The 228627-nt window shown below is 72.5% G+C and carries 194 protein-coding genes, 3 tRNA genes, 3 rRNA genes, 1 other RNA gene and 4 pseudogenes (2 of these 205 running past the window's edge); 99 read left to right on the forward strand and 106 right to left on the reverse strand.

Translation table 11 applies throughout. The annotated features are described in order from the left end of the window. The 6 genes from FJK98_RS30420 to FJK98_RS30445 form a co-directional block, all read right to left on the reverse strand. Positions 1–764, reverse strand: partial view of an L-aspartate oxidase gene (locus FJK98_RS30420; protein WP_145922085.1) — the 5' portion only. The gene continues 934 nt to the left of window position 1, outside the view; the window shows 764 of its 1698 coding nt (coding positions 1–764); the start codon lies at positions 762–764; the stop codon falls past the left edge of the window. 74 nt (positions 765–838) lie between these two features. Next, positions 839–1741: a septum formation family protein gene (locus FJK98_RS30425; RefSeq protein ID WP_145922086.1), complete on the reverse strand. Its 903-nt coding sequence runs from the start codon at positions 1739–1741 to the stop codon at positions 839–841. Between the two features lie 100 nt (positions 1742–1841). Next, positions 1842–2267, reverse strand: coding sequence for an aspartate 1-decarboxylase (gene panD / locus FJK98_RS30430; RefSeq protein WP_145922087.1), 426 nt, complete (start codon positions 2265–2267; stop codon positions 1842–1844). A 27-nt stretch (positions 2268–2294) separates the two neighbouring features. After that, entirely contained in the window at positions 2295–3140 is an 846-nt protein-coding gene (panC, locus tag FJK98_RS30435) for a pantoate--beta-alanine ligase (RefSeq protein WP_145922088.1), read from the reverse strand. A gap of 103 nt (positions 3141–3243) precedes the next feature. After that, positions 3244–4221 carry a Rossmann-like and DUF2520 domain-containing protein gene (locus tag FJK98_RS30440; RefSeq protein WP_145922089.1) on the reverse strand — a complete coding sequence of 326 codons (978 nt, stop codon included), beginning with the start codon at positions 4219–4221 and terminating at the stop codon, positions 3244–3246. Between the two features lie 161 nt (positions 4222–4382). Beyond that, the gene (locus FJK98_RS30445; protein ID WP_145922090.1) at positions 4383–5663 is read right to left on the reverse strand and encodes a phytase; all 1281 of its coding nucleotides are present in this window, start codon (positions 5661–5663) and stop codon (positions 4383–4385) included. 55 nt (positions 5664–5718) lie between these two features. Here FJK98_RS30445 and FJK98_RS30450 point away from each other — a divergent pair. Together FJK98_RS30450 and FJK98_RS30455 are read left to right on the forward strand one after the other, a co-directional pair. Then, positions 5719–6812 (forward strand): annotated as a pseudogene (locus FJK98_RS30450) (SAM-dependent methyltransferase). Further along, complete coding sequence (locus FJK98_RS30455) at positions 6809–7978, forward strand: NADH-quinone oxidoreductase subunit D (protein WP_194821398.1); 1170 nt, start codon at positions 6809–6811, stop codon at positions 7976–7978. Before FJK98_RS30450 ends, FJK98_RS30455 begins: the two are co-directional and overlap by 4 nt. A gap of 40 nt (positions 7979–8018) precedes the next feature. Here the strand turns inward: FJK98_RS30455 and FJK98_RS30460 are convergent, their stop codons facing one another. From FJK98_RS30460 to FJK98_RS30475, 4 genes are all read right to left on the reverse strand, one after another. Then, on the reverse strand, positions 8019–9740 hold the full coding sequence (locus FJK98_RS30460; RefSeq protein ID WP_145922092.1) for a hypothetical protein: 1722 nt from the start codon (positions 9738–9740) through the stop codon (positions 8019–8021). Positions 9741–9934: 194 nt separating this feature from the next. After that, positions 9935–10939, reverse strand: a complete 1005-nt coding sequence (locus FJK98_RS30465; RefSeq protein ID WP_145922093.1) for a glycine betaine ABC transporter substrate-binding protein — start codon at positions 10937–10939, stop codon at positions 9935–9937. A 153-nt stretch (positions 10940–11092) separates the two neighbouring features. Beyond that, positions 11093–11815 (reverse strand): ABC transporter permease, encoded by a 723-nt coding sequence (locus FJK98_RS30470; protein ID WP_145922094.1) that lies wholly within the window; start codon positions 11813–11815, stop codon positions 11093–11095. Between the two features lie 164 nt (positions 11816–11979). Beyond that, positions 11980–12666 (reverse strand): ABC transporter permease, encoded by a 687-nt coding sequence (locus tag FJK98_RS30475; RefSeq protein ID WP_088643878.1) that lies wholly within the window; start codon positions 12664–12666, stop codon positions 11980–11982. Between the two features lie 2 nt (positions 12667–12668). On the opposite strand from FJK98_RS30475, the gene FJK98_RS30480 reads away from it, so the two are divergent. After that, a complete protein-coding gene (locus tag FJK98_RS30480) occupies positions 12669–13664 on the forward strand; it encodes an ABC transporter ATP-binding protein (protein ID WP_145922095.1) in 996 nt (331 codons plus the stop codon). Here FJK98_RS30480 and FJK98_RS30485 read toward each other — a convergent pair. From FJK98_RS30485 to folP, 7 genes are all read right to left on the reverse strand, one after another. Then, positions 13661–14179: a hypothetical protein gene (locus tag FJK98_RS30485; RefSeq protein ID WP_305070084.1), complete on the reverse strand. Its 519-nt coding sequence runs from the start codon at positions 14177–14179 to the stop codon at positions 13661–13663. The two genes, FJK98_RS30480 and FJK98_RS30485, sit on opposite strands and share 4 nt — an antisense overlap. A 65-nt stretch (positions 14180–14244) precedes the next feature. Further along, entirely contained in the window at positions 14245–14550 is a 306-nt protein-coding gene (locus FJK98_RS30490) for a hypothetical protein (RefSeq protein WP_088643875.1), read from the reverse strand. Between the two features lie 84 nt (positions 14551–14634). Next, positions 14635–15846: an ABC transporter permease gene (locus FJK98_RS30495; protein ID WP_145922096.1), complete on the reverse strand. Its 1212-nt coding sequence runs from the start codon at positions 15844–15846 to the stop codon at positions 14635–14637. Between the two features lie 100 nt (positions 15847–15946). After that, positions 15947–16417, reverse strand: a complete 471-nt coding sequence (locus FJK98_RS30500) for a DUF3180 domain-containing protein (protein ID WP_370516946.1) — start codon at positions 16415–16417, stop codon at positions 15947–15949. 67 nt (positions 16418–16484) lie between these two features. Continuing rightward, entirely contained in the window at positions 16485–17012 is a 528-nt protein-coding gene (gene folK, locus FJK98_RS30505) for a 2-amino-4-hydroxy-6-hydroxymethyldihydropteridine diphosphokinase (RefSeq protein WP_145922098.1), read from the reverse strand. Beyond that, positions 17009–17368: a dihydroneopterin aldolase gene (folB, locus tag FJK98_RS30510; RefSeq protein WP_145922099.1), complete on the reverse strand. Its 360-nt coding sequence runs from the start codon at positions 17366–17368 to the stop codon at positions 17009–17011. The genes folK and folB overlap by 4 nt, the downstream gene beginning before the upstream one ends. Beyond that, the gene (gene folP, locus FJK98_RS30515; RefSeq protein WP_145922100.1) at positions 17365–18252 is read right to left on the reverse strand and encodes a dihydropteroate synthase; all 888 of its coding nucleotides are present in this window, start codon (positions 18250–18252) and stop codon (positions 17365–17367) included. Before folP ends, folB begins: the two co-directional genes overlap by 4 nt. Positions 18253–18607: 355 nt before the next feature. Here folP and FJK98_RS30520 point away from each other — a divergent pair, with 355 nt between their 5' ends. The 7 genes from FJK98_RS30520 to FJK98_RS30550 are packed head-to-tail and all read left to right on the forward strand — an operon-like array spanning position 18608 to position 27480. Beyond that, the gene (locus FJK98_RS30520; protein WP_088643869.1) at positions 18608–18922 is read left to right on the forward strand and encodes a hypothetical protein; all 315 of its coding nucleotides are present in this window, start codon (positions 18608–18610) and stop codon (positions 18920–18922) included. Positions 18923–18935: 13 nt separating this feature from the next. Beyond that, positions 18936–19298, forward strand: coding sequence for a hypothetical protein (locus tag FJK98_RS30525; protein WP_067302246.1), 363 nt, complete (start codon positions 18936–18938; stop codon positions 19296–19298). A gap of 49 nt (positions 19299–19347) precedes the next feature. Then, on the forward strand, positions 19348–23184 hold the full coding sequence (locus tag FJK98_RS30530; RefSeq protein WP_240762442.1) for an ATP-binding protein: 3837 nt from the start codon (positions 19348–19350) through the stop codon (positions 23182–23184). A 2-nt stretch (positions 23185–23186) separates the two neighbouring features. Next, positions 23187–25139 carry an MFS transporter gene (locus FJK98_RS30535; RefSeq protein ID WP_145922101.1) on the forward strand — a complete coding sequence of 651 codons (1953 nt, stop codon included), beginning with the start codon at positions 23187–23189 and terminating at the stop codon, positions 25137–25139. 4 nt (positions 25140–25143) lie between these two features. Beyond that, a complete protein-coding gene (locus FJK98_RS30540) occupies positions 25144–25692 on the forward strand; it encodes a hypothetical protein (protein WP_145922102.1) in 549 nt (182 codons plus the stop codon). Next, on the forward strand, positions 25689–26864 hold the full coding sequence (locus tag FJK98_RS30545) for a M23 family metallopeptidase (protein ID WP_145922103.1): 1176 nt from the start codon (positions 25689–25691) through the stop codon (positions 26862–26864). Before FJK98_RS30540 ends, FJK98_RS30545 begins: the two co-directional genes overlap by 4 nt. A 13-nt stretch (positions 26865–26877) precedes the next feature. Next, on the forward strand, positions 26878–27480 hold the full coding sequence (locus FJK98_RS30550; protein ID WP_145922104.1) for a hypothetical protein: 603 nt from the start codon (positions 26878–26880) through the stop codon (positions 27478–27480). Between the two features lie 3 nt (positions 27481–27483). Here the strand turns inward: FJK98_RS30550 and FJK98_RS30555 are convergent, their stop codons facing one another. Further along, the gene (locus tag FJK98_RS30555) at positions 27484–28047 is read right to left on the reverse strand and encodes a hypothetical protein (RefSeq protein ID WP_145923083.1); all 564 of its coding nucleotides are present in this window, start codon (positions 28045–28047) and stop codon (positions 27484–27486) included. A 226-nt stretch (positions 28048–28273) separates the two neighbouring features. Here FJK98_RS30555 and FJK98_RS30560 point away from each other — a divergent pair, with 226 nt between their 5' ends. Next, positions 28274–31054 (forward strand): FtsK/SpoIIIE domain-containing protein, encoded by a 2781-nt coding sequence (locus FJK98_RS30560; protein WP_370516947.1) that lies wholly within the window; start codon positions 28274–28276, stop codon positions 31052–31054. A gap of 184 nt (positions 31055–31238) precedes the next feature. Next, complete coding sequence (locus FJK98_RS30565) at positions 31239–31925, forward strand: hypothetical protein (protein ID WP_240763084.1); 687 nt, start codon at positions 31239–31241, stop codon at positions 31923–31925. Positions 31926–31958: 33 nt separating this feature from the next. Here FJK98_RS30565 and folE read toward each other — a convergent pair whose 3' ends face one another. The 4 genes from folE to FJK98_RS33425 all read right to left on the reverse strand — a co-directional run bounded on the left by folE (position 31959) and on the right by FJK98_RS33425 (position 35855). After that, on the reverse strand, positions 31959–32621 hold the full coding sequence (gene folE / locus FJK98_RS30570; RefSeq protein ID WP_145922107.1) for a GTP cyclohydrolase I FolE: 663 nt from the start codon (positions 32619–32621) through the stop codon (positions 31959–31961). Between the two features lie 35 nt (positions 32622–32656). Then, positions 32657–34663, reverse strand: coding sequence for an ATP-dependent zinc metalloprotease FtsH (ftsH, locus tag FJK98_RS30575; protein ID WP_145922108.1), 2007 nt, complete (start codon positions 34661–34663; stop codon positions 32657–32659). A gap of 379 nt (positions 34664–35042) precedes the next feature. After that, complete coding sequence (hpt, locus tag FJK98_RS30580; RefSeq protein ID WP_145922109.1) at positions 35043–35618, reverse strand: hypoxanthine phosphoribosyltransferase; 576 nt, start codon at positions 35616–35618, stop codon at positions 35043–35045. A gap of 99 nt (positions 35619–35717) precedes the next feature. Further along, positions 35718–35855 carry a hypothetical protein gene (locus tag FJK98_RS33425; protein ID WP_168222574.1) on the reverse strand — a complete coding sequence of 46 codons (138 nt, stop codon included), beginning with the start codon at positions 35853–35855 and terminating at the stop codon, positions 35718–35720. A 150-nt stretch (positions 35856–36005) separates the two neighbouring features. Between FJK98_RS33425 and FJK98_RS30585 the strand changes: the two genes are divergently transcribed. Next, on the forward strand, positions 36006–36968 hold the full coding sequence (locus FJK98_RS30585) for a GlxA family transcriptional regulator (RefSeq protein ID WP_145922110.1): 963 nt from the start codon (positions 36006–36008) through the stop codon (positions 36966–36968). 62 nt (positions 36969–37030) lie between these two features. On the opposite strand, the gene FJK98_RS30590 is transcribed toward FJK98_RS30585, so the two are convergent. From FJK98_RS30590 to dacB, 4 genes are all read right to left on the reverse strand, one after another. Further along, positions 37031–38659 carry a gamma-glutamyltransferase family protein gene (locus FJK98_RS30590; RefSeq protein ID WP_145922111.1) on the reverse strand — a complete coding sequence of 543 codons (1629 nt, stop codon included), beginning with the start codon at positions 38657–38659 and terminating at the stop codon, positions 37031–37033. Positions 38660–38668: 9 nt separating this feature from the next. After that, positions 38669–39805 carry a tRNA lysidine(34) synthetase TilS gene (gene tilS, locus FJK98_RS30595; RefSeq protein WP_145922112.1) on the reverse strand — a complete coding sequence of 379 codons (1137 nt, stop codon included), beginning with the start codon at positions 39803–39805 and terminating at the stop codon, positions 38669–38671. Between the two features lie 76 nt (positions 39806–39881). Then, positions 39882–40949 (reverse strand): zinc-dependent metalloprotease, encoded by a 1068-nt coding sequence (locus FJK98_RS30600; protein ID WP_088643858.1) that lies wholly within the window; start codon positions 40947–40949, stop codon positions 39882–39884. A gap of 113 nt (positions 40950–41062) precedes the next feature. Further along, positions 41063–42484: a D-alanyl-D-alanine carboxypeptidase/D-alanyl-D-alanine-endopeptidase gene (dacB, locus tag FJK98_RS30605; protein WP_370516948.1), complete on the reverse strand. Its 1422-nt coding sequence runs from the start codon at positions 42482–42484 to the stop codon at positions 41063–41065. A gap of 598 nt (positions 42485–43082) precedes the next feature. On the opposite strand from dacB, the gene FJK98_RS30610 reads away from it, so the two are divergent. Continuing rightward, positions 43083–43586: an inorganic diphosphatase gene (locus FJK98_RS30610; RefSeq protein ID WP_145922114.1), complete on the forward strand. Its 504-nt coding sequence runs from the start codon at positions 43083–43085 to the stop codon at positions 43584–43586. Between the two features lie 91 nt (positions 43587–43677). Here FJK98_RS30610 and eccD read toward each other — a convergent pair whose 3' ends face one another. Further along, positions 43678–45078 (reverse strand): type VII secretion integral membrane protein EccD, encoded by a 1401-nt coding sequence (gene eccD / locus FJK98_RS30615; protein ID WP_145922115.1) that lies wholly within the window; start codon positions 45076–45078, stop codon positions 43678–43680. A gap of 102 nt (positions 45079–45180) precedes the next feature. On the opposite strand from eccD, the gene eccCa reads away from it, so the two are divergent. The 4 genes from eccCa (at position 45181) to FJK98_RS30635 (ending at position 52174) form a co-directional block, all read left to right on the forward strand. After that, the gene (eccCa, locus tag FJK98_RS30620; RefSeq protein ID WP_145922116.1) at positions 45181–49158 is read left to right on the forward strand and encodes a type VII secretion protein EccCa; all 3978 of its coding nucleotides are present in this window, start codon (positions 45181–45183) and stop codon (positions 49156–49158) included. 75 nt (positions 49159–49233) lie between these two features. Next, positions 49234–50589 carry a type VII secretion-associated serine protease mycosin gene (gene mycP / locus FJK98_RS30625; RefSeq protein WP_168222575.1) on the forward strand — a complete coding sequence of 452 codons (1356 nt, stop codon included), beginning with the start codon at positions 49234–49236 and terminating at the stop codon, positions 50587–50589. 41 nt (positions 50590–50630) lie between these two features. Beyond that, entirely contained in the window at positions 50631–51419 is a 789-nt protein-coding gene (locus FJK98_RS30630; protein WP_145922117.1) for a phosphatase PAP2 family protein, read from the forward strand. 29 nt (positions 51420–51448) lie between these two features. Then, positions 51449–52174 (forward strand): phosphatase PAP2 family protein, encoded by a 726-nt coding sequence (locus FJK98_RS30635; protein ID WP_145922118.1) that lies wholly within the window; start codon positions 51449–51451, stop codon positions 52172–52174. Positions 52175–52213: 39 nt separating this feature from the next. On the opposite strand, the gene FJK98_RS30640 is transcribed toward FJK98_RS30635, so the two are convergent. From FJK98_RS30640 to FJK98_RS30665, 6 genes are read right to left on the reverse strand one after another with little or no spacing between them, the layout of a single operon-like run. Next, positions 52214–53392, reverse strand: a complete 1179-nt coding sequence (locus FJK98_RS30640) for a MarP family serine protease (protein WP_088643850.1) — start codon at positions 53390–53392, stop codon at positions 52214–52216. 58 nt (positions 53393–53450) lie between these two features. After that, the gene (locus FJK98_RS30645; RefSeq protein WP_145922119.1) at positions 53451–54149 is read right to left on the reverse strand and encodes a CoA pyrophosphatase; all 699 of its coding nucleotides are present in this window, start codon (positions 54147–54149) and stop codon (positions 53451–53453) included. Between the two features lie 28 nt (positions 54150–54177). Next, positions 54178–54798 carry a TlpA disulfide reductase family protein gene (locus tag FJK98_RS30650; RefSeq protein WP_145922120.1) on the reverse strand — a complete coding sequence of 207 codons (621 nt, stop codon included), beginning with the start codon at positions 54796–54798 and terminating at the stop codon, positions 54178–54180. After that, complete coding sequence (gene nth / locus FJK98_RS30655; RefSeq protein ID WP_145922121.1) at positions 54795–55613, reverse strand: endonuclease III; 819 nt, start codon at positions 55611–55613, stop codon at positions 54795–54797. Before nth ends, FJK98_RS30650 begins: the two co-directional genes overlap by 4 nt. Before the next feature lie 21 nt (positions 55614–55634). Further along, complete coding sequence (locus FJK98_RS30660; protein WP_145922122.1) at positions 55635–56792, reverse strand: CapA family protein; 1158 nt, start codon at positions 56790–56792, stop codon at positions 55635–55637. A gap of 57 nt (positions 56793–56849) precedes the next feature. After that, a complete protein-coding gene (locus FJK98_RS30665) occupies positions 56850–57515 on the reverse strand; it encodes an adenosylcobinamide amidohydrolase (protein WP_145922123.1) in 666 nt (221 codons plus the stop codon). Positions 57516–57735: 220 nt separating this feature from the next. Here FJK98_RS30665 and FJK98_RS30670 point away from each other — a divergent pair, with 220 nt between their 5' ends. From FJK98_RS30670 to FJK98_RS30710, 9 genes are all read left to right on the forward strand, one after another. Continuing rightward, positions 57736–58413, forward strand: coding sequence for a Crp/Fnr family transcriptional regulator (locus FJK98_RS30670; protein ID WP_067306583.1), 678 nt, complete (start codon positions 57736–57738; stop codon positions 58411–58413). 182 nt (positions 58414–58595) lie between these two features. Then, positions 58596–59339 carry a metallophosphoesterase gene (locus tag FJK98_RS30675; protein ID WP_145922124.1) on the forward strand — a complete coding sequence of 248 codons (744 nt, stop codon included), beginning with the start codon at positions 58596–58598 and terminating at the stop codon, positions 59337–59339. A 102-nt stretch (positions 59340–59441) separates the two neighbouring features. Continuing rightward, complete coding sequence (locus FJK98_RS30680) at positions 59442–60080, forward strand: TetR/AcrR family transcriptional regulator (RefSeq protein WP_145922125.1); 639 nt, start codon at positions 59442–59444, stop codon at positions 60078–60080. Between the two features lie 34 nt (positions 60081–60114). Continuing rightward, positions 60115–60918: a TIGR03084 family metal-binding protein gene (locus FJK98_RS30685; protein WP_145922126.1), complete on the forward strand. Its 804-nt coding sequence runs from the start codon at positions 60115–60117 to the stop codon at positions 60916–60918. Positions 60919–60983: 65 nt separating this feature from the next. Beyond that, positions 60984–62639: an acyclic terpene utilization AtuA family protein gene (locus FJK98_RS30690; RefSeq protein WP_240763090.1), complete on the forward strand. Its 1656-nt coding sequence runs from the start codon at positions 60984–60986 to the stop codon at positions 62637–62639. Continuing rightward, complete coding sequence (locus FJK98_RS30695) at positions 62636–63832, forward strand: acyl-CoA dehydrogenase family protein (protein ID WP_145922128.1); 1197 nt, start codon at positions 62636–62638, stop codon at positions 63830–63832. Before FJK98_RS30690 ends, FJK98_RS30695 begins: the two co-directional genes overlap by 4 nt. Positions 63833–63923: 91 nt before the next feature. Further along, positions 63924–65525 carry an acyl-CoA carboxylase subunit beta gene (locus FJK98_RS30700; RefSeq protein ID WP_145922129.1) on the forward strand — a complete coding sequence of 534 codons (1602 nt, stop codon included), beginning with the start codon at positions 63924–63926 and terminating at the stop codon, positions 65523–65525. 23 nt (positions 65526–65548) lie between these two features. Further along, positions 65549–67600, forward strand: coding sequence for a biotin carboxylase N-terminal domain-containing protein (locus tag FJK98_RS30705; protein ID WP_145922130.1), 2052 nt, complete (start codon positions 65549–65551; stop codon positions 67598–67600). Next, positions 67597–68760, forward strand: coding sequence for an acyl-CoA dehydrogenase family protein (locus FJK98_RS30710; RefSeq protein WP_145922131.1), 1164 nt, complete (start codon positions 67597–67599; stop codon positions 68758–68760). The genes FJK98_RS30705 and FJK98_RS30710 overlap by 4 nt, the downstream gene beginning before the upstream one ends. Positions 68761–68768: 8 nt before the next feature. Here the strand turns inward: FJK98_RS30710 and FJK98_RS30715 are convergent, their stop codons facing one another. Both FJK98_RS30715 and FJK98_RS30720 read right to left on the reverse strand, forming a co-directional pair. Then, a complete protein-coding gene (locus FJK98_RS30715; RefSeq protein ID WP_145922132.1) occupies positions 68769–69809 on the reverse strand; it encodes a hypothetical protein in 1041 nt (346 codons plus the stop codon). After that, positions 69806–70747, reverse strand: a complete 942-nt coding sequence (locus tag FJK98_RS30720) for a transporter substrate-binding domain-containing protein (protein WP_145922133.1) — start codon at positions 70745–70747, stop codon at positions 69806–69808. Before FJK98_RS30720 ends, FJK98_RS30715 begins: the two co-directional genes overlap by 4 nt. Positions 70748–70943: 196 nt before the next feature. Here FJK98_RS30720 and FJK98_RS30725 point away from each other — a divergent pair, with 196 nt between their 5' ends. After that, the gene (locus FJK98_RS30725; protein WP_145922134.1) at positions 70944–71270 is read left to right on the forward strand and encodes a hypothetical protein; all 327 of its coding nucleotides are present in this window, start codon (positions 70944–70946) and stop codon (positions 71268–71270) included. Here FJK98_RS30725 and FJK98_RS30730 read toward each other — a convergent pair. The 7 genes from FJK98_RS30730 to FJK98_RS30760 all read right to left on the reverse strand — a co-directional run bounded on the left by FJK98_RS30730 (position 71257) and on the right by FJK98_RS30760 (position 79183). Continuing rightward, entirely contained in the window at positions 71257–72813 is a 1557-nt protein-coding gene (locus FJK98_RS30730; protein WP_145922135.1) for a serine/threonine-protein kinase, read from the reverse strand. The genes FJK98_RS30725 and FJK98_RS30730 overlap by 14 nt on opposite strands. 30 nt (positions 72814–72843) lie before the next feature. Further along, entirely contained in the window at positions 72844–73362 is a 519-nt protein-coding gene (locus tag FJK98_RS30735) for a hypothetical protein (protein ID WP_145922136.1), read from the reverse strand. A gap of 164 nt (positions 73363–73526) precedes the next feature. After that, positions 73527–77102 (reverse strand): adenylate/guanylate cyclase domain-containing protein, encoded by a 3576-nt coding sequence (locus FJK98_RS30740; RefSeq protein WP_145922137.1) that lies wholly within the window; start codon positions 77100–77102, stop codon positions 73527–73529. Continuing rightward, positions 77099–77899, reverse strand: coding sequence for an MBL fold metallo-hydrolase (locus tag FJK98_RS30745; protein ID WP_145922138.1), 801 nt, complete (start codon positions 77897–77899; stop codon positions 77099–77101). Before FJK98_RS30745 ends, FJK98_RS30740 begins: the two co-directional genes overlap by 4 nt. Before the next feature lie 123 nt (positions 77900–78022). After that, positions 78023–78484, reverse strand: a complete 462-nt coding sequence (locus tag FJK98_RS30750) for a RidA family protein (RefSeq protein WP_088643832.1) — start codon at positions 78482–78484, stop codon at positions 78023–78025. Between the two features lie 12 nt (positions 78485–78496). Further along, complete coding sequence (locus tag FJK98_RS30755) at positions 78497–78652, reverse strand: DUF4177 domain-containing protein (protein ID WP_088643831.1); 156 nt, start codon at positions 78650–78652, stop codon at positions 78497–78499. A gap of 45 nt (positions 78653–78697) precedes the next feature. Beyond that, complete coding sequence (locus FJK98_RS30760; RefSeq protein ID WP_145922139.1) at positions 78698–79183, reverse strand: hypothetical protein; 486 nt, start codon at positions 79181–79183, stop codon at positions 78698–78700. A gap of 327 nt (positions 79184–79510) precedes the next feature. On the opposite strand from FJK98_RS30760, the gene FJK98_RS30765 reads away from it, so the two are divergent. Genes FJK98_RS30765 through FJK98_RS30775 form a run of 3 tightly spaced genes read left to right on the forward strand, consistent with a single transcriptional unit; the run spans position 79511 to position 82323 of the window. Beyond that, positions 79511–80116 (forward strand): hypothetical protein, encoded by a 606-nt coding sequence (locus FJK98_RS30765; RefSeq protein ID WP_145922140.1) that lies wholly within the window; start codon positions 79511–79513, stop codon positions 80114–80116. A 26-nt stretch (positions 80117–80142) separates the two neighbouring features. Next, complete coding sequence (locus FJK98_RS30770; RefSeq protein ID WP_145922141.1) at positions 80143–81120, forward strand: ArsA-related P-loop ATPase; 978 nt, start codon at positions 80143–80145, stop codon at positions 81118–81120. A gap of 54 nt (positions 81121–81174) precedes the next feature. Beyond that, entirely contained in the window at positions 81175–82323 is a 1149-nt protein-coding gene (locus FJK98_RS30775) for an ArsA-related P-loop ATPase (protein WP_194822735.1), read from the forward strand. A 44-nt stretch (positions 82324–82367) separates the two neighbouring features. Here FJK98_RS30775 and FJK98_RS30780 read toward each other — a convergent pair whose 3' ends face one another. Beyond that, positions 82368–82688 carry a WhiB family transcriptional regulator gene (locus FJK98_RS30780; protein WP_145922143.1) on the reverse strand — a complete coding sequence of 107 codons (321 nt, stop codon included), beginning with the start codon at positions 82686–82688 and terminating at the stop codon, positions 82368–82370. 402 nt (positions 82689–83090) lie between these two features. On the opposite strand from FJK98_RS30780, the gene FJK98_RS30785 reads away from it, so the two are divergent. Then, the gene (locus tag FJK98_RS30785) at positions 83091–85523 is read left to right on the forward strand and encodes a transglycosylase domain-containing protein (protein ID WP_145922144.1); all 2433 of its coding nucleotides are present in this window, start codon (positions 83091–83093) and stop codon (positions 85521–85523) included. Between the two features lie 96 nt (positions 85524–85619). Here the strand turns inward: FJK98_RS30785 and FJK98_RS30790 are convergent, their stop codons facing one another. Beyond that, complete coding sequence (locus FJK98_RS30790) at positions 85620–86075, reverse strand: GatB/YqeY domain-containing protein (RefSeq protein ID WP_088643824.1); 456 nt, start codon at positions 86073–86075, stop codon at positions 85620–85622. A gap of 25 nt (positions 86076–86100) precedes the next feature. On the opposite strand from FJK98_RS30790, the gene FJK98_RS30795 reads away from it, so the two are divergent. The 4 genes from FJK98_RS30795 to FJK98_RS30810 all read left to right on the forward strand — a co-directional run bounded on the left by FJK98_RS30795 (position 86101) and on the right by FJK98_RS30810 (position 89550). Then, positions 86101–86994, forward strand: coding sequence for a metallophosphoesterase (locus tag FJK98_RS30795; RefSeq protein WP_145922145.1), 894 nt, complete (start codon positions 86101–86103; stop codon positions 86992–86994). A gap of 188 nt (positions 86995–87182) precedes the next feature. Then, positions 87183–87256: transfer RNA gene (locus tag FJK98_RS30800), tRNA-Pro, on the forward strand. A 654-nt stretch (positions 87257–87910) separates the two neighbouring features. Further along, on the forward strand, positions 87911–88357 hold the full coding sequence (locus FJK98_RS30805) for a CPCC family cysteine-rich protein (protein WP_240762446.1): 447 nt from the start codon (positions 87911–87913) through the stop codon (positions 88355–88357). Between the two features lie 626 nt (positions 88358–88983). Continuing rightward, positions 88984–89550, forward strand: a complete 567-nt coding sequence (locus tag FJK98_RS30810) for a hypothetical protein (protein WP_145922146.1) — start codon at positions 88984–88986, stop codon at positions 89548–89550. 525 nt (positions 89551–90075) lie between these two features. Here the strand turns inward: FJK98_RS30810 and FJK98_RS30815 are convergent. Continuing rightward, positions 90076–90900 (reverse strand): hypothetical protein, encoded by an 825-nt coding sequence (locus FJK98_RS30815; RefSeq protein WP_145922147.1) that lies wholly within the window; start codon positions 90898–90900, stop codon positions 90076–90078. Positions 90901–91423: 523 nt separating this feature from the next. On the opposite strand from FJK98_RS30815, the gene FJK98_RS30820 reads away from it, so the two are divergent. Beyond that, positions 91424–91990, forward strand: coding sequence for an NUDIX hydrolase (locus FJK98_RS30820; RefSeq protein WP_145922148.1), 567 nt, complete (start codon positions 91424–91426; stop codon positions 91988–91990). Positions 91991–91993: 3 nt separating this feature from the next. Here FJK98_RS30820 and FJK98_RS30825 read toward each other — a convergent pair. Beyond that, positions 91994–92767, reverse strand: a pseudogene (locus FJK98_RS30825) (XRE family transcriptional regulator); the annotation flags it as partial. A 98-nt stretch (positions 92768–92865) separates the two neighbouring features. Next, positions 92866–93945: a helix-turn-helix domain-containing protein gene (locus FJK98_RS30830; RefSeq protein WP_145922149.1), complete on the reverse strand. Its 1080-nt coding sequence runs from the start codon at positions 93943–93945 to the stop codon at positions 92866–92868. A gap of 194 nt (positions 93946–94139) precedes the next feature. On the opposite strand from FJK98_RS30830, the gene FJK98_RS33430 reads away from it, so the two are divergent. Together FJK98_RS33430 and FJK98_RS30835 are read left to right on the forward strand one after the other, a co-directional pair. After that, positions 94140–94304, forward strand: a complete 165-nt coding sequence (locus FJK98_RS33430; RefSeq protein ID WP_168222576.1) for a hypothetical protein — start codon at positions 94140–94142, stop codon at positions 94302–94304. After that, positions 94291–95493: a helix-turn-helix domain-containing protein gene (locus FJK98_RS30835; protein WP_240762448.1), complete on the forward strand. Its 1203-nt coding sequence runs from the start codon at positions 94291–94293 to the stop codon at positions 95491–95493. The genes FJK98_RS33430 and FJK98_RS30835 overlap by 14 nt, the downstream gene beginning before the upstream one ends. Before the next feature lie 285 nt (positions 95494–95778). Here FJK98_RS30835 and FJK98_RS30845 read toward each other — a convergent pair whose 3' ends face one another. Beyond that, complete coding sequence (locus FJK98_RS30845) at positions 95779–96606, reverse strand: LysR family transcriptional regulator (protein ID WP_145922151.1); 828 nt, start codon at positions 96604–96606, stop codon at positions 95779–95781. Positions 96607–96675: 69 nt separating this feature from the next. Between FJK98_RS30845 and FJK98_RS30850 the strand changes: the two genes are divergently transcribed. Further along, on the forward strand, positions 96676–97407 hold the full coding sequence (locus FJK98_RS30850; protein ID WP_145922152.1) for an SDR family NAD(P)-dependent oxidoreductase: 732 nt from the start codon (positions 96676–96678) through the stop codon (positions 97405–97407). A gap of 111 nt (positions 97408–97518) precedes the next feature. Here the strand turns inward: FJK98_RS30850 and FJK98_RS30855 are convergent, their stop codons facing one another. Then, positions 97519–98745: a hypothetical protein gene (locus tag FJK98_RS30855; protein WP_145922153.1), complete on the reverse strand. Its 1227-nt coding sequence runs from the start codon at positions 98743–98745 to the stop codon at positions 97519–97521. A 255-nt stretch (positions 98746–99000) separates the two neighbouring features. Between FJK98_RS30855 and FJK98_RS30860 the strand changes: the two genes are divergently transcribed. Then, on the forward strand, positions 99001–99681 hold the full coding sequence (locus FJK98_RS30860) for a M23 family metallopeptidase (protein ID WP_145922154.1): 681 nt from the start codon (positions 99001–99003) through the stop codon (positions 99679–99681). Between the two features lie 64 nt (positions 99682–99745). Next, entirely contained in the window at positions 99746–100852 is a 1107-nt protein-coding gene (locus tag FJK98_RS30865) for a calcium:proton antiporter (protein ID WP_145922155.1), read from the forward strand. A 23-nt stretch (positions 100853–100875) separates the two neighbouring features. Here the strand turns inward: FJK98_RS30865 and FJK98_RS30870 are convergent, their stop codons facing one another. The 3 genes from FJK98_RS30870 to FJK98_RS30880 form a co-directional block, all read right to left on the reverse strand. Further along, complete coding sequence (locus FJK98_RS30870; protein WP_145922156.1) at positions 100876–101352, reverse strand: hypothetical protein; 477 nt, start codon at positions 101350–101352, stop codon at positions 100876–100878. Positions 101353–101552: 200 nt separating this feature from the next. Continuing rightward, entirely contained in the window at positions 101553–102011 is a 459-nt protein-coding gene (locus FJK98_RS30875; protein ID WP_145922157.1) for a lamin tail domain-containing protein, read from the reverse strand. Positions 102012–102153: 142 nt separating this feature from the next. Continuing rightward, positions 102154–102837 carry a histone deacetylase gene (locus tag FJK98_RS30880; protein ID WP_228544209.1) on the reverse strand — a complete coding sequence of 228 codons (684 nt, stop codon included), beginning with the start codon at positions 102835–102837 and terminating at the stop codon, positions 102154–102156. Positions 102838–103055: 218 nt separating this feature from the next. Between FJK98_RS30880 and FJK98_RS30885 the strand changes: the two genes are divergently transcribed. After that, positions 103056–104432, forward strand: a complete 1377-nt coding sequence (locus tag FJK98_RS30885; RefSeq protein WP_205789566.1) for a diguanylate cyclase — start codon at positions 103056–103058, stop codon at positions 104430–104432. Between the two features lie 42 nt (positions 104433–104474). Here FJK98_RS30885 and FJK98_RS30890 read toward each other — a convergent pair whose 3' ends face one another. Beyond that, on the reverse strand, positions 104475–105536 hold the full coding sequence (locus FJK98_RS30890; protein ID WP_145922159.1) for an aspartate-semialdehyde dehydrogenase: 1062 nt from the start codon (positions 105534–105536) through the stop codon (positions 104475–104477). 5 nt (positions 105537–105541) lie between these two features. Continuing rightward, positions 105542–106807, reverse strand: a complete 1266-nt coding sequence (locus FJK98_RS30895) for an aspartate kinase (RefSeq protein WP_145922160.1) — start codon at positions 106805–106807, stop codon at positions 105542–105544. Positions 106808–107124: 317 nt separating this feature from the next. Between FJK98_RS30895 and FJK98_RS30900 the strand changes: the two genes are divergently transcribed. From FJK98_RS30900 to leuA, 3 genes are all read left to right on the forward strand, one after another. Next, entirely contained in the window at positions 107125–107961 is an 837-nt protein-coding gene (locus FJK98_RS30900; protein WP_240762450.1) for a hypothetical protein, read from the forward strand. Between the two features lie 84 nt (positions 107962–108045). Continuing rightward, complete coding sequence (locus tag FJK98_RS30905) at positions 108046–108576, forward strand: nitroreductase family protein (RefSeq protein ID WP_145922161.1); 531 nt, start codon at positions 108046–108048, stop codon at positions 108574–108576. A gap of 320 nt (positions 108577–108896) precedes the next feature. Continuing rightward, entirely contained in the window at positions 108897–110651 is a 1755-nt protein-coding gene (gene leuA / locus FJK98_RS30910) for a 2-isopropylmalate synthase (RefSeq protein ID WP_145922162.1), read from the forward strand. A gap of 165 nt (positions 110652–110816) precedes the next feature. On the opposite strand, the gene FJK98_RS30915 is transcribed toward leuA, so the two are convergent. Next, complete coding sequence (locus FJK98_RS30915; protein WP_145922163.1) at positions 110817–112280, reverse strand: MFS transporter; 1464 nt, start codon at positions 112278–112280, stop codon at positions 110817–110819. 108 nt (positions 112281–112388) lie between these two features. Between FJK98_RS30915 and FJK98_RS30920 the strand changes: the two genes are divergently transcribed. After that, a complete protein-coding gene (locus FJK98_RS30920; protein WP_088643797.1) occupies positions 112389–113048 on the forward strand; it encodes an HNH endonuclease family protein in 660 nt (219 codons plus the stop codon). Beyond that, positions 113030–113473: a hypothetical protein gene (locus FJK98_RS30925; RefSeq protein WP_145922164.1), complete on the forward strand. Its 444-nt coding sequence runs from the start codon at positions 113030–113032 to the stop codon at positions 113471–113473. Before FJK98_RS30920 ends, FJK98_RS30925 begins: the two co-directional genes overlap by 19 nt. Before the next feature lie 70 nt (positions 113474–113543). On the opposite strand, the gene FJK98_RS30930 is transcribed toward FJK98_RS30925, so the two are convergent. From FJK98_RS30930 to FJK98_RS30950, 5 genes are all read right to left on the reverse strand, one after another. Next, positions 113544–114620, reverse strand: a complete 1077-nt coding sequence (locus FJK98_RS30930; protein WP_145923088.1) for an ABC transporter ATP-binding protein — start codon at positions 114618–114620, stop codon at positions 113544–113546. Between the two features lie 77 nt (positions 114621–114697). Then, positions 114698–115684: an ABC transporter ATP-binding protein gene (locus FJK98_RS30935; protein ID WP_145922165.1), complete on the reverse strand. Its 987-nt coding sequence runs from the start codon at positions 115682–115684 to the stop codon at positions 114698–114700. 106 nt (positions 115685–115790) lie between these two features. After that, positions 115791–116858, reverse strand: a complete 1068-nt coding sequence (locus FJK98_RS30940; RefSeq protein WP_145922166.1) for an ABC transporter permease — start codon at positions 116856–116858, stop codon at positions 115791–115793. Continuing rightward, positions 116855–117862 (reverse strand): ABC transporter permease, encoded by a 1008-nt coding sequence (locus tag FJK98_RS30945; protein ID WP_145922167.1) that lies wholly within the window; start codon positions 117860–117862, stop codon positions 116855–116857. The genes FJK98_RS30940 and FJK98_RS30945 overlap by 4 nt, the downstream gene beginning before the upstream one ends. 99 nt (positions 117863–117961) lie before the next feature. Continuing rightward, positions 117962–119641 (reverse strand): ABC transporter substrate-binding protein, encoded by a 1680-nt coding sequence (locus tag FJK98_RS30950; RefSeq protein WP_145922168.1) that lies wholly within the window; start codon positions 119639–119641, stop codon positions 117962–117964. A 662-nt stretch (positions 119642–120303) separates the two neighbouring features. Here FJK98_RS30950 and FJK98_RS30955 point away from each other — a divergent pair. Further along, a complete protein-coding gene (locus FJK98_RS30955; RefSeq protein WP_145922169.1) occupies positions 120304–120894 on the forward strand; it encodes a hypothetical protein in 591 nt (196 codons plus the stop codon). Positions 120895–120979: 85 nt separating this feature from the next. Here FJK98_RS30955 and recR read toward each other — a convergent pair whose 3' ends face one another. The 4 genes from recR to ffs all read right to left on the reverse strand — a co-directional run bounded on the left by recR (position 120980) and on the right by ffs (position 124968). Beyond that, positions 120980–121573 carry a recombination mediator RecR gene (recR, locus tag FJK98_RS30960; protein ID WP_088647762.1) on the reverse strand — a complete coding sequence of 198 codons (594 nt, stop codon included), beginning with the start codon at positions 121571–121573 and terminating at the stop codon, positions 120980–120982. A gap of 7 nt (positions 121574–121580) precedes the next feature. Further along, entirely contained in the window at positions 121581–121889 is a 309-nt protein-coding gene (locus FJK98_RS30965) for a YbaB/EbfC family nucleoid-associated protein (protein WP_228544755.1), read from the reverse strand. Between the two features lie 110 nt (positions 121890–121999). After that, positions 122000–124771: a DNA polymerase III subunit gamma and tau gene (locus FJK98_RS30970; RefSeq protein ID WP_145922170.1), complete on the reverse strand. Its 2772-nt coding sequence runs from the start codon at positions 124769–124771 to the stop codon at positions 122000–122002. Positions 124772–124878: 107 nt separating this feature from the next. After that, positions 124879–124968, reverse strand: an RNA gene (gene ffs, locus FJK98_RS30975) — signal recognition particle sRNA small type. An 82-nt stretch (positions 124969–125050) separates the two neighbouring features. Here ffs and FJK98_RS30980 point away from each other — a divergent pair. From FJK98_RS30980 to FJK98_RS31005, 6 genes are all read left to right on the forward strand, one after another. Then, a tRNA-Ser gene (locus FJK98_RS30980) sits at positions 125051–125135 on the forward strand. Between the two features lie 176 nt (positions 125136–125311). Further along, positions 125312–126007 carry an alpha/beta hydrolase gene (locus FJK98_RS30985; RefSeq protein WP_145922171.1) on the forward strand — a complete coding sequence of 232 codons (696 nt, stop codon included), beginning with the start codon at positions 125312–125314 and terminating at the stop codon, positions 126005–126007. Positions 126008–126131: 124 nt separating this feature from the next. Beyond that, positions 126132–126746: a hypothetical protein gene (locus FJK98_RS30990; RefSeq protein ID WP_145922172.1), complete on the forward strand. Its 615-nt coding sequence runs from the start codon at positions 126132–126134 to the stop codon at positions 126744–126746. Between the two features lie 32 nt (positions 126747–126778). Beyond that, positions 126779–127273 carry a hypothetical protein gene (locus FJK98_RS30995; RefSeq protein ID WP_370517100.1) on the forward strand — a complete coding sequence of 165 codons (495 nt, stop codon included), beginning with the start codon at positions 126779–126781 and terminating at the stop codon, positions 127271–127273. A 356-nt stretch (positions 127274–127629) separates the two neighbouring features. Continuing rightward, on the forward strand, positions 127630–129939 hold the full coding sequence (locus FJK98_RS31000; protein ID WP_145922174.1) for a hypothetical protein: 2310 nt from the start codon (positions 127630–127632) through the stop codon (positions 129937–129939). Between the two features lie 440 nt (positions 129940–130379). Next, positions 130380–132788: a hypothetical protein gene (locus FJK98_RS31005; RefSeq protein ID WP_145922175.1), complete on the forward strand. Its 2409-nt coding sequence runs from the start codon at positions 130380–130382 to the stop codon at positions 132786–132788. 251 nt (positions 132789–133039) lie between these two features. Here the strand turns inward: FJK98_RS31005 and FJK98_RS31010 are convergent, their stop codons facing one another. From FJK98_RS31010 to FJK98_RS31020, 3 genes are all read right to left on the reverse strand, one after another. After that, positions 133040–134011, reverse strand: a complete 972-nt coding sequence (locus FJK98_RS31010; RefSeq protein ID WP_145922176.1) for an NAD-dependent epimerase/dehydratase family protein — start codon at positions 134009–134011, stop codon at positions 133040–133042. Between the two features lies 1 nt (position 134012). Then, positions 134013–135500, reverse strand: coding sequence for a helix-turn-helix domain-containing protein (locus FJK98_RS31015; RefSeq protein WP_145922177.1), 1488 nt, complete (start codon positions 135498–135500; stop codon positions 134013–134015). Positions 135501–135573: 73 nt separating this feature from the next. Then, entirely contained in the window at positions 135574–135987 is a 414-nt protein-coding gene (locus tag FJK98_RS31020; RefSeq protein WP_205789283.1) for a helix-turn-helix domain-containing protein, read from the reverse strand. Between the two features lie 327 nt (positions 135988–136314). On the opposite strand from FJK98_RS31020, the gene FJK98_RS31025 reads away from it, so the two are divergent. From FJK98_RS31025 to FJK98_RS31105, 20 genes and pseudogenes are all read left to right on the forward strand, one after another. Beyond that, positions 136315–136563: a DUF6284 family protein gene (locus tag FJK98_RS31025; protein WP_145922178.1), complete on the forward strand. Its 249-nt coding sequence runs from the start codon at positions 136315–136317 to the stop codon at positions 136561–136563. Between the two features lie 12 nt (positions 136564–136575). Further along, complete coding sequence (locus FJK98_RS31030; protein ID WP_240762454.1) at positions 136576–136902, forward strand: hypothetical protein; 327 nt, start codon at positions 136576–136578, stop codon at positions 136900–136902. Next, complete coding sequence (locus FJK98_RS31035; RefSeq protein ID WP_145922179.1) at positions 136899–137345, forward strand: hypothetical protein; 447 nt, start codon at positions 136899–136901, stop codon at positions 137343–137345. The genes FJK98_RS31030 and FJK98_RS31035 overlap by 4 nt, the downstream gene beginning before the upstream one ends. A 14-nt stretch (positions 137346–137359) precedes the next feature. Next, a pseudogene (locus FJK98_RS31040) lies at positions 137360–138137 on the forward strand (ABC transporter permease). Beyond that, a complete protein-coding gene (locus FJK98_RS33435; RefSeq protein ID WP_168222578.1) occupies positions 138137–138298 on the forward strand; it encodes a hypothetical protein in 162 nt (53 codons plus the stop codon). The pseudogene FJK98_RS31040 and the gene FJK98_RS33435 overlap by 1 nt, the downstream one beginning before the upstream one ends. Before the next feature lie 91 nt (positions 138299–138389). Further along, positions 138390–138857 (forward strand): DUF3307 domain-containing protein, encoded by a 468-nt coding sequence (locus tag FJK98_RS31045; RefSeq protein ID WP_145922180.1) that lies wholly within the window; start codon positions 138390–138392, stop codon positions 138855–138857. 82 nt (positions 138858–138939) lie between these two features. After that, the gene (locus FJK98_RS31050; RefSeq protein ID WP_145922181.1) at positions 138940–139125 is read left to right on the forward strand and encodes a hypothetical protein; all 186 of its coding nucleotides are present in this window, start codon (positions 138940–138942) and stop codon (positions 139123–139125) included. Positions 139126–139364: 239 nt separating this feature from the next. Continuing rightward, a complete protein-coding gene (locus tag FJK98_RS33440) occupies positions 139365–139505 on the forward strand; it encodes a hypothetical protein (protein ID WP_168222579.1) in 141 nt (46 codons plus the stop codon). Positions 139506–139513: 8 nt separating this feature from the next. Further along, the gene (locus tag FJK98_RS31055) at positions 139514–139702 is read left to right on the forward strand and encodes a hypothetical protein (RefSeq protein WP_145922182.1); all 189 of its coding nucleotides are present in this window, start codon (positions 139514–139516) and stop codon (positions 139700–139702) included. Between the two features lie 106 nt (positions 139703–139808). After that, positions 139809–139997, forward strand: coding sequence for a hypothetical protein (locus tag FJK98_RS31060; RefSeq protein ID WP_145922183.1), 189 nt, complete (start codon positions 139809–139811; stop codon positions 139995–139997). A 97-nt stretch (positions 139998–140094) separates the two neighbouring features. Next, positions 140095–142287 carry a cell division protein FtsK gene (locus FJK98_RS31065; RefSeq protein WP_145922184.1) on the forward strand — a complete coding sequence of 731 codons (2193 nt, stop codon included), beginning with the start codon at positions 140095–140097 and terminating at the stop codon, positions 142285–142287. A gap of 137 nt (positions 142288–142424) precedes the next feature. Continuing rightward, positions 142425–142700 (forward strand): hypothetical protein, encoded by a 276-nt coding sequence (locus FJK98_RS31070; RefSeq protein WP_145922185.1) that lies wholly within the window; start codon positions 142425–142427, stop codon positions 142698–142700. Next, positions 142697–142987, forward strand: a complete 291-nt coding sequence (locus tag FJK98_RS31075) for a DUF4326 domain-containing protein (protein WP_145922186.1) — start codon at positions 142697–142699, stop codon at positions 142985–142987. The genes FJK98_RS31070 and FJK98_RS31075 overlap by 4 nt, the downstream gene beginning before the upstream one ends. Next, the gene (locus FJK98_RS31080) at positions 142987–143289 is read left to right on the forward strand and encodes a hypothetical protein (protein ID WP_205789285.1); all 303 of its coding nucleotides are present in this window, start codon (positions 142987–142989) and stop codon (positions 143287–143289) included. The genes FJK98_RS31075 and FJK98_RS31080 overlap by 1 nt, the downstream gene beginning before the upstream one ends. Further along, positions 143286–144098 (forward strand): phosphoadenosine phosphosulfate reductase, encoded by an 813-nt coding sequence (locus tag FJK98_RS31085; protein ID WP_145922187.1) that lies wholly within the window; start codon positions 143286–143288, stop codon positions 144096–144098. Before FJK98_RS31080 ends, FJK98_RS31085 begins: the two co-directional genes overlap by 4 nt. Before the next feature lie 100 nt (positions 144099–144198). Then, positions 144199–145185, forward strand: a complete 987-nt coding sequence (locus tag FJK98_RS31090; RefSeq protein WP_145922188.1) for a bifunctional DNA primase/polymerase — start codon at positions 144199–144201, stop codon at positions 145183–145185. After that, a complete protein-coding gene (locus tag FJK98_RS31095; RefSeq protein ID WP_145922189.1) occupies positions 145182–146741 on the forward strand; it encodes a hypothetical protein in 1560 nt (519 codons plus the stop codon). Before FJK98_RS31090 ends, FJK98_RS31095 begins: the two co-directional genes overlap by 4 nt. 449 nt (positions 146742–147190) lie before the next feature. Further along, complete coding sequence (locus FJK98_RS33445) at positions 147191–147352, forward strand: hypothetical protein (protein ID WP_168222580.1); 162 nt, start codon at positions 147191–147193, stop codon at positions 147350–147352. After that, the gene (locus tag FJK98_RS31100; RefSeq protein WP_145922190.1) at positions 147349–147558 is read left to right on the forward strand and encodes a helix-turn-helix domain-containing protein; all 210 of its coding nucleotides are present in this window, start codon (positions 147349–147351) and stop codon (positions 147556–147558) included. Before FJK98_RS33445 ends, FJK98_RS31100 begins: the two co-directional genes overlap by 4 nt. A gap of 16 nt (positions 147559–147574) precedes the next feature. Next, positions 147575–148840, forward strand: coding sequence for a tyrosine-type recombinase/integrase (locus FJK98_RS31105; RefSeq protein ID WP_145922191.1), 1266 nt, complete (start codon positions 147575–147577; stop codon positions 148838–148840). Positions 148841–148928: 88 nt separating this feature from the next. Here FJK98_RS31105 and FJK98_RS31110 read toward each other — a convergent pair. Next, positions 148929–149015: transfer RNA gene (locus FJK98_RS31110), tRNA-Ser, on the reverse strand. 75 nt (positions 149016–149090) lie between these two features. On the opposite strand from FJK98_RS31110, the gene deoD reads away from it, so the two are divergent. Next, positions 149091–149801 (forward strand): purine-nucleoside phosphorylase, encoded by a 711-nt coding sequence (gene deoD / locus FJK98_RS31115; RefSeq protein WP_145922192.1) that lies wholly within the window; start codon positions 149091–149093, stop codon positions 149799–149801. 97 nt (positions 149802–149898) lie between these two features. Here the strand turns inward: deoD and FJK98_RS31120 are convergent, their stop codons facing one another. The 4 genes from FJK98_RS31120 to FJK98_RS31130 form a co-directional block, all read right to left on the reverse strand. Beyond that, positions 149899–150348 (reverse strand): nucleoside deaminase, encoded by a 450-nt coding sequence (locus FJK98_RS31120; protein WP_145923089.1) that lies wholly within the window; start codon positions 150346–150348, stop codon positions 149899–149901. A 220-nt stretch (positions 150349–150568) separates the two neighbouring features. Continuing rightward, positions 150569–151102 (reverse strand): tRNA adenosine deaminase-associated protein, encoded by a 534-nt coding sequence (locus FJK98_RS31125; protein ID WP_145922193.1) that lies wholly within the window; start codon positions 151100–151102, stop codon positions 150569–150571. Between the two features lie 112 nt (positions 151103–151214). Beyond that, on the reverse strand, positions 151215–151382 hold the full coding sequence (locus tag FJK98_RS33450) for a hypothetical protein (RefSeq protein WP_168222581.1): 168 nt from the start codon (positions 151380–151382) through the stop codon (positions 151215–151217). 73 nt (positions 151383–151455) lie between these two features. Beyond that, complete coding sequence (locus FJK98_RS31130; protein ID WP_145922194.1) at positions 151456–151818, reverse strand: hypothetical protein; 363 nt, start codon at positions 151816–151818, stop codon at positions 151456–151458. A gap of 144 nt (positions 151819–151962) precedes the next feature. Between FJK98_RS31130 and FJK98_RS31135 the strand changes: the two genes are divergently transcribed. From FJK98_RS31135 to FJK98_RS31150, 4 genes are all read left to right on the forward strand, one after another. Then, positions 151963–152739 (forward strand): M23 family metallopeptidase, encoded by a 777-nt coding sequence (locus FJK98_RS31135; protein ID WP_145922195.1) that lies wholly within the window; start codon positions 151963–151965, stop codon positions 152737–152739. A gap of 160 nt (positions 152740–152899) precedes the next feature. Then, positions 152900–155845: a glycosyl hydrolase gene (locus tag FJK98_RS31140; RefSeq protein ID WP_145922196.1), complete on the forward strand. Its 2946-nt coding sequence runs from the start codon at positions 152900–152902 to the stop codon at positions 155843–155845. A 74-nt stretch (positions 155846–155919) separates the two neighbouring features. Next, complete coding sequence (locus FJK98_RS31145; protein WP_145922197.1) at positions 155920–156996, forward strand: PHP domain-containing protein; 1077 nt, start codon at positions 155920–155922, stop codon at positions 156994–156996. Between the two features lie 131 nt (positions 156997–157127). Beyond that, positions 157128–158798: a DUF885 domain-containing protein gene (locus tag FJK98_RS31150; RefSeq protein WP_145922198.1), complete on the forward strand. Its 1671-nt coding sequence runs from the start codon at positions 157128–157130 to the stop codon at positions 158796–158798. An 85-nt stretch (positions 158799–158883) separates the two neighbouring features. On the opposite strand, the gene FJK98_RS31155 is transcribed toward FJK98_RS31150, so the two are convergent. The 3 genes from FJK98_RS31155 to FJK98_RS31165 all read right to left on the reverse strand — a co-directional run bounded on the left by FJK98_RS31155 (position 158884) and on the right by FJK98_RS31165 (position 162594). Beyond that, on the reverse strand, positions 158884–160353 hold the full coding sequence (locus tag FJK98_RS31155) for a DUF6114 domain-containing protein (RefSeq protein WP_145922199.1): 1470 nt from the start codon (positions 160351–160353) through the stop codon (positions 158884–158886). Between the two features lie 102 nt (positions 160354–160455). Then, on the reverse strand, positions 160456–161070 hold the full coding sequence (locus FJK98_RS31160) for a DUF6230 family protein (protein ID WP_145922200.1): 615 nt from the start codon (positions 161068–161070) through the stop codon (positions 160456–160458). A 363-nt stretch (positions 161071–161433) separates the two neighbouring features. Further along, positions 161434–162594 (reverse strand): DUF3068 domain-containing protein, encoded by a 1161-nt coding sequence (locus FJK98_RS31165; protein WP_145922201.1) that lies wholly within the window; start codon positions 162592–162594, stop codon positions 161434–161436. A gap of 113 nt (positions 162595–162707) precedes the next feature. Here FJK98_RS31165 and FJK98_RS31170 point away from each other — a divergent pair, with 113 nt between their 5' ends. Then, positions 162708–163928: an acyltransferase gene (locus FJK98_RS31170; protein WP_145922202.1), complete on the forward strand. Its 1221-nt coding sequence runs from the start codon at positions 162708–162710 to the stop codon at positions 163926–163928. On the opposite strand, the gene FJK98_RS31175 is transcribed toward FJK98_RS31170, so the two are convergent. Next, entirely contained in the window at positions 163823–168067 is a 4245-nt protein-coding gene (locus tag FJK98_RS31175) for an alpha-(1->3)-arabinofuranosyltransferase (protein WP_168222582.1), read from the reverse strand. The two genes, FJK98_RS31170 and FJK98_RS31175, sit on opposite strands and share 106 nt — an antisense overlap. A 184-nt stretch (positions 168068–168251) precedes the next feature. Between FJK98_RS31175 and FJK98_RS31180 the strand changes: the two are divergent. Further along, positions 168252–169397, forward strand: a pseudogene (locus FJK98_RS31180) (glycosyltransferase family 4 protein); the annotation flags it as partial. Between the two features lie 131 nt (positions 169398–169528). On the opposite strand, the gene FJK98_RS31185 reads toward FJK98_RS31180, so the two are convergent. Both FJK98_RS31185 and FJK98_RS31190 read right to left on the reverse strand, forming a co-directional pair. Beyond that, positions 169529–169723, reverse strand: coding sequence for a hypothetical protein (locus FJK98_RS31185; protein WP_145922205.1), 195 nt, complete (start codon positions 169721–169723; stop codon positions 169529–169531). A 127-nt stretch (positions 169724–169850) separates the two neighbouring features. Then, positions 169851–171356, reverse strand: coding sequence for a hypothetical protein (locus FJK98_RS31190; RefSeq protein WP_145922206.1), 1506 nt, complete (start codon positions 171354–171356; stop codon positions 169851–169853). Positions 171357–171554: 198 nt separating this feature from the next. Between FJK98_RS31190 and FJK98_RS31195 the strand changes: the two genes are divergently transcribed. From FJK98_RS31195 to FJK98_RS31205, 3 genes are all read left to right on the forward strand, one after another. Further along, a complete protein-coding gene (locus tag FJK98_RS31195) occupies positions 171555–172862 on the forward strand; it encodes a polysaccharide biosynthesis protein (protein ID WP_145922207.1) in 1308 nt (435 codons plus the stop codon). Next, positions 172852–175392, forward strand: a complete 2541-nt coding sequence (locus FJK98_RS31200) for a DUF5005 domain-containing protein (RefSeq protein ID WP_168222583.1) — start codon at positions 172852–172854, stop codon at positions 175390–175392. Before FJK98_RS31195 ends, FJK98_RS31200 begins: the two co-directional genes overlap by 11 nt. A gap of 212 nt (positions 175393–175604) precedes the next feature. Further along, complete coding sequence (locus FJK98_RS31205; RefSeq protein ID WP_168222584.1) at positions 175605–177425, forward strand: VanW family protein; 1821 nt, start codon at positions 175605–175607, stop codon at positions 177423–177425. A 201-nt stretch (positions 177426–177626) separates the two neighbouring features. Here the strand turns inward: FJK98_RS31205 and FJK98_RS31210 are convergent, their stop codons facing one another. The 5 genes from FJK98_RS31210 to FJK98_RS31230 all read right to left on the reverse strand — a co-directional run bounded on the left by FJK98_RS31210 (position 177627) and on the right by FJK98_RS31230 (position 184795). Further along, positions 177627–178253, reverse strand: coding sequence for an NADPH-dependent F420 reductase (locus tag FJK98_RS31210; protein WP_145922209.1), 627 nt, complete (start codon positions 178251–178253; stop codon positions 177627–177629). A 437-nt stretch (positions 178254–178690) separates the two neighbouring features. Further along, positions 178691–178807, reverse strand: a 5S ribosomal RNA gene (rrf, locus tag FJK98_RS31215). A gap of 93 nt (positions 178808–178900) precedes the next feature. Further along, a 23S ribosomal RNA gene (locus FJK98_RS31220) occupies positions 178901–182010 on the reverse strand. A 377-nt stretch (positions 182011–182387) separates the two neighbouring features. Next, a 16S ribosomal RNA gene (locus tag FJK98_RS31225) occupies positions 182388–183902 on the reverse strand. Together the 16S, 23S and 5S rRNA genes form the textbook arrangement of a ribosomal RNA operon. 599 nt (positions 183903–184501) lie before the next feature. Then, positions 184502–184795: an SCO4848 family membrane protein gene (locus tag FJK98_RS31230; protein WP_145922210.1), complete on the reverse strand. Its 294-nt coding sequence runs from the start codon at positions 184793–184795 to the stop codon at positions 184502–184504. Between the two features lie 254 nt (positions 184796–185049). On the opposite strand from FJK98_RS31230, the gene FJK98_RS31235 reads away from it, so the two are divergent. Together FJK98_RS31235 and argS are read left to right on the forward strand one after the other, a co-directional pair. Continuing rightward, positions 185050–185484, forward strand: a complete 435-nt coding sequence (locus FJK98_RS31235) for a PRC-barrel domain-containing protein (RefSeq protein WP_145923091.1) — start codon at positions 185050–185052, stop codon at positions 185482–185484. Between the two features lie 392 nt (positions 185485–185876). Then, positions 185877–187589, forward strand: coding sequence for an arginine--tRNA ligase (gene argS, locus FJK98_RS31240; RefSeq protein WP_145922211.1), 1713 nt, complete (start codon positions 185877–185879; stop codon positions 187587–187589). 49 nt (positions 187590–187638) lie between these two features. Here the strand turns inward: argS and FJK98_RS31245 are convergent, their stop codons facing one another. Genes FJK98_RS31245 through FJK98_RS31255 form a run of 3 tightly spaced genes read right to left on the reverse strand, consistent with a single transcriptional unit; the run spans position 187639 to position 189481 of the window. Further along, complete coding sequence (locus tag FJK98_RS31245) at positions 187639–188142, reverse strand: SRPBCC family protein (protein ID WP_145922212.1); 504 nt, start codon at positions 188140–188142, stop codon at positions 187639–187641. After that, positions 188139–188501: a metalloregulator ArsR/SmtB family transcription factor gene (locus FJK98_RS31250; RefSeq protein ID WP_145922213.1), complete on the reverse strand. Its 363-nt coding sequence runs from the start codon at positions 188499–188501 to the stop codon at positions 188139–188141. Before FJK98_RS31250 ends, FJK98_RS31245 begins: the two co-directional genes overlap by 4 nt. A 50-nt stretch (positions 188502–188551) precedes the next feature. Further along, positions 188552–189481 carry an SDR family NAD(P)-dependent oxidoreductase gene (locus FJK98_RS31255; protein ID WP_145922214.1) on the reverse strand — a complete coding sequence of 310 codons (930 nt, stop codon included), beginning with the start codon at positions 189479–189481 and terminating at the stop codon, positions 188552–188554. Positions 189482–189586: 105 nt separating this feature from the next. Here FJK98_RS31255 and FJK98_RS31260 point away from each other — a divergent pair, with 105 nt between their 5' ends. After that, positions 189587–190174, forward strand: coding sequence for a TetR/AcrR family transcriptional regulator (locus FJK98_RS31260; RefSeq protein WP_145922215.1), 588 nt, complete (start codon positions 189587–189589; stop codon positions 190172–190174). Here FJK98_RS31260 and FJK98_RS31265 read toward each other — a convergent pair. Further along, on the reverse strand, positions 190171–191967 hold the full coding sequence (locus FJK98_RS31265) for a sigma-70 family RNA polymerase sigma factor (RefSeq protein WP_168222585.1): 1797 nt from the start codon (positions 191965–191967) through the stop codon (positions 190171–190173). The two genes, FJK98_RS31260 and FJK98_RS31265, sit on opposite strands and share 4 nt — an antisense overlap. 129 nt (positions 191968–192096) lie before the next feature. Between FJK98_RS31265 and FJK98_RS31270 the strand changes: the two genes are divergently transcribed. From FJK98_RS31270 to FJK98_RS31285, 4 genes are all read left to right on the forward strand, one after another. After that, positions 192097–194604 carry a S8/S53 family peptidase gene (locus FJK98_RS31270; protein ID WP_145922217.1) on the forward strand — a complete coding sequence of 836 codons (2508 nt, stop codon included), beginning with the start codon at positions 192097–192099 and terminating at the stop codon, positions 194602–194604. 108 nt (positions 194605–194712) lie between these two features. Then, positions 194713–195579, forward strand: a complete 867-nt coding sequence (locus FJK98_RS31275; protein WP_145922218.1) for a hypothetical protein — start codon at positions 194713–194715, stop codon at positions 195577–195579. 175 nt (positions 195580–195754) lie between these two features. Continuing rightward, entirely contained in the window at positions 195755–196981 is a 1227-nt protein-coding gene (locus FJK98_RS31280) for a cytochrome P450 (RefSeq protein ID WP_145922219.1), read from the forward strand. Further along, on the forward strand, positions 196978–197208 hold the full coding sequence (locus FJK98_RS31285; RefSeq protein WP_145922220.1) for a ferredoxin: 231 nt from the start codon (positions 196978–196980) through the stop codon (positions 197206–197208). Before FJK98_RS31280 ends, FJK98_RS31285 begins: the two co-directional genes overlap by 4 nt. Before the next feature lie 57 nt (positions 197209–197265). On the opposite strand, the gene rph is transcribed toward FJK98_RS31285, so the two are convergent. Beyond that, positions 197266–199881, reverse strand: a complete 2616-nt coding sequence (gene rph / locus FJK98_RS31290) for a rifamycin-inactivating phosphotransferase (protein ID WP_145922221.1) — start codon at positions 199879–199881, stop codon at positions 197266–197268. A gap of 375 nt (positions 199882–200256) precedes the next feature. Further along, the gene (locus tag FJK98_RS31295; protein WP_145922222.1) at positions 200257–200964 is read right to left on the reverse strand and encodes a TetR/AcrR family transcriptional regulator; all 708 of its coding nucleotides are present in this window, start codon (positions 200962–200964) and stop codon (positions 200257–200259) included. Between the two features lie 113 nt (positions 200965–201077). On the opposite strand from FJK98_RS31295, the gene FJK98_RS31300 reads away from it, so the two are divergent. The 4 genes from FJK98_RS31300 to FJK98_RS31315 all read left to right on the forward strand — a co-directional run bounded on the left by FJK98_RS31300 (position 201078) and on the right by FJK98_RS31315 (position 205351). After that, positions 201078–202058: an NAD(P)-dependent alcohol dehydrogenase gene (locus FJK98_RS31300; RefSeq protein ID WP_145922223.1), complete on the forward strand. Its 981-nt coding sequence runs from the start codon at positions 201078–201080 to the stop codon at positions 202056–202058. A gap of 276 nt (positions 202059–202334) precedes the next feature. After that, positions 202335–203726, forward strand: coding sequence for a carbohydrate-binding domain-containing protein (locus FJK98_RS31305; protein WP_145922224.1), 1392 nt, complete (start codon positions 202335–202337; stop codon positions 203724–203726). A gap of 159 nt (positions 203727–203885) precedes the next feature. Then, positions 203886–204479: a DUF4956 domain-containing protein gene (locus FJK98_RS31310; RefSeq protein WP_145922225.1), complete on the forward strand. Its 594-nt coding sequence runs from the start codon at positions 203886–203888 to the stop codon at positions 204477–204479. Continuing rightward, positions 204476–205351, forward strand: a complete 876-nt coding sequence (locus FJK98_RS31315; protein WP_145922226.1) for a polyphosphate polymerase domain-containing protein — start codon at positions 204476–204478, stop codon at positions 205349–205351. The genes FJK98_RS31310 and FJK98_RS31315 overlap by 4 nt, the downstream gene beginning before the upstream one ends. Here the strand turns inward: FJK98_RS31315 and FJK98_RS31320 are convergent. The 5 genes from FJK98_RS31320 to FJK98_RS31340 all read right to left on the reverse strand — a co-directional run bounded on the left by FJK98_RS31320 (position 205270) and on the right by FJK98_RS31340 (position 211823). Next, positions 205270–205995 carry a response regulator transcription factor gene (locus FJK98_RS31320; protein ID WP_145923092.1) on the reverse strand — a complete coding sequence of 242 codons (726 nt, stop codon included), beginning with the start codon at positions 205993–205995 and terminating at the stop codon, positions 205270–205272. The two genes, FJK98_RS31315 and FJK98_RS31320, sit on opposite strands and share 82 nt — an antisense overlap. A gap of 180 nt (positions 205996–206175) precedes the next feature. Beyond that, positions 206176–207480 (reverse strand): cellulose binding domain-containing protein, encoded by a 1305-nt coding sequence (locus tag FJK98_RS31325; RefSeq protein ID WP_370516953.1) that lies wholly within the window; start codon positions 207478–207480, stop codon positions 206176–206178. A 139-nt stretch (positions 207481–207619) separates the two neighbouring features. Beyond that, positions 207620–208732 (reverse strand): ricin-type beta-trefoil lectin domain protein, encoded by a 1113-nt coding sequence (locus FJK98_RS31330; RefSeq protein ID WP_145922227.1) that lies wholly within the window; start codon positions 208730–208732, stop codon positions 207620–207622. Between the two features lie 279 nt (positions 208733–209011). After that, complete coding sequence (locus FJK98_RS31335; RefSeq protein ID WP_145922228.1) at positions 209012–210727, reverse strand: PQQ-dependent sugar dehydrogenase; 1716 nt, start codon at positions 210725–210727, stop codon at positions 209012–209014. Positions 210728–210758: 31 nt separating this feature from the next. Beyond that, positions 210759–211823, reverse strand: coding sequence for an SMP-30/gluconolactonase/LRE family protein (locus tag FJK98_RS31340; RefSeq protein ID WP_145922229.1), 1065 nt, complete (start codon positions 211821–211823; stop codon positions 210759–210761). Positions 211824–212356: 533 nt separating this feature from the next. Here FJK98_RS31340 and FJK98_RS31345 point away from each other — a divergent pair. Then, on the forward strand, positions 212357–213208 hold the full coding sequence (locus FJK98_RS31345; protein WP_228542883.1) for an SAM-dependent methyltransferase: 852 nt from the start codon (positions 212357–212359) through the stop codon (positions 213206–213208). Between the two features lie 96 nt (positions 213209–213304). On the opposite strand, the gene trpS is transcribed toward FJK98_RS31345, so the two are convergent. The 6 genes from trpS to FJK98_RS31375 form a co-directional block, all read right to left on the reverse strand. Next, positions 213305–214420: a tryptophan--tRNA ligase gene (gene trpS, locus FJK98_RS31350; RefSeq protein WP_145922230.1), complete on the reverse strand. Its 1116-nt coding sequence runs from the start codon at positions 214418–214420 to the stop codon at positions 213305–213307. 157 nt (positions 214421–214577) lie between these two features. Continuing rightward, entirely contained in the window at positions 214578–215591 is a 1014-nt protein-coding gene (locus FJK98_RS31355; protein WP_145922231.1) for a 2-dehydropantoate 2-reductase, read from the reverse strand. Further along, complete coding sequence (locus tag FJK98_RS31360; RefSeq protein ID WP_145922232.1) at positions 215588–216802, reverse strand: cytochrome P450; 1215 nt, start codon at positions 216800–216802, stop codon at positions 215588–215590. Before FJK98_RS31360 ends, FJK98_RS31355 begins: the two co-directional genes overlap by 4 nt. Further along, a complete protein-coding gene (locus FJK98_RS31365; RefSeq protein WP_145922233.1) occupies positions 216799–217146 on the reverse strand; it encodes a MoaD/ThiS family protein in 348 nt (115 codons plus the stop codon). The genes FJK98_RS31360 and FJK98_RS31365 overlap by 4 nt, the downstream gene beginning before the upstream one ends. Positions 217147–217194: 48 nt before the next feature. Next, positions 217195–218565, reverse strand: coding sequence for a DUF5825 family protein (locus FJK98_RS31370; protein WP_145922234.1), 1371 nt, complete (start codon positions 218563–218565; stop codon positions 217195–217197). Beyond that, complete coding sequence (locus tag FJK98_RS31375) at positions 218562–220430, reverse strand: RiPP maturation radical SAM C-methyltransferase (protein ID WP_145922235.1); 1869 nt, start codon at positions 220428–220430, stop codon at positions 218562–218564. Before FJK98_RS31375 ends, FJK98_RS31370 begins: the two co-directional genes overlap by 4 nt. 622 nt (positions 220431–221052) lie before the next feature. On the opposite strand from FJK98_RS31375, the gene FJK98_RS31380 reads away from it, so the two are divergent. Then, complete coding sequence (locus tag FJK98_RS31380; RefSeq protein ID WP_145922236.1) at positions 221053–221367, forward strand: hypothetical protein; 315 nt, start codon at positions 221053–221055, stop codon at positions 221365–221367. A 95-nt stretch (positions 221368–221462) separates the two neighbouring features. Here FJK98_RS31380 and FJK98_RS31385 read toward each other — a convergent pair whose 3' ends face one another. Beyond that, the gene (locus FJK98_RS31385) at positions 221463–222248 is read right to left on the reverse strand and encodes a trans-aconitate 2-methyltransferase (protein ID WP_145922237.1); all 786 of its coding nucleotides are present in this window, start codon (positions 222246–222248) and stop codon (positions 221463–221465) included. Positions 222249–222295: 47 nt separating this feature from the next. On the opposite strand from FJK98_RS31385, the gene FJK98_RS31390 reads away from it, so the two are divergent. Further along, complete coding sequence (locus tag FJK98_RS31390; protein ID WP_145922238.1) at positions 222296–222874, forward strand: helix-turn-helix transcriptional regulator; 579 nt, start codon at positions 222296–222298, stop codon at positions 222872–222874. On the opposite strand, the gene FJK98_RS33455 is transcribed toward FJK98_RS31390, so the two are convergent. From FJK98_RS33455 to FJK98_RS34745, 5 genes are all read right to left on the reverse strand, one after another. Next, positions 222864–223010, reverse strand: coding sequence for a hypothetical protein (locus FJK98_RS33455; protein WP_168222586.1), 147 nt, complete (start codon positions 223008–223010; stop codon positions 222864–222866). The two genes, FJK98_RS31390 and FJK98_RS33455, sit on opposite strands and share 11 nt — an antisense overlap. A 188-nt stretch (positions 223011–223198) precedes the next feature. Then, the gene (locus FJK98_RS31395; protein ID WP_145922239.1) at positions 223199–223972 is read right to left on the reverse strand and encodes a hypothetical protein; all 774 of its coding nucleotides are present in this window, start codon (positions 223970–223972) and stop codon (positions 223199–223201) included. A gap of 370 nt (positions 223973–224342) precedes the next feature. Beyond that, positions 224343–225884 carry a cellulose binding domain-containing protein gene (locus FJK98_RS31400; protein WP_145922240.1) on the reverse strand — a complete coding sequence of 514 codons (1542 nt, stop codon included), beginning with the start codon at positions 225882–225884 and terminating at the stop codon, positions 224343–224345. A gap of 147 nt (positions 225885–226031) precedes the next feature. Then, positions 226032–227513: an endo-1,4-beta-xylanase gene (locus FJK98_RS31405; RefSeq protein WP_145922241.1), complete on the reverse strand. Its 1482-nt coding sequence runs from the start codon at positions 227511–227513 to the stop codon at positions 226032–226034. 341 nt (positions 227514–227854) lie between these two features. After that, positions 227855–228627: the 3' portion of a helix-turn-helix transcriptional regulator gene (locus FJK98_RS34745; RefSeq protein WP_168222587.1), read on the reverse strand. The gene runs 622 nt beyond the window's last position; only the last 773 of its 1395 coding nucleotides appear in the window; the start codon falls outside the window, past its right edge; the stop codon is at positions 227855–227857.

Below are 228627 nucleotides of genomic sequence, written 5' to 3' on the forward strand. Positions count from 1 at the left end.
GTGACCGCCGCGCCGGCCCGCAGCGCCAACGCCACCCCGTCACCGGTGGAGACCGCCGGATTGGTGGTGGCCGAGAAGACCTGGCCCATCCCGCCGGTGGCCAGCACCACCGCGCGGGCCAGCAGCGCGCCGACGCCGTCCTCGCTGCCCTCGCCGAGGACGTGCAGAGTGATCCCGCAGGCCGGGCCGGGGGCGTCCGGGGCGTCGCCGGGGGCGCGTAGCAGGTCCAGCACCAGGGCGTGTTCGACCAGCCTGATCCACGGGTCGCGGCGGACTGCCGCGTGCAGGGCCCGCTGCACCTCCGCCCCGGTCGCGTCGCCACCGGCGTGCACGATCCGGTCGGCCCGGTGCCCGCCCTCCCGGGTGAGCATCAGCGAGCCGTCCGGGTTGCGGTCGAACTCCGCGCCGATGCGCATCAGCTCCCGCAGCCGCAGCGGCCCCTCCTCCACCAGCACCCGGACCGCCGCCGGGTCGCAGATGCCGACCCCGGCGACCTCGGTGTCCCGGGCGTGCGCGGCGGGCGAGTCCGCCGGATCGAGTACGGCGGCGATGCCGCCCTGCGCCCAGCGGGTCGACCCGTCGTCGATATTGACCTTGGTGACCACGGTGACGTGCAGCCCCGCCTCGCGCAGGTGCAGCGCGGCGGTGAGCCCGGCCACCCCGGAGCCGACCACGATCACGTCGGTGGTCTCCACCCAGCCGGGCGCGGGAGCAGCCAGCAGACTGGGCAGGGCCGGCAGGTCGACGGTCGGGCGCAGTTCCATGCCCACAGTCAACCCGAACGATCCTCGCGACGGGGGACGGGGGGCGGGACGAGTGGTTTCGGCTACCCCGTCCGCTACTTCGTCCGCACCGGCAGGGCGGCCGGACCGCCGCCCTTCAGCGAGGCCGTCACCGTCCGGTCGCTCAACCACAGGTAGCAGCGGACTCCCCGGTCACCGACCCGCCACCGGCCCGGACCGGGCGGACGCACCACCACCCCGCTGCGGAAGGGCAGGCTGGTGTCGTTCGGCACCCCCACGTACCGGCCCAGCGTGCCGCGGCAGCCGGCGTACAACGGCAGCCAGTCGACGTCTTTGGTCGGATACGGCCGGTCGGGGGCCTTCCAGACGCCCACGAACTCCGCCTCGTGGACGGCCGAGCACTCCACCGGGACCAGCACCTGCACCCCGGCGCCCCGGCCACTCTTGGCCCGCTGGCAGCCCAGCCGCAGCGGGGAGGGACCCTTCAACGCGTCCCGCAGGCTGCCCGTCCGGGTGACCACGGTGGCCGCCGCCTCGACGGTGTTCAGCTCGCTCAGGTCGCACCGGAACCAACGGGCCCCCGCCGCCCAACCCGGCGCGGTCGGCAGCGCCACCGCCAGCCGCAGCCGGCCGGCCCGCCAGTCGTCGCCCACGTAGCCGGCGGCCCGGGTGTCGCACTCGGCGAACGCGCCCCGCAGCTCCGTCGAGCCGGTGGCCGGCGCGGTGGCCCGCGAACCCGGCAACGCGCCCACGTGCACCGTCTCCACCCGGTGCGGCACCGCGCAGTCCACCGGCGCGTACGCCGCCAGGGAGACCGTGTCGGTGAAGTCGGCGACCTGGCACACGCCCGCCGCAGGGGTGAACGGCCCGGCCGGCGGCAGGGCCGCCCAGTCGTCGGTGAGATCACCGTCAAGGCCGCCCGGGGCACCGCAGGCCGCCAGGACCGCTCCCACCGCCACGGCGGCGACCACGAGCGTCACCGCTCGGCGGACCCTCATCGCACGGCGCAACGCGGCCTCCCCCAGCCGACGACCGTCAATCCGACGGTCAGCCCAGGGTAACCAAAAATGACCTTCCGGTAACAGACCGGAATTCTGGTCAGCCGACGACGGCGAGCGGGCTCGGCACCGGGTCGCCGGCCGTCCCGACGGCCGCCGCAGCCGGGTCGCCGCCCAGCTCAACCACCCTGTTCTCGGCGTCCACGTGGACCACCCGGGGGCGGTACGTGCGGGCCTCGGCGTCGTCCATCTGACCGTACGAGATCAGGATCACCAGGTCCTGCGGGTGCACCAGGTGCGCCGCCGCGCCGTTGATGCCGATCACGCCGCTGCCCCGCTCACCGGGGATCACGTACGTCTCCAGCCGGGCCCCGTTGGTCACGTCCACGATCGCCACCTGCTCGCCCGGGAGCAGGTCGGCGGCGTCGAGCAGATCCTGGTCCACCGTCACCGAACCGACGTAGTGCAGGTCGGCCTGGGTCACCGTCGCCCGGTGGATCTTCGACTTGAGCATGGTCCGGAGCATCGTGGTGCCTTTCAGAGAGGTACAGGGTCAGCTGCGGGGGGCGAGCCGGATGGCCAGGTTGTCGATCAGCCGGGTGCCGCCCACCCAGGCCGCGATCAGCAGCCGGGCCGGCCCGGCGACCGGCCCCGGCTCCAACTCCGGGTCGGTGAGCACCAGGTAGTCCAGCCGCGCGCCCGGCGTCCCGCCCAGCGCCCGGTGGGCGGCGGCCAGCACCTCACCGGCGTCGGCACCCCGCTCGGCGGCGACCGCACCGGCCCGCAGCGCGGCGGACAGCCCCAGCGCCACCTGTCGCCCGTCCGCCGACAGGTAGCGGTTACGGCTGGACAGGGCCAGCCCGTCCGGCTCCCGGACGGTCGGCACGCCGACCACCTCGACCGGCACGTCCAGGTCCCGGGCCATCCGGCGGACCAGGGTCAACTGCTGGTAGTCCTTCTCCCCGAAGAAGGTGAGATCGGGCCGGGTCAGCTGGAGCAGCTTCAACACCACGGTCAGCACCCCGTGGAAGAAGCCGGGTCGGCTCTGCCCCTCCAACTCCTCACCGAGCTGGCCGGGGTTCACCCGGACCGTGGGCTGCCCGTCCGGGTACATGTCCGCCTCGGACGGGGCGAACACCAGGTCCGCACCGGCCCGCCGGCACACCTCCAGGTCGGTGTCGAGGGTGCGCGGGTACCTGTCGAAGTCCTCGTTCGGGCCGAACTGCAACGGGTTCACGAAGATCGTCACCAGCACGTGGTCGGCCCGCTCCCGGGCGGCCCGGATCAGCGTCTCGTGCCCCGGGTGCAACGCACCCATCGTCATCACCACGCCGACCGTGCCGGCCAGCCCCGACCGGGCCTTCGCCAGCTCCGCCCGGGTGTGCACCAACTCCGTCACCGAATCGCCCTTCGTCCGCGCTGCGGGGCTCGCAAAACCGGCTCACTGCTCGCACCCGCCGGATCGCCCTCCGCTCGCGACGGCGGGGCCCCCGGCACCCGGCTCATGCCGCCACCTCGCGGTGGACGCCCGCCAGCACGTCGAGCAGGGACTCGGCGTCGACCGGACGCAGCCGGCCCGCCGCGATCGCCCGGTCGGCGCTCCGTCGGGCCAACGCCAGGTAGGGGGCGACGGACTCCGGCGCGGTCCGCGCCAGCCGGTCCAGGTGCCGCCGTACGGTGCCCGCGTCGCCGCGCGACACCGGGCCGGTGAGCGCGTCGTCACCGAGCCGCAGGGCGTTCTCCAACGCCGCCCGCAGCAGCGGGGCCAGCACCTTCTCCGGCTGGGCCACCCCCGCGTCCCGCAGCCGGTCGGCCGCCTCGTTGACCAGGGTCACCAGGTGGTTCGCGCCGTGCGCCAGCGCCGCGTGGTAGAGCACCCGGTCGGTCTCCCCCACCCACTCCGGCACCCCGCCCAGGTCGGCGACGAGCCGGGCCGCCGCCGCCCGCAGCTTCGCCGGGGCGGTCACCCCGAAGGAGATACCGGCCAGTCGGGACAGGTCGTCCGGCGTACCGGTGAAGGTCATCGCGGGGTGCAGGGCCAGCGGCCGGGCGCCCACGGCGGCGGCCGGGGCCAGCACGGCCAGCCCGTGCGCGCCGGAGGTATGCGCGACCACCTGGCCGGGGTGCAACGCCCCCGTGTCGGCCAGCCCGGCGACCACACCGGCCAGCGCGTCGTCGGGAACGGCGAGCAGCAGCAGGTCGGTGGCCTCCCGGGCGACCGAGGTCGCCGACCGGTTCACCGTGTCCGGCAGGAGCAGCGCGATCCGGGCCCGGGTCGCCCCGGAGACGCCGGACGCGGCGACCACCCGGTGCCCGGCGGCGACCAGCGCTGCCCCGAGCACGGCACCTACCCGGCCGGCACCCACCACGCCCACGGTGAGGTGGGCGGGAAGGACGAACGGGACACCGGGTACGGCGGGGCCCTGCGGTACGGCGACGCCGGGTACGGCGGCCGGGCGCGGGCGCAGCGGTGCGCTCATGGCAACGATCCAGTCCTCGAAGGGGGTACCGGTCGATGGCAAGTATGCGCCGGGGGCAGGGAACCCGAACAAGGATGTGTGAAAACGTTCACCGACCGCCGGCGCCGGGCGCCCCGGTGGCGGCCGGCGGCCCGGTGTGGCAGTTCACCCGGTGTGGCGGTTCACCGCCGTCCGGCCAGGAACCCGGCGTCGACGAACTTGACGTTGGTGTCCGGGCGCGTCCCGTCGTCCCCGTCCGGCGTCGTCGGGGTGTTCCGGCCGTCCTGCACCACCAGCAGCCCGCCGGGGAAGCCCGGCAGCGGCGTGGCCGTCACCGCCGCCCCGTCGCACTCCTGCGCGCCGTCGACCCGGCCGTCGACCACCGCGAACCGCCCGGTCGGCCGGTTGCTGACCCGGTCGTAGGTGAAGAACGTGTCGTCGCCCTGGCTGGACACGACGAGGGTGCCCGTGTACCGGCCGGTACGCATGATCGTCAGGCCCTCCACGTCGTGGGCGATCCGCCCGCCGAAGCCCGGGTCGGCGGTGTGGTCGGTGACGCAGTCGTCGGCCGCCGGGTCGAAGCCCGCCGGGACGCCGTACTCGCGGACCCGCTCCACCGACCGGGGTACGTCCACGAACCGGCCACCGGCCAGTCGGGTCCGCCACAGGCCGACCTTCTCCTGTGCCAGGTACACCACGCCGGTGGCCGGGTCCACCACCGTCCCCTCCACCTGCGGGCCGTCCCCCGGGTCGGTGCACGGCGACCAGCCGGAGCCGTCCGGCAGGGTGAACGTCGACGGCAGCACCAACCGGTCCACCGGCCGGTAGCTGACCCGCCCGGCCCGTTCCACCAGCCGGAACACCCCCACCTCCGGGGTGCTGCGCCGGCTCACCACCGCGTACGCGGCCCCGTCCCGGTCGGTGAACGTGCCCAACCCGTACGCGGTGCGCTGGGTGTTCACCTCCGCCTGGTCCCGGCTGAACGCGAACGGCGGCTGCGGCGCGGTCACGTCCACCAGCCGCCGCGACGCCGGGTCGATCCGGTAGAACCGGAGCTGGTCGCGCCACCGGTCGGTGACCACCGCCAGGTCGACCGGCCGGCCCGCCAACCGGAAGCCGCCGACCAGGTCGACGTTGTTGAACCGGCCCGCCTCGTCGTCCGGGCAGGGTGCCGGCGGGGTGCCGATCGCCTGCCGCTCCCGGGCCCGCAGGTCGTACACCCGCAGGCCGCCGTTCTTGGCGGTGACGATCACCAGGCTGCCGGCCCGGTCGGTGGGGTGCACCCAGATCGCCGGGTCGTCGGCGTCGGCGTCGCCCCCGGCGGCGGCGTCGAACAGGGCGGGTGTCTCGGCCACCGCCCGGACGGCACGCGGCATGTCGTCCCGGGCGGGCGCGGCGGCGGCACCGGTGGTCGTCACCAGCAGCGGTACGACCGCCAGCGCGGGGATCACGATTCGTCTCATGCCCGCAGACCGTAGGGTCGGCACGGTGACGGACCCTGAACACGGGATGAACGCGATGCGCTGGCGGGACGCCATGGACGCCGCCCTCTACGGGCCACACGGCTTCTTCGTCTCCGGGTCCGGCCCCGCCGACCACTTCCGGACCAGCGTGCACGCCTCCCCGGCGTTCGCGGCGGCGGTGTTCCGGCTCGTGTCCCGCCTCGACGCCGCCCTCGGTTTCCCCACCCCGTTCGACGTGGTGGACGTGGGCGCCGGCCGGGGTGAGCTGCTGCGCGCCCTGGCCGCCCTGGCCCACGGGTCGGCGACGCCCGACGCGGCTCCGACGCCGCTGGCTGACCGCCTGCGCCTCACGGCCGTGGAACTGGCCCCCCGCCCGGCGGACCTGCCGCCCGTCATCGCCTGGGCGACCGAGCCCCCGGAGGGGATCACCGGCCTGTTGACCGCTACCGAATGGCTGGACAACGTCCCCCTGGACGTGGCCGTCCCCACCGACACCGGCTGGCGCTACCACCTGGTGGACCCGAGCACCGGCGAGGAAACCCCCGGCCCCCCACTGACCCCGGAAGACCTGACCTGGCTAACCACCTGGCACCCCACCCCCACCACCCCGCCGCCCTCGGTGATCAAGAGGTTTGCGTCAACGGAGGGGCCCGAACCTGACGCAAACCTCTTGATCACCGAGCGCGGGGAGCGGGTGGAGGTGGGGCGGGGCGGGACCTGGCCTGGGGCGGGGTCGTCCGGCGGCTGCGGCGGGGGGTGGCGTTGGCCGTCGACTACGGGCACCTGCGGGAGCGGCGGCCGGTGGGCGGCACGTTGACCGGGTACCGGAACGGGCGACAGGTGCCGCCGGTGCCGGACGGCTCGTGTGACATCACCGCGCACGTCGCCGTGGACTCCGTCGCCGCCGCCGGTGCCCGGGTCGCCGGGTGTGCGTACACGTTGCTGTCGCAGCGGGAGGCGCTGCGGGCGCTCGGGGCCGACGGCGGCCGACCGGCGCTGAGCCTGGCCGGCACCGACCCGGCCGGCTACGTGCGGGCCCTCGCCGCCGCCTCGGCGGTGGCCGAGCTGACCGACCCGGCCGGGCTCGGCGGACACCACTGGCTGCTCCAGCCGGTCGGCGTCACCGTCGATACGCTCATGGCACGATGACCGACATGACCACGGACACCGGTGAACTGCGCGAGCTGACCGTCGGCACCGGGGCCGGCGGGGAACAGCTCGGCACCGACATGGTGCTCAACATCGGCCCGCAACACCCCTCGACGCACGGCGTGCTCCGGCTGAAACTGGTGCTCGACGGGGAACGGGTGGTCGCCGCCGAACCCATCGTCGGGTACATGCACCGGGGCGCGGAGAAACTGTTCGAGGTCCGCGACTACCGGCAGATCATCGTGCTGGCCAACCGGCACGACTGGCTGTCGGCGTTCTCCAACGAGCTGGGCGTGGTGCTCGCCGTGGAACGGCTGATGGGCATGGAGGTGCCCGAGCGGGCCACCTGGCTGCGGATGGCGCTGGCCGAGCTGAACCGGGTGCTCAACCACCTGATGTTCCTCGGCTCCTACCCGCTGGAGATCGGCGCGATCACCCCGGTCTTCTACGCGTTCCGGGAACGGGAGACCATCCAGGCGGTGATGGAGGAGGTCTCCGGCGGCCGCATCCACTACATGTTCAACCGGGTCGGCGGGCTCAAGGAGGAGGTCCCCGCCGGCTGGACCGGCCGGGCCCGCGCCGCCATCGACGAGGTCCGCCGCCGGATGCCCGACCTCGACAACCTGATCCGGCGCAACGAGATCTTCCTGGCCCGCACCGTCGGGGTGGGGGTGCTGTCGGCCGCCGACGCCGCCGCGTTCGGGGCGTCCGGGCCGGTCGCCCGCGCCTCCGGGCTCGACCTCGACCTGCGCCGCGACGAGCCCTACCTGGCGTACGACCAGCTCGACGTGCCGGTGGTCACCCGCACCGCCGGGGACTGCCACGCCCGCTTCGAGGTGCTGCTCGACCAGGTGTACGCCTCCCTCGACCTCGCCGAACAGTGCCTCGACCGGGTCGACCGGCTCACCGGACCGGTGAACACCCGACTGCCCAAGGTGGTCAAGGCCCCCGAGGGACACACCTACGCGTGGACGGAGAACCCGCTCGGGATCAACGGCTACTACCTGGTGTCGCGGGGCGAGAAGACGCCGTGGCGGCTCAAGCTGCGCACCGCGTCGTACGCCAACGTGCAGGCGTTGGCCACCCTGCTCCCCGGCTGCCTGGTGCCCGACCTGATCGCCATCCTCGGCTCGATGTTCTTCGTGGTCGGCGACATCGACAAGTGAACCGCCCCTGACCCTGCCGGCGACGGTCCGCCCCCGGCGGTCAGCGCCAGTGCCCGCCCGCACGCGGAGCGTCGTCCTGCGGCGGGTAGCCGTACCGCTGCCCGCCCGCCCACTGCTGGTGGTCGCGCGGCTCGGGCTCGGGGTCACGCCACGACACCACCGGCTCCCGGTCCCGCCACTGCTCGGCCCGCTGCCCCTCCCACCGCCGGTCGTCGGCGCGCGCCGGCCACTCCTGGGCGGGCTGCGGCTCGGCGCGGGCCGGCCACTGCCCGTCCGGCCGGTCCTGCGCCGGTGGGGTCGCGTGGGCCGGCCACTGTTCGGCCGGCCGGTGGCTGCGTGCCGGCTCCCGCCACTGCTGCGGCACCGGCACCCCGCCGGCCGGCAGCGCGGGACGGTCGGACTGCTCCGGTCGACCGCCACCCCACCGGTCGCCGGTGGGGTCCGCCCCGTCCCGGTACGGCTCCTCCTGCCGCACCGACGCCCACCGGTCCGAGTACTGGTAGCCGCCGTCGGCGCGCGCCTCCGCCCGGCGCTCCCCGACCCGTACCTCCCGGGCCCGTCCCTCGTCGCGCACCTCGGCCCAGCGGTCACCGGCCTGCGCCTCACGGGCCGGCGCATCGGCCCGGTCCTGCGCCCAGCGGTCACCGGTGCGCGGCTCGGGCGGCTCGGCACGGCCCCCCGCCCAACCGGACCGGCCGCCCGCCGACCAGGCACCGGCCTCCCCGCCACCCGCCGACCACTCCGGCCGGCCCGGCTCGGGCCGGTCGTCGCCCGGCGTCGACCACCCGGGGCCGGCAGCGGCCGGCCAGGCCCGCTCGTCCCGGGACGCCGGACGGGACGCCCGGGAACGGTCCTCCGGCGGGGCCGACCAGCCGCGGCCGGTCGGCTCGGCCTGCGCCGGCCAGGAACGCTCCGGCTCCCCGCCGGCCCAGGACGACTCGTCCCCGCCGGAGGCCCACCGGCCGGCGTACCCACCGCCGTAGCCGCCGGCCGGATCGGGGCCGTCGACGACGGTGTGCCGGGTGGTCACGTGCACGGTCTCGGTGTGCCGCACCACCCCGAGCGGGCGGGACGGCGACTCGGCGGCGGGCGCCCCGCCGCGTGGCTCCCGGCTGGCCGCCCCGTACACCCCGGCCTGCCCGGTGGTCGGGCGCTCCGGGGCGTAGCGGCGGCCGGTCGGTTCGGCGGCCTCCCGGTCGGCCGGAACCCGGCCCCGGCCCGTCGCGACCGGCTCGGAAACCTCCGGGTGGCTCCAGTCCGACGGGGGCTCCTCGACCACGGCCCGTCGCCGGCCCACCGGGGCCTCCGGTGCCGGCTCGGCGGCCGGGACCCGGGCCCGGCCCGCACCGGCGACGGAATCCTCGGCGGGCGGGGCGGCGACGGCGGCAGCCAGCTCGGCCGCCGCGTCCAACCGGCGACGCAACGCGGTGACCTGCTCCTCGGCCCGCTGCGACTGGTCCAGCGCCTGGTTGCCGCGCTGGGCGGCGGCCACGATCTCGCTGCGCAGCTCGCGGCGGAGCTGCTCCAACTCGTCGAGCACCGTCTCGTCGGACGCCTGGACGCCCCCGTCGGCGCGCAGCGCGATGGACAGGCCGATCAGCACCACGGCGGTGATGGCCAGCACCGCGGCGAAGCGCAGCGGACCGTTGCCGTCGGCGAACAGCAGGATCAGCGCGGCGATCGGCGCGAACGCCACCCCGATCCAGAACAGGACGGTCAGCAGTTGCGGTCTGCGCTTCTCGGAGACGACCGGGGAGGGCATGGCTGTGCAGCCTACCGAGATGTACGCGGGCTGGGAACGGTCCCAGGGCAGAATTGCCCCGATCTCGGCCGGTACGGTCGGCGCGACCGGATCGCACCTGACCGACATCCGCCCTGGTCAGCGGGGCACCATCACCCCGTTGCGGGGCGGGCCCGGTCGCGGTCGGGGGGAGCCGACCGCGACCGGGATCACGCTCAACTGGTGGCGAGCGCGCCGTCGGACGAGAAGACCAGACCGACGCTGGCGGTGCCGGTCTTCAGGGCGGTCTTGGTCTGCGGGCCACCGGCGTCCAGCGAGCTGAACGAACCGGCCTTGAAGTCGTACACCTCGACCAGGCCGGCCTGGCACTTCGGCCGCTGCGGGCACTCCGGCGGGCCGGCCAGCACGGTGTCCTTGCCGGAGCACTTGGCCGCCAGGTCGGAGAGGGTCTTCAGGGCGTACTTGTCGGCGAACGCCTTGGTCACCGCGAAGGCGTTCTGGTCCTGCGCCGAGGACGGGGTGCCGAACGTGATGCCCGCCTTGTCACCCTCGGACTTCAACGCGCTGACCGTCTTGTCCAGCTCCGGCGAGGAGACCGGGGTGGCGTCCTTGCCGTTGGCCTTGGTGTTGAGGAACTCGGCCATGGTCGCCGCGTACTCGGGGACGACCTGGATCTCGCCCTTCTCCAGGCTCGGCTCGTACAGCTCGCGGTTGCCGATCTGCTGCACCTTGACCTGGTAGCCGGCGGCGGTCAGGGCGATGTTGTACAGCTCGGCCAGGGTCTGGCTCTCGGAGAAGTTGCCCGCCCCGACGACGATCTGCCCACCCGGGCCCTTGGCGATGCCGGTGGTCAGCCCGTTGGCCGAGGCGAACTCCTCGGCGGCCGCCTTCGGCGTCTTGCGGTCCACGTCGACCGCCTTGTTGAGGGCGATCAGCTTCGGCGTGTCCAGCGCGGCCGAGACCTTGTCCAGCGCGGCGAGCAGCTGCGGGTTGGCCACCTTGGCGTTGACCGCCGGGATGATGTTGTCGGTGTTCTGGAGCTTCTTGTCGTCGTCGAGGACGACGAGCTGGTCACCGGCGACCGGGGCGCAGCCCGCACCGCTCGCGCCCTGCTGCGGAGCGTCGGTGCCGGACGAGCCGGCGTCCCCACACCCGGTCAACAGACCCGCCAGGGTCAGGGCGCCCACCGCGCCCGCCGCCAGCCGTGTCCGTACGCGCATCGTGCCCGCCTTCCGTGTCCCGGCGCGACCCCGGGCAGGGCCGGCCGCGTGTCCGACGGGCGACGGTCGCCGCCCGCGGGTTCAGCCAATATCCTTCCGGACCGACCGACAAACTCTGAACCACTTTCGTCACGTGATCGTCACGGAAAGGGATCAGTTCCCCGCCGTGGCGTCCGCCGCCCGCCGGTTCGCCGCCCGCCGGGTACGCCGCAGCGGTCGCGGGGTGACCGCCCGCTCGACCAGTGCCAGCACCCCCTCCACCGCCAACGCCAGCCCCGCCACCAGCACCCCACCGGCGATGATCTGCCCGCCACCGGCCGCGATGTCCAGCCCGAAACCGGCCCGGATGATCTGGCCCAGCCCTCCGCCGTTGACGAACGACGCCAGTGCCGCCGTCGCCACCACCTGCACAGCGGCCGTACGGAACCCGGCGGCCAGGTACGGCACCGCCAGCGGCAACTCCACCCGGCGCAGCACCTGCCACCCGGACAGCCCCATCCCACGCGCCGCGTCCCGGGCCTCCGGGTCGGCCTGCCGCACCCCGGTGTACGCGTTGGCCAGCAGCGGCGGCACCGCGAACACGGCCAACGCGACCACCACCGCCGGCCGCCCGAAGCCGAGGAAGGTCAGCGGGAGGATCGTCAGCAGCGCCAGGGTGGGGATGGACAGGGTCAGGTTGGAGATCAGCACGACCGCGCCGCCGCCACGCCCCGAGTGCCCCAGCCAGAGGCCGACCGGCCAGGCCACCAGGCAGCCCAGCAGCACCGCCGCGGCGGACATGCTCAGGTGCTCCCCGACCCGGTCCAGCACCCCACCGGGGTTGGTCCAGTTGAGCGGGTCGTTGAGCCAGACCACCGCCTGCTGCACCGGATTCACCGGGTCTGCCTTTCGCTCGTGACTGCGGGGCTCCGCTGCGCTGCACTCCTCGCACTCACCGGGTCTGCCTTTCGCTCGTGACTGCGGGGCTCCGCTGCGCTGCACTCCTCGCACTCACCGGGTCTGCCCTTCGCTCGTGACTGCGGGGCTCCGCCGCGCCGCGCTCATCGGGGGCGGCTCCGGAGCCAGGGGGTGAGCAGGCGGCCCACGCCGGCCAGGATCAGGTCCAGCACCAGCGCGAGCAGGACGCAGAGCAGCGTGCCGGTCATGATCTGGGCCTTGTAGAAGTTGTTCTGGAACCCGGCGAAGATCAGCTGCCCCAGGCCACCCCGGCCGATCACCACCCCGACGGTTACCAGCGCGACGGTGGAGACCGTGGCGAGGCGTACCCCGGTGAGGATGCCGGGCAGGGCCAACGGCAGGTCGATCCGGAACAGCCGGGCCCACCTGCCGTACCCCATGCCCTCGGCGGCGTCACGCACCTCGGGAGGCACCTGGTTCAGCCCGGCCACCGCGTTGCGCACGATCACCAGCAGCGCGTACAGCACCACCACGGTGAGCACGGTCACCGCCCCGATGCCCAGGTAGGGGGCGATGAACGCGAACAGGGCCAGGGAGGGGATCGTGTAGAGCACGCCGGTCAATGCGAGAATCGGCCCGGCGAGACGCCGGTACCAGTAGGCCAGCACCGCCAGCGGCAGGGCCACCAGCGCGGCGAGCAGCACGGCCCGGCCGGTCAACGAGGCGTGCTCGCGCAGCGCGGCGAGAATGGTGTCAGAGTTGTCCCGCACGTACTGCCAGGAGAACCACGGATTACCCGGCTCGGCCCGGTAACTCAGGTGGAAGGACACACGTGGACGTTACCCCCGGGGGCACCGGCGACGCAGGGCACAGCGCCGCCTCGATCACGCTCGACGGCATCCGCAAGCGGTACCCGGACGGCACCGACGCCGTCCGGGAGCTGAGCCTGGAGGTGCCGGCCGGCGAGCTGGTGGTGCTGATCGGCCCGTCCGGCTGCGGCAAGTCGACGGTGCTGCGGATGGTCAACCGGCTGATCGAGCCGACCGGCGGCCGGATCATGCTCGGCGACGAGGACATCACCCGGGTCGACCCGGTGAAACTGCGCCGACGGATCGGCTACGTCATCCAGAACGTCGGCCTGTTCCCGCACCAGACGGTCGCCACCAACGTCGGCACCGTACCCCGGCTGCTCGGCTGGCCGAAGGAGCGGATCCGGAAGCGCAGCGGCGAGTTGCTGGAGCTGGTCGGGTTGGACCCGGCCCAGTTCGGACGCCGCTACCCGCACGAGCTTTCCGGCGGGCAGCGGCAGCGGGTCGGGGTGGCCCGCGCGTTGGCCGCCGACCCGGTGGTGCTGCTGATGGACGAGCCGTTCTCCGCCGTCGACCCGATCGTGCGGACCCGGTTGCAGGAGGAGTTCCTCCGGCTCCAGGCCGAGGTCCGCAAGACCATCGTGCTGGTCACCCACGACCTCGACGAGGCCGTCCGGCTGGGCGACCGGATCGCGGTGCTCTCCGAGGGCGGCCGGCTGGAGCAGTACGACACCCCGGCGGCGCTGCTCGGCACGCCCGCCTCGCCGTTCGTGCGCGAGTTCGTCGGCGCGGACCGGGGCATCCGCCGGCTGGCGGTCACCCCGGTCACCCGGGAGGTGCTCGACGGCGCGGCCACCGACGCGACCCTGCCGGAACTGCCGCTGGGCCGCTCGGCGTACGACGCGCTGGCCGCGATGCTGACCGCCGGCACCGACGCGGTCGTGGTCACCGCCGACGGCCGGCCGGCCGGCACGCTCAGCCGCACCCGGGTGCTCGACCTCGGGCAGCCCGGCAGCTAGCCCGTGCCCGGTGGGTCAGGCCCGGCCGCCGAGGCTGGCCAGCCGATGATCCAGCCGGCGAAGAAGCCGTAGCCGGCCCCGGTGCCGGTGGTCTCGAAGGCCGCCAGCAGCGGGCCGTCCGCGGTGAGCAGCGCCGCCAGCAGGGTCGCCGCCGCCGCGGCCAGGGTGTACGCGGCCCAGCCGGAGAAGAACTGGCTGGCCGACCCGGGCACCCGGGCCACCTGACCGGCCGGCAGCAGGTAGAGCAGGCCCGCGGCGAACAACAGCAGCAGGATGGCCCGCAGGTCGGTGGCGAGCACCCCGTGCTCCGGGTCCGTCGACTCGACCCGCCAGGCGGGCCAGGCGAGCAGCCGCAGGTACCAGCCCCCGGCGGAGTTCGGATCGGTGTGGGCCTCGGCCCAGCCGACGTACCAGGGGCTGCCGCAGACGCCGACGAGGATCAGCGCGGCGAGGGTGCCGGTGCCGGCGGCGGTGCCGTACCCCTGCACGGTGCGGGGGCGTCGGGTGAGGGCCATGCGGCGGGAAGTTCCCGACCCGCCACGGCCGGCAAACCTCTCCCGCCAGCCGGCGGGTCGGCCGCTCAGTGCTTCATCAGGTAGTCGATGAACGCCGCCCGCAGCAGCGGCGCGGACTCCTCGTAGCCGTGCCCGGTCAGCTCCCGCCACAGCGCCGCCGCCTCGTCGATGGTCGGCCCCACCGAGTTGGGCGCCCCGTCGAGCGCGGCGGCCTCGTCGGCGTTCGGCAGGTGCCGCAGCACCGACCAGAAGAACCCGACGTCCCGCCGTTCCCGGGCCCGCGCGAAGGCCCGCTCCCGCAACTCCTCGGTGGAGAGGGCGTCGAGCTGGTCGAAGGTGTGGCCGGTGCCGGCGGAAGGAGTCTCGGTCATGCCCGCGAGCCTAACCGGCGAGATCGTCGCCGGCCCGTCGTCCACGCCCGCCCGCGGCGACCCCACCGGACCGGGCCGGGGCGCTCACCGCCCGTCGGCGTCCCAGCGGGGTGGGGCGCTCTGCCAGCGGGGGGCCTCCCAGGGGTCGGGCGGGGTGTCGTCGGTCGTCCGCTCCGGCAGGGCCGGGGTCCAGTTGCGCGCCTCCCCGCCCGGGGGCATCGACCAACCGGAGCTGATCGCCCCGTCCCGCACCGGCGGCAGCTCGACCGGTTCACCCCGGACGGTGCGGGGCCGGCCGTACGTCTCGACCAGCCGGGTGACCAGCAGCCCACCGGCCAGGGCCGCCCCGCCGACGGCCCACCGGTCGGTCGGCGCGCCGACGCCGTCCGCCCAGGCCAGGTACGTAACCACCAGGCCGACCGCGAGGAGGGCGCCGAAGATTCCACCCCGCCGGCCGTACGCGCTGGTGCCACCGAACATGGACACGCCGACCGCGAGCACCGTCCAGTCCAGTCCCGACGTCGGCGTCACCGGCCCGTCCGCGTTGGCGGCGACGAGCACCCCGGCGAGCATCGCCAGCACCGTGGAGGCGATCAGCGCGGCCGAGGTGACCAGGGCAGCGGCCATGCCGCGGCGACGGGCCGGGTCGGCCACCGGCCGGAACCGGCCGACCAGCCGGCGTACGGTCCGGATCGCGCCGAACGCGCCGAGCAGGACGGCCACCGCGGCGAACCCGGCGAACAGGTAGTAGGCGTTGCGCCGGGGGTCGTAGTCGGCCTGCACCGCCACCGGCAGGTCCCGCCGCTCGATCCAGACGATCATCCCGGCGGCGGCGGCGAGGCTGGCCGCCCAACCGGGCACGTGCAGCACCACCACCGCCCAGGCCAGGGCCAGCCCGCCCAGCGCGGCGGCGACCAGGGCCGGGACGATCGCCGTGGACACCCCCCGGTCGCCCTGCTCGGCGAAGTGCAGCGCGGCGGCCAGCGCGACCGGGCCGATCGCCAGGTTCACCGCGGCGGTCCGCAGGCTCAGCCCGGCGGCGAGGACGAGCAGGCCGAGCGCGACCGCGTCGACGAGCAGCCGCCGCAGGCCGGCACCGCGCAGCGCGTCGGGGTCCTCCCGCCACAGCAGGTAGGCCAGCGCGGCGAGGGCGAGCAGCAGCACCAGTTCCCAGACCACGTGCACGCCGAGCCGGTCCCGGCCGGGTTCCCCCTGCGTCGGGTCGTCGAGGACGTTCTCGGGCACGGTCGCGGGCACCTCTGCCGACGCGGTCCGGCCCGGTTCGTCGTACACCATGCGGTGCGCCTCCCAGGTGACCGGCCGTCACCGGTGACGGCTGACTGTGTTCCGGTCGCCAGGCACCGTACCCGCGCGCCGGGGGCGGACGTAACCCCTGTCAGCGCTGCCCGGGTCGGTCCGCCCGGTCGTCGTCGTCGGACTCGGGGACCCGGCAGGAGCGTTCGAGCCAGAGCGCGGCGGCCACCAGGGCCAGCGCGGCGAGGGTGCCCGCCCCGGCGGCGGGCCGGTCCTCGATGGCGGCGTTGGTCGGCTCGACGAAGAGCCAGCCGGTCAGCCCGGCGTAGAAGCCGAGGAAGATCGCCCCGGCCAGCGCGGACGCCTTGGCCAGCACCACGAACCGGGCGACCAGCAGCGGGTTGACCGGCTCCCGGCCGGGCTTGCGTTCGATCCGGCCACGGGTGTTGACCGCCGCGTACGCCTCCAGCACGGCCAGCGCGGCCAGGGTGACCACCGGCAGCCAGGGCAGCCGGGGGATGCCGCTGTAGTAGAAGCCGCTGATCAGCAACCAGGCCACGGCGGCGGCGGCGAGCGCGGCGACCAGCAGCGTCGAGAACCGGGTGGGGCCCATCCTCGACCCGTCGGGCTCCCGGTCACGGGGCGGTCGGGACGGCGTCATACCGGCCGGCTCCACTGGTTCATGTGTCCGACTCTAACGAAAGATCGGGGCGGGGGGTCAGTTCGAGGGTGTCCCCGGCGACCGGCTCGGCGTTGAGCAGGTCGGTGAGCCAGCCGTGCCCCGCCAGCCGCCCGTGCGGGTCGATGTCGATCCACGGCCGGAGCACGAAGGCGCGCTGGTGGGCGCGGGGGTGCGGCAGGGTCAGCCCGGGGTCGTCGCTGAGCACCGGCCGTCCGGCGTCGTCCCAGACGGCGACGACGTCGACGTCGAGGGTGCGCGGCCCGTACCGGCGGGCGGGGTCGCGGACCCGGCCGGCGGCGGCCTCGGCGGCGTGCGCCCGCGCCAGCCAGTCGTCCGGGGTCGCCGCCGGGTCGGCGACCATGACCGCCGCGTTCAGGTACGCCGGCTGGTCGGCGTCGCCCCACGGGGGTGTCTCGTAGACGCCGGAGACCACCAGCACCGCGTCGCCCAGGCCCGCGACCGCGGCCCGCAGGTGGCCGAGCCGGTCGCCCAGGTTGCTGCCGATCGACAGCACCGCCCGGGTCACCGGGTACGCCGCATCGTGACGGCCACGTCGGTGAAGGTGTGCGGGATCGGGGCCTCGGGCTTGTGGACGGTGACGGTGGCGGCGGTGACCAGCGGCTCGGCCAGGCAGACCGCGAGCAGCCGGTCGGCCAGCGTCTCGATCAGGTTGACCGGCTCGCCGGTGACCACCGCGACCAGCCGCTGCGCCAGCTCGCCGTAGTGCACGGTGTCGGTCACCTCGTCGGAGCGGGCGGCCGGGGCGAGGTCGAGTTCGAGTTCGGCGTCCACCACGAAGTCCTGGCCCTCGGCGCGTTCGAAGTCGTAGACGCCGTGCCGGCCCCGGACCCGCAGTCCGGTCAGGACGATCCGGTCGGTCACGATCCTCCCTCCGTCCGGCCGGTGGGGGCCGGGTCGTTGCTGGTGGTGGCGAGCCGGGGGCGGCCGGTGGCCGACCAGACGGCGAGCGCGTCGGTGGTGCCCCGGACGTCGTGCACGCGGACCCCCCAGGCACCGGCGGCGACGGCGAGCACGCTGGTGGCGATGGTGGCGGCGGCCCGGCCGTCGGTGTCGCGGGGGGTGCCGTCGGGGGTGGCGAGCAGGTGGCCCAGGTAGGACTTGCGGCTGGCGCCGAAGAGCAGCGGCAGGCCGAGGTCGAGCAGTTCGGGCAGGCGGGCGCTGAGTTCCCAGTTGTGCGCGGCGGTCTTGGCGAAGCCGAGGCCGGGGTCGATCACCAGCCGGTCGGCGGCCACCCCGGCGGCCAGCGCGTCGTCGACCCGCTGGGCCAGTTCGGCCCGGACGTCGGTGACCACGTCGGTGTAGCTGGCCAGCTCGCGCATCCCCCGGGAGTGTCCCCGCCAGTGCATCAGCACCCAGGGGCAGCCGGCGTCGCGGACCACCCGGGCCATGTCGGGGTCGGCCAGCCCGCCCGAGACGTCGTTGACCACGGCGGCCCCGGCGACGACGGCCGCCTCGGCGACCGGGGCGCGGGTGGTGTCGATGCTGACCGGCACCCCGGCGGCGGCGAGTTCGCGGATCACCGGCAGCACCCGGGACGCCTCGGTGCGGGGGTCGACCCGGTCGGCACCCGGGCGGGTGGACTCGCCCCCGACGTCGACCAGGTGCGCGCCCTCGTCACGCAGTCGCACACCGTGTGCGACGGCGGCGTCGAGGTCGGCGTACCGGCCGCCGTCGGAGAAGGAGTCGGGGGTGACGTTGAGGACGCCCATCACCACCGGGGCCTGCGCCCGTACCAGATCGGTCACGACTAGACGGTACCGGTCGCGTCGGGCCGCTCCGAGGACCCCCACCAGCCCTTCCACGGCCACCCTGACGTGCCTGTTGGAACAGGTGTACGATCGGTCTTCCGGGTCGAATCGGGCCGACTCTTCGCGGCTTGTCGCAAAGGGGGGCGGCCCGTACGCTGTGGAATTGCCCAGCATCAAGAGATGGCGAAGCCTGGAGGGAGGGCCGAAGCGGGAAAATCCCCCCAAATCTCGCCACTCTCCGTGGTGAGAAACCCGCGCCGCGTCATCGACGCTGTGCACAGTGAGCACATTCCCGCCAGGCTTGCCTACTGCACCACCGCGGCACCGCCGGCCGCGTTATGGGGAGGTTCCAGTGATCGCCTTCGAGCTGATGGAGACGACGTCTTCCGGCGTCGCACAGGTGCTGCACACCCTGGCGACGACGCCACTCGCCGAGCCGGCCCCCAAGGGCATCGACACCAACGGTGTCGTCACCTTCTTCGCCAGCAAGATCGCACCCATCCTGCTCGCCGTGCTCGGGGTCATCTTCATCGGCCGGGCCAGCCGGGGCGAGATCTCCAAGGTGCTGACCAGCTCGGCCATCGCGATCGTCGGGCTGGCCTTCATCGCCGGTGCGGCCACACTCTTCTTCATCGGTGACTACCTGATCGATCTGATCTTCGAATAGGCGCGGGCGAGACATGCGGCTGCGCACCGACGACGACATCTACCGAGCCCGCCTGGTCTACCTCGGGCCGCCCGGCTACACCCTTCCGGTCCACCTGCCGTACGCCCAGTACGGACTGTTCATGCTGCTCGTGCCCCTCTACATGTTCATCCACTGGCTGTTCACGTTGCAGGTCGAGCTCTTTCCCGCCTGGGAGATCGCGCTCGCCATCGTGAGCACCTCGTTCATCTTCCGGTACGTCGACCCGGACCGGCCGGCGCGGATGGTCATCCGCACCGCGCTCACCGACTGGCGACGCACCCGGGAACCGGCCGCCGAACTGCGGGACCCCCGCCTGGTCGGCAGCCGGATCAGGATCCGGGAGGAACTGGCATGACGGGGCGTACCCGAATCGGGCAGTCGGACCACACGGGTGAGGCGGTCGAATGAGTCGCTCTTCCACGCCGGGTTTCCCGGCCGGACGACACAGCGCCCCACACGGTAACCGTGCGCGGTCGTTCGACTACCCCCAGGAGGAGCTGCGGGACGACGAGCCGTACGACCCGTCCCTGCTCACCGGCCCGGGTCAGGGCGGCGTTGGGGTGTTCCAGGCCCCCCGGCCCAGCCCCGGCCGGGGCACCCCCGAGGCCGAGCCGGCACCCGCCGCGCCGATGCTGGTGGGTGACGGCACCGACATCGACTCCCCCTTCCTCGACCTCTTCGGTGGCGGCCCCCGCCCCGGCACCGCCCCGTCGCCCGGTGCCCCGGCCCGTCGGGGTCCCGGCCGGGAGCAGCGACCCGTACCGCACCAGCCGGCCCCCGCGCCGCCGGCCATCGAGGCGCAGGCACCTCCGGCGGCCATCGAGGCGGCCCCACCGGCCGAGCGGGCCGCGCGTACCCGCGTCCCGCACCAGCAGGGCGACCGGTCGGCGGCGACCCCGACCGGCGACCGCCCGGCCGAGGCACCGCAGCGGCCACCGCGCCGGATCCCCACCGACCTGTTCCCCCGGGACACCGGCGAGCCGCTCACCGCGCGGGAGGCGGCCGAACGGGCCCGCCGGGAAGCCACCGAACGGGCCCGGGAGGCGACCGACCGGGCCCGGCGCGAGGCCGCCGAGCGCGCCCGCCGGGAAGCCGCCGAACAGGCCGCGGCGGACGCCGCCCGCCGCGAGGCCGCCGAGGCGGCACACCGCGAGGCGGTCGCGCAGGCCGAACGCGAGGCCGCCGAACAGGCCCGCCGGGAGGCGGCGGAACAGTCCCGGCGCGAGGCCGCCGAACAGGCCCGGCGGGACGCCGACGAGCAGATCCGGCGGGACGCCGCTGAGCAGGCCCGGCGGGACGCCGCCGAGGCGGCCCGGCGGGAGGCGGCGGAGCGGAGCCGGCGCGAGGCCGCCGAGAGGGCGCGCCGGGAGAACGCCGGGTCGGCCCGGCGCGACGGGACGCTGACCCCCCGGCCCCGGCCCACCCCGGTGGAGCCCACCACCCCCGCCTGGCCGGAGGACGTCGCCCCCGCCTGGCCGGAAACGGCCGAACCGATCCGGGCCGAGGCCGTGGTCGCCCCGACCGGCGCGCTGGCCGCCGAACCGGCCCGGCCCGCGCCCGTCGACGCCGACCGGGTCGCACCGGCGGACCCCGGCTCGCGGGAACTGGCCACGCCCCGGGAACGCGCGGCGAGCCGCCGTACCGCGGCGACCAAGCCGGTCCGGGTACGCCCACCGAAGATCAAGTTCGGGGACCGGGACCCGTCGATCGAGCTGGCCATCACCGAGATCGCCGGGCACCTGACGTTCACCCCCAACACGGTCACCGCCTGGTACTGGCTCCCCGAGGTGCGGTGGGCGTTCCGCCCGGACGCCGAACGCGAGGCGCTGCTCTCCGCCATCTCGGAGCAGTACGCCGGCCTGGCCGGCTTCCGGCTGCACCTGCGCCGCACCACCCGGCCGTTCCCCGCCGACGAGTGGGCCCGCACCATCGACGCGCACACCGCGTCACCGCTGCCCGACGTCCCCGGCACACCCGGCTGGGCCGACCACCTGGTCGCCGCCCAGCAGCACCTGATGTCGGTCAACCACGCCGAGGGGCAGACCTACCTGGGGGTCACCTTCGCCCGCCGTTCCCTCGGCGACTCCCTCACCGAACGCCTGCTGCGCGCCTTCGGCAAAGGCACCGCCGACGGTGAACGCCGCAAGCTGGGCCGTACCGTCGAACAGTTCGACGAGGTGCTGGGCAGCTTCGGCATGCGGGGCCGGCGGGTCACCGCGCAGGAGCTGGAATGGCTGCTCTACCGCTCGGTGGCGCTGTGCATGGCCCCGCCCGGTGCGCTCTCCCCGGTGACCAACGGCCGGTGGGAACGCGGCGACCTGCTCGCCCTCACCGAACAGGTCGAGCGTTACCGCACCCCGTACGGCACCACGGTCAAGCTGGTCAACCGGATGACCGGCGAGGAACGGCACGTGGCCGTGCTCGCGGTCGGCCGGATGGAGCCGCTGGAGATCCCCGAACGGCACGAGCCGTGGCTGCACTTCCACGAGCGGCTGCCCTGGCCGATGGAGATCTCCACCCGGGTCGACATCCTCGGCTCCGGCGACTCCTTCCGTAACCTCGAACACCGGCTGCGGATGATCCGCTCGCAGCAGCTCGACTACGCCGAGCACGGCATCGACGCCCCGCCCGAGCTGGAACGGCTCGCCAAGCGGGCGCTGGTGATCGGCGACGAGATGACCACCGGCCTGCCGGTGGACTCCGCCCGGGCGCACGGCTGGCACCGGATCGCCGTGGGCGGCCGGACCCGCGAGGAGTGCATGGAACGGGCCCGCCGGCTCATCCAGCTCTACTCCCGGGAACTGCGCATCTCGCTGCAACACCCGAAGAACCAGGACTGGCTGGCCCGGGAGTTCATCCCCGGCGAACCGATCGCCAACACCGGCTACGTCCGCCGGATGCCGGTGCCGCTGCTGGCCGCCGCGCTCCCCCAGGCGGCGTCGACAGTCGGCGACCGCCGGGGCGACCTGATCGGGCGTACCGCCGGGACCTGCCGCCGGCCGGTCTTCCTCGACCTGCACTTCCCGATGGAGGTACGCGAGCGTTCCGGGCTCGCCGTCTTCGTCGCCGAACCCGGTGGCGGCAAGTCGACCCTGCTCGGCGCGCTCGGCTACCTGGCCGCCCGGCGGGGCGTGCAGGTCACCCTGCTCGACCCGTCCGGTCCGCTGGCCCGGCTGTGCGCCATGCCGGAACTCAAGCCGTACGCCCGGGTGCTCAACCTGACCGGCTCGGAGCCGGGGACGCTGGCCCCGTACGCGCTCATCCCCACCCCGCTGCGCAGCGAGTTCACCACCGGCGCGGCGGGCGACCGGGAGTTCGAGATCGCCGTCTCCAACGCCCGGGCCGAGCGGCGCATGCTGGTGCAGGACATCTGCATGATGCTGGTGCCGCCGCAGGTGGCCCGGGAGGCGTCCACCGCCACCCTGTTCCGGCACGCGGTACGCCAGGTGCCGGCCGAGGAGACGTCCACCCTGGACGACGTGGTCACCTGCCTCCAGGGGCTCGACGACGACGCCGGCCGGGAACTGGCCCACCTGCTGCTCGACACCGCCGAGATGCCCCTGGCCATGCTCTTCTTCGGCCGTCCGCCGGAGGGGCTGCTCGGCGCGGGCGCGGCGCTCACCGTGATCACCATGGCCGGCCTCCGGCTGCCCGACCTCAAGATCGAACGCGAGTACTGGTCGGCCGAGGAGGCGCTGGCCCTGCCGATGCTGCACACCGCGCACCGGCTCGCCGTCCGTCGCTGCTACGGCGGGTCGATGTCCTCGCGCAAGCTCGTCGGCCTGGACGAGGCGCACTTCATGGAGGGCTGGCGCTCCGGCCGCTCCTTCCTGGTCCGCCTCGCCCGCGACTCCCGCAAGTGGAACCTCGCCGCCCTGGTCGCCTCGCAGAACCCGAAGGACATCCTCGGCCTCGACGTCCAGAACCTCGTCTCCACCGTCTTCGTCGGCCGCATCGCCGAGGACTCCGAGATCGCCTCCGAGGCGCTCCGGCTGCTCCGGGTGCCGGTCGACGACGGCTACGAGGCCACCCTGGCCTCCCTGTCCGCCGTCGACACCACCTCCGCCACCCGGCTCGGCTTCCGCGAGTTCGTCATGCGGGACGTGGACGGCCGGGTGCAGAAGGTCCGGGTCGACGTGTCGTACGTCGAGGGGCTGCTGGACCACCTCGACACCACCCCCGCCGCGGTCGCCCAGGCCGCCGGGATACTGCCGACCGTCCTGGCTGATCTGGAGGCGTGACAATGGCGAGGGCCCGGGCACGGATCACGGCGCTCCTCCTCGCACTCGGCGTACTCGCCGGTGCCACGATCGCCTGGCCGGTGGTCGGGGCCACACCGGCGTACGCCCGTACCCCGGTCACGGCACAGGCGGCTGCCGATCTCTGCACCACCAAGGAGTGGCAGGCCGACTTCCGCGCCTGCGTCGCCAAGCTCAAGCAGGTCAGCGAGACCGAGGTGGACTGCCGCAAGCCACCGGTGCCGTCAGCCCCGGACTCCGGCCTGGCCGGTTGGTTCGCCTCCCGCCCCGACGCATCGAAGCTTCCCGGGCCGAAGGGCCTCTACAGCGACTACGGCTACGGCGGCTACAGCTTCAACACGTACGACGTGGAGGGAGGATGTGCCTCCACCGTCCTCCATCCGGACTACAAGTTCACTACCACCGTCGCCAACGGCGAACTGATGATGGCCACCGCCGTGGTGGGTGCCTCGAACGCGCTCCGGGAACGCGCCTGGGACCCCCGGTCGATGTGGAACTGGGCCGACCCGCTGGTGGAGAAGGCGACCAAGGCCGTCTACCAGAAGGTGTTCAGCGTGTTCGGCATCGTGACGCTCTGTGTGGTGGGCCTCTACCTGCTCTGGCGTTCCCGCCAGTCGGACATGAGCAACGCGATGACCACCGCGGGCTGGGCCCTGCTGGTGATGGTCGCGGTGACCGCGCTGGCCGCCTGGCCGGTGAAGTCCGCCAACATTGCCGACGGCACCCTCATCACCTCACTGGGCGTCGTCCATGACGCAATCGGTCCGGCAGCACGCGACACCCCGGCGGACCAGTGCGACGATCCAAATCCTGATGCGTGCAAGGACAGTCGCCCCCCGGCCGTCCGCGCCAGTGACACCGCCACCGAATCGATGTTGTACCGCAACTGGCTGCGCGGGGTGTTGGGCTCGGCGGACAGCGAGACGGCCAAGAAGTACGGGTCGGCCCTCTACGATGCCAAGTCGCTCTCGTGGGAAGAGGCCGAGAAGCTCCGGGAGAATCCGGCCACCCGCGACGCCACCATCAAGGCCAAGCAGCAGCAGTGGATGACGGTCGCCGAGCAGATCAAGACCGAGGATCCTGAGGCATACGAGTATCTCCAGGGCAGCCGGGACATGGACCGGATCGGTTCCGGGTTCATCGCGGTCCTGGCCTCGTTGCTCTTCGCCATGTTCGACCTCACCGCCTCGTTGCTGGTGCTGCTCGGATTCATGATCTTCCGGTGGGCGGTGATCGCCGCACCGATCCTGGGCACGATCGGCCTGCTCCGCCCGGCCAGCGCCGGGCTGCGGCGGCTGGCGAACGCCGTGGTCGCTGCCGTGTTCAACATCGCCATCTTCGGCACCGGAGCGGCGATCTACCTGTTCGCCGTCGACCTGATCATGAGCACTCCGACCCTGCCGGGCTGGCTCCAGGTGGTGCTGGTCTGGCTCTGTGGTGTGGTCGGTTGGCTGCTGCTCCGGCCCTACCGGAGGATCACCCAGCTCGGCGGCAAGGACAGTAGCGAGGCGGTCGGCTCGGCCGGGTCGTGGCACCGCCGGTTCTTCCGGGACATGCGCGTCGCCGCCCGACTCGACGTGGCCGAGCCCGGGGGTACGGCCGAGCCGAAGCTCACCCGGGGGCGCGGGGTCGCGCTGGAACCGGCCACCCTGCGCCCTGAGGCCAGGCGGGAGGACCCGAGCCACTCGACGGTCAGCACGCCGGCGCAGCGGGAGCGCCCGGATGGACGCGAACGCGTCGACGAGACCGAGGTGAAGCCACCGGCGCGGGAGGGCAGTCGGCCCACGGCCGCACCCCGCCCACGGCGTCGTCCAGCGAGCTGGACCGAGCCGGACGTGCCGGAGGAGGCCCCGTCCTTCGTGGTCTACCGACCCGACTCCGCACCGGCACCGACGCCCGTGAAGCCCAGCCCCCGTATCCGCTCCGAGGCCAGGTGACACGATGCGGAGAGCGGTCGAACTTCTCTTCACGCGGCTCATCCGGTCGCGGCTCGGCATCGCGCTCGTGATCGCCGTGCTGGTGCTCGGGGTGATCAGCACGGCCCGCCTGGTGTCCGGTCCCGACGACCTCACGGCGGGACTCAGCAGCCGCCCTCGGGAACCGATCACCACCGTCGATCCGGAGGAGGGTGACGACGGGGTCATCGCCACCCCGCTCCCGGAGTCGCCCCGTACCCGGCCCGGGGAGTTGACCCCCGAACAGACGGCGACCCGGTTCACCACCGCCTGGCTGGGGGGATCCACCACCCCCGCGGAGCAGTGGCAGGCGGCTCTGCGGCCGATGTCGACGCCGGAGCTCACCGAGAAGTTGACCGGTGCCGATCCGGCCGGAGTGCCTGCCGTCAAGATCGCCGGCGCCCCGACGCTGCGTCCTCGGACGGCGGTCTTCACGGAGGTTCTGGTTCCGTTGGAGGGCGGACGGCTGCGGCTGGAACTGGTTGCCCCCGACGGCCGCTGGTTGGTGGATGCCGTGGACTGGGAGCGGGAATGACTGCCGAACTGTCACCGACCGGAGCCCCACGCCGCCGGGTCCGGGTGGGTGCCGTCGCCGCCGCGCTGACCGGCGCTCTCGCGTTGCTCTGCTGCGGTGGCGGCAGTGCCGCGTTCTTCTTGACCAATCTCGGCGGCGACCAGGAAACCCTGGTGTCGAATGAGCAGCAGTGCGATGACGAGCATCGGGTCAACGTCACCGGCAAGATGCCCCGGATGTCCGCGTACGGGGCCAGCCAGATGCGTAATGCGGCGGTCATCATCAAGGTCGGTCAGGACATGAAGGTGCCACCCCGGGGCTGGGTGATCGCGGTGGCCACGGCGATGCAGGAGTCGGCGCTGCGCAACCTGTCCAACAGCACCGTCGCCGGTTCCCGCGGCATCCCGAACGAGGGTGTCGGCTCTGACCACGACTCCCTCGGTCTCTTCCAGCAGCGGGCCGGCTGGGGCAGCGTCACCCAGCGGATGAGCCCCGACTATGCGGCCCGCAAGTTCTACGAGAAGCTGTTGAAGATCGACGGTTGGGAGCACATGCCCCTGACCCGGGCCGCGCAGAAGGTGCAGATCAGCGCCTACCCCGATGCGTACGCGAAGCACGAGGACGTCGCCAGTCAGATCGTCAACGCGCTCGCCGGTGGGGCTGCCCGCACGGTCCAGATCGCCGAGCGGGCGGTCTGCGACCGGGCCTCCGCCCGGACCATCGCCGCTTCCGGCTGGACCGCGCCGATCGACGGCGGGGTCGGTTCCGGCTTCCGTACAGCGAGCCGACCGCGACACAACGGCGTGGACATCGGCGCCCGCAAGCGAACCGAGATCCACGCCGCCGCCACCGGCCGGGTACTGGTGGCCCGCTGCGATCCGGACCACCGTGGCAACCGCAACTGTGACGTCGACGGTTTCCCCGGCAAGGGAGGGTGCGGGTGGTTCGTGGACATCCTGCACGCCGGCGGCTTCATCACCCGGTACTGCCACATGATCGAAAAGCCCCGGGTGGTCCCCGGGCAACTCGTCAAGGCCGGCGAGGTGATCGGGCTGGTCGGAAGCAGTGGCAACTCCTCCGGCCCGCACCTGCACTTCGAGGTGCACATCGACAGCAACCGCAGCTTCTCCGGCGGGATCAACCCGGTGCCGTTCATGCGGCAGCGCGGTGCACCGCTGAACGGTTCGGCATGAGGCCGTCGCCCCGATGAGCGGACCGCTGCCGGACCCGTTCGCCGGTCAGCCCGACTGGGCACCACTTCCACCACGGCCGGTCGAGATCGTTCCCGCCACGGGTCGGGTCGAACTGCGCGGCCGGCGGGTCCTCGTCGGGCTCCCCGGACTCGGTTGGCGGGGAGACCTCCGCGCCGACGAGCGGGTGGTGCAGGGCAGCCGCACCTACGTGCCGGTCATCCCCGAGCACGAGTGGTACCGGGCCGAAGCCGACCAGGTGGAGGTCTTCGCCCCGCTCGTCCCCGTGGAGCGGGTCTGGGTGGAGACCCTGGGCGACCGGCCTGCCCCCACCGGGCCGGTCCGCGAGCAGGGGATCCAACTCGTCTCGCTGGACGGGCCGACGCACCGGGCCCCCACCCCGGTCTTCGAGACCGACGCGGTCAGCGGACGACGGGTGGTCCACGTCGAGGACGGCGTCGAACACCGCGATCTACGTGCAGTGACCGAGTCCTACTCCGGTGCCGACGGCGACATCTGCGTCCGGGTCACACCGGAACTGGAGTGGTATCGCTGGGCCTGGCGCGGACAACCGCCCACCACGATGGAAATCCCCGTCCACCTGCTGTGGATCGAATAGCTGTCAGACAGCCTTCCGCGCACCGCAGACACGCCAGCCGTCACGAATGTCGACGACATCGAAGGTCCAGTCCTCCCGACGGCTGCTTCGCTGCTGGCCGTTGGACGAACCCGAGATGGTCAACGTAGTCGTCACGGACTCACCCTGAGGCGTTTCCACTCTGGTCAACGGCCCCCAGCCAACTCTTACTACAACATTGAATTTGCTTTCTCTTTGCCGCAACTCGTCACGGAGAGCCGCAACCGCACCAAGATCCCCATCTTGGCAAACGAGAAGCCCGGCGCGGGTGTCGTTCTCGTTGACCAGGAACTCACGCAGATAGTTGTCGACGACGACGTCCGGGGCGCTGCGGTCCGGGGTGGCGGCCCGCTCGTACAGCACGTACCCGGTGATCCCGCCGCCGACGCATAGCAACGCCAGCACCCCGGCGACGACGGTGAGGACGGTCCGGAGCCGGCGGGGTGGACGCTGCGGTGGTGCCGGCAGCGGCGCAGGGGGTGCCGAGTGCTCCGGCGGGGTCCGCTGCGCCGGAACTCGGGACACCTGGGAACCGGCGGGGGGCTGCACTGATTCCACCCCCTGAGGCTATCGGCTGGACGCTCCGTACCCAATGCCCCGGAAGCTGCGGATCGTGACAGGCCGACCCCGGGAGGTGAGAGTTCGCCGCGATTTGCGACAAGCCCGGCGCACCGCCGCCGCGCTTCCCGGAGGAGCGGCCGGGGCTGGGATACGGTCTGCAGTCGGGGAGGCTTCCCGTCGCGAACAGCGGGGTGGACGCACCTCGGAAAGAGGGGTGGACGCGGTGGCCGGTCCGAAGGCTCGCACGAACCGCGCCGCAGCCCTGCACCGCCGGGCCGCCGCGACCGTCGCCGCTGCCGCCACGGTCCTCGACGAGATCCGTCCGGCCCCCGCCGACCAGCGCCGCCAGTACGAGCTGGCGGACCGGCTGCGGCACGCGGCCGTACTGCTCGCCCCGGGCTGGGCCGGGGACGCCCTGGAGGACCTGTCCGCGGACACCCCGTGCGGTGAGGAGCATCCGCCCTTCGTCCGGATCGGTACGGGGGCCCCGCTGGAGGATGCACGCTTCCCGGCGCTGGTGCCGCTGCTCGGCTCGGCGCATCTGACTCTCGACGTGGACGTGCGTGACAATCGGGTGGTGGGCCTCGTCCGGGCCGTGTTGCTGCGGCTGCTGGCGGCCACTCCGGCGGGTTGCCTGCTGGTCCGTGGGGTCGACGGCACCGTCCCACCGGGCACCGCAGGCACCGGCACCCGACCGAACACCGGCACCGCCGACACCATCACCCGCCCGGTCACCGCCAGCCCCGGCCCGAGCACCGGCACCGGCACCGGCACCGGCAGAGCCGACGCTGGACAAGCCGGCACCGGCACCGGCACCGGCACCACAGGAGCCGCCCCCCGGAACGCCACCGCCGCGAATGCACCGCGTAACAGCGAGACCGGAGAGGCCCGGGACGGCGCCGTCTTCGCCCCGTTCACCGCGCTGGCCGACGCCGGCCTCTTCCCGCCTCCGGCGACGGACGTGGTCGGTCTGCGGGCGGTGCTCGCCGAGGCCGAGCAGTGGGTCTCCCCGGGGGCCGGACGGCCCCGCCGGCACGACCGGACGTTGCTGCTGGTGATCGCCGGGCTGCCCGGGTCGACCGGGCCGAGTGACCTGGACCGGATCGTGGCGCTCGCCGAACGGGGCCGGGGTGCCGGTCTGTACCTGGTGGTCGCCGGCTGGCCGACGGCCCGGCCACCGTTGCCGCAGGCCACCCCGGTACGGCTGCGTACCTCGTACGCGCTGTTGGGTGATCCGCCGGGCAGCCCGTTCAGCGGTCCGGGCACCGACGCGCCGGGTGGCCTGAACTGTCCCGTCCTCGTCGACGAGGACCCGGGCGCGGAGCTGATCGGGGCGGTCTGCCGTCGGCTGGCCGACCAGGTGGAGGCGGGCTCCCGGCTGGGTCTCGCCGAGCTGCTGCCGCCCGGGGACGCGCCGCTCTGGGCGTCCTCGTCGGTCGACGGCCTGTCCACCACGGTGGGCGATGCCGGCGGCCGGCCGGTCACCGTGGGTTTCACCGAGTTGACCCCGCACTGGCTGGTCAGCGGCCGGTCGGATGCGGACCGGTCGGCCTTCCTGACCAACACCCTGCTCGGCCTGGCCGCCCGGTACGGCCCGGACGAGCTGGCCCTGTACCTGGTGGACCTGGGTGCCGGGGAGTCGTTCGTGGAGTTCCTCCAGACCCAGCGGGACAGGTCGTGGGTGCCGCAGGTCCGCGCGGCGGGGATGGCCGCCGACCCGGAGTACGTGCGGGACCTCTTCGACCAGTTGGCGGCGGAGATCCATCGCCGGGAGGAGGCGGCGGCGCGGGCCGGCGGTCAGCGTTTCGCCGAGCTGCGTGACCATCAGCCGCTGCCGCGCGTCGTCTGCGTCATCGACAACTTTCCGCTGCTGCTGGCGGATCGGGATCCGGTGGCCGCCGAGGTGCTGGCCCGGTTGGACGGGCTGGCCCGGTCGGGGCGCGCATACGGTGTGCACCTGGTGCTGGCCGGCGCGGGTGACCTGGGTGTCGGCGCGGGACCGGCCCCCCGGGACTCGGTGCTGGGGCAGTTCCCGGTGCGGGTGGCGCTCGCCGGTGGCAGTGCGGTGCTGATGCCGACCAACGACGCCGCCGCAGGTCTGGCGGTGGGCAGTGCCGTGGTCAACACCGCAGGTGGCCTGGGTGGCCCTCGGGGCGCGACGCGCGGGCACGAGCGGCTGGTCCGGTTCCCCGACCCGCACGACGCGCCGGAGGTGGTGCAGGAGCTGCGGCACCGGCTGTTCGCCGCACGGCCGGAGAGTGCCGTACCACCGGTGGTGTTCGCGGGGTGGGCCCGGCCGTTGCTCGGCAACGATCCCCGGATGCGTGCGGCGGTGGCCGGCCGGTGCGGGGCGCCGGCGGCGCTGCTGGGCCGGGCGGTCGACGTGGCCCGGACGACCGTCGCGGTGCCGCTGGGCCCGGTGGCCGGCCGTAACCTGGCTGTCCTCGGGCCGGGTCCGGCGGCGGCGACGCTGCTGGCGACGGCCGCGCGCAGCACCGCCGCGCACCATCCGCCGGGTAGCGCGGAGTTCGTGCTCGCGCCGCTGGCCGAGGGGTCCGCGCCGCTGGCCGCCGCCCTCGCCGCCGAGCTGGGCGGGCGTCACCGGGTGTCGACGGTGGACGGGCCGGGGTTGCTGACCGCTGCCCCGGGCACCGGCCCGACCTACCTGGTGGTGTTCGGGGTGGACGTGCCCTCGGCGGAGGAACTGCCGCCGGACCGGCTGCGTGCGCTACTGCGGGAGGGCCCGCCGGCGGGTCGGCACCTGCTGGGCTGGTGGCGGACGGTGCCACCGCTGGCCGGGTTGGTGGAGCCGGACGGCGAGGTCGGGAAGCTGGCCGCGGTCGCGGCGGTCGACGTGCCGGGTGCGCAGCTCGCCCCGCTCTTCGGGCACCCGGTGCAGTGGCGTCCCCGGCCGGCCCGGGTGGTCCTCTGGGACACCACCGACGACCGGGGCACGGTCCTGGTGCCGTTCGCCGACGAGGCGGACCCCACGTGACCAGCCACGACGAGGCCCCCGCCGGGGCCACCAACGATGCGGCCGGCATGTGGCGACCGGGCGTGGCCGGCCACGGAGCGCGGCGTACGGGACCGACCGCCAGGAGGACCGCAGGTGACCGACCGCGAGGGGGACCGGGCGTGACCGGCCGCGAGGAGCGTCGGGCGTGAGCATCGACGACGCCGTGACGGTGGCTCCGGTCCGACAGCGGACCGGCGGCGGGCCGGCCCCGTCGGTGGCCGCCGCCTGGACCGACTACCTGGCCGCCGCCCGTCAGCTCGACGGGGTACGCCGGGGCGCGGCGACGGCCGCTGCCGCCCAGGCCCGTGCGGTGGAGGCGGCCCGCGCCGAGCTGACCGAGGTGCGCGACCGGTTGACGCCGCAGCAGGCCCGGCTGCGCGAGCTGGGCGTGCCGGCGATCTCGCTGGCCCCGACGCCACCGGAGCTGGCCGAGGCGACCCGGGCGATGGCGGGTGGTCCGGCGGCGGTGTTGGCCGGCCTGAGGACGGCCCAGGGGTGGGCGGAGGGTGCCGACGCGGCGCTGGCGGCGCGCGGTTCGCTGCGGCCGGCGGCCTGGCCACCCCGGTTGCGCAACCTGCTGGTGTACGGCCCGCTGGCGCTGGTCGTGCCGCTGGTGCAGCTGGTGCTCCTGGTGACCCTCGGCACCGGGCCGGTGGTCGTGGCGGCGCTGCTGGTGGGTCTGCCGATGCCGGCGGCGGCGTTCGCGGCCGGCTGGGTGGGGGTGGGCCGGTTGTTCCCGCCGGGGCCGGACGGCCGGTGGGACCGTACGCCCCGGCTGGGGCTGTTGACCTGCCTGATCCCGGCGGTGGTGACCGCCGCCGGGATCATGCTGGCGCTACTGGCCGGCTGACCCGCGCCGCCCCACGCCCCGAGGCTCAGCAGCTCAGCGGGGAATGATCAGCGACATCGCCTCGGCGCGGGACTTCGCGTCGTGCTGGAGCACGCCCCGCACCGCCGAGGTTATGGTCTTGGCCCCGCTCTTCTGGATGCCGCGCATGGCCATGCACATGTGCTCGCAGTCCAGTATCACGATGACGCCGCGCGGTTGCAGCTTGCTCATCAGCAGGTCGGCGATCTGCGAGGTGAGCCGCTCCTGCACCTGCGGGCGGCGGGCGAAGACCTCGACCAGCCGGGCCAGTTTCGACAGGCCGGTGATCCGACCGTCGGGGCCGGGGATGTAGCCGATGTGCGCGCTGCCCCGGAACGGCAGCAGGTGGTGTTCGCAGAGGCTCATCACGTCGATGTCCCGGACGAGCACCAACTCCTCGTGGTTGGCCTCGAAGGTGGTGCTGAGCACCTGGGACGGGTCGACCCGCAGGCCGGCGAAGAGTTCGGCGTACGCGCGGGCGACCCGGGCAGGGGTCTGCTGGAGGCCGTCCCGGTCGGGGTCCTCGCCGACCGCGATGAGGATCTCGCGGACCGCCTTCTCGATCCGGCCGAGGTCCATGGTGTCCTCGATCGGGCGACCGTTGAGCTTGCCGCTGATCAGCCGGGCGGCGACGTAGTCCAACATCTCGTCACCGGGCTCGGTGGACGAGGCGGCCAGCCCCGGGTTGTCGGGGCTGGCCGCGGCGTCGGTGTTCAGTGCAGACCGTCCGAGTTGTTCGTGGCCCCGCCGACGGAGATGCCGTCGGCCGTGGCCTGCGCCTTGAGCTTCTCCTTCTCGGCCGGGGTGAGCACCGGCGGCTCGGTGGAGGGCAGCCGCTTGCCGAACCCGTTGTACGGGGCCATCGGCGGGCGCTTGACCACCCGGGAGCAGATCCGGGCCATGTCGGCGGTGGAGAGGGTCTCCTTCTCCATCAGCTCCAGGACCATGTTGTCCAGCACGTCCCGGTACTCCACCAGGATCTCCCAGGCCTCGTCGTGGGCCAGTTCGATCAGGGCCCGCATCTCGCCGTCGATCTCGGCGGCGACCGAGTCGGAGTAGTCCCGCTCGTGGCCCATGTTGCGGCCGAGGAACGGTTCGTCCCCGCTGGTGCCGTACTTGATCGCGCCGAGCTTCGAGCTCATGCCGTACTGCGTGATCATCGCGCGGGCCAACTGGGTGGCCTTCTCGATGTCGTTGCCGGCCCCGGTGGTGGGCTCGTGGAAGACGAGTTCCTCGGCGGCCCGGCCACCCAGCGCGTACGCCAGGGTGTCGATCATCTCGGCCCGGGTCTGGGTGTACTTGTCCTCGGTCGGCAGGACCAGGGTGTGCCCCAGCGAGCGACCCCGGGACAGGATCGTCACCTTGTGCACCGGCGCGGCGTGCGGCAGCGCCCAGGCGACCAGCGCGTGCCCACCCTCGTGGTACGCGGTGATCTTCTTCTCCTGGTCGCTCATCACCCGGGTCCGGCGCTGCGGCCCGGCGATCACCCGGTCGATCGACTCCTCAAGCGAGTCGTTGGTGATCGCCCGCTGTTCCTTACGGGCGGTGAGCAGCGCCGACTCGTTGATCACGTTGGCCAGGTCGGCACCGGAGAAGCCGGGGGTACGCCGGGCGACCGCGTCGAGGTCGACGTCGGGCGTGAACGGCTTGCCCTTGGCGTGCACCCGCAGGATCGCCTTGCGGCCCTCCATGTCGGGGGCGTCGACCGGGATCTGCCGGTCGAACCGGCCCGGACGCAGCAGCGCCGGGTCGAGGATGTCCGGCCGGTTGGTGGCGGCGATCAGGATGACCCCGCCCTTGGTGTCGAAGCCGTCCATCTCGACGAGCAGCTGGTTGAGGGTCTGCTCCCGCTCGTCGTGGCCGCCGCCCATGCCGGCGCCACGGTGCCGGCCGACGGCGTCGATCTCGTCGACGAAGACGATCGCCGGGGCGTTCGCCTTGGCCTGCTCGAAGAGGTCCCGGACCCGGCTCGCGCCGACACCGACGAACATCTCGACGAAGTCGGAACCGGAGATCGAGTAGAACGGCACCCCGGCCTCGCCGGCGACGGCGCGGGCCAGCAGCGTCTTACCGGTACCGGGCGGACCGAAGAGCAGCACGCCCTTCGGGATCTTGGCACCCAGGGCCTGGTATTTCGCGGGGTTCTGGAGGAAGTCCTTGATCTCGTGGAGTTCCTCGACCGCCTCCTCGGCCCCGGCGACGTCCGCGAAGGTCGTCTTCGGGGTGTCCTTGGTGATCATCTTCGCCTTGGACTTGCCGAAGTTGAGCACCCGGGAGCCGCCGCCCTGCATCTGCGACATGAAGAACAGCAGCAGGAGCACGAGCAGCGCGATGGGCAGCAGGTTGACCAGCAGGCTCACCCAGATGCTGTCGGACGACACCTTGGCGTCGGCCGGGCCGGTGACCCGGTTGGCCGCCTTGGCCTCCAGCACCTCGTTCCAGACCTGCTCGCCGGCCTGGTAGGGGAACTGGGCCTCGATCCGGTCGGTCGTGGTGTCGCCGAACTTGGTCTTCTCGGCCAGGTTGAGCTGGAGCGTCTGCTCCTTGTCCTGGAAGACGACTTTGTTGATCTTGGCGGTGTGCAGTTGGTCGAGCGCAACGGAAGTGTCCACGCGGTGGTAGCTGGGACCAGCGGTGAACAGCTGACTGAGCACAACGGCGCCGAGGATGACCAGGATGATCCAGACCACCGGTCGGCGGAAGAAACGCGTACGTTCCATGCTGTTGTCGAGCGCCGAGGCGCCCGCATCCTCCTGATCGACGTCCTGACCGTCTGAATGGTGTCGCCGCCGGGGGCGGCGTCGAGCCGCCGTGCGGGCCGGCCTCGACCCCGAGGCGCGCGAACTGCCGCACCGCGGTCTCTCGACGGTACACCGTTAGTGCCAGGTGCGAGCTTGCGAGCCCGGCACTTACGCGGACGGCGAACCGGGGTTTCAGCCGGCGTGGCGGGAGACTGCGCACCGACCCCACCGACCGCCCGGTCACGCGCGTCGGGGTGCCGGGCACGGAGATGCCCCCGCGCCACCGACACCCACCGTAGTGGGATTTGCTGGGAGCCCGCTGAACGTCCGCTCGATGGACACCGATACGAGCGGGAAGTCAGGCCCGGGCGTAGACCTCGGGCTTGAGCACCCCGACGTACGGCAGCTCGCGGTAGCGCTCGCCGAAGTCGAGGCCGTAGCCCACCACGAACTCGGTGGGGATGTCGAAGCCGACGTACTTCACCGGGACCGGGACCTTCACCGCGTCGGGCTTGCGGAACAGGGCCACCACCTCGACGCTGGCGGCCGACCGGGACTCCAGGTACCGCAGCAGCCAGGACAGGGTCAGGCCGGAGTCGACGATGTCCTCGACCACCACCACGTGCCGGCCGGCGATGTCCCGGTCGAGGTCCTTGAGGATGCGCACCACGCCGGAGGAGGTGGTGCCCTGGCCGTACGAGGAGATGGCCATGAAGTCCAGCTCGACGGGCGGACCCTGCCGGCCCAGCGCGCGGGCGAAGTCGGCCATGAACATGACCGCGCCCTTGAGGACGCAGACGAGCAGCAGTCCGTCGGTGACCCCGGCGTAGTCCGCCGAGACCTGCTTGGCCAGCTCCGCCGTCTTCTCGCGGATCTGCGCCTCGGAGATGATCACGTGATCGATGTCGGCGTCGTACCAGGAGCCGTCAGCCATGCTCCTAGCCTGCCGTACGCCTGAGGACCCGCGTCGGCGGGGCCGCCCCTTTTGGCGCGGTCCCGCCCCGAATTTTCCGGCACAACGGAATCAACCACCTCAGCAGGTACGGGATCGCCAGCGGCGGCCCTCCTCGGTGGGCTTCCAGTCGGCCGAGTCGCGGGTGTCGGCGGTCAGGCCGAACGCCGAGGCGGCGGTCAGCGCGGCGAGGAAGAGCAGGAACAACACGAACTGCATGGCGGCGCTCGCTTTCTCGCGATCTGAGTGGTTTTCGCCGCCGGTGCGCACCGGACTCATTCCAGTTTCCGCCAGTGGTCCGGGCCGGGACAGTGGCAGTCATGCCAGGTGCCCTCGATTTCCTGCCATGCTTCCGGTTACCCTCGTCACATGATTCGATCGGTGGCGGTCATCGCCTTGGACGAGGTGGCCGTCTTCGAGCTGGGCGTGCTCACCGAGGTCTTCGGCACCGACCGCACCGACGACGCCTTCCCCGGCTACCGGTTCACCGTCTGCACCGCCGACGGCGACCCGGTCCGTACCGCCTCCGGGTTCGGCCTCACCCCGCACGCCGACCTCGCCCCGGTCGACGACGCCGACCTGGTCGCCGTGCCCGCGTACACCCAGGGGGGTGAGGTGCCCGAGGCGGTGCTGGCCGCGCTGCGCCGCGCCGCCGACCGGGGGGCGTACGTGTTCAGCGTCTGCTCGGCGGCGTTCGTGCTCGGCGCGGCCGGCCTGCTCGACGGCCGGGAGTGCACCACCCACTGGAAGTACGCCGACGAGCTGCAACGCCGCCACCCGTCGGCCCGGGTCCGGTGCAACAGCCTCTACGTGGCCGACGGGCCGGTGCTGACCAGCGCCGGCACCGCCGCCGGCATCGACGCCTGCCTGCACCTGGTACGCCAGGAACACGGCTCGGTCACCGCCACCCGGCTGGCCCGGCGCATGGTGGTCCCCCCGCACCGCGACGGCGGCCAGTCCCAGTACGTCGAGGCGCCGATCCCGGCCACCCCCGACGCGCCCACCCTCGAACCGGTGCTGAGCTGGCTGGTGGGGCACCTGGACCGGCCGACCACGGTGGACGAGCTGGCCGCCCGCGCCGGCATGTCACCACGTACCTTCGCCCGCCGGTTCCGGGCCGAGACCGGCACCACCCCGCACGACTGGCTGACCAACCAGCGGGTGCTGCTGGCCCGCCGGCTGCTGGAGGAGACCCGGCTGAGCGTGGAGAGCGTCGCCGGCCGCTCGGGTTTCCCCGACGCCGCCGCCCTGCGTCACCACTTCGCCCGCCGGGTCGGCACCACCCCGCAGGGCTACCGCACCACCTTCCGCGACCGCGTCCCCACCGCCTGAGCCCGCCACCGGCCCGGGGCGGACCGGCCACGGCCGCACGTCGCCGGCCGGACGCGCCGGGATCAGTAGCCCAGCGCCGCGCCGTCGACCCGGGGCTCCGCGCCGACCACCCAGCCGCCGGCCGGGGCCCGCCACAGCGCCTGGCCGTACCCGAAGACGGACGGCTCGTCGGCGACGGTGACCTCGTGGCCCCGGGCGCGCAACCCCGCGACCAGGCCGGGCTCGGCCGCCAGGGCCGGCTCGACCAGCAGGGTCCGGCCGGCGTGCCAGTACCAGCGGGGGGCGTCGAGGGCGGCCTGCGGGTCACGGCCGTCGTCGACGGTCGCGGCGACCAGTTGGACGTGTCCCTGCGGCTGCATGTGCCCGCCCATCACCCCGAACGGCCCGACCGGTGCGCCGTCGCGGGTCAGGAAACCCGGGATGATCGTGTGGAAGGGCCGCTTGGCGGGCCCCACCAGGTTGGGGTGGCCCGGGTCGAGGCGGAAACCGGTGCCCCGGTTCTGTAGGGCGAAGCCGTGGCCGGGCAGCACCACCCGGGAGCCGAACCCCAGGTAGGTGGACTGGATCAGGCTGACCATCAGGCCGTCCGCGTCGGCCGTGCAGAGGTAGACGGTGCCGCCCCGCTCCGGGTCGCCGGACACCGGGTCGCCGGCCCGGTCGGTGAGCAGCGCCCGCCGCGCCGCCAGGTAGCCCGGGTCGAGCAGGCCGGCGGTCGGCACGTCGGCGCGTTCCGGATCGGCCACGTGGGCGTGCGCGTCGGCGAAGCCGAGCTTGACCGCCTCCACCTGCCGGTGCACCCGGACCACCGGATCGGCGGCGGGGTCGAGGCCGTCGAGGACGCCCAGCGCCTGGAGCGCGGCCAGCCCCTGCCCCGGCGGCGGCAGCTCCCACACCTCGTGCCCCCGGTAGCGGACGCAGACCGGGTCGACCCAGGTCGAGGTGTGGGCGGCCAGGTCGGCGGCGGTGAGGAAGCCGCCGGTACGGGCGGCGTGCCGGTCCAGCGCCGCCGCGATCGCGCCCCGGTAGAAGTCCTCCGCGCCGGTGTCGGCGATCAGCCGTAGCGTCCGGGCCGCCGCCGGGTTGCGCCAGCGTTCGCCGGCCCGGGGCGCGCGACCCGCCACCGTGAAGACCCGGTCGAACTCGGTGTACTCGGCGCCCGTCGGCACCGGCTGCGCCAGCGCCCGCGCCCAGGTGGCGGCGGTGCCGGTGGAGACAGGGTGACCGTGCTCGGCGTACCCGACGGCGTCGGTGAAGAGGTCGGCGAAGGGCAGCACGCCGAACCGGTCGTGCAGGTCCCGCCAGCCGGCCGGCGCACCGGGCACCGTCACCGGCAGCCAGCCCCGGGCGGGCATCGCCGGCCCGGACGCCTGCGCGCCACCGAGCGCCGCCACCGGCTCCGTCGCCACCCCGCCGGTGGCGGCCAGCACCACCTCCCGGGTCAGCCCGGCCGGTGACCGCCCGGCGGCGGCGAGACCGTGCAGCCGGTCGCCGTCCCAGACGATGGCGAACAGGTCACCACCGATGTCGTTGGACGGCGGCTGCACCACGGTCAACGTGATCGCGGTGGCCAGCGCCGCGTCGACGGCGTTGCCGCCGCGTCGCAGCACGGCCAGGCCCGCCGCCGCCGCGAGCGGATGGCTGGTCGAGACGGCACCGTGCGGGGCGAACAGGGCACTGCGGGGGTACGCCATCAGCCCTGTCTACCGCACCGGCGCGGGCCCGCCCAGGTCCACGGGGAGCAGCCGGCCGTCCCGACGGCCGACGCGTACGCCACCCGGCAGGGCGGTCGGGCCCTGTCCACGCCAGGCGGTGACCAGGGCGTCCAGCGCGTCGACGTGCCGGTGGGACAGCGCACCGGGTGGTGCCCCCAGCTCCCGCGCCCAGGCGTGCAGCACCCGGCCACGTACCGCCCCGGAAAGCCCGGCCAGCGCCGGCACGGACAGCCCGCCGCCGTCGCGTACCCCCGGGGTGCCGTCGGGCCGGGGCTGCGGGGTGCCGAGGGCGGCGGCGGCCAGGTCGTCCAGCGCGGCGGTGTCGGCGGCGAGCAGTCGGGCGGTACGCGCCAGGTTGTCCACCACCCCGTCGCCGAGCGCCGCGACCAGCGCCGGCAGCGCGTCGGCGCGGACCCGGGCCCGCGCGTACGACGGGTCGGTGTTGTGCGGGTCCTGCCAGGGGGTCAGGTCGAGCGCCGTGCACGCGTCGCGGGTCTGCGCCCGGGTGACGTCGAGCAGCGGGCGCAGCAGCGGCACCCCGGCCAGGTCCCGCCGGGCGGGCATCCCGGCCAGCCCGCGCGGGCCGGCCCCCCGGGCCAGCGCCAGCAGCACCGTCTCGGCCTGGTCGTCGCGGGTGTGCCCGAGCAGGACGGCGACCGCACCGTGCCGCCGGGCAGCCGCCGTCAACGCCTGGTAGCGGGCCTGCCGGGCGGCCGCCTCGGGGCCACCGGGACGGCCGGCCACCGTCACCGGCACCGCCTCGACCGGATCGAATCCGACCCGCCCGGCCCACCCGGCGACGGCGGCGGCCCGCCCGTCCGACCCGGCCTGCAACCCGTGGTCGACGGTCACCAGTCCGGCCGGTCGGCCGAGCCGGGACGCCACGAAGGCGGTGGCGGCGGCGAGGGCCAGCGAGTCCGCCCCACCCGAGCAGGCCACCAGCACCGGCCCGGCCGGGGGCAGCCCGGCCAACGCCCGACGTACCGCGACCCGGATGGCGGCCACCGCCGGATCGGGGGACGACCCGCGAGCGGCACCGGCACCGTGCCGCCCGACGACGGCCGGCTCCTCGGTGCGCAGCCCGGTCGGCAGGTCGGCGACACGGGGCCCGGTCGGGTCCTTCATGACGGGCCCGGTCGGCGGGGCGGCAGGGGGCCGCCCGGTCACCGGTTCGGCGGGGGTGGGCCGGCCGGCCACCGGGTCAGCCGGCGGTCGGGGTGGCGCCGGCCGGCCCGTGCACCCGGGCCACCCAGGCGGCCGGGTCGCCCAGCTCGTCGAGCCGGGGCAGGGTCAGCGGCGAACCGAAGATCTTGTTGAAGCCGGGCATGCCGACCTGCTCGACCACGCCGTGCACGAACTTGCGGCCCTCGGCGTACTGGCGCATCTTGACGTCCACGCCGAGCAGCCGGCGGATCGCCTTCTCCAGCGGGTTGCCCGCCTCGCGGCGGCGGTTGAACCCCGCCCTGATCCGCTCCACGCTGGGGATGACCTGCGGGCCGACGCCGTCCATCACGAACTCGGCGTGCCCCTCCAGCAGGGTCATCAGCGCGGTGAGCCGGTCCAGCACGGCCCGCTGCGCCGGGGTCTGCACGATGTCCAGCACGCTGGTGCGGCTGTCCGGGTCGCGGACCGCGTCCGACAGGGTGGACACCCCCCGGCGCAGCCGCTCGACCAGGTGCTCGGTGCCCTGCGAGGCGTCCACGAACGCCTGCACCTCACCGAGGAAGTAGGCCCGCATCCACGGCACGGCGGTGAACTGGGTGCGGTGGGTGACCTCGTGCAGGCAGACCCAGAGCCGGAAGTCACGCGGGTCGGCGCCGAGCTTGCGTTCCACCTCGACGATGTTCGGCGCGACCAGCAGCAGCTGCCCCGGATCGGCCGAGAAGACCTCGTACTGGCCGAGCACCCGGCCGGAGAGGTACGCCAGCACGGTGCCGGCCTGCACCCCGGTGAGCCGGGAGCCGACCGCCTCGGTGAGCGCGCCGGGCGGCTTGTCGCCGGAGAGCCGGCTGACCAGTGGCGTGATCACCTCACGCAGGCCGGCGATGTTGGTGGCCGCCCAGTCCCGCCGGTCCACCACCCGCACCGGCGGATGGCTGACCTGCGGGCGCAGCCCCGTGTAGTCGGCGACGTGCCCGGCCGCCTCGTCGGTGAGCCGGCGCAGATCGCCGACCACCCCGGTCGCCTCCGCGTACGACACGCGGGGGCCCGACTTGCTCAGCGCCCCAGCGGTGGCGGCGGCCAGATCCCAGTCCACGAACTGCGCCATGCCACCCACCGTACCCGCGCCGCGACACCCCGGCCGGAGTGCGCGCGACGGGCCGCCCGGCAGCCGACCCGGACGGCCTGCCCAGGGCCGGCGGGTCGACCGGGCAGCCGGGGTCAGCGGCAGCCGCAGCCGGCCAGCGCGCCGGCGATCCGGTCCAGCGCCGCCCGGGTCACCTCCGGGTCGCCCGCCGGGGCCCGGTCGGTGAGCACGGCGAAGGTGAGCAGCCGGCCGTCGCGGGTGGTGACCAGGCCGGCGATGGCGTGCACCCCGGTCAGGGTGCCGGTCTTGGCCCGGACCACGCCGGCCCCGGCGGCGGTCTCCGTCGACTCGTAGCGGCCGCCGAGGGTGCCCGACCAGGCGGCCACCGGGAGGCCGCCGAAGATCGCGGTCAGCTCCGGGTGGGTGCCGTTACCGGCCACCGCGATCAGGTCGGTGAGCAGCGAGGGGCTGATCCGGTTGCTCCGGGACAGTCCGCTGCCGTCGGCGAGGCTGATCTCGTCGGCCGGCAGTCCCAGTTCGCCGATCACCTCGTCCATCGCCGCCGCGCCACCGGCGAAGGACGCCTGCTGGTTGCGGGCCAGGGCCACCTGGCGGGCCAGGGCCTCGGCGATCACGTTGTCGCTGTCGGTGATCATGATGTCGACCAGCCGGACCATCGGCAGCGACTCGACCTTGCCCAGCTCGGTGCCGGGGGCGGGGGCGCCGGTCGCCGTCGCGCCGCCGTCCGCCGGGGCGGTGCCCCGGACCACCCCGCCCTCGGGCAGGCCGAGCAGCCGGGCGAACGAGCGGCCGGCGGCCAGGTCGGGCTCGGCGTACCGCTCGGCTGCGCCGTGGCTGTCGACGAAGGCCTTCTTCGCCCCTACCGGGTCCCGGCGTGCCCCGTCGGTCATCAGCGCGGTGATCGACGCGCCGAACCCGCCGGTCGGGATGTCCGCGTCCCAGCCGGGACCGTGCACCGGGCCGGGGAAGAGCGTGGAGTCGACCACCACCCGGGTCGGCGCGGTGCCACCGAGGGCCTGCTTGACCTGCGTGGCGAGCGCGTCGAGGCGGGCCGCGCCGGGGTAGAAGCCGGATCTGTCCACCGCCAGCGTCGGGTCGCCACCGCCGACCAGCACCACCTCGCCCGGGTTCGCCCCGGCCACCGCCCGGGTGGCGATCCGGTGGCCGGGCCCCCGCGCCTTCAGGACGGTCACCCCGGTGGCGAGCTTGGTGACCGAGGCGGGCACGGTGGCGTCGTCGCCGCCCTTGGCGTACAGCGATTCGCCGGTGACCACGTCGGCCACCGACAGGTTGACCCGGCTGCCCAGGGCGGCGGCAGTGGTCAGCGGCTCGACCGCGGCGCGTACCCCGGCGGCGGTCGGTTCCGGTGCGGTGGTGTCGGGGCCGGCGAGCACGGGGGGCGGGTCGGGCTCGGGGGGCCGCGCGGCGGCCGACGGGGTGCTGTCCGCCCCGCCCAGCCAGCCGGCGACCGGGCCCGGACGGAGCACCGCCGCCGCTCCGGCGAGACCCGCCAGCAGCACGACGACCAGCAGCACCGGCACCCACCGCCGACGCCGACGCGGTGCGCCGGCGGACGGCGGCGGACCACCGTCCGGCGGCGCGGAACCGGGACGGGCCGACGGCTCCGGAGGGGCCGGCGGCGACGCCACGCCCGGCTGGGGGGCGACCGGGGCCGCGCCCCGGTGCGGGGGGACCGACGCGGAGCCGGCGGCCGGGGCGGCACCGGACGGCGGGAACGGGGGTGACACCGGGGCGGACCCGACGGCCGGCCGGTCGCCGGTCACGGACGGCGGACGCCAGGCCGGCGGTGGCGGGTGCTCGCCGGTCCGACCGGTGACCGGCGGTTCGGGCGTCGACTCGGGGCGACGGGGGACGTTCGCGTCGGGCACCGAGACCCGACCGGTGGCACCGCCGGTCACGGACCGGCCCGATCCCCGGCCGTCAACCCCCTCCGGGCGGTAGTGTGAATCTTCCCTCCCCACGACCCCCTCCTCCCGCCGCCGAACTCGCCTGGGTGACACTACTTCGGTCCGAAGACTATGCGGCGTCCGGAGCCGACGGGTGGCCATTCATCCGCACCGGGGCGTCAGTGGTTCCGTTCAGCCAGCGTGGGCAGACGAGGGAGCGTGGGAGATGGATTTCGACGTCACGGTTGAGATCCCGAAGGGTCACCGAAACAAGTACGAGGTGGACCACGCGACGGGCCGGATCCGGCTGGACCGCACCCTGTTCACGTCGACCCAGTACCCGGCCGACTACGGCTTCATCGAGGGCACCCTCGGCGAGGACGGCGACCCGCTGGACGCGCTGGTGCTGGTCCCCGAGCCGACCTTCCCGGGGTGCCTGATCCGCTGCCGCACCATCGGCATGTTCCGGATGACCGACGAGAAGGGCGGCGACGACAAGGTCCTCTGCGTGCCCTACGAGGACCCCCGCCAGGAGCACCTGCGCGACATCCACCACCTGGGCGAGTTCGACCGGCTGGAGATCCAGCACTTCTTCGAGGTCTACAAGGACCTCGAACCGGGCAAGTCGGTCGAGGGCGCGACCTGGGTCGGCCGGGTCGAGGCCGAGGCCGAGGTGCTGGCGTCCTACCAGCGGGCCCGCGAGGCCGAGGCGCAGGGCGGCGGGCACTGACCCACCGGCCACCGGCTTTCCGCGACAGGCCCGGACCGGTCGGTCCGGGCCTCCGTCGTGCCCGCCCGACGCCGGTCGGGGCGGGCGGCGGTCACCCCAGCAGGCCCCGGGCCGCGTCGTAGAGGTCCAGCACCGCGCAGGCCACCGGGACCACCGCCACCACCAGCGCGGTGTCGGTCAGGTCGGCCACCCGACCGAGGTACGGCGAGACCGGCCGCCGGGCGTACGTCGTGCCGGCGGCTACGGCGAGCAGGGCGACGAGCAGCCCACCCCCGCTCAACGCCAGCAGCCCGGGGGCACCGGGCCGGCCGGCGAGCACCGCCCCGAGCACCGCGAACCCGGCCAGCCCGGCCGTGACCGGAGGCACCCGGTGCCGGACGGCCACGAACAGCCGGGACCGCAACAGCAGCACCGCCGCGCCGACGGCCACCAGCACCCGCCCGGCGAGCCCACCGGCGGCGGCGAGCACCAGCACGGCGGCCACCACCGCGACCGCGTGCCCGAGCAGCATCCCGGTCAGCATCTCCTCGCTGCGGGCCACCGCCGCGTGCACCCGGGCCCGGTCCGGCAGGTCCCGTACGCCGTCCGGGTCACCCGTGGGGCCGTCCGGCAGGGTGATCGGCGGCAGCGGCACCTTGCCCAGCCGGATCGCCAGCAGCGGCAGCGCCCCGAGGACGAAGACCAGCACGCAGAGCAGCACGGCGGCGGTGCCGGCCGGGTCGAGCAGCAGCCCGCCCAGACCGGCGAGTGCGCCCACCGCGCCGGCCGTCGCGCCGGCCACGAAGACCCGCAGTCGGGTGGCGACGCCGAGCAGGCCCAGCACGGCGGCCAGGAGCAGCGCCACCGCACCGGCGAGCAGTTCGGGCGCGCCGAGCCAGGGCAGCGGCCGTAACGCCCCCACCGGGTCGCCCGAGCTGACCGCGAGGGCGCCGGCCGTTGCGGCGTACGGCAGGGCGTAGCCGCCGAGGGTGGCCCCGGTCGGACCGTCGCCGTACGCCCGGGAGGCGGTGGTGCCGGCGAGGGTGAGCAGCAGCGCCACCGCGCCCGCGGCGGGCCAGGCGGCGGGCTGTCCCGGCCCGGCGGCCAGCACGGCGAGCAGCCCCACGGCGAGCGGGACGGCCGCGCCGGCCAGCACGGCCACCCGGGTCGTCGCCGGCGACCAGGCCGCGCCCCGGCGGCGCGCGCCGTCGGCGATGGCCTCGACCACGTCGTCGTACTCCAGCTCGGGCCACTGGTCGTGGGCGGGCACCAGGTGCAGCACCTCGCCGTCGCGCACCCCCTGCGGGAGCAGCGGCTGCGCGGTCACCAGCACCGCCCCGTCGGTACGTCGCAGCACCCAGCCGCCGTGCCGCTCGCCGTCGTCGGCCAGCCCCTCCCCGGCGTGCCGGAGCACCTCGGGCAGCAGCTCGGCCAGGGGGACCTGTTCCGGCAGGGCCACGTCGACACGTCGCCCCGGCGCGCTGATGGTGACCCTGGCCAGCCCGATGGTCATCGACTGGACTCCATATCGATCGGGAGCGGTGGCTGACGGACGACGCGCACTTTACCTACGATGAGCCAGGTTCGGGTTACCGAGCGCCACAGGGAGATGGATTTGTCCACTGTCGTCATCAAGCGGCCACCGCGCCGGCCCGCCCCGGAGATCCCGGTCGGCGAACTGCCCGTGCAGGGTCCGCCCGAGATCCCGGTGGTCACCGGCGGGCGCTGGCAGCAGGCGCTGATGGTGCTGCCGATGCTGGGCGGCACGGTGGCGATGGCGATGATGTTCGGTCGGGGCGGCGGCGCCTACTCGTACGTGGTGGGCGGAATGTTCGGGCTCTCCTCGGTGGCGATGCTGATGACCTCCTGGGGCAGCGCCACCGGCAGCCCGAGGAAGTCGGAGATGATGGCCGCCCGTCGGGAGTACCTGCGGCACCTGGGCACCCTGCGGCGACGGGTCCGGCAGACCGCCCGGCAGCAGCGGGCCGGGCTGTACTACCGGCATCCCGACCCGGGCCGGCTCTGGTCGACGGTGGACAGCCACCGGGTCTGGGAACGCCGCCCCGGCGACCCCGACTTCGGCGTGGTGCGGGTCGCCGTCGGGCCGCAGACGCTGGCCACCCCCCTGGTGCCGCCGGTCACCCGGCCGCTTGAGGAACTGGAGCCGATGACCGCGGGGGCGCTGCGGCGGTTCCTCGACGCGTACTCGGTGGTGCCGGACCTGCCGGTGGCGCTGTCGCTGCGCAGCTTCGCCCGGGTCTTCGTCCGGGGCGGGCAGCCGGCCGGGCCGGGCGGGGGCACGACGGAGGGCGGCCCCGGCACCGGCTCACCCGACGCGCAGGCGCTGGCCCGCGCGATGCTCCTCCAGCTCGCCGTCTTCCACGCCCCCGACGAACTGCTCGTCGCCGTCTGCGCCGGCCCGGAACGGCGTCGGCACTGGGAGTGGGTGAAGTGGCTGCCGCACGCCCACCACCCGACCCGGGTCGACGCGCTCGGCCCCGTCCGGCTGGTCACCAGCTCCGCCGTCGACCTGGAACGGCTCCTCGGCGACGTGCTGGCCAGCCGGTCCCGGTTCAGCCCCGCCGGGCCGGCCACCGACGGCCCGCACGTGGTGGTGCTCCTCGACGGCGGTGACCTGACCGACGCCACCGAACTGACCGGCGACGGCGGCATCGACGCGGTCACCGTGCTCGACCTCGACACCCCGCCACCGCGCCTGCTGGACCGCTTCGCCCTGCTGCTGGAGGTCCGCGCCGGCCGGCTGCACTCCTGGTCGGCCGAGGGACACGCCGAGGTGGGCACCGCCGACCGGCTGGACGTCGTCGACGCGGAGGCCGTCGCCCGGCGGCTCGCCCCGCTGCGGCTCGCCGCCGTCGCCCGGGGCACCGAGGCCGCCCCCGGGGCCGAACCCGGCCTCCCCGAACTGCTCGGGCTGGGCGACCCGGAGGGGTTCACCGCCGACCAGGGCTGGCTGCCCCGCCCGCCCCGGGACCGGCTGCGGGTGCCGATCGGGGTCGGCCCGGACGGCGGCGCGGTCGAGCTGGACCTCAAGGAGTCGGCGCAGGACGGGATGGGCCCGCACGGGCTGCTGATCGGGGCGACCGGTTCCGGCAAGTCGGAGCTGCTGCGCACCCTGGTCCTGGCGTTGGCCGCCACGCACAGCTCGGAACAGCTCAACTTCGTCCTGGTCGACTTCAAGGGCGGGGCCACCTTCGCCTCCTTCGACCGGCTGCCGCACACCGCCGCGGTGATCACCAACCTGGTCGACGCGCTGCCGCTGGTCGACCGGATGGTGGACGCCATCAACGGTGAGCTGATGCGCCGCCAGGAGCTGCTGCGCCGGGCCGGCAACTTCGCCAGCCTGCGCGACTACGAGCGGGCCCGGACGGCCGGCGCGCCGCTCGCCCCGCTGCCGTCGCTGCTGCTGGTCTGCGACGAGTTCTCCGAACTGCTCTCGGCCAAGCCCGACTTCATCGACCTGTTCGTGCAGATCGGCCGGCTGGGCCGGTCACTCGGGGTCCACCTGCTGCTGGCCAGCCAGCGGCTGGAGGAGGGGCGGCTGCGCGGGCTGGATACCCACCTGTCGTACCGGATCGGGTTGCGGACCTTCTCGGCGCTGGAGTCCCGCACGGTGCTCGGGGTGCCGGACGCGCACGAGCTGCCCCGCTCCCCCGGGCACGGCTACCTGCGCGCCGGCACCGACCCGCTGGTCCGGTTCCGGGCCGCGTACGTCTCCGGCCCGCTGCGGCGGCACGGCGGCCCGGCCGGGGGCGGCGGCACCGGCGCGGCCCGGCTGCTCGCCTTCACCACCCATGTCGTGCCGGTGCCCGAACCGGCCGCCCCGGTGGCCCCGCCGGTCGTCGAGGAGGCGCCGGAGAGCCTGCTCGACGCGCTGGTCGGCCGGCTGGCCGGGCAGGGGCCGCCGGCCCACCAGGTGTGGCTGCCGCCGCTGGACCGGGCGCCCGCCCTGGACGAGCTGCTCGGCCCGCCCGGCGTCGACCCCGAACGGGGGCTGACCTTCGCCAACCCGGAGCTGCACGGCGGCCTCCAGGTGCCGGTGGCGGTGGTCGACAAGCCGTACGAGCAGCGACGGGACCTGCTGTGGCTGGCGCTGGGCGGGGCCGCCGGGCACGTGGCGGTGGTCGGCGCGCCGCAGAGCGGCAAGTCGCACGCGTTGCGGACGCTGGTCTGCGCGCTGGCGCTCACCCACACGCCGGCCGAGGCGCAGGTCTACTGCCTGGACTTCGGCGGCGGCGGGTTGACCGCGCTGCGGGAGCTGCCGCACGTGGGCGGGGTCGCCGGCCGGGCCGACCCGACGGTGGTCCGGCGTACGGTCGGGGAGATCGCCACGCTGCTCGCCGAGCGGGAACGCCGCTTCACCGAGCTGGGCGTGGAGTCCATGGCGGCGTGGCGCAAGCGGCGGCGGGCGCTCGCCGCCGCCGGTCAGCCCGCCGTCGACCCGTTCGGTGACGTGTTCCTCGTCGTCGACGGCTGGGCCACCCTGCGCGGCGAGTACGACGACCTGGAACCCCTGATCACCGACCTGGCCACCCGGGGCCTGTCGTACGGGGTGCACGTGGTGGCGAGCGCGGTGCGCTGGCTGGACTTCCGCCCCGGCATCCGGGACCTGTTCGGGTCCCGGATGGAGCTGCGGCTGGGTGACCCGTCCGACTCGGTGGTGAAGCGGGTGGCGGCGGCCGGCGTGCCGGAGCAGGCGGGGCGGGGCATCACCGCGCAGAGCCTGCACTTCCTCACCGCCCTGCCGCAGCTCACCGGCGGGGACACGGCGGATCTGGTGAAGGCGGTGGCGGGTGCCTGGTCGGGGCCGGCCGCGCCCCGGGTGCGGCTGCTCCCCCCGGTGCTGCCGTACGCCGACCTGGACACCACCGCCGGCACCGGGCTGGCGTTCCCGATCGGGGTCGCCGAGGCGGACCTGCGTCCGGTGCTGCTCGACTTCGCCACCGAGCCGCACTTCGTGGTCTTCGGCGACGCCGAGTGCGGCAAGTCGTCGTTCCTGCGGGCGCTGGCCACCTCGATCGTCGCGCGGTTCACCCCGGAGCAGGCCCGGGTGATCCTGGTCGACTACCGGCGCAGCCTGCTCGGCACCGTCGAGACCGACCACCTGATCGGGTACGGCACAGCAGCGGCGCACACCACCGAGCTGATCGAGTCGGTCGCCGGCTACATGCGGGGCCGGCTGCCCGGCCCGGAGGTCACCCCGGCCCAGTTGCGGGACCGTTCCTGGTGGTCCGGCCCGGAGTTGTTCATCCTGGTAGACGACTACGACCTGGTGTCCAGCGGCCCGGCGAACCCGCTGCGTGGGCTGGAGGAACACCTGCCCCAGGCCCGGGACGTCGGCCTGCACCTGGTGCTGGCCCGCCGCTGCGGTGGCGCCGGCCGCTCCCAGTACGAGCCGGTCGTGCAGCGCCTGCGGGAGTTGTCCACCGCCGGCCTGGTGATGAGCGGCAGCCCGGACGAGGGTCAGCTCGTCGGCGCGGTCCGGCCGGGGCCGTTGCCGGCGGGGCGTGGTCGGCTGGTCACCCGGCGCGAGGGGGTCCGCCTCGTTCAGCTGGCACATCTGCCGCCACCGTGATCCGGGTGTGCCGGAACGTGCCGTGTCGGCAGCCGGAACCGGTAATCTCCGAGCAGCATGTGTCCCGCGTGATGAATGGCTGACGATGTGACCAGGGTTCGGCAGGGCTCTCCGACGGCGCTGCACCGGTTCGCCGGGCGGGCGCTGCTCGGTGTCGCGGCGACCACCGTCACCGTGCTCGGCACGGCCCCGCCGCCCGCGTCCGCCGTGGCCCCGTCCTCGTCCACCCTGGTCGGGACGCGGGCCGGCAGTCCGCTGGCCGAGCCCGACTTCGCCCCGGTGCAGGCGCGTGCCGACCGGGTCCGCGACGACCAGTTCCAGCTCGACGAGTTGAACGCGGCCACCGCCTGGCGTACCTCGACCGGGCGTGGCGTCACGGTGGCGGTGATCGACTCCGGGGTGGACGGCAACCACCCCGACCTGGTCGGCCAGGTGCTGCCCGGCATGGATCTGGTCTCCCCCGGCGGCGGTGACGAGCCGGACCCGGTGGGGCACGGCACCACGGTGGCCAGCCTGATCGCCGGGCGGGGCGACGACCGGCGGGGCGTGGTCGGGCTCGCGCCGGACGCCCGTATCCTGCCCGTGCGGGTGCTCGACAACGAGAACCGGTACGACGACGCGATGATCGTCGCCCGGGGGGTGCGCTGGGCGGTCGACAACGGCGCCCGGGTGATCAACCTGTCGCTGGGCGGCAGCGGCGACAGCCCGGCCCTGGCCGCCGCGCTGGACTACGCGTTCGCCCGGGACGTGGTGGTGGTGGCCTGCACCGGCAACGTCGCCACGTCCACCACCTCGAAGGTCTGGTATCCGGCGCGGGAGCCGGGGGTGATCGCGGTGGCCGGTCTGGAACGCGACAGCGAGAACCTCTGGTCCGGTTCGATCACCGGTCACGCCACCACGTTGACCGCACCGGCGACCGGCCTGGTCGGGGCCCGCCCGCCGAGCAACTACTGGGGCGTGCAGGGCACCAGCTTCGCCGCGCCGCTGGTGACGGCGACGGCCGCCCTGGTCCGCGCCCGCTACCCGGACATGTCCGCCGGGGACGTGGTGAACCGGCTGCTGAGCACCGCGAAGGACATCGGCCCCGTCGGCCGGGACGACCGTTTCGGGTACGGCCTGGTCGACCCGGTGGCCGCGCTCACCGCCGACGTGCCGCTGATCGGCTACAACCCGTTGGACGACAACGACTCCCCCGGGGTGGTCGGGTTCGGGCCGGCCCCCGGTTCCGCCGAGGACGCCCGCGCCGGTGGCACCGGCAGCGACCCGCTCGGGTTCACCGCGCCCCGCCAGCAGACCCGGTGGACGGCGCAGCCGGCCGGCGGCGCCGACGAGGACGCCCCGCGTCGGCTGTGGACGGGTGTCGCCGTCGCGGCGGCCCTGGTCACCGGGGTCGCGTTGATGGTCCGCCGGTTCCGGCTACGGGGCCGCTGAACCGGGCCTGATTGCGGGTTCGGGTGGGTAGAGCAGGTCGCATGAGTTCCTCCGGTCCGCGTACCTCCGTGTCCCCGTCGGGCCGGTCCTGGCGGGACCGCCGCCTGGACCGGGACCACTCGCTCGGGTTGCGGCTGACGCTGGCGTCGACGGCGGCGTTCCTGGTGCTGGTGCCGTTCGCGCTGCTGGCGGTGCTGGTGGTCGGGGCCTGGCCGCCGCTGCACGACCTGGACGCGGCGGTCACCGACGCCCTGCACCGGTTCGCCGCCGACCATCCGGTGTGGGTGCGGGTGATGAAGGCGTGGACACATCTGGCCTCGCCGGGGCCGCTGCGGGTGGCCGCGTTGGTCGTGGTGGTGTGGCTGTGGCGTCGCGGGGCCCGCCGGCTGGCGCTCTGGGTGGTCACCACGATGGTCGTCGGCGGGACGTTGGGGGCGGTGCTGAAGCTGCTCGTCGGCCGGGACCGCCCGGAGCTGCTCGATCCGGTGGCGCGGGCCGCCGGGTACTCCTTCCCGTCCGGGCACGCGCTGAACGCGACCCTCGCGGCGGGGGTGCTGCTGCTGGTGTTCCTGCCGTTCACCCGGGGTCGTCCGGCGGCCCGGGTGGCGCTGTGGACGGTGGCCGTGCTGCTCGTCGGGGTGACCTGCCTGAGCCGGGTGGCGCTGGGCGTGCACTGGGCCAGCGACGTGCTCGGCGGTTGCCTGCTGGGGGTGGCGGTGGTGGCGGCCACCGCGGCGGCGTTCCGTACCTGGCGGGAGCAGGTCGGGCTGCCGGGCGGCCGGGCCACGGTCGACGGGGTGGCGCCGGAGCTGACCGACCCGCACGCGTAGCGGGCCTCCGGTCCGGGTACTGGGCGGCCATGTCAGCCATCGCTGCACAGGTCGCCAGGCGGGTGCTTCTTCCGGTGGCCCTGCTGCTCTCGTTCATGGTCCTGCTCGGGCTGCTGGTGACCCGGGTCCTCGACGACGTCTGGCCGTTCACCGTGGAGGACGCGGTCAACCGCGAGCTGGCGGCCGACCGTACCGGGGGGTGGAACGACGTCTCGTTGGTGTTCAGCACGCTGGCCAGCACCCAACTGATCGTCGTGGTCACCGTGCTGGTGGCGCTGGCGCTCCGGCTGGTGCTGCACCGTTGGCGGGAGCCGCTGTTCCTGTGCGCGGCGGTGTCCGCCCAGGCGCTGGTCTTCCTGCTCACCACGATGGCGATCGACCGTCGGCGGCCGGCGGTGGAGCACATGGACGTCTCCCCGCCGACGTCGAGTTTCCCGTCCGGCCACACCTCGGCGGCGGTCGCCCTCTATGTCGGCATCGCGCTGCTGCTGGCGCTGCGGGCCCGCAGCACCGCCGGCAAGGTCACCTGGTGGACGCTGCTGGTGCTGGTCCCGGTCGGGGTGGCGCTGACCCGGATGTACCGGGGCATGCACCATCCGAGCGACGTGGTGGCGTCCTTCGTCAACGGCGGCACCTGCGTGGCGATCATGGCGCGGGCGGTGCTCGACAGGTCACTGACCTGGGGTCGGGCCAAGCTGCCCGGCCTCACCCCGGCCGGCGGTGACGCCCCGGCCACCGCGCCGGCCGGCGGCTGACCACCCCCGGCCCCGGCCGGTCGGGCCGCGTCCGGGGGCTCAGGTGCAGTCGCCGGTGCCCACTCCCCGGGTACGCTCCGCGCCGGCCAGCGCCACCGGCCGGGCCTCCTCGGCGGTCACCGCGAAGCCGGTGTTCGGGTCGTCCGCCGCCGCCGCGAAGATCACCCCGAGCACCAGCCCGTTGGAGGAGACCAGCGGCCCGCCGGAGTTCCCGCTGCGCACCAGCGCCCGGATCGTGTAGATCTCCCGGTTGACCTTGCTGGCGTTGTAGATGTCCGGGCCCTCGATCCGGTCGACGTCGCGGATGCGGGCCGGGCGGGCGTCGTACGGGCCGTCGAGCGGGAAGCCCAGCACGATCGCGTCCGCGCCGCTGCCGGCCTGCCCGGCGGCGAAGCGCAGGGACGGACCGGGCAGCCCCGGCACGTGCAGCACGGCGAGGTCGCGGTCCGGGTCGTAGACGACGACCACGCCGTCGTACCGTTCGCCGCGCAGTTCGACCGCGACGGAGCGGGTGCCGGCGACGACGTGCGCGTTGGTCATCACCCGGTCGTCGGCGTAGACGAAGCCGGAACCCTCGATGCGGCGCGAGCAGCTCGGCGCGGACCCGAGCACCTTCACCACCGCCCGCTGGCTGTTCGCCACCACCTGCGAGCCGGCCAGCGCCGGGTCCGGCGGGGCGACCTGCCGGGCCGAGGTGCGCCCCAGCCCGTTGAAGACGTCGGGGAAACCGTTGGTGTCGACGGTGTCGCGCAGCGCCGTGGACAGCTCCTGGGCCTGGTCGGGCAGGACCCGGTCCACCACGGTCAGCAACGCGCTGTTCTTGACCGAGGCGGCCAGCCAGGGCAGCGACGAGGAACCCAGCGGCACGGCGACCAGCCAGGCCACCAGCATCACCGCGAGGATCGAGACGAACGCGCCGCCGATGTCGTCGGCCCGCTTGGCGACGTCGTTGGTGATCGTGCGCCGCAGGTGGGAGCCGAGCCAGCCGGCCAGCGCCTGACCGAGGACGGCGAGCCCGAAGACGGCGACCAGGGAGACCAGCACCCGCGTCCCGCTGTCGATGAACTGGCGGGCCAGCATCGGCCCGAGCTGGAGGCCGATGAGCGCGCCCAGGAAGAACCCCGAGAACGACAGCGCCCCGATGACGAAGCCCTGACGGTATCCGCTGATCGCGAACACGAGCATGAGCAGGAGCAGAACGAGATCCACGGCCGACACCGGTCAAGGGTACGTGCACCGGACACCGGTACGGCGCTGCGGCTGCGGAACGTGATGGTCAGGTCAGCGGACCGGCCAACTCGTCGGCCCTGTCGGTGCCGGCGGAGGGGGCCGGGGTGGCACCGGTCGGCGGCAGCTCGACCACCCGCGAGCGGGGCCAGGGGCGGGCCCACCCGGCCATCTCCAGCAGCGCGGCGAGCACCCCGGCGGTGAAGCCCCAGACCAGCATCCCCCGGACGGAGAACGCCGGGCCGGTCCAGCCGCTGGGGTGGCGGACCCGCATCCGGTTGGCCGGGTCGACCAGTTCGGCGACGGGCAGCCGGGCCACGTGCGCCACCTCGGCCGGTTCCCGGGGGTGCACCGGGTGCGGGCTGTGCCACCAGGCCAGCACCGGGGTAACCACGAACTCGCTTACCGGAATCCAGAGCCTCGGCAGTTCGGCGAGGACGGTCACGCTGGCCGGGTCGAGGTCGACCTCCTCGTTGGCCTCACGTAGCGCGGTGGCCCGCGCGTCGGCGTCCCCCGGGTCGGCCGCGCCGCCGGGGAAGGCCGGCTGGCCGGCGTGGTTGCGCAGGGTGGCGGCCCGCTGGAGGATCAGCACGTCGGGGCCGACGCCGGGTTCCTCGCCGAGCAGCACCAGCACCGCGCTCTCCCGGCCGCCCTGCTCGGGGGTGGTCAGCCGGGTGAAGTCCTCGGCCCGGGCGGTGCCGAGCCGGCCCAGCAGCGGATCGAACCAGGACGGCGGACGGCGGTTCATCGGGTCGACCCGGCACCGGCGGTCGGTCTCACGCGGGCACCACCAGGCCGAGGTGCCGGCGGACCAGGTCGGCGAGGCGGGCGTCGTCCAGCGCGCCGGAGGTGTCGGTGTGCGCGATCCGCCCCTGCGCGTCCACCAGCAGGGTCAGCGGCACCGCCGTGCGGCGCAGCTCCCGTTGCAGGGCCTCGCCCTGGTCGAACAGGACCGGGAAGCGGATGCCGAAGTCCTCGCCGATGGCCTGTGCGCCGTCCCGGCTGTCCCGGCTGTTCACCCCGATCACCTGGAGCTGGCCGGCGGCGCGGACGCTGAGCCGTTGGAAGGCCGGCAGTTCCTGGCGGCAGGGCGGGCACCAGGAGGCCCACACGTTGATCACGGCCGGGCCGTGGATGTCGCGCAGCGCCACCGGGGCCCCACCGGTGAAGCAGGAGAGCACCAGTTCGGGCAGCGGGCTGCCGGTGTCGGCGACGGCGGACCCGGTCGGCGTGGGGGTCGGGCCGGGCGCGGTGGTGAGGGTGGCGCAGTCGGCGAACGGCGAGGGGCGCGCGGCGCGGGTGGGGCCGGTGGCGGAGCCCTCCCCGCCGCCGGTGGCGGTGCAGCCGGCGAGCACCAGCAGCACCGGGACGAGCAGCGCGGCGAGCCGGGGCTTCACGGCGCCTCCGCGACGACGGCCTGCGCCGGCACCAGCTCCGGGTCGACCCCGGCGGCGACCGCGAGGTCCCGGGCGCGGGGGCCCTTGAGCAGCTTGGCGGCGGCGGCCGGCTCGGTCGGCCCGAGCCCGTACGACGGGCAGAGCCGGGTGAGGGTGCACGCCCCGCAGGCGGGCTTGCGGGCGTGGCAGACCCGCCGGCCGTGGAAGATGATCCGGTGGGAGAGCATGGTCCACTCCCGCTTCGGGAACATCGCCCCGATCTCGTGTTCGATCTTGACCGGATCGGTCTGGATGGTCAGCCCCCACCGCTGCACCAGCCGCTGGAAGTGGGTGTCGACGGTGATCCCCGGGACGTCGAAGGCGTTGCCGAGGATCACGTTGGCCGTCTTGCGGCCGATCCCGGGCAGCGTCACCAGGTCGGCCAGCCGGCCGGGGACCCGGCCGTCGTACCGCTCGGTCAGGGCCTGCCCCAGCTTGATCAGCGAGTCGGTCTTGTTGCGGTAGAACCCGGTCGGCCGGATCAGCTCCTCCAGCTCGGCCCGGTCGGCCCCGGCGTAGTCGGCGGCCGTCGGGTAGCGGGCGAACAGCTTCGGGGTGACCTCGTTGACCTTCTTGTCGGTGCACTGCGCGGAGAGGATCGTGGCGACGGCCAGCTCCAACGCGGTGGTGTGGTCCAGTTCGCAGTGGGCGTCGGGGTGCGCCTCGGTCAGCGCCCGGCCGATCCGCCGGGCGCGCCGGGTGCGGCCGAGATCCGTCTCGACCCGGCCGGGAGAGCTGATGGTCACGCCGGCCAGCCTACGTCGCCGCCCCGACAGGCCGCCGGACCACGCCCCCGGTCAGCCGGCGTCGGGCGGGCTGATCTTCCCCTTGCCGTCGAACCGGGCGGCGGTACGCGGGAAGTCGTTGGTGCTGAGCTGCTTGACCAGGCCGAGCCCCTGCCCGGCGGGGTCCATCCCCGGCTTGCCCACCGAACTCATCCGGGTGGAGGTGAACGAGCCACCGGCGAAGCTGCCGTCGGGCTTGAGCGAGACCTTCAGCACCCCGCCCCAGCCGAGCCGGCCGGTCGGGTTTAGCGACCGGGCGCCCCCGGCGAAGTTGCCCAGGCTGTAGGCGATCAGCCGGCCCTGGTAGAACTCCATCCCGCGCAGCACGTGCGGGCCGTGCCCGACGATCAGGTCGGCCCCGGCGTCGATCATGGCGTGGGAGAACTTCACCGGGTCGCCCCGGTTCTCGCCGAGGAACATCTCGGTGCCGGGGCGGACCCGGGTCTTGTCCGACCCCTCGCCACCCATGTGCACCTGCACCACGACCAGGTCGGCCATCGTCGTGGCCTTCTCGACGACCCCCTTGGCGGCGTCGATGTCGACCAGGCTGTTGGACCACGGGTACGACGAGAAGCCGGCCACCGCGACCTTCACCCCCTCGACCTCGACCACGGTGATCTGGTCGGGTGCGCCGGTGTGCTTGAGGCCGTGCTTCTCCAGCGCCTGCTGGGTGTTCTCGTAGCCCTGCGGGCCGAAGTCGTAGCCGTGGTTGTTGGCCTGGTTGAGCAACTGGAAACCGGCGTCCTTGAGGTGGCCCGCGTACTCCGGCGGGACCCGGAACTGGTAGCAGTTGCTGGAGTTCGCGCCGCACTTGCCGGTGCCGGTGTCGGTGGTGAGCGGCTCCTCCAGGTTGCCCATCACCAGGTCGGCCTTGAGCGCGCCCTTGACCTCGTCGAAGAAGCCCTTGCCGCCGTTTGCGGGCAGCCGGGACGGGGCCATCCCCATGACGATGTCCCCGGTCGCCGACAGGGTGATCGCCTCGGTCTTGCCGGCCGCCCCGGTGGTCGGCACCGGGGAGCCGGTGGCGCCACCGCCGCCGCCCGGCCGCCAGACCGGGTCCGGGCTGTCGGACGACTGGCCGCAGCCGGCGAGGAGCACGGCGAGCAGCGCGCCGCAGGCGAGCGCGGTGCGGCGGCGGGGACGGGGCTGGAGGAAGGCGGCAGAGTACATCGCCCGCGACGCTACCGGGTGGCCAATCGACCGACGACGGGCCGATCGGACGGAAGTTCAGCCCGTCCGCCGCTGCGACCACGGGACGCAGGGCACCGCGCCGCCGTCCCGGACGGCCGCGTGGACGGCGCGGGCGAGCGGCGCGCCCCAGGTCGACCGGGGTCCGCCGTACGGCTCCGCCGGGTCGCCCGCCGGGCAGAGCACGGTGACCGCGTCGGTGGGGGTGCCGGTGCCGGGCAGGCCCAGTTCCCCGATCGCCTGGCACTTGGCCTCGGTGGCGGTGGCGACGGCGTTCACCAGCGCCGCGTCGCCGAGCGCCGCCGGCACGTACACCACGATGTTGACCGTTCCCACCCGCTGCGCCGGGGCGTGGGCGGGGTCCGGGGCGGCGGCCCACAGGGGGGTGCCGAGGCCGACGGTGGCCCAGGCCCGGACCCCGGTGTCGGTCCGGGTCACCACCTCGGCGACGTCCACGCCGGTGAGCAGGCCGACCCCGGGCCCGTCGAGGTCGAACCGGTCGGCGAGCGCGGCCAGGTGGGCCGCCGGGTCGTCCCGGTGGTACGACATCGGCACGGTCGCGTTGACCACCCAGTTGCGCGGGCCGACGCCGCCACCGAGCGGGCCGGAGCTGACCGACCGCAGCGGGGCGCGGGCCCGCCACACGAGCACCGGAATGTCCCACCCGTCCTCGGGGCGGTGGGTCAGCACCGGGTCGCTCAGCACCCGGACACCCTACGACCGGCGGCGGCGAACCCCGGTGACCAGGTGGTTCGGGCGGACGATCATAGTGCCCGATCGGGTCGGTGAGGTTACGCCCAACGATCAAGATTCCAGGGGTGCAGCTCTGATTCGTCCTCACGTGCGCCTAGACTTGGCGGCGCGCGAGGGATCAGCGGACGGCGGACCCGGCCGAGGGACGGCAACGCGCAACCGGAGGTGCGCGATGGACGAGGTACTGGCCCGCAGCGGGATCTTCCAGGGTGTCGACCCGGAGGCTGCCGAGGCGCTCGCCAAGGAGATGGAGACGATCGACGTCCGCAAGGGCGAGATCGTCTTCAACGAGGGCGAGCCCGGCGACAGTCTCTACATCCTCCTGTCAGGCAAGATCAAGGTCGGGCGTCGGGCAGCCGACGGCCGGCAGAACCTGATCGCGGTGATGGGCCCGTCGGACATGGTCGGTGAGCTGTCGCTCTTCGACCCCGGCCCGCGTACGGCCACCGCCACCGCGGTCACCGACACCCGCTTGGTCCGGCTGCGCAAGCAGGCGCTGCGGCCCTGGCTGAACAACCGGCCCGAGATCGCCGAGCAGCTGCTGCGGGTGCTCGCCCGCAGGCTGCGCCGGACGAACGACTCGCTGGCCGATCTGATCTTCACCGACGTGCCGGGCCGGGTCGCCAAGAACCTGCTCCAGATGGCCGGCCGGTTCGGCACCCGTGACGGCGGCGTGCTGCGGGTGACCCACGACCTGACCCAGGAGGAGATCGCCCAGCTCGTCGGCGCCTCCCGGGAGACGGTCAACAAGGCGCTCGCCGACTTCGCCTCGCGGGGCTGGCTGCGGCTGGACGGCAAGAGCATCATCATCCTCGACCCGGAGCGCCTCGCCCGCCGCGCCCGGGTCTGACCGGACGTACGCACCCCGAGCCGGGGCCGCCCCGACCGGCGGCCCTGGCTCGTCGGCATTCCGGCCCGGTGACTGTTCCGCCTGCCCCTACGGCGGGCCCGGTCGATCGGGTCAGCGACGGCGCGCTCTGCCCGCCGCAGAATCTCTCGACAACCCGCTCCGCCGGACGCGACCCTGGACCGGTGCTGGAACGGGTCGCAGTGCTCTCCGACGTCCACGGCGCGCTACCCGCGCTGGAGGCGGTGCTGGCCGAGCCGGAGGTGGCCGCCGCCGACCTGATCGTGGTCACCGGTGACGTGGCGGCCGGCCCGCAGCCGGTCGAGGTGCTGGACCTGCTGGCCGGGCTGGGTGACCGGGTCCGCTGGGTGCGCGGCAACGCCGACCGGGAGCTGGTGCAGGCCCGCGCCGGCCGGCCGTCGGAGCACGACGTCTCGAACTGGGCGGCCGGCCAGCTCCGGGCCGACCAGGTGGACCTGCTGGGCGCGCTGCCGCTGACGCTCACCCTCCCGGTCGCCGGCCTCGGCCCGGTGCTCTTCTGCCACGCCACGCCCCGCGACGACGAGGAGGTGGTGCTGGTCGACTCCCGGCCGGCCCGCTGGGCCGAGGTGTTCGCCGGGCTGCCCGCGCAGGTGCGCACCGTGGTCTGCGGGCACACCCACATGCCGTTCACCCGGCTGGTCGACCGCCGTCTGGTGGTCAATCCGGGCAGCGTGGGCATGCCGTACGGCGGGCCGGGGGCGTACTGGGCGCTGCTCGGCCCGGGGGTGCAGCTCCGCCGTACGGCGTTTGACGTCGACGCGGCCTGCGCCCGGGTCGCCGCCGGGTCGGGCTATCCGGACGCCGCCGCCTGGGCGGACGAGTACCTGCGCTCCCGGCACAGCGACCTCGACGCGCTCACCGCCTTCGCCCCGCGCGACGGCCGCTGACCGGCCACCGGGACCGGGGGCGGCGCGGTGGGCCCCGACGGGTCACCCGGAGCCGAAAAAGTCAGGCTTGACTGTTTGTTTCGACGGCGGCACGCTGTTCCCGTGTCCACCCCGGCGACCCGCGTCCCCCAGCAGGAACGCAGCCGCGCCACCCAGGCCCGGCTGCTGGAGGCGACTGTCGACTGCCTCGTGCGGTACGGCTGGTCGGGCACCACCACGACCGTGGTCGCCGCCCACGCCGGCGTCTCCCGGGGCGCCCAACTACACCACTACCCCACCAAGGCGGCCCTGGTCACCGCCGCCGTCGCCCACCTCGCCGAGCGACGCGCCGAGGAGCTACGCGTCGAGGCCGAGGCGCTGCCGGTCGGGTCGCAACGCCTCGACCGGGTGGTCGACCTGCTCGGCGTCGCCTTCACCGGGCCGCTCTTCGTCGCCGCGCTGGAGCTGTGGGTGGCCGCCCGCACCGACCCGGAACTGCGCGACGCGCTGGTGCCGCTGGAGGCGCGGGTAGGCCGGGAGATGCACCGGCTCACCGTGGCGCTGCTCGACGTGGACGAGCGCCGCCCCGGCGTCCGCGAGGCCGTGCAGGCCACCCTCGACCTGCTGCGCGGGCTCGGCGTGGCCAACCTGCTCAACGACGACTCGGTCCGGCGTACCGCCCTGCTGCGCACCTGGAAACGCCAGCTCGCCACCCTGCTCGCCCCCACAGCGGCAGCACCCGGCCACGACGACCCGACCTGACCCGTACTCACCGGCCCACCCGACCGGAGGCACCATGGTCGACCCGACCGCACTGCTCGTCGACCTGACCGACGAGTCCGACCAGCTCGACGCGCTCGTCGCCGCACTGCCCGCCGGGGCGTGGACGCGACCGACCCCCGCCCCCGGCTGGACCGTCGCCCACCAGATCGCCCACCTCGCCTGGACCGACCACGTGGCCCGGCTGGCCGCCACCGACCCGACGGCGTTCCACGCCTCGGTCACCTCGGCCCCCGATCCGGGGCGGCTGGTCGACGACGGCGCGACGGCGTTCCTGGCCCCGCCCGACGTGCTGCTCGACCGCTGGCGCAGCGGCCGGGCCGCGCTCGCCACCGCCCTCGCCGCCGTCCCCGCCGGGGAGAAGCTGCCCTGGTACGGCACCCGGATGTCGGCCGCCTCGATGGCCACCGCCCGGATCATGGAGACCTGGGCCCACGGCGAGGACGTCGCCGAGGCGCTCGACGTCACCCGTACCCCGACGGTGCGGCTGCGGCACGTCGCGCACCTCGGGTTCCGTACCCTCGGGCACGGCTTCGCCGTCCACGGCCGCCCGGTGCCAACGACGCCGGTGCGGGTCGAACTCGGCGCACCCGACGGGTCGCGCTGGGCCTTCGGGCCGGCCGACGCGACGGACCGGGTCGTCGGCCCGGCGCTCGACTTCTGCCTGCTGGTGACCCAGCGCCGGCACCGCGCCGACCTCGCGCTGGTCGCCACCGGCCCGACCGCCGACGCCTGGCTCGACGTGGCCCAGTCCTTCGCCGGCCCGCCGGGGGCCGGCCGCGCACCCCGCGCGAGCGCAGCCGGGACGGCCGTCCGGTGACCGGGGTGCTGCGGGTCGGCAACGCCTCCGGCTTCTACGGCGACCGGTTCACCGCCTGGCGGGAGATGCTCGACGGTGGTGAGCTGGACGTGCTGACCGGCGACTACCTGGCCGAGCTGACCATGCTGATCCTCGGCCGGGACCGGCTACGCGATCCCGGCCTCGGCTATGCGAAGACCTTCCTCCGCCAGCTCGAAGGGTGTCTCGGCACCGCCCTCGACCGGGGGGTACGGATCGTCACCAACGCGGGCGGGTTGAACCCGGCCGGGCTGGCCGCCGCGATCGGCGCGCTCGCCGACCGGCTCGGCCTCGCCGTCCGGGTCGCCCACGTCGAGGGTGACGCCCTGGCCCGACCCGACGCGCTCACCGCCAACGCCTACCTCGGCGCGTTCGGCATCGCCGCCTGCCTCGACGCCGGGGCGGACGTGGTGGTCACCGGCCGGGTCACCGACGCCTCGCTGGCGGTCGGGCCGGCCATCGCCCGGTTCGGCTGGGGGCGGGACGACCTGGACGCGCTGGCCGGGGCGACCGTCGCCGGGCACCTGATCGAGTGCGGGGCGCAGGTCACCGGGGGCAACTTCAGCTTCTTCACCGAGCTGCCCGACGGCGGGCACCGGCCCGGCTTCCCGATCGCCGAGATCCACCCGGACGGCTCGTCGGTGCTCACCAAGCACCCCGGCACCGGCGGCGCGGTCACCGTCGAGACGGTCACCGCCCAACTGTTGTACGAGGTGGGCGGCCCCGACTACCTCGGCCCGGACGTGGTGACCCGGCTGGACACGGTACGGCTGCACCCCGACGGGCCGGACCGGGTCCGGGTGGACGGGGTCCGGGGCACCCCGCCGCCGGCCACCCTCAAGGTGGGCGTCAACAACCTGGGCGGTTTCCGCAACGCGATGACGTTCGTGCTCTGCGGGTTGGACGTACCGGCCAAGGCCGCCCTGGTCCGGGGGCAGATCGAGGCGGCGGTCGGCGCGGACGGGCTGGAGTTCACGCTGGCCCGTACCGACCACGTCGACGCGGTCGACACCGAGACGGCGAGCGCGCTGCTGCACGTACACCTGCGCGACGGTGACCGGGCGCGGGCCGGGCGGGCGTTCTCGGCGGCGGCGGTGGAACTGGCCCTCGCCTCCTATCCCGGGTGCACGCTGACCACCCTGCCCGGCGACGCCACCCCGTACGGGGTCTTCACCGCCGACGCGGTGCCGCAGGCCGACGTGCCGCACGTGGCCGTCCTGCCGGACGGCACCCGGCTGCCGGTCCCCCCGCCCCGGACCGTGACCCCGGCCGGGACGCCGCCCGGGGCCGGGCCGGCGGGCCCGGCTCCGGCCGCCGGGCCGACCCGGCGGGGGCCGCTGGGTGAGCTGGTCGGGGCGCGGTCGGGCGACAAGGGTGGCGACGCCAACCTCGGTGTCTGGGCCCGCACCGACCCGTCCTGGGAGTGGCTGCGGGAGTGGTTGACCGTCGAGCGGCTGGCCGAACTGCTGCCCGAGACCGCCCCGTTGACCGTCGAGCGGTACGAGCTGCCGAACCTGCGGGCGGTCAACTTCGTGATCCGGGGCCTGCTCGGGGCCGGGGTGGCCGCCTCCACCCGGTTCGACCCGCAGGCCAAGGCGCTCGGCGAGCTGCTCCGCTCCCGCATCGTCGACCTGCCCGCCGCCCTCGCCCCCGGACCACCCGCAGCCGGGCCGGGCGGACCGGCCGGGGAGGGGGACCGGTGACGATCGTGGACACGCCGGAGCGGCGGCAGCTGCGGGAGTTGACCCGGGCCTTCGTGACCCGCGAGGTGCTGCCGCACCTGGCCGACTGGGAACGGGCCGGCGAGGTCCCCCGCACGCTGCACGTCACCGCCGCGAAGCTCGGCCTGCTCGGCATCGGCTTCCCCGAGTCGGTCGGGGGCAGCGGCGGCGACCTGCTCGACTCGATCGTGGTCACCGAAGAGATCATCCGCTCCGGCGGCTCGTCCGGGCTGGTCGCGGCGCTGTTCACACACGGCATCGCGCTGCCGCACATCGTCGCGGCGGCCGGTGGGCGAACCGGCGGCACGCTCGGTGGCCGGCTCGCCGCCCGACCCTCGGCCGCCGACGACCCGCTGGTCACCCGGTACGTCCGGCCGACGCTGGCGGGCGAGCTGATCGGCGCGCTAGCGATCACCGAACCGGACGGCGGCTCCGACGTCGCCTCGATCCGCACCACCGCCCGCCGCGACGGCGACCACTACCTGGTCAACGGGTCGAAGACGTACGTCACCAGCGGGGTACGCGCCGACTTCGTCACCACGGCGGTCTGCGGCGACTTCCCCGGCAGCGGGTCGCTGCACCTGCTGGTGATCGACAAGGGCACCCCCGGGTTCACCGTCGGCAGGAAGCTGGACAAGCTCGGCTGGCACTGCTCGGACACGGCCGAGCTGTCCTTCGTCGACGTGCGGGTGCCGGTGGCCAACCGGATCGGTGAGGAGGACACCGGCTTCCTGGCGGTCATGCAGAACTTCGCCACCGAGCGGCTCTCCCTGGCCACCCAGGCGTACGCGACCGCGCAGCGCTGCGTGGAGCTGGCGACCCGCTGGTGCCGGGACCGGTCCACGTTCGGCCGTCCGTTGGCCAGCCGGCAACTGGTCCGGCACCGGCTGGCCGAGATGCACACCCGCGCCGAGGCGGCCCGCGCGTACGTGCACCAGGTGGCCGCCCGGGTGGCGGCGGGCGAGCCGGTGGTGACCGAGGTGGCGATGGCGAAGAACGTCGCGGTGGCCGCCTGCGACCAGGTGGTCGACGCGGCGCTGCAACTGCACGGCGGCTTCGGCTACCTGCGCGACGCCGAGGTGGAGCGGCACTACCGGGACGCCCGCATCCTCGGCATCGGCGGCGGCACCACCGAGATCATGAACGAGATCATCGCCAAGGGCCTGGGCCTGTGAGCGCGAGCAGCGGGCCGGGCCGGCGAGTCCTGCCGCCGCGACCGACAGCGGGCCCTGGGTGCCGGGTCGGCGAGCCACCGGAAGGGGCACAGTGACCACACTGGAGAGTGCGATCGACCCGGCCGCGCCGGCCTTCGTGGCCAACCGGGAGGCGCTGCGGGAGCGGCTCGCCGAGTTGGACGCCGCGCTCGACCGGGCGCGGGCCGGCGGTGGCGAGAAGTACGTGGCCCGGCACCACGGGCGCGGCAAGCTGCTGCCCCGGGAGCGGATCGAGCTGCTGCTCGACCGGGACAGCCCGTTCCTGGAGTTGTCGCCGGTCGCCGGGTTCGGCACCGACTTCCCGGTCGGGGCGAGCGTGGTCACCGGCATCGGCGTGGTCGAGGGCGTGGAGTGCCTGGTCGTCGCCAACGATCCGACGGTACGCGGCGGCGCGGTGAACCCGTGGTCGCTGGCGAAGACCCGGCGGGCCGGTGAGATCGCCCTGGCGAACCGGCTGCCGATGGTGAACCTGGTGGAGAGCGCAGGGGCGGACCTGCCCACCCAGGCGGAGATCTTCATTCCGGGCGGTCGGGTGTTCCGCGACCTGACCCGGCTCTCCGCCGCCGGTATCCCCACGGTCAGCGTGGTCTTCGGTAACGCCACCGCCGGGGGCGCGTACGTGCCGGGGATGTCCGACCACGTGATCATGATCCGGGACCGGTCGCAGGTGTACCTGGCCGGGCCGCCGCTGGTGCGGATGGCCACCGGCGAGGTCACCGACGACGAGTCGCTCGGTGGCGCGGCGATGCACGCCGGCACGTCCGGCCTCGCCGACCAGCTCGCCGAGGACGAGCGGGACGGCATCCGGCTGGCCCGACGGTGCGTACGCCGGTTCAACTGGCGCAAGCAGGGGCCACCGCCGCGCGACCCGGCCCCCCGCCCACCGAGGTACGACCCGGAGGAGCTGCTGGGCATCGTCAGCGCCGACCTGAAGGTGCCGTTCGACCCGCGTGAGGTGCTGGCCCGGGTGCTCGACGGCAGCGAGTTCGACGAGTTCAAGCCGGCGTACGGCACCGCGCTGGTCACCGGCTGGGGCGAGCTGCACGGCTACCCGGTGGGGGTGCTGGCGAACGCGCGGGGGGTGCTGTTCAGCGCGGAGGCGCAGAAGGCGGCCCAGTTCATCCAGCTCGCCAACGCCGCCGACACCCCGCTGGTCTTCCTTCAGAACACCACCGGCTACATGGTCGGCACCGAGTACGAACAGCGCGGCATCATCAAGCACGGCGCGCTGATGATCAACGCGGTGGCGAACTCGACGGTGCCGCACCTGACGGTCAACCTGGGTGCCTCGTACGGTGCCGGCAACTACGGCATGTGTGGCCGGGCGTACGAGCCGAGGTTCCTGTTCACCTGGCCGAACGCGAAGTCGGCGGTGATGGGGCCGGCGCAGTTGGCCGGGGTGCTGTCGATCGTGGCCCGGCAGGCCGCCGCCGCCCGGGGCCGGGACTACGACGAGGACTCCGACGCGGCGATGCGGATGATGGTCGAGCAGCAGATCGAGTCGCAGTCGGGGGCGCTGTTCCTGTCCGGCCGGCTCTACGACGACGGGGTGATCGATCCCCGGGACACCCGTACCGTCCTCGGGCTCTGCCTGTCGGCGATCCACAACGCACCGGTGAAGGGCGCCGACGGCTTCGGCGTCTTCCGGATGTAGCCACCGACGAAAGGCAGGGGCTCGTGATTCGGAAACTGCTGGTGGCCAACCGGGGGGAGATCGCCCGGCGGGTCTTCGCCACCTGTCGGGCGCTCGGTGTGGCGACGGTCGCCGTGCACTCCGACGCGGACGCCGACGCGCCGTACGTGGCCGAGGCCGACGAGGCGGTCCGGCTGCCGGGGAACTCGCCCGTCGAGACGTACCTGCGGATGGAGCTGATCCTGGACGCGGCGCGGCGGACCGGCGCGGACGCCGTCCACCCGGGTTACGGCTTCCTCGCCGAGCACGCCGGGTTCGCGGCGGCGGTGACCGACGCGGGTCTGACCTGGGTCGGCCCGCCGGCCGGGGCGATCGCGGCGATGGGCGACAAGATCGCGGCGAAGGAGTTGCTCGCCGGGGCGGGCGTGCCGATGCTGCCGACCTGGACCGACCGCGACGAGGTCACCGACTTCCCGGTGCTGGTCAAGGCGTCCGCCGGGGGCGGCGGCCGGGGGATGCGCATCGTCCGCGACCCGGCGGACCTGCCGGCGGCCGTCGACTCGGCGCGCCGCGAGGCCGCCGCCGCGTTCGGCGACGGCACGGTCTTCGTCGAGCGGTACGTCGAGCGTGGCCGGCACGTCGAGGTGCAGATCTTCGGCGACACCCACGGTACGGTCGTGGCCCTCGGTGAGCGGGACTGCTCGATCCAGCGGCGGCACCAGAAGATCGTCGAGGAGGCCCCGGCGGTGCTGCCCGACGGGGTGCGGGAGCGGCTGCACGCGGCGGCGGTCGCCGCTGGACGGGCGGTCGACTACGTGGGGGCGGGGACGGTGGAGTTCCTGCTCGCCCCGACGGGCGAGTTCTTCTTCCTGGAGATGAACACCCGGCTCCAGGTGGAGCACCCGGTCACCGAGGCGGTCACCGGGCTGGACCTGGTCCGGCTGCAACTGCTGGTCGCCGAGGGTGGTGCGCTGCCGGTGCCGGCGACCCCGCCGGTAGACGGCCACGCCATCGAGGTACGGCTGTGCGCGGAGGACCCGACGCAGGGGTTCCGGCCGGCGACCGGCACGCTGCACCGGTTCGCGGTGCCCGGGGTGGTCGGCGGGTTCACCCCGACCCGGGGCCTGCGGCTCGACTCGGGGGTGGGCACCGGGTCGACGGTGGGCGTGCACTACGACTCGATGCTGGCCAAGCTGGTCGCCTGGGCACCGACCCGGGCCGAGGCGGCCCGGCTGCTCGCCGGAGCGCTGGCCCGCGCCGAGTTGCACGGGGTGGCCACCAACCGGGACCTGCTGGTCCGGGTGCTGCGTAGCGCGGAGTTCGGCGCGGCGCGGGTGGACACCGGCTTCCTGGACGTGCACCCCGAGGTCTTCGCGCCGCTGCTGCCGGCCGCCCGGCTCCCGCAGGTGGCGCTGGCCGCCGCGCTCGCCGGGGCCGCCGCGCGCCGGGCCGCCGCCCCGGTGCTCGCCGGCCTCCCGTCGGGTTGGCGCAACGTGCCGGCCCTCCCCCAGGTCGTCCGGTACGCCGGTCCCGGCGGCGAGGAGATCGAGGTGCGCTACCGGCTGGACCGGTCCGGCGCACTCGCCGACTGGTCCACCGATCCACCCGCCCCGGCGACCGGGGCAGCGGCGACGGGCGGTCCACCCGCCGACGGCCGGGCCACGCCCGACCCGCCCGCTGCGGACGTACCGCCGGCCGTGGCGTTGGTGACGGCGGCACCGGACCGGGTGCTGCTCGACGTGGCGGGGGTGCGGCAGGTGTTCCGCGTACACCGGGCGGGGTCGGTGGTCTTCGTGGACGGCCCGGACGGGGCGGCGGAGCTGACCGAGCTGCCCCGCTTCCCGCTGCCCCGCGCGGCGACGGCGGCCGGGTCGCTGCTCGCGCCGCTGCCCGGCACGGTGTCCCGGGTGCACGTCGAGGCCGGTCAGCGGGTCGCCGCCGGGGATCTGCTGCTGACCCTGGAGGCGATGAAACTGGAACATCCCGTGCTCGCCCCGACCGACGGCGTGGTCGCCGACCTGCCGGTGTCCGCCGGTGGGCAGGTCGAGACGGGTGCGGTGCTGGCCGTGGTCAACCCCGAGGAGGCACCCCGATGAACTTCGACCTCACCCCGGAGCAGGACCAGCTCCGTGACGCCGTCCGCGCGCTGGGCCGCCGGTACGGCCACTCCTACTTCGTCGAGAAGGCGAAATCCGGCGGGCACACGACCGAGCTGTGGGACGAGGCCGGCCGGCTCGGCTACCTGGGCGTGAACGTCCCCACCGAGTACGGCGGCGGCGGTGGCGGCCTCACCGAGCTGGCCATCGTCTGCGAGGAGCTGGCCGCTGCCGGCTGCCCGTTGCTGCTGCTGGTGGTGTCGCCGGCCATCGCCGCCACGGTGATCAACCGGCACGGCACCGAGGAGCAGCGCAAGCGCTTCCTGCCCGGGTTCGCCGACGGTTCGCTGAAGGTGGTCTTCGCGATCACCGAGCCGGAGGCCGGGTCGAACTTCCACCGGCTCGGCACGGTGGCCCGCCGTGACGGCGACGACTGGTTGCTCTCCGGCCGCAAGTGCTACATCTCCGGCGTGGACGAGGCGCAGTACGTGCTGGTGGTGGCCCGTACCGAGGACGCGACGACCGGGAAGCTGAAGCCCGCGCTGTTCGTGGTGCCGACCGACGCGGCCGGGTTGACCCGGTCCAGGCTGGACATGGAGATCGTCTCCCCGGAGAACCAGTTCCTGCTCTACCTGGACGACGTCCGGCTGCCCGCCGACGCGCTGGTCGGCGGGTCGTTGGACGCCGGCCTGCCGGCGTTGTTCGCCGGGCTGAACCCGGAGCGGATCACGGTCGCCGCGATGGGCGTCGGCACCGGCCGGTACGCCATCGAGCGGGCCACCGACTACACCGCCACCCGTAGGGTCTGGGGTGGTCGCAGCATCGGCGCGCACCAGGGTGTGGCGCACCCGTTGGCGCACGCGGCGGTGCAGGTGGAACTCGCCCGACTGATGATCCACAAGGCGGCCACCCTGTACGACGCGGGCCGCGACCTGGAGGCCGGCGTCTCCGGCAACATGGCCAAGTACGCGGCCGGGGAGGCCGCCGCGCTGGCCGTGGACACCGCCGTGCAGGCCCTCGGCGGGGCCGGCATGACCACCGAGTACGGGGTGGCGACGCTGCTCGGCGCGGTCCGGGCCGGCCGGATCGCCCCGGTCAGCCGGGAGATGATCCTCAACTTCGTCGCCCAGCACGTGCTGGGCCAGGAGAAGTCCTACTGATCCGTCGGTCAGCGCAGGGTGCGGCAGGCCGCGTCGGTACGGTGCACCGGGCGCACCCGCCGGCCCAGCCCCTCCAGCAGCGAGTCCTCCACGTGGTAGTCCCGGATGCGCAGCCGGTGCCGGGGCAGTTCCTCCTCGCTGGGGCAGAGCACCTGGGCGCGGACGTCGTCCACCGGCACGTACCGGACGCCGCCGCGTTCCTGGAGCAGGACCATGTTGACGTCGTCCACGGTGACCACGTGCCCCCGGACGTCCTCGGTGACGCCGGGGGTGGTCTCCACGGTGGTCACGGTGAGCGGCAGCACCGGAGTGGTGATCACCGGCAGCGCCGCCCAGACCAGCATGGCCAGCACCGCCGCCTCGGTGACCGAGGCGAGCGGCCGGATCACCGCCCCGGGCAGCGGACCGGTGACCGCGAGGGCGAGCAGCGGCGGGGCGACGAGCAGCGCCAGGGCGAGCAGTTCCCGTTGCTGCCAGGCGTCGACCAGGGTGGGGGCGAGCAGCCAGCCGTACCCGCCGAGCAGCGCCACCACGAGCAGCGTCCGGGGCACGACGTGCTCGTGCAGGCGGGCCGGGGTGAGCTGGAAGGCGGCCACGAACGCCGGCAGCAGCAGCGGCAGGTAGAGCAGTTGCCAGGTGACCAGGGCGGTGAGGAAGCTGGCCAGCACGAACCAGGCCGGGGTGAGGTCCGCCCAGCGGACGAAGAGCGGGCGGCGGACGGTGGGCGGCATCCGTTCGACGCTGACCCGCAGCACCGCGCCGAGCGCGAAGACCGCGACCAGGCCGGTGGAGAGCAGCCGGGCGGCGGTGGTGAGGAAGCCGGCGAGCAGGTTCACCGGCCCGACGTTCGCCACCAGCAGCAGCGTGGTCTGGAGTTCACCGCCCGCCTCGACGCCGAGACGCAGCACGGAGAAGACGGCGGGCACCCCCACCACGGCCGTCCAGAACGACTGGCTGGCCCGCGCCCGCCGCTCCACCGCCGGGTCCCAGCCGTCGCGCACCGGGACGGTGGTGGCGCCCAGATCCTGCGGTACGGCCGGGGCGGTCACCGGGTCGGCGCCTTGTCGTCGAAGTCGACCAGTTCCGGCACGTTCAGCGGTTGTGGCTGTGCCTTCTCGGCCTTGAGCCACGGCCCGAGGGTCCGGTTGTAGGCGGTGAGCCACGGGCTGCTGATCCCGCTGCGGCCCTGAAGGTAGCTCTTCTGGAGAGCGAAGGCGACCAGGTCGCGCAGGGCGGGGTCACCGATCGGCACCCCGATGCCGAGCAGTTCGCTGGTACCGAAGGGCATGTCGACGATCTCGAACTCGGTCGGGTAGAGGGAGAGGAACCCGGCGAGGATCGTCTCGTCGGAGCTGACCGCGTCGTAGCGGCCCTCCCGGATGCCCCGGACGCAGTCCCCGACCTCCTTGACCACCAGCGCCTTGACGTCGTGCTTGGCCAGCTCGGCCTCGGTGGTGGAGCCGCCGCTGGTGCACACCTTGTACGCCGGTTCGCGGAGGTCCTCGATGGTGCGGATCTTGTCCTTGAGCCGGGTCGGCACCATCACCTCCTGGGTGGTGACGAAGTACGGGCCGGCGAAGCTGACCAGCTTCTCCCGCTCCTCGGTGATCGAGAAGCTGGAGACCACCAGGTCGACCACGCCACCCTGGAGGGCGGGGATACGGTCCTCGGTGGTCACCGACACCCACTCGATCCGCTGGTCGCCCTCGTAGCCGAGGTAGGAGGCGACGTAGCGGGCGATCTCCACGTCGAAGCCGACGTGTGCGCCGTTGCGCAGCTCGCCCATGAGCGGCTCGGTGGTGGCCACCCCGATCTTGATCTTCGGTTGGCCGTCGATGTGCGACTCGCGCAGCTTGTCGCGGACCGAGGGCAGCGAGGGTTCGCGCCGGTTGTCGCAGCCTGCCGCGGCGGCCAGGGTGAGGGTCAGGGCCACCGCCAGGGTGGTGGCGACCGATCGGACCCGGTGGCGGGCGGAGATGTGATTCATCGGCGCACCTCGCTGACGGACAGCCTGGGGGACACCGAGGGTAGCGGCTACGGTCCATCTCCGTCGCGCCGCCCGGCCGACAGCCCCGGCGGGGACGGGCCGGGACGACACCTCGACGCCCGTCACTCTAGGCAGAACGGTCAACCGCATCGGCCGTACGGTTTGACAGCACGCCCGAACAGGTCATGCTTGTCGGGTGAGGCGATTCCTGAGGCCGGACGCGCGGACCGTGGCGGTGGCCGCGGCGCTGGCGACCGGCGCGGTGGTGGTGGTGCTGGTCTTCCGGCATCCCGCCGGCATCATGACGGTGGGGTTGGCGCTGCTCGGTGTCCTCTTCGCGACGGTGACCGGCACCGCGCTGGCCGCCCTGCGCGAACGCGACGACCGGGAGCCCCCGGTCGGGGCGACCGCCCCGGGCCTGCCGGAGGCCGGCTCGTTCCTCGACGCCGACACGCTGGACGCGCTGGACAGCGCGGCGGTGTTGAGCCGGAGGCACCGGATGCGCGAGGTCAGCGACCAGTGAGGGTGGGGGCGACCAGGGCGTTCACGCCCCGCCCGGCGAGGCAGCGGTAGGTGCGGTCGAAATCCTTCTCGCCGGGCGGCAGCACTTCGAGCCGCCAGCCGTTGGTGTAGTCGATCCCGCTGGTCAGCCGGAACGTCCGCGCGTTGCACACCGACCGGACGGTCGGGTCGGCGCTGATCGTGGCGTGCCCGGCGGCGGCCAGTTCGGCCGGCAACTGTCCCTCCACGTACGTCTCCCAGGTGTGCCGTCCCTCGCAGGAGACCTGGGCGGCTTCGGCCCGGTCGGCGCGCAGCCGGACGGGGCCGAAGCACTCCAGCACGGGGGCGCACCGGGCACCGGGCGGCAGGACCACGGCGGTGCCGTCGGCGGCGCAGCCGGGCAGGGCGCCCCAGCGGGCGGCCGGGCTGGACGAGCCGACGGTCGACGGGGCGGCGGTCGGGCCGGCCAGCGGCGGCGCGCCACCGGCGACCCACGCTCCGGCGCTCGCCGAGGCGGCCAGGGCGAGCACCCCGGCCCCGCCGAAGAACCAGCGCCGCCGCCGACGTGCGCCGTGCGGCACGGTCGGGTGGTCGTCCTGGGCCGGGGGGCGGGGGGCGGGCCGCCCGGTGGTCCGTCCGGGTTGGCCGGTGGTCCACCCGAGGGTGTACGGCCCACCGCCGCCGGTGCCACCGGAGGGCCCGCCGGAGACCGGGGCGCCGCTGACCGGGGCGGGGGCCGGGTCGACGGGCAGCGCGGTGAGCAGGTCGCGCAGTTCGAGGGCGGAGGGGCGGGCGTCGGGGTCGTTGGACATCCCGGCGCGCAGCACGTCGACCAGTTCGGTCGGCACCCCGGGCAGGTCGGGGATCGGCTGGTGGAACAGTTCCAGGACGGTGACCAGGCTCGGGTTGCGCTCGGACTGCCAGCGCGGGGGGCGTCCGGTCATCACCGCGTAGAGGGTGGCGCAGAGGGCGTACACGTCGACGGCCGGTGACGGCGGGCTGTGGTTGAACATCTCCGGCGGGGCGTAGGCCGGGGTGAGCACCTCCAGGGTGACCGAGGCGTCCCGCGCCTCGGCCAGCACGGCCAGCCCGAAGTCGGCAAGCACCGCCGAGTTGAAGTGCGAGTGCAGGATGTTGGCGGGCTTGACGTCGCGGTGCAGCACCCCGGCCGCGTGCGAGTGGGCCAGCGCGTCGGCGATCTTGATGCCGAGGTCGCGGGTCTCGGACGCGTCGAGCGGCGAGGTCCGCATCCGTTCGGCGTACGACCCGTCGCACAACTCCATGATCAGGTAGGGGTGCTGGTCGACGGTCACCCCGACGTCGAAGAGGTCCACCACGTGCGGGTGCGAGGACATCCGCCCGGCCGCCCGCGCCTCCCGTAGGAACCGGGCCTGGTCGCGTTCGTTGTCCAGGGTGCGGTTCTCCACCTTGACGGCGACCTCCCGACCGACGGAGATCTGGGTGGCCCGGTAGACGGTGGCGTAGCCGCCCCGGGCAAAGACCTGCAAGTCGGTCAGACCGGGCACATTGGGCAGCCGGAGGGCGCCGGGCGGGGTCTCGGTCACGGCTCGAAAATACCCGTTCCGCCGGGACGCTCAGCGGTCCGTACCGGCGGCGGCGGCCGGACCGGCAGCGGCCGACCCGCTCGTCGCACCCCCGGAGACGCCGCTGACCTGGGCCGCTGTCGAGATGGGAGCGCTACCGCCCGCACCTGTGGATCGACGGGCGTCCCAGCGCAGGCCGAGCGCCGTCGCCACCGCGCCGGCACCCTCCCACAGCGCCACCCCGATGAACCGGTCCGGTGCCACGTCGGCCAGCACGGTCAGCGTGAAGACGGTGAAGGTGACCAGCCGGAAGACCACCGTGAACCGGTAGAACGCCCGCCACTCGGTCGCCACCGCCAACAGGTAGTAGACGCCCATGTTGAACGAGGCCATCGAGGACGCGGTGAGGAACGTGCCGGTGTAGTCGCCGGGCGCCCGGGTCGCCGGCACCTCGAAGCCGAGCATCCGCAGCTGCGCCTCCGGCCACACCAGCCCGAGCGCGCCGAGCAGCACCGCCAGCACCCCGAAGACCGCGATCGTCCAACCAGCGCCCGAACGCGGCAACCTCATCTTGCCCCCCACCCGACGGCGCGACCGGCACCGAGGGGCGGTCGCGTGAAGTGACACGCTAACCGTCCCGGCCGACAGGCGCACATCCCCGGAACCGACAGACCTACCGTCCGCCGACGACCGGGGCCCGGCGGACCACCACCGGCACCCGCCGACCGCCCCGGTCAGACCCCGTCGGCCAGCCGGGCCGCCAGGGCGTCGGCGCTGGCCCGTTCGCTGCGCTGCTCGGTGGCGTAGGCCAGCCGCACCGCCTCCTGCGCGCTGGCCAGCGCCTCGGCCGGGAGACCGCAGGCCGCCAACGCCTCGGCCAGCACCCCGGCGCCGATCACCTGGCTGCGGACGTCCTCCGCCGGGGCGGCGACCGCCCGCCGGGCCCAGTCCAACGCCTGCTCCGTCTGGCCGTGGGCGAGCAGCGCGGAAGCGTACCGGGCGAGGGTCTGCCGGCGGGAGAACAGCAGGGTCGGCGTCTTCGCGGCGGTCGTCGCCACCGGGGCGAGCAACCCGACGGCGGTGGCCGGGTCACCGGCGGCGAGCCGGGCGGTGGCGAGCAGCACCCGGGGGGCGGCCTGCGCCGGGGCCTGCGGGTTGTGCGGTTCCACGGCGGTCAGCACCGCCCGGGCGTCCCGCTCGGCGGTCTCGCAGTCGCCCATGTCCAGCGCCACGAAGCCGCGCAGCGTGCCGGCCATCCCGGTCAGCAGCGGGTGCGAGGTCCGCCCGGCGTACGCGAGGGCGTCGGTGAACAGGTCGGCGGCGTGCTCCGGCTCGCCCAGCCCCCGCGCCACCACCCCCCGTACCACCAGGGCGAACCCGCGCCCCCAGTCGTCGGAGACGGCGGCGAAGTCCCGGTACGCCCGGCGGGCCGACCGGTCGGCCTCGGCCACCTCGCCCAGCTCCGCCCCGGCGAACGCCTCGACCGCGCGCAGCGTGCCCACCGCCCACGCCTCGCCGACCCGCTCCCCGAACGGCAGGAAGATCCCGGCCAGCCGGCAGGCCTCCCCCAGCCGGCCGGCCAGCAGCCGGGCGAAGGCGGTGGTGCCGCGCAACCAGGCCCGCCCGTACGGGTCCTTCAGCTCGGCGAAGAGCCGGGCGGCCCGGCCGAGCACCGCGTCGGTGCCGGCGAAGTCCCCCCGGGTGGTGGTGACCCAGGCCAGGTTCTGCAACGCCCACGCCTGCCCGCGCGGGTCCTTCGCGGCGAGGCTGATCTGGTAGGAGGCGGCGAGCCGGCTGCTCGCCTGGCCGAGCCGACCGGCGACGAAGTCGGCCATCCCGAGCCGGCGCATCGCCGAGGCCCGCAGGTTGGTCACCTCCCCGGCCGTGGCCACCTGCAACGCCTCCTGCCAGCAGGCCACCGCACGCGCCTGGTCGCCCTGCGTCTGGTGGGCCTGGCCGGCGAGCAGCAGGGCGCTGGCCCGGGTGCCGGCGTCGTCACCGGCGTTGGCGGCGATCTTCTCGGCGAAGGCGAGCGCGTCACCGACCCGGCCGACCTGGAGCAGCGCCCGCGCGTGCACCACCCGGTCGGCCGGGGGCAGCCCCTCGCGGGCCAGTTCGGCGGCGCGTTCGGCGTGTTCGACGGCCAGCGCCGGCTCACCGGCCTGCAACGCCCGACGGGCGGCCCGGCCCAGCGCGGCCACCCCGAGCCCGGTGACCGTCCGGGCCGGCGAGTCCGGGCGGAGCTTCACCGCGTCGGCGAGGACGGCGGCCCGCTCGACCTGCTCGGCCACGAAGTCGTCCCGGGCCGCGTCGGTGAACCCGCCCGGCGGGGCGACCGACGCGCCGGGGACCCCGGTCGCCCAGCGGGCCAGCGCGGCGTGCCGTTCGGCGAGTTCGGCCTTGCTCACCCCGGCGTAGGCGGCCTCCCGCATCAGCGGGGTGGCGAACGCGAAGCCGCTGCGGGTGCGGTGCAGCATCCGGCGTTGCAGCAACTCCTCCACGGCCCGCTCCAGCTCGACGGCGGCCACCGCGCCGGGCCGGCCGGCCGGCCCGGACCGCTGCTCGCGCAGCGCCTCCAACGCGCCGGTGGGCACCACGTCGCCGACCACGGCGGCGTCCCGCAGCACCGACCGGGCCTCCGGCGGAAGCGCGTCGATGCGGGCGGCGAGCACGGCGGCGAGGTCCCGGGAGAGCAGCCGGCTGCCCAGCGATCCGGGCACCAGCCGCCAGCCGCCGTCGGGGCCGGCGGTCAGCGCTCCCCGCTCGCGCAGCAGGGTGACCAGTTCGGCCAGGTAGAAGGCGTTGCCCTGGGCGGTGGCGAGCAGCCGGTCGGCGTCGGCCTGGGGCAGCCTGCCGCCGTTGAGATAGCTGGTGAGCAGGCGGGAGGCGTCCGCGCCGCGCAGCGGCGGCAGCGGTTGCACCTCGGCGTCGGCGATCCAGGTCAACGCCCCGGCGGTCCGGACCAGCTCCGGGCGGCCCAGCAGCATCACCAGGACCGGGCCGGTGAGCCGGGACAGCGTCGCGCCGAGGGCGGCGATCGTCTCGCCGGTGGCGTCGTGCAGGTCGTCGACCACGATCACCAGCGGCGCCTCGGCGGCCAGGGCGCTGAGCAGCCCGGCCACCGCGACCGGCACCGCCTCGGCGTCGGCGGCCGGCGGGGTGGCCCCCCAGCCGCCCTGGTCACCGGGGCTGCCGGCGGGCAGTTCGGCGTACCCGAGCAGGGCCAGGAGCTGGTCACCGGCGAGCGGTGGCGCGTCGGCGCGCAGCCGGCCGAGCCGTTGGGCGAGCCGGCGCAGCCGTTCCTCCACGGCCGGCCGGGTGAGCGCGGTGGAGGTGTCGCTGGGCAGGCCGACGGCGGCCCGGACCAGGTCGGCCAACGGGGCCAGCCGTCGCCGCTCACCGAAGGCGGCGCAGCGTACCGAGAGCACCCGGGCCCCGCTGTGCGCGGCGTACCGGCCCGCGCCGACGTCGTAGCCGGCGGCGAGGCGTTCCACCTCGGCGGCGAACCGGGACTTGCCGATCCCCGCCTCGGCGGTCATCAGCAGCACCCGGGGCTCGCCCCGGTCGATCACCTCGGCGAGCCGGCCGGCGACCCGGCCGATCTCGGTCTCCCGCCCCACGAAGGGCGCCTCGTCGCCGAGCCCCGACCGGGTGCCCGGGGCGTCGAGCAGGCCCAGCAGCTCGTACGCCTCGACCGGCTCGCGCTTGCCCTTGAGCCGCAGCGGGCGCAGCACCCGCCAGGAGGCGACGTGCCGGGTGGCCGACGCGGTACGGGCACCGGCGTAGATCGCGCCGACGGCGGCGGCGTCGGCGAGCCGGGCGGCGGTGTTCACCGTGTCCCCGATGACCGTGTACTCGATGGCGGCCTGGATGCCGGCGATCACGTCGCCGGTGTTCAGGCCGACCCGCAGGCCGAGCGGTGCGCCGCCGCCGCGTTCGTCGTCGAGCACCCGGCGCACGGCCCGCTGCATCGACAGGGCGGCCCGGACGGCCCGCTCGGCGTCGTCCTCGTGGGCCACGGGCGCGCCGAAGACCGCCATGATGCCGTCGCCGGTGAGCTTGTCGACGTGCCCGCCGAACGTCTTCACCGCGCCGGCGAGCGCGGCGAGCACCCGGTCGGTGACCGCGCCGACGCGTTCCGGGTCGAGGTCCTCCGACCACGAGGTGAACTCGGACAGGTCGCCGAAGAGCACGGTGACGACCCGTCGTTCGGCAGTGGGCAGGCCGGCGGCGGCCGGCAGCGCCGCCCCGCAGTTGTGACAGAACCGCGCGCCCGGGACGGCGAGCGTGCCGCACACCGGGCAGGTCACGGCTGCTCCACTCCCAGGTACTCCAGTTGGGCGCGGACGGACCACTCGGCGGCCCACCACAGCGACCGGTCCACGTCGGCGTAGACGGTCGCCACCACCTCGGGTGCGGTGCGCGCGCCCGCGTCGACGGCGGCCCGGACCTGGTCGAGCCGGGCCCGGCGGTGGGCGAGGTAGAAGTCGGCCGCCGCGCCGCAGTCGGCGAGCGCCGGGCCGTGGCCGGGCAGCGCCGGGATCCCCTGGTACGCCGACAGCCGCTCCAGGCTGGCCAGATAGTCGCCGAGGTGGCCGTCGGGGTGGGCGACGACGGTGGTGCCCCGGCCGAGGATGGTGTCCCCGGTCAGCACCACCCGCTCGGTGCCGTACGACACCTGCAGGCAGACGGAGTCGGCGGTGTGGCCGGGGGTGGCGATCAGGTCGATGCCCAGCCCGTACCCGTCGAGCTGCCCGGCCGCCCCGGTCAGCGGGTCCCCGCCGACGGTGTGCGCCGGGTCGACGGCGAGCACGGGGACCCCGCCGAGCAGGTCGCTCAGCCGGGGGGCGCCCTCGGTGTGGTCGGGGTGCCCGTGGGTGATCAGCACGAGCCCGACCGGCCCGGACGCGGCCACGGCGGCGAGGTGCCCCTCGTCGGCCGGGCCGGGGTCGACGACGACCGCCTTTGCCGCGTCGGGGGCGCGCAGCAGCCAGGTGTTGGTGCCCTCCAGGGTCATCGGCCCCGGGTTGGGGGCACGCAACAACGTCACCCACTGCGGCAGCCGGTCGGCCGGCGCGGCCGGCGGTGCCGTCACATGCCCGGTCATGGCTGCGATCGTACGACCCTGTGCGCCACTCCCCGCGATCTTGCCGAACCGGCCCACTGGTTTGTGGTCCTTCACGGCTTTCGACCGACCGGCCGGGTCACCTCGCGGGGAGTGGCGGTGCGGTCAGGCCACCTCGACGATCAACTCGATCTCGACCGGGGCGTCCAGCGGCAGCTCGGCCACCCCGACGGCCGAGCGGGCGTGCCGGCCGGCCTCCCCGAAGACCGCGCCGAGCAGGTCCGAGGCCCCGTTGATCACGGCCGGCTGGCCGTGGAAGCCCGGCGCCGACGCCACGAAGCCGGTCAGCTTCACGATCTTGACGATGTTCTCCAGGCCGACCAGCGAGTCGACGGCGGCGAGGGCGTTCAGCGCGCACCGCTCGGCGAGGTCCTTGGCCTGCTCGGGCGAGACACCCGCGCCGACCTGGCCGGTGGCGAGCAGCTTCCCCTCGGCCACCGGCAGTTGACCGGAGACGTAGACGTGCTGACCGGACTGCACGGCCGGCACGTAGCTGGCCACCGGCGGCACCACGTCGGGCAGGGCCAGGCCGAGTTCGGCCAGCTTGGCGTGGGGTCCGTTGCTCATCGTCGGACCCCTTCAGCCCTTGGGACGCTTGAGGTACGCGACCAACTGGTCCGGGTTCGGGCCGGGGATCACGGCGACGAGTTCCCAACCGTCCTCGCCCCAGTTGTCGAGGATCTGCTTGGTCGCGTGGACCAGCAGCGGGACCGTGGCGTATTCCCACTTCTGCATCGGTGGAAGGCTCCCTTGCCTGGCGTGGACTGTGTCGTCGACAGCCTACGGTCCGGGTGACGGCCGGGGCGCGGGACGCTGCTCGGGGGCGGTCGGCAGCTCCCCGCACTGCCCGGCGTGGTCGTACGGCTGGGGGCAGCGGGACCGGTCGGGCAGCAGCAGGTCGCAGAAGACCCGGTGCCTGTTGTTCTGGTCGTCGGCGGTGGAGACGGTGGTCTCGCCGGCGTCGAGTTCGACGAGGAAGCCCAGCGAGGTGGCCACGGTGCCGGCCAGCGCGGTCGCCGCCGCCAGGTCGGCCACCCGGATCGGCAGGTGGATGACGTAGCCGGGTTCCTCGTCGTCCCGGCTGCGGTCGCCGGGGCGGCCGAGCATCCGCAGCACCTCGGTGGGTTCGGCGCAGCGCCGGTAGGACCGCTCGTTCATCGGCAGCCCCGTGCCCGGGGCGTCCGCGTCGCCGCCCGAACCTCCCCGCCTCCCCCGGTCTCCTGGTGCTGAGAAGTGGGCTCGGGCGATGTTCTCCGCGTCGCGCATGTACCTTCCTCCGGCCTCGTACCATGAATGACCGCCGTCCGGACCGGGTGCCGACCCGATCCGCTCCCCCACACCCGGACGAACGTAGGACCCGGCCGGGGCGACGGACAACGGGACGCGCACGGTTGATCACACAAAGTCACATATGCGACACTCGCTTGGTCCGAAAGGTGATCGCGACCCACCGCAGGTCGTGAGCGGTCCGCCACGCGCCGCCCATCGACCGTTACCCTTGCGCCTCGGACGGGCGATCAGGGGTCGCCCGCCGCGCCCGTACCCGCGTCGTCGCCAGGGGCGGCGACGGCGCCCCATCCCCCGGGGGACCACATGACCCATCCACCGTTCGGTGGCGCGAGCGGATCGCCAGGCGGGCCACCGCCACGGCAGGACCCACCAGACCAAGGCGGCACGACCGCTCCCGGCGTCTCCCCGTCCGGTGTCGGCGCGCCGCCGTCGACGGGTTACCCCGCGTACCGGGCGGCGACCCCGGCGCGGCGGCGCGGCCCGCTGGTCGCCTGGCTCGCGCTGGCGGCGGCCGTCGTGCTCTGCGGCGGCGGTGGGACGCTCGCCTTTCTGACCCTGCGCGACACCGAGGGCGGCGAGGGGGCCAAGGAGCCGACGGTGGCGGTGGACGGCTTCCTCACCGCCGTCTACCAGGAACGCGACGCCGGCAAGGCGACCACCTTCGTCTGCGCGGAGTCGCGCGACCCGCAGAAGATCAACGCCAAGGTGGCCGAGGTGCAGCGGTACGCCACCACCTACATCAACCCGCGGTTCCGCTGGTCCAGCCCGACCGTCGACAGCCAGAACGGTGACCGGGCCACCGTCTCCACCACGCTGACCATGACCACCGCCGACGAGAAGATCGCCGAGCAGCCGTTGCGGTTCACCGTCGTACGGAAGGCGGGTTGGTGGGTCTGCGAGGTCGGCTGACCGCGCGGGGTGGATAGGCTCGACCGGTGCGAGCAGCTGAGCGGCCGGCCGACCCGGCCGGTACCGGGTGGCCGTCCCGCCTGCACGTGGTGACCGGCAAGGGTGGCACGGGCAAGACGAGCGTGGCGGCGGCGCTGGCGCTCGCCCTGGCCGCCGGGGGCCGCCGCACCCTGCTGGTCGAGGTGGAGGGCCGGCAGGGCATCGCCCAGCTCTTCGGGGTCGACCCCCTCCCCTACGCCGAGCGGCACCTCGTCGACGCCCCCGGCGGCGGCGAGGTGCGCGCCCTCGCGGTGGACGCCGAGGAGGCGTTGCTGGAGTACCTCGACATGTTCTACAAGCTCGGCGCGGCCGGTCGGGCGCTGCGCAAGCTCGGCGCGATCGACTTCGCCACCACCATCGCCCCGGGCCTGCGCGACGTGCTGCTCACCGGCAAGGTCAAGGAGGCCACCACCCGCACCGCCGGCCAGCGCCGGGTGTACGACGCGGTGGTGCTGGACGCCCCGCCGACCGGCCGGATCGGTCGCTTCCTCAACGTCACCGCCGAGACCGCCCGGCTGGCGAAGGTCGGCCCGATCAAGACCCAGAGCGACGGGGTCTCGGCGCTGCTGCGCTCCCCGATGACCGCGGTGCACGTGGTGACGCTGCTGGAGGAGATGCCGGTCCAGGAGACGGTGGACGCGATCGCCGAGCTGACCCAGCTCGGTTTCCCGGTGGGCCGGGTGATCGTCAACGCGGCCCGCCCGCCGTCGACCACCGGCCGGGAGGTGACCCGGGCGGAGTTGAGACGCGGGCTGGCCGCCGCCGGCCTGCCGACCGACCCGGCGACCGTGGCCGGGCTGGCCGGCGAGGCGCGGGACCAGCAGGTACGGCGGGAGCTGGAGGATTCGCTGCGGACCGACCTGGTGGAGCTGGGGCGGCCGGTGACCGAGCTGCCGTTGCTGCCCGACGGGGTGGATTCCGCCGGGCTGGCGGCGTTCGCCGAGATCCTCCGTCGGGCGGATTGACGCACACCTCACGTCGGCCCGGACGCACGGACCCCACCGGCCCGATACGCTCGATTGGTGCCTTCCGAAGACGCGGCGCCCGTGCTGGACGTCGACCAGATCCTCGCCGACCCCGGCGTGCGCATCGTGGTCTGCTGTGGCGCCGGCGGGGTGGGCAAGACGACCACCGCGGCGGCGCTGGCGCTGCGGGCGGCCGAGCGGCACGGCCGGCGCACGGTGGTGCTCACCATCGACCCGGCCCGCCGGCTGGCCCAGTCGCTCGGCCTGACCGAGCTGGACAACACCCCCCGCCGGGTCAAGGGGATCGACGTCGAGGCCGGCGGCGGTGAGCTGCACGCCATGATGCTGGACATGAAGCGCACCTTCGACGACGTGGTGCTCCAGCACACCGACCCGGCGAAGGCGGCGGAGATCTTCGCCAACCCGTTCTACCAGGCCATGAGTTCCACCTTCGCCGGCACCCAGGAGTACATGGCGATGGAGAAGCTCGGCCAGTTGCACGCCCGGGGCGAGTGGGACCTGATCGTGGTGGACACCCCGCCGTCCCGGTCGGCGCTGGACTTCCTCGACGCCCCGGCCCGGCTCTCCCGTTTCCTGGACGGCCGGATGTTGCGGCTGCTGCTCGCCCCGGCCCGCAGCGGGGGGCGGAGCATGTTCAGTTTCGTCACCGCCAGCTTCGGGATGTTCTCCAAGGTGGTGCAGAAGGTGCTGGGGGCGCAGCTGCTGACCGACCTCTCCGGCTTCGTCGCGGCCCTCGACTCGATGTTCGGCGGTTTCCGGCAGCGGGCCGAGCAGACGTACCGCATCCTCCAGGCCAGCGAGACGGCGTTCCTGCTGGTGGCGACGCCGGAGCCGGACGCGGTGCGGGAGGCGGCCTACTTCGCCGGGCGGTTGGGCGCGGAGCGGATGCCACTGGCCGGGCTGGTGCTCAACCGGGTGCACAGGCCGGCGGTGGGCCTGGACGCGGCGGCCAGCCGGGCGGCGGCCGACCGGCTGGCCGGGCTGGGCGGGCACGACGCCACGGTCGACGTGCTGCGGGCGCACGCCGCGCTGGCGCAGCAGGCGGTCCGCGAACAGCAGGTGGCCCAGCGGTTCACCGAGGCGTTCCCGGCGGTGCCGACGGTGTCGGTGACGGCGCAGCCCGCCGACGTGCACGACGTCGACGGGCTGCGGACGATCGGCGCGGCGATCAGCCGTTCCTGACCGGTGAACGGCCCACCGGGGGCGGTCACCCGCCGGGTCGGGCCTCAGCCGGCGGTGGTGACCAGGATCTTGTCCTTGCCGCTGCGGTCCTTGGCGTTCTTCTTCATCGCCGCCTCGAACATCTTGCGCCAGCTCGCCACCTGCGGATGCCGGCGCAGCAGCGCCCGGCGTTCCCGTTCGGTCATGCCACCCCACACGCCGAACTCGATGCGGTTGTCGAGCGCGTCGGCCAGGCACTCGTACCGCACCGGGCAGCTGCGGCAGATCCGCTTCGCGACGTTCTGCTCGGCGCCCTGTACGAACAACGCGTCCGGGTCCCCGTTCTGACACGCCGCCAGCGACGGCCAGTCAGTGATCATCCCCATCTGTACACGTCCCCCCTTGCAGTACCAACCGACTCGTGCGACCAGCCGTCGTTCCCCCCGGTCGTCCGGCCCGTTCCTTCCCCAAGGAGGCACGGACGACGTGTGGCTCGGGTCGCCGCCACCATCATGCTCTGTAGTCGCATGATTACGCAACGTTGTCGGCGAAATCCAACATTACGGACAGTCCCGGCTTCCCGGGCCTTCGATCGCCGCTTACCCCGTCGGAGTACGTGAAAACGCTGCGCGGGCTCCACCGATCGGTGGAGACTCGGCGCGGTCACCCGCAACCTCGCACCGGGGGTCGTGCGTTTAGCACAACGAGGTCGGCGCGCGCAGGAAATGGGGAAAGAACGCCCCGGCGCCCCTCGTTCCCTACTCGCGTACCCTGTCGAGGTGACCTGGATGCGGAAACGTGACCACAATGTCTTCACCAACGCCGCATCGCTACTGATCTGCGGCCTGCTGGCCGGTGTGGTGGTGGCGGCGGCGGCCTTCCCCGCGGTGGCGATGTCCGGCCTGGCGGCAAAGGCCGGCGCCGAGACCTTCGGAGCCCTGCCCAAGGAGCTGACCGTGGCCCGCGCGCCACAGATCAGCTACCTGCTCGCCAACGACGGCAAGACCCCGCTGGCGACGATGTACGACGAGAACCGGCGCGACGTGAAGCTCGCGGACATCTCCCCGTACATGCAGAAGGCGATCATCGCCGCCGAGGACCACGACTTCTACAAGCACAACGGCGTGGACATCAACGGCGTGGCGCGGGCCTTCGTCAACAACCAGTCCGGCACCAACTCCCAGCAGGGTGCCTCCACGCTGACCATGCAGTACGTCCGGCTGGCCATCGCCTACTCGGCCACCCACCCGGCCGACGTGGTCGCCGCGACCGAGGACACCAGCGCCCGCAAGCTCCGCGAGATGCGGCTGGCCCTCCAGGTCGACAAGGAGTTCTCGAAGGACGAGATCCTCACCCGCTACCTGAACCTCGCCTCCTTCGGCAACGGCGCGTACGGCATCTTCGCCGCCAGCCAGGTGTACTTCGGCAAGTCCCCCAAGAACCTCAAGATCGAGGAGGCGGCGCTGCTGGCCGGCATGGTCAAGGCGCCCACCACCAACGATCCGACCACCCGCAGCGGCTACCCGCTCGCGCTCGACCGGCGTAACTACGTCATCGACAACATGGTCAAGACGAAGGCCATCACCCAGCAGGAGGCGGACGTCGCCAAGGCGACCAAGCTGGTGGTGAAGGACAAGCGCACCCCGAACGGCTGCGTCGCCACCAACCAGAAGGACTGGGGCTTCTTCTGCGACTACTTCTACCGCTGGTGGCTCGGGCAGGAGACCTTCGGCTCCACCACGTACGACCGGGAGCGGCGGCTCAAGAGCGGCGGCTACACCATCACCACCACGCTCGACGTACAGGCGCAGAACGGTGCCGACCGGGCCGTCCGCAAGAACCTCGGGGTGAACAGCAAGGCCGCCCGGATGGTCGCCGCGATCGAGCCGGGCACCGGTCGGGTGCGCGCGCTGTCGGTCAACCGGAACTTCAAGATCGATGACCCGAAGAAGCCGCAGAACAAGTACTCCAGCGACCCCAGGAAGGCCAAGAAGAAGATCCGGGGCAACTACCCCAACACGGTGAACCCGCTGCTCAGCGGCGGCCAGGGCATCACCGGCTACCAGGCCGGGTCGACGTTCAAGATGTTCACCATGGTGGCCGCGCTGGAGAAGGGCATTCCGCTCGCCTACCAGATCAACTCGCCGCCGGTGTTCAAGTCGGAGTACATCGTCGAGCAGAACTCGCCGGCCGCCTGCCCGGGGACGCACTTCTACTGCCCCAAGAACGCCTCGGCGAGCATGGCCGGCGTGCACAACATGTGGACCGCCTTCGGCAGCTCGGTCAACACCTACTTCGTCCCGCTGGAGCAGCAGGTCGGCGCGGAGAACGTGATCAAGGCGGCGCAGAAGCTCGGCATCACCTTCCGCAGCAGCGACGATGCCCGCCGGGCCACCAAGGAGGGCGGCGCCAACCAGTGGGGCGCGTTCACCCTGGGTGTCTCCCAGACCACCCCGCTGGAGCTGGCGAACGCCTACGCCACCCTGGCGGCCGACGGGAAGTACTGCGAGCCGATCCCGGTGCAGCAGATCAAGGACCCGGAGGGCAACAAGCTCGACGTCGCCAACCCGCGCTGCGAGCAGCGGATCTCCACCGAGGTGGCCCGGGCCGCCGTGGACGCCGCCCGCTGCCCGGTCGGTGACCGGTCGTCGGTCTCCAAGTGCTCCGGGGCGACCGCCCGTAACGTCCGCGGCATCGTCGGCAAGCCGGTGGCCGGCAAGTCCGGCACCACCGACAGCGAGAAGACCTCCTCGCTGGTGGTGATGACCAAGCAGTTCGCGGTGGCCGGCATCATGGCCGACCCGGACTGGGCGCAGACCAACCAGCAGATGGGCCACGACACGCCGACCGGCATCAACCCGGCGGTCTACCAGACGCTGCGGGACGCCATGAAGGGCAAGCCCGGCATCGAGTTCACCCCACCCAACGGCAAGATCATCAATGGTGACCAGCGTTCCATCCCGAACGTGAAGTGCCAGTCGGTGGACGGCGCCCGGGGCAAGCTCAAGGAGGCCGGCTTCTCCGTCGTCGTTTCCGACAACAAGGTCGCCTCGGACTGTCCGGCCGGCTCCGTCGCCGGCACCAGCCCCAACGGCCGCACCATCAAGGGCGGCGTGGTCACCATCGAGGTGAGCAGCGGCGGCGGCAGCACCCCGAACCAGGGCGGCAACACGCCGGGTAACACCGGCAACCCACCGGGCCGTCCACCAGGCAACAACTGACCCGTACCGACGCCGACGGGCGGGCACCCCACACGGGGTGCCCGCCCGTCGGCTGTCCGACGTACCGGTGCGCGGACCGACCGGCGCGACGGTGGGTCAGAGGCCGAGCTGTCGGCGTACCTCGGCGGCGACGCGACCACCCTCGGCCCGACCGGCCACCGCGGCCTGGGCCGCCTTCATCGCCGGGCCCATCTGGGACTTCTCGGTGAAGCCGCCCGCGGCCAGCGCCCCCGACACCAGCTCCGTCAGCTCCTGCTCGGAGAGCTGCTTGGGCAGGTAGCGGTCCAGCACCGCCCCCTCGGCGGTCTCCTTGTCGGCCTGCTCGGCGCGGCCGGCGTCGGCGAACGCGGCAGCCGCCTCCCGGCGCTTCTTCGCCTCCTTGGTCAGCACCGCGAGCACCTCGTCGTCGGAGAGCTCGCGCTTGGCCTTGCCGGCGACCTCGGCGTTACCGACGGCGGCCAGCGCCATCCGCAACGTGGAGGTGGTCAGCTCGTCGCGCGCCTTGAGGGCGGCGCGCATGTCTGCGGTCAGGCGGTCCTTCAGCGTGCTCATGGACGGTCAAACTACCCTGGTCGGCATGCGAAAGCGCACACTATTCGGCCTCGCCGCCGGGACCGTCGCCGCCGGAGCGGCCACCCTGGCGTACGCGTCCCTCGTCGAACGCAACATGTTCACCCTGCGCCGGTACGACGTGCCGGTGCTGCCGGCCGACGCCGAGCCGCTGCGCGTGCTGCACCTGTCGGACCTGCACATGATGCCCGACCAGCGGCGCAAGCAGCAGTGGGTGGCCTCGCTGGCCGCCCTCGACCCGGACCTGGTGGTGGTCACCGGAGACAACATGGCCCACCCCGACGCGGTGCCCGGGGTGCTGCGCGCCCTGCAACCCCTGCTCGACTACCCCGGCGCGTTCGTCTTCGGCTCCAACGACTACACCGGGCCGGTCTGGAAGAACCCGTTCACCTACTTCCTGCCCGGCCGGGAGTACACCGAGGGCGCGGCCCTGCCGTTCGAGGAACTGCGGGACGTCCTCACCGGGGCCGGCTGGGCGGACCTCAACAACGCGCGTACCTCGATCAAGGCGGGGGGCCGCCTCGTCGAGCTGGTCGGCGTGGACGACCCGCACATCGGGCAGGACGACTACCCGGCCGTCGCCGGCCCGGTCGCCCCCGCCGCCGACCTGTCCATCGCGCTCGCCCACGCCCCGGAACCCGCCCTGCTCGACCAGATGGCCGCCGACGGCTTCGGCCTGCTGCTGGCCGGGCACACCCACGGCGGTCAGGTCTGCGTGCCCGGCTACGGCGCGCTGGTCACCAACTGCGGGCTGCCCCGGTCGATGGCGAAGGGCCTGCACCGCTGGCCCGCCTCCGACTCCTGGCTGCACGTCTCGGCGGGCCTCGGCACCCACCCCACCGCCCCGGTCCGCTTCGCCTGCCCGCCCGAGGCCAGCATCCTCACCCTCACCGCCCGCTGACCCCCGCTCTGCTGCCCCCATGATCAGGTTGCCGTTCCGCACAGTCCTGACGGCGTGTCGTCACCGTTCCGGCAATCTGATCATGGGGACAGGCAGGCCAGAGCCGGGTGCCGGGCTCCCCGTCGCCGGTGCCGGGGGTACCGAGTTTGATCGGCGGAGCGGGTGGGCTACTATTTCACCGCACGCCTCGGGGTGTGGCGCAGCTTGGTAGCGCGCTTCGTTCGGGACGAAGAGGTCGTCGGTTCGAATCCGGCCACCCCGACAGAGGTCAGAGGGCACATCCGATCCATGGATGTGCCCTCTAGTGCTTTGTACAGCAGCGGACAGCGCAGGCTCTCGCCGAGGCGCTTGAGCCCGTGGCGAGTGGCGTCCGAGGCCTGCGAGTAAATCTCCATCGTCACCGACGCCTCGTTGAGCTGGGTTCCTGGATCATGGGTGATGCCGGGACGGGCGGGGTGCCTGGTTGTCGGCTTCCGGCCGGTTGCCGCAGGCGATCCCCACCCGTCGAGGTGCGCGAATCGAGGGCCATCGTGGACGGCAGGGAAGGCCGCGTCGTGCCACTCAGCGGATTCCGGGCGGATGCAACGGCTGGTGCGATCGAGGGCCGGCGTGACGCGGCCCGCGTCAGCGTCAGGAAGGCTGCTGGGCAACTCCGAAGTCGAGGTCAGCGATCCGGAGGGAAGGCCGCGCTGACGTGCTCGACGAGGTCCCCGGTAGCACCGAGCATCGACGCGTCAACCCACCGTGCCCCGGACCGGAGGCGATCCGGCCGCTGCCGGCCATGTCGGGTCTCAGGACGTGCGTGACACGTCCGGCTAGACGATCTTGTCTGCCTCGGGCATCTCGTGGCGACGGAGTTGCGGAAGGTACGTGTAAGCGAACGCGGTAGCGCCACCTCCCTGCGGTGGGCCTTTCTGTGCTGAACTCGATCCTTGAACTGGATCGACAGCGAGAGGTGCTGATGGACGAGCACGCCGGTAAGCAGGAGGGGCCGTCCGCGGAAGAACTCGCACGCCGCAACAGGTGGTTCGAGCAGTACGTCGAGGCGTTGAACCAGCGATCTGTAGTGGCTGAAGCGGGTGACGAACCGTACGCGTGTCCCTGCTGTCGGCACCCGACGCTTGAGGGGCGAGGTCAGTTCGAGATCTGCTTCGCCTGCGGCTGGGAGGACGACGGCCAGGATGACGAAGACGCTGACACGGTACGAGGCGGCCCCAACGGCTCGCTGAGTCTGACGGATGCCCGGCGTGCCTACGCCGAACGGCCGGTCAGCCTGTCAGATGCGCGGCGCGCCTATGCCAGACGACAAGCCCGCTGGGAAGAGCGCAGACGCCGATCGGCGGCCCGCGACGACTTGACGTGATTCGATCCGCAAGCCGATCGCTTCGGCGCTCTCGCGGAGTGTCACCCCAGGTCCTGATACCAATCTGTCACGTAGGTCCTGGGACCGGACAGCCGGCTGCCGGCCGGTGTGGGAGGACTTTCTGTACATCTATCAAGGCGGCCCTGAACGGGCCGCACGCGCCAGCCGCCGGGCGCGCGCCCGGCGGCTGGCGCGGAAGGCGGGTGGCCCGGTGGGCCGCCGGATGACGGCAGGCCGTTTGCCGGTGGGGTGGTGGGGCCGGCAGCCGGCCGGGCCGCGCGGCGTAGGGGAGGGCACGCCGGGTCCGTTGGCGGCTGCCAGGCCGATGGCGGGGTTGGGGTTACTGCGCCTCCGGCGGGGGCGCTCCGGCTCCAGGATGGCCGGGGGTCCGTCGGCGGCCTGCGGTCCGTGGGTGGTGGCGGTGGGGAGCCATCCCGCCCGCCGTCGACCCGGGCGAGCCGAGCAGACCACCGCCCGACCCGCCAGCGTCCGACCGGGCGTCAAGGCCGTCTTGACGTGGCGGGCCGGGCAGCGGCCTGCTCCACAGGAGTGCGGGTCGACGGCAGACAGGGATGGCAGGCGGTAACCCTGTGGAGTTCTCACTCCTCGGGTGGCAATCTCACGTCATGCCCGACACCACCCCTGACGCAGAGCTTACGGAAAGTCTCTATCGAGCAATTGGCCGAGTCGTCTCGGAAAGTGCAAAGGTAGAAGACCGACTGCGTAGCATCCTATCCGACTTTGACCCGACCGATAATCTCGCCATCCTGTTTGAAGGTCAGTCATGGGAGTGGCTAGTGCAGAGCGTCAAGGTCGTTCTTGCTAAATACGGTGCGTATGGTTGGAGGGGTGAGCGCGACGAAATGATTAGCCTGTTGGGCGAGATGGCCGAGTTGCGCGATTTGCGGAACTGGGTTGCCCACTCGACATGGCGAAAACATTGCAGCTTCGGCGACGATGACGAATTATGCGCACCATCCGTGCGAGGAAAATCGGAACCCGAAAAGGTACTTCACTTCAATCGAAGTAGGCAGCGCAGAAAGCGAGCGGAGAAAAGATTCACGGTTGAAGATGTCGAGGAGATTGCCGACAGGATAGAAGATCTTTGTGTGCGCTTGCATGACTGCGGCACCAGAATGGCTAAGCGCAGATACATGCTTGGCAGATATCCCGCCTATAAGGGTCTTGGGTAAGATCCTTATAGGGCGGCGAGCCATATCAACCTCTCGTGGGTGACTTACTGAGTGACGATCGGAGCGAATAGGCCCGCACGCCGGTGGACGATGATGGACCGAGGGTCCAGGGTCCGATGAGAGAAGGGCCAGGTTGGCACAGCTTGATCGCTGCCTGGGGGTCAAGGAGTCGCCGGGTTGACATCCATAGGAGCATCGGGATGGCAACACCGCTCTCGGTTGCTGCCGCGGCTCACAGCAGGGTGGTTCGGGGCGTCGAGCGTCGAACTGTTCTTGTGGATGTTGCAGGGACCGCGCCAGTGGCCTTACCGCAGCGCTGGCCGCAGTCATGGTCGGTGCGGCCGTGGCGGCCTGCGACCCCACGAGCGGGGCGGCGTGGGCGTTTGGCGTAGCAATGTTCTTCGCCGTCACGGCGGCAAGACCGGTCGAGCGCGATCGTTGCCGGATGCCCCAGCGGCCGATTGACCGCCCAGGGGACAACGAAAGTGAGGACCGCCGCCAGTAATCGGCCGCTAGTGCGCGCCGTCAAGACTCGTGACGGAATCCCGTCGACAGTAGTTCATGCCCGGCTGGACCGCTACGCCACCACCATACCTGCGGCGGTGTACCGAGTTCTATCCGCGCCTTTCTTCCACCCTTGTAGCGATGCCGCATTACTTCTAGCCAACGCGCTTCGTCGGCTCGCTCTAATCGTCGGGATGCATTAGCCATCCCCCGATAATGGCAATCGAAGTCGCGCTCAAACGCATAGTAAGTCACTTGAGCGTCAAAGTGGGCGCGCCACAAGTGATCAAGCATGTTGGCCAGAATAACGACACGGAACAGGGTGATGGACCGTAGCCTAACGCTCCGATCGGAGTTGATTCCATCCGCAGCTTTGGTTAGAGCGGTATTCCACTCACCGTGTGCGAGCGAGTTTCGAATATCGATTAGAGGATTGAGGTGGTCGCGATTGAAGCGATTGATTTCGTTATACCGCCTACGCTCTACCTTGTTGAGTGCAGCCGGAATGTCGTGGGGTTTGCAGGGCCTGCCGCCCTGGGTACTCTTTCTCATCGCCAGCGACGTACGAAGTAGCTCCTCCCACTTGGCAGCGAGGCCCCTCGTCTTTCGTATGGCGCTGATATCGGAGGGCGACAGACGGGAATCGGGATGGTTCAGCAGCCAGTGCAGCCGACCTTCATACTGCGCTGCCAGCAAGAGTGCTGCCAGGCGTTCAGTTACGGCTACTTCGGCCGGCCGGTTGATGGCCACTTGTCGCTTGGCTAATCGCACGGTATGCACGAATGCCGAGGTGCCCTGCCGTACATTGGCGTCAATTGCTATGAATAGTGGTGTCGGTGTCGGCATCTTTACTCTCGTGTCGGCGCAGGATACGGGTAGTGGCCGTCTCCTCCGCCGGCACGAGAGTCGAACTCGTAAACTCCCGCCTCAACGGCTCGATGCGCAACGCGCGACGCGAACATCGAGCCTCCTCGGGTGTGTTTGCCCATTACACCATCCGGCCTTGCAGCGCTGAAGCGCCGCCAAGAAGGCTAGCAGGTACAGTCCCCTAGGCGTCCTCAGAGGAACCGGAGGCTGAGCAGCCTCGTTCGTCGGGGTGCGGAGGAGCATGATGCCGTTCATCAGAGGGCGGCATGCCAGGCACGGCGTCAGCCGAACGTCGCAGACGAGCAATTCGCTGACAGCAACCGGCCCGGACGAGGACAACGGTCGGGCGCCGGCTGCGAACAGTCACCCGAGGTCACGGACGCGGGCGGCCGACGGCAGACGAGCTGCACAGAGCTAACAAGCGAGGGGTCGGACGGCCGGGTGCGGCCAGCAGGTGCCGCCTGTCGTGCATGGTAAGGGGGCCGGCGCGGATACTGGCGGGGTGGTGGAGGAGCAGGCGACGGAGTTGACCCGGTGGACCATCCACGGCGAGCGGGTCGTGGACGACACCCGCCGGGCACGCCTGAGCATCGCCGAGGTGGAGTTGCCTGACGGCGTGCGCTTCGAGCAGTACGTGATCAGGGTTCCCCGGTCGGCCATGGTCGCCGTGCTCGACGATCAGGAGCGTCTGCTGTTGATGCGGCGGCACCGGTTCGTGTTCGACCGGTGGGTGTGGGAACTGCCCGGCGGCTACATCGACCCCGACGAGCAGCCGGCGCAGTGCGCGGTACGGGAGGTCGAGGAAGAAACCGGCTGGCGGCCCCAGGCGGTAGAGCCGCTGCTGTCCTTCCAACCGTGGGTCGGCACTGCCGATGCCGAGAACCTTCTCTTCCTGGCCCTGCACGCCGAGCACATCGGCACACCCACGGATGTGAACGAAGCAGAGCAGGTCGCCTGGATTCCGCTCGACGAGGCGTACGGCCTGGTATCGCGGGGTGAGATCGTCGGTGCCGGCACGGTGATCGCGGTGCTGGAGCTGGTGGCGCGCAAGGCCCGGGGAGAGCTGTGACGGTCAGCGTCGAGGGCCGAGGGTGGCATCGATGCGACCGGTGAAGTGCCGGACGGCGGGTAGCCGCCGGTGTGGGGCGAGCTGCGCTTGCAGGTCGCGGACATAGCGAACGGCCCTGGCCGAGCGGAGCTGGTTGGTCAGGGTCAGGGCTTCCGCCCCGACGGTGCAGGCCCGGTCGGGTTCGCCCTGCTGGGCGTGGACGCTGGCGAGCAGCGCCAGGTTGAAGGCTCTGCCGCGTACGTACCGGTTGTCGATCCGTAGGGATCGGGCAGCGAAGCGTTCGGCGTGGGTGTTGCGGCCGAGGGCGAGGAAGTGGTGGCCGAACTTGGCCGACAGGTACGCCTCGTCGAAGTAGCTGAGCCATTGCGGATCGGCGCTGCGGTCGGCCCGGTCGAAGGCCTGTTCCGCCTGGTGCAAGGCGGCGGCGCAGGCCCGTTCGTCGTTGGCCTTGGCCAGGGCGTGGGCTTCCATGACGTGGGCTTCGGCGGTCAGCACGGGGACCCCGGCGCAGCGAGCGGTCTGGCCGGCGGCGCGGGCGAGGTCGAGGCCGGTCGCGGTGTGACCGAGGTAGGTGGCTTGATGGCTCATCGCGGCGAGGATCTCCGCGCCGAGGCCGTCGTCTCCGGCAGCGTGGGCAAAGTCCAGGGCAAGGGTCAAGTACCGCTGGGCGATGCCGTGCTCAGCCGTGTCGTACGCCTGCCAGCCAGCGAGTTGGGCCAGCTCGGCAGCGGCACTGAGCAGCCGTTGACCGGAGGCGTGGCCGTACCGGCCGTTGTTCGCGAATATGAGTTGATGACGCTTGGTGTCTGCTCGTAACCCTGAGTCACCGCCAGTGGCAGCGGGCGACAGCTTGAGACCGCATCCCCCAGCGGGGGTCAGGCTGGCTTGCGTGCTGCTCTCTCCACTTCTTGCAGCACCAGTCCGAGAGTTTGTGAGCGGCGGTCTGCCGGCAGCATCGACCAGGCCCGTCGGGCATACGCAAGTCCCCCGGACCGATCCCCGGACTTGGCCATCATGAGGGCCCGGTGTAGCTCGATGTGGGTGGCGAACCGGGTCAGCGCCGGCGGCCGGAGCCGGTCGGCGTCGGTCTGGGCCTGCTCGCCGGGGCCGACCATGCCGAGTCGGGCGTAGAGCATCGACCGGAAGGTGGCCATGCGCCAGGCGGGTACGGCGGCGTCGGAGATTTCACCGTCCGGAGAGGCGGTCTGGTCGAAGATCCGTCGTGCGTCCTCGTCGGCCGTGATGGCTCCGCCGATGTCGCCTCGCCCGGCGGCGACGTGTGCGCGGGCCATCAGCGCCTGGAGACGTCCGAGCGACGGACGGTCGGACAGGGCGATGGCCTCGTCGGCGTACCGCTTGGCGACGGGTAGAGCCGCGCCTTCGTAGGCCAGGGCGATGGCGGCCCTGCCACGTACCCAGACCCGGACAGCGAGGTCGCCGGAGCGGTCGGCGGCGATCCGGGCGGTGTCGTACCAGCCGATCGCCTCGGTCGGGTCCTTGGTGGTCTTGCCGTAGGTGGTGAGTGCGCGGGCGGCGGTCGCCCACATCGTCGGCGAGTCGAGCTGCTGTTGCAGGACGACGAGGTCACTGGCAAGCCTGCTCTGAAGGCTGTCCGCGCCGATCTCCATGTAGTCGCGGCCGTACTGCTCGACCCGGTCGCGCCAGCGGTCTTCGCTGTCCCGTCGGCCGGCGAGGGCTGCGGTGAAGCCGGATCGGATCAGCTCGTTGGCGGCGATCGGGCCAATGGTGGCGGCTTGGAGAAGGTGCCTACGTCTCACGTCCGGGTCTCCCAACGCTCGCGCGTAGGCGAGCACGATGTCCGGCGTCGCGGTCCGGCGTCCCGACTCGACGTTGCTCAGGTGCGAAGCCGAATAGCTGGTGCGGGCCGCGATGGAGGCCAGCGTCACGCCTGCCTCGGTACGAGCCTGCCTCAGTTGTGCGCCGAGGTCATCCATCGGAGCCCCCGTGAAAGGTCCTGAAAGCATCGAGCCACTTCCGAGCGTAGTCGTGGGATCACAAGAGTAGACACCAGACGTGGTCAGCGCGGCCGGTGCGACGACCGGGCTTGGTCACGTCGCCAGCCGGGCGCGGCGGCGTCGATCCCCCCGAGAGCAGTGTCGCCGCGCCCCCTCTAACGGTGGAGGCGGGAATGAGCGGCGACGTTCCGGACCAGTCCAGGGGCGAGCAGATCCAGCAGGCGGAACGGGAGGCGGCTCGGCAGCGGATCCTCGCGCAGGCCGAGGCGGACCGGATACCGGCCGAGGAGACGGATCGGGCGGTGCCGGATCGACGGTGGCGTCGTGGACAGCGTTGACCTGTTGCCGGTCGGTCGTCGGGTGGCGTACTGGCGGGGGCGGCGGAAGCTCTCCCAGCAGGTGTTGGCCGATCGGCTGGGTAAGTCGAAGAGTTGGGTGGACAAGGTCGAGCGGGGTGTCCGGTCGCTGGACAAGGTGTCGACGCTCCAGGACATCGCCGCCGTCCTGCGGATCGAGCCGGGGGTGTTGCTCGGCCGGCACGTCGAGCCGGCCGGGGTGACCGAGCGTGCCGAGGGTGTGGAACGGATCCGCGCGGCCCTGACGACGTACGAGATCGCCTTGGCGCGTCCGAACACCCGCCGACCTGTACTGACAGCGGAGAGGCTGACGCGGGAGACCGCGCACGTGTGGACGGCCTTCCAGCTTGCCCGCTACCCGCAGGTGATTGATCTGGTGCCGGATTTGGTGGCCGACGCGCAGCGCACCCACGCCCACGATCCCCGTGCGGGGCGGGTGCCGCTGGTGGAGGCGTACCGGGTGACGGCGTCGCTGCTGGTGAAGCTCGGTGCCTTCGAGGTGGCGTGGTTGGCGGTCGACCGGGCGATGACCGCCGCTACTGGTAACCGGGTGTTGGTGGCGGCCACTGCGGTGCAGCTCGGTCAGGTGTTGCGCGGCTCGGGGCGGGCGCGGGTGGCGAAGTCGGTGATGCTGACCGCCGCGTACCGGATCGCCCCACCCGTGATCGAGTACGGCCCTCCTGCCGAGCTGTCTCTGTGCGGGACCCTGCTGGTGCAGGCCGCCCTGGCCGCCGCCTGCGCCGGGGACGACCGCACCGCCGCCGAGCTGGTCGACGAGGCTGCGGAGATGGCGGCGCAGGTAGGAGACGGTCACGACCATCACCGGACCGGGTTCGGGGCAACGGCGGTGGAGTTGGCCCGGATCACCGTGGCGGTGGAGTTGGGCGACGCGGAGACGGCCGTGGCCTGGCACGAGAAGGTGACCGTACGGGATGGCTGGCGGTGGCTGCCCGCCGAACACCGCGCCGCGTACCTGATCGACATTGCCCGCGCCCACCTCCAGGCCAACGACCCGGTCAATGCCGGCCGGGTCCTGCTGCAGGCCCACCGGACCGCACCGGCCGAGATCCACCATCGACCAGCCGGCCGGGACATCCTCGCCCAAGTCGCCCGCGACCCCGACGCCCCGGCAACGATCACCCAACTCGCCGACATGCTCGGAACGGGTTGAACGGTGACCGGTCCTCACCTGTCCCTGGCACAGATCCGCAACCGGCTGATCCTCACCGCCCGTGCCGTCCTCCGCGATCACCGGCCCGGACCCGACGGCCGCTGTCCGGTCTGCCGGACCGCAGGCTGCCCGGTGGCGACCGCAGCCCGCAACGTCCTGCGCTCGGCGGAAGAAGTACAGCAGCGGAGTACAGCAACCGAGCCGACCACACCCGACCCGGACGAGCCCCAGCAGGCTCCATGACCTCGGACAACACCCGACCCAACCGGCGTGCCGCTACTTTCATTAGGCGGTAACCGCCGCGCGGACGAAGGCGGCGACCTCGCGCGACGTGCTGGTCTGGGACCAGGCGAGGACCAGGGTGGCCGGGTCGGCGTCCAGGACGGGGCGGCTGATCAGGCCCGGGGGCAGGTACTCGCCTACCGATTCCGGGACGACCGCGATCAGGCGGCCGAGCTGGATCAGGTGCAGCAGCTGGTTGCTGTCGGCGACCGGGTGACCGGTGACGCCGGGGCGGGCTTCGGGCCAGCGGGGCATCGGCTCGCCGTGCAGGTCGGCCATCGACACGGTGGCGCGTTCGGCGAGCCGGTGACCCTCGGGCAGCAGCACGACCTGGCCCTCGGTGTGCAGGTCGTCGCTGTCCAGGCCGGTCAGGTCGTTCTGCGGCCGGTGCAGCAGGGCGAGGTCGGCCCGGCCGTCGCGGACCATGGCGGCGCGTTCGCCGACCCGGAAGGCGAGGTCGACCGGGACGGCGCCGGGAGATGCCGCGTAACGGTCAAGGATGGTGCGCAGCAGTCCGGCGTCGCCGCCGGGTTTGAGGGCCAGGGTCAGGTGCGGGGTGGTCTGGGCGGCTTTTCGGGTACGCCGGATCGCCGCCTCGACCGCGTTGAGCGCGCCGCGGGCCTCGGTGAGCAGCACCTCGCCGGGCGGGGTGAGGTGGACCGCGCGGCTGGTGCGTTCCAGCAGCGTGACACCCATCCGGCGTTCGAGCAGGCGGATCGCCCGGGACAGGGGTGGCTGGGCGATGCCGAGGCGCTGTGCGGCGCGGCCGAAGTGGAGCTCCTCGGCGACCGCGACGAAGTAACGCAGTTCGCGCGTCTCGACGTCATCCATACCGCCAAGGTATCGCCACGGACCGGTTCGGTCCTGGTCCGCAGGCGCTGCCGGTGATGGGCTCGGGGCATGAGTGGAGCACGCATCGCGATGGTGACCGGGGCGAACAAGGGGATCGGGCGGGCCGTCGCCGAAGGCCTCGCCGAGTTGGGGATCACGGTGCTGGTCGGTGCCCGGGACCCGGAGCGGGGAGCGGAGACGGCGGCGAAGATCGAGGGCGCGTCGGCGATCCGACTGGACGTGACCGATCCGGCCGGGGTCGCCGCTGCCGCCGAGGAGATCGGGGCCCGGTTCGGCCGGTTGGACATCCTGGTCAACAACGCGGGGATCGGCGGTGACCGGACGGCGCAGGCACCGGGGGCGGCCCGGCTGGACGGCATCCGGGAGGTGTTCGAGACGAACCTGTTCGGGGTGGTGACGGTGACCGAGGCGATGCTGCCGCTGCTGCGCCGCTCGGCCGGGGCACGGATCGTGAACGTGTCCAGTGGCACGTCGTCGATGGCGTGGACGACCGACGCGACCCACTATCTGAGCCGGATGCCGGCGTCGCTGGGTTATCCGGTGTCCAAGGCGGCGTTGAACATGCTGACCGTGCAGTATGCGAAGGCGCTGGCCGGCGACGGGATCCTGGTGAACGCGGTCGCGCCGGGCGCGTGTGACACGGATTTCGCCAAGGGGCTGCCCTTCGAGCTGTCCCGGACGCCGGCCGAGGGCGCGGCGGTGGTGGTGCGGCTGGCCACGCTGGGGCGGGAGTGCCCCAGCGGCGGGTTCTTCGACGACGGCGGGAAGGTGCCGTGGTGAGACGGCTCAGCCCGAGGTCAGGGGCCACTCCCGTCAACAGGGAGTGGCCCCTGGCGCAGTCGGGGGCGACGGCGACCGGTCACCCGTGCCCGCCGAACCCCGTTGGTCAGGTCAGGACGGGTTCAGTTTGATGGAGAAGCCGTTGAAGATCGTCCACACGTCGACCCAGCCCAGTCCGGTGGTGCAGCCGGACGCGCCGCAGCCGTAGCCGACGCTGACGATGCCGTTGAGTTGGCGGGAGTTGGGGTCGTTGAGGTAGATGACCGGCCCGCCGCTGTCGCCACCGCGACCGACGATGCCGCCGGCGTTCGGTACGCCGTAGCTGCCCCAGACGGTGGTGCCGTTCACGACCCAACTGGCATTGCCCGCGTAAACCGTCCTGATGTTGCAGACGACCTTCGAGTTGTATCCGAGCTGGCAGGTGAAATCGCCTACCGCCACATTGCGTACGCCGTTGAGATAGCGGGCGTAGCCGGTCGCGTCGACGCCGTCCCACGTGTATCGGTACGTCGGCGCCTCGATGAATACCGAGTCGAGATCGGCCCGCTTGTACTTGACCTGGCCGATGTAATTGCCGCCGGCCGCCGAGACGTTGTCACCGACGTTGTAACAGTGGCCGGCGGTGACCAGCCATTGCCGGCCGTCCCAGGTGCTGACGGCGGGGATGCCGCTGGTGCAGTACGACTCGCTTCCGTAGGCCGGCCCGAGGGCTGCTCCCGCGTAGAACGGGGAGGTGTCGTTCCAGCGGCTCAGCGGCTTCGACGGGGGTGCCTGCCGGACGCGGATCTCGGTGGCGTCGGCGGCGGCGCGCCGCTGCGCGACGGCCGGCGAGGCGAGGTAGGTGTGCGCGGCCTGGGCGTCGTCCACGGCGAGTTCGATGACGCTGCCGTCGACGGAGCTGCCCGCCAGGCCGACCGTGAAGGGCAGGTCGGTGCGTTCGGTGAGGGCGGTGATCTCCTGCCGGAGCTGCTGCCGCGACTTCCTGCTCTGCACCACGTTGATCAGTCGGGTGTTCACCTTGGGGTTGACCCGGCGGACTGCGGCGATGAAGGCGCGCCCCTGCCGCACGTCGGTCAGGTAGACGTTGACCGACCGATAGTCGGCGGCCATCTCGACCTGCGTGTAGATGTCCGCCCGGGTGCCCAGCCCGACCTGGGCCACGGCGTCGGCCGCCAGCCGCAGGGGTTCGAGCACCGTGGCCTGTCGTTCCGGCGTCATGGCCGCCACCGCCGCGACGCTCAGCGGTCCCGGTGATGCCGCGTTGGCCGGCACGGCCATGAACGGCAGTACGACACCCACCCCGACCAGGGCGAGGGTTCTTCGGAGCGAATTGTTCATCTGCGTCCTCCCGACAATTGGAGAATGTTTCTCCATCGAGAGCATCATCTATTAATTTAAGTTCGGCAATAAGCATGCCTGTCGGGTGATGGACTGAACGCCATCGCGCCGGCCCGACTATTCGGAACGCGCGTACTGTTTTTGCCGGGAGAATTGTCCGGCCGATGTGGAACGTCACGACCGGGCCGGATTCGCCCCCGGGATGCCGGTGGCCGTGGCGTCGTACCGTGGGCGTCCCACCCGTGGAGGAGCCCGATGTCGATCCCCGATCCGGTCGTGCTCGCCCTGCCGTTCCGGGGCACCTGGCTGGTCCGCAACAGCCCCGCCCGGCGGGTGCCCAGCCACGGCACCGACCTCTTCGCCACCACGTACGCGATGGATTTCGTGGCGGTGCGGGGGCGACGGACGGCGACCGTCCGGGACTGGCGGACGCTGCTGGCGACCGAGCCGCCGCAGCGGTTCCTGGCCTTCGGGCGGCCGATCCTCGCCCCCGCCGCCGGCCGGGTGGTGGCGGTGCACGACGGGGAGGCCGACCACGAGGCCCGCCGGTCGCCGACGACGCTGCTGTCCTACGCGCTGACCCAGGCGGCCCGGGTCCGCCGGGGCGCGGGCGCCGTCGCCGGCAACCACGTGATCGTCGAGCTGGCCGGGCACCGGGGGTACGTCCTGCTCGCCCACCTGCGCGCCGGGTCGGTCCGGGTGGCGGTGGGCGACCCGGTCGACGTCGGGCAGGAGCTGGCCGACTGCGGCAACTCGGGGAACTCCACCCAGCCGCACCTGCACCTGCAGGTGATGGATGCCGCCGACCCGTATGCCGCGCGGGGCCTGCCGGTGGCCTTCCGGCACTACCTGTCGTGGCGGCGGACGGGCGACCCGCCGGTCGAGGTCGACCGGGGCGTCCCGGGCGAGGCGGAGGTGATCGAGCCGGGGCGGTGACCCCGCGCGGTGGCGTCCGCCCGGCGCGGCGCGACGACCCGGTTTTCCTGGCAAGGTGTACGGCATGCCCGCGCTGCCCCGCCCCCGGATGTCCGACTGGACGATCGTGGTACCCGTCCTCGCGGTGCTGCTGCTGCTCGTCACCTGGAACCGCGAGCTGCCGGGTCTGCTGGTGGCGGTGGTCGCCCTCCTGCTGGCCGGCGCGGTGCTGGCGGCCGTGCACCACGCCGAGGTGGTCGCCCACAAGGTCGGTGAGCCGTACGGCTCGCTGGTGCTCGCGGTGGCGGTCACCGTCATCGAGGTCGCCCTGATCGTCACCCTGATGATCAGTGGTGGGGACAAGACCCAGGCGTTGGCCCGGGACACCGTCTTCGCCGCCGTGATGATCACCTGTAACGGCATCCTCGGGCTCTCGCTGCTGCTCGGCGCGCTCCGGCGCCGGGTGGCCGTGTTCAACCCGGAGGGCACCGGTGGGGCGCTGGCCACCGTGGCGACCCTCGCCACCCTGAGCCTGGTGGTGCCGACGTTCACCACCAGCAAGACCGGCCCCGAGTTCTCCCCCGCCCAGCTCGCCTTCGCGGCCGTGGCGTCGCTCGCGCTGTACGGGCTGTTCGTGATGGTGCAGACCGGCCGGCACCGGGACTACTTCCTGCCGGTCACCAGCGACGGCAGCGTGCCCGACTCCGACGGCGACGGGCACGCCGACCCGCCGTCGACGCGGACCGCGGTGACGAGCCTGGTGCTGCTCGTCGTCGCCCTGGTCGCCGTGGTCGGCGACGCGAAGACCGTCTCGCCGACCATCGAGGCCGGGGTCGCGGCGGCGAACCTGCCGCAGTCCTTCGTCGGGGTGATCATCGCGCTGCTCGTGCTGCTGCCGGAGACCCTGGCCGCCGCCCGCGCGGCCCGCCGGGACCGGGTGCAGATCAGCCTCAACCTGGCGCTCGGCTCGGCGATGGCGAGCATCGGCCTGACCATCCCGGCGATCGCGCTCGCCTCGATCTGGTTGGACGGGCCGCTGCTGCTCGGCCTCGGCGGCACCCAACTGACCCTGCTGGCGTTGACCGCCGTCACCGGGGTGCTGACCGTGGTGCCGGGCCGGGCCACCGTCCTGCAGGGTGGGGTGCACCTGGTGCTGCTCGCCGCGTTCGTCTTCCTCGCCGCCAGCCCCTGACCCGCCGCGCCGGCGGGACGTCGTCAGTCGTCGTGGCGTTCGGTGCGGGCGACCTCGGCGAACGCCGCCTCCAGGCAGCCGGCGAACGGGACCCCGGTCACCGCGAGCAGGTCGGCCACCAGCAGCGGCGCGTGGGCGGCGACGGCGACCGGGTCGGGCGGGGTGTCGTCGTCACCCGGGTCGTAGACGCCGAGCGCCCCGGCCAGCAGCACCAGCACCACGTGCGGGTCGACGTCGGGTCGCCAGGTCGCGGCTGCGCGGACGCAGCGTTCCAGCACCTGCCGCACGTCGTCGCTGTCGAGCCCGTCGGGGTGCGCCTGTTCCAGCAGGAGCCGGACCACGCCGCCGAGGACCAGCCCGGCGCGGTCGGCACCGGCGAGCCGGGGCACCGCGCCGTCGTACGCCGCGCCGTCGCGGGCGCGGGCGGCCTCGACCGCCGCGGTGGCGGCCACCGCGATCTCGCGGGCCGGGGCGGGCAGGTGTCGCCAGGTCACCGTCACCGGCCCAGCATGGCAGAGCCGACCGACACGGACCCGGCCGGACGCCGGGGTCGGGTCGGCGCGGGCGCAAACGGGTCGACCGCCCCGGGACCGGCCGCGACTCCCGGTGCGAGGAGTCGCCGGCCGCCCTTCCCGGGACGGTCGAACGATGGCCGGAGTACGCCCCTCAACGTTCCGGTCACCGCGGGTCCGAGCGGTGGTCAGCAGTACGTGTAGCTGCCCTTGCTTCCCCACGTGCAGGAGTCGATCCCGGTGCCGGCGGAGTTGCGCAGGTAGGCGGTGTCCCCGGTGTTGTTCCAGATGTAGTTCCCGGAGCCCCAGTACCGGTGGGTGGAGGTGTTCTTGCCCTTGCCGGTGTGGATGTAGACGCTGGCGCCCTTGGCGAGGCGGACGTCGCCGGAGAACGTGTAGACGTGCTTGGACTTGTCGCGCAGCGTCCAGGACTTCAGGTTGAGCGTCGAGCTGCGCCGGTTGGTCAGCTTGACGTACTCGGCGTTGAGGCTGGTGTTGGAGCGGGTGTCGGTGCCCGGGGAGTTGTAGTAGACCTTCGTGATCTCGACGGCCGGGGTGGCGGCCTGGGCCGGGCCGGCGACGGTGAGCGAGCCGCCGACGGCGACGGCGAGCGCCACGGCGAATCCGACGAGTCTGGTGTGCTGCACGCGTACCCCCACAGGTTCACGGGCCGGCGTCCACGGGGACCGGCCACGGAAAGTGGGCCGAGGTTATCGACGCGGACCGGCGACTGTGGACCGGAAATGCGCCGCGTCGCCAATCCGGTCCGCCAGTCCCGGCAGCGGGACCCTAATGGTGATCATGGATGACGCGATCGTCCGGCGACGGCGTCCCTTCCACCGATCCGCACTCGTCCGGCGGGCGGATCAGGGCAACCAGTCGGGGCCGGGTCCAGTGCCCGGCCACCCCGGGCCGGTCGGCCAGGTAGTCGACCGTCTCGGCCGGCGACCAGCCGTGCGCCTCCCGCAGCCCGGCGGCGATCATCCGCAGGTAGACCGGGGCGGGCGGGGTCCACGCCACGTCGGCGGCCCGCCACGGCGCGGTGAAGGTGAGCATCGGCAGGCCGTCGCGGGTGCCGACCCGCAGCAGGGTCTCGTAGCGTCCCGGGCCGAGGGTGGCCCGCCCGTCGGCCACCGCCACGTCGAGCGCGGGCAGGTCGTCGCCGGGGGGCCGGTACATCTCCTGGGCGGCGAGGTCGGCGAACTGCGCCCGGGTGAGCAGGTAGCCCCGGGCCGCCGCGACGCCGGGCAGCGCCGGGTCGTAGAAGGCCATCCCGCCCGTCCAGGCCCGGGACTCGCCGGCGAAGTAGATGCCGCCGGGGATCAGCACCGGCAGCGTCCGGCGCGGCGGTCGGCAGTCCCGGCAGCCGGGGTACGAGCGCAGCCCGCCGGGCGGCCGGCCGCCGGAGAGGTACCAGCCGAGCCGGGCGGCGTGCAGGTTCGACCCGTAGGCGACGTACCAGAGCAGTTCCATCCCGCCCCCTCCCCGCGCCGGGGTCCCCACGCTATCGCCCACAGGCCCTGTCCACACCCTGTGGATGAAACATGTGTACGAACAAACTGATCTTGATGCGACCGACTACGCACCGCTGAGTACGCTTGATCGCAGCCCCGGCACCCGCCGGGCCCTCTCCCACCTGGAAGAACGTGGATCACGAGCGAGTCGTCCGGGACGTCACGGTCCGCCTGTCGATGGCGTCGACCGCCGCCGAGGCCTGCCGGTGGACGGTGACCGCGCTCGCCCGGTACGCCCCCGCCACGATCTCCGTCCTGCTCCAGGTGCACGACCGGCTGCGCTGCATCGCCGCCACCGGGGCCTGGCAGGTCTTCTCCGCCGTCCCGCCGAAGTCGGGCATCGTCGGCCGGGTGTACGCCTCCGGCGTGGGGGCCACCGTCGGTGACGTCACCGCCGATCCGGACTACCTGCCGCTGCGCCCCGACGTCACGGCCGAGATCTGCGTACCGGTGCGGGACCCGCAGGGCCGGCCGATCGGCGTGCTCGACCTCCAGTGGAGCGGGCCGGTGGACCTCACGCCGTGGCGGGAGACCGCCGACCGGCTCGCCGAGCGGCTCGGTGCCCGGATCGCGGCGCTGGGCGGTCCGCCCGCCGAGAGCCGCAGCGAGAAACTGCTCCGGCACGCCACCGCGATGACCGCCGCGCCCACCGACTGGGACCTGCTGACCGCCGCGCTCACCGCCGCCCGGGAGGTCTCCACCCTCTCCACCGCCGTGCTGGTGCTCGCCGGTCGGCACGGCCCCCGCGTCGGCGCACCCACCACCGTCCCCACCGAGTGGGAGGCGCGGGTCCGGGCCGCGCTGGCCGACGCCTCGACCGCGCAGCTCGACCGGCTCGTCGCGCGGGCCCACCGGTACGGCGCGGCGTACACCCTGGGCGAGCCGGGCTGCCCGCCCACCGAGGAACACCTCGCGCTGGCCCGCGCCGGGGTACGCACCCTGGTGTCGGTGCCGGTCGGCCCACCGGACGACGGCGGGGTGCTGCTGGTCGCCGACGAACGGCTGCTGCGCCCCGACCCGACCACTGTCAACCTGATGGAACTGCTCGCCGGGCAGGCGTGGGCCGCCCTGGAGCGGCTGCGCACCCTGGCGCAACTGCGCGAACAGGCCAGCCTCGACCCGCTCACCGGGCTGCGGCACACCGGCACGTTCGGGCGGCGGATCGCGGCGGCCACCCCCGGGCGTACCGCGCTGCTCGCCATCGACGTGGACGGCTTCAAGAGCGTCAACGACACGTACGGCCACCAGGCCGGGGACCGGCTGCTGGTGGGGCTGGCCCGCGCCCTGGAGGCGGCGCTACGGCACGGCGACGAGCTGTACCGCACCGGCGGCGACGAGTTCGTCGCGGTGATCGAGGTGGCCCACGCCGACGAGGCGGTCCGCATCGCCGAGCGGCTGACCGAGGCCGCCCGGCGCACCGGCCGCACGATCAGCGTGGGCGTGGCCCTACCGCTCCCCGGCGAACCGGCCGACCGCACCCTGCACCGCGCCGACCAGGCCCTCTACGCGGCGAAGCACCGGGGTCGGGACCGGGTCCAGCTCTCCGCCCCCTGACGACCCCGGCCGGCCGGTGACCGACCGCGACGGCCGGCCCGGTCAGGAGCGGGTACGGGGCTTGACGACGAGTTCCGCGATCTGGGCGGTGTTGAGGGCGGCCCCCTTGCGCAGGTTGTCGCCGGTGACGAAGAGGTCGAGGGCGCGCGGGTCGTCGACGGCCCGGCGGATGCGGCCGACCCAGGACGGATCGGTGCCGACCGCGTCGATGGGCATCGGGAACTCCCCGGCGGCCGGGTCGTCGACGAGGATCACGCCGGGGGCGTTACGCAGCGCCTCCCGGGCCCCTTCGGCGTCGACCTCGGTGGCGAAGACGGCGTGCACCGCGACCGAGTGGCCGGTCACCACCGGCACCCGTACGCAGGTGGCGGAGACCTTCAGGTCGGGCAGGCCGAGGATCTTGCGGGACTCGTTGCGGACCGTCATCTCCTCGGACGACCAGCCCTGCTCGGCCGGTGACCCCGCCCACGGCACCACGTTCAACGCCAGCGGCGCGGGGAACGGGCCCAGCTCGTCGCCGACCGCCTGCCGGACGTCGCCGGGGCGGGAGCCGAGCACCCGGTCCCCGGCGATCTTGCCGAGTTGCAGGTGCAGCGCGTCCACCCCGGCCTGCCCCGCCCCCGACACCGCCTGGTATGACGCGAGCACCAGTTCCCGAAGGCCGTACTCGCGGTGCAGCGGGGCGATCGCCACGATCATGGTCAGCGTGGTGCAGTTGGCGTTGGCGATGATCCCCCGGGGCCGGTGGTGCACCTGCTCGGGGTTGATCTCGGGCACCACCAGCGGGACGTCGCGGTCCATCCGGAACGCGGCCGAGTTGTCGACGACCACCGCACCCCGCTCGACGGCGATCGGCGCCCAGTGCGCCGACACCTCGTCGGGCACGTCGAAGACCGCCACGTCGACCCCGTCGAACGCCTCGGGGGTGAGCGCGCCGACGGTCAGCTCCTCGCCCCGGCAACGCACCCGCCGCCCGACGGAGCGGGCCGAGGCGAGCAGCCTGATCTCCCCCCAGACGTTGCGCCGGGAGGAGAGCAGGTCACACAGCACGGTGCCGACAGCCCCCGTCGCCCCGACCACGGCCAGGGTGGGCTGCGGTCCCATCGGGGCTACCGCCCGGTTCCCGCGTACACCACGGCTTCGGAGTCGCCGCCCAACTCGAACTGGTCGTGGATGGCGCGTACCGCCCGGTCGAGGTCGGTGTCCCGGCAGACCACGGAGACCCGGATCTCGGAGGTGGAGATCATCTCGATGTTGACGCCGGCCGCGCCGAGGGCGGCGAAGAAGCCGGCCGCGACGCCCGGGTGCGAGCGCATGCCGGCACCGATCAGCGACACCTTGCCGACGTGGTCGTCGTAGAGCAGGCCCTTGAACTTGACCGGCTCCTGGATCTTGCTGAGCGCGGCCATCGCGGTCGGCCCGTCGGCCTTGGGCAGGGTGAACGAGATGTCGGTGCGCCCGGTGCCCTCGGTGGAGACGTTCTGCACGATCATGTCGATGTTGATCTCGGCACCGGCCACGGTGTCGAAGATGCTGGCGGCGGCGCCCGGCTCGTCGGGCACCCCCACGATCGTGATCTTCGCCTCGCTGCGGTCGTGGGCAACCCCGGTGATCAGTGCCTGTTCCACGGGAAGGTCCTCCATCGATCCGGTGACCATGGTGCCGGTGTTGGTCGAGTATGACGAACGGACGTGGATCGGCAACCCCGCCCGGCGCGCGTACTCCACGCTGCGCAGGTGCAGCACCTTGGCGCCGCAGGCGGCCAGCTCCAGCATCTCCTCGTAGGTGATGTGCCGGATGTGCCGGGCGTTGGGCACGATCCGGGGATCGGCGGTGAAGATGCCGTCGACGTCGGTGTAGATCTCGCAGACGTCGGCGTGCAACGCGGCGGCGAGCGCCACGGCGGTCGTGTCCGAGCCGCCCCGGCCCAGTGTGGTGACGTCCTTGGTGTCCTGCGAGACGCCCTGGAAGCCGGCCACGATCACCACCGCGCCCTCGTCGAGCGCGCCCTTGAGCCGCCCCGGGGTGACGTCGATGATCCGCGCCCGGCCGTGCGCCGAGGTGGTGATCACGCCGGCCTGCGAGCCGGTGAACGAGCGTGCCTCGTACCCCAGGTTGTGGATCGCCATGGCCAGCAGCGCCATCGAGATCCGCTCCCCGGCGGTGAGCAGCATGTCCAGCTCACGGCCTGGCGGCAGGGGGCTGACCTGGTTGGCCAGGTCGAGCAGCTCGTCGGTGGTGTCGCCCATCGCGGAGACCACCACCACCACGTCGTCGCCGGCCTTGCGGGCGGCGACGATGCGCTCGGCCACCCGCTTGATCCGCTCGGCGTTGGCGACGGAGGACCCGCCGTACTTCTGCACCACGAGTGCCACGACGGCGCACTCCCTCCCAGCGACGACCCTGAGCGTGCCGACGCCGCCGGCTGAAGTCCGGCGGCGCGTGTCAGACCACCCCAGGGTATCGGGCGGTACGCGAGTGCGGGTCGGGTGATCCCACCATCCGGCGCAGGCCACCGCCGCGCAGCGCGGTTCGCGCGGGGGACGGGGCCCCGACACGCCCGGCCGTCACCGGTCCGTGCGGGGTCGTCCGGGGCGGTCGCCGGGCGCAGAATGACCCGGTGCATGCCCACCCCCGCCCGATCCCCCCCGTCCCGGAGCCGCCGACCCGACCGGCGCACCCGGACCGTCGGATGCCGCCGGCCCACCTGGTCGATCCGGCCCGGCCGCAACCGCCGGGCGGATCGGGGTCGCCGGGCCGCCGGGGGCGGCCGGTCCGGTCGGTGCTCCCGGTGCTGGTGCTGCCGGTGCTGCTGGCCGGTTGCGCCTCCGACGGGCCGGACGCCCCGCCGACCGGGTCGCCGTCCGATCCGGCGCCCGCCGCGGTCGACAGCGCCCGCGACGGGCTGGCCGCGCTGGCCGCCGCCGCCCGGGACCGGCACCTGACCGCCCGGTACACCCTGACCGGCACCGGCGGCCCGACCCGCGAGATCACCGTGACCAGCGCGAACGACGGCAGTTGGCGGGTGGACGTGCCGGGGGGCGCCCTCGGCGGGACGGCCGACGTCGCGCTCACCGCCACCCGGGACGGGCTGTTCCAGTGCGGCCTGCCGTCGGCCGGCCGGCCGGAGCCGGCGAGCTGCGTACGGCTGGGTGACCGGGACGACACGGTGCCGCACCGGCTGGACCCCCGGGTGCAGCACCCGTTCACCGACTGGCTGGAGGTGCTCACCGACCGGCGTACCGCGCTGTCGGTCTCCACGGCGACCACGCCGCCCGGGGTCCCGGGGACCTGCTACGCGGTGGAGAGCACCTCCGCCTCGCTGAACCCGCCGTTGGACGTGGGCATCTACTGCTACCAGCCGGACGGGACGCCCACCTTCGTCCGGGCGGCGCTGGGCACGTTGACCCTGGCCGGCCCGCCCGGCCCGGCGCCCGACACGGTGCCGCTCGCCGGACCGGTGGTGCCCGGTGAGCCGCTCGGGCGGGAGTCGGTGTCGTCAGCGGAGCCGAGCCCCGGAACGTCCTGACCCGTTCGGGCGTTACGGGTGGCCTTGACCACATTTGCCATAGCGGGCTAATCCACCAAATAACCCATACGGGATTCTCTTCGCATGGCTCACCTCACCCCGTTGCTCGCCTTCCGTTGGAGCCCCCGGGCGTTCCACCCGACCGCCGAACTGACCGGCGACGAGGCGGCGTCCCTGCTGGAGGCGGCCCGCTGGGCCCCGTCGGCCGGCAACGCCCAGCCGTGGCGGTTCGCCCTCGGCCGCCGCGACGACGAAACCTGGAAACGCATCCTGGTCAGCCTCACCGGGGCCGACCAGCGCTGGGCCCGGCACGCCGCCGCGCTGGTGGTCGGCGCGCACGTCGCCGGCGACCCGGAGCGGTGCGCGTACGACCTGGGCCAGTCGATCGCCCACCTGAGCGTCCAGGCCACCGCGCTCGGCCTGTACGTGCGCCAGATCCGCGACTTCGACCGGGCCGCACTCGCCGCCGACCTGGACCTGTCCACCGGGGTACGCCCCCTGGTGGTGACCGCCGTGGGCCCGCTCGGCGACCCGTCCGCCCTGCCCGGGGACCTGCTGCGCCGGGAGACCGCGCTACGCCGCCGGCACCCGGTCCACGCCCTGCTGCTCGGCTGACACCCCGCTCCAGACGGTGGCTGCGGGACCCCGGCCGGAGGCCCGGCGACGGCAGGCGGCGGGTGCGATTCCGATCTCAGAGTCCGGACCCACCTTTGCACCCCCCGACTCATCACGTAGGGTCACTCTGTCATGTGGCGGGCGTACCTTCTCCTTGGTCGCCGCGACGGGGCCTGACCGGCCGGCACCCCGTCGCGGAGTCGAACCGCGCCGTCCAGCAGATCCGAACCTCATCTCGGCAACCGTCCGGGCATCGCCGCCCGGCACCCGCCGACACCTTCGCAATGCTGACGCCACCTGACCCACGGGAGCACTCCGTCATGGCTCAACCTGTCACCACCGACGCCGAAGCCGATCAGATCGCCCGGCAGCGTCCCAGCCGGATGCCGTACCAGCGTTACCAGCCGTACCACCAGCAGTTCCGGATCGACCTGCCGGACCGCACCTGGCCGACCCGGCACGTCGAGGCCGCCCCCCGCTGGTGCGCGGTCGACCTGCGCGACGGCAACCAGGCCCTGATCGACCCGATGTCGCCGGAACGCAAGCGGCGGATGTTCCAGCTGCTGGTGCAGATGGGCTACAAGGAGATCGAGGTCGGCTTCCCCTCGGCCAGCCAGACCGACTTCGACTTCGTCCGGCAGCTCATCGAGCAGGACCTGATCCCCGACGACGTCACCATCCAGGTGCTCACCCAGTGCCGGGAGCACCTGATCGAGCGGACCTTCTCCTCGCTGCGCGGCGCGCACCGGGCCATCGTGCACTTCTACAACTCCACCTCCACGCTCCAGCGTCGGGTGGTCTTCGGTCTGGACCGCGACGGCATCACCGACATCGCCACCCAGGGCGCGCGGCTGTGCCGCAAGTACGCCGAGATCCACACCCCGGACACCGACATCTACTACGAGTACTCGCCCGAGTCGTACACCGGCACTGAGCTGGAGTACGCGGTGGAGGTGTGCGGCAAGGTCATCGAGGTGATCGACCCCACCCCGGACCGCAAGCTGATCATCAACCTGCCGGCCACCGTCGAGATGGCCACCCCCAACGTGTACGCCGACTCGATCGAGTGGATGCACCGGCACCTGCCCCGCCGGGACAGCCTGGTGCTGAGCCTGCACCCGCACAACGACCGGGGCACCGGGGTCGCCGCCGCCGAGCTGGGCCTGCTGGCCGGCGCGGACCGGATCGAGGGCTGCCTGTTCGGCAACGGCGAGCGCACCGGCAACGTCGACCTGGTGACGCTGGGGCTGAACCTGTTCTCCCAGGGCATCGACCCGATGATCGACTTCTCGAACATCGACGAGGTCAAGCGGGCCGTCGAGTACTGCAACCAGCTGCCCGTGCACGAGCGCCACCCGTACGCCGGCGACCTGGTCTACACCGCCTTCTCCGGCTCCCACCAGGACGCCATCAAGAAGGGCTTCGACGCGCTGGCCCGCGACGCCGAGGCGGCCGGGGTGCCGATCGACGAGTTCACCTGGGCGGTGCCCTACCTGCCGATCGACCCGAAGGACCTGGGCCGCACCTACGAGGCGGTCATCCGGGTCAACTCGCAGTCCGGCAAGGGCGGCGTCGCGTACATCATGAAGACCGAGCACCAGCTGGACCTGCCGCGCCGGCTCCAGATCGAGTTCTCGGGCGTCGTACAGCAGGTCACCGACCACGACGGTGGCGAGGTCGAGCCGGGCACCATGTGGCAGATCTTCGCCCGCAACTACCTGCTCGACCACCAGGTCGACCCGGCCGTCAACCTGACCGGCTACACGATCGGCACCGTCGACGGCAAGGTCGAGATCGAGGCCCAGGTGGTCGTCGACGGCGCGGCGCGCACCCTCACCGCCGTCGGCAACGGGCCCATCGACGCGTACGTCAACGCGCTCCAGTCGGTGGGTGTCGCCGTACGCGTGCTGGACTACCACGAGCACGCCCTCTCCTCGGGTGGCGACGCCCAGGCCGCCGCCTACGTGGAGTGCGACATCAACGGCCAGACCGTGTGGGGCGTCGGCACCGACCCCAACATCGTCACCGCCTCCATCAAGGCCGTCACCAGCGCCACCAACCGCACCCGGCACTGATCCCGGGGTTCTCCCGCCGGCCCGGGGCCGGTGGTCGCAGGCCGGACGATCCCGGATCACGACCACCGGCCCCGGGCCGGCTGCCGTCCCGGCGGGGGCCGTCCGGCCCGGGACGGGCAGTCGGCCCGACGCGGGACGGCCGGCCACCCCGACGCGTCCCGCCCGCTACCCGCCCGTGGCCGGTCGCCCGGCCGGCTCCGGCGCGCGGTCCGGGGACGGGGGGCGGTGGACCAGCAGGCCGGCCAGCAGCGCGCCGCCGAGCAGCAGGCCGGCGCACCAGGTCATCGCGCCCCGGAACGCGTCGGTCAGGGCGGCGGTCTGCTCGTAGCCGGTGCCGGACAGGCCGACCAGCAGCGGCAGCGCGGCCACCGCGAGCAGGCCGCCGGTACGCGACGCGGCGTTGTTGAAGCCGCTGGCCACCCCGGCGAACCGGTCCGCGACGGCAGCCAGCACCGACGCGGTCAACGGCGCCACCACCAGGGTCAGCCCGATCCCGAACAGCAGCACCCCGGGCAGCACGTCGAACCAGTACGACGCACCCGGCCCGACCCGGCGCAGCAGCAGCAGGCCGGCGGCGGCGGCGACCGGGCCGACGGTCAGCAGCGGTCGGGGGCCGATCCGCGCCGACAGCGCCCCGGCCCGTGCCGAGCCGAGCAGCAACAGCACGGTCATCGGCACGGTGGCCAGCCCGGTCCGCAGCGCCGACCAGCCGACGGCGTTCTGGAGGTAGACGGAGAGGAAGAAGGTGAACCCGCTCAGCGCGGCGTAGACCAGCACGGTGAACACGTTCAGCACCGAGAAGAGCCGACTGCCGAACAGCGTGGTGGGCAGCATCGCCCCCTCGCCCCGGTGCCGTTCGAGCAGCACGAAGCAGACCGCGGCGAGGACGCCCACCGCGGCGGCGAGCAGCACCGACCAGGAGCGGGGGCCGCGTACCGGGGCGTCGATCAGGGCGTAGGTGAGCCCGCCCAGGGCCAGCGCGCCGAGCAGCGCCCCGGCGATGTCGAACCGCCGGCCGGCGCTGCGGGAGGCGTTCTCGTCCCGGCTCTCCGGCACCCAGCGCACCGCCGCCAGCAGCACGCCGAACGCGAGCGGCAGGTTGATGAAGAAGATCCACCGCCAGGAGAGCGCGTCGACCAGCCACCCGCCGACGAACGGTCCGAGCGCGGTGGACACCCCGGACAGCCCGGACCAGGTGCCGATGGCGCGGCCCCGGTCGTCCGGGTGGAAGCTCGCCTGGAGCACCGACAGCGAACCGGGGGTGAGCAGCGCGCCGCCCGCGCCCTGGAGGAACCGGGCGGCGATCAGCTGGTTGGTGTCCTGGGCGAGCCCGCACAGGGCGGAGGCGACCGCGAACCAGACCACCCCGATCAGGAAGATCCGCCGCCGGCCGAACCGGTCCCCCAGCGACCCACCGAGCAGGACGAACGCGGCCAGCATCAGCGCGTACCCGTTGACCGTCCATTGCAGACCGGCGACGGTCGCGTCGAGGTCCGCGCCCAGCCGGGGAAGTGCCACGTTGACCACGGTGCTGTCCAGGAACACCATGCCCGAGGCGAGGATCGCGGCGAGCAGCGTCCCCCGCCCGGCCGTGGTACGGATACGGAGCGCGTGAGCGGGTGCCGTCATGGGTACCAATCTGCACGCCCTCGACCGGAGACGCCACGAAACGCGGAAACCGTGCCTTGGGTACTGTGCGGGATCGCCGTAAGCCCGCAAGCTGGAGAGGTGTCGTCTGTGCGTACCAGATCAGGAGGCCGCGCGGCGGTGGCGGCGGCCCTTGCCGCGCTGCTCGCCCTCGGCGCGGGTGGTTGTGACGTCTCGGTGGAGGAGCCGGAGGCGCCACCCGGCAGCTCCGGCAACGTCGGTGAGCAGCTCTCGGAGCTGACCGTCGCCGAGGCCGGCTCGATGAAGGGCTACAGCCGCAACCGGTTCCCGCACTGGCGGGACACCGGCAAGAACTGCGACGTGCGGGACAGCGTGCTCCAGCGCGACGGCAAGGACATCCGCCTCTCCGGCTGCAACGTGGTCGGCGGGCGGTGGGAGAGCGTCTACGACGGTCGGACCTTCACCGACCCCTCCGACGTGGACATCGACCACATGGTGCCGCTGGCCAACGCGTGGCGTTCCGGTGCCGACGAGTGGGACGACGCCAAGCGCGGCGACTTCGCCAACGACCTGACCCGACCGCAGCTCTTCGCGGTCTCCGCCAGCTCCAACCGGTCCAAGGGTGACCAGGACCCGTCGCAGTGGAAACCGCCGAACCGCGCCTACTGGTGCACGTACGCGGAACACTGGGTAGAGGTCAAGCATCACTGGAAGTTGACGGTGACCAGCGCCGAGAAGGCCGCCATCACCGACATGTTGGGGGGCTGCACATGGGCGAGCAAGCGCTGACACCCGCCGGTGCCGACGCCGGGACCGACCCGGCCGGGACACCGGCGACGGCAGCCGACGCGGCGCCGGAGGGTACGGGGGCGGCCACCGCCGGGATGACCGCCGACGGGCAGCCCGCCGCCCCGGCCGGGGTGCCCGGCGCGGGGATGACCGCCGACGCGGGCGGCACCGGCGGGCCCCGCGAGCTGACCGCCGACCTGGTCGCCGGCCCCGGCGGGGTGATGACCGACGAGGTCGGCGTGGTGACCGGCGAGCTGACCCTGAAATCCCGGTACGCCGACGGCCAGGCCACCCTCACCGTGCAGTACAAGGACGCCGACGAGTGGTACGCGGTGACCGGCGGGACGGCCAAGCTCGCCGACCCGGCCGACCTCGACGCCGTGCACACCGTCGCGCTCGCCCTGCTGCACCGCCCCGAGGGCTGACCCGCCCGCCGCCGCACCCACGGACAGGGCCCCCTTCCCGTTCACCGGGGAGGGGGCCCTGTCCGTCTGCTCACGGGGTGGGGATCAGCTCACCGGGATCGCCCGGCGCCCCACCCTCGTCCGGCCGGACCAGTTCGGGTTCCACCTCGTGCGGGCGCAGCCGCCCGGCGGCGATGTCCTCGGCGAAGTGGCAGGCGACCCGGTGGCCGCCGACGACCTCGCGCAGCGCCGGCCGCTCGTCGGCGCACCGGGTCGGCTGCGCCCACGGGCACCGGGTGTGGAACCGGCAGCCGGCCGGCGGGTTGGTGGGCGACGGCAGGTCACCGGCGAGCAGGATGCGCTCCCGCCGGTCCTCGACCAGCGGGTCCGGCACCGGCACCGCCGACATCAACGCCTTCGTGTAGGGGTGCATCGGCTCCCGGTAGAGGTCGTCGCTGGACGCCTCCTCCACCAGCCCGCCCAGGTACATCACCCCGACGGTGTCGGCGATGTGCCGGACCACCGCCAGGTCGTGCGCGATGATCAGGTACGTCAGCCCGCGCTCGTTCTGGAGGTCCTCCAGCAGGTTGAGCACCTGGGCCTGGATCGACACGTCCAGGGCGGAGACCGGTTCGTCGGCGACGATCAGGTCCGGGTCGAGCACCAGCGCGCGGGCGATGCCGATGCGCTGCCGCTGCCCGCCGGAGAACTCGTGCGGGTACCTGCTCAACGCCGAGGCGGGCAGGCCGACCGCCTTCAGGGTGTCCCGCAGCCGCCGGCTCGTCGCCTCCTTGTCGTCGGCCAGCCCGTGCGCCTTGAGCCCCTCCACCAGCAGCGACTCGACCGACTGCCGGGGGTCCAGGCTGGAGAGCGGGTCCTGGAAGATCATCTGCATCCGGCGGCGGGCCTTGCGCATCGACTCGCCTTTGAGCGCGCGCACGTCGGTGCCGTCGAAGACGATCTCACCGTCGGTCGGTTCGACCAGCCGCAGCAGGCCCCGGCCGAGCGTCGACTTGCCGCACCCCGACTCGCCCACCAGCCCGTACGTCTCACCCGCGTTGATCGACAGGGAGACGCCGTCGACCGCGTAGACGTAGCCGACGGTACGGTCGAACAGCAGCCCGCTCTTGATCGGGAAGTGCACCTTGACGTCGCGCAGCTCGATCAGGGGCCGCCCCTGCTCCGCCGTGTCCCCCGCCCCGGCCTGCCCGGTCGCGGCACCCTCCGTGTTTCCGGTCCGTTCGGTCACGGCACCGCCACCTCCTCCGAAACGGGGTTGTTGCACCGCAGGTCGCCGCCGGTGGCGGTGGGCTCCAACGGTGGCGGGCCGTCCAGGCAGGCGTCCACCACGTTGTCGCAGCGGGGCGCGAAGGCGCAGCCCTCGACCCACGGGATGTTGTCGGCCACCGAGCCACGGATCGCGTGCAGCCGCTCGCCGCGCACCGAGTCGAGCCGGGGCACCGAGTTGAGCAGCCCGTGCGTGTACGGGTGCCGGGGCCGGGCGAACAGCTCGTGCCGGGCGGCCCGCTCCACCACCTTGCCGCCGTAGAGCACGTTGACCGTGTCGCAGAGACCCGCCACCACCCCGAGATCGTGAGTGATCATGATGAGCGCGGTGCCGGTCTCGTCGACCAGTTGCTTGAGCAGGGTGAGGATCTGCGCCTGGATGGTGACGTCCAGCGCGGTGGTCGGCTCGTCCGCAATCAACAACCGGGGCTTGCAGGCCAGCGCGATGGCGATCAGGGCCCGCTGCCGCATCCCGCCGGAGATCTGGTGCGGGAACTCCGTCAGCCGGCGGTCCGGGTCGGGGATGCCGACCGCGTCGAGCAGTTCCCGCGCCTCCCGCAGGGCCTTGCGGCGGTCCATCCCCCGGTGCCGCTCCAGCACCTCGGCGACCTGCACCCCGATCGGGACGACCGGGTTCAGCGACGACAGCGGGTCCTGGAAGATCATGCCGATGTCCCGGCCCCGCCGGTCCCGCAGGTCGTCCGGGCGGAGCCTGAGCAGGTCGGTGCCCTCGAAGAGCACCTCACCGGTGACCCGGTTGCCCCGCTTCGGCAGCAGGCCCATGACCGCCAGGCTGGTCACGCTCTTGCCGCAGCCGGACTCGCCGACCAGGCCGACCGTCTGCCCCGGCTCCACCGTGAAGCTGACCTGGTCGACCGCCGTGAACGGCCGCTCGCCCCGGCGCTGGAACACCACGCTCAGATCACGTACGTCGAGCAGGCTCATCGGGTCACATCCTCACTGTGCTGGTCGTTCGCTCCCGGCTGCGGTCGCCGGCCCACCGGGTGCCCGCCCGGCCCGGGACCGGTCGCGCCGGCCCGCCGCACCGCCGTCACCGCCGGTTCTTCGGGTCGATCGCCTCGCGCATGGCCTCACCGAGCAGGGTGAAGCCGAGCGCGACCACGATGATCGCGAGCGCCGGATAGTAGGCCAGCTCGGGGCGGACCTCGAAGTAGCGCTGGCCGTCGACGCCGAGCATCAGGCCCCACTCGGCCCGGTTGATGTCCGGATCGCCGAGGCCGAGGAAGGACAGCGCCGCCGCGTCCAGGATCGCCACCGCGAAGGTCAGCGTGGCCTGCACGATCACCGCGGTCAGCGAGTTGGGCAGCATGTGCCGCAGGACGATGTTGCGTTCCTTGACGCCCAACGCCCGCGCGGCGAAGACGTGGTCGCTCTCCCGCTGGGCCAGCATCGAGCCGCGCAGCAGCCGGGCGAAGATCGGCACGCTGACGATCGCCACCGCGAAGATCACCGTCCACTGGCTCGACCGGCTGGCCATCGCGACCAGGGTGATCGCCAGCAGCAGGCTGGGCAGCGCCAGCATCACGTCGGTGAGGCGCATCAGCACCACGTCGATCCAGCCGCCGAAGGCCCCGGCGATCGCGCCGAGCAGCACACCCAGGGTGAGCCCGATCAGGGTGGCCAGCACGCCCACGAAGAGGGTCTGCCGGCTCCCGTGGATCATGCGGGAGAAAAAGTCTCGGCCGAGCGGGTCCGAGCCGAACGGGTGCCCGGCGGTGGCGCCGGGGATGCTGTCCACGGTCAGGTCCCGGGTCAGCTCGTCGAAGCGCTGCACCGGATCGTGCGGGGCGATCAACGGGGCGAAGATCGCCACCAGCACGAACAGCCCGACGATGACGGCGCCGACGATGGCCACCGGGTTACGGCGCAGCCGGCGCAGCGCGTCCCGGTAGAGGCTGACCCCGCCCGGGTCGGCGGTGGCCCGCGCCAACTCGTCGAGCCGGGCCCGCTTGCGGTCGCCGAGCCGACCGAGGCTGCGCTCCCGGCGTTGCGCCGGGCTCTCGCCGGCCTGCCCGACCGGCGGCTCGGCGGGCTGGTCGGTGGGGCTGTCGCCGGTGCGGGGCTTACCCACGCCGGGGCGGGTGGTCGGGTCGGTCATCGCACACGCACCCTCGGGTCGATGAAGGCGTAGGAGAGGTCGACCAGCAGGTTGACCAGCACGAAGACCAGCGCGGCGAGCAGGATGATCGCCTGGAGCACCGGGTAGTCCCGGCCGCCGCTGATCGAGTCGGTGATCAGGGTGCCGAGCCCGCCCCAGTTGTAGACCTTCTCGGTGAGCACCGCGCCGGAGAGCAGCGCGCCCGTCTGCAGGCCGATCGTGGTGACCACCGGCAGCAGGGCGTTGCGCAGGATGTGCCGGCCCCGGATGGTGCGGTGCCGCAGGCCCTTCGCCTCGGCGGTCCGTACGTAGTCCTCGTTGAGCACGTCGAGCACGCTGGCGCGGGTGATCCGGACGATCACCGCCAGCGGGATCGTGGCCAGCGTGATCGCCGGCAGGATCAGGTGCCAGAGCGCGTCGGCGCTGGCGTCGAACTCCCGGGTGAGCAGTCCGTCCAGGACGTAGAACCCGGTCACCGTGGTGTTGTCCATCCCGGTGCTGATCCGCCCGGACGGCGGGAACCAGTGGATGTCCTGGGTGAGCACGTCCTTGAGCAGGTAGCCCAGGAAGAAGATGGGGATCGAGATGCCGAGCAGGGTGCCGGCGATCGTCAGGTTGTCGAGGAGTCGGCCCCGGTAGCGGGCGGCGAGATAGCCCAGCGGCACCCCCAGCCCCACCGCGATGATCATGGCGGCGATGGCCAGTTCGATGGTGGCCGGGAAGGCGCGGGCGATGACGTCGGTGACCGGGTCACCGGTCCGGATCGAGTTGCCCAGGTCCCCGGTGAGGACCCGCTGCATGAACTTGCCGTACTGCACGAGGATCGGCTGGTCGTAGCCGAGCGCCTTGATCAGCAGCGCCCGTCGTTCCGGGGTGGCCCGCTCGCCGAGCAGCGCCTCGACCGGGCCGCCGGGCAGGTTCCGCAACCAGACGAAGATCAGCGCGGACAGCGCTATCAGCGTCACCACCAGTTGGAGCAGGCGGCGGACTATGACTCGCAACATCTCTCACACACCAGACTCTCGATGTTCGCGGCATCGGCCCGGGCCGGCACTTGCTCCCGACCCGGGCCGATGCACGCCTACGGCGTCAGCCGACGGACGTCACTTGCTGCTGACGCTGACCGTGTTGAACCGCTCGTCGGTCAGCGGGCTGGCGACCAGCCCCTGCACGTCCTTGGTGACGACGATGGCCGGCGGGGCGTGCCAGACCGGCACGGCCGGCAGCCACTTGGCGGCGATGTCACGGTTGACCTGCTCCCAGGCCGCCTTCTTGCCCGCCTCGTCGACGGTGCCGTCGGCCTTGGCGATGGCCTCGAACATCTCGGTCATGGCCTGGTCGCCGAACTCGACCTTGCCCCGGCCGAAGAAGGTGCCGACGAAGTTGCCCGGGTCGTTGTAGTCACCGGTCCAGCCGAGGATGTGCAGGTCCTGCTTGCCGAACTGCTGCACGTCGTCCTTGAAGCCACCGTTCCACGGACGCGGCACACCGTTGACCTTGATGCCGACGGCCTGCAGATCGTTGGCGAGGACGGTGAAGATCTCCTGCGGGTTCGGCATGTACGGCCGGGAGACGTCCGGCGGGTAGTAGAAGTTGAGGGTCAGCCCCTCGGCGCCGGCCTCCTTGAGCAGCTGCTTGGCCTTGTCCGGGCTGTACTCGTACTTCTGCACGTCCGGGGCGTAGCCGAGCACGGTGTCCGGCATGAACTCGTCGGCGACCTTGGTGCCACCCGGGCCCTTGGTCTGGACGAGCTGCTGACGGTTGAGGGCGTAGGCGATCGCCTGGCGAACCCGCAGGTCCTTCAGCTTCGGGTTCTTCTGGTTGATGCCCAGGTAGAGGATGTTGAACGCCGGGCGGTCGAGGACCTGGAAGCCCTCACCGGACAGCGCCTTGCGGTCGGCCGGCGCCGGGAAGTCGATGCCTTGGACGGTGCCCGCGCGCAGCTCCTGCTTACGGGTGTTCTCGTCCTTGATCACCTTGATGATGACCTTGTCGACCTTGGCCTTCTCGCCCCAGTAGTCGGGGTTCCGGTTCAGGGTGATCTCGTTCTTGGCCTTGTCCCAGCCACCGAAGGTGAACGGGCCGGTGCCGACCGGGGTGGTGGTCGCGAACGAGCTGTACTCGAAGGAGTCGCCGTTCTGCTTGACCGTGTCGGCGTCACCCTTCTTGAGGGCCTCCGGGCTGGCGATCGAGAGCGCGGTCAGCGCGAACGCGCCGGGGAACGCGCCCTTGTACTTGTTGAGGGTGACGACGGCGGTGCCGTCGTCCTTGGCCTCACACTTGTTGTAGAGCGCCTCGCCGGCACCCTCGGCCTCGTTCTTGGCGAACCCGCCGAAGACGTCCTGGTAGTAGATCATCTGCGACTGGGCGGCGGCGCCCTTCATGTTGTACCAGCGGTCGAAGTTGAAGCAGACCGCGGCGGCGTTGAAGGGGGTGCCGTCGTGGAACTTCACGCCCTGGCGCAGCTTGAAGGTCCAGACCTTGCCCTCGGGGTCGTGCTCCCAGCTCTCGGCCAGGCCACCCACCAGGTCGGCCGTGCCCGGCTTGTGCTGGACCAGCGTGTCGTACATCTGCCGGACCGGCCGGAACGACTCACCGTCGTCGTTGAAGATCGGGTCGAAGTTCTTCGGGTCACCGGCACCGGCGAAGATGAAGGTGCCGCCCGTCTTGGCCTCGCCACTGTTGTCATCGCCGCGGTCACTCTCCGCACAGCCGGCCGCGCCGACCGCCAGGGCTGCAACGGCCACGAGGCTCACGGCCGTCCTTAGCCTTCTCGCCTGCATCTCTCACCTCTGTCATCCGCCTGAACAACGCCGGTCCATGGCTCGGTCCGTGAGCGGGAGGCTATGACACGACACACCGAAGCGGAACGGCCGTTAGGCAATCGCTACCAACCCGACACCAAGCACTCCGTCTGACACCGCCGGATCTCCCGACAAACGGGACTGTCACAGCGGCACCTCGGAGCTATGTCCGGAAATTGCCCGGCTGTCCGGACCCGCCGTCGCCACCGTCACCCGCCGTCACCCCTCACCCCGCCGCCTCCCGCAGGCCGGCACCGTACGGTCGCCGTCCGCACCCGTGTCCGGTTCCGGGGGTACGCTCCGCGCCGGTCCGGCGCTTCGTGCGTGTCATGGGGTCCACGTCCCGTGACCGGCGGCACCCCCGGGCCGGAATCCCGACCGCGCCCACCGCGTTACACCCTCCGTACGACCGCAGCGGCACCCGGCCGGCCCGCACGTCCTGCGGGAATGGCCCCGGGACCCCGGTCGTTACACCTGACCCCGGCACGAGCGGCCACCGCCCCGCCCGGGAACCCTGAACTTCTCTCCCCCGCATGAGCGCCCCCGACGTGGTGCCCACGCCCCATCGCTGCCCGTCCCCCACGGGCGCACCCGGCCCTCCACCGGCCGGGCGGGGCGTCTACCCCCGAAGGAGCTTCCCCATGAACACCACCATCCTGCGTAAGAGCATCCTCGGTATCGCCGGCCTCGCCGTCGCCGGAGGCATCGCCGCCGGCCCGCTCAACCACGACACCACCACCGTCGACACCCGGCCCGTGGCCGTGGTGCAGGCCGACAAGCCGGCCGTCGACACCGGCAAGCTGATCCCGCACGGCGTGCAGGGCGAGCAGTCGCGCATCGACCTCAACGACGAGCAGACCGCCAACGCCAAGGCGATCATCGCCGCGACGAAGAAGGCCGGCATGGACGAACGCGCCGCCGTCGTCTCGATCGCGACCAGCCTGCAGGAGTCGAAGCTGGAGAACCTGGGCCACCTCGGTGACCGTAACGACCACGACTCGCAGGGCCTGTTCCAGCAGCGCCCGTCCAGCGGCTGGGGCACGGTGGAGCAGATCACCGACCCCGAGTACGCCACGATGGCGTTCCTCAAGGGCCTCAAGCAGGTCGACGGCTGGCAGGACATGCCCCTGACCAAGGCCGCCCAGACGGTGCAGGTGTCGGCGTACCCCGACCACTACGCCCAGTGGGAGACCCAGGCCGCCGACCTCGTCGCCCAGCACTGGAACAGCTGACCCGTACGACGATGATGGCCGGCACCCCGCCCGGGGTGCCGGCCATCGGCGTGTCTCCACCGGCCGGTCCGGTGATCGGCGAGGGTCAGACCGCGCGGCGACCCTCGAAGGCCCGACCCAGGGTGATCTCGTCGGCGTACTCCAGGTCGCCGCCGACCGGCAGGCCGCTGGCCAGGCGGGTCACCGCGATACCCATCGGCTTGACCATCAACGCCAGGTACGTCGCGGTCGCCTCGCCCTCGGTGTTCGGGTCGGTGGCGAGGATCAGCTCGCGGATCGTCCCCGCGCTGAGCCGGCTCATCAGCTCGCGGATGCGCAGGTTGTCCGGGCCGATCCCCTCCAGCGGATTGATCGCCCCGCCGAGCACGTGGTAGCGGCCCCGGAACTCACCGGTCCGCTCGATCGCCACCACGTCCTTCGGTTCCTCGACCACGCAGATCACCTCGTCGGTGCGGCGCGGATCGCGGCAGATCCGGCACTGCTCCGACTCGGCGACGTTGAAGCAGGTGGTGCAGAACCGGACCAGGTCCTTGACCTTGCGCAGCGCACCGGCGAGCCGGGTGACGTCGGCCGGGTCCGCCGACAGGACGTGGAAGGCGATGCGTTGGGCGCTCTTCGGGCCGACGCCCGGCAGCCGCCCCAACTCGTCGATCAGGTCCTGGATGGCACCCTCGTACATCTGCGGGTCAGAATCCGGGCAGGCCGAGGCCGCCCATGCCGCCGGCCACCGGGCCCATCTTCTGGTCGGTCAGCTCCTTGGCCGCCTCGGCGGCGTTGTGCAGGGCCGCGACGACCAGGTCCTCCAGAGTCTCGACGTCCTCCGGGTCGACCGCCTTCGGATCGATCCTGATGCTCTTGACCTCGCCGGAGCCGGACACGGTCGCGGTGACCAGGCCGCCGCCAGCGGTGCCGGTCAGCTCGGCCTCGGCCAGTTCGGCCTGCGCCTTGGCGATCTGCTGCTGCATCTTCTGCGCCTGCTTCAGCATCTGCTGCATGTTCGGCTGTCCACCTGGGCGCACGGATGGCTCCTTCTCGCACTCGTCTGCTCGGCCGCGCCCAGCCTAGTCGGGCACGGCCGGTGGTCTCCGGTCCGGGCGACGGCGGGTCAGCGCGCGTCCACCTCGTCGATCTTCTCGGCCCCGAACGCCTCCCGGAGCAACTGCACCGCCTGCTCCTCGCTCGACTGCCGGGCGGTCCGCTCGTCGATCACCTCGTCCAGCGGTTCGTCACCCGGATCGAACCCCTCGTAGGCCGGAGCCGTCGTGGGCTGCGAGCGTCCACCGCCACGCCCCGGCCCGTCGTAGTCCGGGTCGTACGGTGGCTCACCGGCCCAGTCGGCGTCCGCCGTCCGGCGTGCCGGCTGGGCGGACCGGGGCCCCTTGGCGGTGCCGGCGGCAGCCGCCGCAGCAGCCGCCCGTGCCGCCGCGATCGCGCTGCTCACCGGGGCCGCACCGGTCTGTGCCGGGGCCGTAGCCTGTCCCGCCGGCCTGGGTACGACAGGAGCCGCCCCGCCGGCACGCGCGGTCGCCGCCCCGGCCGGTGCCACCGCCCGTGGTCCCGACGCCCCGGCCGGGCCTGGCGCGGGCTGCGTGCCCGGAGATCCGCCCGCCGACCCGGACTGCGCCGTACCGCCGGTCATCGTCGCCGTGGCCGCCGAGCCGCCCGGGCGGGCCGCCTCGGGCCAGTCGCCGGCATCGCCCGCGCTGCCGGCCTCGGCGGGGCGGGCAGCCTCCCGCCATCCGTCCTCGCCACCAGGACGGGCCGGCTCGGGCCAGTCGTCGTCGGCCGGGTTGGCCCCGCCGCCCTGCGCCTGCGGGTCGCCAGCCCGCACCGCCACGGCGGTCGCCCCGCCCGCGCCCGAGCCGTCCACCGCACCGGCAGCACCCGGCACCCCGTGCGGGCCACCGGGGCCGGCCCCGCCCGCCGCGCCGTGCGCGTTGGGCCCGCCGTTCGCGCCGGTCGCGTCAGCGGGCGGGAAGGCGTCGGGCCGGGCCGCCGGTCCGCCGGGCACGCCCGAGGGACCGGAACCGGCGTCCGGGCCGGCGGACGGACGGGCCGGCTGGGGGGTGGCGCCACCGTCGGGCGGGCCGGGCGGAGAGTCGGCGGGAGGCGTGGACGGGCGGGCCGGACGGGACGGACCACCGGGGGTCACCCCGCCCCGCTCGCCGGCCACCTCGCAGCGGATCTGCCAGCGACCGCCCAACTCCTCGTAGAGCGCGTCGGTGAGCACCCGGGCGTGGTCGGCCATCATCTTGGCCAGCACCACCGACTTCACGGTCACCACCAGCGTGTCCCCGTCGAGGTCCCGGACCACCGCGTCCCGCATCAGGGCGGCGATCCGCTTGTTCGTCCGGTTGACCTTGCCGACCACCTCCGGCCACGCCCGCCGGACGGCCACCGCGTCGAGCGCACCCACCGGGTCGCTGCCCGGACGGGGTGGCTCGGGCGTCGCCGGATCGGGCAGCACCGCCGACGGCGGCACCGGACGGCGTACCGGAGCCGCGTCGGCGACCGGTGTGCCACCCGACGTCGGCGCGGCGGGTGCCGGCGGGGACGATCCGGGGCGGGCAGCGGCGGCCCGCGCGGCAGCCGCCCCGGTGAGGGCTCCCGGAGCCGCCGGGGAGTCGGCGACGGCCGGGGCGGGCTGGGGGCGTACCTCGGTGGGGGCGGGGGGAGGTGCGGAGCCGGCGGCGGCCGGCGGCAGGTCGACGGCACCCAGGGTGAGCCGGCGCTCCATCCGTTCCAGACGCTGGAGCAGGCCACCTGTGGAGTCGTCGACGCCGGGCAGCAGCATCCGGGCGCAGATCAGCTCCAGCAGCAGCCGGGGAGCGGTGGTGCCGCGCATGTCGACCAGGCCGTTGTGCACGATGTCGGCGCAGCGGGACAGGGTCGCCGGGCCGAGCCGCTGGGCCTGGGCGGCCATCCGCTCGATCTGGTCGGCCGGACCGTCGATCAGGCCCTTGCCGGCGGCGTCCGGCACCTGCTGGAGCACGATCAGGTCACGCAGGCGTTCCAGCAGGTCGGCGGCGAACCGGCGGGGATCGTGACCGGCCTCGGCCACCCGGTCGACGGTCGCGTACGCCGCCGCGCCGTCCCCGGCGGCCAGCGCGTCGCACATCTCGTCGATCAGCGCGGAGTCGGTGACGCCGAGCAGCGCGGCGGCCCGGGGATAACTGACCCCCTCCGGGCCGGCGCCCGCGATGAGCTGGTCGAGCACGGAGAGGCTGTCCCGGGCGCTGCCACCACCGGCGCGCACCACCAGCGGGAAGACCGCCGGATCGACCGTCACCCCCTCGGCCTGGGCGAGCTGCTCCAGGTACGGCCGGAGCACCTTCGGCGGGATCAGCCGGAACGGGTAGTGGTGGGTCCGCGACTTGATCGTGCCGAGGACCTTCTCCGGCTCGGTCGTGGCGAAGATGAACTTGACGTACTCCGGGGGCTCCTCGACCAGCTTGAGCAGGGCGTTGAAGCCGGCCGACGAGACCATGTGCGCCTCGTCGATGACGTAGATCTTGAACCGGCTGCGGGCCGGCGCGAAGAACGCCTTCTCGCGCAGCTCACGGGCGTCGTCGACGCCGCCGTGGCTGGCCGCGTCGATCTCGATGACGTCGATCGAGCCGGAGCCGTCGACGGCCAGCGACCGGCAGGAGTCGCACTGCCCGCACGGCTCCGGGGTGGGGCCCTGCTCGCAGTTGAGCGAACGGGCCAGGATCCGGGCGCTGGAGGTCTTGCCGCAGCCCCGGGGGCCGGAGAACAGGTAGGCGTGGTTGAGCCGACCGCTGCGCAGCGCCTGCGACAACGGCTCGGTGACGTGCTCCTGGCCGATGACCTCGGCGAAGGTGCGCGGCCGGTACTTGCGGTAGAGCGCCAGCGTCACTCGCCCCGCCTCCTCTCGACCGAGCCATTCTGCGCCGGTCGGGCGCGGGTGACCACCCACCACCCCGGGACCCGACCCGCAGGTACGGTACCGGTGGGCGGAGACAAAAAGGCCTCCCGTGCACCCGGCAGAGCTCGCTTATCCTTGCTGCCTTCCGGCCCTGGGGAGGTTCACGAGATACCGCCGCACGGGAGGTACCGCCCACCCTACCCGACCCCGGGTGGATCTTCGGGGGGTGGTGGGGTGGCCCGGCCGCCGGGGACCTGTATCCTGGCTCGCGGAGGATTCGCCTAGAGGCCTAGGGCGCACGCTTGGAAAGCGTGTTGGGATAAAACCCTCACGAGTTCGAATCTCGTATCCTCCGCTCTCTTGAGCAGCACCAACGCGAGGGTCGGCCCCGTTCGGGAGCCGACCCTTCGTCGTTTCCACGGACACCCGGCCAAGGTCGCGCCGCGCTATGCCCACGGCAGAACGGTCACCCCGGCCCCCGCCCCGACCCCTAGGGTTCTCCGCAACAGCGGCCCGGTCGGGGAGGCAGCGATGCGGATCGTCTTCGTGCACGGGGCGTGCGTACGCGACGGGGCGTGGTGGTGGTCCCGGGTCGACGCGCTGCTCGCGGCCGGCGGTACGACGAGCGTCGCGGTACGGCTACCGAGCTGCGGCGAACTGCCGGACGCGCGCCGGCGGGCGGGGCTGGACGACGACGTCGAGGAAACCCGTCGGGTCCTGCGCGACGGCGGGCAGACGATCCTCGTCGGTCACTCCTACGGCGGGGTGGTCGCCACTGCGGCGGCCGACGCCGGGGACGTCCGGCACCTCGTCTACGTCAGCTCGTTCCTGCCCGACGTGGGTGAGTCCCTGGCCGATCTCGGGCCCGCCGGACCCGCGCCCCACCTGGAGTTCTTCCCCGACGGCACGTTCGCGGCCCGGCCCGAACTGGTCCCACCACTGTTCCTGCACGACTGTGACGAGGCGGCGGTGGAGGGCGCCATGACCCGGCTGGTCCGGCAGAATGCCGCCGCGCTCACCACCCCGGTCCGCTACGCGGGCTGGCGGTCGACCCCGTCGACGGCGGTGGTCTGCGCCGGGGACCGGGCCACCCCGCCGGAGGTGCAGCGCGCCCAGGCGGCTCGGGCGGGGCGCACGGTGGAGCTGCCGACCGGGCACCATCCGCTGCTTTCCCATCCGGAACTGCTCGCCGGGCTGCTGCGGGAGATCGCCGCCGAACACGACTGACCGCGCGCACGCCGGGGCTCGGCGGGATTCTCGTACCGGATCGGTACGGTGCGGGCAGTCACGGCGGCCTCCAGTTCCGTCGTACACATGTGCTATCCACAGGGTGTGGACGGCGGGGGGTCGGATGAGTTACCAGCTCAGCGCGGTCGTCGCGGACGTCGAGCTGCTCCGCGAGCAGACCGCCGACCTGGATCACGCGGTGCTGGCCGCCCTGCGGCAGGATTTCGCGCTGCTGCCGGTGACTCCGCAGTTGGTCGAGGAGCTGACCGGCACGCTGCCGGACTACCACCCCGGGGAGCCCACCGCCGAGCAGCCGTTCGAGCTGGTGATCTCGCCGGCCCTGGGTGGACTGCTGGATAGCTGGTCGCGGCGGGGTCCGGTGGCGTACCTGGAGGCGGAGTTCGCCGGCGGGCTCGGCCACCAGGCGTCGGCGGTCTGGTTGGGCGGCCGGTTGAGTTGGGGGCCGAGCTTCGACCGTACCTTCACGCTGCCGCGCGGGGAGTGGCCGATCAACGCGGCGCTGGCCCGGCTCGGCGTGGAGCCCGGCCGGTGGCTGGACCCGTTCGCCGAACTGGGCCTGCACCTGGAGCGGAACACGGCCGGCTGGCTGACCCATGGCCGGCGGGGGCTGACCGCCGACTACTGGGACGAGCTGGCCGAGGAATGGGAGGAGCAGGAATTCGGGGTAGACCAGCAACCTGAACGCCCCGGTCCCGTTGGGGACTGGGGGATTCCATGAAATTACGACAATTTGCCGTTCTTGCGGCGTTGATTCTGGCTGCCACGGCTGCGGGCAGTGGCAGCCATCCGTCCGGACCCGAGGTTCCGGCCCGACCGATCGGGGTCAGCCAGGTGGTCGGGTTGCACGGCGTGGCCGGGGCCGCGTTCGGCGACACCGAGGCCGAGCTGACCCGGCGCGGGGTGCTGCACACCGACGCCGACACCTGCGGTACGACGCTGGTCGGGCACGGTACGGCCAGCCCGATCTTCGTCGACGGCCGGCTGGTGCTGCTCTGGCTCGACGACCCGATGAGCACCCCGGAGGGGATCACCGTCGGCACCCCCGTCCGGGAGGTGCTGGCCCGCTACCCGTCGGCGGTCCGGCTACGCGCTCCACAGCGGACGTACCGGTTCGACGGGCTGCTCACCCGCGACGGCGACCGGGGGTACCTCTTCCTGCACGACGGCACGGCCGTCCGGGAGATCATCGCCGGGTACGCCGACTGGGCCCGCCGCCTCTTCGACGAGGGCCACAGCCCCTGCTGAACTCCGACCACGACGTGGATTGTCCGTGACCGGTCCCGATGAGAACATCTCCTGGCCACGCAGTCGGCGTGGCAGGTCACGGGGGATAGATGTCACGCACTGTCATGTCCCGCCCGGTAATCCGGGCCGGGACGTCACTGCCGCGCCTTGCGCTTGTCACCCTGCTCGTCTCGACCCTGGCCGCCGGCCCGATCGCCCCAGGTGACGGGGCACCGACCCCGGCTGCGGCGGTCGGTTCGTCCGACAGCGGGGCGACCCGTTCGCCGGCACCCGCCACATCGGACCTTCCGTCGCCGCCCGCCACGGCCCGGGAGACGCCGGCCGCCGCATCCGGCCGGAACACACCGGACCGGGACGTGCCGGTCCCCGCACCCGAGCGGGCCGTGCCGCACCGGGCGGCGACCCCGGCCCCCGGTGCGCAGGCCGCCGGGCTGAGCACCGAACAGCCACGTACCCGGTCCACCACCATCGTCCGGCAGCCCAAGCCACCCCGCTCCCGCTGCGGCGGCGGTCTGGCCCTCGGCACGGTCGCCACCTGCGGCGCGATCGTCGACCAGGCGCAGGACGTCTGGACCGTCACCACCACCGCGGCCGACGACCTGCTGCTGATCCAGCTCGGTCGGGGCACCGGGCGGGACTCCGTCGGTGGCCGGGTCACCGACGCCACCGGCCGGGAGTTCTGCCGGCTCGGCGTGGACGCGAACCGCTGTCGGGTCGGTGCCGCCGGGGCGTACCGGATCAGCCTGCAACTGCCGTACTCCACCGGGCGGGGCGACTACACGATCGCGGCCGAGTCGACGCGTACCCCGTCGAGCTGCGGGCAGTTGCCGGTGGACCTGTTCGACTTCGGGTCGCCGGGGAGCACCGTGACACTGCCGGCCGGGGCGGCCGCCCGGTGTCACCTGTTCGACCAGCCGCGCGGCGCGCTGCTGCGGTTCGCCGACCCGGGCGGTCCGCGCGACATCCGGGGGCTGATCCTCGACGGGCAGCAGCTGACGCTCTGCGAGTTGACCTACGGCGGAGGTGACTGCCGGCTCGACCGGCCGGGCCCCTACCGGCTGCTGAGCTGGGAGCAGTACGGCAAGGAGGGCACCCACCTGGTCAAGGCTCGACGGCTGTCCGACCCGGCGGGCTGCCAGAGCCTGCCGCTCGCCCGGTACGGCGACCCGGGCAGCGCCGTGAACAGCGGTGCGACCCCGGCCGGCGAGACGACCTGCCACACCTTCAGCACCGACGCGGCCCGGCCGTTGCTCGTCCGCGCCGTCAGCCTCGACGCCACCAGCTTCGACTGGCAGGTGCTGGATGCCACGGGCGCTGAGGTCTGCGCCCGGGAGGGCATCCCGGTCTGTGCCGTGCCGGCCGCCGGCCGGTACACCCTGCTGGTCGGCAGCCCCCGCTACGCCGACCGGACCCACCGGTACGAGGTGGCACTGAACCCGCTCGACCGGGCCGACGGATGCGCGCCGACCACCGGCTACGCCCCCTGGGACCAACCGGCCCTCCAGGTGAGCCAGGTCGCCCGGGTGCAGACCAACTGCCAGCCCTTCACCGGCCGGGCCGGTGAACGGGTCATCGTGTCCGGTGCACGCTGGACCCAGGACACGGGTGGCAACCGGATCTGCACCGAGTCGTCCGACCAGGTCGGCTGCGTGCTCCCGGCCGACGGTGACTACCGGGTGATCTCGTACCGGGAGTGGAGCGGGAACACCGCCGAGACGTACCCGTTGGGTATCCGGCGGATCTCCGACCCGGTGGGCTGCCCCACGGTCCGGCCCGGCAGCTACGGTGCCGCACCCGCCGGCGCCCCGGCCCCGGTCGCGTGCCGGATCCTGGACGTCCCGGCCGCCGGGGTCTACCGGGTGACCGCCCTGCACGGCGACAACGTGACCACGTTCGCCCGGGTCCTCGACACCGCCGGCCGGACGGTCTGCGCCCAGGTCCGCTGCCCGCTGCCCGCCGGCCGGCACACTCTGCTGGCCAGCGTGGACGCCACCAGCACCACCGAGTTCGCGGTGTCCCTGCTGCCGCTGCGGCCGACCGGGTGCACACCCGTCTCCGACGAAGGCTGGGCCGACGCGCCGCACCGGGGCCGGATCGACGTCTCCGGCCAGGTCAACTGCCTGACCCTGGCCACCCCGTCCGGGGCGTCGGTCGCCGCGCTGCTGCCTGTCGACGCCGCGTTGAACGTCGACATCGTGGACGCGGACGGCGAGGCGGAGTGCAGCCTCTGGTGGTACACCTGGCACGGCTGCGAACTGGACGGCCCGGCACCGCACTCGGCGCTGCTCACCGGGCAGACCTGGGTCACGCAGCTGGCGTACACGGTGGGCTTCGCCCGGACCGACGCGCCGGCCTGCCCGACGCTGCCCCGGGACACCACGGACACCACTGTGACCACCGGCCCGGACCGCCTCGCGGCCTGCTTCACCGTCCCGGCCGACCAGCACGCCGCCCGGCAGACCCTCACCTGGGCGCGCACCGCCGGCACCGGCCGGGCCCGGCTGACCGTCTTCGACGGGACGGGCCGGTCGACGTGCGGGACGGACCGCGCCGCCCAGGGCACCGTCACCTGCGCAATGCCTCCCGGCCCGGTCACCGTGCTGCTGGACACCGACGGCAACACCGCCACCTACCGGCTGAGCCACCGGAACGCCGGCACCTCCTGACCCGGTCGCGGGCCGGCTCCGACCAGGGGCCGGCCCGGTCCGGCAAACGCGGAACGCCCGGTGCGATCCTCACGGATCGACCGGGCGTTCTCGCTGTTCACGAGCGGTGGCGGCGGGATTTGAACCCGCGGAGGGCGTAAACCCTCACACGCTTTCGAGGTCTGCGAACACCTGTACGAGATGGGTCAACACGATACGTGGGCTGCGATCGGAGCCCTGTCCGTGCTCAGGTGAACCTCGATGTACGCCCCTGAATGAGACCACAACTGAGACCATACCGGCCTAATCCCTGCGCCCATGAGACAAGCTGCGGAAGTGAGGCTTGTTCGCACGAGATGTGTTATTTGCCCTGAACGCGCCTTGTCAAACTTCTGTAACTGATCCGACTCGGCGGGGTCGGGGCTCGGATCGAGTCGAGGAAAGCCTCTAACCTGAACCTTATGCAAAAAGCCTTGAGTGCCGCAGAACTGGCTGCAAAGTACCCCGATCCCGAATTTCGGACAGGCTTAACCGAGTTGCTTAATCTGCAGGTCCTCATGGCGGATTGCATTATCGCTGACAAGTATCGTGTATCCCAGGATCTTCACCAGCCACTGAGGCTGACCGACAGCGGAGAGCGCGCCTTCGAGTTCCTTACGAGGCAGAAGAATGTGCCATATCCCGAGGCTCGCCTGCTGTGCCTCCTTGAGATGTGGAACGTCGATGTGCTCGTCGATCCAATAGAAACCGATACCAAAGCGCTCGCGAAGGCGCTCGGGAAAGAGATCAACGAAGGCAAGATTCGTTTCCCCTATTTGCACGGCCGGCTATTGTACGACAAGGCGGCCGATTTGGAGATTAGCAGTTCTCGCACACTATTAACTCCAAAAGAAACCCAGCTATTTCTCGACGGCACCCCGCAAGGTGTTTTTCAAGCAGGGTGCTACGTGACTGGACCATTCGGACTACTGCGAAGCAAGGAGCAACGCTTCTTAGATCCAAGTCGGAACGTACGCTTCCACTGCCCCGATGTTGCGTGCGACATACTCCATCGCTACACGCTTCAGACTGCCGATGACGCCCAAATTCATGAACACCGACCAAAGATCACAAAAGCCCTCGAACGTGACAGCAGGGAGCCAAGCGACTGGGGAACATTCCTTCGAGACGGCAACTCGGGGGCCACCAAGGCCATCTTTAATGACCTTACAGCCGATTCGTTGATTTACCTTGTTGGCGACTGTTTGGACATAGCTGAGCTACGTTCCGTGCTGTCATGGCTCATCACTGAAACCGGTCAGCTTTTCGAAGCTCTTACGGAGTGCGGACTTCCGACTGCCGAGAGAACGGCAAGATCACTCAATGAAGCACAACTACTGCAGTTGATTTGCATCGCCGACAACCGACACATTACCGCCGCGCTTGATTCACTTGTTCTGAATCGCACCATAATAGTTCCCGACGATGAGGTGCGAAGGCCGATTCTGAACGCCAAGGGATCAGGCCCGTATGATATGGTTGCCGAGCTGAATAGGTGCGGAGTTCGGCTGAATTCCCGGCATCTCAACGTCGGACCCTTGCGCCTACGGCGACTAATCGGCGATATGTATCCGTTAGATAACGAACAAGAGCGAAGTGAACTTGATTGGCAGATGCGCGAAGAGTTAGCCGAAACGACCGAGGCACGCATTGAGAAGTTCATTCAGAAGCGCAGCCCGAGAGAGGTCGTGTCCTCACTCCTGCTTGTTCGCCACTCGAACCTAATAGTGGCGACGGAGAGTCTCCAAATCAGGGATGAACTCTTGCGGGATGACGAGGACAGGGTCAATTCTGTGCTTTGGAAACTCGGCTTCTCAATCTCGGATAGTCTAGACAACTATTCAGATTTCTGGCGATACCTCGAAGCCACCAAGCGTGCCTGTCAGAATGCGGGGGTCAACCCTCAGCTGTTTGACGTCGAGCAGATCAGACGAGAAGCCGGCCCCTTTTTTCCAGAACTTGAGAAAGTTCTTAAAGATTGCCTAGCCTTCGTGACATGGGCGCTCCTCACCGATCATTACTCCTCAGAGAGGCGGTTTGTTTACCGACCCCATATTGACATGCCGGCAGCCTTGAAGACGCTCCATGATTTGCAGCCGAAAGATGAGCAGGGGCGCAGAATATCCTTCAACACCGAATCCACCCTTTACGCGCTCGTGCGAGGTTTTGGTGCGCTAGCTGATCACCTTGAGGCAGTACGAGGGCGGGGTGATGAGCTTCTCCGAGATGAGGCGGAGCTGCCGAGATGGGCAAAAGCCCAACAGCTTCAGATATTTCCATTCCTGCATTCCATCCCATTCCTTGACCTTCTTCCCGAGAGTCAGTCCGGGATTATTGATGGGCTTCGGCGCCAGTCAGAGCGCATGGTTGCTGCTGAGGTTAGCGACGTCCGCAACACGCTCGCACATCCACGTACTGCGGATGTTGTCAAGCTCGCCTTAGCGCTCGAAACTATCGAAGAGGTCGTACCATTTCTTCGAACTGCTGGCTATCTCCGCCAGCAATATCGCCCCATCAAGACTGAAATTGATCAGGCTGGGATCAGCGTCACAACACTCTCCGATCCTTTTGGGCAGACCGTACTGATGCATGAACCTTCCTACTTTGACTGGTTGGACATGCCTCCAGCGATGGCCGGCGTGCACTTCATGCCGGCGGCCTACTTCTACGAACCGTCGAAGATGTTGCGATTTGTAACTGAGACCTCCTCGGCATTTTCCGATTTGTGGCGGAACTTTCCTAGGCGGCAGAAGAAGCGTGGTATTACAACATCCTCGGCTCGCCCTAGCTCAGTTTTACTTGGCGGACAACGCCGCCCCTTAAATGACTGAGCTGCGACCAGCATGCCTGCTGCCATCCGTGTTCAGCTTCAGCAAGCGGGAATTTCAGTAAGGATTCGAGGTGTGTCGGGTGGAGCGACTTACGGTAGGGCGTCGCCAGTGACGCATTTTGGTCGGCCAGGCTCGGCCCCTGAATTAGCTCACTGATTTCAGGTGCAACGAGCGGGACGTAGTGCTGCGGTCAGCCGATTCTTCTGCCCCAGCGTACCTGTGCCAGCGCCTTGATGCCCCTACAGAGATCGTCACTTCAGAGTGGTGCCGGAGAACCTGTTCAGGTTCTCCGGCCATGCCTTCCATGCGTCCGCAAGGATGACTATCAGTTCTGATCTTTCCGGTGTCCAGTCAAAAGCTCTATGGACGCGGTTGATGTCCGCGATTAAGATCGGTGGCTCTATTTTCGGTGGCTGGCGGTGGACAGCAATCGAGTGGCCTGTGATCTGCTCGGTGGCTGCTACCACGCGGGCCATGCTCGTTCCGACGCCTGAGCCGAGGTTGAAGGTCTGGCAAACCCCCGGGGCGCATGCGACTAAGGCGAGTCGGATGGCGGTGGCTACGTCAGCGACATGCACAAAGTCGCGTACGGTCGATCCATCGCCGTTAAGAGTGACGTAGTCGAGCTGGCCAGTGATCGCGCGGAAGACGTTCGGGATGATCCGGGCCCGGTCGGTGTCGGTGACGCTGTCAACGGCTCCGGCAATGTTGAAGGGCCGTACGGTGACCGCGCCGACTGCTCCAGTTGCTGCGTAAGCCGCAACCATCTGCTCAGCGGCGACTTTTGATGCTGCATAGGGGCTTTCGGGGTGTGGGTCGAGGTCTTCGGAGAGTGCGCCGTGGTGCTGTGATCCGTACACGATGTTGGTGGAGGCAAAGACCAGGGCGGCCGGCGCGTTGGTCGACCGTGCGGCGTCTAGGGCCATGAGTAGGTTCAGGGTGCCGGTGGCGTTGACGTCGAAGTAGCTCAGAGGGTCGGCGAACGAGTCTCGGCCGCTGGTGAGTGCCGCGAGGTGCACGACTCCGCCGTACCCGCCCTGCTGGACGATGTCGGCAACGCGGTCGCGGTCGCGGATGTCTCCCGTCACCAGCTCGGCACCAGGGGGCGGGGTTCGGTCACTGCGGCCCCGGGTCATGACGGTGACCCGGTGGCCGGTGGCGAGTAGTTCGCGGGTGACGGCGTGGCCGAGGAATCCCAGGCCACCGGTTACCAGTACGTGCACGTCAGCCTCTCCCCAGGATGGTGCGGCGGTGTTCCCACGCGAGTTGGATGCAGCCGGCCGCCGCCGGGGCCAGTCGCTCGCTAGCGGTCAGTTCGTCGATGGTGTGGCGGGTGAACGGCAACGCCGAGGTAGGCCGTGCCCGTCCGGTCTTGACCACGGTCCCCTCGGTGTTGGCGCTGACCATGTTGGCGAACAGGCGGTCATAGGTCGGGCCGTCGAACACGGCTACGGTCAGGATCTCGCCCCACAGGGTGAGCGCGTCGAGCGCGACACCGAGGCAGAAGACCCGGACCCCACCAGCCGCTAAGGCGCGGTCGAAGGACGCCAACGGTTCGGCGCTGTAGTCGGCTGGTTCACCGTCGCCGCCGTGCTCGGCGCTGCCGAGGAATTCCTCGCTGTACTCGCGCATCATGTTGCGCCACAGGTCGAAGTCGGCCGCTTGAGCGGCCGGCAGGACGCTCGACGGTTGGAAGACGCCCGCCGGCATGATGTGCAGCATTCCTCCGGCTACGGCCACGTTGCCGGCCGCCCGGTTGTGCAGCACGAAGGACACCCCGTCGTCGTCGATCCGCAGGGTGAGCGTGTCGGTTGACGGTGCCGTGGCCCGGCGGCCGGGCGTGAACGGGTCGCCGACGAGTCGCCGGAAGCCGAGGTTGCGCCAGGACGCCGGCAGGATGCCGCTTCCATCGCCGGCAACGTGGTACATCGCCATTTCATGCGCGAGCGCTTCCGAGACGTCGACACCACCGAAGTACGTGCCGGTGGTGAAGGTGAGCGCCCGATCGGGCTGGCTCCAGTCGACCCCCGCGAGGTGCCACGCGAGCCGGTTCTCTAGGAGCCGGGGTTGCTCGACATCACGCAGCGCGAGGCTGTAGCGCTGGTGCCGTCGCCCGTCTGACGCCAGCGGCCGTACGCCGGCCGATGCGTCCTCGGTGCCGGTGACGATCGGCGCGGTTCCTTCCGGCGCGAGTCCGATGCCGAACTGCGTCAACTCGATCGGGGTCGACAGCAGCCATTCCGGCGGCGCGATGAGACCGGTGTCGCCTACTCGATCCTTCGCGTCATAGAGGCGGGCAGCTTCCCTGGCGAGCTGTACCCGGTGGGTGTTCAGCTTGCGACGGACGGCCCGCCACTCCTGCTGGCTCTCTTCGGCTTGCGGGTGAGACTCGGAATCCTGGTAGATCGCGAAACCTCCGGAGTCGTTCTCAGGACTGTCGCGTTGCTGCGGCGTGACGCGCTGTCGGGTAAGGCCGAGATCCTGCACGGACACGCCGAAGTGCTCGGCAAGGAGCTGTCGATACAGCGCCGACGGGAACGTGATTCCCCGCTCCCACCTGCTTACCTGGTTGGCGGTGACGGCCAGTCGCTTGCCCCGCGCCGCCCCGAGGTGGTTCAGCCCGTTCGCCACGTCCTGTTGAGTCTCGCCGGCCGCATCACGAAGGTTGTAGAGCGCGAGATTCGGGTTTGCATCCCTGGCGCGAGCAGGCACAACGCCCCTCCCTTGCTGGCGTAGGCATCGATCCATGCACACCCGTGCCTAGTCAGTGCCTAGTGAACTGCGTCTACCCGGCTGGCGAACGGTGTTCGGGTGCGCGTCCAGAACTGGTGTCCTTGTCGCCATGACCGACATCGATCCCGATCCGCTCGACGGCATCCGCGAGCCGCCGCACCTCGGCGTGCAGTTGATCCAGTCGAGCCAACACCAGCGAGGAACTGTCCGCCGGCCCGGCTCCCCCGCTGCCGCTCGGCGGCGTGATGCCGGTCAACACAGCACGGAGGTAGTCGTCCGGCCAGTCAAGAGCGTGAGAGATCGCAGCGAGCGTGCGAGCGGATCGTTTGCGGGTCGCCGTTGCGTATTGCAGCTCTCGCAGCGTCGCTACCGAGACCTTGGAGCGCTCGGCCAACTCCTGCTGAGTCAGCGGTAACTCAGCCATCCGGCTGTTGATGGCACTGGCCACGGCCTGCCAATCCTCCACCCGACGCCTCCCTGCCTGACTGCCTGATCCGCTGATCCTAGTCGTCCCGACTTGGTTGACAGCACACAACTTCAGCGCTAATTTTAGCGCTGAAATCAGCCGCACCGCCGGTTGGTGACCGGGGAAGGCAGCGCCTCGCGGCGCTGCGCGCCCACGGACCGCTGTGCACCTGCTCTTTGACAACTGAATTGGGCCGCATCTCCCGCCGAAAAGATGCCGCGCACGGCTCAGGTGACCGTGCATCTCATCCATCGCCAGCCCGGCGGCGCGGGCGTTCCTGCCCAGCGCCGCCGGGCTCTCCACAGACTCCACCTGGAGGTCCCACAAGTGAGCAGCTACGACCTGAACGACGCCGACCCGGATGGGCCGAGCGTCGATGACCTGGCCGAGATCGAGCGGGAGATGCCGCTGATTGATGCCGAGGTGCTGTTGCTCGACGCGCAGATCACGATTCTGTGCGCCGACCCGTCCCCGTCCGACCTGGACTGGCAGCGGGTACGGCGGGCGCGTAAGCGGGTGCTGCGGGAGGCCCGCACGCTGCTGGCCGTGCGTGCCGCGTCGAGCCGGGCCGCGTAGGGGGTGCCCACGGTGAAGAACCCGCCGAGCCTTCCCGTTGTCCTGTTCACCGTCGCTGACGCGATGGCCCGCAACGCGCTGCCGCTACCGGCCAAGGTCGAGGCGTCGGACAAGTTCGGGCTGGAACTGGACTTCCCGACCCACGTCGACCTGCGCCGTTGGGCGCGGTACATGCGCCTGCCGGTCGAGCAGTGGCACAGCCAGCCCTACCAGCGCGATGACGTGCCGAAGGTGCTGACCAACGTGCACGGCCACTGGCGGGGCGTCCGGGTACGGCTGCACTGCTGCGAGCCGACCACCGACACCCCGGCCGAGTTCCTGCCGGCGGTGGCCGCATGACCACCCGGGCAACCCGCGCCGCTCACCCGGTACCCGGGCCGATCGTGTCCCGCCGCGTGGTCGGCACCCCCGGAGAGGTCGCCGCAGTAGTGGCGACGCTGCGCCACGCCAACCGCCTTGTCGGCATGACCCTGCCCGCGCAGATGCCGCACGACGACGGCCGGGTGTGGGTGACGGTCCGGTTCATCGACCGGCCCCGCGCCGCCCGCACCACCACGCCGACCCGTACCGGCCGCCGCTGGCCGGTCGTGACCGCTGTCGCTGTGCCCGCTACTACGGCGGTGGCGGTGGCCGGCTACCTCGCCGTGCAGCTCGTTACCGCGCTTATCGCGCTGTTGCCGCTGCTGGCCGGCGGCGCGTTCGTCCTGGCCGTGCTGGCGCTGCTGCTGCGCCGCTCCGGGGTGTGCTGCCCCGGCCTGCACTGCCCCGGCTGCAACCACTGACCAAGGAGGCCCCCGTGACTACCCCCACCCTGTCCGCCTTCCCCAAGCCGGTAGAGGAACTGGTTCCCGCCGCGCGGGACCTGGCCGCGCAGCTCGGCACGGTCCCATCCCGCAACCGCATCAAGAAGGAGTTGCGGGTGGGCGGGCCGAAGGCTGACGCGATCCTGGCCGAGCTGACCCGAACCCCGGTGTCCACGCCGCCAGCCGACAGCGATCCCACCCCGGAGCCCACTGGGCCGGCGACGGACCCGGCCGAGCCCGCCACGGCCGACTCCGGCCGACGACGACACCCCGCCGCCGGTTGCCGCGCAGCCTGCACCCGTCGCAGACCTGGGCACCAACATCACGTCCCGGCCGCCCCGGCGGGCGGTGGTGTGGCCGGTGGTGCTCATGGCGCTCGGCGCGTTCGTGGCCGTGTGGTCCGGATGGGTCGGGCTCGGAAAGCTCACCGGGTTCGGGAAGGTGGACCTGCTTCCCGGGATCGTGGAACCGGGTTCGTGGGCCACCATCGACTCCGCGATCACCCTGCCCATCGGGGTGGAGGCATACGCCGCGTACGCGCTGTACGTGTGGCTGTCCGGCAGGGTGCCGACCCGCGCTCGGACGTTCGCCAAGTGGTCCGCGCTGGCGTCCCTCGCGGTCGGCGCGCTCGGCCAGGTCGCCTACCACCTGCTCGCCGCCTACGGCGTCACCGCCGCCCCGTGGTGGATCACCACCCTCGTGTCCTGCCTGCCCGTCGCGGTGCTCGGCATGGGTGCCGCCCTGGCCCACCTCGTCAGGGAGGCCCACTGATGTTCGGCAAGAAGACCACCGTCCCGAACACCATCACCGACCAGCAGCACGCCGACCTGAGCCGCCGCGTACAGAAGGTCAACCCGTCGATGTTCAGCGACAAGGCCATCAAGCGGCGCAAGGCATCGTCCGCCCAGCAGGACAAGGCCGACCAGTCCTGACCCCGCCCGGCGGCACGGCCACCGGCTCGCAACCTGAGCCGTGCCGCCGGCCCACCCCTTTGAGCCTCATCGACCCTCGGGAGATACCCCCATGTTCGCAGATCCGACCGGCGTGCACGCCGCCGGCTTCGCCGCCGTGTTCGTCGCTCTCTACGTCGCTCATCAGGTGGGCGACCACTGGGTTCAGTCGCAGCACCAGGCCGACTGCAAGGGGCTACCCGGCTGGCCTGGTCGCGTCGCGTGTGTCGCGCACGTCGCCACCTACACGCTTACCGCCCTGCTGGCGCTGGTGTTCCTGGTTGCCGGCACCGGGCTGCGGCTGGACCCGTGGGCGGTCGGCGTGGGGCTGACCGTCTCGGCGGTGTCGCACTACATCGCGGACCGGCGTACCCCGCTCAAGCGGATCGCCGCCGCGCTCGGGTCGGCCCGCTTCTACGCCCTGGGCACCCCCCGGCCCGGCCGCGACGACAACCCCTCGCTGGGTACCGGCGCGTACGCCCTGGACCAGTCCTGGCACATCGGCTGGCTGTTCGTGTCCGCGCTACTCATCGCGGCCTGACCGCCCCCGTCGCCACCGGCTCACCGGCCGGTGGCGCGCGGAGGCCGCCAGACCGACTGGCGGGCACGACGGAAGGAACCCCGTGGGTAAGAAGTACCTGTTCAGCGAGGACGCCAACGGCCGGTCGCGTGAGGTCAAGGTCGACCCGAAGCACCTCGACCGGCAGATGCGCGACGAGCGGGCCGCCGGCCGCAACCCGGTCGTCCTGGACGAAGACGAGCGCATCCGCTACGGCCTGCTCTCGCAGCAGCTCAAGGGCCGCCGCTGATGGCCGCCCGCTGCGGCCAATGCGGCTGTCTGCACGCCAACTCCGGTGGCATCCCCGGTCGGGGGTGCCTGTCCTGCGGGTGCGCGTGCGCCCCGCTCGACCGAGGTCGGACCTGCCGCTGCTGCGGCGCGACCGACAACTGACCCCGCCCGGCGGCACAGCCCGAATGGCCTGGAAACCAGTGCTGTGCCGCCGGCCCTTTCCCGCAACCCGCATGAGGTCTTGGGAGGACCACCAGTATGGGCATGCACATCTCCGACCGCCAGTACCGGGAGCAGCACGAGCGGCGCGTAGCCGCCAACCGGGAAGCCCGGTTGGCGCAGATGGCCGAAGCGCAGCAGCAGGCCGCCGACCGCAACCGCGCCCGGGATGCGAAGTAGGGCAAGCGGTGAGCGCGAAGCGGTTCATCGACGCCTACCAGCAGTGGCGCGACGCTGAGGCCGCCGCCACCGTCACCGGCACGACGGCCGCTCGTGCTGAGGCCGAGCGGCAGCGCCGGGCGCTGCACGACAGCGCCGAGGCCGAGCGGGCACGCCGGCAACTCAACGGCCGCGCCGCCCCGCGCGACCGCCGCTGACCTTCCCCCCCCACCAGCATCGCTGACCGCTTCCGCCGCCACTGGCTCATCACCCGGTGGCGGTGGTGGCCGCCAGACCGACTGGCCGCCGGAAGGAGCACCCCTGATGGGCAAGAACCTGCTCGGCAAGGCAATCAACGCGGTCACCCGCTGCACCTACTGCAAGGGAAACGGCCGGGTGCCGCAGTACCACCAGGGCGCTGAGGTCATCAAGAACGGCCGGACGGTCGCCTACACCGAGTGCACCCCCATGAAGACCTGCCCCACCTGCGGCGGCTCCGGCCGCTCCCGCTGACCCCGCCCGGCGGCGCGGCCTCCGGCCTCGACAACCCGGCCGCGCCGCCGGCCCCCACCCGACCCGAACCAACGGACCTGTTGGAGGAACCCCCATCATGACGTCCCCCCACGATGACCCTCGTTTCGACTGGCAGGCCTCCGAAACCGACCTGACCAACCCGACCACCGGCGGCCCGGATGCCGAGGTGGTGGACCTGGACGACGCTCGTTCCCGGCGTGCGCCGCGTCCGCGTCCGCCCGCCGGGGACGAGCGCACGCACTACGACGTGCCCCTGGACGAGGAGCCGACCCCGGGCGGCGGGCCGGTCGACGTGCCGCCGCTGTCGCCGTCCGGCCGCAAGCCGGTCGTTCCCCCGGCCCTGGCCGGGTGGGCGAACATCAAGGCGTCGATCCGCTACGGCCTCGCGGTGACCGCCTACCGCGCTGGTTTCCATGGCCTGCGTTCGCCCTGGTACGCCGTGCAGGCGTCGTTCTGGGCAACGATCGGGCTGTTCCGGCTGGCTAACCGGCAGCGCCGCTGGTGGTGGGTCAGTGAGCAGAGCGCGTTGCGGCAGGCCGCCGCCGACGCGAACGACCCGGCGATGTGGCACAAGCTGCACCGGGAGGTCAAGGCCACCCGCGCGTGGCGCGGCACCGTCCTCGTGGGCGAGGTCGCCGCGGTCGTCGTCGGTGGGCCGATCGTAGTGGCGCTCGCCCCGTGGTGGGCGCTGGCGCTGGCCGGAGTGGGCGCGGTGGCCGGGTTGGCGCACATCGGCCGACCCGCTGACCGGCCGATCATCACCCCCGCCACGGTGGCGGGCCGGTTCCGGCGGATCAACTCCGATGTGGTGCTGCGTGCCTACTACGCCGCTGGTCTCGGGCACCCGGACCGGGCGAACCAGCAGATCACGTTCGGGTCGAGCATGTCCCGCGACCGTTCCGACACCGGCTCTCAGGTGCTCATCGACCTGCCGTTCAATGGCAAGACCTGGGAAGACGTGCTCAAGGCCCGCCCGGCTATCGCCGCTGGTCTGGACGTGTCGGTCAATCAGGTGTTCCTGACCCGGGACAAGACCTCCCACCGCCGGCACACCCTGTTCGTTGCCGACCGGGACCCGCTGGCGGTGGCGGCGGGACGTACGCCGCTGCTGGACGGCAAGCCCCGCGACATCTGGGCGCCGGCCCCGTTCGGACTGGACGAGCGTGGCCACAAGGTCGAGCTGCTGATGATGTGGGTCAGCATTCTGATCGGTGCGCAGCCGCGCAAGGGCAAGACGTTCGCCGCCCGCGCCCTGGCGTTGTTCGCCGCGCTCGACCCGTACACGCGGCTGCTGGTGGTCGACGGGAAGATGTCGGCCGACTGGGACAAGTTCCGGCTGATCGCCCACCGCTACGTCTGCGGCGTGGTCCCCAACAGCCGCGACAACGACCCGATCACGCACCTGCTCGACATGCTGCGCGAGGTCAAGACCCACATTCAGGAGGTCAACGACTTCCTCGCCAAGCTCCCCACCACCGAGTGCCCGGAAGGGAAGATCACGCGGGAGCTGTCGCGCAAGTACCCGCTGCTGCGCGTGTGGGTGCTGGTCATGGAGGAGTTCCAGAACTACTTCGAGACCGACGACCAGGACGACAACAAGGAGATTGCCGCCCTCCTGTCGTTCATCATGGCGGTCGGCCCGTCCGCCGGGGTGATCATCCTGTCGTCGTCGCAGAAGCCCTCCGGGGTCGGCGCGGGCGACGTGGCGCGGCTGTTCAACCGCTACCGCGACAACCACGCCGTCCGGTTCGCGCTCAAGTGCGGCAACCGCATCGTCAGTGAGGCGATCCTCGGTGGGGATGCCTACGCCGAGGGCTTCGACGCCTCCGCCCTGCCCACCGGCAAGGAATACCTCGGGGTGGGCATCCTCTACGGGGCCGACGACCACACGCCGATCGTGCGCACCTACCTCGCGGACCACGGTGACGCTGAGCGCATCCTCACCGCCGCCCGCCGCCACCGCGAGGCCGCCGGCACCCTGTCCGGCTACGCCCTGGGCGAGGAGATCACCCGGGAGAAGCGCGACGTCCTTGCCGACGTGCGGGCGGTGTTCCGGGGCAAGGAACCCGGACTGCACTGGAAGGTCATCGCCGCCCGCCTTGCCGAGGAGATGCCGGAGCACCACGCCGACGCCACCGACGAGTCCGTGTCCGCGCAGTGCCGCGCGGTCGGTATACCGAGCGTGAGCGTCAACATGCGCGGGTCGGTCAACCGGGGTGCCCGGAAGGTCGACATTGTCCGTCTGATGGACGGCCGCGAGTCCGCCTGAGTGGTAGCGGCGGCGCTGCTACGGGTAGCACCGCCGCTACATCACCCCGCTACATGCCTGGCCAGCCCCCATGCGCCCGTGTAGCGGGTAGCGCCAGGCACCCCCGCACCTGCGAAACCGGCTCCGGAGGCACCTGCATGACCTCGTACGCCGCTACCGCTACCACCACCGCCGGCACCGCCGGCCTGTTCCTACTCATCCTCGCCGCCGTCACGCTGTGCTACCTCGCGGTGTGCTGGCGACGGCCCTTCACCCGCTGCCGCCGCTGCCACGGCACCGGACGCCGACCCGTGCTGATCTGGCGCACCGCCCGCGCCTGCCGCCGCTGCCGAGGCGACGGCGAGCACCCACGCGCCGGCCGCCTCGCCCTCAACTACCTGCGCGAGCTTCACGACAAGGGGACCCCGCGATGACCCGACGAATCCAGCGCCGCCGCACTGCCGGATGGCGGATGCCCGCCAACACGGTCTACGTCGGGCGGCCCGGCCGCTACGGCAACCCCTTCACCGCCGACAACCCCACACCCGCCGCGCGGGCCGCCGCCATCGAGCAGTACCGACAGTGGCTCACCACCCAACCCGACCTGATCGCCGCCGCCCGCCGCGACCTGGCCGGGCGGGACCTGGCGTGCTGGTGCCCACCCGGCCAGCCCTGCCACGCCGACGTGCTGCTGTCGGTCGCCAACGGGAAACCCGAGTGATGGCCGGTCACCGCGACGACCGGCCCTCCCGGCGCGACGCGCCGCTGTCCGGCCTTGAAGTGTGGCTGGCCGGCACCCCGGCCGAACTCGACGCCGCCGCCCGCGCCCTGGCCGCCGCCGGCCGCGTCGCGTGGCAGGGGACGCGTCGGCCGCTGACCGGCACCGACGCCGGTCGTTCCCGGCTGTACCTGCGGTTGACCGTCACCGCGACCCGGCGCGGCGTGCGCCCCACCGGCCCGGCCAGCGACGACGGCGCGACCGTGCTGCCGTTCCCCGACCGGCGCTCCGGAGGTGCGGCGTGAGGGTGTTCTCCTACGGCGGCGGGGTGCAGTCGACCGCCGCCCTGGTGCTAGCCGCCACGGGGCGGATCGACTTCCCAGTGTTCCTGTTCGCCAACGTCGGCAACGACTCCGAAGACCCGGCCACCCTGGACTACCTGGAGCGGTACGCCAAACCGTACGCAGCGCTGCACGGCATCCAGCTCCACGAGCTGCACCGCGAGCGCCGCGACGGCACCCGGGAGACGCTGTACGGCAGGCTGACCCGCGCGGGGTCCCGGTCGCTGCCGATCCCGGTGCGGATGTCCAACGGCGCACCCGGCACCCGCTCATGTACGGCCGACTTCAAAATCAAGGTCATCGGCAAGTGGCTCAAAGCCCACGGCGCGAACGCCGACAACCCGGCCACGGTCGGGGTGGGCATCAGCCTGGACGAGATCGAGCGCGTCAACAACCGCCGCTCCGAACCCTACGAACGCACCGTCTACCCGCTGCTCGACCACACGCCGCCGCTGCGCCGCCACGACTGCGCCCGCATCATCACCGCCGCCGGCCTGCCCGTGCCGCCCAAGTCCGCATGTTGGTTCTGCCCGTTCCGCCGCCCGGCGACGTGGGCCGAAACCCGCCGCGACCGACCCGACCTGTTCAACCGAGCGTGCGAGCTGGAAAACCTGCTCAACGCCCGGCGGGCCGCGCTCGGCAAAGACCCCGTCTACCTCACCCGGTTCAACCGGCCGCTGTCCGCCGCCGTCGCCACCGCGCAAGACATGCTGCCCGGCTTCGACCCCGCCGACGATGACGCGCTGTGCGACAACGGCGCGTGCTTCACCTGACCCCAAACCCCTGACCGGCGCGCTTCGCGCGCTCACCACCTGGTGGCCAGCGCCCGCGCGGCGCTGGCCACCAGCACGCCGCTGCTCGGAAGGACTTCCCATGCCCGACCTTTCGCTGTTGCTGGCCGCCGCGCTGGACTGTGCGGCGCGTGGCTGGCACGTGTTCCCGCTGCGTCCCGACCACCCGCACGCCGCCGAGGATGAGGCGAAGCGGCCCGCGTTCCCGAACCGGTGCACCGCCGACCGGTGCGACCGCACCGACCCGCGCTGCCGGGCCGCCGGGCGGCACGTCGGCTGGGAAGAACGCGCCACCACCGACCCGACCCGTATCCGGCGGGCGTGGTCGGCCCGCCCCTACGGGGTCGGAATCGCGTGCGGGCCGTCCGGGCTGCTGGTGGTCGACCTGGATGTGCCCAAGCATCCCGGCGACACCCCGCCGGCAGAGTGGGCCGGCATGCGGGACGGCGTGGACGTGCTTGCCGCCCTGGCCGCCCGGCACAACGGCACCGTTGACGCGACCTACACGCAGACCACCGGGCGCGGCGGAAGCCACCTGTTCTACCGCCACCCGACCAGCGGCCCGAAGCTGCGCAACACCACCGGAGAGCGCGGCGGGCTGGGCTGGAAGGTCGACACCCGCGCCCACGGCGGCTACGTGGTTGCCGCCGGCTCCACCGTCAACAGCCGTCCCTACACCGTCGCCCTGGACTGCGAGCCCGCACCGCTGCCCGGATGGATCGCCGGGCTGCTCACGCCGGCCGCGCGGCCCGTCTACCGGCCTGCCGTGGTGGCGCTGCCGCCGGACCGGCGCGGCCGGTACGTGGCCGCTGCGATCCGCCGCCAGGTCGAGCACCTCACCGCCGCCCGCGAGGGACAGCGCAACCACGCGCTGTTCGTGTCCGCCGTCGCGCTCGGGCAGCTCGCCGCCGGGGGCGCGCTTACCGACGACGACGTGTGGGCCGTCCTGGAACCCGCCGCCGCGTCGATCGGGCTGCCCGCGCGGGAGATCGCGCACACCATCGCCAACGGGCTGCGCGTTGGCGCGCGTAACCCCCGCCGCCTGAACACCGCAGGAAGGGCCGCGTGACCGAGCGGTTGCAGGTCGGCTCAGGCCCCGAGAGCATCCGCGTACTCAAGGCCGCGCTGGTCAGGGGGCTGTTGCCGGACACGTACGTGTCCGCCGGGGCGCTGGTGCACATGGAGGCGGTCTCCGGTGGGCTGCCCGCCGCCGCCGACGAAGACTCGCCCTTGCCGGTGGCCGCGAGCACCATCAACCCCGCCGGCCTGGCCGGGCTGCTCGCCGAACACGCCTACGTCTACCGGATCAAGACCCGCAAGGACGCCGCCGGCAACCCCGAACCGTACGAGGAGGAAACCACACCCTCCCGGGAGATCCTGTCGTCGGTGCTGGCCGGGAAGACGTGGCCGGGGGTGGCCCCGCTGCGCGGGATCATCGGTGCCCCGGTGCTGCGCCGCGACGGCACCCTGTTGCAGACCCCCGGCTACGACAAGGCCACCGGCTTCTACCTCGCCTCCAAGGTCGCGCTGCCGCCCGTGCCCGACGAACCCACCCCGGAGCAGGTGGCCGAGGCACGCCGGTTCCTGCTCGGCCGGTTCCTGCGCGACTTCCCCTGGGCGTCCGCCGCCGATCGGGCCAACTACGTGGCGCTGCTGGCCACGCCGATCCTGCGGCACTTCACCCGCTCCCTGACCCCGTTCGCACTCATCGACGCCACCATGCCGTCGTCTGGGAAAACGATCCTCACCGCCGGACCCGGGATGCTCTACGGGCAGCGCGTCATGCCCTGGGCCTACGCCGACGAGGAACTACGCAAGTCCATCACGGCCGTGCTCGCGGAGCAGGTGGGCGTGGTCATCTGGGACAACCTGGCCGAGGGCACCGTCATCGACTCCGCCGTGCTCGCGCAGCTCGTCACCGCCGGAGTGTGGTCCGACCGGCAGTTGGGCGCATCCCGCAACATCGCCACCGTCAACGACCGCCTGTGGATGGCCACCGGCAACAACCTGCAAGTCGGCGGAGACATGGCCTCCCGCACCGTCCGCGTGCACCTCGACCCGAACATGCCCCGCCCCGAACTGCGCGACCAGTCCGGATTCGGCATCCCGCATCTCGACCAGTGGATCACCGCCCCGGCGAACCAACTCACCGTGCTCTGGCACCTGCTCGTGCTCGTGCTCGACTGGACACGCCAAAGCGCACCGAAGGCGGCCGGGCTGTCGATGCGGCAGTTCACCCCCTGGGCGCAAGCCCTCGGCGGGTTCCTCCACCACCACGGCATCGACGGATTCCTCACCAACGCCGCCGACGTCCGCGACATCGACGAAGACGAAACCCGCTGGCGGGCGTTCCTCACCACCTGGCACGACCGCCACGGCGACAAGCCACTCACCGCCGCCGACCTACGCCGCGACGCCGAACCGATGCACCTGGGCAGCGACGAACACGACCCCTGGGACGGACAGTTCATCACCACCACCGCCGGACGCCTACCCAACCCCCTGCAACTCGGCCGCATGCTCACCGGACAGGCCGGACGGTGGCGCGGCGAACACGTCATCCGCGCCGGCCGCCACGAACGCGGCAACCGCGCCGTCTTCTGGGTCGAACGCCACCAAGGTTGACATCCGCTGAACCCATCTCGGCAACTCGGCAACTCGGCAGAACCAGCCCGCTAGCTGCGAAAACACCCTGCCGAGATCCAGCCGATCGGAGAAAGTCAATCTCGGCATCTCGGCAACATCCTGCCGAGATCACCGCCGTTTGCCGAGATCTTGAAAACCCGCTTCCAAGATCTCGGCAAGCGTTACCGCAGCTCAACGGCACCTTTGCCGAGATGCCGAGATGCCGAGATGGGTTCAGCCCTCCCACACCACGACACGACCACCCGCCACCAACCCACCACCCCGGCCCACTGAGAGCGTCTGCGCCAACCTCGCGCACCGCTTTACACCAACCCGGCCGAGATCTTGCCTCTACGCAGCTCTCAGCGGGCCGCCCTACGCCCTTCTGCCGCATGTCCTTCCGGACCCCACCACGCCCCGAGCCACCCCACGACGGAAAAGCCGCCAGCATGCGAATCAGGTTGCACGGCACCCCCGCCGAAACCACCGCCACCCTCACCGCGCTCACCTATGTGCTCACCATCTGCCAGGTCAGCCGGCCCTACCCCGACCGACCCCCGTCGACCTGGCATCGCATCTACCTCGACGCCACCCCGAGGGAGCAGAAGTGACGACCGTCGACACCCGCATTGTCCTGACCATCGAAGAGGCCGCCCGCCGTCTCGGCATCGGCCGCACCACGATGTACGCCCTCGTCAAGACCGGCCAGGTCCGCACGGTCACGATCGGCCGTCTCCGGCGCGTGCCTGCCTTCTGCCTCGACGAGTACGTACAGAGCCTGCTCGCCGACGAAACCTCGCTGGGAAACGCTGCCTGAAAGAGACGGGGAACTGATGGGAAAACGCAAGCCCAACGGCGCATCGAGCATCTACCAGGGCAGCGATGGCTACTGGCACGGACGTGTGACCGTCGGGATCAAGGACGACGGCAGTCCCGACCGCCGCCACGTTCGCGGCAAGACCGAGGCCATCGTCACCCGCAAGGTGCGCGAGCTGGAACGCGACCGCGACAAGGGCACCGTCCGCAAGGCGGGACAGTCATGGACGGTCAAGACCTGGCTCACGCACTGGGTTGAGAACATCGCCGCGCCGGCCGTTCGTGACAACACGATCGCCGGCTACCGGGTCGCCGTGTACCGGCACCTGATTCCCGGGCTCGGTGCGCACCGCCTGGAAAAGCTGCAACCCGAGCACGTGGAGAAGCTGACCCGCAAGATGCAGGCCGCCGGCAGCGCCGCCGCCACCGCCCACCAGGCGCACCGCACCCTGCGGACTGCGCTGAACGAGGCGGTGCGCCGGCAACACCTGGTGCGCAATCCCGCCAGCCTGGCGAAAGCGCCTCGCCTCGGAGACGAAGAGGTTGAACCGTATTCGGTGGAGGAAGTGCAGCGGCTATTGCTAGCCGCGAGCGAGCGGAGAAACAGCGCGCGTTGGGCAATCGCGCTGGCACTCGGACTGCGGCAGGGCGAGGTGCTGGGCCTGAGATGGGGTGACGTGGACCTCGACGGAGGGACGCTCACGGTTCGCCGCGCCCGGCAGCGCCCCAAGTGGAAGCACGGTTGCACGAAACCGTGCGGCCGGAAGTTCGGCGGTCATTGCCCTGACCGGCAGCCACTACGCGCGGAAACCGCCGACACGAAATCGCGGGCCGGTCGGCGCAGTATCGGGCTTCCTGATCCCCTGGTTGCCCTGCTACGCCAGCACCGGAAAGAACAGGACACCGAGCGTGAGACCGCCGCGCAGCTCTGGACGGATACCGGCTATCTGTTCACCACGCCGACCGGCGGCCCGGTCAATCCTCGCACCGACTACACGGAATGGAAGCGGCTACTGGCCCGCGCTGGACTACGCGATGGGCGGCTGCACGACGCTCGACACACTGCGGCGACGGTGCTGCTGATTCTCGGCGTGGCCGAGCGCGCCGTGATGGGCATCATGGGGTGGTCGGACTCCGGCATGGCGCGGCGCTACCAGCACCTGACGGGACAGGTTCGCCGCGACGTGGCCAAGCGGGTCGGTGGTCTGCTGTGGCAGCCAGCGCAGAGCGCCGACGACGACCCGGACGACGGCGCGGCCGGGGTGCTCAGCAAGGCGTCGTGAGGGCAACTGAGACCAAAACTGAGACCACGACAGGCGAAACGCCCGGCGACTCACGGAGAGTCGCCGGGCGTTTCGCCTGTTCAGCGAGCGGTGGCGGCGGGATTTGAACCCGCGGAGGGCGTAAACCCTCACACGCTTTCGAGGCGTGCTCCTTAGGCCACTCGGACACGCCACCGCCGACGAGGGTACAGGAACACCGGTTCGGATGCCGCACCGGTATGCCCCGGGCCGGCCTGGCAGGATCTTTGCCATGAGTACGCACATCGGCGCGAAGCCGGGCGAGATCGCCGAGCGGGTCCTGATGCCGGGCGACCCGCTGCGGGCCAAGTGGATCGCGGAGACCTACCTTGAGGACGCCACCTGCTACTCGACGGTGCGGGGCATGCTGGGCTTCACCGGGCGGTGGAACGGCGTGGACGTCTCCGTCCAGGGCTCCGGCATGGGCATGCCGTCCGCGTCCATCTACGCCCACGAGCTGATCAACGAGTACGGCGTGAAGACGCTGGTCCGGGTCGGCTCCTGCGGCGCGCTCACCGAGGACCTCCAGCTCCGGGACGTGATCGCGGCGATCGGGTCGTCGACCGACTCGAACATGAACCGGATGCGCTTCGACGGGTTGATCGACTACGCCCCGGTGGCCGACTTCGGGCTGCTGCGTACCTCGGTCGAGGTGGCCGAGCGGCGCGGCATCACCGTGCACGTCGGTCCGATCCTCGCCGCCGACGCCTTCTACACCGACCGCCCCGACCTGTACGACACCCTGGCCGACTACGGGGTGCTGGCGGTGGAGATGGAGTCGGCCGCGCTCTACACGATCGCCGCCCGGTTCAAGGCCCGCGCCCTGACCCTGCTGACGGTCAGCGACCACATCAAGACCGGCGCGAAGACCACCGCGCAGGAACGCGAGCAGACCTTCGGCCAGATGGTCGAGATCGCCCTGGACACCGTCGCCGCTTCCTGACCGCCGCCCTGACGGCTCACAAGGGGGCCGGTGTTGCGGTGTCGCCGGGGCGCGGATACCGCAACATCGGCCCCGTTGGTTCGATCAAGGGCCGGGATCAGCGGAAGAAGGCCCGCAGGACGGCGGCGTTCTCGGTCTCCAGGACCCCGGCGTACACCTCGGGGCGGTGGTTGAGCCGGCGGTCGCGCAGGACGTCCCAGAGCGATCCGGCGGCGCCGGTCTTGGGTTCCCAGGCACCGAAGACGACTGTCGAGATCCGGGCCAGCACCAGCGCGCCCGCGCACATCGTGCACGGCTCCAGGGTGACCACCAGGGTGCAGTCGTCCAGCCGCCACCGGCCCGACCGCGCGGCGGCCCGGCGCAGCGCGAGCACCTCGGCGTGCGCGGTCGGGTCCCCGGTCAGCTCCCGTTCGTTGCGGCCGACGGCCAGTTCGGTGCCGTCCGGGCCGTAGACCACCGCCCCCACCGGCACGTCCCCCACCACCCCGTCGGGCCCGGCGGGGGGCAGGTCCGGACCGGTGACGGCGATCTCCAGGGCGCGTCGCATCCACCGCTCGTGCCGCTGTCGGCGGCCGACGGAATCCGGCCCGGCCAACCGCTCGGTCGCCCCGGGACCGACCCGCCCGATCGCGCCGGGCGTGGGCTGCCCGGGCCGTACGGTGCCGAGGGCGGGATCGGTCGCGTCGACCGGCCCGGCCGCACCCGGCCACGCCGGGCCACCTCCGGCCCCGGACGACCCTGCGGTGGCGTCGTCGGGGTATGGAGGGTCAGACCTCACGCAGCTCCTCGACCTCGTCGGCGCAGCCGAGCACCTGGCACACCTCGGCGGTCACGTCGGCGGGGAGCATGCCCTCGTGGGCGCAGAGCTTGAGCAGGCGTTGGGCGGAGATGCCCAGGTCGGCGAGGATGTCGGCGTCGCCCACCGGGTCGGCTTCCGGGTCGACGACCGGCTGCTCGCTCTCCTCGTCGCCACCACCGGCGGTGGCCGACGGCGGTTCGTCGACGTCGTCGAGGCCGGTGACCGACGTCTTGAGGTCGCCGACGAGCAGCGCGCCGAGCCGGGACTCCTCGGCGTAGGCCGAGTCGGAGCCGAAGACCCGCAGGTCCTCCCCCTCGTCGAGGCGCAGCACCACCAGGTACGCGTCGTCGGCCTCGACGAAGAGCAGCGACACGTCGGCGTCGGGTTCGACGTCGCGCAGCCGGTCGGCGACCTCGTCGATGTCGGTGGCCCCGCGCAGGTTCACCTCGGCGGCGTTCCAGCCGCCCTCGTCGCGCACCACGGCGGCAGCGAAGTACGACATGGTTCCCCCAAAGACCTCGGCACAGCCGACTCGTTACGCGTGCACGTTAACCGGTCGGGTCGGCAGCCGACCGCTCAACGCCCCGAAGGGCCGGCAATCCGGGGAAAGTTCGTCAGCCGGCGACGCGGCGGCGGGTCGCGATGAGCTGGCGCAGCCGCTCGGTGCGTTCCCGCTGCGGCCGTTCCCGCTGGCGTACCGCGCGGGCTCCCGCCAGCTCGGCGAGAATCTGGAGGCGGCGGCGGCTCCGCTCGGAGTCGAGCCGCGGGGTGTTCCAGGCCATACCGAAGAGCGTCCCCAGTCACAGCGGGTACGTCAAGATGGTGCGGCAAACGAAGCCGCGCGACGACGCTGGGTCACCACATCGGCCAGTCCGCGCTGACCGCCCACCGCACCACGACGATCGCGAACGCGATGCTCCAGCCACCGGCGGTGACGATGGCCACACCCGTGCCGGCCCCCCGGTCGCCGTAGCGGACCAGGGCGAACGCGGCGAGCCAGGCGAGCGCGCCGGCGATCACCGTCCACCAGGCGTAGCTTCCGACGTCGTGGCCGAGCAGGCCGAAGAGCACCAGCCAGGCGGCGGCGAGGGCGCCGCCGGAGGCCACCGCCGCGCCGGTGACGGGGTGTGGTTCCCGCCACGTCGGCCGGCGGGGCGGGCCGGCGGGAAAGAGCCCCGAGGCGGCGTACGGGACGCGTCCGGGCTGGTGGTTCGTCATGGTCACTGCTCCCCTCCGGCCGGACGGAACCCGTCGCACCGCTGCCGGCCGGTAACGGTCAGCCGGGCCGTTGCGGGGAGCCGTCGTCGGCCGGGTGCCGCTGTCGGTGCGACCTCCACGGTAGCCGTCTGTCAGGATGTCCGAATGTCCCTGCTGCGGCCCGACCCACGGCGCACCCGTCCGGCGTACCCCGTCCTGCTGCTCGTGGCGGCGGTGCTGGCCGGGTGCGGGACGGACGAGCCGGTCGCGGGTCCGGTCTGGGACGGCCCGTCGGCGGTGGCGACGGGCGACCAGCCGGCGACCCCGACGGTCCCGGCGGGCACCCCCTCGGGCACCGCCGGGCCGACCGCGACCGCGTCGCCGTCGGCCACGCCGGATGCGGCGGCGCTGCGCCGGGTCTTCCCGGTACGGGCGGGCAACGTCGCCTACCACCCGACGCACTCGGGGTACCCGGGCACCGACATCTTCGCCGACTGCGGTGAGCCGGTGGTGGCGGTCACCGACGGGGCGGTCCTTGAGGTGAGCCGGGTGGACCGGTTCCGCAAGAGCGGGCCGTTGGGGCCGTACAACGGTGGCCTGTCGGTGTCGTTGCTGGGCGACGACGGGGTGCGGTACTACGGGTCGCACCTGAGCGTGGTCGACCCGGGGATCGAGGCCGGGGTCCGGGTGCGCTCCGGGCAGCGGCTCGGCGAGGTGGGCCGGACGGGGAACGCGAACAACGTCTGTCACCTGCACTTCGGGTTGTCGCCGAAGTGCACCGGGCACGACGACTGGTGGATCCGGCGGGGCGTGGTGTGGCCGGCGAAGTACCTGGACTCGTGGCGGAAGAAGGGCAACCGGTCGCCGGTGGCGGCGGTGACCGCCTGGGAGCGTGAGCACGGCTGCCCGCGCGCGCCGCGCGGCTCCTCCGGCGCAGGCTGACCGGGGGTCGGCGGCGGCGTCATCGGCCGTACGCATTGACGTAGGTATTACCCGTCGGTTAACGTCCGGGGCAGAGAGAGCGCTCTCTCGACCCATGAAACCCTCGAATTCCGACGAACCGCGCGCAGTTGGCCCACCCGCCCCGCGCGGAGGAGGCACGATGACACCTCCCGTCCCCCGCCGCCGCGCCCCCTGGGTGCTCGCCGCCACCACCGCCCTGACCGTCCTCGTCGGCGGCCTCACCCTCACCACCGCCGACGCCCCCGCCGAGGCGGCCACCGTCGGTGCCGGCAGCTACACCACCGACCCGGTCGGCCCGCTACCCAGCGGCTGCGGCGACCTGTCCACCAACCCCCGCCAGTACGCCACCGCGAACGCCCCCGCCGGGCCGGTCCCCACCAACGACTGGTGGTCGTCCCTGCTGTGGAAGAAGACGAACTGCTCCTACAGCGAGCCGCTGCACGCCCACCCGGTGTCCTACCAGACGTTCACCGACGGGCTCGGCTTCTCGGCGCCGTCGGCCGCCACCGTCACCGGCACCTCGACCGGGGTGGGCGAGTTCAAGTACACGTACACCGAGGACATCCGGGTCGGCGTGGCCGCGCTCGGCGTACCGGTGGTCAAGGTCGACGACTGGTCCGACTGGACGGTCACCCCGTACTGGAGTGACGGGGCGCGGACCCTGCGCGCCACCATCGGCCACGGGCTGCCGTTCGCCTACTTCCAGGCCAGCGGCGGCGACGCCCAGATCAACCCGACCGGCGGCGCGGCCACCGTCTGGTCCAACAGCGGCGGCACCATCGGCTTCACCGTCCGGGGCCACGACTACGTCGGGTACGCCCCGACCGGCGCGACCTGGACCGTCACCAACGGCCGGATCACCTCCACCCTGGCCGGCAAGGGCTACTTCTCGATCGCCCTGCTGCCGCCCACCGCCGACGCCACCGCCCGCGCCTCGCTCGCCACGAGCTACGGCCGGTACGCCCACGCGCACGTCACCGGCACCCGGGTCGGCTACACCTACGACCCGGCGACCAGCACCGTGAACACCACGTACTCGTTCACCACCACCGCCCGGGAGGGCACCGCCACGCAGACCGTGGTGAGCCTCTACCCGCACCAGTGGAAGGCGCTCACCGGCAGCACCCCGCTCACCCAGACCTACCCGTCGGCGCGCGGCCGGATGAAGGTGCTGACCGGGGTGGCCTCCTTCCGCACCGCCATGAAGTTCCACGGGGTCCTGCCCGAGGTGCCCGCCGTGGCCACCGGCTCCGGCTCCGACCTGGCCCAGCTCAAGGAGCAGCTCGCCGCCGTCCGGGGCAACCCGATGGACCAGCGCGGCGGCGACACCTACTGGACCGGCAAGGGCCTCGGCCGGGCCGCCCGGATCGCCGAGATCGCCGACCAGGTCGGTGACACCGAGACCCGCAACGCCGCGCTGGCCGCGATCCGCGGCACCCTGACCGACTGGTTCACCGCCACCCCGGGCAAGACCGCGAAGGTCTTCTACTACGACCGCAACTGGGGCACCCTGATCGGCTACCCGGCGTCGTACGGGTCCGACCAGGAACTCAACGACCACCACTTCCACTACGGGTACTTCATCGCGGCGGCGGCGACGCTGGCCAAGTTCGACCCGGCGTGGGCCGCACAGAGCCAGTACGGCGGCATGGTCGACCTGCTCATCCGGGACGCCAACAACTACCAGCGGTCCGACACCCGCTTCCCCTACCTGCGGGACTTCGACATCTACGCCGGGCACGACTGGGCCTCCGGGCACGGCTCGTTCAACGCCGGCAACAACCAGGAGTCCTCGTCGGAGGGGATGAACTTCGCCAACGCGCTGATCCAGTGGGGTCAGGCCACCGGCAACACCGCCGTGCGGGACGCGGGCGTGTTCATCTACACCACCCAGGCCGCCGCCATCCAGGAATACTGGTTCGACGTCGACGACGAGAACTACCCGGCGGCGTTCGGGCACTCGACCGTCGGCATGGTCTGGGGCGACGGCGGGGCGTACGCGACCTGGTTCAGCGCCGAACCGGAGATGATCCAGGGCATCAACATGCTCCCCGTCACCGGCGGCCACCTCTACCTCGGCTACCGCCCGGCCTACAACAAGGCGAACTACGCCGAACTGGTCCGCAACAACGGCGGCGAACCCACCGTGTGGCAGGACATCCTCTGGCAGTTCCTCGCCCTCGGTGACCCGGACGCGGCGCTGGCCAAGCTGCGGGCCAACCCCGGCTACACCCCGGAGGAGGGCGAGAGCCGGGCACACACCTTCCACTGGGTCCGCAACCTCGCCGCGCTCGGCCAGGTCGACACCACCGTCACCGCCAACCACCCGCTGGCCGCCGTGTTCAACCGCAACGGCGCACGCACCTACGTGGCCAGCAACATCACCGCCGCGCCGCTGACCGTGCGCTTCTCCGACGGGACCGGTCTCACCGTGGCCGCCGGGAAGACCGCCACCACCGGGGCGTACACCTGGAGCGGCGGCAACGCGGCGGGCGGCACCAACCCGAGCCCGACGCCGACCACCTCCCCGACGACGTCGCCCACCCCGACCCCGACGCCGACCGGGCCGTCGCCGACCCCGACCAGCCCGACCCCGCCGCCGACCACCCCGCCGGCCGGCTCGCCGACCCGGTTCCTGCTGCCCGGTGGCGGGCTCGGTTCCGCCGGCAGCGCGGCGACGACCACCATCGCCGGCTCCGGGGGCGCGAACCACGACGGCACCCCCAGCAACCCGGTGGTGTTCACCGCGACCCGGCTCAACCTCGCCTACACCGGGGGCCAGACCGGGTTCGACCTGTTCCTCGACGCCGGCCAGTCGGTCGGCAACGGGGTGCAGGCCCGGGTCTCCTACGACCTGACCGGGGACGGCACCTTCGACCGGGTGGAGACGTACCGGTACTTCGCCACCGACCCGGTGCCCGGTTACGAGCACTACACGCAGAACGCCGGCCTGCACTCGGCCACCGGCACGCTGGGCAACCTCTCCGGCGGCACGGTCAGGGTGGAGGTCTGGTCGGCGATCGGCGTCAACCCGTCCACCCTCGGCACCGGCAACCAGTCGGTGGTGAAGCTGCCGTACTCCTGATCCGCCTCCCCCGCGTACACCCCGCGCCGCCGGTCGTCCCCCGACCGGCGGCGCGGGCGCGTAGGTTGCCATCCATGAGCGCCAGAGACCCCGTCGCCGACCTGCGCCGGATCGCGTTCCTGCTGGAGCGGGCCAACGAGGCCACCTACCGGGTACGCGCGTTCCGCAGCGCGGCGACCGCCCTGGCCGCGCTGCCGGCGGCGGAACTGACCGAGCGGGTACGGGCCGGCACGCTCACCGACCTGCCCGGCGTCGGTGACGTCACCGCCCGCTGCGTCGCCGAGTCGCTGGCCGGCGAGGAACCGGTCTACCTGCGCCGGCTGGTCGCCACCGAGGGCGTCGACCTCGACGGGGCGGCCGGCGCGCTGCGGGCCGCGCTGCGCGGCGACTGCCACACCCACTCGGACTGGTCCGACGGCGGGTCACCGATCGAGGAGATGGCGCTCGCCGCGGTCGAACTCGGTCACGAGTACGTGGTGCTGACCGACCACTCGCCCCGGCTGAAGGTGGCCCGGGGGCTCACCGCGGACCGGCTGCGCCGGCAACTCGACCACGTGGCGGCGGTGAACGCGGCGCTGCCCGAGGGCTTCCGCATCCTCACCGGGATCGAGGTGGACATCCTCGCCGACGGCACCCTCGACCAGGACGAGGAACTGCTGGCCCGGCTCGACGTGGTGGTCGGCTCGGTGCACAGCGGGTTGAACGACGAGCGGGCCCGGATGACCCGCCGGATGCTCACCGCGATCACCAACCCGCACCTGGACATCCTCGGCCACTGCACCGGGCGGATGGTGTCGTCCCGGCCGGCCGGGGTGACCGGCCCGGGTGACCGGGGGCACCGGGCGCGGACCCGCGCCGAGAGCGACTTCGACGCGGACGCGGTCTTCGCCGCCTGCGCCGAACACGACGTGGCCGTGGAGATCAACTCCCGGCCGGAGCGGCAGGACCCGCCGAAGCGGCTGATCCGCCGCGCCCTGGAGGCCGGCTGCCGGTTCGCCATCGACACCGACGCGCACGCTCCCGGGCAGCTCGACTGGCAGCGGTTCGGTTGCGTCCGGGCCGCCCTGTGCGGCGTCCCCGCCGACCGGGTGGTCAACACCTGGTCGGCCGACCGCCTGCTCGACTGGACCCGCGCCCGCGCCGGCGGATGATCCACTCCTGGGGGTCGGCGTTGCGGTGTCGCAGCACCACGGATGCCGCAACCACGGCCCCGACGGGTCGATCACCCCGGCTCGGCAAACACACTCGACAACCGGCCCCGACGGTCACGTAGGGTCGCAGCGTGGGACGAATCGATGACCTCGCGAACCGGTACGTGGCCGACTGGGCGCAACTGAGCCCGACCGGCGCCACCTACGTCGGCATCGCCGGCTACGACGACCAGCTCGACGACCTCTCGCCCGCCGGTTACGAGGCACGGGCCGAACTGACCCGGCGCACCCTCACCGACCTGGACGTGACCGAGCCGGAATCCGAGGCGGAGCGGACCGCCAAGGAGGCGATGCAGGAGCGCCTGGGACTGGAGCTGGCCCGGCACGACGCGGGCGAGATCACCAGCGAGGTGAACGTCATCGCCAGCGGGCTGCACGAGATCCGGATGGTCTTCGACCTGATGCCCACCGAGGGTGAGCAGGGCCGGGCCGCCGTCGCCGCCCGGCTCAACCGCTTCGCCGCCACGTTGGAGGGCTACAAGACCACGCTGCGCGAGGCCGCCGCCGCCGGCCGGATCAGCTCCAAGGTGCAGCTGACCGAGGTGGCCAAGCAGTGCGACGTCTGGACGGACCCGCACGGCGACAACTTCTTCCACGGGCTGGTGCAGCGGCTGGACACCGACGGCACGCTCGGCGCCGAACTACGCCGGGGCGCGGCGGCGGCGACGGCGGCGACCGCCGAGTTCGGCCAGTTCCTGCGTACCGAACTGGTCCCACGGGGGCGGGACAAGCAGGCCGCCGGCCGGGAACGGTACGAGCTGGCCTCGCAGTACTTCCTCGGCGCGAAGGTCGACCTGGACGAGACGTACGCCTGGGGTTTCGCGGAGCTGGCCCGGTTGGAGGCCGAGATGCGGATGGTGTCGGGCCGGATCGCCGGCCCGGGTGCCACCATCGACGAGGCGGTGGCCGTGCTGGACGCCGACCCGGCCCGCACCATCCAGGGCAAGGAGGCGTTCCGGGACTGGATGCAGGCGCTGGCCGACAAGGCGATCAGCGAACTGCACGGCGCCCACTTCGACATCCCCGAGCAGGTCCGGCGGATCGAGTGCTGCCTCGCCCCGACCAGCGACGGGGCGATCTACTACACCGGGCCGAGCGAGGACTTCTCCCGCCCCGGGCGGATGTGGTGGGCGGTGCCCCAGGGCGTCACCGACTTCTCCACCTGGCGCGAGGTGACCACGGTCTACCACGAGGGGGTCCCCGGCCACCACCTCCAGGTCGCGCAGACCGCCGTCCGGGCGGAGCTGCTCAACCGGTGGCAGCGGCTGCTGTGCTGGGTCTCCGGCCACGGCGAGGGCTGGGCGCTCTACTCCGAGCGGCTGATGGACGAGCTGGGCTACCTGGAGGACCCGGGCGACAAGCTCGGCATGCTCGACGGGCAGGCGTTCCGGGCGGCCCGGGTGATCGTCGACATCGGCATGCACCTGGAGCTGGAGATCCCCCGGGACAACCCGTTCGGGTTCCACCCGGGTGAGCGGTGGACGCCGGAGCTGGGCTGGGAGTTCATGCGGGCGCACTGCCGGGTGCCGGACGAGAACCTGCGCTTCGAGCTGAACCGCTACCTGGGCTGGCCGGGGCAGGCGCCGTCGTACAAGGTGGGCGAGCGGATCTGGCTCCAGGCCCGGGAGGAGGCGATGGCCCGCAAGGGCGCCGACTTCGACCTGAAGGAGTTCCACCGGCAGGCGCTCGACCTGGGTGCGCTGGGGCTCGACCCGCTGCGCCGGGCCCTGGCCCGGCTCTGAACCGTACCGCCGGCCGGCGGGTGCGACGGGTGGTCGGGGGCGGGCGGATGCCCGCCCCCGACGCACCGTGGGGGTGGGAGCAGGGTCAGGAGAGGCTCAACGCCAGTGCCGGTCGGGCGGTCAGCGTGTCGGAGTCGACGAACGCCAGGTCGATCGCCGGGTCGGTGAAGGTGATCGGGATCGGCGAGGTGATCGGGATGCCGTCGGGGAACGGCAGGTCGGGGGTCAGCGTGACCGTGATGCCGAGCAGCTTGCCGACGAACCGGGTGGCGTAGAACGCGACATCGCCCTGCACCGTCAGCTCGTCGGTGACGTACCGCTGGTGGCGGCCCGCCGGACCGTCCGCGACCAGGCTGAAGTCGGCGGTGACGGCCCGGCTCATGCTGAACTTCAACGCCTTGAGCGTGCCGTCTGAGGTGGGCAGGTCGACGATGCCCTCGAACCGCAGCCCGGTCATGGTGACCCGGGTTCCGGTCAGCTTGGACGGCTGCCGGGCCACCCTCGGCTGCCCCGGCTCGGCGGCGATCCTCGGCAACGGCCGTCCCGGCCGTACGGTGCCGGGGCGGGTGGGCTTCGCGGGGGTGCAGCGGCTCGCGGGGCGGGTGGCGGTGGGCTTCGGTCGGGTGGTGGGGGTGGCCTCCGGGGTCGCCCCGGCTCCCGGCGACGGGGTGCGGCCCGCCGACGGGGTGGCGGTCGGATCGGTCTTCCCACCGCCGGTGAACAGGTCACCGAGGCCGTGCAGGAGGTCGGTGAGCAGGTTGCCGTCCGGCGACGGGGACGGGGACGGGCCGGCCGTGCCGGGGGTGACCGTCGGGGTCGCGGTCCGGGTGGCCGAGGGGCGCGGGGCGGCGGTCCCGGTGGGGACCGGCCGTGGGCAGGCGGTCGGTGCCGGCCTCGGCGCGGCGGCCCGTACCGGCTTCGGCGCGGCGGCCACCAGTGCGCCGGCGGCGAGGCCGAGGACCAGCAGCGCCACCCCGAGGTGGCGCGGGTCCCGCCCGCCGGCCGGGTCCTCCGCCGGGTCACGCGGCGCGGCGGTGTCCACCCCGGAGCCGCCGAAGAAGCCGAGCCGGCCGTCGGCGTCGAACCCGTCGTCGGCTCCGGGGTCGGCGTCCGGGTGGGGTCCGGCGGCGGTCGGCGCGTCGGGGTCGGTGGCGGGCGGTGGGGCGGGGCGGATCGGGGTCCAGGCGAAGCCGAGGGCGCTGCCGACGAGGCCGAGCAGCAGACCGAGGAAGAAACCGCCGAGGTTGAGGCCCATCAGCGAGTAGACCGTGGTGACCGCCGCGACGACCGAGTAGAACAGCCGCTGGCCGGGGCTGAACCAGAGCAGCAGCCCGCAGGTGACCAGGATGATCGGGATGAGCAGCGAGTAGAGCCCGGTCGCGCCGGAGGAGAAGCTCAGCCCGTTGAGGGTCATCCTGGTGGAGGCGAACATCTCCACCCCGGCGAGCACGGTGAGCAGGCCGCCCCAGAACGGCCGGCTCCGTCGCCACCGGCGGAAGCTCCGCCACCCGCGACCGGGGCCGGCCGGGGCGTACGGCGGTTGCGCGCTTGTCACGTGCTCCTCCTGGGCGGATGGGGTTCGGGGTGGGGCGGGCCGGGCCCCTGCTGTCCGGCGGGGGTGACGCGAGGGGCCCGTCCCGGCGTCGTCGGGTACGGCTCACTCGTCCGCGAAGCACTCCTTGCCCTTGGCGGCGTCGCCGACGTTCACCTTGAGCCGCAGGCCGGTCAGGTTGAAGGTGGCCGCCGTGGTGTAGCGGGACACCTGCCGCAGGTCGGTGATGGTGACGTGCTGGGCGTCCTGGCCGAACGAGCCTGCCTGTGCCGACGCGTTGAGGTCGGTGGCGTCCCGGCCGATGCGGATGTTGGTGAAGGTGGCGTTGCCGCCCAGGCTGTCCATCGCGATCATCATGTTCTTGGCGGTGGCCGGCTTGTCGTCACCGGCGTTGATGGTCAGCACCACCGGCAGGCCGGGCAGGTCGGCGCGGACGGACTGGCAGAGCTTGTAGAGCTGGGCGCTGCTGATCTCGGAGAGGGCGACCGGGTGGACCTTGCCGTTCTTCTCCTTGACGATGCCGCCGTACTGGGTGAAGCCGTCGCCCTCCAGGCGTTCGGCACCGATCTTGAAGGTCTGCCCGGAGACGGTGATGTCGGAGGCGATGGCCCCGCTCTGCATGCCGAACAGGATGGCGCCCACGGCGGCCGTCGTGGGCACCATCATCGCGGCGAAGCGCCGCCACCGGGTACGCCCCGGCTCGTCGGTCCGATTCTGCACGGATTCCTCCTCAGGCTGGTGCCGGTCGTGGGAGCCGGTCGGGCCGCCGACCGGGCCGGAAGATCTGTTACCGACGGGTAACGAATGTGCGCCTGATGGTGCACCCGCTGAGGCGTGGCTCACAAGACCCCACCTACCGACCGGTAACCGTCGATCGCCGGGAGCGGTCGCCGCACTCACGCTGGGTACAACCGACCTCCCGCCGCCGACCGGATAGATAGCGTCAAATCCGGCGCCACCCCTCACGCTGAGCTGACAAACCATCGACGGGTTACGATTTCGTAACGGACGCGGACGGTCACCGGGCGGACGCGGAGGGCGGGCCGGGAGACCCGACCCGCCCTGGTGTGCCGACGTACGTGGTCAGCGCGAGCCGGACTCGCCCCGCCAGTTCGTCGACGCGGGCGGGATCTCGTCGGTCAGCGGGCCACCCGACCGCCCGACGGTCGCCGGCTCGGCCCTCCCCTCACGGGTCGGGACGTCGGCCGCCGCAGCCGCACCGGCCGCCCCCGGGCCGCCGGCCGGCACGGCACGCCGCCCGGCGACGACCAGCCAGAGCCCCAGCAGCAGCACCAGGCCACCGAAGACGGCCAGCCCGACCGGCAGGGTACGGCCGATCAACTGGAGCTTGTCCCGGGTCGCGCCCGCCGACTTCACGCTGTTGGCGATGGTCGCCTCGTCGTAGACGAAGTCCGCGTCCAGCAGGGTCACCGGGCTGCCCTGGTTCGGCACGAAGTTCTTCCGCTGCTGCTCACGCACCTTGACGAAGTTGCCGCTGACCGGCTCGATCCAGATCGTCCGGGTGTTGCTGTAGGTGACCTTGCCGGTGGTCGCCCCCGGAGCCAGCGCACCGGCCAACGCGGTCAGCGAACCCGCCGGGGTGACCAGGTCGGTCTCCGGGATCTGCTGCACGTACCGGTACGCCTCGGTGCCGTCGACCTGCTCGGTGCCGTCGAACGCGATCGGCAGCCCCCGGCGCAGGTCCCGGTCGAAGAAGGTGTAGTCCCGCCGCTCGGCGCGGAACGGGAACTTGTAGGTCTGCCCGGCGAAGGTCACCGAGTCGTCGGTGCCGCTCGGGCCGTCGGTGTCCAGGTACTGCTTGTCCCAGTCCCGGGCGGCGGCACTGACCCGGTCCAGGGCGAACTCGGCCGCGTACTTGCTGACGTCGGAGCCGTTGTCGGTCCGCACGACGGTGCCGTAGACGTCCCAGACGACCGCCTCGCCCTTGAGGTCGCCGGTCATCTCCTTCTCGGTCGTCGCCGCCTGCGGCACCACCTCGGTGGTGGCCTTGAGCTGCCCGGTCTGGATCGTCGGCTTCCCGTCGAGCACCTGCATGTAGGTGGCGTTGTCGGCGACCGCGACGCTCGCCCGCAGGCAGCCGTCCGGCTTGCCGTCCGCGTTGCAGAACGTCAGGTCGTACGGCAGCTTCGTCACCGACGGCGCCACGTAGTACGCCGTTCCCGCGGCGACCGCGAGCGACAGCACGCCGATGCCGAACAACGCGGCACCCAGGCGAGTCTTCACTGGTCCTCCCCTAACAAAGACGGTCAGCCGGTTACCGGCGGAAGATCGAGGATGTAAAACTTGGCCGCACGTTACTCCCGAGTCACATAGCCCCGCGACCCTCTGGACGGTTGATGTCTGCCCCGATTCCCGATCAGGTCCTGCGGCGGCTGCCCGCCCTCGACGCCGTCCGGGTGATCGGGGCGCTCGCCGTGGTGGGGCACCACGTCGGTTTCGCCACCGGGCGCAACACCGGCGACGCCGCCGTCGGGGCCTGGCTGTCCCGGCTGGACGTGGGGGTCGCCGTCTTCTTCGTCCTCTCCGGTTTCCTGCTGTTCCGGCCGTACGCGCACGCCCGGGCGACGGGTCAGCTACCCCCGGGCACCGGCCGGTACCTGTGGCGGCGGGCCACCCGCATCCTGCCCGCCTACTGGGTGGCGGTGGTGGTCTGCCTGCTGGTGCTGCCGCAGAACCGGCCGGCGTCGACAGGTGACTGGCTGCGGCACCTCACCCTGACCCAGATCTACCAGCACGGGCAGCTGCGGCACGGGCTCAGCCAGACCTGGAGCCTGGCCACCGAGGTCACGTTCTACCTGCTGCTGCCGGTGCTGGCGGTCCTCCTGCTCGGCCGGCGGCGGGCGGCACCGACCACACCGACGTCGGCCCACCCGGACGGGGTGCTGCGGATCGCGCTGGCCGCGACGGTGGTGACCGGGGGCTGGGTGGCGTTGATGGGGTCGGGCGTGCTCAGCCTCGGCCTGCACACCATGTGGCTGCCCTCGTACGCCGGCTGGTTCGGGGCCGGGATGGCCCTGGCCGGCGCGCACGTCGCGCTGCGCACCGGGCGGGGCGGGCGCTGGCGCTGGCTGGACGACCTCGGCCGGGCCCCGCTGGCCTGCTGGGCGATCGCCCTGGGCGCGCTGGCCGTCGCCACCACCCCGGTCACCGGCCCCCGGGACCTGGCCGAGCCGACCGCCGGCCAGTTCGCCACCAAGCTGGTGCTCTACCTGGTCGTCGCGGTGCTGCTGATCGTGCCGGTGGCGTTCGGGCCGCAGACCCGCACCAAGGGCGTCTTCGACAGCATCGTCGGCCGGTGGCTGGGCCGGGTGTCGTACGGGCTGTTCCTCTGGCACCCGTTCGTGCTGGAGGGGATCTACCTGCTCGACGGCCGGCCGGAGTTCACCGGTGACCCGCTCGGCACGTTCACCCTCACCGTGGCCGGTGGGCTGGTCCTCGCGGCGGTCAGCTACTACGCGGTCGAACGCCCCTTCCAACGCTGGGGTGGCCGGTGGCCGCGTCGACGCAGCACCAACGACAGCCAGAGCAGGGTGGCGGTGGCGACCGCGGCCAGCTGAGGCGGCCAGGCGGTGTGCCCACCCCGGGTCGCCGCCCACCAGCCGGCCACCACGAAACACGCCACCGGCAGCCAGCGCACGGTGGCCCGGCGCAGCCGGTGCATGCCCCGCCGGTCCGGCGGGTGCAGATGCGGTTCCAACGCCCGCCCGGCCAGCACCACGGCCACCACCGCCAGCGCCACCCCGACCGCCGCCGGCCCGCCGAACAGCAGCAACGCCCCGCCGCCGACGAGCGCGGCGAGCACCCGTCCGCGCCGCCGTCGCACCACCACCGCCCCCGGGGTACGCCGCGGCGGCAGCACCGCCAGCAGGGCGACCCCGGCCAGCAGCACCGCACCGGCCCCGAGCGCCAGCACGTACCCCCGGTCGGGGGCGAACCGTAGCGTCACCGCACCGGCCACGTCGGCCGGGACGAGCCAGCCCTGCTGCCAGCCGTCCACCACGAACGGGGTGAGCGTCCGGCCGCCGGCGGTGGCCACCCAGCCGGCGTTGGCGTTCTCCCGCAGCGCCAGCACCCGCGGGCCGGGATAGCTCTCCAGGCGCAGCACCCGGCGGGTGGCCGTCCACTCGTCGACCCGCAGCACCGTCCGGGTCGCCCCGGGTTGCCTCGGTCCAGCGGTCGCGTCGCCGGCCCCGGTGCCGGCCGTGCCGCTCGTACCGGTGCCGGCCGCGGTGCCACCGGCCGGCACCGCCGGGGCCGACGCACCGCCCGTCGGGGTGAGGGCGAGCCGGGTCGGTACGGTCAGCCGGGTCCCCGCCGCCACCACCCGGTTCTCCCCGGCGGCCAGCCGCAGCGGCGTCTTCGCGGCCGGACCGCAGAGCACGGCCGGCACCTCGCGCAGTTCCAGCAGGTCCCGCCGGCTGGCGACCAGCGCGGTGCGGCGTTGCCCACCGGCCACGGTCACGGTGGGGCCGGTGCCGCAGGGCAGGGTCACCCGCTTCGCGGCGTCCACTCCGGTGGCCGGGCCGTCCGGCAGCACGGTCAGCTCACCCACCCCCACCGGCAGGTCCTGCGTCACCCGCCGGTACGGGTCGTACGACGCCACCGGCACCACGTCGGCGATCAGCACGGTCAGGTCGTCGCTGCGCATCGGCCGGTCGAACAGCAGCGTGCCGCCCTCGTCGAGCACCCCGCCGCGCATCCCCTCGTCGCCGAGCACGGTGACCCGCCAGGGGCGGGCCGCCGCCGCACCGGGCGGCAGGGTGATCCGCAACCCGGTGACGGTACGCGCCTTCGGCCAGGTCAACCGCAGCCACGGTTGCCGGTCGGCGTCGGCGGCGTACCAGATGGTCGCGGGGTTCCCGTCGACCACCGCGCCGGGACGGGCGGCCGGGTGGGACACGCCGACGGTCGAGGCGGCCACGGTCGGGGTGACCCCGGTGGTGACCGCCGCCGCCCCACCGGGGTCGAGCAGTGCGTTGAGCGCCCCGCCGGGGCGGGGCCGGGCCCACAGCCCGGCCCGGTAGTCCGCGCCGACGGGCAACCGCACGGTGCGGTCGATCCGGTCGCTGTCCTCGGAGGCGCGGGCCATCGCCCCGGCGCAGATCGGCCGGCCCTCGTCGAAGACGCACGCCGGGGTGGCCGGGGCGGCGCCGAACACCATCGCGGCCGGCCGGTCGGTGGCCGGTGGGGCCGGCACCACCAGGGTCCGGGCGGCCTCGACACCGGGGATGACGAGTTCGGCGATGCCTACCCCGCCGAAGCCGGCCCGCACGTCGAAGACCTCCTCGACGGTGACCCGGACGAACCGGGTGGGGTAGCCGTCGGGCAGGGTCACCGCGACGGTCTGCCCGGCGGTCTGCACGGTGGCCTGCTGCCGGCCGGCGGTCACGGTGATCCTGGTGGGCAGCGAGTCGGCCCCGGTGTCGAAGGTGATCCGCAGCTGCCGGACGACCTGCGGCCGGTCCAGTTCCACCTCGAACCACTGCCCCGGCGCGCGGGTCCCCGGCGCGGACCGCCACGACGTGCTCAGGTCACCGTCGACCGCCGCGTACGGCTGGTGTTCGGGGCGGCCACCGCCCAGCGGCTGTGCCTGCGCCCACGAACTGGACGCGGACACCCCGCCGATGCCGAGGTACCGCACCACCGTGGACTCCCCGTCGGCCCACTCCGGCAGGTAGTCCCGGGCCGGGGCGTCGAGCTGGGGGCGGTCCCGGGCGGTCAGGGTGGCCGAGGCGTTGTCGTGCTGCTGCCCGAAGGCCACCTCCCGGCGACGCAACCCGTCGGTGAGCGTCACCGACGACGCGTCCAGCCCGGCCGGGCGGTCCCCGGCGAGCACGGTCGGCGCGGCGGAGAGCCGGCCGGCGGCCGCCAGCGGCAGCAGCGACTCGGGGCCGCCGACGACCGTGGTCAGGTCGGCGGCGTCGTACGCGACGACCTGGTCGACGTCGCGGCGGACCTCGTACACCTCCAGGGCCCGGACCGCGACGTCCAGTCCCCGGTCGACGACGTTGCCGGGCAACCGGCCCCCGCCGACCTCGGGCCCGAACCCGCGCACCGGCCGGATGCCGGGGGAACGCAGCAGCGCCTGCCGGGCCACCACCGGCCGGACGGCCCCGCTGTGGCCGTAGTCGAGGTCGGAGCGGAGCAGCAGGTACTTCACCCCGGAGCGGGCGAGCAGGTCGGCGAGGCCGGCGGAGCCCTGCCCGTCGGCCAGTGCCGACTCGACGGTGTCCAGCAGCCGGATCGTGCCGGGCGGGGTGAGCGGCACCGAGCTGCGCACCGCCCACGGCCGGTCGGACAACGGCTGGGTGATCTCGTCGCTGGGGCTGCCCCACAGGTAGCGGGGGAACCGGGCGGCGGGCACCACCAGCACCCGGTCGTCACCGACGGCCCGGTCGAGCCAGTCCGACGCCTCCCGCCAGTAGCCGGGCACCCCGGCGAAGCTGCCCGGGGCGGCCAGCCCCCCACCGAGCGCGGGCGTGGCCACCGCGGCGACCGCGACCAGGGCGGTGCCGGTGACCAGGCCGGCGCGCAGCCGGACCGGTTGCAGCGCCCGGGGCAGCACGGCGGCCAGGTCGGGCCGGTCGCCCGTCCGGGCTGCCCGCAGCACCAGCCCGACCAGGTGGGCCAGGCCGAGGATGAGCGGCAGCCGGAGCACCACGTCGAACTTGTGCACGTTGCGCAGGGGCGCGCCGGCCGCGTCGAGGAACGTGCGCTGGGTCTGCGCGCCGAACCCGTCGAGCTGGCCGAGGTGGCCCAGCCCGACCAGGGCAAGCCCGACCAGCAGGCCGGTGACCAGGAACCGCCGGTGCGGCATGCCCCGGCGGGCCAGCCCGGCGATGCCCAGCCCGGCCACCACCAGGGTGGCGACGACCAGGGGACGTTCGGTGGCGAGCCGCCAGCCCGCCGTCCACGGCGGCCCGTACGCGCCGGTGAGGTAGGCGTGCCAGTGCGAGGCGCCGCGCAGCACGGTGGTGGCGTCGGTGGGGGTGGTGGTCACCGGCGCGGTCTCGATGTAGTCGAGGAACGGCGGGCTGTACCGGCCGAGCAGCAGCAGCGGCACCAGCCACCAGGCGGTCGCCGCGCCCACCGCGAGTCCCCAGGCGGCCAGTGCCCTGACCCGGAGCCGGAACGGGTGCAGGCCGAGCAGCCAGAGCGCGGCCAGCGGCACCACGGCCAGTACGGCGGTGGCGTTGACCCCGCCGGCGCAGGCCACCACCAGGGCCGACCGGGTGACCGCCCGACGCAGCGGCACCCCGTCGGCCAGGCCGACCAGCGGGACGAGCACCCACGGGGCGAGCGCGCTGGGCCACGCCTCCACCGAGATCGGGCCGAGTTCGGTGAGCAGCCGGGGGGAGAGCGCGAAGGCGGCACCGGCGAGCAGCCGGGCCCACGGGGTACCGACGTGCAGCCGTTCGGCGAGCCGGACGACGCCGACGCAGGCCACCGTCAGCAGCAGCGCCCACCACAACCGCTGCACCACCCATGCCGGTACGGCGAGCAGCTTGCCGAGCAGGAAGAACGGTCCCATCGGCCACAGGTAGCCGTACGCCTGATTCTGCAACTGCCCGAAGGTGCCGTCCGGGTCCCAGACGTGCAGGGCCCGGGTCAGCCATCCGGCCGGATCGATGGCCAGGTCGACCTTGGTGTCGATGGCGATCAGGCCGGGGTCCTGGAGGAACGCCAGTGCCGACAAAGCCAGACACACCGCCACCAAGCGCACACGCCACACCGTCCTCGATGTGTCGTCCGGCCTCTCGGCCGCCCCCGGACGGCCCGGCGACTGCTGCATCTCGCCTCCGATCGGGCATTGCGACGTGCGTGACGCAGCCCATAGTGTGACGCGACCGCGAAGACTACTCGGCAGTAGGAGTTGAGTGTTGGACGCACCCGCTGCCGCCACCACCAGGCACGTTCTGTTCCTCAACTGGCGGGACACCCGCAACCCGGAGGGCGGCGGATCGGAGGTCTACGTCGAGCGGATCGCCGGCGAACTGGTCCGCCGGGGCCACCGGGCCACCCTGTTCTGCGCCACCCACCCCGCCGGTCCCGGCGAGGAGACCACCCCGGACGGCGTACGCGTGCTGCGGCGCGGCGGCCGGCACACCGTCTACCTGCGTGCCGCGCTGGCGTACCTGGCCGGAGCACTCGGGTTCGGCCCGCTGAGCCGCCGCCACGGCGGCCGCCCCGACCTGATCGTCGACGTCGGCAACGGGCTGCCCTTCCTCTCCGCCCTCTACGCCCGCCGGCCGGTCATCGCGCTGGTGCACCACGTACACCGGGAGCAGTGGCCGGTGGTGCTCGGCCCCGGGCTGGCCCGGTTCGGCTGGTGGGTGGAGTCCTGGCTCGCCCCCCGGGTCTACCGCCGCTGCCGGTACGTCACCGTCTCCGCCGCCACCCGCGACGAGCTGGCCACCCTCGGCATCGACCCGGCCCGGGTCGACATCGTGCACAACGGCACCCCGGACATGACCGTCGGCCCGGTGCCCCGCTCGGCGGAACCCTCACTGGTGGTGCTCGGCCGGCTCGTCCCGCACAAGCAGGTCGAGGTGGCGCTGGGCACCCTCGCCGCGCTCGGCGACGAACTGCCCGGCCTGACCCTGACCGTGGCCGGGCAGGGCTGGTGGGAGGCGCAACTGCGGCACACCACCGCCGAGCTGGGCCTCACCGACCGGGTCCGGTTCACCGGTTTCGTCTCCGACGCCGACAAGCGGCACCTGCTCGCCTCGGCCTGGGTGGCGCTCACCCCGTCGCTCAAGGAGGGCTGGGGGCTCACCATCGTCGAGGCCGGCGCGGTCGGCACCCCGACGGTCGCGTTCCGGGGCGCCGGTGGGGTCGAGGAATCCCTGGTCGACGGCGAGACCGGCCTGCTCGCCGAGGACGTCGACGACTTCGTGGCCAAGGTGCGCCGGCTGCTGACCGACGACGACTACCGGGCCACCATGGGCGCGGCGGCCCGCGCCCACGCCGCCCGGTTCACCTGGCCGGTCTCGGGCGAAAAATTCGCGGCCCTCGTGACGAGGGCCGCGAACGGTCCGGCGGGCACGCCGGTCGGGCGGTCGGGGCCGGCGGACGCACCGGCGGAACGGTCGGAGCAGACGGAACGGTCGGGGTCGACGGTGCCGGCAGGTTCACCGGTCGGGCAGGTGGAGCAGTCCTACCTGGTGCCGTAGACCAGCGGCTGGTTGGCACCACCGTTGCCGCCGCCGGACTCGGTGCGGGCAGCCTGCTCGGCCTTCGCCGCCTCGGCCGCCGACGTGCCGGTCAGGCTGGTGGCCAACGCCACCGTGCCGAAGGCACCCAGAGCGATCGCGGCCACCGCGACCAGAACCAACGAGAGAGCACTGCGCATGGTGCTGTCTTCCTCCTCGTGAGCTGCGTGCGCGGGACGTTACCACCAAGTAGCCAACGCCGGGAGGGCCGCGCGGACGATCAACCACCGGCCCGGCGGACGGGCGACGCACCCGGCAACCGCCCGGTCACCGACCGGCCGGATTCTCGTACAGGGTCAGGTCCGTCCCGGCGTACACCTGGCGCAACCCGGCCAACGTCGCCGGATCCACCCGCGGGCCACCGACGGTCCGCTGCACCACCACCCACCGCACCCCGGTCGCAGCGACCGGACCACCGGCGGCGAGCACCCGGCCCACCTCGGCGGCACGCGGATTCTCCCCCCGCACCGCCGTCGGCCCCACCCACAGCGTGTCGTCCACCAGCACGTCGGCGTCCACGTAGCGGGGCAGCGGGTCCAGCACCGTCCGCCCGTCGTTCCACGGGTACGCCCGGTAGGCCCCGAACGGCAGCGACAACACCTCCCCCGACCGGCCGTCCAATTGCCGGGCCACCACGTCCCAGTCCGCCGGGTACGCCACCGGCCGCAGCCGACCCGCCACGCCGAACGCCAGATCGGGCAACACCACCACGGGCAGCAGCAGCACGGCGACGAGCACCGCACCGGCGCCACCGGACGCACCCCGGGCGGCCACCCGGTCGGCCAGCCGCTCCGCACCCAGCGCGGCGGCCAGCACCAGCAGCAGCGCGTACGGGATCAGGAACTTCTGCCCGTCCCGCAGCACCCCGGCCCCGGGCACCGTCGCCACCAGCCACCCCAGCCCGGCCGACCCGCCCGGCAGCACCCCGGCCACGGCGGCCAGGAACCCGGCCACCGCCAACCCGACGAGCCGGTCCGCCGCCCCGGCCGGCCACCGCCGGCGCAACTCCCGCAGGCCGTACCCCGCCAGCACCAGCAGGACCGCCGTCGCCAGCGGGGTCAACGGCGACGCGCGGCTCGCCGGGACGGTCTGCCCGTTCCAGATCCCCCCGGTGCCGGCCAACGCGCCGACCGCCCCGCTCCAGTTCTCCGCCCGCGCCGCGAACGCGGCCACCCCGGCCGGGTCGGTCCGGGCGTCCGCCGCACTGAACCCGGCGACCACCAGCCACGGCAGGTTCAACAGCAGCAACGCCCCGACGGCCAGCGCGGTCGTCCGGGCGGCACCCCGTCGGGCGACCAGCACGGCGACCGTGACCAGGGCGACCAGGCCACCCGTCGGGGTGACCACGGCCGGCAGCGCGACCAGCACCAACCGGCGCAGCCCACCCGGCCGGTGCACCCGGATCGCGGCGTCGACCAGCCAGGGCAGCGTCCCGTACGCCAGCAACAGCCCCCAGTGCCCGATCAGCAGCCGCTCCGCCAGGTACGGCGTCCAGGCGTAGCCGACCGCGGCGACGACCCGGACCACCGGCCGCCGGGCCGGCACCAGCCGACCCGCCCCGATCGCGGCGAGCAGCAGCACCCCGGCCAGCACCACCCGTTGCAGCAGCCACCCCGGCACCGCCTGACTGGCCAGCGAAACCAGCGCGTCCAACGGCACCGCCCGGGGCAGCGAGTCGACGGGCGCGACCAGTTCGGCCCGCCACGGCTGCCGGGGCACGAAGACCATGTCGTAGCCGAGCACGTACCCGGGCGCGGCCAGCGGGGCCAGCACCAGCACGGTGACGGCCAGCCCGGTGGCGACGAGGATCGACCTCTCCCGCAGGGGTTGACCTCCTCACTAGGCTGACCCGGCGACGGGCGACGGCGTGGCGACACTGTACTTGCGCTGTCGGCGGCGGGCGGAGCCGGCGACCCGGGCGATCACGGGCGTGCATCGGACCACCGGCGGAGCCGGCGACACGGAGCGGTGATGGGCACAGCAGCGGACCACCCGCACGACCGGCGACCCGGGATCGGGCCGGGCGACGCCACCGGGGAACGTACGGCCGGGATCGGCGTCGCCGGGGTGGCCGTCACCCTGGCCGGGGTCTTCGTCAACGGGCTCGCGTACGTGGTGCCGGTCCTCGGTGCCCGGCACCTCGCCCCGGCGGAGCTGAGCGCGCTGGCCACCCTGCTGGCGCTCGGCGCGATCGGCGGCGTGGCCGGCACCGGCCTGCAGATCGCGGTGGCCGTGCACCGGGCCCGGCACGGTCGGGCCGGCACCGCCCGCCCCACCCTGCTGACCGTGGCGGTGACCGCCGCGCTGCTGGCCGTGACGTTGCCGGTCGCCGCCGGCACGCTCCGGCTGACCGGCCCGGCGGTGCTGCTGCTCGGGGTGCTGACCGTGGCGGTGGTGGCCGCCGGCCGGTGGCTGGGCGAACTCCAGGGCGACCAGCGCTTCCTGCGGCTGGCCGGCGGGATGGCGTTGCTCGCCGCCGGGCGGTACGGCGGGATGGTCGCCGGGCTGGCGCTCGGTGGCGGATTGACCGGCGCGCTGCTGGCCGGAGCGGTCACCTCCGTGCTGGTGCTGGCGCTGCTGGTCCGGCTCAACCGGGGGGCCGGCCTCGACCCGGTCGCCCCGACCCTGGCCACCCGGACGGTGCTCACCGCCAGCGGGGCGACCCTGGCGATGCTCGTCGTGTCGTACGCCGACCTGCTGCTGGCCCGACGGTTCCTACCCCCGGACGCCTCCGGCACGTACGCGGTCGGCACGGTGCTCACCAAGGGCGCGTTGTGGGCCCCCCAGGTGGTGACGGTGATCGCGCTGCCCCGGCTGGCCCGGGGCGACCGGGGCACCCTGCGGACCGCGCTGCTGCTGGTCGGGGCGGCCGGGGCGGCACTGGTGCTCGCCGCGACGCTGGCCGGCGGCCTGGCCTTCGGGTTGGCCGGCGGCCCGGAGTACACCCGCCACGGCGGTCTCGCACCCCTCTTCGCCGCCACCGGGGCGCTGTACGCGCTGGTCTTCGTGCTGATCAACGCCCGGGTCGCGGCGGCGGCCCGGTGGCCCTCGGCACCACTGTGGATCTCCACGGCGGGTTTCCTGGTCGCGACCGCCACGGTGGTGCCGCACACCGTCGCCGGGATCGCCGGTGCCGCCCTGGCCACGGCGGCGGTCACCGCCGTCGTCACCGGCGTGCTGACGATCCGCCGCAACCCGGACGCACCGGCCACGTCCACCCGGCCGACGGCTACCGCCCCCACCGTCGGTCGTGACACCCTACGGGTCGGTGACCAGTAGACGGGGGTTTCTGGTGGCGGTGGTCGACGTGGGCCGGGACGGTACCGGTGCCCGCCGGCCGGCCCGCTGGCTGCTCGCCGTCTGGCTGGTCGGGCTGCTCGCCGCCGTACCCACCGCGACGCCGCACCCGGCCCGACCCGACGGCGGGACGGCCGCCGCCCGACTGACCGCCGCCTTCGACGACTACGGCGACACCTCCGGCCGGTGGAACGGCGCCGACCGGACCGCGTCGGTACGACTGCCCGACGGCCGGCTGCTCTGGCTGTTCTCCGACACCTTCCTCGGCCCGGTGCACCCCGACGGCTCCCGCCCCCGCACCGCGCCGTTCGTGCACAACTCGGCCGTCGTGCAGCAGGGCGACCAGCTCACCGCGACGCTGCACGGCGGCACCGCCGACGACCCGCGCGACCTGGTCCCCGCGACGACGCCCGACGAGTTCTCCTGGGTCGGCGACGCCACCGTCTCCGGCGACACCCTCCAGGTGCTGGTCCACCGCTACCGGCGTACCGGTGTCAGCCCGCTGGACCACGCCCTGCTCGGCACCGCCCTGGCCACGTTCGCGCTGCCCGCGCTCACCCCCACCGGGGTCCGCCCGCTGCCCCTGGCGGCCCGGGTCTCCTGGGGCTCCGAGCTGCTCCGCGACGGCGACCACACCTACGTGTACGGCACCGAGGCGGCCGGCGAGGCGAAGTTCGCCCACCTGGCCCGGGTGGCCGGCGACGACCTCACCAGCCGGTGGGAGTTCTGGACCGGCGACGGCTGGTCCCCCGACGACCGCGCCTCGACCCGGCTGCTCAGCGGCGTCGGCACCGCCTACGGGGTGCAGCGGGTCGACGGCCGGTACGTGCTGGTCACCCAGGAGAACAACCTGGTGTTCAGCGGCGACCTGGTGGCCTACTCGGCCGACGCCCCGACCGGCCCGTTCACCGGCCCCGACTACCTGCACCGGGCCCCCGAGACGGCCGCCGGCCACCTGGTCTACGACGTCGACCTGCACCCGGAACTGGCCCGTCCCGGCCGGCTGCTGTTCTCCTACAACGTCAACGACGTCGACGACGCCGTCACCTACGCCGACGCGGGCCTCTACCGGCCGCGTTTCGTCGAGGTGCCGTGGCCCCGCCGCCGCCCCGACCGGGCCGACCTGCCCCCGCCACCGGCGACGGTGACCGCCCGTCCGGGCGGCGCCGGCACCGCCGAGCTGGACTGGCCGCCGGTACGCGCCGACGACGAGCTGCGCTACCAGGTGCACCGGCGGGACGTCACCGCCGGCCAGACCCACTTCGTCCGGGTCGGCGAACCGGTCGGCGAGCCCCGCTTCACGGCCGACTTCCTGGTCAACGGGCACGACTACGAGTTCCGGGTGACCGCTGTGGGCCGGCGCGGCGAGGGCCCGCCCTCACCGGCCGGCCGGATCACCGCCACGGTGCCGCCCCCACCGCCGCCGGGCGGCCTGCGGGCGGCACCGGGCCGGGCCGGTGACGTCGCGTTGAGCTGGCAGCCGGTGCCCTTCGTCCAGCTCTACCGGGTGTACCGGCGCGACCTGGGCACCGGGGAGCGCGGCACGGTCGGCACCTTCACCGGCACCACCGCGACCGTCACGTTCCTGCGGCACGCGCACCGCTACGAGTTCACCGTGGTCGCGGTCGGCGGCGGCGGGGACAGCCCGCCCTCGGCCCCGGTCCGGGTCACCGCCCTGGTCACCGCGCCCGCGCCGCCATCGGGCCTGGTCGCCGCCGGCCAGCCCGACGGCACCGTCCGGCTGGCCTGGCGCACCCTCGGGCCGGGCGTCTCCTACCGGGTGTACCGGCGCGACCTGACCACCGGCACCCGGGAGTACGGCCCACCCGCCGTGGAGGCCACCGCCGGGCACCTCGCCCGGCACCTGGAGCACGGCCACGAGTACGAGTTCACCGTCAGCGCGGTGAACGGCGGAGGTGAGGGGACCCGGTCCACGCCGGTGCGGGCCGTCGCCCGGTTCACCGCACCCGCCGACGCCCCCCGGCAGCTCCGCGCCGAAGCCGGTGTCGGCAGCGTCGAGCTGACCTGGCTCTCGTCGGTGCCGGACGGCTGGCACCGGGTCCACCGGCGGGACGTCACCGCCGGGGAACGCGACTTCACCGCCGAGGAGATCCCCACCCGGGGCACCCGGGCCGTCGTGCCGGGGCTGCGCAACGGCCACGAGTACGAGTTCACGGTGGCCGCGACGAACCAGGCCGGCCAGGGCCCGCGCAGCACGCCGGTACGGGCCACCCCGCAGTTGCCGACCCCCACCGGTCTCGTCGTGACCGCCGTCGGTGCCGGTGAGGCCCGACTGACCTGGCAACCGGCCGGGCCGGGGTTCGCCTACCGGGTGCAGTGGCGCGACGTCACCGCCGGGGAGCAGTGGCGGGCCGACCCGTACCCGGTGCGGGACGCCCGGCACACCGCGGTGCTGCTGACCCGGGGGCACGACTACCGGTTCCGGGTCGCCGTGACCGACGGACGCGACGACGGACCACCGACCCCGGCCGTCGGCGTCCGGATCCGCTGACCACCGTCGGTCGACACCGGTCCCTGTGCCGCCGGCCACAGCCGGAGGGCGGCCCATCCGGACACCGTGCCACGAACGCCCATACACCGTGTGACCGGCCGCGACACGCGGCGGTGAGGATGGCCGGACGCACGCTGTCGGCTGGCCGTCCGGTTGGCTACCGTAGGTGTCCCTGGGGGCCCGCAACCCCCCACGTGGTACGTCCGATCGAGGTGGCTGTGACCCTGTACGGCGACAAACCGGTCTCCGACGACCGCCCCACGGTGCAGGTCACCGCGGTGAGCTGGCCGTCCGAGGACGAACCCCCACCGGCCGGTGGGGCCGCAGGTCCCGGTTCCGGGCCGGGGCCGTGGTGGCGGCGCGGCCGGGTGCTGCTGGCCAGCGGGGTGACAGCCGCGGTGCTGGCCGGGGTGGTCGGCGCGGGTGCCTGGGCGTACGCCGGGGACGTCCCACGCGGCACCAGCGTGCTCGGCACCGAGCTGGGTGGCCGCAGCCGGGCCGACGCGGCCAGGGAACTGCGGGCCGAGTTGGAGAAGCGGGCCGCCACGCTCGACGCGCCGCTGACCGTGGTGGTGGGCGAGAACCGGGCGGAGATCAAGCCCGCCGACGTCGGCCTGACGGTGGACGTGGACGCCACCGTCGCCGCCGCCACCGACGCGCAGGCGCACCCGGTGGACCGGCTGTTCGGTTCCCGGTCGGTCGACCCGGTGGTGACTGTCGACGCCGCCAAGCTGGACGCGGCGTTGCGGCAGATCCTCGGCAAGCAGGGTCGGGACATGACCCTGCCGGCGATCATCTTCACCGGCACCACCCCGAAGCCGGTCTACCCGAAGCCGAGCCTGACCCTGGACGCGGAGCAGTCCGCCCGGGTGGTCCGCGCGGGTTGGCTGGCCGGTCAGCCGGTGACGGTGCCGGTGGTGGAGAAGAACCCGGTGACCACCCGGGAGGAGGTGGACCGGATGATCGCCGAGCTGGCGAAGCCGGCTGTCGCCGCGCCGGTGACGATCACCTCCACCAAGGGGTCGGTGAGCGTCCCGCCGGCGGCGATCGCCCGCGCGTTGCGCTTCCCGGCCGACGACGAGGGGAAACTGACGCCGAAGGTCGACGTGAAGCGGCTCCGGTCGGCGCTGGGCAGCAAGCTGACCGCGATCGAGTCGACGCCCAAGGACGCCGGGCTGACCATCTCGGGCGGCAAGCCGAAGGTGGTGCCGGGCCGGGCCGGCCAGCAGCTCGACGCGGCGGCGCTGGGCCGGGACCTGCTGGCGGTACTGCCGAAGCCGGACGGCCGGACGGTCACCGGGCAGCTCAAGGAGGCCGAGCCGGAGCTGACCGAGGCGAAGCTGGCCGAGTTGGGCATCAAGGAGCGGGTCTCCACCTTCTCCACGAAGTTCCCCGGTGGGCTCTCCTCGCCGCGCAGCCAGAACATCATCCAGGCGGCGAAGGACGTGGACGGCACCATCGTCAAGCCGGGGGAGACGTTCTCGCTCAACGCGCACACCGGTGAGCGCGGCTACGGCCAGGGCTACCAGGACGCCCCGGTGATCGTCGGCGGCAAGCTGGTGCCCGGGGTGGGTGGCGGCGTCTCGCAGTTCACCACCACGCTGTTCAACGCCAGTTACTACGCCGGCCTGGAGGACGTCGAGCACAAGCCGCACTCGTTCTACTTCAGCCGCTACCCGGCGGTGATCGAGTCGACGATCTTCTGGCCGGACCTGGACTTCAAGTTCCGCAACAACACGCCGTACGGGGTCCTGATCGACACCGCGTACACCTCGAACACGATCACCGTGTCGATGTGGAGCACCAAGATCTACGACAGCGTGAAGACGGAGTACAGCCCGCGCCGCAACATCACCTCGCCGAAGACGGTCCACCTGGAGCCCGGCCCGAAGTGCATCGCCGCCGCCGGCAGCATCGGCTTCACCCAGGACGCCTTCCGCGTGATCAAGAAGGACGGCAAGGTCGTCAAGCGGGAGAAGTTCAGCTGGACCTACGACCCCGAGCCCAACTTCGTCTGCGGTCCCAAACCCTGACCCACCCGGTCCCGCCCCGAGGGGTCGGGTCACCTGGTCCGGGCACGACCGAGCCCCGCCGGCTGATCGCCGGCGGGGCTCGATGTCTTCCCGGGTACGCGGAGCGTCTCGGATGTCCGGGCCTCCTCCGTCACCTGGTGCCTCTCGGCACACGGGCCGCTGTCCGGTGCCACCCGGCGGCGACCCGCCGACGCGACAGGGTCAGGGACGGGCCTCGGCGAGGCCCTGCCGGACGCCCTCGGCGTCCCGGTCGGTGCCGTACACGGGGGTGTCGGGCTGCTGCCGCCAGCTCTCGTCGAGGGTGCCCGCGTCGACCGGGTCGAAGCCGAGCGCGTCGACGAGCTGCATCACGAGCTGCTTGGCGTCGGCGTCGTCCCCGGCCACCGGCAGCGCGATCCGGTCACCGGCGTCGGCCGGCTTGCCGTGGTCCATCAGGTGCGCCGCCTGGATGTTGTTGAAGGTCTTCACCACCCGGGCGCCCTTGAGGTGGTCGGCGGTCCACCGGCTGGAGCTGAGGCTGCGGTCGAGCAGTTCGGCGATGTCGCCGTCGCGCTGCGGGTAGTAGTTGTTGGCGTCGACCACGATCTTGCCGTCGAACGGCTGCGCCGGCAGTCCGGGCACCGCGTACAGCGGGATCGCCATCACGACCAGTTCGGCGTCCTGGACGGCCTGCTCCACGGTGCCGGCCGTCGCGCCGCTCTCCCGGGCCAGCTCGGTGAGGCTCTCCGGCCCCCGCGAGTTGGCGACCGTCACGTCGTGCCCGAGGGCGCTCAGCCGCCGGGTGAGGGTGCCGCCGATGTGCCCCGAACCAATGATTCCGATCTTCATGACCACTCCTGCCTCCGCCGGTCCCGACGGTCAGTTCCGGTCGTACGGTCAGCAGGTACCCCGACGGGGCCGCTCCGATTGCTGACGAGGCGTGCACCACGTCACGTCGTCGCGGACCCGGGCGCGGGGCCCCGGGAGCCGGGTCCCGCATCGACGGTACGAGGTCACGGGCGTCGTCCGGGCCGATTCACCGAACGTCGGGTGGCCTGGACGGTGTACGTCGGCACGCTGCGACCGCCCACCTCGACGCCAGGATCATCTCGGCGTCGCCTGCCGTCGTCGCTCGCCCCGACATCGGCGAGGTTGCGGTTTCCCGTCCCGGCATTACCGCATTCGGGGCCCATCAGCCCCGACCCTAATTCGACGGACGTCCGGGATGTGTGGGTGGGTATAGCAGTTGAGGCCGACCCCGTGGGGGTCGGCCTCAACTGAAGGTTGTCCGGCGGTGTCCTACTCTCCCACACCCTCCCGAGTGCAGTACCATCGGCGCTGGAGGGCTTAGCTTCCGGGTTCGGAATGTGACCGGGCGTTTCCCCTCCGCCATGACCGCCGTAACACTATGAACATATCAAACAACACACACACCCACACTGTGGGGGGTTGTTTGGTGTTTGTTCAGAGTTGCACAGTGGACGCGTAGCAGCCTTGTTATCAAGTCCTCGGCCTATTAGTACCGGTCAACTGAACCCGTTACCGAGCTTACATTTCCGGCCTATCAACCCAGTCGTCTAGCTGGGGGCCTTACCCCCACAAAGTGGGGTGGGATACCTCATCTTGAAGCAGGCTTCCCGCTTAGATGCTTTCAGCGGTTATCCCTTCCGAACGTAGCTAACCAGCCGTGCCCCTGGCGGGACAACTGGCACACCAGAGGTTCGTCCGTCCCGGTCCTCTCGTACTAGGGACAGCCCTTCTCAAGTATCCTACGCGCACGGCGGATAGGGACCGAACTGTCTCACGACGTTCTAAACCCAGCTCGCGTACCGCTTTAATGGGCGAACAGCCCAACCCTTGGGACCTGCTACAGCCCCAGGATGCGACGAGCCGACATCGAGGTGCCAAACCATCCCGTCGATATGGACTCTTGGGGAAGATCAGCCTGTTATCCCCGGGGTACCTTTTATCCGTTGAGCGACACCGCTTCCACACGCAAGTGCCGGATCACTAGTCCCGACTTTCGTCCCTGCTCGACCTGTCAGTCTCACAGTCAAGCTCCCTTGTGCACTTGCACTCAACACCTGATTGCCAACCAGGCTGAGGGAACCTTTGGGCGCCTCCGTTACCCTTTAGGAGGCAACCGCCCCAGTTAAACTACCCACCAGACACTGTCCCTGAACCGGATAACGGTCCGAAGTTAGATACCCAAATCAACCAGAGTGGTATTTCAAGATTGCCTCCACCCATACTGGCGTACAGGTTTCACCGGCTCCCACCTATCCTACACAAGCCCATTCAGATACCAATGTCAAGCTATAGTAAAGGTCCCGGGGTCTTTCCGTCCTGCCGCGCGTAACGAGCATCTTTACTCGTACTGCAATTTCGCCGGGCCTGTGGTTGAGACAGTGGGGAAGTCGTTACGCCATTCGTGCAGGTCGGAACTTACCCGACAAGGAATTTCGCTACCTTAGGATGGTTATAGTTACCACCGCCGTTTACTGGCGCTTAAGTTCTCCGCTTCGCCCCAAAGAGCTAACAGGTCCCCTTAACGTTCCAGCACCGGGCAGGCGTCAGTCCATATACATCGAATTACTTCTTCGCATGGACCTGTGTTTTTAGTAAACAGTCGCTTCCCCCTGCTCTCTGCGGCCATACAACGCTCCACCCGCACGGGGCTTCACGTCTCCGGCCCCCCTTCTCCCTAAGTTACGGGGGCAATTTGCCGAGTTCCTTAACCACAGTTCGCCCGATCGCCTCGGTATTCTCTACCTGACCACCTGTGTCGGTTTGGGGTACGGGCCGCTCGAAACTCGCTAGAGGCTTTTCTCGGCAGCATAGGATCACTGACTTCACCTGAATCGGCTCGGCATCACGTCTCAGCCCCATGACATGCGGATTTGCCTACATGTCGGCCTACACGCTTACCCCGGCACAACCACCGGCCGGGCTCAGCTACCTTCCTGCGTCACCCCATCGCTTGACTACTACCCGCCAGGTTCCCACGCTCCCCAACATCCGTCCGAAGACATCAGCCAGCTCGGGTGGTTAGCACAACGAGGTTCATCACGGGCGCTCCTTCGCGGGTACGGGAATATCAACCCGTTGTCCATCGACTACGCCTCTCGGCCTCGCCTTAGGTCCCGACTCACCCAGGGCGGATTAGCCTGGCCCTGGAACCCTTGGTCATCCGGCGGAAGGGTTTCTCACCCTTCTTTCGCTACTCATGCCTGCATTCTCACTCGTGCCGCGTCCACAACTAGGTCACCCCGCTGCTTCACCCCCGGCACGACGCTCCCCTACCCATCCACACACCTGCACAAGGAATCACGTCCAAGCGAGATTAAAATGTGAATGCCACAGCTTCGGCGGTGTGCTTGAGCCCCGCTACATTGTCGGCGCGGAACCACTTGACCAGTGAGCTATTACGCACTCTTTAAAGGGTGGCTGCTTCTAAGCCAACCTCCTGGTTGTCTATGCGACCCCACATCCTTTTCCACTTAGCACACGCTTAGGGGCCTTAGCTGGTGATCTGGGCTGTTTCCCTCTCGACTACGAAGCTTATCCCCCGCAGTCTCACTGCCGCGCTCTCACTTACCGGCATTCGGAGTTTGGCTGATTTCGGTAAGCTTGTAGGCCCCCTAGACCATCCAGTGCTCTACCTCCGGCAAGAAACACACGACGCTGCACCTAAATGCATTTCGGGGAGAACCAGCTATCACGGAGTTTGATTGGCCTTTCACCCCTAACCACAGATCATCCCCCAACTTTTCAACGTTGGTGGGTTCGGCCCTCCACGCGGTCTTACCCGCGCTTCAGCCTGCCCATGGCTAGATCACTCCGCTTCGGGTCTAGAACATGCGACTCAAACGCCCTCTTCAGACTCGCTTTCGCTACGGCTCCCCCACACGGGTTAACCTCGCCACATGCCACTAACTCGCAGGCTCATTCTTCAAAAGGCACGCCGTCACCCCGCAAGGCTCCGACGGATTGTAGGCGAACGGTTTCAGGTACTATTTCACTCCCCTCCCGGGGTACTTTTCACCATTCCCTCACGGTACTCGTCCGCTATCGGTCACCAGGAAGTATTTAGGCTTACCAGGTGGTCCTGGCAGATTCACGGCAGATTACAGGAGTCCGCCGCTACTCGGGAACACCCACAGAAGATCAGCAACTTTCACCTACCGGACTCTCACCGACTACGGTTGGCTTTTCCACACCATTCGGCTAGCCACTGACTTTATAACTCCTCGAACAAGTGTCAGCTCGTTCAGCAGGGTCCCACAACCCCGACCACGCAACCCCTGACAGGTATCACACGCAACCGGTTTAGCCTCAATCCGCTTTCGCTCGCCACTACTCACGGAATCACTAAATTGTTTTCTCTTCCTACGGGTACTGAGATGTTTCACTTCCCCGCGTTCCCCCCACACACCCTATGTGTTCAGGTGCGGGTGACACCACATGACTGGTGCCAGGTTTCCCCATTCGGACACCCTGGGATCACAGCTTGGTTGACAGCTCCCCCAGGCCTATCGCGGCCTCCCACGTCCTTCATCGGCTCCTGGTGCCAAGGCATCCACCGTTCGCCCTTGACAACTTGACCACAAAGATGCTCGCGTCCACTGTGCAATTCTCAACAAACAACCAACCCACAACCCCACAGCCCCACACCAGCAACCCCAACAGGGACCCGGTATGCGAGGCCAGGCCATGCCTGGCAGACCACCGAAGCTCACGCTCCAGAACAGTCCTCCGAAAAAACAACCTCAGGTTGTTCCTTCAGGACCCAACAGGGTGCTATACGCTCCTACCCAGCCGCACCAGAAGGAACCGTTCCCACCACCCCGAAGAGCAGCTGTACTAGGTATCCCGGCCGTTGCCGGACACAAACTCGCCAGTGTCTCCGCCATCTGAGCACCCCGACCCGACATCCGCAGGCCGCGGGCTCCATACCGGCTTTCACCGGATGGTGCTCCTTAGAAAGGAGGTGATCCAGCCGCACCTTCCGGTACGGCTACCTTGTTACGACTTCGTCCCAATCGCCAGCCCCACCTTCGACGGCTCCCTCCACAAGGGTTGGGCCACCGGCTTCGGGTGTTGCCGACTTTCGTGACGTGACGGGCGGTGTGTACAAGGCCCGGGAACGTATTCACCGCAGCGTTGCTGATCTGCGATTACTAGCGACTCCGACTTCACGGGGTCGAGTTGCAGACCCCGATCCGAACTGAGACCGGCTTTTTGGGATTCGCTCCACCTCACGGCATCGCAACCCATTGTACCGGCCATTGTAGCATGCGTGAAGCCCTGGACATAAGGGGCATGATGACTTGACGTCATCCCCACCTTCCTCCGAGTTGACCCCGGCAGTCTTCGATGAGTCCCCGCCATAACGCGCTGGCAACATCGAACGAGGGTTGCGCTCGTTGCGGGACTTAACCCAACATCTCACGACACGAGCTGACGACAGCCATGCACCACCTGTGACCGCCCCCGAAGGACCTCCCATCTCTGGAAGTTTTGCGGCCATGTCAAACCCAGGTAAGGTTCTTCGCGTTGCATCGAATTAATCCGCATGCTCCGCCGCTTGTGCGGGCCCCCGTCAATTCCTTTGAGTTTTAGCCTTGCGGCCGTACTCCCCAGGCGGGGCGCTTAATGCGTTAGCTGCGGCACAGGGAACCGGAGAGGCCCCCCACACCTAGCGCCCAACGTTTACAGCGTGGACTACCAGGGTATCTAATCCTGTTCGCTCCCCACGCTTTCGCTCCTCAGCGTCAGTATCGGCCCAGAGACCCGCCTTCGCCACCGGTGTTCCTCCTGATATCTGCGCATTTCACCGCTACACCAGGAATTCCAGTCTCCCCTACCGAACTCTAGCCTGCCCGTATCGACCGCAGGCTTGGGGTTGAGCCCCAAGTTTTCACGGTCGACGCGACAAGCCGCCTACGAGCTCTTTACGCCCAATAAATCCGGACAACGCTCGCGCCCTACGTCTTACCGCGGCTGCTGGCACGTAGTTGGCCGGCGCTTCTTCTGCAGGTACCGTCACTTGCGCTTCGTCCCTGCTGAAAGAGGTTTACAACCCGAAGGCCGTCATCCCTCACGCGGCGTCGCTGCATCAGGCTTCCGCCCATTGTGCAATATTCCCCACTGCTGCCTCCCGTAGGAGTCTGGGCCGTGTCTCAGTCCCAGTGTGGCCGGTCGCCCTCTCAGGCCGGCTACCCGTCGTCGCCTTGGTAGGCCATCACCCCACCAACAAGCTGATAGGCCGCGAGCCCATCCCAGGCCGAAAAACTTTCCACCCCCCACCATGCGACAGGAGGTCATATCCGGTATTAGCCCCCGTTTCCGAGGGTTATCCCAAAGCCTAGGGCAGGTTACTCACGTGTTACTCACCCGTTCGCCGCTCGAGTACCCCGAAGGGCCTTTCCGCTCGACTTGCATGTGTTAAGCACGCCGCCAGCGTTCGTCCTGAGCCAGGATCAAACTCTCCAACAAAAACCTGTCGAACAGCAATCCCGACAACAAACATGTTGCCAAAGGAATCCCAAACCAACCAAACCCGAAGATTCAGCCGGCACGGGGTATAAAACAATTGGCACTGGCTTTACAAGCACCCTGTTGAGTTCTCAAAGAACAACCACACACCAACCAGACCACCGCACCAACGGCCACCCAGTCGGGGCATTTCGTTCACCGCGCCCCACGCTCTCGCGCTGGGCACTTTTACTACGTTACCTCACCGTCTTCCCCGTGTCAACCGGTGTGTCCCGGTGTGTCACGCTTCGTGCGGCATCGCCCGATGAGCGCACGCAGCGGCCAGCGCTGCGGTTGATCATCGGATTTGGCAGAACCGGCCGCTGCGGTTTCCCGCATGCTCGCCCGGTGCCCTGCCGGTCGACAACCTTACCCGGTCGGTTCCGCCCGGCCAAATCCGCCCTGCGGCGTTCGGTCGAGCCCCACCCGGACCGCGTCGTGCAGGAGATGGTGCCCCCGACGACCCGGTGCCACACATCGGATCCGACCCCCGGGGTTTTAATCCCGTTTGCCCGTTCCGCGCTGGCAGAGAGAAAGTTACGCGGCCTCAGGTTTGATCGTCAAATCCGCTGGTCATCGGCCTCAGCGCCGCCCGCTGACGCCGCCGGGGACAGGCGGCGGGCCGCCCGCCACCCCCGGATGCCGAGCACACCGGCCGTGGAGCCGATGGCCAACGAGGCCGCGATGAGCACCGCGTGGATCCAGAGGAATCCGGTCGGAGCGCCCACGCCGACCGCCCCGCCCGACCAGGCCCGCGTGTCGTTCCAGATGGCGACCCCGAACCTCGGCCAGATCGCCCAGGCCCACACCCCGACGCCGACCAGGAACAACGACCAACCCCGCGACAACACCATGGTCGACGAGTATCCCAGCGCCCCGCCCCCTGTCGGCCCGCCCACCCCCGCCCCCGCCCCCCCGAAACGGCGCCCCCGCCGCCGAGGCGTGTTGATCAAGAGGTTCCGGTCATCCTCGGGGACGTCCGTGACGCAAACTTCTTGATCAACGCGCTCGGGCGGCGGCGGGCGAGGCGGGGCGGGCCGGGCGGTGTTTCCGCTGCTGGGGGTTGGGGCACCTGTCGGGTGTCGACGACGAGGTGGAGGTGGCCCGGATGCAGCCGTTCAACCCGTGGGCATGGCGCGACCCGGCGGCGCTGGCCGGCGGATACGACCAGACCGAGCCGGGTGAGCGGCCCGACCGGGAGTCGCACGACGGGCCGGACGCGCCCGGCCCGGGGACCCCGCTCGACCTGACCGGATACCGGGTGGAGGCGACCGACGGGCGGATCGGCGCGATCGACGAGGCGAGCGAGGACGCGGGTGCCCGCTGGCTGGTGGTGGACACCGGGCCGTGGATCTTCGGGCGGAAGGTCCTGCTGCCGGTCGGCACGGTCGCCCGGGTCGACCACGGGGACCGGGTGGTGCACGTCGACCGGAGCCGGGAGCAGGTCAGGGACTCCCCGGCGTTCGATCCGGAGGACGACGTCCGGCCGGACTACCGCGAACAGGTCGGCGACTACTACGCGCAGAGCTACCACCGGGGCTGACGGCGGGAAACCCGGTCCGCCCCGACGGGCACGCGGGGCGGAGCGTCGGGGCCGGGACGCTGCGGCCGGCAGGCCGGGACGCTGCGGCCGGCAGGCCGGGACCGGCCACGTCCGACAGCGGGACCGGACGCGTCCGGCAGGGCGGACCGGCCACGCCGCCGGTCCGGTAGGCTGCCGGCATGACCAGCGCGACCGCTCAGCACACCCGGACGTCGTACGACGTCGTGGTCGGTGCGGAGCGACGCCGGCGATCCGTCGCCCGCCCGCGCTGACCCATTCCCCTGCGACCGGCGGATCGAGCCGCCGGTCACCTCCGCTGTCCTCGGTCCGTCCGCAGGCCCCCCCGTCCGGGGATCCGCCTGGCTGACGGATCCGAGCAGATCGGCGTATCAATGGATCTTGAAAGGTTGCTCACCGACCGGCTGACGCCGGCGTTCGCCGCCGTGGCCGGTGAACCGGTCGCACCCACCGTGCGGCGCTCGCCGCGGGCGGACTTCCAGTCCGACGCGGCGCTGGCGCTGGCCCGGCGGCTCGGCCGGCCGCCGCGCGAGATCGCCCAGGCGGTGCTGGACCGCGCGGACCTCGACGACGTCTGCGCGGTGGCGGAGGTCTCCGGCCCCGGCTTCGTCAACCTGACCCTCGCCGACGGGGCGCTGGCCGGGATGGTCGCCGCGCTGGCCGGCGACGAGCGGCTCGGGGTGCCGGTGACCGGCGACCCGGCGACCGTGATCGTCGACTACTCGGGCCCGAACGTGGCGAAGGAGATGCACGTCGGGCACCTGCGCTCGACGGTCATCGGCGACGCGGCCGTCCGGGTGCTGGGCTGGCTCGGGCACCGCGTCGTGCGGGTCAACCACCTGGGCGACTGGGGCACCCCGTTCGGGATGCTGATCGCGCACCTGGTGGACCTCGGTGAGGCGGCGCAGGAGCTGTCCATCGGCGACCTGGACGGGTTCTACCGGGCGGCCCGGTCGAAGTTCGACGCCGACCCGGCGTTCCGGGAACGCGCCCGGCAGCGGGTGGTCGCGTTGCAGGGCGGCGACCCGGAGACCCGCCGGCTGTGGCGGTTGCTGGTCGGGCAGTCCCAGCGGTACTTCCTGACCGTGTACGAGCTGCTCGACGTCACCCTGACCGAGGAGGACTTCCGGGGCGAGAGCGCGTACAACGACCGGCTCGGCGCGGTGGTGACCGACCTCGACCGGCTCGGGTTGCTGACCGACAGCGCCGGGGCGACCTGTGTCTTCCCGCCCGGGTTCGTCGGGCGCGACGGCGTCGGGCTGCCGTTGATCGTGCGCAAGGGCGACGGTGGGTACGGGTATCCGGCGACGGACCTGGCGGCGCTGCGGTCGCGCGTCGACGAGCTGGGCGCGACCCGGCTGCTCTACGTGGTGGGCCTGCCGCAGCGGCAGCACTTCGCGATGGTGTTCGCGGTGGCCGGGCAGGCGGGTTGGCTGCGTCCTCCGGTCCGGGCCGAGCACCTCGGCTTCGGCTCCGTCCTCGGCCCGGACGGCCGGATGCTGCGCAGCCGGGCCGGCGGCTCGGTGAAGCTGGTCGATCTGCTGACGGAGGCGGTCACCCGGGCGACCGCGCTGGCCCGCACCCGCGACCCCGACCTGGACGAGGCGGAGGCGGCCGAGATCGGCCGGGCCGTCGGCATCGGCGCGGTCAAGTACGCCGACCTGTCCACCGACCGGACCCGCGACTACGTGCTCGACTGGGAGCGGATGCTCGCCCTGGACGGCAACACCGCCCCCTACCTCCAGTACGCGTACACCCGGACCCGGTCGGTGCTGCGGCGGGCCGGGGCGGTGCCGGGGCCGGCGGCCGGGGTGGTGCTCGGCACCCCGGCGGAGCGGGCGTTGGCGTTCGAGCTGCTCGGGTTCGCCGCCGTCGTGCACGAGGTGGCCCGGACGGCGCAGTTCCACCACCTCGCCGGCTACCTGCACCGGCTGGCCACCCGGTTCAGCACGTTCTACGAGCGGTGCCCGGTGCTGCGGGCGGACGGGGAACTGCGGGCGAGCCGGCTGCTGCTGACCGACCTGACGGGACGGACCCTGCGGCAGGGACTGGACCTGCTCGGCATCCGGACGCCCGACCGGATGTGAGCGCCACGCCGGGGCCGCGCCGGGTCGACCGGACGCGGCCCCGGCGGGCTCAGCCGGCCGGACCGCGCAGCCCCTCGTAGTACGGCTTCATCGCCGGGTAGTAGTCGTCGAACCCGGCCTTCGGGGCGTCCGTCCCGGCGGCCACCAGCAGGTCGAGGTAGTACTCCCAGCCGGGGCCGATCTCGCCGACGTGCTCCTCGCTGTCGAGGTGGTGGGTGAACCGCAGCTCGGTGCGGCCGGCCGCCTCGGTGAGCAGCAGCTCGATCCGCCAGCCGCCCGACCCGTCGGCCGACGACACGGCCAGGTGCCGGGGCGGCTCGCAGGCATCGATCCTCAGCTCGGTCCAGGGGGCGTCGTCCTCGAACACCATCTGCAGCCGGATCGTCCGGCCGGGGCCGGCGTCGCCCTCCCAGGGGCCGAACCAGCGGGCGGTGCGTTCGGGTTCGGTGACGCTGGCCCAGACGTCCGTGACGGGTGCGCGGAAGGTGCGTACCAGCACCAGGTCGGTGCCGGCGGCGGTACGGAACAGCCGTCCGGTGGGGTTGCCGGTCACGCGGTCTCTCCTCTGGCTCGGTCCGTCGTGTCGCGCGCGCGGCGCTCCCGGCGGGTGCGGTGGACCTCCGTTTCGAGCGCGTCGAGGTGCTGCGCCCAGCCGCGTGGGCGGCGGAACCGGGCGAGCCAGTCGACGAGCTCGGTGAACCGGTCGGCGTCGAGCCGGTAGCGCCGTTGCCGGCCGACCAGCTCGCTGCGGACCAGGCCGCTCTCCCGCAGCACCCGCAGGTGACGGCTGACCGCCGGCCTGCTGATCGGGAACCGGTCGGCGATCTCCCCGGCGGGGAGGTCGCCGTCGCGCAGCAGCTCGAGGATGTGGCGACGGACCGGATCGGATATCGCCGCCGCCACCTCGTCCACCGGTGAAGCGTAACCTATGGGTTACGCTTTTGTCGGGCGGCCGGCGGTGGTCACCGCAGCGGGGCGGGCAACGGGCGCACGCCGGTGAGTTCCTCGGAGCGGGCCCACAGGTCGGCGGCGAGTCGCCGGTCGGTGGCGGTGCCGCGCAGCGGGGCGAAGGTGGGCTCGGCGCGGCGGAGGAGCCTGCCGGGGCCGATGTGCCGGCCGGTGGGCGCGGTCGGGACGGTGGCGGCGAAGAGCATGGGCGCGGCGGCCTCGTCGAGGGGGCGGCGCAGCGGGCCCATGAGCACGGTCTCGATCCGGCGGGCGAGCGGCGGCAGGTCCCGGGAGAGGTCGGTCCTGGTCATCCCGGGGTGGGTGAGCAGGCTGCGGACCGGCGAGCCGGTGGCCCGCAGCCGGCGGTCGAGTTCCAGCCCGAACAGCACGTTGGCGAGCTTCGAGGTGGCGTAGGCGCCGGCGGCGGAGTAGCGGCGTTCGGCGGCCAGGTCGGTCAGGTCGAGCCGCCCGAGCGGGTAGAGACCCGAGGCGACGGTGACCACGACCGGGTTCCGGCCGACGGTCAGCGCGGGCAGCAGCCGTCCGGTGAGGGCGAAGTGCCCGAGGTGGTTGGTGGCGAACTGGCTCTCCACCCCCTGTGGGCTCAACCGCCGGGGGACGGTGCCGATGCCGGCGTTGTTGACCAGCGCGTCCACCGTGTCGACGTCGCGGCCGAGGCCCTCGACGAAGGCGTGGACGGAGTCCAGGTCGAGCAGGTCCAACCGGCGGACGACGAGGTCGGCGACGGGGTGGGCGCGCAGCAGGTCGGCCCGGACCCGGGCGCCCTTGGCGGTGTCCCGGACGGCCATCACCACCCGACCGCCCCGGGCGGCCAGGTGGCGGGTGATCACCGCGCCGAGGCCGCTGCTGGCACCGGTGACGACGAAGGTCCGGCCGGACTGGTCGGTGAGATCGGCGGCGGTCCAGCCGGGTGCGCGGTCCATGGTGTGCCTTCCGACAGAGGAGTGGATTACCTATCCGATTCAAGCCCGGAGTAAGCGGATTGTCAATCCGATCGGATGAGCAATCCGCTGCGTTAGGCTGGCGCGGTGACGACGACACTGCGCGCGGACGCCGCGCGCAACCGCGACCGGGTGCTGGCCACCGCCCGCGCGCTGGTGGCGGAGGGCGACCTGTCGTTACAGCTCAACGACATCGCCCGGCGGGCCGGGGTCGGGGTCGGCACCGTCTACCGGCACTTCCCGACCCGACGCGCACTGCTGGAGGCGCTCGCCGCCGACGCCTTCGCCACCCTGCTCGACCAGGCGCAGGCGGCGAGCCGCGAGGACGACCCGTGGGCGGGACTGCAACGGCTGCTGCGCAGCATCCTGCTCGGCCAGCTCACCGAGCCGACCCTCGCCGAAGTGCTCTCGACCAGCCCGGACGAGGACGCCACCGCACCGACCACGACCCGCCGGGCGGAGTTGGCCGCCCTGGCCGCGACCGTGCTGGAGCGGGCGGTCCGGGCCGGTCAGCTACGCCCCGGCCTCACCCTGGACGATTTGCAGCACCTGGTCTGCGGCACCGCGTTCGCCGCCCGGATCGCCGACGCGCCCGACGACCGGGTCGAGCTGTACCTGGCCGTGCTGCTCGCCGGCGTCCGCGCACCCGACCAGGGGTCACCCCCGCCCGCCTAGCCCGGCCGGACGCACGGATCGGCCACCGTGGACGACGGGCTCTGCGCGGTCCGGCCGTCGACGGCGGTCACCCGTACCGTCCAGGTCACGGCGGACGCCCGGAGCTGACCCACGGTCACCCGGGCGGACGATCCGTCCACCGTCATCGTCCGGCTCGTCGGGACGCCCCCGGCGGGGGTGTACCGCACCTGCGCGCTGCCCACCGCACCGCTGCCGGTGGCCCGGACGACCAGGCTCCAGGCGTCCGCGCCGCAGCGGACGTGCGCGTCGGCCGACACCGTGAAGGGAGCGGCGAGCTGCGCGCCCGTCGTCGGGCGGGGAGCAGCCGGCGGCCGGGAGGGTGCCGGCGTCGGACCCGGGACGGCGCTCGTCGCGGCGTCGGTCGGTGCACCGCCGGGCGCGGCCGGGCCACCGGCACCTGTCGCGTCCGGCCCCGGGGTCGTCCGGGCCGACGGCGCTGCGGTGGCGACGGCGGACGACGTGACCGCCGCCGCGCCGGTGGGGACGCCGGACGTCACCGACACCTGCTCGGCGTCCGGCCGGGCCGCCGACACCGCCCAGGTCCCGGCCACCACCAGGAGCAGCAGCAACCCGGCGGTCACGGCCACCCGCCGCCGACGCCGCCGGTCGCGGTCCCGGGCCGCGACGCCCACCGTCCGGGTCGCGGTGTGTGTCGCCGCCGCGCCGGCCGGGGCCACCGCGACGCGGGCCGGGCCCGACCCGCCCTGCCCGGCGGCATCCGACCGACCGGCGAGGCCGCCGGGCCCGACCGTCGACGCCGGCTCAGCCGTCGACGCCGAATCGGCCGGGGACGCCGGATCATCGGGCGACGCCGTGGGGGACGACGGATCAGCCGGTGACGACGGACCGGTGGGGTCGGGAACGGCCGGAGGGGTCGACCCGGCGGGGCCGTGGGCTGCGTCGGGGGCGTCGACCCCGGCGGCGGACCCGGGCGGGTCGGCGGCCGCCGGACCGGTGCCGGCCGGCAACTCCGCAGTGGCCTGCACGGCGGTGGGACCCGCCTCGGCCAGGCGCGACCACACCGTCTCGGCCACCACCAGGAACCCCGGCGCGGTGTACGCGGTCAGCAGCGCCGCCGGGTTGCACTGTTCGCGCCGGAGCAGCCCGCACCGGGCGCAGTCGTCGATGTGCCGGGCGAGCCGTTTGCGCAGGACCGGGGTGAGCCGGCCCTGCCAGTCGCCGAGCAGCTCGGCCAGGGCCGGGCAGTCCCGCGCCCCGCTGCGGGCGACGAGCAGCGTGCCGAGCGCCCGTTCGAGCTGTGACCTGGCCCGGGACAACCGGGCGTGCGCGTGGTTCGCGGGCACCCCCAACGCCGTACCGATGTCGACGGAGGAGAGGTCGTGGCGGATCGCCAGGTGCACCACCTCGCGGTCGCCGGGGTTGAGCGCGTCGACCGCCAGGTGCACCAGGGCGCGTACCTGGTCGGCGTTGACGGCGGCGGCCGGGTCGCCGGTGTCGGCCACCGGTTCGGCCGCCTCCGCCAGGGGCGCGGACCGGGCCCGCTCCCGCAACTGCCGCAGGCATTCGCTGCGCACGATCGCGTACAGCCAGGAACGCAGCCGGTCCGGGTCGCGGAGCTGGTCGATGCGCTGGCCGGCGGTGAGGAACGCGTCGTGGACGGCGTCCGCGGCGGCCTCCGGCTCGTGCAGCATCGTCCGGGCGTACGTGTAGAGGCGGTCGGCGTAGCGCCGGTAGATGCCCTCCAGGCCGGTCCGGTCACCCCGCCGGAGCGCCTCGACGAGCGTCCGGTCGTCCTGCGCCATCACGTCCATCCGTGCTCCCACCGCTCGTCGACGGGTCCAGTACAGCGAAGAAAAAATTCCCCGGGAACTTTCTGTTGGCATGCCGACCCCGGCGCGCTCCTACCGGTGTCATCGCACCGCCGACACCGGGAGACACCCATGAACACGACACGCTCCGCGACCCACCGGACCGGCACACGCCGGTACCTGACCACCGTAGTGGTGGCGGCGCTCGCCGCCGGACTCGTCGCCGGCACGGACGCCAGCGCCGCCCCGGCACCGGGCGGCCCGACCGGGCGGGTCGACGCCACCAACGCCGAGCCGCTGGCCTTCCGGGTCGACCCGGGCCTGGCCGCGCCCCGGCTACGGCTCGACCCGGTCGGTCGGACCGGCACCGACCGGGAGGTCGGCGTGGTGGCCGGGCCGGACGGCTCACCCGCCGGCCTGGTCCTCGACGAGGTGATGGTGCGGACCGCCGACCAGGCCGAACTGGACGCCTTCCTGGCCCGCTGGGGTGGCCAGGTGCTCGACTCGTTCGCCCCGGACGCCGAGGGGCAGGACCATCTGGTCCGGGTGGACGTCGGCAAGGCCGACCCGGCCGGGCTGGTCGCCGACCTGCTCGCCGCCGAGCCGCGGCAGTCCGGCGGTTACCGGGTCGGCGACGAGCGGGCGTTGCGCCTGCTCGCGCTGGCCGCCGCCGAGTGGCGGACGGGCACCGAACTGGTCCTCGACTGGCTGGTGGAGCCGTCCGGAATCGCCGACGGGCAGGTCTTCGAGGCCCCGGACATCGGCAAGAACGTCTTCGACTGGTCGTTCATGCGGGCCGGTGGCGCGCTGGACGTCGGGGTCGCGCCGGCCTGGCAGCTGCTGGACAGCAAGGGCCGACTGACCAAGCAGGTGAAGTACCTGGTGCAGGACGGCGGGTTCCAGTTCAACGCCGACTTCCCGAGCAAGGTCACCCTGCACAAGGCGGAGTGGGGCGAGACCAACACCAACGACTGCACCGGCGGCACGCCCTGCCCGTGGCACGCCACCGACGTGGTGCTCGCCGGGATGGGCCGGGTCGACAACGACTACGGCACCGCCGGACCTGCCGGGCCGGTGGTGCAGGAACTGGTCGCCGTCCGCAACGGCATCGACTACTGGACGGTCCTGCGGCGGCTGGAGAAGGCCGCCGAGGCGACCCACCCGGACGTGGTCAACCTCAGCTTCACCCGGGACGTGAACCTCGGCGTCAGCCACGCCCGCACCTGGACCGACCGGCGGATGAAGCACGTCCGGGACACCGGGGCGCTGATCGTCGCCGCCGCCGGGAACAACGGCACGAACGTCGACGGCGACACCCTCTGGGTGCCCTGCGAGAGCACCCACGTGATGTGCGTGGGCGGGATGAACCAGGACGCGACCGTGTCCGGCGGGTCGAACTGGGGCACCAAGGACCTCACCACGTCGGTGGAGATCTACGGTCCGATGTGTGTGCCGGGGCTGACCGACCCGGGTACGCCGGCGGTCAACACCACGAAGACCACCTGCGGCACGAGTGTCGCCGCGCCGTTCGTGGGCGGGGTGGCCGCCCTGGTGATGGCCGCCGACCCGACGCTGACCTCCGAGCAGGTCCGGAAGATCCTCAACGACACCGCACACGTCGGCGGGCTGGGCGGCAAGGTGACCGGCAGCCAGCGCCGGATCGACGCGCTGGCCGCCGTCGCCGGGGCGTTGGGCGTGACCGTCGGCAAGCCGGCGGTGAGCATCAGCACCCCGAAGACCAAGCAGAAGTTCGCGGTGGGCCAGTCGGTCGACCTGTGGGGCACCGCGACCGACTTCCTGGGCAAGGAACTGCCGCTCACCTGGACCAGCAGCATCGACGGTGAGCTGGCGACCGGGTCGCAGACGTTCGTGCCGTCGCTGTCCGCCGGCAGTCACGTCGTCACCGCCAGCGCCACCGACAGTCTGGGGCGTACCGGCTCGGCGTCGGTGACGGTCACGGTGGTGGACAGCCCGACGAAGGTGGCCATCATCTCGCCGCCGGCGGGGCTGACCCTCGTCGCGGGGCAGTCGGTCGGGCTGCTCGGCACCTCGAACGACCCGGACGAGTTCGGGCCGGTGCCCGACGCCCAGGTGACCTGGACGGTGCGCCGGGGCGACACGGTCGTCCTGGAGAAGACCGGCCACCAGGCGGTGCTGCCGGCGAACGCGGTCACGCCGGGGGCGTACACGGTGACGTTCGCGACGGCCGGGTCCAGCGTGCAGCGCGCCTTCTCGGTCACCTCGGCCCCGGCCGGGCAGTCCCGGCCGACCGCCACGATCACCAAGCCGGCCACGGCGCTGGACCTGACCACGGTCGAGGCCGGGCCGAAGTCCGTCGCGTTCGCCGGGACCGGCACCGACGCCGAGGACGGCACGGTCGCGGGGACCCGCTTCCGGTGGACCGCGTACGGCGACGGTGGCGTCAAGCAGGTGCTGTGCCAGGGCGGCGGGGTGCCCACCGGCGAGCCGGTCGACGACAAGGGAACGCCGAAGAACTGCGCCTCGTTCACCGCGGCGCTGGCCCAGTTGACCAGCGGGACCGCCACCACCACCTGGTCGGTGTGGCTGGAGGTCTTCGACGCGACGGGACTGGTCGGCACGGACTCCGTGCCGGTCCGCATCCAGCACCTCGTCGGCTGACCGACCCGTACCGGCGGGGGCCGGGCACCACCCGGCTCCCGCCCCCGATCCGAACCTGACCGGGGACCGGCCGGTTCCCGGACCGTACGCACTCAAGGAGAGAACATCATGCGTGGACAAACGTGGACGCGTCGGACGGTCGCCCTGGGCGGTGCGCTGCTGAGCACGGTCGTGCTCGGTCAGCTCGCGCTCAGCGGGCCGGTGGCGGCGGTGCCCGGCCTGTCGATCCGGACGACGGTCGGACCGAGCAACAGCGTCGCCAAGTCGCAGAGCGCGGTCTGCCCGGCCGGCACCACGGTCATCGGCGGCGGTGGGGCGATCACCGGGTCGGGCCTCGGCCAGGTGGGCATGGACATCGTGCAGCCGCTGGCCGACGCCGGCCTGTACTCGGTGACCGGGCGCGAGGACCCGGACGGTGTGGCCGGGAACTGGGCGGTCACCGCCACCGCGCTGTGCGCCACGCCGCCCGCGGGTCTGGAGGTGGTGACCGGACACTCGGTGATCAACTCGGTGAACCCGAAGTTCCTGGAGGTGTTCTGCCCGGTGGGGAAGCGGGCGATCGGTGGTGGGGGCGCGGCGCTGGCCCTCGGTTCGGGGGCGAGCGACGTGCTGCTGGAGGATCTGCGGGTCAACCAGAGCAGCGTGACGGTGGCGGGCGTCGAGGCCGGCAACGCGTTCGCCGGCAACTGGTCGCTGGACGTCTCGGTGGTCTGCGTCGACCCGCTCGCCGGTGACCAGCGGGTGATCGTGGACAGCGTGGCCAGTTCGACGGCCACCCGGTCGGCCACCGCGACCTGCCCGGCGGGCAAGCGGGTGCACGGGGTGGGCGGCGAGATCGTCGGCGGTGAGGGGCAGGTACGCCTGACCGGGATGCGGCCCACCTCGTCGACCACGGTGACCGTCAGCGCCGCCGAGGACGGGGACGGTTTCAGCGGCACGTGGAAGGTACGCGCGTACGCAGTCTGCGCGAACTGAGCGGTCCGGCCGTCGGGCGACGGCCACCCGCGGCCCGTGCCGATCCGTCGGTGCGGGCCGTGGGGCCGGTCGCCGTCGGGCGGGGTGAACGCCGGCTCAGGGTTGTGTCGACCTCCACCGATGGGTAACGTCACGAATCGGTGCGACTACTCACAGTCATGGCAGGAGTGTCCACATGACACAGACCACGGAAACCGAACTGCCCCACTGGCCGCCGGTCAACCCGGTCCGCAGCCCGTTCGCCCTGATCGACGACGCCGAACGGCAGCCCCTCGCCGACCGGGCGGTGACCCGGGTGCAGCTTCCCACCGGCGCCACCGCCTGGCTGGTCACCCGGCACACCGAGGTACGTCAGCTGCTGCGCCACCCGGCGTTCAGCTCCGATCTGCTCCGCCCCGGCTTTCCCCTGCTCCGCCCGCTGCCCCCCGAGGTGACGTCGGACTCCCAGGGGGCGTTCATCCGGATGGACGGTGAGGCGCACCTGCGGCTGCGCCGGATGCTCACCGCCGAATTCATGATCAAGAATGTCCGCCGGATCGAGCCGCTGATCCACCAGACCGTCGCCGAGGCCCTGGCCGACCTGGCCGCCGCCGGTTCCCCGGCCGACCTGGTGTCGACGTTCGCCCTGCCCCTGCCGTCCAAGGTGATCTGTCACCTGCTCGGCGTCCCCTACGCCGACCACGACTTCTTCCAGTCCCGCAGCCGGCTGCTGCTCAACCGTCAGGTGCCCGTCGAGCAGCTCCAGAATGCCGCCCAGGAGCTACGGGACTACCTCCGGTCGCTGATCGACGCCAAGCGGGCCCGCCCCGACGACGCGGACGACCTGCTCAGCCGGTTGATCCGGGAACGCGTCGAGCCGGGCGAACTCGGCGTCGACGAACTCGGCGGGATGGCCCTGCTGCTGCTCATCGCCGGTCACGAGACCACCGCCAACATGCTCGGGCTGAGCGTCCTGCTGCTGACCCGCCACCGGGAACAGTGGGCGATCCTGCGCGAGCGGCCCGACGTCGCCCCGGGGCTGGTCGACGAGCTGCTGCGCTACCTCAGCATCGTCCGGACCGGGCTGTTCCGGGTGGCCACCGAGGACGTCGAGATCGGCGACCGGCTGATCCGCGCCGGTGAGGGCGCCATCGCCCTGCTCTCCCTGGCCAACCGGGACCCCGGGGTCTTCGACGACCCCGACGGGTTCGACCCGTACCGGCAGGCCCACCAGCACCTGGCCTTCGGGTTCGGGATGCACCAGTGCATCGGGCAGCCCCTCGCCCGCGCCGAACTGCGCGTCGCGCTGGTGGAGCTGGCCCGCCGCTTCCCCGACCTGCGGGTGGCCGTCGACCCGCAGGAGCTGAGCACCCGGGACAACTCGGTCGTGTTCGGCCTCGACGCCCTCCCGGTGACCTGGTGACGCCGGGAGGGCGGCAGGCGTCCGGGGAGACGACGTCGCGGGTGGCCGTCGACCGGGACCGCTGCTGCGGGGCCGGCAACTGCGTGCTGACCGCCCCCGAGGTCTTCGACCAGGACGACACCGACGGGCTGGTGCTGCTGCGCGACCCGACGCCGGGGGTCGCGCTGCGGGACCGCGTCCGGCGGGCCGCCGACCTCTGCCCGGCCGGCGCGATCCGGATCGACTGACCCCGGCGGGCGTCGGGCGGGGTGCCACCCCGTCCGACGCCCGCCGGGACGCGGCGCTCAGGGCAGGAGTTCGACGTACCCGTCGGTGCCGTGCACGCGGATGCGCTGCCCGTCACGGATCAACCGGGTGGCGTCGACGACCCCGACGACGGCCGGCAGGCCGTACTCCCGGGCGATCACCGCGCCGTGCGTCATCAGGCCGCCGACCTCCGTCACCAGGGCGGTGGCGGCGACGAACAGCGGCGTCCAACTGGGATCGGTGTACATGGTGACGAGGATGTCGCCCGGCGCGAGATCGGCCCGTGCCACGTCCCGGACGACCCGGGCCCGACCCTCGACGGTCCCGGCGGAGACCGCCAGGCCGACCAGCGCGCCGGCCGGCACGTCGTCCCGCCGGTACGCCCCGGCCACGATCTCGCCCTCCGAGGTGAGCACCCGGGGCGGGGTGAGCGCCCGGTACGACAGGTGCTCCGCCATCCGTCGGCGGACGAGCCCGTCGTCGACCCGGTGGGTACGGACGACCTCGTCGAGTTCGGGGAGCGTGAGGTACCAGATGTCCTCCCGGTCGCGCAGCACACCGGCCGCCACCAGCCGGTCCGCCTCGCCCAGCAGGGCCTGCTTGTAGGCGAAGGTGCGGGTGACCATGCCGTACTTCGGGTACTCCCGGTAGCCGACGAACATCCGGGCCCGGTCGATCATCCGTTTGGTCCGTTCGGCCTTGTCCGCGCCGCCGTCGGGCAGGGCCCGCAGCCGTTGCAGCACCTCCCGTTCCTTGTCCCGCGCCGTCCGCAGGCCCTGCGCGAAGTGCCGCCCGCCGGCCCCCGGCGCGAAGTTCCTGATGTTGCCAAGGATCAGCGGCACCAGAATGGCGGGACGTTCCCGCCAGCGGGGCCGGGTGATGTCGATCTCGCCGATTCCCCGCATGCCGTACCGGTCGAGCCAGGACCCGATGGCCGCGCACGCCTGTGGGCCACCGGCGTACCGTCGCAGCCCGACCAGCAGGTCGTCGCCCGGGTCGTCGCCCTCGGCGACCCGGTGCAGGAAGGCCACGACCTCCGGGTACGGCCGGATCGCGTCGGCGACGTCCAGCAGGGCCAGGCCCATCTCCGAGGTGACGTTGTGCGGGACGGCCTGGGTGAGCGGGTCGGCGGCGTTCCGCTCACCGAGCCACTCCTGAAGGTGCTCGTTGAGCCACCAGACCGCCTCCATCCCGGCCATGATGACCGGGATGCTCCTCGGATCGATCATCATCCGGGTCAGCCGGGGGAAGTCGGTCCGGATGAAGTCGAGCAGCGCCGGCCCGGACTTCGTCCGGATCTCGCGGCGGAGGGCCGCGTTGGCGTCGTCGATCTGGGCGATCAACTCGGTGACCAGCGCGGGATCGGTCTCGACGGGCGGGGCCGCCGACCCGGCCGGCGGCCCGGCGGGCTTCCCGTCCGGCACCTCTGCGACGAAGTCACCGCGCTCGACGACGGTCCGCAACGCGTCCCCGATCAGCGGGTCGGATCTGCCCAGGGCCGCCAGTAGGCCGACGCGGCCGGTCGGCGACGCCAGCTCGGGCGTCACGTCGGCGAACAACCGGCCGGCGGCCTCGTACATGGGCCGGGCGGCGATCAGCTGGTACATCGAGTACCCGAGGGGCTTCATCGGGTCGGTCATCATCTGCTGGTGGCCCACGGAGACGTAGACGTGGTTGCCGGTGTCGTCGGCCACCGGGACGGGGAACAGCGTGGTGACCGGTCGGGTCTGGACGATCTGGAAGTCGTCGTCGACCAGGCACCACTCCACGTCCTGCGGCTGGCCGAAGTGCGCCTCGATCCGCCGACCCAACCGCACCAGCCGGACGACCTGCGGGTCGGTCAGCGCCGGCTGGTCCTGCCGCTGCGGGTCGATCGCCACCACCCGCGTCCCGCCGGTCGTCGTGGTCCGCACGGCGTGGCGTTTGGCGGCGATCGTCCGGGCGACGACGCGGTCGTCGCGGACCCGGAAGACGTCCGCGTCGACCAGCCCGGAGATCAGGGCCTCGCCGAGGCCGAACCCGGCCTCCACGAAGGAGACCCGCCGGTTGCCGGTGACGGGATCGGCGGTGAACAGGACGCCCGCCGCCCCGGCGGGGACCATCCGCTGGACGACCACCGCCATCGCGACCCTGCGGTGGTCGATGCCGTTGCGCTGGCGGTAGGTGACGGCCCGTGCGGTGAACAGCGAACCCCAGCACCGGCTGATCTGCCGCAGGACCGCGGTCGGGCCGACCACGTTGAGGTAGCTGTCCTGCTGCCCCGCGAAGGAGGCGGTCGGCAGGTCCTCCGCCGTCGCGCTGGACCGGACGGCGTAGCCGCCGTGCTCGCCGAGCGCTTCGAGGGCACGGGTGATCTCCGTCGCGACGTCGTCGGGAACGGTGACGTCCTCGATGGTCCGGCGGAGCTGCGCGCTGAGGGTGCCGATCGCCGCCCGGTCGGTGGGGGCCAGCCGGGCCAGTCGATCGAGTTGCCCGTCGAGTCCCGGCGCCAGCGCGGTGACCCGCCGGAAGGCGTCCGTCGTCACGCAGAAGCCCGCCGGCACCCGGATCCCGTCGAGCCGGGTCAGCCCACCGAGGTGGGCGCCCTTGCCGCCGACCAGGTTCCGCTGCGTCGGGTCGACCTCCCGCAGCCCCCGTACGTACCGCCCGCTCATCGGAAGAACCCCGGGACGGTCGGGCCCGGCCGCAGGACGGCGGCAGGGCGGGTCACCGGCCCCGAATATGTCGTCGGGTACGTGGACATCATTTCGCCTTCCGCTGGTGATGAGGCCGCCGGCGCATCGTCGTGATGCATTTCCGCAGGTGGCGACCACGGCTGACGATTCTGCGGGGTGACCCGGGTCTTGCGGCAAGTCCCCCCGTCCGCTATATGTTGGGAGAGCAGGAAATGGTGCGCGCGCGGAAATGGTGAACGCGCCCGGCGAAAACGTTTCCACCGGGTCGCCTGTCGATATCGGGGGCCGGGGCGATCGGTCTCGGGGCGCGATGCGACGCGACACGCCGGTGACCGGGGTGTCGATCTCAGCCGGTCAGTGCGCCGACGTCCAGCCCTGCGCGCGCAGCCGTTCGATGCCGTCCAGCAGCAGGTCCAGCGCGAACTCGAACTCGAACTGGTCGTCGCAGCCCGCCCCGACGACGGAGCCGGTGTCGTGCGCGGCGGCGGTGGCGATCTCCGCGACGTGCGGGAACCGGGCCGCGACCTCCGGCGGCAGGGGCGCGGGGGGCGTCGGGGCGGTCGGTCCGGTCCGGCCGGCCTGCCGGGAGGCGTCGAACAGTTCCTGGCTGAAGCCCAGGATGCGGCTGCCCAGGGCGTGCATGACGTGGTGGGTGAGGTCGGCGGAGAGCCCGCCGGCCCGCAGCGCCCCGATCATCGAGTCGAGGTAGTCGAGGACGGCCGGCGTCGCCATGCTCCGCGACTCGATGGCCAGCGACGCCCAGGGGTGCCGGCGCAGCACCCGCCGGGCCGAGAGGACCCGCCGACGGATCGCGGGTTGCCAGCCGACGCCCGGGGTGAGCGGCTCGATCTCGCCGACCACCACGTCGATCATGCCGTCGAGCAGTTCGTCCTTGTTGGCCACGTGCTTGTAGAGGGCCATCGGCACGACGCCCAACTCCTGGGCGAGGTTGCGCATGCTGAGCGACTCGATCCCGGCCCCGTCGGCCAGCGTGACGGCGGCGCGCAGGATGCGGTCCCTGTTCAGCGGCGTCCGGCGCAGCGTCTCAGCCTGCTCGGCCATCTCGGTTCCCGTCCTCGGTCGGCGAGGGAAACCATAACCGCATTGACAGGTGTACGGCGTACACCTACCGTGGAGACACGGTGGTGTACGCCGTACACTTTTGAGGAGGAGCCATGAAGGCGATCGTGCAGGACCGGTACGGGCCGCCGGAGACGTTGACCCTCGCCGACGTCGACGTGCCGGTGCCCGCCGCCGACGAGGTGCTCGTCCGGGTCGAGGCCGCCGCGCTCAACGCGTACGACTGGCACGTGATGCGGGGCGACCCACGGATGGCGCGGCTGGCCCTGGGCCCGGCGCGGCCCCGGGCCCGGATCCGGGGGCGTGACTTCGCCGGCCGGGTCGAGGCCGTCGGCGTCGACGTGCGGGACCGGCGTCCGGGCGACGCCGTCTTCGGCGACCTCGGCGACGCCAACGGCGCGTTCGCCGAGTACGTGTGCGTGCCCGCCGCCCTGGTCGCGCCGAGGCCGGCGAACCTGACCGCGCCGCAGGCGGCGGCCCTGCCGCTGGCCGGGGTCACCGCGCTACAGGGGCTGCGCGACGCGGCCCGGGTCGCGCCCGGCCAGCGGGTGCTGGTCAACGGCGCCTCCGGCGGCGTCGGCACCCTGGCCGTCCAGCTCGCCAGGGCGCTCGGCGCGACGGTCACCGGGGTGTGCAGCACCCGCAACGTCGACCTGGTCCGCTCCCTCGGCTGCGACCACGTCGTCGACTACACCCGGGCGGACTTCACCCGGGGCGGCCGGCACGACGTGGTGTTCGACCTGGTCGGCAACCGTTCCCTCAGCGCGCTGCGGCGGGCCCTGACCCCGACCGGGACGCTGGTGCTCTCCGGCGGCGGGGTGTACCGGGGCGGCAGCCTGCTCGGGCCGGTCCGGCTCCTCGCCCGGGGGCGACTGCTGGCCCCCTTCGTCCGACAGCGCATCGTCGTCCTGACGGCGACCCCCGGCCGGGAACACCTCGACGCGCTGCGCGCGTACGCCGAGGCCGGCCAGCTCACCCCGGCCATCGACCGGACGTATCCGTTGTCCGAGGTGCCCCGCGCCATCGCCTACCTCGAAGGTGAACACGCCCGCGCGAAGGTGGTCGTCACCCTCTGACCGCCGCCGCGGTCGATCCGGCCCGGTCCCCGATTCCCCGGTCAAGTGCGCCCGGCTCAGAGTTTCGTCAGTGTCACCTGTCAATCAGCTGGCAATCGTGAAAGCGCTTCGATTTCCCGCTCCGGCACTGTCGGTGAGCGACGAATCTCATTTAGCATCGTCGATGCCAAGCCTCGTTCACCCGCCGTTCACCTTGCCGACGGCCGGCCGTCGAGGCGTCCGCACCGCGCCCGGGCCCAGCGCACCCCTCCGCCCGCACCGAGGAACAGGACCCCCATGACAGCCACCGCACGCCGTACCGCCGTCCTGGCCGGCCTCACCGCCACCCTGCTGGCCGGCCCGCTCGCCGTCGCCGCCGTCGCCGCCGCGACCGCCACCATCACCCTCAACGGCTCCAGCGCGAGCGTCACCGGCAGCAACGTCACCGTCGCCGGCAGCGCCGTCACCATCACCGCGCCCGGCTCCTACGAGATCAGGGGCACCCTGAACAACGGCTACGTCAGGGTCGACACCGCCGTCACCGGCACCGTGGAACTCATCCTCGCCGGCGCCTCGATCACCAACGCCACCTCCTCGCCGCTGTACGTGACGAACGCCAGCGCGGTCACCCTCACGCTGGCCGCCGGCACCAGCAACAACCTCACCGACGCGGCGACGTACACCAACGCCGGCGAGCCGGACGCCGCCCTGTTCAGCGCCGCCGACCTGACCATCGGCGGCACCGGCGCGCTGACCGTACGCGCCAACTACGCCGACGGCATCGTCAGCAAGGACGACCTGGTCATCCAGTCCGGCACCATCACCGTCAACGCGGTCGACGACGCGATCCGGGGCAAGGACTCGCTCACCGTCAACGGCGGCACGATCGCCGTGACCTCGTCCGGCGGCGACGGGCTCAAGTCCAACGACACCGAGGCCGGCAAGGGCGTGCTCACCATCACCAACGGCACGATCACGGCCTCGGTCGCCGACGACGCCATCAAGGGTGAGAACGACCTGAACATCTCCGGCGGAACCATCAACGTCACCCGGTCCTACGAGGCGTTGGAAGGGCTCCGGACCACCATCAGCGGCGGCAACATCACTGTCGTGGCCAGCGACGACGCGGTCAACGCCGCCGAGGAGGGCCTCGGTCACATGGAGCCGTCCGCGATCGCGTTCATCAAGGTCACCGGCGGCACGGTGGTGGCCACCGGCGGCACGGACGGCTTCGACTCCAACGGGTCGCTCACCTTCGCCGGGGGCACCGTGGTGGCCCGGGGCTCCAGCACCCGGGGCGGGGGCGAGGGCGCGATCGACGCCGACGGCCCGATCGCCTTCACCGGCGGCACGGTGGTGGGCGCGGCGCTGACCTCGCTGGCCGTGTTCCAGGCGGTGCCGAACACCGGCCAGGGCTGGGTGGCTCCCCGGTTCAACGCCAACCTGGCCGCCAACACCATCGTGCACGTGGTGTCCGGCAGCACGGTGCTGGGCTCGTACCGGACCTCGGCCACCGTCCGGGAGGTCGTCTTCTCGTCCAACCGGATCACCAACGGCCAGCGGTACGACATCTACACCGGCGGCAGCGTGACCGGCACCAACGTCGGCGGTCTCTACACCGGCGGCAGCATCACCGGGGCCACCCGGGTGCTGACCGGCGTCACCGCCGGCCGGTACGGGCGCTTCTGACCCCCGGGCCCTGCGGTCCGGGACCGGCCGGTCCCGGACCGCGCCGGCGGGGTCGACGGTGTCCGCCGTCGGCCCCGCCGCCGCACCACTGCCAGATCCGATGCCCCACCGCCGGACGCCGGACACGGCAACGGCCGGCGGACACCCCAAGGAGCAAATATGTCGCGCTTGGTCCTGGCCGGAATGGACCTGGTCGCCGTGGTCCTGCTCGTCTTCGCGCTGTACTTCCCGCGCCACCGACGGCGGGATCTGGTGGTGGCCTACCTCGGCGTCAACGTCGGCGTCTTCGCCGTGGCCAGCTCACTCAGCAGCAGCACCGTCGGCGCCGGGCTCGGGCTGGGACTCTTCGGAGTGCTGTCGATCATTCGGCTCCGCTCCACGGAACTCGACCAGCACGAGGTGGCGTACTACTTCTCGGCGCTCGCGCTCGGCATCCTCGGCCCGCTCTCCGGCACCTCGGTCTGGATGGTCGGCGCGCTGACGGCGCTGATCCTCGCCGTGATGTTCGTCGGGGACCATCCCCGGCTGCTGCGCCGGTACCGGCGGCACATCATCGTGCTGGACAGCGCGGTCACCGACTCGGTCGCCCTCACCGCACACCTGGAGCAGCTGCTCGGCGCACGGGTGCACAACGTCAACGTCGAGCGGGTCGACCTGGTCAACGACACCACGGTGGTGGACGTCCGCTACTCGCGGCCGAGGGCCACCGCCACCGGCGGGCGGCGGCCGGTCGACGCGGGTGCCGTACGGTGACCGCCGCCGACCCGCCCACCGGGGCGCTGGCCCAGCTCACGCCGATCGGGCTCGCGGACCTGACCGAGCGCGCCGCGCTACAGACCCGGTTCGACCGCAAGTACCTCCTGCCGCTCGCCGAGCTGCCGCACCTGCTCGCCCGGCTCGACCACACCGACCAGGTGCTGGAGATCGACGGCAGGCGCGCCTTCCGCTACGAGTCGATCTACTTCGACACCGCCGACCTGGTCAGCTTCCGGCTCACCGCCCGTCGACGCCGCCGCCGCTTCAAGATCAGGACGCGGACCTACCTCGACTCCGGCCTGTGCTGGCTGGAGGTGAAGACGGAGGGCACCCGGGGCGGCACGGTCAAGGAGCGGCTGCCCTACCGCCCCGACGACAGCGGCACCCTCACCCCCGGCCGGACGTTCGTCGACGGGGTGCTCGCGGCGCTGCGCACCGACCCCGCCCTGGCCTTCGTGCCGACCCTCACCACCAGCTACCTGCGCAGCACGCTCTACCTGCCGGCGACCGCCAGCCGGGCGACAATCGACGTCGCGCTGCGCTGGGAGGACCATCGCGGCCGTCGGCTGGCGCTGCCCGACCTGGCGATCATCGAGACCAAGACCGGCTCCACCGCCTCCCACGTCGACCGGCTGCTCTGGCGGCAGGGTCACCGCCCGGTGGCCATCTCCAAGTACGCGACCGGACTGGCCGCGCTCGACCCCGCCCTGCCCGCCGGACGCTGGCGGCGCACCCTGCGCCGGCACTTCCACGCCGTGTCCCCCGGGGCGGCGGGGCAGGGGACGCCTCACCCGGTCGGCGTCGGAGGGGACCCCGCCGCAGGCCCCGGTGGCAGCCGTAACGCGTATCCGACGCCCCGGACGGTGTGAATCAGCGGCGGGTCCCAGCGGTCGATCTTCCTCCGCAGGCAGTGGACGTACGACTCGACGATCCGGCCGTCGCCGCCGAAGCGGTAGTGCCACACCCCGTCGAGGATCTGCGCCTTGCTGACCACCCGGCCCGCGTTGACGAGCAGGAACCGCAGCAGATTGAACTCGGTGGGCGACAGCGGCACCAGGTGCCCGCCCCGGTGCACCTCGTGCGCGTCCTCGTCCAGTTCCAGGTCGGCGAAGCGCAGCAGCCCGCCGTCGCGCGCATCCTGGTCGGCCCGGCACCGCCGCAGGACCGCCCGCACCCGGAGCACCAGTTCCTCCAGGCTGAACGGCTTGGTGACGTAGTCGTCGGCCCCGGCGGCCAGCCCGGCGATGCGGTCGGCCACCTCGTCGCGGGCGGTGAGGAACAGCACCGGCACCCCCGGGCCGGGACCGGCGCGCAGGCTCCGCGCCACCTGGATGCCGTCCACGTCCGGCAGCATCACGTCGAGCACCACCAGGTGCGGGTCGAAGTCGGCCGCCACGACCAGCGCCTCCCGGCCGCCCGCGGCCACCCGGACCTCGAAGTCGTGCATCCCCAACGTCGCCGAGAGCAGGACGCGCAGCGCGGGATCGTCGTCCACGACGAGCACCCGGGGCATCGGAGAGATCACGTACCGTTCGTACGGGACATGATGGACAGTGGCCTCGCAGTCGGCTGTGGATCGGCTGTCAAAATCCCGGCCGCCGACGATCGCCTCCCCGGCGGCGGTGCCGTCGGCGGGGTCACCGGCCGCCACTGCCGCCCACCCGACGTGGCGTCGGGTGGGCGGCAGTGGCGGTCAGGGGCTGGTGCAGGTCGGCGACGGGCTGGTCGGCGTGCCGGTGCCGAGGAAGCCGAAGGTCGTCGAGGTGCCGGGGGCGAGCGTGCCGTTGTAGGCGACGTTGCGCACGGTCGCGGTCGTGCCGCTGGTGCTCAGCGTGCCGTTCCAGACCTGGCTGATGCTCTGGCCACCGCCCAGCTGCCAGCGGGCGGTCCAGCCGTTGACGGCGGTGCTGCCGGCGGTCACCGTGACCTCGCCCTGGAAGCCACCGGACCACGAGCCGACCGTGCGGTACGTCGCGGTGCAGGCGGTGCCGGCGGGCGGGGTCGTCGGCGGTGGGGTGGTGGGCGGTGGGGTGGTGGGCGGTGGGGTGGTGGGCGGTGGGGTGGTGGGCGGTGGGGTGGTGGGCGGTGGGGTGGTGGGCGGTGGGGTCGTGGGGGGCGGAGTGGTGGGGGGCGGGGTGGTGGTGGGGGGCGTCGTCGGGCCGCCCGGGGGCACCAGGGGGCAGGTGGAGCTGTAGCGGGAGACGCCGGTGCTGTCCGCCAGCGGGCAGAGGAACTGCGTGTAGCGGGTGTCGTTGTCCAGGAAGATCTTGAGCCAGGGGATCAGCAGCCGCATCTCGGTCGGGTTCGACCGGGTGAACGACAGGTGGTCGTTGCCGGCCAGCTCCGCCCAGGCGTGCTCCACCCCGGCCGGCAGCGTGTTGTAGATGCCCTGCACGTAGGACGGGGTGACGGTGCCGTCGTTCTGACCCGACAGGAGCAGGGTCGGGACCTGGGTGGTGGACATGTTCAGGTTGTTGCCCGGCGTACCGGGGGCGAGGCCGACCGCGGTCTTCAGCGACGGCCGCCGCAGCGCGGCCAGCAGGGTGCCGGCCCCACCCGCGGAGTGGCCCATCACGCTGAGCCGGTTCGGGTCCACCCGGGTGCGCACCGGGCTGGTCCGGGTGAGGTAGTCCAGCGCCGCGAGCAACTGGGTGGCCCGCGCGTCGGCGCCGTCGGTGCGGCTGTTGGTCTCGATCCCGAGCACCACGAACCCGAAGGACGCCAGCCAGGGGCCCATCCAGGCCTCCTCGTTGGCGAACAGGGCCGAGTACCCGGGCACGATCGCCACCGCACCCCAGGTGCCCAGGCTGGTGTCGGTCGGGTAGTAGACGAACCCGCCGTTGAAGCCGTTGCCCGCCGGCACGGTCGCCTGCGTGGTGGCGAACGGCCCCCGGGTGGCGGCGACGCTAGCCGGGGTCGGATCGGGACCCCGCTGGTACGGGTTGTCCGCCGCAGCCGCGTCCCGGGGCGTGGCCGACACCGCCAGCCCGAGAACCACCGCGAGCCCGGCGGTCAGCCAGCGGACGGCCCGGCTCCGGCCTACGGACCGTGTCCGGTGTGCGGCCCCCCGGGCCGGGTCTTGCGCTGTTGACAGGCTCACTTCTGGATTCTCCTTGCCTCGGGCAGGTCGGCGCGGGTCACCGCCGGCTCCACTGCTGGTTGGCCTGGCCGTTGCAGGTCCACAGGACGAGCTTCGTGCCGTTGGCGGTGGCCCCGCCGTTGGCGTCGAGGCAGAGGCCGGACTGCACGCCGGTGATGGTGCCGTTGGCGTTGACGTTCCACTGCTGGTTCGTTCCGCCGTGGCAGTCGTACGTGGTGACCTGGGTGCCCGGGGTGGTGCCGTAGCCGGCGGCGTCCAGGCACTTGCTGCCGAGCGCGGTCAACGCCCGGCCGGAGGTGTACGTCCACTGCTGGTTGGTGCCGCCGTGGCAGTCCCAGAGCTGCACCTGGAGCCCGTTGGTGGTGGCGGAACCGGGCACGTCGACGCACCGGCCCGACGGGGTGCCCACGATGGTGGTGGTCTGTCCGCCGCTGTTGCCCGGGTTGCCGATGCTGCCGGGCACCGACTGCATCGCGCTGTACCAGCGGGCGGCCATCTTGTCGTAGCCGCCGGAGGTGGGGTGGATGCCGTCGATCAGGTCGGCGGTGGTGAGTGCGCTGTGCATGTCGACCAGGTGGACCCGCTTGCCGGCGTTCACCTTGCTCGACACGATGCCGGGGATCGCCGCGTTGAAGGTCCGGACGGCGGCCTCCTGGTTGCTGTTGGACAGCGGGATGAGCTGCGCGACGAACACCTCGGCGGTGGGCACGGTGGTGGTGATCCGGTCGATCAGGGTGGAGAGCCGGTTCGGCGCGGTGCCCACGTTGTAGTTCTGGAGGATGTCGTTGGTGCCGATGTGCAGCAGCACGGTCTGCGGCCGTTGGCTGTTCAGCCAGCCGACGATGTTGGCGTCGATCTGGTCGATGCGCCAGCCGGGGTGCCCCTCGTGGTCGTGGTCACCGAGGCTGCCCGGCCCGTTGAACTGCGACCCGGTGAAGTCGATCGTGTACCGGCCGGCGGCCAGGCGCTGCCAGAGCCCGATCCGGTAGCCGCCCGGCACCTGGGTGCCCTCGGTGATGGAGTCGCCGAGCGGCATCACCCGTACCCCGCCGTTGGATTCGGCGTGGGCGGGGCCGGTCGGTGTCACCACCCCGGCGGTCATGACGCCGAGTACGGCGAGCGCCGCGAGCCATCGTGCCCTCGTTCGCATGGACTTTCTCCCCTGGTTCGGTGGAGCTGGCCGGGAACGTGGCCGGTCGGCCGCCATGGTGGTCTGGCGACACGTCCGGGCGGGCCGGCCGGCGGGTACGGCGACCTGCGGCCACCCGGACCCACCGTCACGCCGGTCGCCGCTTCGGCACCACCACGCCCTCGGCACTGGGACGGTTTGTGAGCGTTAACAACGACCATTGTAAATTCTTGTCGCCGACCTGGTCCACACCCGGCACCCGCCCCCGGCTGGGCCGGGGGCGGGTGCCGGGGAACCGGGCTACCGGCCCAGGGTCACCTTGAGGATCCGCTCGTTGCTGTTGTTGGGGATGCTGTCCTTGTCACCGCCGGTGCTCGTGGTCAGCCACAGGTTCCCGTCGAGGGTCGGCTCGACGGTGCGCAGCCGGCTGTACGTGCCGACGAAGAACTGCTGCACGTCGGTGAGGGTGTTCCCGCTGATCACCGCCCGGTACATCCGGTTGCCCCGCAGGCAGCCGAGGTAGAGCACGTCCCGCACGATGGCCAGGCCGCTGCACGACGCCTCGGCCACCGGATAGGTGCGTACGGGGGCGACGAAGCTCGGGTCGGAGCAGGCCCCCACCGTGCCCTCGCAGGCCGGCCACCCGTAGTTGCCGCCCCGGACGATGATGTTGGTCTCGTCCATGACGTTGTTACCGAACTCCTGCTCGAAGAGCCGGCCCCGGGAGTCGAACGCCAGCCCCTGCGGGTTGCGGTGCCCGTAGCTCCACACGGCGTTGCCGAACGGGTTGTCCGACGGCACGGTGCCGTCGGGGCGGATGCGCAGCACCTTGCCGCCCAGGTCGTTGACGTCCTGGGCGCGGTCCGGGCTCTGCCCGTCGCCGGTGGCGGCGTAGAGCATCCCGTCGGGGCCGAAACGCAGCCGCCCGCCGTTGTGGTATTTGTTGCGCGGGATGCCGGTGACCAGCACCTGCACCGTGCCCGTCTGCAACGTGCCGTCGTAGCGGATGCGGACGATCCGGTTGTCGGTCGTGGTGGTGTGGTAGATGTACAGCCACCGGTCCGTGGTGAAGCTCGACGACACGGCCAGCCCGAGCACCCCGCCCTCGCCGTTGGTGCCGGCCACGTTGGGCACCGTGCCGATGCTGCGCTTGTTGCTGCCGTCCGGGTTCATCGCGACCACGTCGAACAGGTCGCGCCGGCCGTAGAGCACCGTGCCGTCGGGCAGTTGCACCAGCCCCCACGGCAGGTCCCGTTCGGTGGTGACCACCGTCGTGCCGCAGACCGCGCTGGTGCAGGCCGACCCGGTGCGCACGGTCACCGCGCTGCTCGCCGTCGAGGCGTTGCCCTGCGCGTCCCGGGCGACGACCGTGTACCGGTACTCGGTGCCGGCGGTCAGCCCGGTGTCGGTGAACGAGGTCGCCGGCGGGTTGGCGGCCGTGCCGGTGACCGAGCCGACCGTCACCCCGCCGCGCAGGACGTCGTACCGGGTGACCGCCACGTTGTCGGTGGACGCCGTCCAGGTCAGGGTCACGTCGGTGCCGTTGGCGGTGGCGGCGAGGTTGGTCGGGGTGGTGGGCCGCTGGGTGTCCGACTGGCAGAACGGCGGCGTCACGGTGAGCGTGGCACTGGCCTGCGACACGTTGCCGGCGGCGTCCCGGGCGTTGACGTACCACCCCCAGGTGACGCCCTGCGCGACGGTGAGGGTGGCGGTGAGCGTGCCGCCGGCGACCGAGGTGACCAGTTGGCCGTCGTGGTAGACGTCGTAGTACGCGACGCCGACGTCGTCCCGGGCGGCGGACCAGGCGAGCGTGACGGACTGGCAGGTCAGCCGGGTGCTGCGCAGGTTGGTCGGCGGGGTGGGCGGCCGGGTGTCGGCGGCGGCCCGGGCGACCGCCCTCCCGGCCGGCGCGGTCGGCGGGCCGGCGGTGACGGGCGCGCCGGCCAGGACGGTACAGGCGCTGGTCAGCAGCGCGAGGCCGGCGAGGCGGCGGGGATGACGAAGACTGATTCGCACGCGATAGGTCCCTTTCTGGAAGCCTGGTGGGTCAGTACGGGTAGCCGGGCACGTTGAGCCGCACGCTGTACAGGCCGGAGTCGTTCGTCCGGCCCGAGGTGACGTAGAGGGTGCGCCGGTCGGACCCGCCGAACGCCACGTTGGTGGTGCCGCTGGAGCCGGACCGGATCGTGCCGAGCTGACTGCCCGTGGGCGAGTAGACGTGCACGAGCCCGTCACCGCCCGAAGCCCAGTACACGTTGCCGGCGCAGTCGATCGTGCCGCCGTCCGGGCCGCCGACGTAGTTGACAAACACGCTGCGGGCGCCGGTGCTGCCGTCGGGCTGGACGACGTACTTGTAGATCTTGTTCTCGCCGTAGGCACCGACGTAGAGGGTGCCGCCGTCCGGGGAGAGCGCGATGCCGTTGGGCTGGCGCAGCGTGTCGTCGACCAGCGAGACCTGGCCGTTGGACACACGGAAGACGCTGGTCCGCCCGCTCATCTGGTCGGGGCGGTTGCCCCGCTGGAAGTTGGGGTCGGTGAAGTAGACGACGCCGTCGGAGCGGACCGCCACGTCGTTCGGCGAGTTGAACGCCCGGCCCTGGTAGTTGCCGGCGACGACCCCCCGGGCCAGGTTGTCGAGCCGGTACGTCGAGACGCTGCGCTGGTCGTGCGTGGCGGCGACGAGCTGCTGACCGTCGGGGGTGAGCGCGAGCCCGTTGCTGCCGGCGTTGCCGAGGAACGTGTCGAAGGTGGCCGGCGGGGTGAACCGCCGGATCGTCGACGGTTGGACGTTCTCCGCCCCGGTCGGCGCGGCCATGTCGGAGAAGAGCAGGTAGCCCCGGTCGGCGATCCAGACGGGCCCCTCCAGGAACGCGAAGCCGCCACGGATCTTCGTGGCCGTGACCGAGGTCGACGGCAACGGCGGGCCGTAGCCGGTGCCGGACGGGCAGACGCCGGGTGGCGCACCGGGCGGGCCGGCCAGGGTGGCGGGCTGCCCGGCCGACGGTGCGGCCCGCAGGGACGGCGCGGGCGCGGTGCCGGGGCCCGCCGGGACGGCGGCGGGCAGGGCGAGCAGGAGGCTGGCCAGCGCGGTGGCGGCCGGGTGCAGGACCATCGGGAACTCCGATCGGCGAACGGACCCGCCGGGGTCGGCGGTCGCGGGGTGGCACCGGAACTGATCTACCGGTATCGATGCATCATGGGGCAGCATAAATTAGGAACCACCGCACCGCATGGGTGACGATCCGCCGATCCCGGCAATGATCCGGATTTCTTACTAAGATGCTGGTCAATGTAGTCGGATTACCGGACACCACCCGGACGCCGACCGCCGACGGAGTCCACATGCTGATCGGGGCTGGTCGATGGATGACCCCGGGTCCGTCCGGCCGGTCCGGGATGACCCGTCGCCGCCGCCGGCACAACGTTCCGCCGCCGCCCATCATGGACAGGTCGACTGTGGAGCCCGAACGGGCCACGGAACGCACCGACGGTCCCGATTCGCACCCACCTGCCGCATTACCGACAGAGGCGGAATCGACGTTGGGAGCGCGCTCATCTACCCTCAGGGCAGATCCGGCCACGTCGTGGCCGGCACCGGTTCGGCAGCCATGGGTGTCGTGGTCTCCCCGCCAGTATTCACCGACCATGGCCCTGTTCGGAGGGATCGAAGCGTTGACGAGCGACAAGGCGGCGCCGCCGGGCGTCGACACCACCCGGCCCAGCATCGCCCGGGTGTACGACTACTACCTCGGCGGCAAGGACAACTTCGCGGTCGACCGGCACGCCGCCCAGATGGCGATGCAGGTCACCCCGGACGGTCCGGAGGCCGGGCGGGCCTGCCGGGCCTTCCTGCGCCGGTCGGTCCGCTACCTGGCCGCCGAAGCCGGCATCCGCCAGTTCCTCGACCTCGGCTCCGGCCTACCCACCCGGGGCAACGTGCACGAGATCGCCCACCAGGTCGACCCGGACGCCCGGGTGGTCTACGTGGACAACGACCCGATGGCCCTCGCCCACGGGCGGGCCCTGCTCGCGGACGCCCGGACCACCACCGTGGTCGGCGCCGACGTCCGGCAGCCGGACGAGCTGCTGGCGGAGCTGCGCGAACGCAAGCTGATCGACTTCGACCAGCCGGTCGGGCTGCTGCTCCTGGCGATCCTGCACCACCTGCACGACGACGACGATCCCGCCGGGGTGGCCCGCCGGCTGATCGACGCCCTCCCCTCCGGCAGCTACCTGGCCATCTCGCACTTCTACGACCCGGGTGCGGCCCAGCCGGAGGTCTCGGCGAAGGCGCGGGCGGTGGAGAAGGTCTTCAACGAGACGCTCGGCACCGGCCGGTGGCGCACCCGGGACGAGATCCTCGGCTTCTTCGGCGACCTGGAGCTGGTCCCGCCCGGGCTGGTCCCGCTGGCCGAGTGGCACCCGGACGGCGAGGAGGACACCAGGCAGACCGCCACCTACCACACCATCGTCGGCGGGGTGGCCCGCAAGGCCTGAGCACGGGCGCTGCCGTCGGCGACCTGACCGGTCCCCACCCGGGGGCCGGCCCGGCCGGCGGCAGGCTCCCCGGGCGCGCCACCGGCACGGCCGGCGTCAGTAGCAGGTGTTCATCGCCGCCCGGACCTCGGCCAGGGTGGCGTCGGCGACCGCCCGCGCCCGCTCGTTACCCTCGCCCAGGATGGCCCGCAGGTGGGCCCGGTCCTGCCCGTACTCGGCCCGGCGGGCCCGGATCGGGGCCAGGTACTCGTTGACCGACTCGGTGACGACCTTCTTGAGCGCCGCAGCCCCCGCCGACCCGATGTCGGCGGCCACCTGCTCCGGGCTGCGCCCCTGGCACAGGGCCGCCAGCAGCAGCAGCGACGACACCTCCGGGCGGGTGGCCGGGTCGTAGCTGATGTGCCGCTCCGAGTCCGTCTTCGCCCCCTTGACCAGCCGGGCGGTCTCGTCGACGGTGGCGGCGAGCGTGATGGCGTTGTTCCGGCTCTTGCTCATCTTGGTGCCGTCCGTGCCGAGCAGCAGCGGGGCGCTCGACAACAACGCGTCGGGCTGGGGGAACACCGCCGAACCGGCACCGTACCGGTCGTTGAAACGACGGGCGATAGTCCGGGTGAGTTCGAGGTGCGGAAGCTGGTCCTGGCCGACCGGAACCAGATTCGCCTTGCAGAACAGGATGTCGGCGGCCTGGTGGACGGGATAGGTGAACATCAACCCGCTGACGGCGGACTGCCGCGAGTGCGAAATCTCGTCCTTGACGGTGGGATTGCGGTTGAGTTCCGACACCGAGACGAGGCTGAGAAACGGCAGCATCAACTGGTTGAGTGCCGGGACCGCACCGTGCGTGAAGATCGTGCTGCGGGCCGGGTCCACCCCGATGGCCAGGTAGTCCAGGACCAGTTCCTCGACGTGCTGGAGCAGATTGTCCGCCACGTCGCGGTCGGTGAGGACCTGGTAGTCAGCGATGACCACGAACAGCTCCACCCCGAGTTCCTGGAGCCGGACCCGGTTGTGCAGTGTGCCGAAGAAGTGACCGAGGTGCAGGCGGCCCGTGGGACGGTCACCGGTGAGCACCCGGAACTGCCCCGGGTCCTTGCGGATCAGCTCCTCCAGCACGGCGCTGCGGGCCTGCGCGGCGGACGTCCCGAGCGCATCGGTCGGCCCGGCTGAGGCGGCGGCACCGGCGTCTTCGGTCTGGGGTACGGCGGTATTCACAGGATCTCCTGAAGGGTCGGTCTCGACGCCATGATTGCACGGTCCGCGCTTCGGGGAACGGCAAAGGGAGCCCGATCCGAAACGGCGGACCCGGGCGTCGGAGCACACCGGGCGAACTGACCTCGGCCGTTACCCCGCACGGGGCGGACGACGGTCCTCACCCGTCGCCGACGGTCCGGGATATGCGCGTGGCGAGCAGTTCGTGCAGCATCCCGTGCAGCGGCACCGGATGCCCGGCCCGCCCGGCCAGTCGGACGACGGCACCCGTCCAGGCATCGAACTCCGACAGTCTCCCGGCGAGGATGTCCCTTTGCAGGGAGGTGGTGCTGTCCGCCGGTTGCCGGTCCATCAGCGCCACCGCCGTATCCAGCGCGTCCGGCGGCAACGCGATTCCGAGCGCAATTCCGGTCTCGTATATCTCGCGCATGCCCGTGACCAGCATCCGGCGGGTGCCGGGGCGGGAACGGAGTTCACCGACCGTCGCCCCGCCGGTGGCCGCGCCGAGGCTGCCGACCGGCACCACCAACAGGAACTTCGCCCACAGCGCGGCCCAGATGTCGCCCGGTTCCAGCACGTCCACCCCTGCCCCGCGCAGCAGCGCGCGCAGTCGGGTCACCCGGTCGGACGCGCCGCCGTCCCACTCCGCGAAGCCCAGCGCCCCCGGCGGACCGTGGTAGCGCACCTCGCCCGGCGCGACGGGGGTGGCGACCACCCGGGCCAGGCCGGGCAGCACCCGGGCACGGCCGATCCGGGCCGCCACCTGCTCCGGCGCCTCGACCCCGTTCTGCACGGTGACCACCGCGGTGTCCGTACCGACGAGCGGGGCCAGCGCGTCCAGGGCGGAGGGCAGCTGCGGGGTCTTGACGCAGAGCAGCACGTAGTCGACGGGGCCGAGGTCGTGCGGGTCGTCCGACGCCCGCAGCGCCGGGGCCACCCAGTCCCCCGCGGCACCGGTGACCCGCAGCCCCGTGCGGCGCAGCGTGGCGAGGGTCGTACCCCGGGCGAGGAACCGGACGTCGTGCCCGGCGGCGGCGAGGCGGCCACCGAGGTGCCCGCCCACGCCGCCGGCCCCGACCACGGCGATGCCCGCGCCGGCCGGCGTGCCGTCCCCGCCCGTCGGCCCGGCGTCGGTACGGCCCGCCCCGGCATCCACCTGCGGTCGGGCCGTCATCGGGGCAGCCGCCTTCCGACGCGCAGGGGAAGCGCCTCCAGGCCCCGGCTCAGCGAGCTGTCCGCCAGCCAGACGACCTTCTCGGCGGGCACCGCGAGGGCGAGGTCCGGCAGGCGGCGCAGCAGGGTGGAGAACGCGATCTCGCCCTGGAGCCGGGCCAGCGGGGCCCCGATGCAGAAGTGCGTGCCGTGACCGAAGGACAGGTGCCGGTTCGGCGAACGGGTGACGTCGAACCGTTCCGGGTCGTCGTACACCTCGGGATCGTGACCGGCGGCGGAGAGCGAGAGGTGCACGAAGCTGCCCCGGGGGATGTCCACCCCGCCCAGGCACATGTCCCGGGTGGCGACCCGCAGCGAGGCCCAGGCCGCCGACCCCTCGTAGCGCAGGATCTCCTCGATCGCCCCGGGGATTCCGCCCGGGTCGGCGCGCAGCATCGCGAGTTGGTCGGGGTGCCGCAACAGCAGCAGCGTGCCGTTGCCGACCATGTTCGCGACCGTCTTGTGCCCGGCGATGATCAGCAGCAGGATCGTCGACAACAGCTCCCGGTCGGTGAGCGCGTCGTCGTCCCGGGCCCGGACGAGTTCACTCAGCAGGTCGGTGCCGAGGTTCGCCCGGCGCTGCGCCACCAGGGCGGTGAAGTAGTCGGCGAACTCGTCGCTCGCCGCCTTCAGCTCGGTCTCCGCGTGCTGCAACGGGTCCTGGCTGAGCACGTAGCTCCACCGCTGGAACAGCGGCCGGTCCTGCACCGGGATACCCAGGTACTCGCAGATGACGATGAGCGGCAGCGGCAGCGCGAACGCGGTCACCAGATCGATCTCGCCGCCGTCGGGGAACGCGTCGATGAGGTCGTCGACGACGGCCTGGACGCGCGGCCGGAGCCGGGCGACCACGGCGGGCAGGAACGCGCGGCTGATCGGCTTCTTGAGCCGGGTGTGCTTCGGCGGGTCGGCGAAGCCCAGGTTGCCGACGACCAGCAGGCTGTTGGTCGCCGCCTTGTCCCGGTAGTGGGCGGGCAGGTTCTCGATCTGCTTGGACAGGCGCGGGTCGCCGAACGCCTCCTCGACGACCCGGTTCGCGAGGACGGCGTACGCCTCGGCACCGGGCGGGACGTCCATCCGGTGCACCGGGCACCGGGAGCGCAGTTCCGTCGTCGCCGCGTGGGGCGAGTCCCCCGGATCGGTGAAGTACGTCGTGGGCAGCACCTCCGTCATCGTGACCCCCGACCTCCCGGCTCGCCGCTGCCGCCGGCCACCGCCGGGATGATCCAGACCAGGTCGTCCCGGCCGACCTTCGTCTCCAGACCGTCGAGACCCCTGATGTCGTCGTCGTTGAGGTAGACGTTGACGTAGCGCTTGACCCGCTGGTCCCCGTCCACGATCTTGTCGAGCAGTCCCGGGGCGGCGCGGTCGAGCCGGACGAGCACCTCGTGGATGCTGTCGCCCTCGACGGAGAACAGCCGCCGACCCCCGGTCAGCGCGTGGAAGGCCGCCGGGACCTTGACGGTCACGACGGGCGCCGGCGACGGTGCGCCGGTGCCGTGGGCAGGTTCGGGCATGACTGGGTTCCCTCCTGGACAGAATTCCTGACGTCACCGGCGCGGCGGTCAGGCTGGAAACTCGATCTCGATCTCGGTACGCAGCGCCGACGGCAGGCGTACGTCCAGGGGCTCGCACCCCTGCGGTCCGGGCCGCCACCCCGCCACCCGGTGGATCAGCCGGTCACCGCCCGCCCGGACGTACCAGATCACGTTCACCGGCCAGCCCGACTGGCGGAACAGGTACTCGTCCATGCCGGTGGGTTGCTCGCTGAGCCGTTGCCGGCGTTCGTGCGGTGGGCCGATCTCGTGCCAGTTCGGGTGGGAGTGCACCGAGCCGAGCAGTTCCCGGCCGTTCACGGAGTGCTGTTTGATGGCCCGCAGCACCCCCTCGTCGGCGCACCAGAACCCGCGTTCGGTGTCCCGGTAGACCTCGCCGAAGCGGGGGGCGATCCGCTCCTCGAACTCGGCGATGACGCTCTCGTCGCGCCCCCGGACGTTCGGCACGAACTCGATGTCGGTGATGCTGATCCCGGTGTCGTCCACCTGCCCGAACAGCAGCGCCGACGCGCGGGGCGGGTGGTGGGGCACGCCGTCGGCGTCCCGGCTGTCCAGACACCTCCGGTACTCCCGTACGGCGTCGGCGACGAAACGGCGGGCGGCGGCGGGGGCGAACCGGACCACCCGGGGCAGGTCGCCCGGCCCCGCCGGGGCGGGGTCCGCGTCGGCCGGGTCGGGGGCCTCGTCGCGCTTCTTGCCGGCCGAGGCCAGGGTGCCGCCCAGCAGGGCCGCGCCCAGCGGCCACGAACGCATGTGCACCGGCAGCGTCACGCAGTGGTCGCCGAGGCGCAGCAGCAGCCCGTCGTCCACCAGCCGGCCGGCGGCGGCGGCCTCGGCCGGCCCGGCGGTCAGCTCGGCCCACGGGCACCCCGGCAGCGCCCGGAGGAACACGTCGACGCAGGTGGGGTCGTCCAGGACCAGCCGGCGCACGGGCCGGTGACGCTGGTCGACGACGGCCAGGAACCCCGGGCCCCGACGGAAGTGGAGCAGGCCGAACGTCCGGGTGGAGCGCCAGCCGTCGACCACCGTGGTCCCGCTGCCGCGCACCGTCGCCCGCACGGGGGCGGGCAGGTGGTCGAGGTGCCGCACGAGGTGCCGCCGCTGCGCGTCCAGGACCAGCGACCAGGTGACCGGTACGCCGATCGAGGAACACTCGCGCAGCAACGCGACGATCCGGGTGGCGGTCCGGTCGGGCAGCGTGGACAGGTCGACGGGTTCGGCCAGCCGTACCCCGCCGACGGGGACCCGGGTCAGCAGCTCCGCGAACTCCCCGCTGGTGGGCAGTTCCGCCGGGTCGAGGGTGAGGGTGGCCGGCCGGCCGGCCGCCGGGGCGGGCCCGCCGGGGGCCCGCAGGTCGTCGATCGTCAGTGACGTGCTCATCGGGACGCCACCACCTCCCTGCCGTCGATCAGCTTCCGGCGGTACGGGTCGACGTCGAGCGCGACGGCGACGTACCGTTCCTCGTCCTCGAAGGCCAGGCCACGGTCGACGAACCAGCGGAGCATCCGGTCGAGCGCGTCGGCGGTGACGGCGTGCCCACCGTCGGCGAGCCGACGGGCGATGCCCGCCCGGCCGGCGACCTGGAACATGCCGAGGTAGACGTTGCTGTGGACGTCGTCCAGCTCGATCGTCTCCGTGGGCCAGCTGGCCCGGCGGTCCTCGATGGTCACCCGGCCCCGGTCGTCGACCCAGTAGGACAGGTCGCCACCCCGGTACGCCTGCGCCCAGCGTTCGACGCCCTGCTTCAGCTCGTCCTCGATCGGGCCGACGATGCCCTGGTCGCGGGTGTCGAAGAGGTAGACCAGGTCGTACAGCTCGTCGCGCGGGACCTGGTAGATGAAGTCGTAGATCTCGGCCGGCCGGCGGTACATGAACCCCTGGGTCGGGTCCTCGAAATAGGGGCTGAAGCGTTCCAGCGCGATCCGCCAGGCCCCGGTCGGCGGTTGCAGGTGTTCCAGCGTGGCGAACGTGCCCAGCAGCCGGCGGTAGTCGTCCTCGGTCTCGCCGGGGAAGCCGTAGAGGATGTTCCAGGTGACGTTGAGGCCGAGGTCGTGGCCGTCGCGCAGCATCCGGACGTTGTGCGCGGCGCTGACGCCCTTGTCCATCAGGCGCAGCACGTGGCTGCTCAGGCTCTCGATGCCGGGCTGCACGTAGGTGACGTTCGCCTGTTTCAGGCTGCGCAACTGGTCCCGGGTCATGTTGGACTTGATCTCGTAGTGCACCCGCAGGTCGCAGTCGAGGGCGGCCATCGCCGGGATGGCCGTGTTCAGGTACTTCATGTCCAGGATGTTGTCGACCATGACGAGGTCCAGGACCCGGTACCGCTGCGCCAGTTCCACCACCTCGTCGGCGATGCGGTCGGGGGCCTTGCTGCGGAAGTCGATGTTCGAGCCGTTCAGCCCGCAGAACGTGCACTGGTGGACCTCTCCCCACCAGCAGCCCCGCGAGGTCTCCAGGACCACCATCGGCCGGACCTGGGGCGCGAACGACGTCTCCGCCAGGGCCCGGAAGTAGCTGTCGTAGTTGGGCGCGGGCACCATCGCGAACGGCAGCGCCCCTCGGGCCGGCGGATTCACCACCGTCCGCCCCTCGTGCCGCCAGCTGAGCCCCGGAACGTCCGCGAGGTCGGCACCCGAGGCGACCCGGTCGAGCAGCATGGGCAGGGAGCGTTCGCCCTCGCCGCTGAGCACGAAGTCGAGTTGGGGGAAGTTGCGGTGCAGGGCCGGGCCCTGGAGCCCGTCGCAGTTGCTGCCGCCCATCGCCGTGCGGATGCCCGGCACGAGTCGCTTCAGCTCCCGCGCCAACGCCAGGGAGGGCACGTTCTGCATGAAGGTGCTGGTGAAGCCGACCAGGTCAGGCGGGTCGGCGGCGATCTGTTCGGCGAGCCGTCGGACGAACCCACGGGCGTGCCGCTGCATCGCGACGGGGGCGTCCGCGTCCACGCCGCGCTGCCGGAGGAACTCGGCGAACTCGGCGACCCGGTAGCTGTCGACGTCGTACAGCGCCGGGGTGAAGACCCAGTCGCCGACGCCGTGGAACACCTGGTCCGCCACGTTGCCGTAGTCGGTCGGGGTGAGGGTGCCGCCGCTCTCGACGAGCAGGTGCTCGGCCCACCGGAGGTTGGCGTACAGTTCGTCGATCTCCCAGTCGGCGGCGTGCCTCCGGACACACTGCCCCAGGATTCCCAGTGCGCTGGACGGGGTGTCGAGACCCTGCCAGGGCATGGCGACCATCAGGAGCTTCACGGTATTCCACCCAGCTTCTTCCGTCGCGGTCGATAAATGTGCGGTCGTTTTCGCGGGGCGCGCGGCACCGCAATTCGGGGACCGCTTCCCGATCTTTTCCGCGGTGGTTCACCGACCAGATGGCGGTGCTCTGCCGCAGTGCGCCGGCCCGGGCCGCGAGGGAGCCACGGGGAGGCGTTCAGATCATTTTCCGGTGGCTGCCGCCCGGCTTTCCGCGCCGTCCCGGGCGGGGTGGCCGACGCACATCACCGGGCCGGTCGCACTTCCGGACCTGCATGACGTCAGGCCTGTCGTACGACCTCCAGCCTTAACACACGTTAACTCCGGAATTCATTACGGTCAAGCGCAGTTGTCATCCGGCAAGGATTCGTGGGATTCTCGGCCCCGACATTCTCGATAATGGCGAATGCAAAAGTTCCGCACGCTGCGACAATTTCTGCCACCGCAGATGTTGAATAGTCAACCGCCCTCGGCACAATTGATCGCCAGAGCGGGGCGATCGCGGCGGGGACAGCGCGGCCCGTTCGCGCGGGAGGGCGTCCGTGATCGACTCCCCGACTCCGGCCCGATGGTCTAGCCTCCCAGTGACAGATCCATCCCCGACGATCCGGCGGAGGACACGATGACCGTTCGGCGACATCTGCTGCGTACGCTCGCGGCCTGCGTGGCGGCGACGACCCTGACGGCCCTGGCCCCGGCCGGGGCGGCACAGGCGGCCTGCACGACGAGCAGCTTCACCGTGGTCTGGGACTACGCGGGCATGTACACCGCGCCCAACGAGTCGACCCTGTACGGCACCCGCCGCTACGGGCAGGTCGTCACCGGCCCGACCGGCAACACCGCCAACGGCTGGACGCTTACCTACGACTACTGGAACGGCCTGCCGCTCTGGGCGTACATGAAGGACGCCGCGTTGCAGTACCGCGGCTGCGCCTGACCCGCCCGGCCGCTACAGGCCCGCGCCGGTCCGGCAGCGGGCCCGCGCCGGTCCACTGCCGGCCCGGCGCGGGCCCGGCGGCACGCGGCCGGTGGTCAGCGGCGGGCCAGCCAGACCGTCCGCTCGGTACGGACACTGAGGTCGTCCCGGCCCGGCAGCCCCGCCACGGCCCCGTCGAGGGCGGCGAGGTCGGGCGGGGAGAGCCGGTCGGCCAGCCCGTGCCGCATCCGGCCCAGCGAAACCTGCGCGTAGCGGGCGGCGGCGGCGGGCAACGGGGGCCGCAGGTCGATGTCGAAACGCCGCTCGGTCACCGAGCGGAATCCGGCCTGCGTCATCCGCTCCCCCCAGTTCTCGTGCATGTGCAGGCCCGCCTCGTGCCGGCGCTTCGCCGCCTCGTCGTGCACCCGCCGCTCCACCTGCTCGCCCGGCGTGCCGGTGAGAAAGCGGGGGAACGCGTCCACCTCGGCGACCACCAGCAGCCCGTCCGGCCGCAACGCGTCGAACGCCGAGGCGAGCGCGGTCGCCGGATCGGCCAGGTGGTGCATCGACGCGGCGGCCCAGATCACCCCGGTCGGCCCGAGGTCGGGCCAGGGCTGGTCGAGGTCGGCCTGCACGGTCCGGATCCGGTCGCCCAGGCCGGCGGCGTCGGCCCGGGAACGCAGGTGGGCCAGCATCTCCGGGGAGAGGTCGACCGCGGTGACCGTGGCGTCGGGCAGTTCCCGGGCGAGGGCGAGGGAGGCCGTGCCGCTGCCGGCCCCCAGGTCGACGACGTGGGGCTGCCCGACGGCCTCCCGGCCGACCCAGCCGATCACGTCGCGGAAGTAGTCGTGCAGGACCTCGGCGTCCAGGTCGAGCAGCTCGATCAGGTGGTCGTGTGCCATCCGGCGACGGTAGCCGGACCATGCCCGTACGGCATAGCATCTTGCGTATGAGGCAAGACAGGGATCTGGAGGACCTGGTCCGCCAGCGCGTACGCAGCCTGCGGCTGGCGCGCGGCTGGTCGCTGGAGGAGCTGGCCCGACGCTGCCTGATCAGCCCCTCCACGCTCAGCCGGATCGAGACCGGGCACCGCCGGATCGCCCTCGACCAGGTCGCCACCATCGCGCGGGTGCTCGGCATCACACTCGACCGGCTGGTCGAGTCCGACGCCGACGACGACGTGGTGATCCGCCCGCACTGCGACGAGAACCGGGGCGTCACCACCTGGTTGCTGTCCCGGGACAGCAACCAGACGGTCGCCAAGCTACGGATCACCCGGGACGTCCCGACCGACCTGCGGGTGCATCCGGGGCGGGACTGGTTCACCGTGCTGTCCGGCACGATCGTCCTGCGCCTCGGCGAACGGACGATCCTCGTCGGCACCAACGAGGCCGCCGAGTTCTCCACCCTGGTCCCGCACGCGTTCGGCGCGCACGACGGCCCGGCCGAGATCCTCTGCATCCTCGACCACGAGGGCGAGCGCAGTCACCTGGGCCCGCACCACCACCCGCCGCCGGTCAACCGGTGATCACCGGCCAGGCGTAGGCCAACAGGGCGCACGCCGCCCCGAGCAGGGCGAGCGAGACGCCACGGCTGGGAATGGGCAGCGCGGCCAGCACGAGCAGGATGACCGCGACGACATAGAGGAACACCTGTACCGACATGACACTCTCCTCGACGGTGGGCTGACGGACGGTGCCGTCTCTACCCCCACCGCCCCGGTCGGGAAACCCGCTCCCGGCCCGGAACCGGACCCCCGACCCTCCGGATCGGACGGTGCCGGCCGGGGACCGTTCGGCCCCCGGCCGGTCCGACCGTCCGATCCGCCGTCGACGGTCGCCGCGACCGGCCGTCAGCAGCCGAGCCGCTTGGTGGACAGCGCGATGTCGTCGATCCAGAGGTTGAACTCACCAGGCGTCGTGCCGCCCTGGTAGAGCTGCCAGCCGATCTTCACGGTGTCGACCGCCGGCAGGACGAACGGGACGTCGTTGCCGCCGTGGTCGGTGGTGGAGGCGGTCAGCTCCGGGTTCGCCACCCCGTCGATCCACACCGCGACGCGGTTGTCCGTCGGGTCGAGCTTCCACTCGAAGCACTGCCAGGTGTCCTCGGTGACCGGGGCGGACTCCCGCCAGTTGGTCCAGTCGCCGGTCGGGCCCCCGTCCGCGCCCACCCCCCAGAAGGTGCCGGGGACGGTGGGCGCGTACTGGCCGCCGACCGGGCGGACGACCTCGGAACTGCCGCTTCCGGTCGCCTCCACCAGCGTGAAGTGCGCCCAGTCCGGGGCGGTGGGGAAGGCGTCGACGCGCAGCCGCATCCGCCCGTAGAAGCGGTTGCCCGGCGCGGCGAAGTCGTCGACGCGCAGGAAGGCCCGGCCGTTGTCGACGGTCCGGACGTGCAGCACCTGGTTGCCGTGCCGGGCGCGCTCGACGGTGAGCGTGCCGTGGCGGGTGTCGACGCCCCACTTCAGCGTGCCGGGCCCCCCGGGCGGCAGCCGCTCGAAGTCCTCGCAGAACAACAGGTCACGGTGGCACGAGCGCGGGGCGGCGTCCGAGACACCGGCCGGGACGCTGCCGGCGGTGACGCCGAGGATCAGGGCCGCGGTGAGAACCGCGAGGGAACTGCGCATGGTCGTCCTCCATGGGGGGTGATCGCTGCCGGGTGGGCGGGGCCGGGTGGAACTGCCGGCCGGCGGGTCGACTGCCCGTCGTCGTGGCGATGGCCCGGCGTACGGCACGCGCCGGCCGAGGCGGCGTGCTGCCGGCGCTGCGCTGCTCCCGCGTACACCGGTTCCCCAGCGCGGTTGCCCCCGTGCTGCGGTGCTGTGAGCCATTCCAGCACGCCCACCCCGCCCTAGCAATATCGACAACTATCAGCACAGCTCACGCGGCGGGGCGGACCGGCCGGCCTCCGGCGGCACGGGACGAGGGCCCCGCCGGTCAGCCCGGCGGGGCCCTCAGGTGCTCACCCGCTGCGGCGTCCCACCGCAGCCGGGCCGGTCAGTTGCAGGTGGTGCCGTTGAGCGTGAAGGGCACCGGGACGGCGGGGGAACCGTTGGCGGTGAAGCCGAAGCTGACCGCGCCGTTGGTCGGGATGTTGGCGTTGTGACTCTCGTTGCCCACCGTGACCGACGCGCCGGTCTGCTGGAAGACGCCGTTCCAGTGCCCTTGGATCAGCTGGCTGCCGGGGAAGGTCCAGCCGAGCGACCAGCCGTTGACGGCCGGGCCGTCGTTGTAGACGGTGACGCTGGCGTTGAAGCCGGTGCCCCACGAGTTGGTCACCACGTACGACACGCGGCAGGTGCTCGCGAGGGCGGTCGCCGGCCGGATGTCGCCGTAGTCGTCCCGGGCGGTGGCGAAGTCCTGGAAGCCGAAGCCGGGACCGGCCGACCGGGTGGTGGTGCCCGCCGCGAGGACGGTGCCGTTGGGGTTGACGAAGTAGACCGGTCCGCCGCTGTCGCCGCCCCGGGCCGCCTCGTCGCCGTCGAGCTGGGTGGCCTCGACCAGGTCCTCGATGTCGTCGTAGTGGAACTCGACCCGCAGGTTGCAGACCGGCCCGCCGAGCTCACCGGCCGAGGTGTACCCCGACTGGCAGAGCATCTGCCCGGGGAAGACCTCGGTCCAGCCGGTCACCTGGGCGCGTACCTCGTCGTTCTGCCCGCCGACATAGATGTGGCTGCCCGGCGAGGAGGTCGAGACCAGCATGGTGTCGTGGTCGTCGTTGCTGGCGACCGAGTAGCCGACGAGCGTCCCGGTGTTGGTGTTCGTGTTCCAGGCGACGTGCCAGGGCTGGCCGATGGGGCCGCAGTGTTCCGCGGTGAGCAGGTAGCCCGCGTTGGTGGTGTGGTTGCGGACGCCGAAGCCGGCGGTGCAGCCGTAGGTGGTCAGCCCGATGCCGATCCCGCCGTCGTACGGCGCGGCGTCGTTGTACCGGGACCGCTCGACCATCCGCTCCCGGACGACGGTGCGGGTGCTGACCCCGGTCGCCGGCAGCTTCGGCTGCTTCGCGCCGGCCTTCGGGTCGACGGCGACCTCGATCCCGGAGCCGTCGGTACGCAGCCGGACGGCGTGGGCCGCGTCGTTCGGGTCGGCGTCGACGACGGGGGCGAGCTTCGCCGCCGCCTTCTTCAACTCGCTGCGGGTGTAGGTGGCCCCGACGACCTCCACCGGGGCGGTACGGCGTGCGGTCGCCACCGCCGCCGCGACGTCACCGGGCAGGGCGCCCTTCCACCAGAGGGTGACGTGGTCGTCCACCAGGCCGATGCCGGCGTAGCCACGCGGCGCGCCGGCCTCGACGGCGGTGCGCACGACGTTGGCCGCGTCGACCAGCGGGGCCTGGGCGAGCATCCGGTCCCGGGCCTGCGCCGGGATCAGGTCGAGGAGGGAGCGGTCGTTCCCGGCCGTCGGCGCGGTCGCCGACGCGCCGAACGGCTGACTGGGGGCGGCGTTGGAGGGTGCCGTCAGCGGACCGACCACCACCGTGGCGCCGAGCAGCACGCCGGCGACCACCGAGCGGCGGGTCGCGTTCCAGGTTTGCGTCATGACCATGAGTCAAGTGATTCCGCCGACCCGGGAACAGGCAGAAGCATCGGCAAGAATCGACCGCCGGTGCCGTCCCGACGCCGACCGTGGCCCGGAGCCTGTGGCTGCGGGCCCGGCCGGCGTCGGGACGGGCGGGGTGGCCCGCCGTCAGGAGCCGGTGCAGGAGATGTTGCCGGGTGCGGTGCTGCTGCTGCCGTTGACCAGGAACCCGAAGGTGGTCGAGGCGTTCGGGTTCACCGAGCCGTTGTAGGCGGCGTTGCGGATGCTGACCGTGCCGCTGGTGCCGGTGCTGCTGCCGTTCCAGACGTTGGCGATGGTCTGCCCGCCGGCCAGCGTCAGCTGCACGGTCCAGCCGGTGATGGCGGTGGAGCCGGTGTTGGCCACGGTGACCTCACCCTGGAAGCCGCCGTTCCAGCTGCTGACCGTGCGGTACGTCGCGGTGCAGCCGCCCGGCTGCCCGGTGGGCGGCGGCGTGGTCGGCGGAGCGCTGGTCGGCGGGGTGGTCGGTGGCGTGGTCGGTGGCGTGGTCGGTGGCGTCGTCGGCGGGGTGGTGGGCGGCGGGGTCGTCGTCCCCGGCACCGTGGTGGAGGCCGCGTTCAGCGCGTTGAGGACGGCGGTGTACGCCGCCTTGGGGTTGCTGTTGCGGTCGAACAGCAGCGGGTTCTCGTTGCCCCGCCAGGAGTCGCTGTCCCGGATGCCCCAGGTGGTGATGCCGACGCAGCGCGGGACGTTCATGCACGCCTGGGTCAGGCCCTGGTACTGGCTGGTCGAGGCGTTGGTGACGTCGGCCTCGGTCAGCGCCACGTCCACCCCGAGGGCGGCGAAGCTGGACAGCGTGGTCTGGAAGTTGCCCGGCAGCGAGCTGCCGCCGGTGAAGTGGGTCTGCAGGCCGACGCAGTCGATCGGCACGCCGCGCGCCTTGAAGTCCTTGATCATGTTGTAGACGCCCTGCGTCTTGGCGTACGTCCAGTTCTCGATGTTGTAGTCGTTGTAGCAGAGCTTCACCGACGGGTCGGCGGCCCGCGCGGTGCGGAACGCCACCTCGATCCAGTCGTTGCCGGTGGACTGGAGGTTGGAGGAGCGGCGGGTGCCGTTCTCGGCGTACGCCTCGTTCACCACGTCCCAGGCGTAGAGCTTGCCCTTGTAGTGGGCCATCACGCCGTTGATGTGGCTGATCATCGCCTGCCGCAGCGCGCTGCCGCTCAGGCTGCCCCAGAACCTCGGCTGCTGGGCGTGCCAGGCCAGGGTGTGGCCCCGGAACCGCATGCCGCGCTGGGTGGCCCAGTTGTAGATCGCGTCACCCCTGCTGAAGTCGAACTGCCCGGGGTTGGGTTCGGTCGCGTCCGGCTTCATCTCGTTGACGGCCGTCATCATGTCGAACTCGCGGCTGGCGATGTTCAGGAAGCCGGAGTCGTTGAGCCGGTCCGACCCCATGGCGGCACCGAAGTACCGGCCGCTGCGCTCGGCGGCGGCCTTCAGCGTCGTCCCGGGCGGTCCGCTGAGGTCGGCGTGGGCCAGGGTCGCCACGGCCATCGAGGACACGGTGATCGCTAGGGCGCAGGCGCCGCCCAGGAACAGCCGGGTGGCCCTCCTGGTACGGCGTCGCGGTCGAGCGGGTACGTCGTTCATCTGTGCTTTTCCTCCTCGGTGTTCCGTCCGGTCCTCGCCGTGGCGGGCACGCGACCGGTCGACCGCTGGTGGGATCGACGACCGGAACACCGCGCCTGCGGCGGGACCAGCACGTCACAGGGAGGCCGGCCGGGGTCGCCCGGTCGCGCCTCATCGATGACCACCGGCCGGCTGCCCGGTCCGCCCGGTGGATGGCGAACACTCCGCGTCCTACGCCCGTGCGGGGTGACGCTGCCCTGCCGTGATGCTATATCGAATGGATTCGATCTGCGACAGGTGCCGGCCCCGGACCGGCGGTCGTGGACCCTCCGCGACGGCCCGGCCACCCGCAGGCGGCACCCTCAGCGGGTACCCGCCCGCCGGGCCGCCAACTCCGTACGGTTACGGACGCCGAGCTTGCGGAAGATGTTGCCCAGGTGGAACTCGATCGTCTTCACCGAGACGAAGAGCCGCTGCGCCGCCTCCCGGTTGCTGAGCCCGTTGGCGATCGCGGTGGCGACCCGGGCCTCGGCCTCGGTCAGCGTCGGCCCCCCGGCCGGCACCGGGAACGGCGGGGCGGCGACCGGCGGCGGCGCGGCACCCGGCGGGGTCGTACCGAGTGAGCGGAGGTCCCGCATCACCAGCGTGAGCATCCCGGCGGCACCCGTCCGGGCGTACCCCGCGCACGCCTGCTCCAGCAGCCGGGCCGCCTCGCCCCGCCGGCCGGCCCGCCCGTGGTGCACGCCGAGCAGCCAGGCGACCCGGGCGGCGAGCAACTGCTCGACCGGGCGGGTCAGCAGGTCCACCGCCGCCGTCAGGGTCGCCGTGGTGGCCGTGCCCGGATCGAGGATCCAGGCCCGCCACGCCGGCAGCACCGGTCCTCCCGGCCAGGAGGCCGGCGGGTCGTCGACCCCGGCGAGCAGGTCACCGGCCAGCCGGGACCGGCCGGCGAGGGCGTGGTGGGTGGCCAACTCCCAGCGGTGCTCGTACTGGAGGCCGGCGGTCACCCCGACGTCCCTGGCCACCACGAGTTCGAGCAGCCCGGCCCAGGTCTCCCGGTCACCCCGGACGAACGCCAGCGCGGCCGTGCACTCGGGCAGGTGGCGGGCCACCCAGGCCGAACCGACCTGCGCGG

The sequence above is a fragment of the Micromonospora sp. HM134 genome (genome assembly GCF_007833915.1).
GTDB classification, from domain to species: Bacteria; Actinomycetota; Actinomycetes; order Mycobacteriales; family Micromonosporaceae; genus Micromonospora; species Micromonospora wenchangensis.

What these genes read in the sequence shown, in the direction of transcription:
- FJK98_RS30425 (WP_145922086.1), bottom strand. Translation starts at nt 1,741, where the DNA reads ATGAGGGTCCGCCGAGCGGTGACGCTCGTGGTCGCCGCCGTGGCGGTG.
- panD (WP_145922087.1), bottom strand. Translation starts at nt 2,267, where the DNA reads ATGCTCCGGACCATGCTCAAGTCGAAGATCCACCGGGCGACGGTGACC.
- FJK98_RS30440 (WP_145922089.1), bottom strand. Translation starts at nt 4,221, where the DNA reads ATGAGCGCACCGCTGCGCCCGCGCCCGGCCGCCGTACCCGGCGTCGCC.
- FJK98_RS30445 (WP_145922090.1), bottom strand. Translation starts at nt 5,663, where the DNA reads ATGAGACGAATCGTGATCCCCGCGCTGGCGGTCGTACCGCTGCTGGTG.
- FJK98_RS30455 (WP_194821398.1), top strand. Translation starts at nt 6,809, where the DNA reads ATGACCGACATGACCACGGACACCGGTGAACTGCGCGAGCTGACCGTC.
- FJK98_RS30460 (WP_145922092.1), bottom strand. Translation starts at nt 9,740, where the DNA reads ATGCCCTCCCCGGTCGTCTCCGAGAAGCGCAGACCGCAACTGCTGACC.
- FJK98_RS30465 (WP_145922093.1), bottom strand. Translation starts at nt 10,939, where the DNA reads ATGCGCGTACGGACACGGCTGGCGGCGGGCGCGGTGGGCGCCCTGACC.
- FJK98_RS30485 (WP_305070084.1), bottom strand. Translation starts at nt 14,179, where the DNA reads ATGGCCCTCACCCGACGCCCCCGCACCGTGCAGGGGTACGGCACCGCC.
- FJK98_RS30490 (WP_088643875.1), bottom strand. Translation starts at nt 14,550, where the DNA reads ATGACCGAGACTCCTTCCGCCGGCACCGGCCACACCTTCGACCAGCTC.
- FJK98_RS30495 (WP_145922096.1), bottom strand. Translation starts at nt 15,846, where the DNA reads ATGGTGTACGACGAACCGGGCCGGACCGCGTCGGCAGAGGTGCCCGCG.
- FJK98_RS30500 (WP_370516946.1), bottom strand. Translation starts at nt 16,417, where the DNA reads ATGGGCCCCACCCGGTTCTCGACGCTGCTGGTCGCCGCGCTCGCCGCC.
- FJK98_RS30525 (WP_067302246.1), top strand. Translation starts at nt 18,936, where the DNA reads ATGCGGCTGCGCACCGACGACGACATCTACCGAGCCCGCCTGGTCTAC.
- FJK98_RS30530 (WP_240762442.1), top strand. Translation starts at nt 19,348, where the DNA reads ATGAGTCGCTCTTCCACGCCGGGTTTCCCGGCCGGACGACACAGCGCC.
- FJK98_RS30535 (WP_145922101.1), top strand. Translation starts at nt 23,187, where the DNA reads ATGGCGAGGGCCCGGGCACGGATCACGGCGCTCCTCCTCGCACTCGGC.
- FJK98_RS30540 (WP_145922102.1), top strand. Translation starts at nt 25,144, where the DNA reads ATGCGGAGAGCGGTCGAACTTCTCTTCACGCGGCTCATCCGGTCGCGG.
- FJK98_RS30545 (WP_145922103.1), top strand. Translation starts at nt 25,689, where the DNA reads ATGACTGCCGAACTGTCACCGACCGGAGCCCCACGCCGCCGGGTCCGG.
- FJK98_RS30550 (WP_145922104.1), top strand. Translation starts at nt 26,878, where the DNA reads ATGAGCGGACCGCTGCCGGACCCGTTCGCCGGTCAGCCCGACTGGGCA.
- ftsH (WP_145922108.1), bottom strand. Translation starts at nt 34,663, where the DNA reads ATGGAACGTACGCGTTTCTTCCGCCGACCGGTGGTCTGGATCATCCTG.
- hpt (WP_145922109.1), bottom strand. Translation starts at nt 35,618, where the DNA reads ATGGCTGACGGCTCCTGGTACGACGCCGACATCGATCACGTGATCATC.
- FJK98_RS33425 (WP_168222574.1), bottom strand. Translation starts at nt 35,855, where the DNA reads ATGCAGTTCGTGTTGTTCCTGCTCTTCCTCGCCGCGCTGACCGCCGCC.
- FJK98_RS30585 (WP_145922110.1), top strand. Translation starts at nt 36,006, where the DNA reads ATGATTCGATCGGTGGCGGTCATCGCCTTGGACGAGGTGGCCGTCTTC.
- FJK98_RS30590 (WP_145922111.1), bottom strand. Translation starts at nt 38,659, where the DNA reads ATGGCGTACCCCCGCAGTGCCCTGTTCGCCCCGCACGGTGCCGTCTCG.
- tilS (WP_145922112.1), bottom strand. Translation starts at nt 39,805, where the DNA reads ATGAAGGACCCGACCGGGCCCCGTGTCGCCGACCTGCCGACCGGGCTG.
- FJK98_RS30600 (WP_088643858.1), bottom strand. Translation starts at nt 40,949, where the DNA reads ATGGCGCAGTTCGTGGACTGGGATCTGGCCGCCGCCACCGCTGGGGCG.
- FJK98_RS30610 (WP_145922114.1), top strand. Translation starts at nt 43,083, where the DNA reads ATGGATTTCGACGTCACGGTTGAGATCCCGAAGGGTCACCGAAACAAG.
- eccD (WP_145922115.1), bottom strand. Translation starts at nt 45,078, where the DNA reads ATGACCATCGGGCTGGCCAGGGTCACCATCAGCGCGCCGGGGCGACGT.
- mycP (WP_168222575.1), top strand. Translation starts at nt 49,234, where the DNA reads ATGGCTGACGATGTGACCAGGGTTCGGCAGGGCTCTCCGACGGCGCTG.
- FJK98_RS30630 (WP_145922117.1), top strand. Translation starts at nt 50,631, where the DNA reads ATGAGTTCCTCCGGTCCGCGTACCTCCGTGTCCCCGTCGGGCCGGTCC.
- FJK98_RS30635 (WP_145922118.1), top strand. Translation starts at nt 51,449, where the DNA reads ATGTCAGCCATCGCTGCACAGGTCGCCAGGCGGGTGCTTCTTCCGGTG.
- FJK98_RS30645 (WP_145922119.1), bottom strand. Translation starts at nt 54,149, where the DNA reads ATGAACCGCCGTCCGCCGTCCTGGTTCGATCCGCTGCTGGGCCGGCTC.
- FJK98_RS30660 (WP_145922122.1), bottom strand. Translation starts at nt 56,792, where the DNA reads ATGTACTCTGCCGCCTTCCTCCAGCCCCGTCCCCGCCGCCGCACCGCG.
- FJK98_RS30670 (WP_067306583.1), top strand. Translation starts at nt 57,736, where the DNA reads ATGGACGAGGTACTGGCCCGCAGCGGGATCTTCCAGGGTGTCGACCCG.
- FJK98_RS30685 (WP_145922126.1), top strand. Translation starts at nt 60,115, where the DNA reads ATGGTCGACCCGACCGCACTGCTCGTCGACCTGACCGACGAGTCCGAC.
- FJK98_RS30690 (WP_240763090.1), top strand. Translation starts at nt 60,984, where the DNA reads ATGCTCGACGGTGGTGAGCTGGACGTGCTGACCGGCGACTACCTGGCC.
- FJK98_RS30710 (WP_145922131.1), top strand. Translation starts at nt 67,597, where the DNA reads ATGAACTTCGACCTCACCCCGGAGCAGGACCAGCTCCGTGACGCCGTC.
- FJK98_RS30720 (WP_145922133.1), bottom strand. Translation starts at nt 70,747, where the DNA reads ATGAATCACATCTCCGCCCGCCACCGGGTCCGATCGGTCGCCACCACC.
- FJK98_RS30735 (WP_145922136.1), bottom strand. Translation starts at nt 73,362, where the DNA reads ATGAGGTTGCCGCGTTCGGGCGCTGGTTGGACGATCGCGGTCTTCGGG.
- FJK98_RS30745 (WP_145922138.1), bottom strand. Translation starts at nt 77,899, where the DNA reads ATGACCGGGCATGTGACGGCACCGCCGGCCGCGCCGGCCGACCGGCTG.
- FJK98_RS30750 (WP_088643832.1), bottom strand. Translation starts at nt 78,484, where the DNA reads ATGAGCAACGGACCCCACGCCAAGCTGGCCGAACTCGGCCTGGCCCTG.
- FJK98_RS30755 (WP_088643831.1), bottom strand. Translation starts at nt 78,652, where the DNA reads ATGCAGAAGTGGGAATACGCCACGGTCCCGCTGCTGGTCCACGCGACC.
- FJK98_RS30760 (WP_145922139.1), bottom strand. Translation starts at nt 79,183, where the DNA reads ATGCGCGACGCGGAGAACATCGCCCGAGCCCACTTCTCAGCACCAGGA.
- FJK98_RS30765 (WP_145922140.1), top strand. Translation starts at nt 79,511, where the DNA reads ATGACCCATCCACCGTTCGGTGGCGCGAGCGGATCGCCAGGCGGGCCA.
- FJK98_RS30780 (WP_145922143.1), bottom strand. Translation starts at nt 82,688, where the DNA reads ATGGGGATGATCACTGACTGGCCGTCGCTGGCGGCGTGTCAGAACGGG.
- FJK98_RS30785 (WP_145922144.1), top strand. Translation starts at nt 83,091, where the DNA reads ATGCGGAAACGTGACCACAATGTCTTCACCAACGCCGCATCGCTACTG.
- FJK98_RS30790 (WP_088643824.1), bottom strand. Translation starts at nt 86,075, where the DNA reads ATGAGCACGCTGAAGGACCGCCTGACCGCAGACATGCGCGCCGCCCTC.
- FJK98_RS30795 (WP_145922145.1), top strand. Translation starts at nt 86,101, where the DNA reads ATGCGAAAGCGCACACTATTCGGCCTCGCCGCCGGGACCGTCGCCGCC.
- FJK98_RS30810 (WP_145922146.1), top strand. Translation starts at nt 88,984, where the DNA reads ATGCCCGACACCACCCCTGACGCAGAGCTTACGGAAAGTCTCTATCGA.
- FJK98_RS30815 (WP_145922147.1), bottom strand. Translation starts at nt 90,900, where the DNA reads ATGCCGACACCGACACCACTATTCATAGCAATTGACGCCAATGTACGG.
- FJK98_RS30830 (WP_145922149.1), bottom strand. Translation starts at nt 93,945, where the DNA reads ATGGATGACCTCGGCGCACAACTGAGGCAGGCTCGTACCGAGGCAGGC.
- FJK98_RS33430 (WP_168222576.1), top strand. Translation starts at nt 94,140, where the DNA reads ATGAGCGGCGACGTTCCGGACCAGTCCAGGGGCGAGCAGATCCAGCAG.
- FJK98_RS30845 (WP_145922151.1), bottom strand. Translation starts at nt 96,606, where the DNA reads ATGGATGACGTCGAGACGCGCGAACTGCGTTACTTCGTCGCGGTCGCC.
- FJK98_RS30850 (WP_145922152.1), top strand. Translation starts at nt 96,676, where the DNA reads ATGAGTGGAGCACGCATCGCGATGGTGACCGGGGCGAACAAGGGGATC.
- FJK98_RS30855 (WP_145922153.1), bottom strand. Translation starts at nt 98,745, where the DNA reads ATGAACAATTCGCTCCGAAGAACCCTCGCCCTGGTCGGGGTGGGTGTC.
- FJK98_RS30860 (WP_145922154.1), top strand. Translation starts at nt 99,001, where the DNA reads ATGTCGATCCCCGATCCGGTCGTGCTCGCCCTGCCGTTCCGGGGCACC.
- FJK98_RS30865 (WP_145922155.1), top strand. Translation starts at nt 99,746, where the DNA reads ATGCCCGCGCTGCCCCGCCCCCGGATGTCCGACTGGACGATCGTGGTA.
- FJK98_RS30880 (WP_228544209.1), bottom strand. Translation starts at nt 102,837, where the DNA reads ATGGAACTGCTCTGGTACGTCGCCTACGGGTCGAACCTGCACGCCGCC.
- FJK98_RS30885 (WP_205789566.1), top strand. Translation starts at nt 103,056, where the DNA reads ATGGCGTCGACCGCCGCCGAGGCCTGCCGGTGGACGGTGACCGCGCTC.
- FJK98_RS30890 (WP_145922159.1), bottom strand. Translation starts at nt 105,536, where the DNA reads ATGGGACCGCAGCCCACCCTGGCCGTGGTCGGGGCGACGGGGGCTGTC.
- FJK98_RS30900 (WP_240762450.1), top strand. Translation starts at nt 107,125, where the DNA reads ATGCCGCCGGCCCACCTGGTCGATCCGGCCCGGCCGCAACCGCCGGGC.
- FJK98_RS30905 (WP_145922161.1), top strand. Translation starts at nt 108,046, where the DNA reads ATGGCTCACCTCACCCCGTTGCTCGCCTTCCGTTGGAGCCCCCGGGCG.
- leuA (WP_145922162.1), top strand. Translation starts at nt 108,897, where the DNA reads ATGGCTCAACCTGTCACCACCGACGCCGAAGCCGATCAGATCGCCCGG.
- FJK98_RS30915 (WP_145922163.1), bottom strand. Translation starts at nt 112,280, where the DNA reads ATGACGGCACCCGCTCACGCGCTCCGTATCCGTACCACGGCCGGGCGG.
- FJK98_RS30925 (WP_145922164.1), top strand. Translation starts at nt 113,030, where the DNA reads ATGGGCGAGCAAGCGCTGACACCCGCCGGTGCCGACGCCGGGACCGAC.
- FJK98_RS30935 (WP_145922165.1), bottom strand. Translation starts at nt 115,684, where the DNA reads ATGAGCCTGCTCGACGTACGTGATCTGAGCGTGGTGTTCCAGCGCCGG.
- FJK98_RS30940 (WP_145922166.1), bottom strand. Translation starts at nt 116,858, where the DNA reads ATGACCGACCCGACCACCCGCCCCGGCGTGGGTAAGCCCCGCACCGGC.
- FJK98_RS30945 (WP_145922167.1), bottom strand. Translation starts at nt 117,862, where the DNA reads ATGTTGCGAGTCATAGTCCGCCGCCTGCTCCAACTGGTGGTGACGCTG.
- FJK98_RS30950 (WP_145922168.1), bottom strand. Translation starts at nt 119,641, where the DNA reads ATGCAGGCGAGAAGGCTAAGGACGGCCGTGAGCCTCGTGGCCGTTGCA.
- FJK98_RS30955 (WP_145922169.1), top strand. Translation starts at nt 120,304, where the DNA reads ATGAACACCACCATCCTGCGTAAGAGCATCCTCGGTATCGCCGGCCTC.
- recR (WP_088647762.1), bottom strand. Translation starts at nt 121,573, where the DNA reads ATGTACGAGGGTGCCATCCAGGACCTGATCGACGAGTTGGGGCGGCTG.
- FJK98_RS30965 (WP_228544755.1), bottom strand. Translation starts at nt 121,889, where the DNA reads ATGCAGCAGATGCTGAAGCAGGCGCAGAAGATGCAGCAGCAGATCGCC.
- FJK98_RS30985 (WP_145922171.1), top strand. Translation starts at nt 125,312, where the DNA reads ATGCGGATCGTCTTCGTGCACGGGGCGTGCGTACGCGACGGGGCGTGG.
- FJK98_RS30990 (WP_145922172.1), top strand. Translation starts at nt 126,132, where the DNA reads ATGAGTTACCAGCTCAGCGCGGTCGTCGCGGACGTCGAGCTGCTCCGC.
- FJK98_RS31005 (WP_145922175.1), top strand. Translation starts at nt 130,380, where the DNA reads ATGCAAAAAGCCTTGAGTGCCGCAGAACTGGCTGCAAAGTACCCCGAT.
- FJK98_RS31035 (WP_145922179.1), top strand. Translation starts at nt 136,899, where the DNA reads ATGACCACCCGGGCAACCCGCGCCGCTCACCCGGTACCCGGGCCGATC.
- FJK98_RS33435 (WP_168222578.1), top strand. Translation starts at nt 138,137, where the DNA reads ATGTTCGGCAAGAAGACCACCGTCCCGAACACCATCACCGACCAGCAG.
- FJK98_RS31045 (WP_145922180.1), top strand. Translation starts at nt 138,390, where the DNA reads ATGTTCGCAGATCCGACCGGCGTGCACGCCGCCGGCTTCGCCGCCGTG.
- FJK98_RS33440 (WP_168222579.1), top strand. Translation starts at nt 139,365, where the DNA reads ATGGGCATGCACATCTCCGACCGCCAGTACCGGGAGCAGCACGAGCGG.
- FJK98_RS31060 (WP_145922183.1), top strand. Translation starts at nt 139,809, where the DNA reads ATGGGCAAGAACCTGCTCGGCAAGGCAATCAACGCGGTCACCCGCTGC.
- FJK98_RS31065 (WP_145922184.1), top strand. Translation starts at nt 140,095, where the DNA reads ATGACGTCCCCCCACGATGACCCTCGTTTCGACTGGCAGGCCTCCGAA.
- FJK98_RS31070 (WP_145922185.1), top strand. Translation starts at nt 142,425, where the DNA reads ATGACCTCGTACGCCGCTACCGCTACCACCACCGCCGGCACCGCCGGC.
- FJK98_RS31075 (WP_145922186.1), top strand. Translation starts at nt 142,697, where the DNA reads ATGACCCGACGAATCCAGCGCCGCCGCACTGCCGGATGGCGGATGCCC.
- FJK98_RS31080 (WP_205789285.1), top strand. Translation starts at nt 142,987, where the DNA reads ATGGCCGGTCACCGCGACGACCGGCCCTCCCGGCGCGACGCGCCGCTG.
- FJK98_RS31090 (WP_145922188.1), top strand. Translation starts at nt 144,199, where the DNA reads ATGCCCGACCTTTCGCTGTTGCTGGCCGCCGCGCTGGACTGTGCGGCG.
- FJK98_RS33445 (WP_168222580.1), top strand. Translation starts at nt 147,191, where the DNA reads ATGCGAATCAGGTTGCACGGCACCCCCGCCGAAACCACCGCCACCCTC.
- FJK98_RS31105 (WP_145922191.1), top strand. Translation starts at nt 147,575, where the DNA reads ATGGGAAAACGCAAGCCCAACGGCGCATCGAGCATCTACCAGGGCAGC.
- deoD (WP_145922192.1), top strand. Translation starts at nt 149,091, where the DNA reads ATGAGTACGCACATCGGCGCGAAGCCGGGCGAGATCGCCGAGCGGGTC.
- FJK98_RS31120 (WP_145923089.1), bottom strand. Translation starts at nt 150,348, where the DNA reads ATGCGACGCGCCCTGGAGATCGCCGTCACCGGTCCGGACCTGCCCCCC.
- FJK98_RS31125 (WP_145922193.1), bottom strand. Translation starts at nt 151,102, where the DNA reads ATGTCGTACTTCGCTGCCGCCGTGGTGCGCGACGAGGGCGGCTGGAAC.
- FJK98_RS33450 (WP_168222581.1), bottom strand. Translation starts at nt 151,382, where the DNA reads ATGGCCTGGAACACCCCGCGGCTCGACTCCGAGCGGAGCCGCCGCCGC.
- FJK98_RS31130 (WP_145922194.1), bottom strand. Translation starts at nt 151,818, where the DNA reads ATGACGAACCACCAGCCCGGACGCGTCCCGTACGCCGCCTCGGGGCTC.
- FJK98_RS31135 (WP_145922195.1), top strand. Translation starts at nt 151,963, where the DNA reads ATGTCCCTGCTGCGGCCCGACCCACGGCGCACCCGTCCGGCGTACCCC.
- FJK98_RS31140 (WP_145922196.1), top strand. Translation starts at nt 152,900, where the DNA reads ATGACACCTCCCGTCCCCCGCCGCCGCGCCCCCTGGGTGCTCGCCGCC.
- FJK98_RS31145 (WP_145922197.1), top strand. Translation starts at nt 155,920, where the DNA reads ATGAGCGCCAGAGACCCCGTCGCCGACCTGCGCCGGATCGCGTTCCTG.
- FJK98_RS31170 (WP_145922202.1), top strand. Translation starts at nt 162,708, where the DNA reads ATGTCTGCCCCGATTCCCGATCAGGTCCTGCGGCGGCTGCCCGCCCTC.
- FJK98_RS31185 (WP_145922205.1), bottom strand. Translation starts at nt 169,723, where the DNA reads ATGCGCAGTGCTCTCTCGTTGGTTCTGGTCGCGGTGGCCGCGATCGCT.
- FJK98_RS31195 (WP_145922207.1), top strand. Translation starts at nt 171,555, where the DNA reads ATGGGCACAGCAGCGGACCACCCGCACGACCGGCGACCCGGGATCGGG.
- FJK98_RS31210 (WP_145922209.1), bottom strand. Translation starts at nt 178,253, where the DNA reads ATGAAGATCGGAATCATTGGTTCGGGGCACATCGGCGGCACCCTCACC.
- FJK98_RS31230 (WP_145922210.1), bottom strand. Translation starts at nt 184,795, where the DNA reads ATGGTGTTGTCGCGGGGTTGGTCGTTGTTCCTGGTCGGCGTCGGGGTG.
- FJK98_RS31235 (WP_145923091.1), top strand. Translation starts at nt 185,050, where the DNA reads ATGCAGCCGTTCAACCCGTGGGCATGGCGCGACCCGGCGGCGCTGGCC.
- argS (WP_145922211.1), top strand. Translation starts at nt 185,877, where the DNA reads ATGGATCTTGAAAGGTTGCTCACCGACCGGCTGACGCCGGCGTTCGCC.
- FJK98_RS31255 (WP_145922214.1), bottom strand. Translation starts at nt 189,481, where the DNA reads ATGGACCGCGCACCCGGCTGGACCGCCGCCGATCTCACCGACCAGTCC.
- FJK98_RS31265 (WP_168222585.1), bottom strand. Translation starts at nt 191,967, where the DNA reads ATGGACGTGATGGCGCAGGACGACCGGACGCTCGTCGAGGCGCTCCGG.
- FJK98_RS31270 (WP_145922217.1), top strand. Translation starts at nt 192,097, where the DNA reads ATGAACACGACACGCTCCGCGACCCACCGGACCGGCACACGCCGGTAC.
- FJK98_RS31275 (WP_145922218.1), top strand. Translation starts at nt 194,713, where the DNA reads ATGCGTGGACAAACGTGGACGCGTCGGACGGTCGCCCTGGGCGGTGCG.
- FJK98_RS31280 (WP_145922219.1), top strand. Translation starts at nt 195,755, where the DNA reads ATGACACAGACCACGGAAACCGAACTGCCCCACTGGCCGCCGGTCAAC.
- rph (WP_145922221.1), bottom strand. Translation starts at nt 199,881, where the DNA reads ATGAGCGGGCGGTACGTACGGGGGCTGCGGGAGGTCGACCCGACGCAG.
- FJK98_RS31295 (WP_145922222.1), bottom strand. Translation starts at nt 200,964, where the DNA reads ATGGCCGAGCAGGCTGAGACGCTGCGCCGGACGCCGCTGAACAGGGAC.
- FJK98_RS31300 (WP_145922223.1), top strand. Translation starts at nt 201,078, where the DNA reads ATGAAGGCGATCGTGCAGGACCGGTACGGGCCGCCGGAGACGTTGACC.
- FJK98_RS31305 (WP_145922224.1), top strand. Translation starts at nt 202,335, where the DNA reads ATGACAGCCACCGCACGCCGTACCGCCGTCCTGGCCGGCCTCACCGCC.
- FJK98_RS31310 (WP_145922225.1), top strand. Translation starts at nt 203,886, where the DNA reads ATGTCGCGCTTGGTCCTGGCCGGAATGGACCTGGTCGCCGTGGTCCTG.
- FJK98_RS31320 (WP_145923092.1), bottom strand. Translation starts at nt 205,995, where the DNA reads ATGCCCCGGGTGCTCGTCGTGGACGACGATCCCGCGCTGCGCGTCCTG.
- FJK98_RS31330 (WP_145922227.1), bottom strand. Translation starts at nt 208,732, where the DNA reads ATGCGAACGAGGGCACGATGGCTCGCGGCGCTCGCCGTACTCGGCGTC.
- FJK98_RS31340 (WP_145922229.1), bottom strand. Translation starts at nt 211,823, where the DNA reads ATGGTCCTGCACCCGGCCGCCACCGCGCTGGCCAGCCTCCTGCTCGCC.
- FJK98_RS31345 (WP_228542883.1), top strand. Translation starts at nt 212,357, where the DNA reads ATGGCCCTGTTCGGAGGGATCGAAGCGTTGACGAGCGACAAGGCGGCG.
- FJK98_RS31355 (WP_145922231.1), bottom strand. Translation starts at nt 215,591, where the DNA reads ATGACGGCCCGACCGCAGGTGGATGCCGGGGCGGGCCGTACCGACGCC.
- FJK98_RS31360 (WP_145922232.1), bottom strand. Translation starts at nt 216,802, where the DNA reads ATGACGGAGGTGCTGCCCACGACGTACTTCACCGATCCGGGGGACTCG.
- FJK98_RS31365 (WP_145922233.1), bottom strand. Translation starts at nt 217,146, where the DNA reads ATGCCCGAACCTGCCCACGGCACCGGCGCACCGTCGCCGGCGCCCGTC.
- FJK98_RS31370 (WP_145922234.1), bottom strand. Translation starts at nt 218,565, where the DNA reads ATGAGCACGTCACTGACGATCGACGACCTGCGGGCCCCCGGCGGGCCC.
- FJK98_RS31380 (WP_145922236.1), top strand. Translation starts at nt 221,053, where the DNA reads ATGACCGTTCGGCGACATCTGCTGCGTACGCTCGCGGCCTGCGTGGCG.
- FJK98_RS31385 (WP_145922237.1), bottom strand. Translation starts at nt 222,248, where the DNA reads ATGGCACACGACCACCTGATCGAGCTGCTCGACCTGGACGCCGAGGTC.
- FJK98_RS31390 (WP_145922238.1), top strand. Translation starts at nt 222,296, where the DNA reads ATGAGGCAAGACAGGGATCTGGAGGACCTGGTCCGCCAGCGCGTACGC.
- FJK98_RS33455 (WP_168222586.1), bottom strand. Translation starts at nt 223,010, where the DNA reads ATGTCGGTACAGGTGTTCCTCTATGTCGTCGCGGTCATCCTGCTCGTG.
- FJK98_RS31395 (WP_145922239.1), bottom strand. Translation starts at nt 223,972, where the DNA reads ATGCGCAGTTCCCTCGCGGTTCTCACCGCGGCCCTGATCCTCGGCGTC.
- FJK98_RS31400 (WP_145922240.1), bottom strand. Translation starts at nt 225,884, where the DNA reads ATGACGCAAACCTGGAACGCGACCCGCCGCTCGGTGGTCGCCGGCGTG.
- FJK98_RS31405 (WP_145922241.1), bottom strand. Translation starts at nt 227,513, where the DNA reads ATGAACGACGTACCCGCTCGACCGCGACGCCGTACCAGGAGGGCCACC.